We start from the raw sequence: 222,442 nt of genomic DNA on the forward strand, positions 1-222,442 counted from the left end.
TGTTTGAGAGTGAGGATGAGTTTTTGCAAACCTTTCTGGAGGCGAAGGAGCCCTGGGATATTATCGTTCCCCCCAGCGCCATGATCCCCTTTCTCTCAGCGCGCAAGCTCATCTCCCCGTTAGATGACAAACGCTTGCCGATGCGCAAAGGGCTCGAAAAGGGCATCATGGAGCAGCTGCAGATGCAGGACCCGGGTAACCGTTTCGCGGTTCCCTATATGTGGGGTACCACGGGGCTTGGGGTCAACGAAAAGATGCTGGCTGCACAGGGTGTTCCCGCTGACAAAATGGACAGTTGGTCGCTGTTGTACGATGACGAACTGCGCAGCAAAGCAGCCCAGTGTGGCATTGCGCTACTGAATGAACCCTCTGAACTGTTCGCATCCGCTCTGGTCTACCTGGGGTATTCGGTAAACACCACCGACGGCAAAGAACTTAAGGCCGCCGGTGCACTGCTTAAGCGTACGGTCGGCGATACCCGATACCTCCACACGTCGCAGTACAGTGCTGACCTGGCATCAGGCAAGTTGTGCCTTGCGGTTGGTTATTCGGGAGATATCCTGGCTGATGTGGATGCGAGCGAGAATGAAGAGGTGCTTTATCATGTTCCCGTGGAGGGTGCTGCGGTCTGGTTTGATGTGATGGCCGTACCCTCCTCAAGCAAACAAAAAACGCTGGCACACGCCTTTATTAATTTTATGATGCAGCCGGATGTAGCGGCGGCCAATACCAATTACGTCGCCTACCCCAACGCGGTACCCGCCAGTTTAGAGTTGATGGACGAAGAGGTGAGGGAGGACCCGGCGGTCTATCCCTCGGCCGATGTTCAGTCCCGCTTGCAGGGAGTGCGTTCTGCTGATCGCAAGACACGCCGCGTTAAGCGCAAGCTCTGGGTAGCGGCCAACTGTCACTCCGGTCGTTTCTGCCAAATCCCGATGAAAAACCCCTACGGCTATTAAGTCGATACACATGTAAGTCGCTGGCAGAAAGGCCCCTCAGGTATCACCCGAAGGCCCTTCTACAGGCGCTCAACAGATCAATGAATCAGTCGCTCCAGCTGGTTACAGACGCCACCGGTCAGGGCTTTCAGCAGCTGTGGTGCTGATTGCTGGCGGTAGAGTCGATCCTCCCAGCTGAACAGGGTCAGGATGGTTTTGTAGGTTATCCAGCGCAAGGGCTCGGGCTCCCAACGCCGTAGTGCCTGCTGATGGGTAGCCGGGGTGAACACCCAGGGCAGACGGGTGAGATCGGATTCGCGCCCGAGAATCAGATCGGCGAGAGTGCGTCCAAACAGGTTGGTGGCACCGACGCCCTCTCCGCCGTAGCCTCCTGCACTGGCGACGCCACTGGCGGGATCAAACACCGCAAAGGGGGCGAAGTTGCGCGCCATTCCCAGGCTCCCCCCCCAGCCGTGGCTGATTTTCGTTTGCTGCAGTTGGGGGAACAGCTCACGCATTAAATCCTCGCGCAGACGAAACTCCGGGTCGGAGAGGGAGAATCGGTGGCGCACCTTGCCTCCGAACTCATAACCACCGCGGGCGCCAAAGATCAGACGGCCATCGGCGGCTCGATGGCCGTAGGTGGTGAGACGGCCGCCGTCGCTAAAGGCGGGGCGCTGCTCCATGCCGATCTCGTCCCATAAGCTGGCACTCAAGGGCTCGGTGGCAATCACCAGGCTTTGTACCGGCAGCACATAGCGCTTGATCTGCATCAGGCGATCGCTGAAGCCCTCGGTCGCCGGTACCACTACCGAGGCGCTAATCTCTCCCTGTGGGGTGCACAGATGAGTACCCGAGATGGAGATTACAGAACTCTGCTCGAATAGCTGAACCCCCAGGCGTTCGACGCACGTGGCCAGTCCACGTATGAGTTTGGCGGGCTGGATCACGGCGCAGTGGGGGCTGTAGATACCGCCATAGCCATTGTGTATCCGCATCTGTTGGGCCAGCTGCGATGCGTCGAGCCAGCGAAAATCCTCTTCGGTATGGCCGTCGGCATACAACCCCTTGAGCTCTGCCTGAATACGGCTGCGCTGCTCGGGGTAACGGGCGGCGGCGTAGATCATGCCGCCACGGGTCAGGTCACAGTCGATCTGCTCTTTTTGCAGTACCCGCTCGACCTCGTCAATAATGCCGTAGAGCTGTTGGTAGCCCGCACGACACTGTGATCTATCCAGCGCGGCCAGGTACTTCCCCTCGCCCGCGATCCCGCCTATCAGCCAGCCGCCGTTGCGTCCGGAGGCGCCAAAGCCCGCATGGTCTGCTTCAACAATGGCCACCGACAGCTGAGGATTGTGCTGCTTAAGGTAGTAAGCGGTCCACAGGCCGGTGAAGCCCGCCCCGATAATGGCAACATCCACATCCAGTGCGTGTTGCAATGGTGCGCGGGTGGGGGTGGGTGGCAAGTTGTCAAACCAGTAGCTAATGGCCATGGGGGCTCCTAGGGTTGTTCCGGCAGAATCTTATCATGGGGGCGTCGGAGTTTATGCTGGGTCTATTGGCATCGAACCTGACGAGGTTATGCGGGGGGGAGCACACCGCAACAGGGTATGGGGTGGGAGGAGCTCGCGAACCGAGTCGGTATTGGGGTTGCGTGTTCGCGGTTACAGGAGGTTTACCGGGTCAGCCCAGGCGGATAGGGTTCCCGTGACCAACGGTGACTAAGTTACATACCCCGTGGCGCGATATTCTTACAATCGTCCTCCACCTAACCTGAGGAGAGATACGATGAACCGACTGTTGCTGACGCTGGCGGCTACCGCTACCAGCATGAACCTGATGGCAGCCAATATGGATACTCAACTCGATGAAGCGCGCTCCATCACCAAGGCTTTTGGAAGTCAGTTGCAAGGGGTGCTTAAACCGGCCATGAAGCAGGAGGGGGCGGTCGCTGCTATCGATGTGTGTAATACCCAGGCAGCCCCTATCGCGAGCGAGCAAGCCCAGACCAGTGGTTGGGGTGTCGGCCGTACTTCCCTGAAGGTGCGTAATAGGGATAACCTGCCAGACGCCTGGGAACGCTCGGTACTGGAGCAGTTCGAGCAACGCCTGCGGGCGGGAGAGAGCCCGGCAAGCCTCGAGGTGTTCGAGACCGTTGATACTGAGGGGGGGAGTGAGTTGCGTTACATGAAGGCGATCCCTACGGCCGCGGTGTGCCTCAACTGCCATGGTAGCCAGCTCGCGCCAGAGGTTGCGGCGCGAATCGATACGCTCTACCCGCAGGATCGGGCACGGGGATTTTCCGAGGGAGACCTGCGGGGAGCCTTTAGCCTGCGCAAGCACATTTTTTAGTGAGCCTGATTACCTGCCCAGCGGCGCGCCACTAGGGCTCGCCAGGCTGAAACAGTTGTATCAGCAGGTCAGGGTCATCGAAGTGACGCATTGCGCTGAAGGCGATGGGGTGATGCCCCCACTGGCGCATTGCACCGGGAGCCTGAATGCCGCTGGGCCACAGCAGTATCTCCTCCTGGCGCTGGGTTCCGTGCACCAGGGCATAGGGCGGAGAGTACAGACTGCGAGATCCCTCCCCATTTGCTAAGTGGCGCAGGCTATTTTGGGGCTGCAGCAGGTAGGGGGAGCCGGGAAGGTCGGCGTCGACCCATTGGGCACCGATCAGCATATGATCACCGCTGCTTATGGAGACCTGCAGCCGCTTGCCCGCCGCGAACGCTAACGGCGGCAGCAGCAAGGGCGGCTCTCCCAGTTCAGCGTCGGGGCGCAGGCGCAGATCATCGCGCAGCGGGATTACCGAGAAGTAGCAGCCGCAAGGATGGATGCTGTCCAGCAGCATCGGTTTACCCTCGGTATCGAGGGTGACTCGCAGGTAGAGTCCGTCCAGTCTGCCGGCGTAAATATCCCCCCAAGCCGTGGATGGGCGTTCGCTAAACCAAACCAGGTAGCTCAACTGCAGCAGCCATTGGCCTTGCCAGCGGGTGTAGCCCGCCTGGGTATAAGTGACGGGGTTCTGGCTGTCCACCATCGCCAGCTCTTCCTTCCAGTAGGGGCGGCCAGGGCGGTCAAAGGAGCCGCCCTGTTCGATCTGCCAGCGGGGTGCATAATGGTTCAACAGTTGCGTTTGTCGCTCGGTACTGAGCCTGGGTAACGACAACGGACTTTCCCGGTAGGCGCTTGTCATCCATCGCTGCACCCTGTCCTGGTCCAGGGACAGGGGGGAGGCTGGCTGATAGGTGCGGGTGGTCAGCTGGGGCCCTTGTTCATAGCGCGCCCTCAACTCGTTGTGAAGCGATTGCAGCGGCAACCGCATCAGGTATTTGGTCAGGGGATAGAGTCCAAGTGCTTGCAGCTCCGCGCGATAGCTTGAGGGGTAAGGGGTCGCGGCCAATGTGGCGGGCCAATCCGCAACCAGAGCGAGACTTTCCGCCTGTTGTTGCAGGCAGCGCTCCAGCGCTCGAAGATCGCTGCGGCTGGCTAAGTTGGCGTGATCGCTGCGCAGCGCCGCTGCCCCCAGTTCAGCGCTTAGATCCAGCCATTCGCGGCGCTTATGCTCGTTATCGAGCTGCCCCAGTAGGGACCAGAGCGTGCGGTTGGCGCGCAGGTAGGGGTAGGGTGGCAGCGCCAGCTCCTGGCCATCGGCGATACCGGCCTGAGTGGCTTGCTGGTGGAGTTGCACCAGGCGCTCGCCACAAGCTTGTGGCTCGGGGCTGGGAAGGGGGGCGATCGCGGCGCATGCGGTTAGCAGTAACGAGGCAAACGTCACGGCAACGGGAAGTGTCGCGCGTTGTCCCGTCGCTCTCATTAATGGCACCCGTCCGCAAGCGTTGAGGCTTTGGCTTGCAGTGCGATGAGGTGCTGGGCGGCGGTGTCCAGGGAGGGGGCGTAACTGATGATGCCATCTTCGTGGCCCAGCATTGCGATTATCCCTTCGTCCCGCAGCAGCAACTGTGCGATAGCGTTCGCCATGGCGGGAGTACCGTAAGCGATGCCTGATCCGGTGCAGGGCAGCTCCAGTTCGAGGGCCCGTTGCCAGATCAGTGGGCAGTGTACATGGATAACCGCGCCACAACCGCGGCGCTGTTGATAGATGACGGCATGGCTCAGGGCTTCAGAGGAGGGAGGGCAGTCGCCGCTCGACCAGAGCTGGTTGGTTAGGGGGTCGGCGTGTTCAACCCGTGCAACGCTGGTAGCATCGAGCTGAGCCAGGTGGCCCGTCTGGGTGCCGCTGATAATAAATTCGTCGGGGCGGTGAGCCATGGCCTCCGGCGGGAGCCGTTGGCTTATGTTGCCAAACCCCAGCCCCTGGTAGCGGGAGTCGCTTTGGCCAATCATGCCCCGCTGTAGCATTTGGCGGCGCCAGTGGTTAAGTGGGTCCAGGTTGAGGCCCGCCGGCAGTGGACGCTCGCGGTGATGACACTGGTATTTAACGACGCCTTCGCGTTCCATGCTCACCCCTAGTAGCGAATCAGCAGCGGCCGGTAGCCGAACAGGGCGCTGAGGTGGTGCAGCAGTGCGTGTTGCCCCTCCTCTTGCCAGGTATCAGTCAGTCGCTTGTCGATGGCTGCATAACGCTTCCGCGCGGCAGCAAGGGCCGAGGGCAGCGGCTGTTGACTGCGGTAATCGCGAATCAAGGCCAGCCAGAGTTCGCTCACACCGGTGATATACGCGGGCCAGGCACGCATCATCTCCGGGCTCCAGTTGGGGTCGCTGCGGTCGGCGATAGCGGGTTCACTGTTGTGGTTGATGCCCCGGTGGCTGATGCGCTTCAGGTCTGTGGCGAGTAGCTCCGGTGTCCAGGGGTGATCGAGCACCTGCTGATAGATGGCGCTGGCCGTAGCCTGGTCGGTATAGAGCAGCAAGCTTAATTGGTGTCCGGTCGAATCGTTCCCGGCGCGGCGGTGGAAACGCCAGTAGCGTAGCTGGTCGCGGTAACGGTCGATGCCGGGGCCCAGCAGTTCGCCAGCAAGTAATAGATCCATGCTCCAGTCGGGTGTTTTTTCCTTATCCCATTGGTGCTGCAGCAATATACGCCGCCATCCGAGCTCGGCCACTTTGGCTGAGGGCTGGGGCGCATCGGCAGCCACTCCGGGCGTAGTCTGGGGGAGGGGGGCGGTGGTAGCACAGCCGCCGATCAGCAGCGTGCAGGCAATGATCAGGATCCGTAGGCTCATGCTGTCATTGTGCGAGGCGCTGGCATCCAGTGCAACAGCGTCGGGGGACTTTTGCACGGTACCAAAGCGGGGGCGGGGAAAGAGTCCCCGCACTCTTCGTGGGTGGGTTCTGGCGGAGCGGGGGAAACTTAGGCGGTGGCTTTAGAGGCCTGACACACCAGACGGATGATATCCATACTGGAAACAATACCAACCACTTCATCCTCGTCGGTTACGAAGATGCGGTGGATATTATTGCTCGACATAATATCGGTGATCTCCTCCACACCAGCGTCCCCGCCGACGGAGATGATATGTGCGGTCATGATGTCACTGACTTGGCGCTCACGGCAGAAATCCAGCTCCTCAATTTCGGTGGCCAGTTTGGCGCCCTGTTCGTTGTAGTAGCTTCGCTTGCGTACTACTTCGCTTTTGTATTGAGGGTTGTTGCTATAGCGCAGAATGTCTGTAGTGCTGACGACCCCCACCAGTGCGCCATCGCGGCTCAGTACCGGTGCACCCGAGAGCTTGTATTCGGCGAAGAAGCTGGCCAGCTCCTCGATACCCCAGTGCGCTGAAACGCTGAGAACGTCGGGAGTCATCAGTTGGCGCGCTTTAAGTTGGAACAGGGGGTTGTCGTTGGAAATACTCATGGGGCTAGTCCTTGAAATTTTGGGCACAACAGCCGTAATCGGAAAGTGTCGAGGATAAGGTGTGTTGGGTCAACTGATCCATATCAAACCTCACCGATTGAAGTCGCGATCTGTTGGGCCTGTTGCAGCGCGTCCAGTCGACTGTTGTAACTGATGCCGTTCTCAACCATAGCGTAAATCCCCAGTTTGCCCAGAAGTCTGTCAATTTCTGGCGCAGCACCGGTCACCATCACGGTCTTGCGCTGCTCTTTGGCCTCGCGAATGACATCTTCCAAGGCCAGGGTGGCGCTCAGGTCGAGCAGGGGAACTGCGCTGAGGTCGAGTACGAGGCAGCGATAGCTTTCTACCCGGTTGAGGCTGTGGGCGATGCCCTTGGCAGCGCCAAAACTCATTGGCCCTACGGGGCGAAATAACAGAATCTGGCCCTTGCAGGCGCGCATGATGGAGCGCTCCTCCTCGGTCAGGGGGAGATCCGTTTCCAGTCCAGTGAGGGTTTGTATTGAACGTGTTTGCAGGTCGGTAAGGCGTTTGACCGTGATCATATTAGCGACAAAAACCCCCGCCGCCACCGCGGTAATCAGGTCCACAAACACCGTTAGTATCAACACGCCATACATCAGTAGCATCACAATGGGTGGGGTTTTATGAGCGCGTTTGAGGAAGCGCCAGTCGATAATGTCGATGCCCACTTTAATCAGTATGCCGGCCAATACGGCGTGGGGGATCGGCTCCGTAAGAAAAGCCGCCCCGGCAACGATGGCCAGCAGCACCAGGGCGTGGACGATGCCCGATAGGGGCGTGCGGCCGCCGGAGTGGATGTTGATCACCGTGCGCATGGTCGCGCCAGCACCGGGCAATCCCCCGACCAGGCCTGCCAGTGTGTTGCCAATGCCTTGCCCAATGAGTTCACGGTCTGAATCGTGTTCGGTACGGGTCAGGCTGTCGGCCACCAGTGAGGTGAGCAGGGAGTCGATCGATCCCAGCGTGGCCAGCAGCAGGGCCGAGCCGAACATGTGCTGCAGCAGGTCGGGTTCAAAGGAGGGAAGCACCAGCGTCGGAAAACCGGTGGGGATAGCGCCGATACGCGGCACGGCATCGCTATCAAACAGGGTGATGCTAAGCAGAGTAACCGCAATCAGTGCCGTCAGCGGGGCTGGCAATATACGGTTGATACGGACCGGTGTACTGAGCACGATAGCCAGCGCCAGGGCTCCGAGCAGCAGTGCGGGGGGGTTGGCCTCCCGGATCATGTCGGGTACCGCCAGTAAGGATGGCAGCACGCCGGCGACGGGCGGCAGCCCCATAAAGGGGGCTAGCTGCAAAATAATAATGATGACGCCTATCCCCGACATAAAACCCGATATCACCGGGAAGGGCATGAGCGTGATGTATTTGCCGAGGCGCAACAGGCCAAACAGTACTTGCAGCAGCCCTCCGAGCATCACCACGGTAAAGGCCGTTGCCAGCCCGTGCACGGGATCGCGGGAGATATAGTCGGTGAAGATGGCGAGCATCACCACGGTCATTGGACCGGTCGGGCCGGAGATCTGCGAAGGGGTGCCGCCAAACAACGATGCAAACAGGCCGACCACGATGGCTCCATAGAGCCCGGCGATGGGGCCGGCACCGGAAGAGACGCCAAAGGCGAGCGCCAGCGGCAGCGCCACGATGGCGGCCGTAACGCCTCCTAGAATGTCCCCGCGTATATTTCTGCGATGCATGCCGTGGATCATGACCACTGATGCGCTCCCGCCGATTGTTGTTATTTTATGTGCTTAGGCTAACAGGGTATATTAGGGCAGCTTGTGGCCAGGACACAATCGACTTTGGTGGCACACGCGAAGGTTAAAGCTCGGCCTCCGGCGTGCTAAAATGGCGTCCCAGCCCGCGTTCTACCTGGATTCCCCGTGTCAGACTTGATTACTTTTCTACACCGTCGCAGTGCCTTGATGGTCGGCTGGCTGGTATTACTCTTTCTGCTGCTGGTCTGGGTGAGTGGTTCTCTGGCGCGCCAGGTCGCCTATGATCGGCTGCAGGAGAGCGGCGAAGCGCAGTTAAAGCGTTATACCAACTCCCTTGAGTCTACTCTGAGTCGTTACGAGTTTATTCCCGAACTCTTGGCCACCAACCCGCTATTGAAAAACTTTTTGCAGGACAAGCGCGACGAACTGGTTTCACAGCGGCTCAATCGATACCTGCAAAAAATGAACGAAATCAGCAGTACCTCGGATATTTACTTGCTCGATAGCCAGGGGACCACTGTGGCGGCGAGTAACTGGAACCTGCCAACCACCTTTATCGGTAATAACTACAGTTTCCGCCCCTACTTTACTCAGGCAATGGAGGGTCGAGGGGGGCGCTACTACGCGCTGGGAATCGCCTCCGGCCAGCGGGGTTACTATTTCTCTTACCCGATTACCGACGCCGAAGACATCATCGGCGTGGTGGTGATTAAAATCAGCTTGCGCGATGTCGAGGCCCAGTGGAGCAGTGAGCGTTTGCCGGATGAACCCGATCTGGTGGTGGCCGACCCCGACGGTATCGTTTTTATCTCAACCCGTTCGCAGTGGCTCTATCATTCATTGCAGCCTCTGGGCGCCGTCGATTGGCAGCGTATTCGCCAGGAGCGACGCTACGGGGACCAGCCCATGGGAACGCTCAACGCCCGCCCGGGGGATATGCCAGATTCGTTACGGGACTCATCGGCGCAGATAACCACCATCAACCAGAATAACCGCACCAGCATTTTTCTGGTTAATAGCCTGGAGATGAGCCGGGCGGGTTGGCAGGTATACCTGTTCAGTCCCACCCAGCCGGTCAGGAATCAGGTGCTAACGACCGTTATTATCAGTGCGGCGATCTATATTATTGTCGTGCTGTTGCTGCTTTTTTTGGTCGAGCGGGTACGCAATGTCAGTCGTTTACGCCACGCCCATGATCTGTTGGAGAGCCGGGTTGTTAGCCGCACCGCCGACCTTTCCGAAACCAACCGGCGCCTGCTGGATGAGGTGGAGGAGCGACAACGAACTGAGCAGATGTTGCGTCAAACCCAGGATGAACTGATACAGGCGGCCAAGCTGGCGGTGATGGGGCAGATGTCGGCTGGGATCAATCATGAACTCAACCAGCCATTGGCAGCGATTCGAAGTTACGCAGAAAATGCCAGCAAATTTCTTCAGCGAGGCAGGGAAGTTAACGCCCGGGCTAACCTGGAGGAGATCGTCCAGCTGACCGGTCACATGGGTAAAATTGTCGCGCAATTCAAGGTCTTTTCCCGCAAGAGTTCGGGGACCCGAGTGTCGGTGTCCGTCAACGCATCGCTCAACGCGGCCATCAATATCATCGCGCCACAGATGCGGCAGCAGAATGTTGAGTGCACGATTGATGGCGAACAACTTGATCTCTACGTGTTGGGGGATATGGTGCGGTTGGAGCAGGTGCTGATCAATCTGCTGTCCAATGCGTTGCACGCCATGGAGAACGGAAAGGTCAAGCGACTCAATGTTATGCTCGGCTGTGAAGAGGGCCGCGTCACGATTGAGGTGCACGACAGCGGAGAGGGTATTGAGGAGGCGCTGTTGGAACGAATTTTTGAGCCTTTCTTTACTACCAAGGGCGTTACCCAGGGGCTCGGACTGGGGTTGTCGATATCCCATAGAATTATTGAATCGATGCGGGGCACCATGGTGGCGGAAAATCATCCACTGGGAGGTGCTGTGTTCCGTATTGAGCTGCAACAAAGCCAGATGCAAGAAGGTATTCAGATCGCATGAGCGAAACCGAACAGATCGAATTTAAAGGACCTGTCATCTTTGTTGATGATGAGCACCATATCCGGGTCACTGTGCAGCAAACCCTGGAGCTGGAGGATTACTCCATTCGCTGCTTTGGATCGGCTGCCGAGGTGCTGGACAAGCTGGATGTTGATTGGCCCGGAGTTATTGTCAGCGATATCAATATGCCGGGCATAGACGGTATAGAGTTGATGCGGCGGATACGGGAGATCGACACCGACTTGCCGGTTATTCTGGTCACCGGCCACGGCGATATCTCCATGGCGGTCACTGCGATCCGCGACGGTGCCTACGATTTTATTGAGAAGCCGTTCGCCTCCGAGTTGCTGGTGGATGTCGTGAAACGTGCGTTGGAAAAACGCAACCTGACCCTGGAAAACCGCAATCTTCGCCGAGAGATCGAGGCGCAAAACGCGCCGGGACCACGAATTCTTGGCAACACTCCTAGTATCCAGAGTATGCGACGAATTATTCATCAGGTGCTGGGTGCTCCAACCGATATTTTGCTCAACGGTGAAACGGGAACCGGTAAGGAGCTGGTTGCCCGCTATCTGCATGAGCACAGCAACCGACGCGAGAAAAACTTTGTCGCGATCAACTGTGGAGCGGTGCCGGAAAACCTGATTGAAAGCGAACTTTTTGGTCACGAAGCCGGCGCCTTTACCGGGGCCGACAAATCTCGAGTCGGCAAGTTCGAATACGCCAATGGCGGCACCCTGTTTCTCGACGAAATCGAGAGTATGCCGATGGCGGTACAGGTTAAACTGCTGCGCGTAATCGAAGAGCGCATGGTGGAACGCCTCGGCTCCAATGAGCTGATACCGCTGGATATTCGTATCGTGGCTGCCACCAAGGTGGATCTAAAAGAGCTGAGTGACGAGGGACAGTTTCGTAGTGATCTGTTCTATCGCCTTAATATCGTCACTATCGACATTCCAGCGCTCCGTGATCGACTGGAAGACCTGCCCTTACTGTTTGAACATTTCGCCCTGATCGCCTCCGCTCGTTATCAGCAGGAGATAATTCCCTTGCCGGGAGAGCGTATGCATCAGTTGCTGCAGCACGATTGGCCAGGAAACGTGAGAGAGTTACGTAATCTTGCAGAGCGCTATGTGTTGCTCGGCGACGAGGCGAACCTGGCGTTGGCGGAGCAGGGGATGGGGGACGAGATCCAGAGCCGTCGCACCCTGTCCGAGCGGGTCGACCAGTTCGAGCGCTCGTTGATTCACGAATCCCTGCAGAGCCATAAGGGCAGTATCAAGGAAACCATGGTTGCCCTTGGCCTTGCTCGCAAGACCCTCTACGATAAGATGAAAAAGCACGATCTCGATCGCCTCGACTATAAGTGAGCAGTGCTCGAAATCTGTGCTTAAGCGGCGATAACCTGACCCACGCTTGGCGCCGAAGCGTACGAGAGAGCTATGTCTGCATCTGATACCTCGGGTGTTTTTCAGCATTGGCGGTTTGATAACGCCTACCTGAAAGCGTTACCCGCCGACCCCGAATCTGCTAACTATCGTCGCCAGGTGCCCGCGGCCTGTTACTCCTGGGTAGCGCCCACCTCGGTGCCGAACCCTGCACTAGTGGCCTGCGCCCCCGAAGTGGCGTCATTGTTGGATCTGGCGCCGGAGGCCTGCCAAACGGATGAGTTTTTGCGACTGTTCAGTGGCAACGAGTTGTTGCCGGGGATGACCCCCTGGGCCTGTTGTTATGGTGGTCATCAGTTTGGTAACTGGGCGGGGCAGTTGGGGGATGGTCGTGCGATCAACCTGGCCGAAATCGTTAATCAAAAGGGTCAGCACTACACCTTGCAACTCAAGGGGGCGGGTCCCACTCCCTATTCACGCAACGCCGATGGGCTGGCGGTGCTGCGCTCGTCGGTGCGAGAATTTCTCTGCTCCGAAGCGATGCACCATCTGGGTGTGCCTACCACCCGCGCATTAAGTCTGGTCAATAGTGGTCAAACGGTCATGCGTGACATGTTTTACGACGGCAATGCCCGCTACGAGCCGGGCGCAGTGGTCTGCCGGGTAGCGCAATCGTTTACCCGGTTCGGTAATTTCCAGATCCATGCCGCCCGCCAGGAGCATGAGCTGTTAAAGCGCTTGGTGGATTTCACCATCGAACGTGATTTTCCCGAATTGGGCGAGCCCTGCGAAGCGGTTTATGGACGTTGGTTTGCCGAGGTGTGCCAGCGCACCGCGACCTTGATGGTGCACTGGATGCGGGTGGGTTTTGTGCATGGGGTGATGAACACCGATAATCTGTCGATACTGGGGCTCACCATCGATTACGGCCCCTATGGCTGGCTGGAGGGTTATGACCCGGACTGGACCCCGAACACCACCGATGCAGGGCAACGCCGCTATCGATATGGCCAGCAACCCCAGATCGGCCACTGGAATCTCTACCAGCTAGCCAATGGGATTAGCCCGCTGTTCGGTGATACCGATCTCCTGCAAAAGACGCTGGATCAGTACGCTGTCACATATCAGCAGCAGTGGCAGGCGATGATGGCCGATAAGCTGGGGCTCGACGGTTGGCGCGACCGGGCCGACGAACAGTTGATTGTTCGTTTGCAAGACCTGTTGCGCCTGACCGAAACCGATATGACGATCTTCTTTCGCTCTCTGGCGAGCATTGAAACCAGTGACGCAGGTTTGGCGTTGGACGACAGGGAGCTGCTGGCACCGCTGCGGGAGGCTTTCTATCGTCCGCAGGAGTTAACCGGTGGGATCGAACGCCGTATCGCCGCCTGGTTGCGGGATTATCAGCAGCGCCTGAGGCTGCAACCGATCAGTGATGGCGAGCGGGCTGCTGCGATGAATCGGGTAAACCCACGCTATGTGCTACGAAACTTTCTCGCGCAGCAGGCGATTGATCTGGCGGAGAAGGGGGATTACAGCGAGGTCCGGACCCTGCTCGAACTGCTGCGCAAACCCTACGATGAACAACCGCAATTTGCGCACTACGCCAAGCGTCGCCCAGAATGGGCGCGCCAGCGCGCAGGCTGCTCCATGCTGTCGTGCAGTTCATGACCGGTCGCCCCACCCTGATACCAGGGAAGCGGTAAATGACGCTGTTGGGCTGCGGCGCGGGTAGATGTCCCCAGCGCCACAGTCAACCCTGCGTCTACTCGTGAATGGTGGGCAGCCGGGTCGTTTCGCCCTTATGGTTGCGCAGGGTATAGAACTCGTCGTTCTTGTCGACGATGCTGTAGTCGGGCATCAGCGGAATTTTGCCGATATTGGTCGCCACCACGTACATCGGCTGGGCCAGCCCGGTGGTGTGGCCGCGCAGCGCATCGCGGATCAGCTCGGCACCCTTCTCGATGGGAGTGCGAAAGTGATCGATGCCCGGCGCTGCTTCGCAATAGAAAAGGTAGTAGGGGCGGATGCGGATACTGAGCAGCTTCTGATTGAGGGTGCGGAAAGTGTCGACATCGTCGTTGATTCCCTTCATCAATACGGTCTGGTTGCCGACGTTGACGCCGCAGCTAATTAAATCGTAGACGGCTCGGGCGGTATGCTCGGTGATCTCTTTGGGGTGGTTGCATTGGGTGTTCAGCCAGATCGGCACCCGGTGTTGTCCCCTCAGCACCTTCATCAGACCCTTGGTGATCCGGTGAGGAAGCACGATGGGGAGTCGAGAGCCGATGCGGATCATCTCGACATGGGGAATTTCCCGCAGCTTGCCGATCAGGTACTCGAGTTTGGCATCGGAGAGCAGTAGCGGGTCCCCTCCGGTAATCAGCACATCGCGGATCTCTGGCGTATTGGCGATCCACTCCAGCCCCTCGTCGACGTCAAATCGTAAATTAAGTTCGTCCCCCAGGATCACCTCCTTGCGGAAGCAGTGGCGGCAGTAGATACCGCATTTGTCGATGACCGTAAATGCAATTTTATCCCTGTATTGGCGCGCGATACTGTCGGGACGCTTCTCCTCGGTCGCGCGGTTCTCCTTCCAGATCAGGTAGTCCTGCATGCCGTGGACGTTCTCCCGCTCCTGCAGCGAAGGGATCACCTGTTGACGGATGGGGCAATTGGGGTCGTCCCGATCCATCAGTGCGGCAAAGTAGGGTGTTACTCCCCAGATCGTTTCCATCTGCTCCAGTGAAGCTCGCTCCGCGTCGGTCAGGTTTACGTACTCTTCCAGCTGAGCGACGGTCTTGATGTTGTTGCGGATCTGGTTCAGCCATTCTTCGGCCATGGGGTCTCCTTAAAGGTTAATTAGAGTTAAAAAGAATAGAGCTCAAATCACTTTTAGCGGACGAAAGAAAGTTGTCATCGCGGGAGTGATGGGTGAGCCAAAAAGAAAAGTGAAGGTGCCTAGGGAAAGATGTGGCTTGTCAGCAGGTAAATAGCGGAAATAGCGGGGGTGGAAGCGGAGGGTAGAGCGCTGTCAGCCCGAGACATCGCAAAATAGGGAGAGGTAAAAAGCATTTTCCTGCGGGAGGTAATAATTAGAGCTCAAAGGATAAAGATTTAGGTGTTACAAGTCAAAAAGCCGGCGCTGACATTCACCTAAAGTGTGAACCCCTTCAGCCTGTACGCGAGGCGGGTGTGAATTGCTCAGTACAAAGGGTGCAGGGAGAGCCCCTCTTTAGTCCGACGAGACGCTGTTTTTAGGTATCGATTCAGGGGAGGTTAAAGGGCGTAGCGAGTAGCCAGCTTTTTGTCAGGCATGGCCGAAAGGGTCAAAAGAGATTCAATTTGATCCTCTAGTTGCTGGAGCGTTGGCTGCTGCGGATTGGAAGGTGGGGCTGGGAGCTGCTGGGGTCGCCGGTTAAGGGGGAGGCGCATTGGTTAAGATCAAAAAATATTCGATTCGACCCCTTTGCTCGTCTACTCTGGCATCCGGCTTGAATCCCTATTTCTGGCAACCATCTCGCTTATTAACCCGGCAGGCAATAACGATTTGGACAGGTATTGCCGACCGCCAGATATCGCCACCAGAATAAGCCCCCGGTCGGTTTCAATGACGTGCTTGATCTCTGTCCATAGTAGCGCTGTGTGTGTATGAGGGTTCTCTGTTCGGATCCCATCGTCATCGATGGTTAATGTCACTTTACTACCCGCACTTCTCCCCCACATCTGCCGTATTAACCACCAGGCTCGCCGAAATCGAATATGAACCAGCTCCAGAACAGCCAAGGCGATTAACGTGATGCCTATGACCTTGGGTTGCTCGGTAAAAGCCAGTAATCCTGCACCAGCAACAAACAATAAGGCAGGAAATAGATAATTGGGCTTGGCATTTTTTCCATAGGGTAAAGACTGATCAAAACACTCAGCAAGGTAATCTCGGGATAGGGTGAATTGAGTCGTAAAGGGTTGCATGGAAACCACGTGTTGTGTCCGGTTAATTGGTAGTAGCACTATAACGGATAACACTGGCGTCGCCAGTTGTAGATCTGCTGAGGACTGAACCCCAGCTCGCGCGCAACCGATGCGGTGGTGTTTCCCTCCTTATCAGTCCGACTTACAGCCTGATCCGCAGGGAGCAGGGAGCCGCCTATTCTCCCTCTGATCCGACAAGGCGCTGTTTTCGGTATCGATTAAGGCCCGAAGGGGCGACACAGGGATGTCGAGCCGTTCCGTGCGGGCAGGAGGCCCGCTGGGAACGCCCGATACCGAAAGCCGCGGCGCAGTGCAGCCGAAGGCCGGTGAAGTGGGGGCGCGCTTTCTTTGCTTTCGTTTCTTTGCCGCGCGCAAAGAAATGAAGTCGCCCGACGGGGCGAGTCCCGTCAACCCCCTTTGCGACGCAAAGCCCAACGCGGCGTAGCCGCTCCCTCCAAGCAAGCAACAGAACTGTCGGGCTAAAGCCCGACCTATGGGTTTGTGGGTACGCGACAAATGCTGGATACCCGCCTACGCGAGTATGACAACGTAAGAATCGAAAGGACGTTAATCGAGCCGTGGATACCGCCTACGCGAGTATGACGAGGGGTTGGGACGATGCGCAGTGCAGCCGAAGGCCGATGAAGTGGGGGCGCGCTTTCTTTGCTTCCGTTTCTTTGCCGCGCGCAAAGAGGTGACGTCGTCCAGCAGGACGCCCCCCGTCAAAGCAGCATCCCATACACCGGCGAATCAACATGCCGCACCAGGATGGCGACCTCGCGCCCCCCAAAGCGGGCAACCCGAAAACGGCCAAAGGTATGGCTGAGGTTGTTGTTGGTATAGCGACTATGGCGCGCGGCATCCGCGATCGGGTCGAGGGTATTATGGGGTGACACCAACGGCTGCCACCGCCAGCACCCGCTCGTCCACGCGCCCCAGTCATCGCCCGGCGGCGCGCTGATCGAATAGGGTGCGCTGCCATCGAGGGCCGAGTAGTAGATGAAACGCTCGCGTACTGCGCTGTATTCCAGAGCAGCAAAGGGGCTGATGGCGATGGGGGAGGAGCTCTCCAGTACCACGGGCGGCTCCGCAGGTCGGGCCGGATTCAGTGCCAGCAGGGTGTTGGATTGGTGACAGGCGACTAGCAGCAGATCTCGACTGGGGTCGTAAGCCATGACGTTATGATCCGCCTTGTGCGGGAGCTTGCTCGGGTAGCATGGACCCCAGTGGCCGCAGCTGCCATCGCCATTATTGCCGTCGGGGTAGAAGCCGGTGAAGCTGTTGCCGTCGTCGCCGGAGTGTCCCCACAGCACTCTGCGAGCGGAGTCCCAGGCGCTGAAGCCTGCTGAGTTAAGTGCCGCAGCGGGGTGTTTTGGACCCCGCCGCCACCGTTTTGTCTCCAGGTTAAACAGGTGAGGAATCGGCGTTGGTACGACATCGGGCCCCAGCTGTTGCTGGCCTTTAAGCAGCATAAAATCGTTTCCGATGGGATCGTATTGCACATAACCGTAGGTGTGGGGAGGCAGGGGAGAGCCATCCGGGTAGCAGGCAGTTGGGTAGTTGGCGCCTGCGCCGTAGGCGTTATTGTGTCCGCTGGTATACCCGTCTGAGATTCGAGACCACTGTCGAGCTGCCAGATCGAAGGCGTGCACATCGGAGCCGAAATAGTCGTTGTGCCCGCCACCAAAGCAGATCATCGCGCCATTGGGGCCGAAGCGGGTAGCCAGCACCGCTCCGTTCCAGCATTCGGTGATGGAGCGAAAATCTCCGCGCCCGCTCCAGGGTGCCTTAGCGTAACGCCCTGTGAGGCGCCGCAGCCGAGCGGGCAGCGAGGTGGCGGGGTTCAGTGCGGGATCGCAGGCGGGATCACCATCGGTCAGGTAGCGGGTGCCCGGCGGAGTGGGCGGCAGCTGCAGGTCGGGGCGGTTGCCCGATAGGCGGTACCAGTGCCCCGGTTCCATATCCGCGCTCCAGGTCGGGAGCGCCCCCAAACAGGGCCTGGAGTCTGTGGGTGTTTTAACGGGTATAGATGTCATCACACAACTGTAGCCTGAACTGCATCAATTAGTGATTGTGACAGGAGCTGTGGGCGGCGATGGACAGTAGGGTGGCCTTGTAAAGTGAAGGCTACGGGAGATCAAACCAGAGGGCTTCGATCGGGCTTGTGATAGCCATGTGTACCTCAGCCAACCCCTGCACGGTGGCACCGTCCCCAGGGGTTAAGTGGGAGCCGTCGACAGTGAGTGTGCCGGAAATGAGGTGCAGGTAGCCCGAACGGCCTGTTTCTAGCGGCAGACGCTGTTGGCCTATCGGTAGTCGTAGTTGGTAGATCTGCGCATCCTGGCGAATCGGCAGGCTGCCCTGTCGGCCATCTTTCGACACCAGCAGGGTGATGCCCTCGCTGGAGCTGAAATCCCTTTGGTCGTAACGAGGAGGGGCGCCGACCCGGTCGGGTTGAATCCATATCTGCAGCAGTTGGAGAGGGGTTGTCGGTGAGGGGTTATGCTCGCTGTGTTCAATTCCGGTACCCGCGCTCATTACCTGAACTTCCCCCGCTTTGAGGGTCGTATGGAACCCCATGGTATCGCGGTGTTCGATCAGCCCCTGAAGCATGTAAGTGATGATCTCCATGTCGCGGTGGGGGTGGGTGTCGAACCCCATGCCGGGGGCAACCATGTCGTCGTTAATCACTCGTAGCGCCGAGACGCCCATCTGCTGCGGGTCGTAGTAGTCGGCAAAGGAGAAACTGTAGCGGGTCTGCAGCCAGCCATAGTCGCCACGGCCGCGCTCACTGGATTTTCGGACACTGATCATCACGTATACCTCTCCCGCAGGGGCGAAATCTGGCCCCTGCTCATTACTCGTTAACCCGGCTATTCTGGCCCCTGCTCATTACTCGTTAACCCGGCTATTAACGACTCAGTAAACCATCAATGGAGTGCGAACCGGCACCACTAAAGGCCAGTGAAGCGGTAGCTGCCAATAGGGCGAGGCCGAACTCGTAACCGCCATTGCTGAGGAACAGGCCATTACCAATATGCACAGCGAGTATAGCGACCACCATAGTGACGGCGCAGACCAAAGCTGCAGGGCGGGTGAGCAGGCCCACTAGCAGGGCGATGCCACCGAAGAACTCGGCGCTACCCGCCATCAGGGCCATCAGATAGCCGGGTTCGAGGCCGATGGAGGCCATCCACTGCCCGGTGCCTTCGAGGCCGTAGCCGCCGAAGGCTCCAAACAGTTTCTGGGCACCATGAGCGATAAGGATGATACCTACCGGGATGCGCAAAATCAGGGCGGCGATGCCGGCGTTGCTGGACAGAATTCGATGAAAGAGGGTTTTGTTCATGGTGTTGCTCCGCGATAAAGACAGGGGTCAGGGTGGATAGAGTGGCACCAGATTAGGTGCCTATCCCCGATGAAGAAAGCGGAGCGTTTCGGTCAAATTGTTCAAATCATTTGATTGATTTTATGACGGCTAAAACTATGGGTTTTCCAGGGCGAAGTGTCGCAGTAGCTGAATCTCTTCGGCCCAGATACTGGAGTCGATGGTTTCCAGCACCATGGGAATTCCGTTAAAACGCTTGTCGCCCATGATGTAGCGGAACACCTCCAGACCGATCTCGCCTTTGCCCAGACTCTGGTGGCGATCAACCCGGCTGCCGAGTTTGATCTTGGCATCGTTCAGGTGCATCCCCTTGAGGTATTGAAAGCCAACAATACTCGCGAAGTCGGCGAAGGTTTGCTCGCAGTCGGCAGGGGTGCGCAGATCGTAGCCTGCGGCGAAAGCGTGGCAGGTATCGAGGCACACACCCACCCGCGATTTATCCTCGACTCCGTCGATGATCTGGGCGAGCTGCTCGAACCGGTAACCCAGGTTGGAGCCCTGCCCGGCGGTGTTTTCGATCACCGCCGTAACCCCCTGGCTGGCATCGAGGGCGATGTTGATCGACTCGGCGATGCGCGCCAGGCAGTCATCAATAGGGATCCGTTTCAGGTGACTGCCGGGGTGAAAGTTGAGGTAGATCAACCCCAGCTGTTCACAGCGCTGCATCTCGTCGATAAAGGCGGCACGGGACTTTTCCAGCGGGTCGCGCTCCGGGTGCCCCAAATTGATCAGGTAGCTGTCGTGGGGCAGGATCTGCTCGGGCCTGAAGCCGAGTTCGTCACAGGTGCTGCGAAACTCATCAATCACCTCGGTGCTGAGCGGCGGAGCCTCCCAGCGACGTTGGTTTTTGGTAAACAGGGCAAAGGCATTGGCTTCCAGCGCCTTGGCGTTGCGTGGGGCGTTGGCCACACCGCCGCTGGCGCTTACATGGGCTCCGACGTACTTCATGGACCGCTCCTCGTCAGGTTGAGAAGCGGTGGATTATACCGGTAAACCCGATTGATGTTCGACGCCGGGATTGATTTTAATGCATCGCGTTAGATTCACGGCTTTAAAGCAGCGGGGTTATGAATCGCCACTATGCAGAAAACGGTCCAGGTCAATGGTCTCGGTGGGGTCGATATTGAGCGCTTCCCGCACCTTCTTGAACAGTTCATCGTAGGCTTTGGACTGCATGAAAATAGGGGAAGCGTTGACCGCGTGTTCGCCCTCTCCCAGTACGCCCATATGGCGTAGCTCTTCCCGGGTGCGGTGAGCGAAATTAAACGCCATATCCCGCCGCATGGTGAAATCGCTATTCAGGGTTCGGCCATCGGCCATCTTCACGTTTAGGGCTATTTTGACGGCGTGTTCGGTGTCATTGGAGTCGGTGCTAATGTTGGCCTGCACTTCGGCGTGAAAGCTATGGCCATCGGCTTTAACCAGCTGGTAAGTGACGGGGTCAAATTGGGTAACTGCCATGGATTACTCCCTTTAGTCATGGTGGTGATAGTCCCATAGTAGGAGATCAAAAGCCTGTTGTCAGGCCTGCTAACAGGGTGGCTGTATGATATTTCCCCTGCGTTCGAACACTAGGTTTGCGCTCATGAAAGCTGTACCGGGTCATCGGGGTCACCTGTTACACAGGGTTGGTTGGCAGTGGAGGTGTTTTTTTGTGGAGCAGGCCCGAATAAAGTGGCGGTTAGGGGGGCACGATCTCTTGCGGTACAGTATCGCGCTGATGCTGGTTGGTAGCGGCGCTGCCTTGCTGGTGGCTATGGCGCAGGGGAACGCCCAGACGCAGTTGATGGAAGCGATTTATGGCAGCCAGGGGCGTATCAATGCTTTTTTTCAGCGCTTTGTGCTGCGGGGCGGGTTCACTCACAGGGATCTGCTGATGGTGCTTGCCCTGGGCCAGTGCGCGGCGGGGGGGTTGTTGCTGATCAATCGTTTTACCCGAGTCGTGTTGTGGGTGGTGCTCGCGGGGGGGGGTATGCGCATCGCCGCTCTGCCCGTGATGACGGTACCGATGGTGGAGCTGGATGTGATGACCTATACATCACCGGCCCTGTTGGTGAGGGCAGTGGATATAGGTGTCGCGCTGGTGGTGGTTGTTCTGTTGTGCCATCAATCGGAAGCCCCCCCGGCGATGGAGGCGGGGCTGCTGAAGGCTGCGCTGGTAGTCCCTTTGGTTATAGGAGGGCTGTTTTATGGTATGGCCAAGGTCAACTCGTTTGATATGCCTGCCTGGTGGCTGCTGACCGTTGCGGGCCTGCTGTTATGGCGGCATTGGCTGGTATCCCGCATAGGTGCGGGTACCGTGCTGGTGGTTTTGCTGTATTCGGTTTTTCGGCATCTGGTGGGCATGCACCCCCTGTATGAGCTGGCATCCGTGCTGGGATTGCTGCCTTTAATGGCGGCAGCCGGGGTATTGTTGGTCTCGTCTGGTCGCTAGAAACCGGGATCTGTTTAGATCTGAAAGGCAGAAAGAGTGGGTGTTTAAAACCCAACAGGTCTGATGAAAGTGCCACAACAGGTGAAAAAACAGGCGAAAACCGGAGTATACTCTCTCCATAGCGGTTTAGTTTAACGATTCAGTACGAGTGAGGTTTTGATCATGGCTGTAGAAGGACTTTCCGTATCAACTCCGGTTGCGCCAAGCACCGGTGCGCAAAATCAGGACAGGGTGCAGCAGCGCCAGCAGTTGGAGGACGCGCAGCAGGCAGAGCAGCGCAGAGATGATGTCGCCCAGGTGCAGCAAGTTGAGCAGAGTCAACAGGCGGAGCAGGAGCAGCAGATCCAGGATCAGGATAACCGGGTAGGCACCCAGATCGATCTCAGTGCCTGATCTTTTTCTGGCTAGATCTCGTCAGCTCGATTGATTGCCGGGTTAGGGGCTGGGATGGTGCCCGGTTGGCATAGAGATGAGCAAGATGAGCCGGGCCAGTACTGGCGATGCATGAGTATGGCTACCGCCGAAAATGTTAAGGGAGCGCAAGCTCCCTTTTTTGCGGCTGTTAAGAAAGGGTTTTATCGGGGCCGCACCAGAGGGTGACCAAGCGCAAAAAAAATGATCCAAGGCCATGACATCGTTTCCGTTTTACTTCATGCTGCTAGGCCGCACTAAGACTTTTCTGGATGACTGTCGAATGTTTTAAGACCAAAGGCTAATAATTGGTCAGTGGGGTAGCAGGTAGAGTAATTGGGGGTAGGGGAGTTTTCCTTGCAGGGCGGTGAAGTTTTTTCTCTTCGGGCCCGCTTTCACGCAGTCTCCTGGCGGCCTCGATGCGCTATCGGAAACTGCCCTGTTTCAGGGAACGATCGACGCTTCACCAGAATAATAACGAGAGAATATGGCATGAAGGCATGTAGGTGGTTGTTTCTGCTAGCAGGTTTTTGCACTATCGCTGCTCAGGCAGCCGATGAGGTCGTTAAGATTGGTCTGAACTACCCCAAGACAGGGCACTACAAAGAGCAGGGTCTCGAACAGATGCGCGGCGCTCTGATGGCGTTGGACGAAATTAACGGATCCGGGGGGATCCTCGGGCGTCAAGTTGAGATGGTCAGCCGTAACACCTCCTCGCGCCCCAGCAAGGGGGTAAAAAACGTTGACGATATGGTGCGTAACGAAGGCGTACGTATGGTGTTTGGCGGCTCCTCCAGCGCGGTGGCAATAGCGTCGGGCAAAAAAGCCAAAGAGCTGAACGTACCCTATTTCGGCACTCTGACCTATTCCAATACCACGACCGGTGTAGAAGGCCACACCCATATGTTCAGGGAGACCTACAACGCGTGGATGTCTTCCAAGGTTCTCTCCAAGCATCTGAATGCGAACTACGCGGGCAAGAAGTTTTTCTACATTACCGCCGATTACACCTGGGGTTGGTCTACCGAAGAGTCGCTACGTATCTTTACCAATACCACCGATACGGCAGCTCACCCCGGGGTTAAAACGCCTTTTCCAAAATCCCGCGCCAAGCACTTTAAGGAGGCGCTGGCCACTGCACAAGCGTCCGACGCCGATGTGCTGGTGCTGGTGCTTTTCGGCAACGATATGGTGCGTGGCTTGAGTCTCGCCTACAACATGGGCCTGAAAAAAGAGATGCAGATCGTGGTGCCCAACCTGACCCTCGGTATGGTGCGCGATGCAGGTCCTACGGTTATGTCAGGCGTGCTCGGTGCGGTGCCCTGGAGCTGGAATGTACCCTATATCTATGATTATGCGAAGGGTAAGCAGTTTGTTGAGGAGTATTCGCGTCTTTATTCCAGCTATCCATCCAGCTCGGCGGCGTCAGCTTACAGTATTTTGCACCAGTATAAAGATGCCGTTGAACGAGCCCAGAGCTTTGAAACTCGTGATGTGATTCGTTCGCTGGAAGGACACAGTTACTCACTGCTGAAAGATGAGCAAAGCTGGCGTAAGTTTGATCACCAGAATGTGCAAACGGTGTATGCGGTGCGGTGTCGGGAGTTGGCCGATGTTTTCAGTGATCGATACAACCTGGATTACTTTGAGGTGATCGATTCCCTTTCTGGTAATGAGGCGGCGCGAACCTATGATGAGTGGGTTGAGGTCCGTAAGAGGGCGAAAAAACCGCTGGTGTTGCAGTAGCCACAGGCTAAAAATTGAAACCAGAAAACGGGAGCTTGGCTCCCGTTTTCTGGTTTAGGCAAGGCCATTGTGCGCTCAGCTGAATCTGGAGCGGCCAGGTGAGCAAGGGCTGTCTCAGCTCATAAAGTTTTTTACACCGGTAAAGAAGATCTGGGCGGCAATTGCGGAAACAAAGAGCCCCGTCACCTTGGTGAGAATGACCTGGGTGTGCGGACGATTGAGGAAGTGAACCCGGTTGGATAGGCGCAGTAGCAGGCCAACCGCGATCACGGCGCAGAATAACGCAAGCGCAACACTGATTCGCTCCTGGGTGTTTTTAAGCTCGGCACCGATAACCATAAGTACCCCGATAACCCCGGGCCCCACAGTAATCGGCATTGCCAGCGGGACTACGGCGATATCCTGGCCGTGGCTGGCGGACACATCGGCACGCCCGTTAATCATCGACAAAGCCGATAAAAACAGCACCGCTCCGGCGCCGATGCGAAAAGCGTCCAAGGTGATGCTAAACAGCTGAAAAATAGTCTCGCCCGCAAGAAAAATAATGAAACTGCTGACCATGACGGCAATAGTCACCTTGTTGGCGATACGGTTTCTCTCGGGTGTTCCCAAATCTTTGGTCAGTGATGCGAACACCGAGACCACAAAAAACGGGGTGAAGATAAAGAAAATCTTGAGAAAGTAATGGATAAATATCGGGGTCATTGTGGTAACGCAATTCGGTGAATAGGGTGTTATCAGCATAGACGGCTGCGGGGCGCGAAGAGTAATGAGATCCATGGGTAAGCGCAAATTTTTTTCTCTGCTATATCTTTGGCTAACGACGGCGCTGGAGAACAAAGCAGCGATGCAGCGGTTGCTTGAGGGGCAAATTGTAAGGCGTTGACCTGCGGGGCGTGCGCCTCGAAGGAGTCCTGTTCACAGTGATGTCATCCGCGGGGCTTTTCCTGCCCAAGGGGGCTCAGTCCTTCAGGATTCCTGAGCGGAGGTCCGAAAAACCTTCGGGAGACTGAGTCGCCTCAGACCATCTACACTGACTTGGGGGGCGGGTAAAATGGCGGTAGGTCGTAACCTGAATTCAGAATGTGAAGTAGAGCTTCAGGAGCCAATGATGCTATCGATGAGCACTCCATGGAGAGTGGGTTTTTTCTGCTATCGGTGTTGTTGTTTCCTTGCGAGGTCGTTGCCGACTGTGTCGAACCCCAGGCTACTGGTGGCGGGGGCTATGGTGCCAATGTTTGAACGCAAGGGGCGGCCCTCACTTGAGCGACCGGCGCAGGATACTGTTTGAGCCGGCAGCTGCTGCCTGCGTCAACCTCCGGATCACCAACGCGAGTTCCTAAGGGCCTGGCATCGGCTCTACGAAAACCGCAGAGCGGATCCTGTACGCAGCATTCTGGCGCGCTATGGCGTAGAATCTATGTGGTGGATTGATGTGAAAAAGCAGTATCGGCACTCTACCAGCCGGTGATCTCGCGAGAGAATCCTGGACGAGTAACCTAAAGGGGTAACCGACATTGTGAATAGAGCACTCAAGCGTTTACTGGGTCTACTCGTGGTGGTGGCACTGCCGACGCTGACCTCTACCCCCGTGTCGGCAGAGGGAGCGGTATGGCGAGTGAGCAGCGCAGAGGGACAGTTCTATATCGGTGGAACCTTGCACCTGCTCAGTGCCAGTGATTACCCGCTACCCGAAGCCTATGCCCGGGCTTATGCCGACGCCGATGCTATTGTGCTGGAGGCGGATCTGGCGATGATCGAGTCCCCCGATTTTCAGCAACGGCTCATGTCCCGAATGCTTTACCCCGAAGGGGAAAACCTGCAGTCTCGCTTGAGCCCAGAGGTGTATCAGAAGCTAGAAGCCTACTGCCGCGCAAAGGGCTACCCCATGACCCTGATTCAGAATTTTCGCCCGGGGCTGGTGTCGGTCACTTTATCCGTATTGGAGATGCAGCGTATGGGGATGGCCGGGACGGGGGTTGATCAGTATTTTTACCGTAAGGCGTTGGCGGACGACAAACAGATTGGTGAGCTGGAGACCGTAGACGAACAGCTGGCGGCGATGGCCTCCATGGGGGAAGGCAAGGAGGATGAGATGATCCTCAATACATTACGAGACCTCCAAACCCTGCCTGCGGCGTTGCACTCGGTCAAGGAGGCGTGGCGACAGGGTGACCTGGAACGGTTGCAGGAAGAGGTGATGTTGCCCATGCAGGAGTCCTATCCTGATATCTATCGACAGTTGTTGGTGGATCGAAACAGCGCATGGCTGGGAAAACTTGAGGCGCTGCTCTCGACCCGCCAGACCGAGTTGGTGCTGGTGGGTGCCTTGCATCTGGTGGGCGAAGATGGCGTATTGCAGCGCCTTAGTGAGCAGGGTTATCTGGTCGAGCGTTGGTAAGGCCGCGGGCGCATCGCCAAATATGAAACGGGGGGAGCTCTTGGGGCTCTCCCCGAGTTGGTGTTATCCCCGGTAGTAACGCTGTTCTACGAAGGGGGTGCGCGACACCGTCAGGGGCAGTTGTTTTCCACGAACCAGTGCAAACACCTGGGTGTCGATGGCGCTATAGGGGGTGGATACGTAGCCCATGGCCACCGGGGCGTTGATGGTCGGGCCAAAACTGCCGCTGGTAACTACCCCGATCTTTTCACCCTGCCCGTTGACCAGTTCGGCCCCCTCACGAATGGGAGCACGGCCCTCGGCCAGCAGGCCCACGCGCTTGCGCGAGTAGCTCTTATTGGCGATCTGTTCAAAAATGATCTCGGCACCGGGAAACCCCCCGGGGCGCTCCCCGTCAGCCCGGCGCGACTTGCTGATGGCCCAGATCAGGCTGCCCTCTATTGGCGTTGTCGTGGTATCAATGTCATGACCATACAGGCAGAGCCCCGCTTCCAGTCGCAGTGAGTCGCGGGCACCCAGGCCAATCGCCTCCACTTCGGGTTGCTCTAAAAAAAGGCGGCAGAGGCGTTCGGCTTCCGCGTTAGGGATAGATATCTCGTAGCCATCCTCTCCGGTATAGCCCGAGCGGCTGACGAAACAGTCGACGCCATCAATGCTCAGGTGACGTGAATCCATAAATACCATGTCGGCAACCTCGGGAGTGATACGGCCCAGGGCGGTTGCGGCCGCTGGTCCCTGCAGTGCAACTAGAGCTCGGTCATCGAGGCGCTCGAGCTGGATGCCATCGCCGAGGTTCGCCTGCAGATGGGCGATATCCTGCTCTTTGCACGCCGCGTTGACCACCACGTAGAGGTGGTCGCCGAAGTTGGTCACCATGAGGTCGTCGAGCAGGCCTCCCTGGTCATTGGTGAACAGGGCGTAGCGTTGTTTACCAACAGGGAGTCCGACGATATCGACCGGTACGAGGGATTCCAGAGCGGCCGCAACATTGCTGCCAGACAGTTTCACCTGGCCCATGTGGGAGACATCGAACAGTCCCGCTTTTTCCCGTGTTTGCAGGTGCTCTTTTTTAACGCCGAGGGGGTACTGCACCGGCATCTCGTACCCGGCGAAGGGAACCATTTTGGCACCCAGCTCCAGGTGCAGGTTATAAAGAGACGTTTTCAGTAGAGGGCTATCGGACATGGGGTTCTCCGCAGGTGGCCTGATGGGGGCGTAAAAGCCTGAAGGTATAAACGTAGACGACTGGAGCCAGCTTTACCCGGTAACCATCGCCTCCTCAATGTGCAGTGTTTCCTATAGGAAACAAAGTATACTGGTAGCAGGGTTTGGAAAAAAGGGTTTTGTGCGCTGATTCCCATCATGCAATGTCAACGCCCTGGGGGCTATTGAGGGATGTCAGTGTTGGCGCGGATCGGGTTGCAAAATGCTGGAACCCTGACTAGAGATTAGGTGTCTTGAATAGAGCGTCGCCACAGAAGGAGCAGAGCAATGGAGCGCCGACAGGCTCAATGGATTGGAACGGTAGCGATGGCCGCGTTGTTGATGGGAGGGTGCCAGGTGTTGGGGCTGGATGGGCGAGCCTCGATTGACACACAGGTGAATTATCGCGAGCGCATGATGTTGCCGCCGGACTCCCGAATTACCGTGAGGTTGCAGGATGTGTCGAAAGCGGATGGGGCCGCCGAAACGCTGGACGAGCAGCAGCTTGTGTCGGCGGGTAAGGCTCCGCCCTATAGCCTGACGCTGCGTTATGATCCTGCGCAGATCGATCAGCGGCACCGTTATGCGGTGCGCGCCGAAATTCGTAATGCGGGCAAGCTCATGTTCACCACTACCGAACATATCGACCCCTTTGCCGAGGATTCCCCCAGGCCACTTGCTTTGCTGGTACATCGGGTCGGCGGGCACACCCCGACCCTAAATACAGCCAGCTTGAATCATACCTACTGGAAATTGGTCCGCTTGGAGGACAGGGCGGTTGTCGAGGGTTGGGGTGGCGAAGCCTTGTACATTCGGTTTGATGCCGAGGCCGCCCACGCGGGTGGGTTCTCGGGCTGCAATCGTTTTAGTGCGAGCTTTAAGCTAAGCGGGTCAGGGATACGCTTTGGTCCGATCATGTCTACCCGGCGCGCTTGTGCCAGCGGGATGGAGCAGGAGGGGCGTTTTCTGACGCAGCTCGAAGCGGCGGTAGGTTACAGCATTAAAGGCAGTATGTTGGCCTTACTCAACGCAGAGCGTAAAGTGATGGCTGTATTTGAGGCGCAGGCTAGTCCCTGAGGTTTAAGGCGATGAAATCAGGGGGGGCTTCCCTGTTTGCCTGGTTGCTGCACACCTATACGCCACATGGATGCCGCTAGAGTGGGGGTATTGCATCTCCTTAGGGGATAAGGAGAGAAAAGCGCAGCCATAATGAGCGCACTTTTCTGTCCAGGGCGCCCTTTTAGGGAGGGGCCTAAGGGGTGTCCCTACTCCAGCCCATCAATCACTCCGTCGGCGTTTACCCGCATCCGTTCGGCAGCGGGTGTTTTGGGCAGTCCAGGCATGCGCATGATGTCGCCGGTAAGGACCACGATAAACCCGGCTCCCGAGTTGACGTGAAGGTTACGGATAGTGACTTCGAAGTCCCGTGGTCGCCCGTGTAATAGCGGATCGTCGGAGAGGGAGCTGGGTGCCTTGGCGATACAGATGGGGAGCTCTGCAAGCCCCAGCTGTTCGATCTGGCGCAGGTCCTTTTCTGCCTGGCGGGTAAAGGCGATGTCGTCAGCGCCGTACATCTGTCGGCAGACGGCGCGAATTTTTTCGAGAATCGGCAAATCCAGGCCATAGAGGGGGATAAAGGGGCGGTTGTTGTCAATGCTTGCCATCACCAACCTGGCCAGTTCCACCGCTCCCTTTCCGCCATCGGCGTGGTGGGTGGTGAGGGCACAGGCTACCCCATGCTGCTGGCAGCGCTGTTGAATCACCGCTACCTCCTCATCGCTGTCGGTCGCAAATCGATTGATGGCGACCACCGGGTACTTATTGAAATGCTGGACACTCTCGATATGCTTATCGAGGTTTCCAAGCCCGAGGTGCAGGGCTTCGATATCCTCGCAAGCGAGGTCTGCGCGCGCTTTGCCGCCATGCATCTTCAGTGCACGTACCGTCGTCACCAACACCACGGCATCGGGGTCCAGTTCACCGAGGCGGCATTTGATGTCAAAAAATTTCTCCGCGCCCAGATCAAAGCCAAACCCAGCTTCCGTAATTGTCCACTCGGCATACTGCATTGCCATGCGGGTCGCGACCAGGCTGTTGCAGCCATGGGCGATATTGGCGAAAGGCCCACCATGGACAAAAGCGGGTGTACCCCCGAAGCATTGCACCAGATTGGGGTGAAGGGCGTCGCGCAGCAGGGCCATCATGGCGCCGGTGATCTTGAGTTGGCGCGCGTAGACCGGCTCACCCTGATAGCTATAGGCCACTAATGTACGGTCTAGTCGTTGTTGCAGGTCATCGGCATCGCTGGCCAGGCACAGCATCGCCATCACCTCGGAGGCTGCCGTGATATCGAATCCCCCCTCCCTTGGAATGCCTTGCCCCTTGCCGCCCAATCCCACCACGATGTGGCGTAGGGAGCGATCGTTCATGTCCATGACTCGGCGCCAGACGATCTGGCGGGGATCAATGCCCAGGGGATTGCCGTGAAAAATGTGATTATCGATGCTGGCCGAGAGCAGGTTGTTGGCCGAGGTGATGGCGTGAAAGTCGCCGGTGAAATGCAGATTAATTCGGTCGGCGGGCATGATTTGGCTATACCCGCCACCGGTAGCGCCGCCTTTCATTCCCAGGCAGGGGCCGAGGGAGGGTTCACGCAAGGCCAGGCAGACCGACTCGCCGAGCTGAGTAAACGCCTCACCCAGACCGATAGTAGTAGTGGTTTTGCCCTCCCCGGATGCGGTTGGAGTGGTCGCCGAGACCAGTATCAGTCGCGCCTTTCCCTCTTGCGTGCGGGGTTGCTTCAGGGCTTTGAGGTCGACCTTGCAGATATCGCGTCCATAGTGCATTCGGTGCGCCGGGTCGATCTTCAGGGCGTCGGCAATTTCGTCGATGGGGCGTGGGCTGAATTGTTTGGCTATCTCGATATCGCTGGGCATGGGATACTTCCGGTAGGGGGGCGATGGGAGGCACCGCCCCAAGCAAAAACAGTTGTTATCAGGCTAGCGGGGGGTGGCCAGCGGCGCAAGTCGTGGTTTATCCCTATACACCCAAAATCTACGATTATCAGCCCATCGGTGGCCAGGTCGTACTTGCATATGAGACTTGTTAACTTTATTAAAAAGCAATGTGAGCTGGGCCGACCCGCGGCGCGAGGGTTAATTGCTGCCGGGCGGGTTTGGGTTGATGGTAATCAGCAACGGGATGGGGGCTTCCGGGTGACCCCTTACAATAGCATTGCGCTGGACGGCGAACTGTTGCAACGAGGAACGCCTTGTTACCTGATGCTGCATAAGCCGGAGGGCGTGGTTAGCGCCACCCGTCATCCGGATCACACCACGGTGGTGGATCTGGTGCCTGCTGAACTTCGCGCCGGCTTGCATCTGGCTGGGCGTCTGGATATCACGACGACGGGGTTGTTGTTACTTACCAATGATGGCTTTTGGTCAAAACAGCTTTCACGCCCGGAAAACAAGGTGGCAAAGGTCTATCGAGTTGCCACTGAATATCCGATCACGGCTGAATATGTGCAGCAATTTGCTGCAGGGATCTATTTTGGCTACGAGGATATGGTTACTGCTCCGGCCCATCTTGAGTTGCTGGGTGAGTGTCTGGCGCGCTTGACCTTGCATGAGGGTCGTTACCATCAGGTTAAACGCATGTTTGGTTATTTTGATAATCCGGTGCGAGCATTGCACCGGGAACGCATCGGTGAGCTGGTGCTCGACCCGGCGCTGGCGCCTGGCGAATATCGGCCACTTACCGCTGCCGAAATCAGCGCGCTCTCTCCCCGGTAATAAGCGCGACTCGCAGGTGCCTTGGTTCGAGTTGTTGCCGGTCGAACCCAATCGGTCTGCCTTGCTAGATTAAAAAGAGTAACGCCTGACCTAAAAAATGAGAAGAACTATTGTTTAGCGTAGGGCTGCCGTAGCTGTGTACAGAGCCAAAGTGGGTGCGCCCCTCGCTGTTCCACTCAACAAAAAAATATAGTTGTCACCGGCGTTCCATCGCGCGTCCCCCTCTGTTGGCCTTGGTGCAAACGGCTGAGGTTACCTATTACGGGTAGATACAGCCAAAGTGGGTGTGCAGGCGATCGGCACTCAGAGCAGGGTTCGTGGCAGCAGGGGCAGAGTGGGAGGGTGTAAGCTTGGTGTTATTGTCGGTGTTGTTTCGGGTGTTGTTTCGGGTGTTGTTATAGGGGCTATGATGCCAGAAATTCTCGCTATGAAAAGCAGGCACTTGTCACTAAATAGAGCCTGTTCAACAGCGCTGTCAGGTTACATAATGGAGCTACATTTTGAGTGACAGGGAGCCGGACCATGGTACAACGGGATAAGCATGGGGCGCTGCGGGATGATGTGCGTCTATTGGGTGAAGTATTGGGCGACACCATTCGTGATCAGGCCGGGCAGGAGCTGTTCGATAAGGTGGAGCAGATTCGTGCGCTCGCCAAAGCCGGGCGCGATGCTGACAACAGCGAGGCGTTGTTGGCCGTGATGTCCCAGTTGAGCGAAGAGGAGCTGGTACCCGTTGCCCGAGCCTTCAGTCACTTTCTCAATTACGCCAACATCGCCGAGCAACACCATCGGGTTCGTCGTCGCCGGGCTTACCAGTGCGACAACAGTGCGCCTCCCCAGCAGGGGTCGTTAGCGGAGCTGATTCCACGTTTGTTGGCTCAAGATATTGCGCCCGAAAGGGTGCGCGACACCTTGGCTGCACTGCAGGTTGAGCTGGTGCTCACCGCCCACCCCACCGAAGTGACCCGCCGTACCCTGTTGCGTAAGTACGAAGATATCGGCGAGATCCTCAACACCCTCGATCATCCGGACCTCACTCTGCGTGAGCGCGAGGCCCAGCTCAATCGCCTGCGCCGCCGCATCGTGGCGGCGTGGCACAGTGATGAGATCCGCCATCGCCGTCCGACTCCGGTGGATGAGGCCAAGTGGGGTTTTGCGGCGATCGAAGCCACCCTGTGGGAGGCGGTGCCTGAAACCCTGCGAGAGATTGACCGGGTATTAAAACAGCATACGGGACTGCGCCTGCCGCTGGCCTCTGCGCCTCTTCGCATCGCCTCCTGGATGGGTGGCGACCGGGATGGTAATCCTAATGTCACATCACGGGTGACCGAAGAGGTGATCCTGCTGGCGCGCTGGAAGGCGGCTGACTTGCTGTTGCGCGACGTTAACGAGCTACGGGCAGATTTGTCGATGATCGACGCCAACGCAGCCCTGCGCGCTCGGGTAGGGGATCACCCCGAACCCTACAGGGAGCTGTTGCGCGAGGTGCGTACGCGCCTGGAAAATACCCGCGACTGGGCCGAGGCTCGACTCAATGGTGAGGAGTTCGGGGCGCCGATCTACCTCAGCGACGAGGAGCTACTGGAGCCTCTGGAACTGATCTATCACTCATTGCTCGAGTGCGACATGGAGGCGATCGCTGAGGGTAGCCTGGTTAATATTATTCGTCGTGTGCACTGTTTTGGTTTGGCGCTATTGCGACTGGATGTACGTCAGGAATCGACTCGCCATGCCGAAGCGATCAATGAGATCACCGAGTACCTAGGGCTGGGGCGTTACCTCGATTGGGACGAGGCGAAAAAACAGCAGTTTCTGCTTGCCGAACTGCAAAGCAGGCGGCCATTGATCCCCCCACAACTACCCGCCAGTGACGAGGTGAAAGAGGTACTCGACACCTTCCGCACGTTGGCGCAGCAACCGGCTTCAGCACTGGGAGCCTATATTATCTCTATGGCCACATCACCTTCGGATGTGCTCGCTGTCAGGCTGCTGCAACAGAGCTGTGGTTGCCAGCATCCGCAACGCATCGTGCCCCTGTTCGAAACTCTTTCGGACCTCGAAGGCGCCGCCGATACGATGCAACAGCTATTGGCCATCGACTGGTATCGGCAGGATATCGACGGCAAGCACGAGGTGATGATTGGTTATTCCGATTCGGCCAAGGACGCAGGTTTCTTTGCGGCCTCCTGGGCGCAGTACCGGGTGCAGGAGCAGTTAAGTGAAGTGTGTCGCCAGCAGGCTGTGCACCTTACCCTGTTTCATGGTCGGGGTGGCTCGGTCAGCCGAGGCGGTGGTCCCGCTCACGCGGCGGTATTGTCGCAGCCCTCGGGGACGGTCAACGGTGCGGTGCGTGTTACCGAACAGGGAGAGATGATCCAGTTCAAGTTTGGTGTCATGGGGCTGGCACTGCGTAATCTGGAGCTTTACACCTCGGCTACGCTCGAGGCCACGCTGGCACCGCCACCGGCCCCTAGCCGAGCGTGGCGTGACATGATGCAAACCCTTGCCGAGCGCACCGTCGTTGAGTATCGCCGGGTGGTGCGGGATGATCCGCGTTTTGTGCCCTATTTCCGCAGTGCCACCCCCGAGCTTGAATTACGTCGCCTGGCGCTGGGGAGTCGTCCAGCTAAACGTAATGTGGGTGGCGGCGTCGAGAGTCTCCGAGCCATCCCCTGGGTGTTCGCCTGGACCCAGATGCGGTTGATGCTCCCGGCCTGGTTGGGCACCGGGCGTGCGCTGGCCGAGCAGGTCGAGCAGGGCAAGATCGAACTGCTACAGGAGATGAGCGGCAACTGGAACTTCTTTCGCATGCTGCTCGATATGCAAGAGATGGTGCTGGCCAAAGCCGATGTGCGGGTCGCTGACCATTACGAAAATCGGCTGCTGGATGATAAGGCGTTGGCGGCGCTGGGTGAGGAGTTGCGTGCGGGGTTGGGCGAGGCCGTTGCTATATTGCAAACCATCAGCGGCGAACCCTTGTTGGCGCGTATTCCGGTACTACGGCGCTCGATTGATGTTCGCAACCCTTACGTGGATCCCTTGCACATATTGCAGGTGGAGTTGATGCGTCGCCTGCGCGAATTGGGTGATGAGGGCGATGCCACCCTGGAGCAGGGGCTGATGATCTCCATCGCAGGGATCGCGGCCGGCTTGCGTAATACGGGGTAGCGGTAATCGCCTACTCCGTCTCTTCCCGGTACGGGATCATCCCTCTTGCCTTGTAGTTAGCCAGGGCAGCGGGGTGATCCAGGTTGCAGGTGTGCACCCAGACCCGCTCGGCGCCCATGTTCCACGCGTTTCCGATAGCGTGACTGAGCAGATAGCCGCCTACGCCGGTGCCAATGGCGTGGGGAGCTAGTCCGATGTAAGCGATCTCTACCTCGACCCCCACTTTTTGTAGTTCGTAGTAACCGGAAATAGCGCCATGCCGATAGGCAACCCAGCTGCGCACGCCACTCTCTTCGACCCACTGTTTCCACTGCTCATCATTCCACACCAGTTTATCCGTCCACTCCCAGGGGCCGCCGATGTACTGGTAGAGGAAGCGGTTAAATTCAGGCTGCGGGATTTCGATCTCGCTGATACTGAACTCGGGATCAGGGTTGGTTTTTTCCTGCAGCTGCCCGGGGGAGGTCATCTGCAGGTAGGTGGTGGTAACAAGGTTGTGCATTGGGTTGGCCTGTCAGGAGGTGTAAATCGCGCGGTAAACGCACTGGTGGCGTTTCGGGGGTATTGTTTAGTCAAACCAGAAAGGTGGCTTTTGTGAATAATGTGCCATATATGGTGGTGTTTCTTCCTACAAGTGGGAGTTTGTTCGCAATTGCGAGACCGGTTATATCGAGTTGCTAGCGCAATAACTAAATAGATTTTACATCGGTTGAACGATTGATATACGTCAATTTTGTGGCCGGATATCTTTGCTTAAATCATCTGCACACTAAATAAACACATCAGGAGAGATGTATCATGAAGAAGTTGTTCTCCGGCATTTTAGTTGCCGTAAGCTTAGTGTTTTCCTCTGTATTGATGGCCGAAAATGTTCAGCCTGAAACCATTCCTGGTGCAAAGACCGTTACCGCTGAAGATCTGATCGCTTTGGTCGATGATCTCGACAATCTGGTAATTATCGATGCACGTAGCCAGTCCGATTACGATAAGGGCCACATTCCTGATGTCATCCGTATCAAGAATGACGATGTCACTCCTGATACCCTGGCCGGTGCTCTACCCGCCAAAGATACCCCCGTTGCGTTTTATTGCAATAGTAAAACCTGCCCCCGTAGCGCCGATGCGGCGACCAAAGCCAGTGCTGCCGGTTATAGCAACATCTACTGGTTCCGTGGTGGCATCGCCGAGTGGCGTGAGAAGGGTTTTCCGGTAGAGATGTAAGTTTCTCACCTTACGGATGAGTATCAGGGGGCGCAGGGAGTTAGCGCCCCCGAAGGGATTTCCAGGCACGGACGCTCACCCTCAACCTGACAAGTAGGGTAGCACTATGAGCTTTAAAAATTTTTCTATTCGATCTGTAACCATCAGCCTGTTGTGCATGATCGGGCTGTTGTCGCTAGCCGCGACCCTCTATGTGAGTCAGAACTTTTTTCACGCGGCGGTGGTGTCGCAAAAAAGCACTTTGGCACGGGTCGTTCAGGTGGCGGTGGAGCAGGTCGAATCTGAAATCGCTGAACTGGGCGAAGAGTTGGGCGCGGGCCTGAGTAAAAACAAGGCGATTCGCAAGGCCGTCAAGGCGCAGGATGCCGCTAAGTTGGCACCGTTGATGGACGATTTTTTCTCCCAGAATCTGATCACCGCAGGCCTTGTTGACCTTGCAAAGGTTCGTTTCTATAACCGCGATGGCGGTTTTATTGCCGATTCAGCCAAAGGTGAGTCGGGCCTGGGGCGTGCCATGCCCGATACCATGGCAGCAAATTTTAAGACGCGCTCTGGTAGCGAGCGGTTGAAACTGATTCACACCTCTTGGGTCGCCAATGGCGAGAATTTCCACAGTGTATTGGTCCCGGTAGGGGGCTTGAGGCTGATCGGTTATGCCGAAGTGGTGCTTCGGGTCGACCATAACCTGAAGCGGGTTGAGGCGCTGATCCATGCGCCGATCCAGATTCTAAGCGGGCAGGGAAAGGCGCTCTATCGCAGTGAACTCTGGCAACAAACCGAAGAGTCCGGACACGCCTTTGATGTGGCCTATACATTAGAATCCGATGCCGGCCAGGCGGGGGTAACGCTGACTGCACTGGAAGATAATCAGGCTTTTATTGAACGTACTCGCCAGCACGAATTCGTGGGTATCGCGTTGACCTTGAGCATTATCCTGTTGGCGGTCGCCATCGCGGTATGGTTGCTGCAGCGTCAGGTGTTTGCACCGATGCGGCACATAGAAGACCAGATGAAAGCCTGTGCCGCGGGTGACCTGACCGTTGCGGTCAACCCGGAGGGGCTGTTAGATACCCGCGAAATGGCAGGCTCTCTAAAAGAGCTGATCACCATGCTTCACGCCCAGGTACGATTGATTAACGAAAGTGCTGAGGAGGTCTCCCGTTCCAGTGGTCATATTGCAACGGTGGCGGCCCAGACACGTGCCCATTCCGATATGCAAAAGCAGGAGATGGAGCAGTCCGCCGGCGCGGTGCACGAGATGACCAATGCGGCGCTGGAGATCGCCCGCAGTGCCCAGGAAGCCGAAACCGGTGCCCACGAAACCCAGCGGGTGGCCGATGAGGGGGCCGCCGTGGTGACTCAATCCATTAATATGGTGAACCAGTTGGCCGAAGAGGTGAACGTCGCCTCCGACTCTATTGGTGAACTGGCCAAGGATGTGGAAAATATCGGCTCGATTCTGGATGTTATTCGCGGTGTCGCCGAGCAAACAAATTTGCTGGCTTTAAACGCGGCTATTGAAGCGGCGCGTGCGGGTGAGCAGGGGCGTGGATTTGCCGTGGTGGCCGATGAGGTTCGTAATCTGGCGGCGCGTACCCAGGGCTCTACTGCAGAGATCCAGGATATGATCGAGAGCCTGCAAAAGGGAACACTCAATGCCGTAACGGTAATGAACACCAGCGCGGATCGTGCCCAGGTCAGTGTGGAGCAGATTAACCAGGCCGGGGATGCGTTGAGCGCTATTAAGGACTCTACCGATCACATCTCCCAAGCCAATACCCAGATCGCCAGTGCGGCCGAAGAGCAAAGCGCGGTCACCGAGCAGATTACCCAGAGTATCGATTCGGTGAAGGATGCCGCGATCGACCTGGCCGCAGGGTGCACCCAGATGTCCGGTGCCTCCACCGAGCTCAACGAGGCCTCAGATAAACTGCAACAGTTGGTGGCTCGGTTTAAGGTGTAATCGATCCCAAGGGTGACATGACTCAGGGCGCTTGGGCGCCCTGATCTTTCTGCCCTGTTTCCCGTACAGGGTGAACCTGATCGTGGACGAGCCCCTATATATCAAGAGCAATGTTCGCCACCAGATTGATTTTGTACCAAGCATTGGTTCAGTATAAGGGCAATGCTGCCGCGCAAATCTGTGCGGTATTTCCATTCTATGAGTAAGGGTTTTCCATGCCTAGCGAAACAGAGAAGCAAAAAATCTACCAAATGGCCGATCAGTTTATTGATGTAGCGAATCGGCTGGCATCGGAACCGGGGCAGGACCTGGCGCTGGTGGGGGCGGCTATCCGTTACGCGGCGGCACGCTTTAATGCTCATGAGGCGTCGCTACAGTCGGAAGACCTGGAAGCCGAGCAGATGGAAGTGTTGTCCTGGTTTACCGACCAGTACCAGAAAATGCTAATCGACAATATCGAGCAGCACGTCGAAATACAGAAATCGCGTAAAGCCAAAGTAACAAATTGAGATAGACCGAGTGCCGCACCGGTAGCGCTGGTCAATGCGCTACCGGGAGTCACGGCGTGGTCGTTAGCGAATCAGGCTGGCGAAGGCGGTAGTGAAGGCCACTTCCTGAAAGGCTTTTAATTCGGTATCGTTGAAGGCGATCGGAATGGGATGTTTTCCTAGGATCTCCTTGATTTCGGTCGGGGTGAGGATCTCCACCTCGATATCGCCCATCAATTGCAGCGCGGCCTCCATCTTGAAGCCCAACGCACTTCCGGCAAACTTTCCCTTGGCGGCGCGTTGGCGAATTACCACGCGCTCGACCTTGTAGTCGGCCATCAGCTTGGAAAAGGCGAACTGAAAATCCTGCAGTTGCTGGCGGCTGTTGATGTCCAGCAGGTTCAGGCGACGAACCCTGCAGTCGGGCAGGTCGAAGAGGCCGTCCGACTTCGACAGTAAACAGATATTGGCTTCGTTGCCTTTTAACTCAACACCACAGACTCTCATGATAAACCCCGCTCTATTGGACGCGGCGCAGTATAGCCTAAAACACCCATAAAGATTGCCTACTGCAGGGGACGGGTAGAGACTTTTTTCCTGGCCTTGCGCCGAGCCTACCCGGTTCGCTGTCACTGCGGTTGTCATCGTTTGTTTTGCCAGCGGGCGCGAGCGGATAACGAGCCCGGAGTGTGGTACCTTTGCGCCCGGCGCGAGCGATGACACAACGAGGCGGAACAGGTGGTATGAAAACAGGGTATAAACAGAGTGTGAGCATTGGCTTGATTAACCCCAAGAGCCCCACGAACGTTGGTGCCGTTATGCGTGCGGCGGGCTGTTATGGTGCCGACTCCGTGCACTATAGTGGTCAGCGCTACGAGCGCGCGGCGAAGTTCCATACAGATACCAAAAATCGGGCCCGGGAGATCCCGCTCATAGCGGTGAACTCGCTGCTCGATGAGGTGCCGGAAGGGGCCTCCATTGTTTGTATCGAAATTGTGGAAGGGGCTATTCCGCTGCCGACGTACGAGCACCCGCCTCAGGCGTTTTATATCTTCGGGCCGGAAGATGGCACTATTCCGCAAGAGCTGGTCGATCGGGCCAACGCGGTGGTCTATGTGCCGACCGTTGGGTGCATGAATTTGGCCGCCAGCGTCAATGTGGTGTTGTACGACCGCCTGGCCAAAAAGGGCGCCACCGAAGCCGATGACAAACTCATTCGCCAGAGCCGCGATACCAATAATCGGGTTAAGGTGAGTCGTGGGTACGAACAAAACTGAATGGATGGCCCCTCGCCTCGTGCTCAGGGTCGGAGACGCCAATCCTAAGTTCTGGGGCCGAACGAGCGTCACCCGTGTATGACCAGAGTAAGCGCGTACAGTATTTGAATTGGCCGATAAAACCATAGCATCCTATGCTGTCAGCATGGGTAAGCAGATCCGGTTCTACAGGGTTCCGACCGACGACTGGTACATCGAGCGTAGCGTATGGCTAATCGCCGGCGCGGTACTCTCGTTGTCGACCCTGTTAGCATTTTTTATCCACCCAATTTGGATCTTGTTGGTTGTGGTAACTGGCCTTTCTTCCATTCTGGTGGCGCTCACCGGATTTTGTATTCCGGGCAATCTGCTCCATCTGCTGGGGTTTAAAGGCAAGCTGGCTACGGAACCCCCGCCCCGCTGGAACGCGTATTTTCTGCAAACCGACAGCTGGTACCTTGAGCGGCGTATCTATCTGGTGGTCGGAATCAATATCAGCGTGGCGGCACTGTTGTCACTGTGTCACAGTGCCGGTTGGCTTATTTTTACCGGCTTTGTGGGGGTTGCGATGCTGGGGTTTGCGTACACCGGCTTTTGCATTATGGCGAATGCGCTCTACTGGTGGGGGGCTGAACCGAGGCTGAGCCCCCAGCACAATTCTGATCAGGGCAGGTAGCATTCTGGAATCGCAGTGGGGCTGGTTGCGGAAGGGCAAGGGCCGGTATACTGGGTCTCCCCTCAACGGAGTTGTCAATCATGCCTGTCGCCAGCGCTCGCCATATCCTCGTCAAAACCCTGGCCGAAGCCGATAGATTAAAAAAACAGCTGGCCGGCGGGGGCGATTTCGGCAAACTGGCGCGCAAGCACTCGCTTTGTCCGTCGGCTAAGCGCGGGGGGGATTTGGGGGAGTTTCGTCCCGGCCAGATGGTTAAGGCGTTTGATGATGTGGTGTTCAAAAAGGCCTTGCTGACGGTGCATGGGCCGGTCAAAACCCGGTTTGGGTACCACCTCATCGAAACGATCTATCGCAACTGAATCTGTCCGTATCAGCCCCTGATTGGTTTGGCTCCCGGTGGTTATGTTTTAACCGCGGCGCTGTGGCCGGTGTTCCTATGGGCTGTCAGCTCTGTTTACAAAAATTAGCCGGTTATCCCTGGGTGCTCCGCTAACTCATTGAAAATAAAAAGATCTTCCCCCTTGGCTTGCTCCTTGCTGCGTACCGGGGAGGGGGAAGGGTAAGATTGAATAGAGTTTCCGGTCAGTATCAGGAACGTTGCTGTACTTCAGATGTTCGTGCCCGAATGGGTGGGGGCAACTCAGGAGGCATCATGAAAAAGCGACAAAAGGACGACAGAAGAGGAGGGCAGGAACTGGGTAAATGGGTGTGCGGAATCGTCGCGTTGGCGTTCAGCAATCTCGCGCTCGCCGGTGTCATTTCCGTAGCCAGTCTGAACAACCCCAACGTTAATGTTGATTTCGACAACTTCGCCACGGGCAGCATTACCCTGGCGCAGATAAATACGACCTATCCAAGCGCCGGGATCCTGTCGCTGGATATCGTAACCAGCATTGGCAGTAACCCCTATAGCTTTAACAACTCTGGTGGTCAGGGCTTGTCGTCGGATGGCGCGTCGGGTTTACAGGTCTACGGGTTCGGTGAAGAGTACGACCACATTAGCTCGATTACGGTAACCCTCGACCGCCTGATTACCGAAATCGGTTTTCAGCACGGTGACCGTACCGGTCGTGGGTCTTCATTCAGTTTCTTTAACCAGGGTGCCCCGGTCGGAACATTCGATCCGGGTTTATTTGGTGATGCTCTCATTTTTATGCGCAGTGATATGGCGTTTAACCGCTTCACCTTCGAAGAACCCGTGAGCTGGCTGGTGAACTCCCTGGTGTTGCAAACCACGGGTGAGCCGATCGAATCCGGAACAGGAAGTGGGACGATCCCTGAACCCTCGACACTTGTGCTGCTGGTGCTTGGGTTGGCCGGGCTGCGTTATTCCCGGCTCCTGGGGTGACCGCTAAACGCGGGTTGTAAGTGTCTATCCCCGTCGGTGAGGCTGTGCCGGGAAGTCGCCGTTGCAGCCTTGCTTACCCTGCCCTCTGTGTTGTTTTGGGAATCGAGCCGGTAACGCGAACCGTCGGGTTCGGTTATGCTCTCTTTCCTGTCGTTGATCCTCTATGCTTGGTGCAGATCCACCGCAGTTTTCTAGACTGTTTTGGTCAATGAGTCTGTCAATATCGAGGGTATACCGGATGATCAAATCACGCGCTGCAGTAGCATGGGGGCCGAACCAGCCCCTTACCATTGAACAGGTGGATGTCGCTCCGCCCCAGGCGGGAGAGGTGCTGGTGCGCATCCTGGCCAGTGGTGTCTGCCATACCGATGCCTTTACCCTGTCGGGGGAAGACCCGGAGGCGGTGTGGCCTGCGATACTGGGGCATGAAGGGGGAGGGGTCGTTGAGCAGGTGGGCGAGGGTGTCACCAGCGTTGCGGTGGGTGATCATGTTATTCCTCTCTATACCCCCGAATGTGGCGAGTGCAAATTTTGCACCTCAGGAAAAACCAACCTCTGCCAAAAAATTCGTGCCACCCAGGGCAAGGGGTTAATGCCCGATGGCACCAGCCGATTCTCTTTAAATGGACAGCCGATCTATCACTATATGGGGTGCTCCACGTTTTCCGAGTATACGGTGCTACCCGAGATATCCCTCGCGAAGGTTAATCCCAAGGCTCCTCTGGAGGAGGTTTGCCTGCTCGGGTGCGGCGTCACCACGGGGATGGGGGCGGTGCTCAAGACCGCGAAAGTCGAAGCGGGGGATTCGGTGGCGATTTTTGGACTCGGCGGCATTGGTTTATCTGCGGTCATCGGCGCAGCAATGGCCAAAGCCGGTCGTATTATTGCGATCGATCTGAATACGAGAAAGTTCGATCTGGCGCGCAAACTGGGCGCGACCGACTGCATCAACCCCGCCGATTACGACAAACCGATTCAGGAGGTGATTGTCGATCTCACGGACGGCGGCGTGGATTACTCCTTCGAGTGTATCGGTAACGTTAACGTTATGCGTTCTGCCCTCGAGTGTTGTCATAAAGGGTGGGGAGAATCGGTGATCATCGGTGTGGCAGGAGCCGGCCAGGAGATCAGTACCCGTCCCTTCCAGTTGGTGACCGGGCGGGTGTGGCGTGGTACCGCCTTTGGCGGCGTGAAGGGACGCACAGAACTTCCCGGAATCGTCGAACAGTACCTGAACGGCGAGTTCAAACTCGATGACTTTATTACGCACACGATGGGGCTGGAGCAGATCAACGAGGCATTCGACCTGATGCACCGGGGCGAGAGTATTCGTAGTGTTATTCACTTTTGAGGCACGCCATGATGCTTGAAGAGATCAGCAGTAACCGCAGTTTTGGGGGCTGGCACCGGCAGTATCGCCATTACTCTCGCATGCTTAACTGCAGTATGCGCTTTGCTATCTATCTGCCCCCCGGTGCCGATAAGCGTACCCCAGTTCCAGTGTTGTACTGGCTATCGGGGCTGACCTGCAGCGATGAAAACTTCATGCAAAAAGCCGCTGCCCAGCGCGTAGCCGCGGAGCTGGGGATTGCCATTGTCGCCTCCGATACCAGCCCCCGAGGTGAGGGTGTTGCTGATGATCCTGATGGTGCTTACGATCTGGGGCTTGGGGCCGGTTTCTACCTCAATGCAACCGAGCCGCCCTGGGCTGAGCACTATCGTATGTACGATTACCTGGTCGATGAACTGCCCGAGTTAGTAGAGGAGGCCTTTCCTGTTACGGATCGGCGAGCCATTAGCGGTCACTCCATGGGGGGGCACGGTGCCTTGGTGATCGGCCTGCGTAACCCCGGTCGCTACACCAGCATCAGTGCGTTCAGCCCGATTGCGAATCCGGTGGACTGCCCCTGGGGGCGCAAGGCATTCACTGCGTACCTGGGTGCAGACCAGAGCCTGTGGAACACCTACGATGCCAGCAAACTGATAGCTGCCTATCACGAACAATTGAGACCACCGATATTGGTAGACCAGGGCGACGGGGATGACTTCCTTTCCGAGCAGCTCAAACCACAAACCCTGGTCGATAGCGCGCGCCAAAGCGATTACCCGATGACCCTGCGACTGCAGCCGGGATACGATCACAGCTACTACTTTATCGCCAGCTTTATCGAGCAGCACCTGAGGTATCATCACGATCACCTCAATGCCCGCTAAGGACCCATGCCCTCTCTCGCGGCACCGGGGGGCCGCGTCCTGATGAGCACTGACCAGGTCATCCTGGGGAGTCGCCTTTTTCTGCATCGGTGAACGTCGTATGATGGGCGCCCGTTTCAGCTGCTGTTCAGGAGATCCCCGCGCCATGTCGTGGAGCCCACTCTGGTTACCCATCATGCTACTTGCCCTGCTGCTCGATTGGCGTCTTGGCGAGCCCCGGCGTTGGCATCCATTGGTGGGGTTTGGCCGCCTGGCCGAAGGCCTCGAACGTACCCTTAATCGGCTACCCTACGAGCCGCTTTCGGTGCTAAGCGGTGGTATCTCTGTCGTTCTTTTGCTGCTGCTTCCGCTGTTGCTGATCGCGCCCTTGCTGTCGATTCCCGGGGTGCGGGAGCCGCTTGGATTGACGTTACTCTACCTCTGTTTGGGGGGAAGAAGCCTGCTGGAGCATGGTCGGGCGGTAGTGACCCCATTACTTGCTGGCGACCTCGATGGGGCTCGCCACCAGGTGGCGATGATCGTCAGCCGTGATACCGCGGAGCTGGACGAGGAGGGTGTCTGCCGTGCGACATTGGAGTCGGTGCTGGAAAATGGCGCCGATGCGGTATTTGCCACCCTGTTTTGGTTTATGGTGGCGGGCCCGTTGGGCGCCGTCGCGCACCGGCTGGTTAATACACTGGATGCGATGTGGGGCTATCGCAGCGACCGCTATCGTTATTTTGGGCGCGTAGCTGCCCGCCTCGATGATGTCATGAACTACCTTCCTGCTCGCCTGTGCGCGCTGTCCTACGCCGGAGCCGGAGCCTTTGACGACGCGCTGCGCTGCTGGCGTGAACAGGCCGCTCGTCACGATAGTCCCAATGCCGGCGTAGTGATGGCCGCTGGGGCAGGAGCACTGCAACGCCAACTCGGCGGCCCGGCTCGCTATAGAGGTGAATGGCATTCGCGTCCTCCTTTTGGTACCGGAGGGGCTCCTGTCGCTATGGATATTGAGCTTGCTCTCGGCTTGGTGGGGCGGGCCCTGCTGCTGTGGCTGGTATTGGCACTGGTGTTATGGTGCGTGTTCAGTCTGGGAATCGGATGATGCAACGGCAATTGCACCATGGCGGCGATCTGCAGCGAGCCAGCGACGAATACGGGATACCCCGAGGGGACTGGATCGACCTCTCAACAGGGATCAACCCTAACGGCTGGCCGGTACCGGAGATTCCTGCTTGTGTCTGGCAGCGGTTGCCCGAGAGCCCTGAATCCTTGTTTAATTCTGCCGCCGAATATTATGGCTGTGGGCGGGATCAGCTGTTGCCCGTAGCGGGTAGTCAGGCGGTGATCCAGATGCTGCCCACCCTGATTGATGCCCCCCGGGTAGCGGTGCCCGATATGGGTTACGCCGAACACCGTTTGGCCTGGCAGCGGGCGGGAGCCCAGCTTATCGAATACCCGGCAAATAGCCCTCCCCAGGCACTTGCCGAAATAGCCCGGCAGGTGGATCTGATGTTGGTCATTAACCCCAACAACCCCAGCGGAGATCGATACCCTCCCGATGTGCTGCGGGAGGTGGCGGCGCAGCTGACATCTCGCCAGGGTTGGTTGCTGGTGGATGAAGCCTTTATGGACTTGACCCCCGAGCAGAGTCTGGCCGAAGACACGGCGCGATACAATCTCGTGCTGCTGCGCTCATTGGGTAAATTCTTTGGGTTGGCCGGAGTTCGGGCTGGGTTTGTATTGGGGCCTGCGACGCTATTGGGGTCGGTAGCCCGGGCGCTGGGACCCTGGTCGGTATCAGCGCCCGCACTTTATCTGGCGGAGCGGGCGCTGGCCGACTGCCACTGGCAACTCCACGAACGCAAACGACTAGTGGCATCAGGCAAGCGGCTCTATGAACTACTGGCTAATTCCGAACTGGGGGGCCTCGCAGGAGGGGGATTGTTTGTTACCCTGTTTACTCCCGCAGCGCCCCACTATCATCATCGTCTGGCGCAGCAAGGAATCTGGACGCGGTTGTTGGATAATCGCGTCGGCGTGCGCTTTGGCCTGCCGGCTAACGAATCTCAATGGCAGCGTTTACAGACATCCGTGCATCTGCTGATGGATAGATAACCCTGGCGCGAAACCCAGTGCGGGTATCCGTTGATTGCTGCCTGGTATCAAGCAGTGGATTACAGCGCTCACAAAGGCGCTATTGAAATGGCGAAAATGCGGGATGCTTCACGCCGGTTACAGGGGGGGCATCGTACCATTGAGGCCACAAAATTAGGGTCTACAGGTGGTTCAATGATCAAGCCAGGCGCACGGCGCAGCCGGCGGTTACGCAAAAAGTTATTTACCGGCGAATACCGGGTTTTGGGCGCCGAATGCCGAGTTCGATTTAGTCGAGCGCTGCTTGAGGCGGAGATCGAAAACTTCTGGGATCAGTTGGTGGCTTTGTTAGGGACGATGGAGTTGCAGTTTGGCGGTGGCGGGGCGGCCCGGGTGTTTTCAGGATTTATCACGGCCAAAGGCCGCTATGGCGGCGTCACCCAGGAGCAGTTGGAAAAACTGGATGAGTGGTTAAAAGCCCAGCTTCTGGTGGCCAGTGTCGAGATTAGCGAACCGATGGATGCTTACTATGGTTGCGAGTGATGGGACGGTAAACCTTCGTTGGACAGACGAGGCCGACGCCCGGCTGGACCGTATACCCAGCGGCCCTATGCGGGCTATGGCCACTCGGGTGATAGCAACGCTGGCGGAGCAAGCCTGCCTTGAGGTCATCACCCTGGAATACGTCGAACAGGTACTGGCGATTATCCGCCATGGTTCGGAAGCCGTATCCGAGACTCTATCCTGGGACGATGAGGCCCGGCAAGGTATTGCCAGGGCCCCTGATATGGTAAGGGGAATGTTGATTCGCGAGATAGAACAGCTGGCCCGTGAGCAGGGTTTGCAGCGGGTTGATGCTGCCATCGTTGAGCAAGCCAAGGAGCGCTGGCAGCGAGGCGGAGTGTTCCATCTCGACCCATCTGATCCGCGCTCCCGAAGCTGACGGGGTTAGGCCGAGCGGGTCGGGATCAAGAAACGGTGGAATTATGGCGCAGCAACGCCCCGGTATTTTTGCCCCTGATTACCACTAAATGACAATGGAGCACACCAAGGCTATGGGGTATATTCCGTCTTCGTATTGATGGTCGACCCCGTTGGCGGCAGGATTGTTCTTGTGCGTAACAGGAGAGGAGCGGGTGATGGAAAGTTGTCGGGAGTATTTTTGCTGTCGTCGCACCAAATGTGTGATGTACGAGCGCAAAGACGGGGTCAATTGCTGGGAGATGGAGGGCACGCTCTGCAATAGTCCTGCTCTTGAACAGATTGACTCCGATACCCATAAGCACAAAGAAGCGAAATGCGATTACTGCATCTATTACCGTGATGCCCAGAAGGAACTTATCCTCAAAGGGGGGGCTAACGAGTAAGCACCACCACGCCGGAAAGAATCATGCCGATGCCAGCCAGCTGTTTCCAGTCGAACGTACGCACGGTGCTGCCGAAGAGTCCGAAATGATCGATCAATGCAGCCAGCAGAAACTGGGCTGCCAGGATCAAGGTAAACGCTTTGGTCATTCCCATGCGGGGAATGGTAAAGCCGATGCTGGCGACAATGACCAAACCCAGCAGCCCTGAGGTATAGGTATACCAGGGTACGTTGGCCAAACCGTTGGCCAGTTGCCCCCCCTTCATCATCAGAATCATTACCAGTGCGATCAGGGCGCCACTACCGTAGGTGAAGAACACGCTCTCGGCGGTGCCAATTTGGCGATCGAGTTGGCCCATAAACTGCCCTTGCAGGCTAATCGCCGCGCCCCCGGTCAAGGCGACCGCTACCAATAGTGCTTCGTTGTTCATTTTCGAATCCTTAGGAAAAGGCTATGCTAGTCGTGTACTGTTTTAGAGGTCAACCTTAGGGGCTGAATTCTGCTCTAATCGGTATAGGGGTCAGAGCAGTGACTATAAACAGTGGGCAATGGAATAAGTAAGATGAGGCAAGGACTGCGGATAGTAAGCGTTTTGGTCGTTTGTAGCTCGTTATTTATGAGTGGGGTGCACTCCGATACTTTAAATACCGCAGCGCAGGACTCCCGACCCAAGTTTATGCTTGACTCTCGAGGCAGGATGCAGGGGTTGTCGGTAGATATTATTAACGCACTGCAGCAGCAAGACCCCACCCTGTCGATAACCGGGCATGAACGGTTCATCCCCCTTCCACGAATCAACAAGATGCTCGAAGTGGGCACGCTGGATCTGTTTGTTGGTTTAGCAAAGACCGACGCGCGGCAGAAGAAGTACCGCTTTATTGAAACCCCGCTATATCCATTGAACTACATAGCCGTCGTGCGCGCGGACGAAAAGGTGGATGAGTATTCGATTGGGGATATTGAATCCCTGAGCCAGCAGGGGCGTGTTATCTCATTGTTTGGGGCTGCCGTGAGCGCCCGCCTGCAAAGGCTCGACGTAGAAGTAGATGACGGCGCGAAGAGCGTTGAAGCGATGTTGCAAAAACTGGTAAGCGGCCGTGGCGATATTGTCTTTTACCACGACCTGGGGTTACTAAACTCCATTCGGGATATGGGCCTGGAATCATCGGTTAGGGTGTTGCCGGTGAGTTACCGGCGTTACCATCATTACCTTGCGGTATCCAACGGCCTTGATCCTGCAAGCGTCGACAAACTGGGCAAGGCACTGCTTGAACTTCACAAGAGCGGTCGACTACAACGAATCAGTGACCCCTACTTGACGCTGCCAGTGCCCTCTCCCTAGCGAACGGGTATCCAGCGACCATCGTTGGCTCGGCAGGCGGTGTCTCGCCATTGCTGGAAACGGGTGTCGATCGTCAGGGTCTCTCGATAGTCACGGCAGTAAACTCCGTCTGCACGGCGATAGGTGCCCGTGGGGGTGACCGATCCGCTGTGGCCATTCACCGAATTGAGCCAGGTCATGCCCTTGCCGCTGGCCATAGACTCCAGGGAGGCATCGAGGGTCTTGTTGGCAAGGGATACATCTTCTCCCGTCATGGACTTAAAAAGCGGGGGTTGCTTGGTGGCCGCGCACCCGCCAAGCACTAGCAGCAATAAAGCGCCCGGAATAAGCGTGGACAGTGGGCGCTTGTTAGGGGATTCGATACGCATCAGTGTTGATACCTCCGATGTGAGTTAACGGCGTTGAGCGGGGTTTCCATGTCCGGTTTTCCCCATACAGTCCCTTCCGGCGGGCAGTGGGCCAGAAAACCGTCGGCGATGATGACGCACTCCTCTTCAAATTCGAGGCAGTAGACCTGGGTTGCCGGGGACAGCTGGCGCTGCTCAATGTGTTCTATATCGTACGCATTGATGAGGGGTGTGGCACCCTCATCCCGCTCTCCGGGTCGTTTTCGGTACCCGTTATTCCAATGTAGCAGACGGCAGCCACTCAGGAGAGGTCCGAGTCTGTATCGCAAGCGATGGGAGCACGATACGTCTTGATTCAGGGTGCGCCAGCCATCGGTTGCAAGAAAGCGTTGGCTTTCGGTAAAGAAAGGCGCCTCGGCATTGAAACCGCATAGCCTGCGTGATCCCAGCCGCTGTACGGACAGGTTCAGGACCCGGGATACGCCGCCGAGATGGTTTTGCACCTCGTCACCCCGGTGCAGGCACGAGATGGGGAGTTGCCTGCCGTCGGCCATTAAGATGAGGGTAGGAGCGGTAAATCCGGGGCGATAACCGGTGTTTTCGGTAACCCCTGTAACTCTATGGGGGGCGGTGAATCGATGAGCGTGACGTCCTGTCATGGTTAAGCTCCTGGTGCGAATTTTACGCACATTGGACGATTAGGCCACTGCCTGCGTTCCTGTATGGAGCCAAGTCTGGTCGATTTTTGTGCAGTTTGTGGTGACGGGAGTCACATAGGCACCGGAGTTACGCTAGCCCTGTGAACCGGTTCTCGCAACGGGGGCTCAGGGGCGTTCCAGTTTGATCTTTCGCCGTCCATAACCATGTTTGGAGTCATGCACTCGAATAATGACCGCATCCAGCGTTGGGGGCAGGCGCAGCGCGCTGAGACTGCGGGTGAAAGGCTGTTCGTCGACGTGGGGGTGTTGCAGCAGGCGTGTTGCCAGTACATTACCTTCGCTATCGATTACCTCCCAGCGGTCTGCGTAGTGATCCCACCCCTCGTCCCCGTGGCGAACGCTGACGCTGATGGTATAGAACCCACTTCCCTGGGAGACTATCGTTGCCTTTATGGGGGTGGGTTCATTAGCATTCGCGGTTGTCGACAGGCCGACCCAGGCGAGCAGCAGTATTAGGCAGGTCTGGCGAGCGAAGAGTTGTTGGCGCATGACTATCTGCCTTGGTATTGACCGGGGCGTTTCTGCAGAAAGGCGTTGACCGCCTCCATATGATCTTCGGTATTGTGGCACATCCCCTGAAAACTGGCACAGAGGTCGAGGAAGTCGCCCAGGGGCTGGCGTTGAGCCATCTTTAGCAGGCGTTTGGTCATACGCAGGGTTTGCGGGGGTTTGGCTGCAATGCTCTGGGCCATCTCCAGCGCTCGGGGTAGCAGTTGCTCGGCTTCTACCACCTCAAGCAGTATGCCCAGCTCTCGCGCTTCATCGGCTTTGACCAGTCGACCACTAAGGGTCAGTTCGGCCGCGCGCTGGTAGCCAATGAGTCGCTGCAGGAACCAGGCGCCACCATCGCCAGGGATGATGCCCAGATTGATAAAGGTTTCTCCAAGCAGAGTGTTCTCGCAACCGATACGGATATCGCACATGCAGCTGAGGTCAAATCCTGCACCGATGGCGGCTCCGTTGACGGCAGCGATGATCGGTATCTCTGCGCTCTCCATCGCCAGGGGCATACGCTGGATACCCTCGCGGTACTTCTGCTGTACCTCGAGCACATTGCCACCGAAGGCACCGTCTCGGTGGGCATCGTCGCGCTCGGCCATCTCCTTGATGTTGCCGCCGGCAGAAAAGGCCGAGCCGGCACCGGTCATCACCAATACCGATACCTCTGGGGTGCGGTTGGCCCATGTTACGGTGGTCACAATGTCATCGACCAGGGTTGTACCGGTGAGGGCATTGCGCACATCGTGGCGATCAAAGGTTAACAGGGCAACCCGGCCCTCAAGGGTGAGACGGGCGTCGGTCAGGGTAGGCATATTCATGGTAGGGTTCCTGCAAGGTTGGGGGGCCGGTACGTTGTTAGCGGGTCGTATCGCCCAGGAGAATGCGTACATCGAGGATCTCTAATCCCTTTTCATACAGGATCACCGGGTTGAGTTCCAGTTCATCGATCTCGGGGTGGGCCAGTACCAGCGCAGAAAGGTTCAGCATCAGGTTGATCAAGGCATCGCGATCGATTGCTTTGCTGCCACGCACCCCTTGGAGAATCGCCTGTGCGCGGATTTCGTGCATCATCTCCATGGCGTCGCCGGGGCTCAGTGGCAAGGCTCGAAAACTCACATCGCGCAGCACCTCGACGTGTATTCCGCCCAGACCAAACATCAGTACCGGGCCGAACTGGGGGTCGCGGGTAATGCCCAGGATGATCTCCACCCCCGGTTTTGCCATCGGCGACAATAGCACTCCTTCGATATAGGCATCGTTACAGTAAAGGTGTGCATTGCTGATGATGCGGCTAAAGGCTTGCTGCAATGCCTGTTCGCCCGAGAGATTGAGCTCAACGCCACCGGCATCCGATTTATGAATAATCTGGGGGCTGACGACCTTCATCGCCAGTGGCTGGTTGCTGTAGGGTTGAGCAGCGGCCCATAGGGCGTCGGCGTCTTTTATGAGTAGGGCGGTGCCGGGCTCGATACCGTATAACTGCAACAGCTGGCGGCCACGATCCTCGGTCACCACTCGCTCTCCTTGTGCCATAACGCCTTTTAATAGCGCCTGCGCGGCGGAAACGGCCAGGGTAGGCTGCTTTTTCAGTGGTCCATCGATGGGGTTACGGCGGCGGACGGCACCATATTGGGACAATGCGCTGATACAGTGCACTGCAACTTCCAGCGAGTCCTGCACGGGGATGCCGTCCTCTTCCAGCAGGCTCAGGGCGTGGGTTCGGTGATGCTTGTAAACACTGTGCAATACCAGTGGTTTGTTATATTTTCGTTGTAAAGCCGTGAGCTCCCGGGCGGTGCGCTCCTCGGCCTCGGCCAGGGTGGCGGCAAAGCGCAATTGGTAGCCACCAAAGAGTCCCACCACCAGTACTCCGTCGACACCGGGGTCTGCCAGTAACAGTTCGCTGCAATCTCCAAAGAGTTCGGGGCGAGTATCGCTGGCACCAGCGAAATCAACGGGGTTGTCGACCGGGGCCTGAGGACCCAGTAAAGCTTGCAAGTGTGCCCGAGTCTCATCTTGCAGGGTGGCCAGAGCCAGTCCCCGATCGCTGAGTTCATCGGCCGCGATGGTTGCGTGGCCGCCACCATCGGCGAGAATAGCGATGCGAGCCCCCCCTGCTACCGGTTGCATGGCGAGGGACTCGGCCACCGGAAGTAGGTGATCCGAGCGCTCTACCTGGATGACCCCGGCCTGGCGCATGACCCCTCGACACAGAGTAATATCGCCCGCCAATGCGCCGGTGTGGGAGCGAGCCGCACTCTGGCCGCTGAGAGTGCGGCCAGCCTTATAGAGTACGATCGGTTTGTGGCGGGAGACCTCGCGGGCGGCCTGCAAGAAGGCTTCGCCCTCGCGCAACCCTTCGATATAGGTGGCAATTACCCGGGTGTGTGGGTCGCTGTCGAAGTAGTGCAGGTACTCGTGAAAGGCGATATCCGCCTCGTTGCCGACCCCTATATAGCTGCTGAATCCGAGCTGCGGATGGCGCAGGCTTTCGGTGACCATCGATAGCGCCATATTGCCCGATTGCGAGAGCAACCCGACCGGACCCTGCCGCAGCTGCTGGAACCCTACCAAATTGCAGTTTCGTGAAGTATTGAACAGGCCCGAGGTGTTGGGGCCGACCAGACGTACGTCAAAACGGCGAGCGGCAGCGACGCACTCCTGCTCCAGGACTTTACCCTCAGCACCGCTTTCCGAAAATCCGGTGGCCAGGATGACGGCACCCTTAACACCAGCCACTCCACACTGCTCGATGATAGCGGGAACGGAATTCGCAGGGGTACAGATCAGCGCGAGGTCGGCGGCTGTTGGCACGTCGCTAACGGTGGCGTAGCAGGTCAGTCCCCGTAGCGTCGTAAGGCTCGGGTTAACCGGATAGATCTCGCCGTCAAAACCGTCCGCCAACAGCCGGGTAATGGCGTTGTAACCGCGCTTGGCCGGGTTCGCTGATGCGCCGACCACCATAATGGAGTGAGGGGATAAAAAATTCAGGGCGTGATTGTTCATGAGTGTTGCTCGGTTATCGGTGGGTGGGTCGAAGTATTCAGTTGCCCTTAAAGCGGGGCGGGCGTTTTTCGGCGAATGCGTCGACCCCCTCTTGCCAATCATTGCTGGTGGCGCAAAAACACATTCCCTCCAGCTCTGAGGTTAGTGCGCCATCGAGCCCCTGGGTGCCAAGCAGGTTGAGGTGTCGTTTGGCCAGAGCCATTGACAGTGGTGCCTTGTGCGCCAGATTAGTGGCAAATTCCAGCGCCTGTTGGCGGAAGTGTTGTTCACTCAGACGGCGGTTGGCGAGGCCGATTTTTAACGCCCGTTTGGCACTGATTCGCTCGCCATTGAAAATAAGTTCCCTTGCCTGTGCCAGCCCGACCAGACGTGGCAACAGATAGCTGACGCCGCCGCCGATAAAGGTGCCGATACTCACTTCCGGCAGGGCGAGCTGCGCCTGTTTGCTCATCAACAGGAAGTCACAGGCGATCGCCAACTCAGCGCCTGCGCCGATGGCATGGCCCTGTACCACGCACACAATCGGTTTTTCGAGGGTGAAAAGCCGTTTGCAGACTTGCTGTTCGCCGGCGAGGTATTGATGCTTGTCGAAAGCCGATCGTTCGCCACTGGCGTGAGCTTTCATATCAGCACCGACACAAAAGGCACGACCTTCGCCGGACAGTATCAACGCACGCACTTCAGGGTCGATTTCCGCGTGATGCAGGGCATCGAGGAGTTCGTCGTAGAGGGGTTTGATGACGGCATTGAGACGCTCGGGTCGGCTTAACCGAATCTCCATCACCGCACCGTGGCGCAATGTCTGAATGTAATGGTATTTCGTCATGGGATGCTCAGTATTGGTCCTGAAGGTCGTTGATTAATTGCTCTCTGTGGCGTAGTGCTTTGACTGCACGTTCACCCAAATAGCGCGCGGTTTGGCTTAACAGACCTTCGATTAACACCATATAGGCGGCCTGGCTGTTGCTAAAAAAAGCACCGGAGGTCGGTGATACGAATGGATATCGGGCATAGGCTGCCAGCGGGGAGCTGTGAGAATCAGTTATGGCCACCAGTTCTGCACCTTGTCGGCTGGCATGCTCGGCGACACGAATTGTTTGCGCGCTGTAGGGCGCGCTGCCAATCAGTACCAGCAAATCGCCTTCGCGCAGTTTACTCAACCCGTGGGACAGTCCGTGTCCAGGCGTGTCCAGTAGTTCTACATCCTGGCGCAGCATGCCAAGGGTGTAGCTGAAGAAGCTGGCGAGACTATAGGATTGGCGGTGGCCGAACAGATAAATTCGAGGCGCTTTTGCCAGCCGTTGCACCGTCTCGCGCACGGTGCGCGGATTCAGGTTGCGGCGCATAGCATCGATGTTACCCACCTCATCGCCCACCACCTGCTGGATCAGCTCGGTGTGTGGGCTCAGGGGAGGGATCGGGCGGGCAAGGATCGCCTGCTGCAGTTGTTCGCTGTAGAAGTGGCCCTGTCCTTTGAGGGGCGCGCGAAACAGTTGTTGGAGCGCATTGAATCCTTCAAATCCCAGGCTTTGAGCCAGTCGGGTCAGGGTTGAGGGGCTAACGCCGAAGTCCTGACCTAGCTCGCTGATGTTGTGGGTGGCGCTAACCCGTGGATTGTCGAGTAGCTGGTTTAGTACCTGCTGTGCACGCTTGCCCAGACGCAAGTTTAACTCCCCGCGCTGGAGTCGAGCGGGTATCTGCTGCAGCTCGGGCAGGGTGTTGGCTAACGGGGTACGGTCAAGGGGGGGAGAGGCGGGCATGGCGGGTTCTTAACCAGTGGTCGGTTAATCAACTCTAGGGACCCTTGCTGTTTTTCGCAAAAATAATTTCAAAAAATAAAAAAATGCAAAAATATTTGCACTTTAAAGGAGTGAAGCGCCGTTTGGTTGAGGGAGTCATCGAATAAACGGGCATTTTCCCCTTTTGCGGCGCCGTACCTGGAATTCTGTGCAAATCAGGGCCTACGATCCCTCTTTTCCGGGAGAGCAGGGTGGGTGTTAATGCGCTCGCTGGGTGGCGGGTTAACTAGACGTCTCGGGGAAGAGAGTGTCGACCTCTACGGCCTCGGCAATAAGCGCCGCCCGAGCCCCGATTTCAACCCGGGCGTTGGGGAAGATGATATAGCCGGGTGTGCCGGTGAGGGTGTAGCAAGCATCGTCGTCCCGGCTCAGCAAACTCCCGGGCATAAAGCGACTGAAGTTGGGGAGGTCGTCGGGAAACAGAAGCTCGAATTGTTCTCCGCGTCTTATGATCTGGTCCCGAATGCGAAATAATTTCAACGATGCCAGCGGCTGGGTTTGTGGGTCGCATCCTTCGATTAGTGCGGCAAGACTCTTCTCTATTGCTTGCAAACGCAGGGGGTCGTTTTCGCCAAAGCCTCGTACCTTGCCCAGCTCCAGAGTAAAGGCGTGAGCACCATGGACGTTACTGCTATACCAGGAGAAGGTAGGCGAGGGCCGGTCCTGGAAGAGAACGGCTTCGATTCCGGCCCCGGCCAACAATTGAAGCTGGGGTTTGCTCCAGGGTTGGGGGTGGTTGTTATGGGGGTAGACCGCGAATTTTTCATACTCGCTGTCACGAATCGCCGTGTGCAGATCGTAATGCAGGCGGGCTCCGCTGGCGGTGCAAAAGAAATGGTCCAGATGGGACATTAACTGCCGGGCCCGCTTGTGCTCGTAGCCGCTGCCGTCCAGGGGCTCTGGGTTAAACAGACGGTTCAGGTTGGTGTCGACAAAGCGCTCAGCACAGCGCATAGCGGGAGGGTTACCCAGAATGAGCAGCAGTCGGACATGCAGTTGCAGGTGGCCATCGAACAGCTGCTGTAGCAGCCGCTCGATCAGCTCTATCGGGGCGGTCTCGTTACCGTGGACCCCCGCAGAAAGCACGAGACTGGTGGTCGCCTCCTGTGGTTCGATCTGCAGCACACCTTCATCAATCAGGGAGAAGGTCACCCCGTGGCGTTCAATTCGCTCGCGTCGTGAGGCGTTGGCATCGTCCAGGCAGTGTTGCAAAAAGCTGAAGTCAGGGCTGCCCAGGAGGGGGGCTGTCGCTGCGGACATGAAGAGTATCCTGTTGCTATTTTTTGGCATTGTAACCGCAGGCAAAGGGCTTACGCAGGCCCATCGGGCAGGTTGACGGGATTTGGGTACGGATCGGTCGCATCTGGGCAAGCCGCCTGCCCGATCGCTGAATATCCCAGTAGTGTGTTGCGGTATTCGGGGGAGATGGTGGTATTATCGATATCGCGTAAGCAGACAGAGAAGGCACAGCTTTGCTGGCCACATAACTCCACGAGGAATGCCCTGCTTTCATGGCCGCCAGTGACCACAGACAAGTGACCGCAGATAAGGATCGGGAACAGTTTGAACTGTTTAACATCGACTCTCCCTGTCGAGGTGTCTGCACCACCAACAGCCGCGGCTACTGCGTCGGTTGTTTGCGCAGTCGGGACGAACGCTTTAATTGGAACCAGATGACCCAAGCCCAACGCGCCGATGTAATGGGGTTGTGCAAGCGCCGCCGCTCGCGTATCAAACAGCAGATGGCACAACGCGAAGAGATACAGCTGGATCTGCTACTGGACAACGACCACGCCCCGCTGATTGAGGATCTGTTCGATCCCCTGGTGCCCCCCAAAGATTGAAGGCGATTTACTGGAGCGGCTTTCCTCTCGTGACGCGGGCTTGGGACGTAGCCGTTCGATCGTGGGCGATCCGGTCCAGCGAATGAGCCGTAGGCGTCATCCTGTTGACTCAAATCTATAGTTTGAGAGCCATTTTGTTGGATAATTTAACTCATGTTTTATCCTGGTCTTTGACGGCCATAGGCCAGTGAGCTTTGTAATATGTCTCGTGGTTTTTCCTACAGTCGATTCGAGCCCGTGCTCTGGGATGTGGTGTGCACCGATTGCATGAACCCGCAACGGGTCATTGTGCGTTTTGAAATCCTTGCCTGTGATGCACTGGCAGCGGAAATGGATGCATATCGATTGATTGACGGCAATCGTGCGCTCTACGGTATTGGTGCCTGTGATGTGGATATTTGTGCTTACAGCCCCGAGGAGGAGGTCCATTTGCGGGAAGCGGACAGTGCCGACGTACTGCTCCACCGTAGGGATCCCGGCAAAGAGTTGATGCAGCATATCAATAAACTCGAAGCTACTCTGGAGCTCGAGTGAACGACTATACTTTGATTCCTCATTGCTAACCCGAGTGGAGCCCCGTATGGAGCTGTTGCGAACCCCTGATAGCCGCTTTTTGGACCTGCCCGATTACCCGTTTGCCCCCCACTACGCTGATCTAAACGACCCGGAGGGTAATCAGCTGCGAATGCACTACGTTGATGAGGGGGCGGGTGCAGAAACCCTGCTGTTACTGCATGGGGAGCCCTCGTGGAGCTATCTCTATCGGCATATGATTGCGCCGTTAGTGGCCGCCGGTTACCGGGTGTTGGCTCCCGATCTAATTGGCTTTGGTCGCTCAGACAAACCACCGCAGCGGGGAGATTACAGCTATAAGCGGCATGTTCAATGGTTGCAGTGCTGGCTCGATACACTGAAGTTGGAGGGGATAACCCTTTTCTGTCAGGACTGGGGCGGGCTATTGGGACTGCGTTTGGTTGCCTCGCAGCCGCAACGGTTTGCTCGGGTGGTAACCGCGAATACCTTCTTGCCTACGGCAGATCGCCCGCCCAGCGAGGCCTTTATGGGGTGGCGAAACTACTCCCAGGAGGTGCACTGCTTCCCGGTCGGTAGTGTTATACAGCGGGGCTGCCTGCGTACTCTCAGTGACGAAGAGTGTGCTGCCTACGATGCACCCTTTTTGAATGAAACCTACAAATCCGGGGCTCGGCAGTTCCCGCTACTGGTGCCTATTGAGCAGGATGATACGGAGGCCGAAGTAAATCGGCAGGCGTGGACGCAGCTGGTGCAGTATCGAAAGCCCTGGTTAACCCTATTTTCAGACGCCGATCCGATCACCGCCGGAGGGGATCGGGCGTTCCAGAAGTTAATACCCGGCTGTCAGGGGCAGCCCCATAAGGTGATGCCGGGGGGGCACTTTCTGCAAGAAGATTGCAGTGAGGAGCTGTGTCGGGCCATCATAGTCTTCATTGAGCAGAATCCTGTCGGCTGAAGACAGGGTGAGGCGTTGAGTAGGGATGAGTGCAGTTGATTCGAAGTGGGGGAGTCGCTTTGAGCGTTGATCAAAGCAGAATCGAGAAGTTGGCCGCCTGGTTGGGCAAGCTGGAGCAAGGTAATGACGGTGCGTTGCTGTCTGAAAAGGTACTTGCGGTATTCAACCAGCAGAAGGTAAAAATGGCCCCCTCGGAAGAGCAGGCGTTACGTCTGTGTGCGATGTTTTTTGAATCCTTGCACCAGTGGTCCGAGCTTCCGGATGTGGTGCGTGAGCCCTTGCGCTTGCTGGAGCTACCTTTTATGCAGCTGGCCTTGCAGGAAAATCTTTTTGTCCGGGGATCGTTGCACCCGGCGATGGTGTTTGTGCGTAAGCTTTGCTGCGCGGGTTATGGTATCAATAGCGGGGACGCTCGCGCTCCTATTGTCGTGCAACTGACCCACCTGTGCGCGACCCTGCGCGAGAGTGAGATTGCGAGCGCGGGCGATTTTGAGGCGATGGGTTCGCTGATCGACCAACAGCTCGAAAAGATCGAACAGCGGGCAGAAAAAATTGTGCAGCGCATGAGTGACTCGGAAGTGGGACACGCCCTTGCCTTGCAAGCCCAGCGAACCCTGAGTGAAAGTTACAACAAGATTTTTGCAGGCAAGGAGTTACCCGCAGAGCTGGCGATGGCGATGGAGGAGCACTGGTGCAACTCGATGCGCCTGATCTGTTTGCAGCAGGGTTCTGCCAGCCCCGAGTGGACGCGCGGAATACGCTATGCCCAGTTTTTGACCCGTATTATCGGGTGTCGTGAGGATGCCTCCAAAAAACAGGCGCTCTACAATACCGTCGATCTGGTGATCAATAATTCCCATGATGTTTTTGTTTCCCTGCATCGCGATCCCAAGGACCTTGAAACGCTGTGTAGCCAGATCTCCGAGTGCCTGATGGGAATGCTGCGGGGTGAAGCTGTCGAGCTGCAGCCTATGTTTGCGATGGAGGTTGAGGGTAGCGACGAGTGGGTACCTGATACGTTGCAACACGCCCAGCTGCAGCAGGTGGATGAGTTGCGTGAAGGCGATTGGGTCAATCTGGTCGATGACCAGGACTGTGCTCAGTTCTGTCGCCTGGCGGTGCGGATTAACGAAGGCCAGCAGCTTATTTTCGTGAACCGCCAAGGGATGCGAGTCAAAGATATGAGCCGCATTGAGATGGCGATCGGACTGCAACAGCAAACCGTCAGCCTGCTGGGGGGAATTGATCGCGTCGCGCAGCATTTCGAAGAGCAATTGGAACACCTGGAGCTGGTGGCCGAGCTGCATCAAAAGCGTATGGCGGAGGCGAAGCTGCGGCTAGAGAAGGCTGAGCGCGAGCGGCTGGAAGCGGAACAGCGCCGACGGGCTGAGTTGATGGCCCAGGCACGGGCCGAGGCTAAAGCTCGGGCAATCGTCAAGGCGGAAGAGGAGAAACGCCTCGCCGCGGAACGCAAGCAACAGGAGGCAGAGCGGAAGGTGCGTGAGGAAGCCGAGCGGCACCAGCAGAGCCTGAATCTCGCCCGTTCATTGCCTACGGGGTCGTGGATGGAGCAGCGCGAAGGAGATCGCAGGGTGAAGTTGAAGTTGGCGGTTATCAACAAAGCAGACCAGCAGAGGATATTTGTCGACCGCGCCGGTAGTAAACAGTTGAGCCTCAGTGAAGCGGAGCTGGCCGTGCAGTTACACCAGGGAACGCTCGTGGTGATAGAGAGTGGCGTTGATTTCAGCTCTGCGTTGGCCGCCGTCGTGGGCGGGATTCGCAGTGAGCAGCAGCGACGCCAGTAGGGAGGCCGACAAGGATGAAAGTTAAGAACGACAATAAGCGTTTTCAGGATCGTCTCGATCGTGGCGTCGAAGTCTATGTGGAGTTGCCGGATCGTCTGGGCGAAGAGGTGATTGTGTTATGTCGCACCCTCGATATATCTCCGGCGGGTATCCGTATGAATATTGACGACCCACTGCCCACGGCGGTGGTACTTGATCTGTGCGCCGACGTAGATGGCGACCGTTATTTTCTGAAAGGCGAGGTCAAATGGCAGCATAAAGTGGAGGACGTTCTCGAAACGGGAATGGAGCTCTATGATGCTATCGACAGCGATTTCGACCGCTGGCAGCAGCTTTTTCTTGTTGAGGATTAACTCCTGATAGATATCTCTTAAGAGCCTGCCCAAGACAGCTTTTTCCTGTCTAGCGCCGTCTCACGACGAGGTTGATAAGCTAAGGTCGGGGGGCTGATTGATCTATGGAGATTGTCTCCTGCCAACCCCTTTGGGTAGACTGAACTCATTATAATAATGTATTCAATATGAGCCCTTGGAGAGCCGGATGACCCAAACCAAAATCCTTTTGGACGAAAGTGAAATTCCACGTCAATGGTATAACGTGGTGGCAGATCTACCGAACCCGCCGGCCCCGCCTTTGGGGCCGGACGGAAAGCCTCTCGATCCCTCCGCTATGTCGGCGATTTTTTGCGACCCCATTATTGAGCAAGAGGTATCGGCCCAGCGCTGGATTGATATCCCCGATGAGGTCAGGGATATCTATGGCCAGTGGCGACCCACTCCGATGTTTCGCGCGCATCGCCTTGAAAAGGCGTTGAATACACCCGCCAAAATTTACTACAAATATGAGGGTGCGTCGGCAGCGGGCTCGCATAAGCTCAACTCTGCGGTTGCGCAGGCATACTACAATCGTCAGGCGGGAATTACCCGGCTAACTACCGAAACCGGTGCTGGGCAGTGGGGGTCTTCGTTATCGCTGGCCGGGCAGATGTTCGGTATTGATGTGCGCGTTTATATGGTGAAAGTGAGTTACGGTCAGAAACCGTTTCGACGCTCGATGATGCAAACCTGGGGAGGGGAAGTGCTGGCAAGCCCCAGCGACCAGACCAATGTGGGCCGCAAAATATTGGCCAGCGATCCTGATTGCCAAGGGTCATTGGGAATTGCTATCTCCGAGGCGGTTGAGGAAGCAGCCTCTCGTGAGGACAGCAAATACTCCCTAGGATCGGTGTTAAACCACGTATTGTTGCACCAAACCGTGATCGGTTTGGAAGCGAAGAAACAGTTCGAAAAAATCGGCGACTACCCCGATATGATTTTTGCTCCCTGTGGCGGAGGTTCCAACTTTGCCGGTGCGGCTTTCCCCTTCTTTGCTGACGTTGCGGCGGGAGGTAAACCTGTGCGCATGGTGGCCGTGGAGCCCAGCTCTTGCCCGAGCCTGACTCGCGGCCACTACGCCTACGATTTTGGCGACTCTGAGGGTTTTACACCGCTGACCTTGATGTACACCCTGGGTCATGACTTTATGCCCCCCGGCATTCACGCCGGTGGTTTGCGTTATCACGGCGCGTCGGCGCTGGTGTCACAGATGTACCAGGAAAAGCTTATAGAGGCGGTCTCGGTACCGCAGGTTGCGACGTTCGAAGCCGGTGTGATGTTTGCGCGCAGCGAAGGCATCATTCCGGCGCCTGAATCCAATCATGCGATTCGGGCCACCATCGACGAAGCGATCCGCTGTCGTGAGGCCGCAGAGGAGAAAACACTGTTCTTCAATCTGTCCGGGCATGGTCACTTTGATATGGCCAGTTACGATCGTTATCTCAGTGGTGAGCTGGAGGATTTCGACTACCCCCAGCAGGCGATTGAGGACGCATTGGCACGGCTACCCAGGGTCGCCGACAACGCTGACTGAAACCTTCGGCTGAAACAGTCGCTAAAGACACTGTGCAAAGTAAAAAACTGCTCTTGTGGATGCACAGAGCAGTTTTTTACAGTGTCTGGTTATGGTTAGCGCCCAGGGTCGAAAATTTATCCGAGCGGTGATCTCATTCCCTCTGGAGTCTTCGCAGACGGTATGCCTATATCCCGATCACTAGTCCCCAGAATGCACTTCCAATACCCATTAATGACAGGCCCGAGGCGGTGATCACACAGGTCAGTAGAGCAGTATTCTGGTCCTGAACTGTGGATATAGATGTCGCTGCCGAACCGGCTTTAACGCTGTGCGTACGAAGTTCCATGCAGTATCACCGGCGCGTTGCCATAACGAACTATTTCAAGGTATTAAAATATAATGAGTACTATTCACTTTAAAACCCCGTTGTTGCAGTCGTTACCGTTGAGCCAACAACTTGGCACCCGTGTATGGCTCAAGATGGAGGCGATGCAGCCCAGCGGCTCATTTAAATGTCGAGGCGTCAGCCTCGCCTGCCAGCACTATGTAGAGCAGGGAGCCGAGGCGTTGGTGGCTTCTTCGGGTGGTAATGCGGGGTTGGCGGTTGCCTATGCCGGTCGACAGTTAGGGGTTCCGGTGACCATCGTGGTGCCGTTAACGACTAGCGCCAGGGCGATAGAGTTAATACGTCAGGAGGGGGCCGAGGTCCGCGTCGAGGGGGCCCGATGGAATGAATCCCACGAAATCGCCCTGCAGCTAGCCCAACAGGGAGCCGCTTATATCCACCCCTTCGATGACCCCCTGCTTTGGCAGGGGCATGCAACCATGATCGATGAGATCTACGAGGCGGGTATTAACCCCGACCTGATAGTGCTCTCGGTAGGAGGCGGGGGGTTGCTCTGTGGTGTTGTAGAGGGGCTGCGCCGACACGGCGGCGATGCGGTTCTGGTATGGGCGGTGGAAACCGAGGGAGCGGCCTCCCTCAGCCATGCGCTGGCAGTTGGGCGGCTGGAGGGGATCGAGCGGATCGATTCGGTGGCGACCTCGCTGGGGGCGCTCTGTGTTGCGGAGCGGGCCTTTGCGCTCGCTCGCCAGCATCCGGTGACGACGAAAAAAGTCAGTGATGGCCAGGCGATTCGTGCCTGCGATCGGTTTCTGGAGGAGCAGCGCCTGCTGGTGGAACCGGCCTGTGGAGCCAGTCTGGCAGCACTCTATGATTTTGATGGGGCGTTGCAGCCCTTCAGGGATGTGCTGGTGATTGTCTGTGGCGGCGTGGGTACCAGCCGCCAACAATTACAGCAGTGGGTGAAGAGCTGCTGAACTCGGGTCCAGGTTATTTTTCTGTCGCTAACCCGTTAACCGAGGATGAGTTCAGACGGCACCCCACCCCCGGCAGTATTACAACGGGCCTTACCGCCTGGACCCATTAGCCTGTGAGTGGCGACTGCGGAGGACAACCCCCAGTGCTCCTAAGGCAAACAGCAGTAGTGTCTCCGGTTCCGGCACGGTCTGAACCGTAGCTCGCGTCGTATAGCCCAGGTCGTCGAACGTGGTTTCACTTCCCTGCAGCCTGACAAAGCCGATTGATGCGGTGGAGATATAGGAGAAAAACTCCATGGTGCCATCGCCTGGTCCCCAGCCATCGGGGTCCGCAAAGGACTGAAGTGAATTCCCGTTGAGATCAAAAAACTCGATCACATCAGAGCCGGTCCCCGCGGCGCTGGCCCAGCCACTGAATCCGAAGATGCCGCCGAGCCCGGTGAAATCAAGGGTAAAGTCGCCAAAGCCGAAATGAACACCAAATTTTGTGCCTGAGTGGGGCACAATAGGGCTCCCGCCCCTGAAGTCTGTCCAGTTACCTTGGTCCACGGAACGATGGGTGACAGACCCGGCACTAACACTAACATTGCCATTAAAGATCGAGTTTAGAATGGTACGACCACCGGCGGTACCCTCGTAGTCTTCCGTCGCCAGGCTGGTGAAGCTGCCCTCAACAATAGGAACAGCGAGCGCCTGCCCACACAACATAAAACCTAACAATGCACTGACCACTACCCTTCCGATCCCCATGATAACTACTCTCCTAATTGTTGTGATGGAGTAATAGCAATTTACGGGCCGATATTGTATCTGGTTGATTTTATTAAATTATCTTTGCCAGTGCTTGAGTGAGTGTAAATTTTTGTGACACTGGTAGAGGGGCGGCTCTGCACCGGGGGAGTGGGGAGCCCGGGGAGGAAAAAAGGGGGGGGGAGGGCGCAGTGGCTAGCCTTCGCGCGGACTAGCCAGTCTTACGCTGGCTTTCCGGTATCTCAATGGTAATGTCACTGGCCGCTTTGCAGCAGCAGGGCAGGATCCGCCCCGGTGGCACGAAGGCCACCGGGTTTTGCTCGTACTCGATCTCGCCAGCAAGGAGTTCTACCTGACACGCACCGCAGAACCCCTGTCGGCACTGATAATCGATTTCGATGCGCTCGCTTTCCAGGGATTCCAGCAGGCTTTGCCCCTCGCGGGGCATAAAGCTGAATCCATCCATCACTTTGACGATATGTGTCATGGGCTCAGGCTCTTGTATCCTTAGAGGGCGAAATCACCGAAGTCTTCACCGTCTACATCGCGGTCGATGGCTCCGACCAGGTAGGAGGTGATCTCGGTCTCCTGGGGAGCAACCTGCACGCTGTCGCTTACCAGCCAGGTGTTCATCCAGGGCAGTGGGTTGTTGGTGACTTCGTACTTCGGAGTCAGGCCGATCTGCTGCATGCGCTGGTTGGCGATGTATTCAACGTACTGCTGGAGGATCTCGGCGTTGAGCCCGATCATGGAACCATCCTTGAACAGGTACTCTGCCCAGGCTTTTTCGTCGCGCACTACCTCGTCAAACATATCGTAGGCGAGATTTTCATTTTCGCGCAGAATCTCCGCCATCTGCGGATCATCCTTACCGGTGCGCCAGTTGTTGATGACGTGCTGGCCGGCGCTGGTGTGCAGGGCTTCGTCCCGAGCGATCAGCTTGATGATCTTGGCGTTACCTTCCATCAGGCTGCGTTCGGCAAAGGCGAAACTGCAGGCGAAGCTGACGTAAAAACGCACCCCTTCCATGATGTTGAGGCTGAGAATCGCCAGATAGAGTTTCTTCTTCAATTCAAGCAGGGTGATCTCTTTGCGTTCACCGTTGACCGAGTGATTACCTTCGCCCAGCAGGTTGAACCAACCGGTGTACTCGATCAGGTCATCGTAGTAGCGGCAGATCTGGGTAGAGCGTTCAACGATCTCCTCAATTTCGATAATGCCGTCGAAAATCTCGGTCGGGTTATCGAATACATTGCGAATAATGTGTGAGTAGGACTTGGAGTGAATAGCCGATTCCACCGCGGCGAATAGCTCGTACATCGCTTCCAGTTCGGGTAACGAAACGGCGGGTAGTGTTGCCATGGCGATGGAGCGACCCGCAGCGGCATCGGCCAGGGTCTGAAAGCGGAGATTGGCCAGAAAAATATGACGCTCGTGCTCGGGCAGGGATTGGAAATCGAGACGGTCCTTGGAAACGTCGATCTCTTCCGGGCGCCAGAAGAAGGAGAGCTGCTTATCGGTCAGCCTTTCGAAGATCGGGTAGCGTTGCTCGTCGAAACGCAAGACGTTGACCGGCTGGCCAAGAAACATGGGCTCTTTTAGCTGGTCGTGCTTGTGGGTATTGAATGTGGTGTAACGCATGGCAGTATTCCGTTTGGTAATCGCGGATGCGCCCGCCGGGCACATCCGCTTCAGTGGCGCGATAGTGGCGCTATTGGTTAGATCTTGCAAGCCCCGCCGGCACAGTCATCGTCACTATCGCCGTGACTGTCCTCGGCCCCGTCATGGGTGTTGTGATAGTAGAGGGTCTTTACGCCCAGTTTGTAAGCGGCCAATAGATCTTTAAGCAGCAGTTTCATCGGCACTTTGTTGCCCGGGAAGTTTGATGGGTCGTAGTTGGTGTTGGCGGAGATCGCCTGGTCAATAAACTTCTGCATGATCGCGACCAGCTGCAAGTAGCCATCGTTGCTGGGAATATCCCACAGCAGCTCGTAGCCGTCTTTGCAATTGTCGTAGTCCGGTACCACCTGCTTGAGGATGCCATCCTTGCTCTGTTTAACGCTGACAAATCCTCGTGGAGGCTCAATGCCGTTGGTGGCGTTGCTGATCTGTGACGAGGTTTCGGATGGCATCAGTGCGCTCAACGTACTGTTGCGCAAGCCATGTTGCTTGATGCGGTCGCGCAGGCCTTCCCAATCGTAGTGCAGCGGCTCACTGCACACCTCATCCAGGTCCTTCTTGTAGGTATCGATCGGCAGTATGCCGGCGGCGTAACGGGTTTCGTCGAACTTGGGGCATGCCCCCTGCTCCTTGGCCAGCTCGTTGGATGCCTTGAGCAGGTAATACTGGATCGCTTCGAAGGCGCGGTGGGTCAGGCCGTTGGCACTTCCATCGGAGTATTTAACGCCGTTCTTGGCCAGGTAATAGGCGAAATTAATAACGCCCACACCCAGGGTTCGGCGCGCCATGCTGGCGGTTTGGGCCGCCGGAATGGGGTATTCCTGATAGCTCAGCAGACTGTCCAGTGCGCGGACAATCAGGTCTGATAACTCACCCAGTTCGTCGAGGCTCTCAAGCGCGCCCAGGTTAAAGGCCGCCAGGGTGCACAGGGCGATCTCGCCGCCGTCATCATCGACGTGGTCCAGCGGCTTGGTGGGGAGAGCGATCTCCAGGCACAGGTTACTTTGGCGTATCGGAGCTTTAAGCGGATCGAAGGGGCTGTGGGTATTGCAGTGATCGACGTTTTGCAAGTAGATGCGACCGGTGTTGGCGCGCTCGGCGGCAAACATGGAAAACAGCTCCACGGCTTTAATGGTCTTCTTGCGAATGCTGGCATCCTGCTCGTACTGAACATAGAGTTCGTCAAACTTTTGCTGGTCCTGGAAGAACGCATCGTACAGGCCAGGAACGTCGGACGGACTAAACAGGGTGATATCCCCGCCCTGGATCAGGCGCTGATACATCAGCCTATTGAACTGGACGCCGTAATCAAGGTGGCGTACCCGATTCTCCTCTACGCCGCGGTTGTTCTTCAGTACCAGCAGTGACTCGACCTCGAGGTGCCACAGCGGGTAAAACAGGGTCGCAGCCCCACCGCGCACGCCGCCCTGGGAGCAGCTTTTCACCGCGGTCTGGAAGTGTTTGAAGAAAGGGATACAGCCGGTATGGAAGGCTTCACCGTTACGAATGGGGCTTCCCAGAGCGCGAATGCGGCCGGCGTTAATACCGATGCCGGCGCGCTGACTCACGTATTTAACGATGGCGCTGGAGGTCGCATTGATGGAGTCGAGGGAGTCACCGCACTCGATCAGGACACAGGAGCTGAACTGGCGGGTTGGGGTGCGCACTCCGGACATGATCGGGGTTGGCAGGGAGAGCTTGAACAGGGACACCGCGTCATAGAAGCGACGAATGTAATCCATGCGGGTCGATTTGGGATAGCTGGAGAACAGGCATGCGGCGATCAGCACATAGAGAAACTGTGGGCTCTCGTAATATTGGCCAGTGACCCGGTTCTTTACCAGGTATTTGCCTTCGAGCTGCTTGACGGCGGCATAGCTGAAGTTCATATCGCGCCAATGGTCGATAAAGGAGTCCATGGTCTCGAACTCTTCTGCACTGTAGTCGCTCAGCAGGTGTGCGTCATAGCGCTTCATATCCACCATCTTGCTGACGTGATCGTACAGCGTTGGGGGCTCGAAGGCGCCGTAGGCTTTCTTACGCAGGTGATAGATCGCAAGGCGAGCTGCAAGGTACTGGTAGTCTGGCGCCTCCCGAGAGATAAGGTCGGCCGCCGACTTGATAATGGTTTCGTGGATCTCCGAGGTGGTAATACCCTCGTAGAACTGGATGTGCGACTTCATCTCCACCTGGGAGACCGAGACGTTGTTGAGTCCCTCGGAGGCCCAGTCGATGACGCGGTGGAGTTTTTCCCAGTCGAGAGATTCCTTGCGGCCGTCGCGCTTGGTTACCAGTAGCTTGGTGTTCATAAAGTGTAGTACCTACGTATAAAAATTAAACACAACATATAGTGTTGTGAAGACCCCCTGAAACGTACATATGGCAAGAGAATCCAGCCTCATACGCCGCCGCGATGGTGCAGCGTATGGACGGCCTGGCCTGGTTGTTCTCCTCCGATCATCTCCCGGCTGGTGCGGTCGATGGCCTGCTGTACGCCCTCCCTGTTAAACAGCAGTGGTGTAACGCTTTTGGGGCTTGACATTTGTCATGCCACTATCAGGCGGTACACTATATATAGTGCTTGCTCGAATGATTGGCACAAGATAATCGGTATCGGCTCCAAATACAAGGTGTGTAAGTTGGGCGTAACTTGTGGATAAGTTGTGAGTTATTGTGCGGGTAAGTGGTCACCAACAGCGCACAACTGACCACTTGGGCGTTTGCCCGGGAGTAAGCACTTGATGGTTTTTTCGAGGGGCTCTTTATGCCCCTCAGGGAGCTCCGCTTGCTCGCTTAAATGCGCCGCTCATTTCGAGGGCAGACCACAACATCTTGTGTTATCTGTGGGGTTGGTTTTGGCGCGAAATTCATACCGGCTGTTGATAACCGTCAACGATGGTGCCGCAGACCGGGGCTATGATCGCTTGGGACTGTATGCGGCGCGTGGGATAGGATAATCTATTCGGAAATGCCGTAGTGCTCTGCTACAACTGTTTCGAATAACTGTCGGGGAAGAATACACTCGTGGAAACAACGGAAACCGGTCGAATCCTGATCGTCGAGGATGATGAACGCCTGGCGGAACTGACCAGGGAATATCTGGAAAGTAATGGTCTTAGTGTCGGCGTGGAGGGAGACGGCGCCAAGGCGGTGGAGCGTATTTTGGCTGAAAAGCCGGATCTGGTAGTGCTCGATCTCATGCTGCCGGGCGAGGATGGTGTGTCGATCTGTCGCCGGGTGCGTCAGGACTACCATGGGCCGATCCTGATGCTGACGGCGCGTACTGATGACCTTGATCAGGTTCTCGGGCTGGAGATGGGCGCCGATGACTACGTGTTTAAGCCGGTCAGGCCAAGAGTTTTGCTCGCTCGGGTGCGGGCCCTTTTGAGACGCAGCAGCACGCCGGCAGGAATCGAGGAGGATGAGCCAAGCGATCAGTCGCGTCTCAGCTTTGGCAAGTTGGTTGTCGATAGCGCCATGCGTGAGGCCTGGTTAAACGAAGAGAGCATTGAGCTAACCAGTGCAGAGTTTGATTTGCTATGGCTGCTCGCCAGCAACGCGGGTAGGGTGCTGAGCCGTGAAGAGATATTCGCAGCCCTGCGCGGTATTGAATACGATGGCCAGGATCGCTCTATCGATGTTCGAGTGTCCCGTATTCGGCCCAAGATTGGCGACGATCCCATGCACCCGCGCTTGATCAAAACGGTACGCAGCAAGGGGTATCTGTTCGTTAAGGAAGCCGCTCCGGTCTGATCGCTGGCGGCCACGCCGGTGGTCGCCTTAGCCACTCTACTTATAACCCGGGATCCGTCGTGACCAGTATTTTTCTGCGTATCTATGGTGGTCTGCTCTTTACCCTGGTGCTGGTCGCCGTCTTGTCGGGCCTCGCGGTGACCATCATTAACGGCGTGCGCCTGGCGGAGTATCGGAAGGAGATGGCGGGTGGAACCTTTCGTCTTGTAGCCGAGGAGTTACAAGACTTGTCGCCCGAGCAGCGCCCATCTGGCCTGGAGCGCCTCGAGGTGGTGTTGGGCATCGACCTGGTACTGATGCCCCGTTGGGAAACCGGTCTCGATGCGAAGCAGTTCAAGAAAGCTGACAAAGACGGTCTGCTGATAGAGGTGAACACTCGTAATAAGGGGCGTATTTTTGTGCCCCTTGATGATGGAATGGTTCTGCGCGCGGATATCACCAGCCTCACCGAGCAACTAGCCTATGGGACACTTAACCTACTACTTGATCGCCTCTATCCGTTGGCGGAAGCGGAGCGCAGTGTTCATCTTGCCGAACTTCAGGGGCGCTGGTTTTCCTATCCGATGCAATTGGTTGGGCCTGAACAGTCGGCTCTGAGCAAGCCTCAGTTATTGCGTCTGGCCAGTGGGCAGACGCTGACCCAGCTGGGTGGTGATGCGGGCTCAGTGGTTTTCTTTGCTCCCCTCAATGACGAATTGCGGTCGCTAAAAGTGGGGCCGGTGAGCCTCTTCGAGCGCTACCCTTTCAAACTGCTGCTCTCGATCGTGCTCTTTATGTCGACCTCGATATCGCTGGCAATCTATGTGTTGGTACGAGGGTTGGAGCGGCGCTTACGTAAACTGGAAAGCGCTGCTACCCATATCTCCCGGGGAAACCTGGATGCAAGGGTACAGGTTCGAGGTGCAGACTCGGTGGGGCGCCTTGCGATGGCCTTTAACGGTATGGCCAGTCATATTCAGCGCTTGTTAAGTATCCAGAAAGAGATGATTCGGGGTGTTTCCCACGAGCTGCGTACGCCGGTAGCTCGCCTGCGTTTCGGGCTGGAGATGGTAGCGGACGCCACCTCCGAGGCGCAGCGCATGCGTCATCTTGAAGGGATGGATGGCGATATCCAGGAGCTGGATACCCTGGTTGATGAAATTCTTACCTACGCCAACCTGGAGCAGGGGGCGCCGGTGATTCACTTCCGGCGCGAGGATATCGACGCCATTCTCGATCAGGTGGCACGGGAGCAGCGCCAGACCAACCCCGATACCGAGATAGAACACCATCGCAGCCAGCTGCCGGAGCTGATGCGAAAAGCAGAGGTCGAGCGTCGCTACATGCACCGAGCCGTGCAGAACCTGGTGGGTAACGCCTGCCGATACGCCAGGAGCCGGGTTCGAGTGAGCTATCACCTGAACGCCGAAAGCTGTCGTATCGACGTCGAAGACGATGGTCCGGGTATTCCAGAAGATCAGTGGGAGCGGGTTTTTACCCCCTTCACTCGACTCGATGACAGTCGTACCCGAGCGTCTGGCGGCTACGGGTTGGGGTTGTCGATTGTGCGCCGCATCGTCTACTGGCATAACGGCCGCGCCCTGGTTGGCCACAGTGATCTTGGCGGAGCCCGTTTCAGTATTGTGTGGCCCCGCAAGCAGCGGCGCTAGTGCACCTGCGGGCTACAGGCCCGCTGTCGTTGATCCGCGTCACAGCTTTGGTCGGGGCGGGCTACCTATAATACGGCGTCAGGCGTCACCTTTGAGGAGGCGTGCAGCTCGCAATTTAGGTAGATCAGACTTTGCCGGTAAATAAACGACATAACCAACTGAGTCAACGGGCCGGGGGTAGATTCCTGGCGTGGGGACTGAGCTGCGTTATCGGCTTATTGTTGTTGCTGTCTGCATCGGCGCGGGGGCAGGATATGCGTATCGCCATGGTTGCCGATGCGCCCATGCAGTTGATCGCTTGCCGGGTAATGGAAAAGGTCTATGCGCGGTTGAACCTGGCGCTGGAACCCGTTCCCCTGCCAGGCAAGCGGGCCTTGCAAGCATCCAACAGCGGCGATGTTGACGGAGAGCTTTTACGGATAAGCGCTATCAAGCAGCGCTATTCGAATCTGGTGCAGGTGCCCGAGTCCTACCTGATGATGCAGGGGATGGTATTTAGCCGTGCCGGGTTGCCGCCGATGAGCCGCTGGCAGGATCTGGCACCCTATCGGGTCGGGGTGGTGCGAGGCGTCCACTACAGTCGCGAAGGTACCGAAGGCATGAACCGTATTGTTGCCAGTGACGTGCCTCAACTGTTCGACCTTCTGGATAGGGGGCGCGTTGATCTGATTGTCACCGCAAAACTCAACGGTGCGATCGAAATGCTGCGGCGACCAGAGGCTTCCTTCGTGCTCCATCCTATCCCGCTGTTTGAAGAACCCCTGTACCACTTTCTTCATAGGGAACACCGTGCGCTGGTCCCTGGGCTGGATCGAGAAATACGGGCACTTAAATCCAGTGGCGAGCTCGAGCGCTGGGTGGATGAAGCGATCGCCGAGACAGCACTTTCTACCCGCAAGCATGTGCGAACAGGGCAGGGGGGATGAAGCTCAGAGCAGGCTGCGCTATAGTCATTGCTGATACTGGCGGGTAGCAGGGAGCTTATCGTCGGTTTGACACGTGACTTGGCGAGGCCTCGTGATTAAAAATAATTTCAGTTTTGTTTGTGGTGTCCTATTGGGACTTGCTGGTTGGCTGGCGACCTCTGCCAGGGCCGAGACTCCAACCCTTTACGCGACCATGATCGCTAATAGCCACTTGCAGTGTATGGCCAGCAAGGTGATGGGTCGGGTCTATGGCAATCTTGGAATGCGGATGGAGGTGTTGCCCATGCCAGCCAAACGGGCGCTCGCGTACTCCTCGTCAGGACAGGCAGACGCAGAGCTTTTGCGGCTGGAGGGGTTTAGCAAGCAGTACCCCGACCTGTTGCCGGTGCCCGAGCCCTATCTTGGGTTTTCAGGAGTGGCCTTTAGCGGGCCCGTCGTCGGAACGATTAGTGGCTGGAAGGATCTGCGGGCCTACCGCGTTGGGGTCGTGCGTGGGGTAAGGTATTCCAATGAGGGGACCGAAGGCATGGAGCGGATCCTTGCCAACGACCTGCCGCAGCTGTTTGACCTGTTGGAAAAGGGACGGGTCTCGGTGGTTGTTACCTCCCGTGTCAGTGGCTCTGTGGAGGTGGCCCGGCGAGGATTAACACCCTCAATCGTCGTGAACGGCCAGCCCCTTTACGAACGCCCCCTTTACCATTATGTACATCGAGATCACGCTGCACTGATTCCTCTGCTGGACGCCGAAATACGCCGTATGAAGGCGTCGGGGGAGTTGCAAGCCATAACCGATCAGGCTCTGGATGAGTTGCTGCTCAATGCCCAAACTGGAGGGCTTAGTGAATGTACGCAGTGATCTTCACCGCCACCATGAAGTTAGCCGATGATGAGTATTTTGAAACGGCAGCGCGCATGCGCGAGCTGGCCCTGAGTCGCTATGGCTGTCGTGAATTTACGGCGCTCAGTGAGGGCAATCAGGAAATAGCAATCTCCTATTGGGACAGCGAGAGCGATATATCGGCTTGGAAATCTGATCCCGCGCACCAGCAGGCCCAGCGCCTGGGGCGCGAGCAGTGGTATGCGAGCTACCGGGTACAGGTGGCGCGGGTTGAGCGGCAATACCAGCAGGGGGGAGAATCATTATGATGCCAGTCCTTTCGAAAGGTTTCTTTTCACTACTGGAGGAGGCCGAGCAAGCCGTCGAAACCCTGACTCCCGAGCAGGTGATGGCGGCACGTGGCGACGCAGATGTGTTGTTGGTGGACCTGCGTGATATTCGCGAACTGCAACGGGAGGGCAAGATTCCGGGAGCCTTCCATATGCCCCGAGGCATGATGGAGTTCTGGATCGATCCCGAAAGCCCCTACTTCAAGGGTATCTTTGCGGAACATTCCCGTTGGATCTTCTATTGTAATAAGGGGTGGCGCTCGGCGCTCACCACTCATGCAGCGATGAAAATGGGCGTTAGCCATATCGCACACATGGGGGGAGGTTTTACTGCCTGGGCCGAGGCGGGAGGCGACGTAGAAGAGGTGGCGAAGCGTTAGCGACTGATTTTACGGATTGTCCAACCCAGAGTGTTTGCCCTCGTTGGGCGCCGGGCTGTTTTGTCCCCCCCATACACCGATCGGGAGAAAGTTTATGAAAGGGATTACACGGATAGTCGCACTGGCGCTAGCCTTGGTACTGTCGAATGGATTATGGCTAACAGCCGTTGCCGCCGATGACGGCTTGGTATGGGTTCGCAGCGCACACAGTGTTGCCAGCACGAGCCAGCGGTTGCAGGCGATGTTTGCAAACAAGGGGGTGACCCTGTTTGCTCGTATTGACCATGCCAAAGGGGCGCGATCCGTTGGTAGCGACATGCCCCCAACGGAGCTGTTGATTTTCGGTAACCCAAAACTCGGTAGTCCGTTGATGGCATGCCAGCCCAGCGTCGCCATTGATCTGCCACAGAAGATGCTGATCAGCGAGGATGCAAAGGGGCAGGTGTGGATCAGCTACAACGCGCCGGCCTATCTGGCGCAGCGACACCAGATCAAGGAGTGTGATCCGGTGCTTGCAAAAATCACAGGGATTTTGGCCCGGTTTGCGCGAGCAGCGGCTTCACCCTGAGGGATAAGTTTAAGTGGATCGTTTTAGCGCGCCCGTTCGATACCGCTCAGGGTCTCGGCTGAGATATCCTTGGCCGTTAGCAGGAAGTCCTGCATAAAGGGCGTGTCCAGCTGATCTTCACGAACCGCCGCAAACAGGGTTCCCGTGACGCCGTCGCGGCTCAGTGGGCGCGCGCTTACGTAACCCTTTTCCAGATACTCATCCAACGCCCAGTTTGGCAGTGCCGACACCCCGCGGCCGCTGGCCACCAATTGCATCATCATCACCGTTAACTCTGATGTGCGTATCGCCAGGGGCTCAACCCCTGCCGGGTCGAGGAAGCGGGTAAAGATATCGAGCCGGCTGCGCTCCACCGGATAGCTGATCAGTATCTCGGTGCTGAGGTCCTCGGGCTCGATATGGTTGCGAGCGGCGAGGGGGTGTTGGTTGGCTACCGCTAACAAACTTTCGTAGCGAAAGAGAGGGATGTAGGCCACACCCGCCAGCTCTTCAGGGTCCGAGGTGACCACCAGATCCAGATCCCCTCGTTGCAACGCGGGCAGGGGCGCAAAATTGAAGCCACTGGCCAGGTCCAGTTCGACGTCGGGCCAGTGGTTACGAAACTCATCAATCGTGGGCATCAACCACTGGTAGCAACTGTGACATTCGATCGCCAGGTGCAGGCGCCCAGCCTCGCCGCCGGCCAGGCGCTCGAGGTCCAGCTCGGCACTGCGTACCATCGGCAAGATATCACTGGCCAGATTGAGTAAGCGTTGTCCGGCGGTGGTAAACCGTAACGGGCGGGTTTTTCGTATCACTAAAATGGTACCGGTGCGGGTTTCAAGGTCTTTCAACTGGTGGGAAAGAGCGGACTGGGTCAGGCTCACGCGCTCCGCTGCTTCGGCCATGCTGGAGCAGTCGCGCAGGGCGATCAGGGTTCTGAGGTGGCGTAGTTCAATCATTATTAGAAAATATCAACGAAGAGGGGTTATGCGTGATTTTAATTCAATTAGACCTGTCCCGTATAGCCGCGCCTGCCGAGGGGGATGCGAAGGCCGGTGTGGGTGTTATGCTCGATAGATAGCGCAATAAAAACAGGAAGATAACCATGACCCATTACCTTATGGCGATCGATCAGGGCACCACCAGCACCCGGGCGATTATTTTTAATGGCAAGGGAGTGCCGCTTTGGCAGAGCCAGCAAGAGTTTACCCAGATCTATCCCAAAGATGGCTGGGTTGAACATGACCCCGAGGAGATTTGGGAAAGCACCCTGTCGGTATGCCGCAAGGTGCTGATAAAAGGGCATCTGGAGGCAAAGGATATCGCTGGCATCGGCATCACCAATCAGCGTGAAACGACCCTGGTATGGGACCCTGTCACGGGTAAACCCATCTACAACGCAATTGTCTGGCAGGACCGGCGCACGGCAGAGGTCTGCGAGGCGTTAAAACAGCAGGGAAATGAAGGCCTGGTTGCGAGGAAAACAGGGTTATTGCTGGACCCCTACTTTTCGGCCACCAAGATCGCGTGGATTCTCGATAATGTGAAGGGTGCGCGGGAGCGTGCCGAGCACGGCGAGCTGTTGTTTGGCACGGTGGATAGTTTTTTGTTGTGGCGCCTGACCGGGGGAAAAAGCCATAAAACCGATGCTACCAATGCATCGCGCACCCTGTTATTTGATATCCATAGTCAGCAGTGGGATGAAGAGCTACTCCGAATGTTTCGTGTTCCCGCTGCGATGCTGCCGCAAGTGGAAGATTGCAGTGCCGATTTTGGTGCTACTGATCCCGAACTGCTGGGTGCCGCCGTGCCGATCGCCGCGATCGCCGGTGATCAACAGGCGGCGCTGGTGGGGCAGGCCTGCCTGCAACCGGGTATGGCCAAAAGCACCTACGGTACCGGTTGTTTCCTGATGCTCAATACCGGGGACCAGGCGGTACAGTCTCAAAACCGTCTACTGACCACCGTCGCCTACCGTTTGGGTGGCAAGGTCAGCTATGCCGTGGAAGGCAGTATCTTTGTCGCAGGGGCGGCGGTGCAGTGGCTGCGCGACGGCATCCGCCTGATTCCCCACGCCAGTGACACTGAAGCGCTGGCCAAAGAGGCGCGTGACTCCAGCGTTTATCTGGTGCCTGCATTTACGGGGTTGGGGGCACCCTACTGGGACCCCAATGCCCGTGGTGCCATTTTTGGCCTCACCCGCGATACCGGTATCGCGGAAATTGTCGCTGCCGGGTTGCAATCGGTGTGCTATCAAACCCGGGATTTAATGCTGGCGATGCAGGCCGATGGGGCGCAGAAACCGGAGACGCTGCGGGTGGATGGAGGCATGGTGGTTAACAACTGGCTGATGCAGTTTTTGGCGGACATGCTGGACGTACCTGTGGAGCGACCGCAGGTAACCGAAACTACCGCCCTGGGGGTGGCCTATTTGGCGGGCTTGCAACTGGGTCACTATGACTCGTTGGAGGCTGTTGTCGAGCTGTGGTACGGCGACCGTCGTTTCGAGGTGACTATGGCTGGGGAGCGGCGAAACAGCCTCTATAATGGCTGGCTCGATGCGGTGGCTCGCGTGCGCACGAATAGGCCGGTAGAGGAGTGACACGGAGGCCAGTGTTGTAGGGTAGAGGCTTAACGCGCACTTTTTGTAAGGGTACTACACTTAAATCAGGTTGGGTCTGCAGTGTCTTGGTGCGCCAGGGAGGTGGCGGGATGTCTGTACACAGAGAGATGAAGCCTGATTGCACCCCCGTCGGAGTCGTAACCGAAGTCCATGGGCCAGTGGTGGTGGTACGCTGTGAACCGCTGCCGCCGGTTGGGAGGGCGCTGCGCTGCGCGTTGGCTGGCGAGCATTGCATATTGGAGGTGCATCAGCATATCGATAGTGATCGCGTTCGTGCCATCGCATTGCACGATACTGCGGGTCTTGCACGGGGTGTGGAGGTCTATGATCAACTCGCCGAGTTGCAGGTTCCGGTGAGTAAAGCCTGTCTCGGCCGAGTTCTGAATCTCTTTGGAGAGCCTTTGGATGGCTTGGCGCCGGTCGCCGCTGAGCGTTGGCGCTCGGTCCATGGGCGGCCAGCGGAGCTGGACAGCGAAGGGCAGGCTGGGCAGATGCTGGAGTCGGGCATCAAGGTGATCGATCTGCTTTGCCCCTTCGTGCGGGGTGGAAAAACCGGGCTCTTCGGTGGTGCCGGGGTGGGCAAAACAGTGTTGGTGATGGAGTTTATGCGTGCCATTGCCCAGATCCACAAGGGTGTCTCGGTCTTTGCCGGAATTGGGGAGCGGATCCGGGAGGCCCACGAGCTTTGGCATGAGCTGGATGATACGGGAATGCGCGATCGCACGCTGATGGTGTTCGGGCAGATGGATGAGTCTCCTGGGGTGCGGTTTCGGATCGGCTTGACGGGTATCACCTATGCGGAGTATTTGCGCGATCAGTTGGCAACCGAAGTGCTGTTTGTGGTCGATAATGTGTTTCGGTTTGTTCAGGCGGGCAGCGAAATATCCAGCCTGCTGGGAAGAATGCCTGCAACCATGGGTTACCAGCCTACCCTCAGCAGTGAAGTATCCGAACTGGAGGACCGCATTTTTTCTACCCCCAAGGGGGCCATCACGTCGGTGCAGGCGGTCTATGTGCCCGCCGATGATATGAGCGATCCTGCCGTTAGTACGATTCTCAGTCACCTCGATAGCAGTGTAATCCTGTCGCGCCATCAGGCGAGTCGGGGAATCTACCCGGCGGTGGATCCGCTACTATCCAGCAGCCGAATGCTTGATCGCCATCTGCTGGGAGAGCGGCATTATCTAGTGGCGGAAGCGGTTCGTGAGCACCTTGCTCGCTACAAAGAGCTGGAAGATATCATCACCATGTTGGGCATTGAGGAGTTGTCGGCACAGGACCGGCGCATCGTGTTGCGTGCTCGACGTATTCAGAAGTACCTGACACAGCCACTGTGGGTGACCGCATCCCATACCGGGATAGCGGGTCAAAGCGTGCCTCTGGTCGAAACCATTCGTGATTGTGATGCGCTGCTTTGCGGCCGCTATGATGATCGGGATGAGTCCGATTGTTATATGCGTGGCACCATGGAGGCCTCGGTATGAGGACGTTTATTTTGCAACTAATGGATGCAAAAAAAACCCAAAATATCGAACGGGTCGAATCCTTTGTGGGTAGTGACCGCAGTGGTAGTTTTTCGTTATGGGCCCATCATCAACGCTTTATTACCGTGCTCGAATTTGGGCTTGCTCGTTATCGGTGCCAGCATAATGAATGGGTCTATATCGCCATGCCGGGAGCGTTGTTACTGTTTGAGGATAACAATTTGCAACTGGTTAGTCGTCGATTCCTGATAGATCAGGATTACCTGAAAATCAGTGAGCGCTTAACCCAAACCCTATTGGTAGAAGAGGAGGCGCTGGAAAAAGCACGCCAAAGCCTGCGTCATATGGAAGAGATGGTGTTGCATGAATTGCTTAGGAATGTTCGAGGCCAATCATGAATACGACTAATTCTCATGAAAAATTAAAGCGCAGTATAGAGCAGCAAGCGCAACGTATCCGTAAGGCAGATTCTGAGCAGTCGAGTCTGCTGGCACAAACGGTATTTATTGGAACCTTGGGGCTGTTGTTTGTTGTTCCCATGGTGGCAGGTGCGTTTCTTGGTAACTGGATCGATCATCAAATGTCAGGTTATTCCGCCAGTTGGACGCTTAATTTTGTGGTGCTAGGTACGCTGTTAGGAGGCGTTAACGTGTGCGTGTTTGTGAGGAGGCACTAAATGAATCTACAGGCAAAAACAATCTTTCAAATTGGACCCCTTGATATAACCGATACAGTGCTAACCACTTGGGGGTTGATGGCTGTACTGGTAATCCTGTGTTGGTTTTTTACCCGGCGCCTCGGCCAGCGCCCGTCCTTACTGCAAGCAACGGTAGAAGGTATTGTCACCGCGATGGAACAAGCCGTCGGGCAAGTGCTGCCCGATCACACCCGCAGGGTTTTACCGCTTATCGGAACCCTCTGGATATTTTTGGTGTGTGCGAATTTACTTGGACTTATTCCCGGCTTGCACTCCCCTACGCGCGACCTCTCAGCCACCGCTGCGCTGGCGATTCTCGTCTTTTTTTCGGTGCATTGGTTTGGTATTCGACATCTTGGGGTCCGCGAGTACCTGCGCCACTATCTGGCACCGAGCCCCATACTATTACCTTTTCATGTTATCGGTGAAATAACCCGAACCCTGGCGTTAGCAGTGCGTCTGTTTGGCAATATCATGAGTCTTGAAATGGCGGCGCTATTGATCTTGCTAGTGGCAGGATTCCTGGCCCCCATTCCGCTTTTGATGTTGCATATTATCGAGGCGCTGGTGCAGGCCTACATTTTTGGCATGCTCGCGTTGATCTACGTTGCAGGTAGTATGCAGTCGCAATCTCAATCTCAACTTCAATCTGAACTTAAATCTAAGGAGACCTGTCATGAGTGATATGAGCTGGTTTGCCATGATCTCTACCGGTACGGTTGTGCTGGCTATCGCGCTTGGCGTGGTAGGTCCGGCGATGGCGATGGGGCGAGCGATCTCGAGTGCAATGGACGCAATGGCACGACAGCCAGAAGCGGAAAAATCTATTATGCGCACACTGTTCATTGGATTGGCGATGATTGAGTCGCTGGCCATTTACGTGCTGGTTATCGGATTGATTGTGCTCTTTAGAAATCCGCTGCTGGAGTATCTGCTGAACTGAGGGGGTGCCCGTCATGACATTTTCCTGGTCCACTTTCGCACTGGAACTACTTAATTTTTTGGTGTTGGTGTGGTTGCTTCAGCACTTTCTCTATCGACCGGTACAGCGAGTGGTGCGCGAACGTCAGCAAAAAATAGATCAAACGCTGTCCGACGCCGATGCATTGCAGCAACGAGCCGAGTCTCTGCGTCAGGAGTATGAGGGTCGAATTGAGCAGTGGCAACATGAACAACAGTTGCAACGTGAAGCCCTGCAGTTGGAATTAGAGGAGCGCCGCCGGGAGGCGCTTGAGGTATTGCACAAGGAGATGGCGTCGCTGGAGAAGAAGCGGGAGGCGCTGGATAAACGCAAACGTGAACAGCAGCGACAGCAGGATCTTGAACTGGCGTTGGGGAATGGGCGTCACTTTGCTTCGCGCCTGCTTGATTTATGCCCCCGGCCTGAGCTGGAAGAGCGCCTGCTTGACTTGCTGTTGACTGACCTTGAGTCTGCGACCCAGGGGTTAAAGTCAATGCTGCAGGGTGACACGGCGACAGCGGTGGTGCTTGAAACCGCCTTTCCCCCACAAGAGGCTACACGGCAGGCTTTGCAGCAGGCTGTAAGGTCACTGTTGGAACGTTCATTTGATTGGCAAGAGCGCATAAACCCTGATTTACGGGCGGGGGGAAGGTTACTTATCGGTGGGTGGGTGCTGGGTGCAAATCTGCAGGACGAATTGATCGCGTTCAGCGAAGTGTCTCCTGATAAGGAGCTTCAACATGAGGATTAATCGTCTTGTTGATCAGCAGCGCTGGGTTCAGGGTTATCATCCGGGACTGAGGGTGATCGAGCGAGGGGAGGTTATTTCAATCGGCGATGGTATCGTCTGGGTTAGGGGCCTGCCCTCTGCTGCGTTAGCCGATATTCTTGAGTTCTCCGACGGTAGTCGTGGCATGGTGTTCGATTTGTCTACGGAACGTATTGGCGTGGTGCTGCTACAGCGCCGGGGGCAGTTGGGAGCAGGATCTTCGGTGTCTCGTGTGCGTCACCACTGTAGTATCGGGGTCGGGGATGCCCTACTCGGGCGCGTGATTGACCCGCTTGGTGACCCACTTGACGGCGGCCCATTACCGCATTGCGAATTTCAGCAGCCGCTGGATGGGTTAAGCGCGCCAATTACTGCGCGAGAATTCGTAAATCAACCACTGTATACCGGTAATCGAATTATCGACACGCTGCTGCCGATTGGTCGCGGCCAACGCCAGTTAATTATTGGCGACGAAGGCTTGGGGCGAAGCTCCATTGCTTTGGATACCGTAATTCATCAACGCCACCAGGGTGTCAGGTGCGTCTATGTGCTGATCGGGCAAAAGCGCTCCACGGTGGCCAATACGCTGGATATTCTGCGCCGCCACGGGGCTCTGGAGTACACAACGGTTGTGGTAGCCGCAGCGCGGGCTCTACCGGGATTGCAGTATCTTGCTCCATTGGCCGGGTGTGCGATAGCGGAGTTCTGGATGCGCAGGGGAATGGATACCCTGGTGGTATACGATGATCTGGGTACCCACGCGCGGCTCTATCGGGAACTGTCACTGCTGCTTCGCCGTCCCCCGGGGCGTGAAGCTTACCCTGGCGACATATTCTCTATTCACGCTCGTTTACTGGAGCGCTCAACTCGCCTCAACAGCGCCCATGGGGGAGGCAGCATGACGGCTTTGCCGATCGTGGGCACCTTGCAGGGGGAGATTGCAGCATATATCCCCACCAACCTGATCTCTATCACCGATGGTCAGATCTACCTCACCCAGGAACTTTTTTCTGCCGGCTTTAAACCTGCGATAGATATTACCCGCTCGGTTTCCCGTATTGGCGGTAAGGCCCAGCACGAAAAAATAAAGCAGCAGGCCGGGCGCATAAAACTTGATTACCTACAGTTTCTTGAATTGGAGGGGTTTACCCACATAGGGGCAAGATTGGAGCCCGCGATGGAGAAACAGCTGAAAAGGGGCAGAGTATTGAGAGAGTTGCTTAAACAGCCCCTTTTTAAGCCGCAACTCATTGCCGCTCACTTTTCCTGGCTGTTGGCTTATAACCAGGGCTGGTTGGATGACTATGAAATCAAACAGGTTGAGGGAGTCATTGACCGTCTTACCCGTGGCGTGGCAGGTAGCCGCTTGACGCTCGATCACCCCCAAGAGGAGTGGCTTCATGAGGTGGAGGTATGGCTACGGGAGGTAGGTAGCGGTGAGCACCGTTCGGGAGCTTAAGGGGCAGATCCACCGATTGAGTGAGATCGGTGACATCATGGCTGCGATGAAAAATCTGGCGTTTATGGAGACGCGAAAACTAGAGCGCCACCTTAACGCCCAGAAAAACATGGTCGAGCGCATCCGTTATAGTGCAGGTCTTTGCATTAGCCATTTTCCCCGTACTCTGCCAGAGGGAAGCCCCGAGCAAACTCTGTGTGTGATGTTTGGCTCAGAGCGAGGGTTTTGTGGAGATTTTAATCAGCGGTTGATCCTACAGGGTCAATCGTACCTCGACGATCTCTCGGTTGAAGGCGTCATTACTCTGGGGCACAGGCTTAACCAGCGGTCGATCCCGGGGCAACGGCTGTTGGCCGCGTTGCCGGGCGCCAGTGCCAGTGAGGAGGTGGAGTCGGTGCTCGTTGGGCTGGCGGGACAGCTCGATACTCTGGAGCAGGAGCTAGGCTCGTTTGCGCTGGTCGTGCTATCTCATTACCCCGAGGGAGGGATGATACAGCTTGATCGGGTATTGCCGCCGTTTCGGGATATCTTGCCGGTGAGCGCTGCCGGTGTGTCGCCGCTGTTAGGGTTCGGTTTGCAGGATCTTATGCTCGGGCTCGGAGAGCACTACCTGATGGCCGAACTGCAACGCATTATCTGTTGTTCCTTGATGGCGGAAAATCAACAGCGAATTATTCACCTGCAGGGAGCCATCCAGAAACTGGAGCAGCATGTACAGTCGCTTCAGCGCAGATCCCACCGTATGCGTCAGGAAGCCATTATCGAAGAGATCGAAATTATTTTGATGAACCAAACGGAGTTTATCGAGGATCCCGATGCTTCCTGTGCCAAGATTCCCCGCAGGCAGCTGGACATAAACCTAAAGGGTAAAGATAAGGGACAAACCAGAGTGCAGTAGCCTACACTGGCACAACGTCCCCCAAAAGTATTTCAAATGACGAGGCCTCTATGTCGACGGTTGATTACTATTTTTCTGTTCTCTCCCCCTTTGCCTATTTAGCTGGCACCCAACTGGAGACGGTGGCTGCTCGTACTGGCGTCAAGGTTAACTATAAACCTCTGGATATCATGGGGTTGTTTGCCGAAACCGGGGGCACGGCACCCAAGGACCGACACTGGTCCCGGCAGCAGTACCGGCTGCAGGAGTTGGCCCGAGTAGCCGATTACGCAAAGCTAAAGATAAATCTCAAGCCTGCGCACTGGCCCACCGATCCGCTGCCGGCCTCCTGCGCTATTATCGCCGCGCAGAACCTGGGGATGGACGTGGGGCCTCTGTGCCACGGTAGCCTGCGCGCCGTTTGGGCCGAAGAGCGGGATATCGGTGATCCGCAGACGGTGCAGGCGTTGTTGCAAGCGTCGAGTATCGATGCCGGGGTTGTTGCCGCGGCAATGGATGGTGCCGAAGCACAGTACCATCAGAATACGCAGGATGCGATTGCCGCTGGTGTATTTGGCGCGCCCACCTATGTGGTGGATGACCAGGTGTTTTGGGGGCAGGATCGGCTGGATTACCTGGAGCGCTACTTACAGCACCGAAAGTAGGCTGGGGATCAGGGTTTCGCCCTTGGCCCGATGATCGAGGGGGACAGATAGATCGGGTTTCGGCGTTAACGCTGCTCGATGGGCCACCGTCACTAATAGCCGGCGAACAATGGTTTTTTATGCCTCGCGGTAGGTACGCGAAAACTCCGGGTTGCCATCGGTTGGGGTGGCAAAAACGACGAGATGGTCCGCCTCAACACGTACCCCAACTGCCTGGTCCAGTTCCAGGTTGTGATGACTGGGGATCAGCGACTCGATGATACTGCCGGTGGGCAAGCGCAGATGATATTGGCTGACAGCACCCATAAACGTCTTGCGGACCACGGTGGCGACACAGGCGCTGGCCTCATCCAGGATGACATCATCCGGACGCAGGAGGACTTCGACCGGGGTTCCTTCGGGCCAGTTAAAGGCTCGGTTACCCGCCAACGTGCCCAGCTCGGTGGTGATACTGTCCATGGCGCTCATCTGGCCACGAATGAAGTGTCCCTGACCGATAAAATTGGCCACAAAGGGGGAGTTGGGCTCGTGGTAGAGCTCGTAGGGGGTATCCCACTGCAGCAGGTTCCCCTCTTTGATAACACCCACCTTGTCGGAAAAGGCAAACGCCTCCTCCTGGTCATGGGTGACGAGGATGGCGCTTATTTTTTGTTCTTTGAGGATCTCCCGCACCTCCTGGCTAAGCCGGCGGCGCAGGTCCACATCGAGATTGGAAAAGGGCTCGTCGAGCAGTAACAAACGAGGTTCGGGAGCCATAGCGCGAGCCAGTGCGACCCGCTGTTGCTGGCCACCGGACAGCTCGTGGGGGTAGCGGCGATCCATTCCCGGTAGATTGACCATCTCCAGCAGGCGTTTGACGATTATCCCCTTGTTACGCTTTTGTTTGATGCCGAAAGCGATGTTTTCGTAGATGGTCAGGTGGGGAAACAGCGCATAGTCCTGAAACACCATACCGATCTGGCGCTGCTCTGGAGGCAGCTGCCCGCTGGCGCTGGATAGCTCTCTGCCGTCGAGACGAATCTCACCGGCCAGTAGCGATTCAAAACCTGCGATGGCCCTCAGGGTGGTGGTTTTGCCGCAGCCGCTGGGGCCGAGCAGGCTGCAGATGTCGCCATCGTTAACGTGGAAACTCAGGTCATTCACAATCACCTGATGCTGGTACGCCAGTTTAAGCTGGCTGACCTCAAGAAGTAGAGCCATGGATATTCCATTTGCGGTCCGCCTCGGATAGGCGGGTTGTAGCCAATAGCACCCATCTTAAAGGCTGGGGAGATAACGGGCAATGAAACTCATTCGCAATACTGAGCCAGATCAATACTCTGTCCAGCCAGCATTCGATGGGTCACTATCAGGTTGGTTAATAGCCGGTTATTTGTCTGGTGAACCCGGTTGCGCCCGGTGCCACCCCGGCGCTAGGCTGGATCGACAATATTACAAAAAATCACCTTGAATAAGCCTTGCGAGAACGCCTATATGTCCCAGAGCGAGCAAACCCACTACCGTGCCTGCCATCTTTGCGAGGCGATCTGTGGCCTTAAAATTGTGACCCAAGGGGAGCAGGTTGTCTCCATCAAAGGCGATGAAAATGACCCCCTGGGAAGGGGGCATATCTGCCCGAAAGCCGTTGCTTTACAGGACCTTCACGAAGACCCTGATCGCTTGCACAAGCCGATCAAGCGCGAAGGAGATCAGTGGCACGAAATAGAGTGGGAGCAGGCGTTTGAAGAGGTAGCCCAAGGCTTGGTCGGAGTGCAGCAGCGCCATGGACCCGATGCAGTGGCAACCTATCAGGGCAATCCCAACGCCCATAACCTGGGTTCTATTACTCACGCAAAAATGGTGACCAAGCAGCTACAAACCCGTAACCGGTTCACCGCTACCTCGGTCGACCAGCTGCCCCATCATCTCTCTTCCTTGTGGCTTTATGGGCATCAGTTTCTGATTCCGGTGCCCGATATTGACCGTACGGACTACCTGTTGATGCTGGGGGGTAACCCAATGGCGTCGAACGGGTCGCTAATGACGGTGCCAGATTTTCGAAAACGGGTCAAAGCGTTGCAGGATCGGGGTGGCCGATTGGTAGTGATCGACCCACGGCATACTGAAACAGCGGAGGTCGCCGACCAGCATCACTTTATTCGCCCGGAGACCGATGTACTGCTTCTGCTCGCGGTTTTGAACCGTATGCTGGAGAGCGGTTGCCGAGGCCGTGGCGAGGTCGGCGAGCGACTGCAAGGGCTCGAGGCGGTGGCCGAGAGTATTCGCGAGTTCACCCCGCAACAGGTCAGCGAACGCACGGGAATCCCGTGCGAAGATATTGAAGCGATGGCGAAGGCGTTAGCCGGCGAGCGCGCACTCTGTTATGGACGTATGGGCGTCTCGACCCAGCGCTTCGGTGGGCTTTGCCAGTGGCTGATCGCACTGATTAACCTGGTCGGGGGCAATATCGACCAACCTGGTGGCATGATGTTTCCTGCGCCAGCAATTGATTTTACCGCGTTCGCTGCCCCCGGGCACTTTAACCGCTGGCAGAGCCGCATTCGTGGCTTGCCAGAGTTCGCCGCAGAGTTGCCGGCATCGGCGATGGCCGAGGAGATGCTGGAGCCAGGTGAGGGGCAGGTTCGGGCACTGCTGACGATCGCGGGTAACCCGGTGCTGTCGACGCCGAATGGTCGTCAGTTAGAGCATGCTCTTGGCGAACTGGAGTTTATGGTGGCGATTGATCCCTACCTCAACGAAACCACCCGCTTCGCCAACATCATATTGCCACCGGCGTCGCCCCTGGCCCATGAACAGTACGATATGGTGTTCCACCATTTTGCGGTGCGCGACACCCAGCGCTATAGCGAAGCGATCTTCGCACCTCGCGCAGGCGCGTTGCTGGACTGGCAGCTGTTTAACGGGCTGGGAAAAGCGATGGCAGAGCTTAGCGGCAACTCCTTTCAGCCGCTGCCCGCCCCGCGAGAGCTGGTGGATCGAGGGCTAGCGCCCAGTGGGTTGAGTGTTGCGAAGCTGCTGGAATCCCCCAGTGGCATCGATCGCGGACCGATGCGAAGCAATCTGTTACGGCGCATTAAAACCCCTGACGGCCAGATTCACTGCGATGTGGCGGCATGTTTGCAGGATATTGAACGTGTGCAGGAGTCCTTGCAGCGGCCCGTCGGGGAGTTGACGTTGATCGGGCGTCGCCATGTGCGCTGCAACAACTCCTGGATGCACAATAGCCAGCGGCTGGTGAAAGGCAAATCACGTACAGCGTTACTGATTCATCCCGCCGATGCGGCGCGATATGGGTTAAGCGAAGGTGATCGGGCGCGGCTGGCCTCACGGATTGGGGAGGTGGAGGTCAGTATCTCGATTACCGACCGCCTGATGCAGGGCGTTGTGAGCTTACCCCATGGCTGGGGGCACCAGCGTCCTGGCGTTCGGTTGCAGGTGGCGAGTGAGTTCTCCGCCCCCAGCGCCAACGATCTGACCGATGAGCTCTGGCTGGATGCCCTGTCGGGTAATGCGGCGGTTAACGGGGTGCCCGTGTCTTTATCGTCGTTGCCGGCGCAATAGTAGGGTAGCGGCGTTAATTGTTGTAGAATGCACGCCAGAAGCGGTAACGGGATGCTGACAGGCAGGCCCTGCCGGTGAACTCCAGTTGAATTTTTACGAGGTAACCTGATGGATATTATGGACCAGATCAAACAGCAAATTGAGAGCAATACTGTCTTGTTGTTTATGAAGGGCACCCCCAACATGCCCCAGTGTGGTTTCTCCTCCAAGGCGGCTCAGGTCGTGATGGCCTGCGGTGAGCGTTTCGCTTACGTCAATATTCTGGAGCATCCGGAGATTCGGGCCAACTTGCCCAAGTACGCCAATTGGCCGACCTTCCCCCAGCTGTGGGTGGGTGGTGAGCTGGTCGGTGGCAGCGATATCATGGCTGAGATGTACGAGTCCGGTGAGCTGCAAACCCTGGTCAAGGAAGCCAGCGCCGCTGCGGGTGAGCAAGAAGCCGGATAACGCGCTCGTTGCCGGGGAAATCAGGCCGTTTTCGGCACGATCCCCACGTACAAAAGCCCGCCATTGGCGGGCTTTTGCCGTTATAGGCTTAGGTTATGAAAGTGGGCGCCGGGCGCCTTCAGGAGGTGGCAGACTGCAGGTAATTTTGTAAGCCCATCTTGTTGATAAGCTCCAGTTGAGTTTCCAGCCAGTCGATATGTTCCTCTTCCGAATCGAGTATTTTTTGCAATAGCTCGCGGCTAACGTAGTCTCGAATACTCTCGCAGTAAGCGATCCCTTCGCGTAGATCGGGCAGTGCGCAGTCCATCTCCAGGTTGAGGTCGCTTTGCAGCATCTCCGGGACGTTTTCGCCGATATGGAGTTTTCCCAGGTCCTGCAGGTTGGGCAACCCCTCAAGGAAAAGGATTCGCTCGATGAGCCAGTCTGCATGCTTCATCTCGTCGATGGATTCGTGGTACTCCTTCTCGGCCAGTTCGGTCAGCCCCCAGTCCTTGTACATGCGAGCATGAAGAAAATACTGGTTGATGGCGACCAGTTCGTTACCAAGGCAGCGGTTGAGATGCTCAATCACCTTACTATCACCTTTCATCGCGGTTCTCCTGTTAAGGGCTGGACTTTCAGTATGGATCAGCGATTTCAGGGCGCAAGGGAGATATGAGGTAACAGGGTGGAATTAAATCGCCGAGTAATAATCGCAACCGGTTGCGGGTTGCTGGTCGTTACCGGCCTGACGGAGCAGGTCCCGAGCGGTACGGGCGCATTTGCCACACTGGGTACCCACTCCCAAGGTTTCACGCAGGTCGCGCAGGCTATCGGCACCGGTATCGATCGACTGTTGAATCTGGCTATGGGTGATTCCTTTGCAAAGGCATACGTACATGATGGGTTCCTGGGAAAAGAGATCATTGGGGTTGAAGTGTTACGGAATAATAACCAAAACGAGAATCATTATCAATAAGTAGAAGCCCTTACTGCAAACCGATTACCAATAGGAAATCTCTATTGTTCCGCAAAATAAAATCAATGGCGATTTGGTGGGATGCAACCCCTGCACGGTGTACTATGCTTACCACCTGATTCACCGCGCCAGAAGCTGTAAACCGCTCTAGACAGGGCGTTTCACTGGCCACAAGAGATTGAAATCTTATCTGTTTTTGCAACATTGATCGGCGTGTTAGATAGCCGGTTTTCATAGTTCAACATTGGAGGAATATAACTATGGGCGTATTAGTAGGAAAATCTGCACCGGATTTCACTGCAGCGGCAGTACTGGGTAATGGCGAAATCGTTGACAGCTACACGTTGTCTGCTGCGATCAAAGGCAAGAAGGCGGTTGTGTTCTTCTATCCGCTGGATTTCACGTTTGTATGTCCCTCTGAGCTGATTGCCTTTGATCACCGTATCGAAGAGTTTATCAGTCGCGGCGTTGAGGTGATCGGTGTCTCTATCGATTCCCAGTTTAGCCACAACGCCTGGCGTAACACCTCTGTTAACGACGGTGGTATCGGTCCGGTTAAGTACACCCTGGTTGCAGATGTTAAGCACGAAATCTGCCGCGCTTATGATGTAGAAGCCGAGGCGGGTGTGGCGTATCGCGGTTCCTTCCTGATCGACGAAGATGGGTTGGTGCGTCATCAGGTCGTTAACGACCTGCCTCTGGGGCGTAATGTCGATGAGATGTTGCGTATGATCGATGCGCTGGCGTTCCACCAGGAGCATGGCGAAGTCTGCCCTGCAGGATGGAGTAAGGGTGACAAGGGCATGAATGCATCCCCCGATGGTGTTGCCAAGTACCTGAGCGAGAATGCCGATAACCTGTAAGCTTAACGCCTGCAGTGGACAAAAAAAGGGACGCGATCGCGTCCCTTTTTTTGTCCTTTCGGTGATGTGGAAGCGTTAGCGAAACGGATTCCAGCCCCCCAGCTCCTGCCAGCGATTGACGATGGCGCAAAATAGTTCTGCCGTCTTTTCCGTATCATACAGAGCAGAGTGGGCTTCACGGTTATCAAACTCGATCTCCGCCGCCTGACAGGATTTGGCCAGCACTGTCTGGCCATAGGCGAGTCCAGCCAGGGTCGCGGTGTCGAAGGTCGAAAAGGGGTGAAAGGGATTACGCTTGAGGTCGCAGCGGTTGACGACCGCGTTTACAAAGCCGAGATCGAAAGTGGCGTTGTGGCCCACCAGTATGGCTCGGTTGCAGCCGGTACTCTTTACGGTTTTGCGTACGATGCGGAAGATCTTCTCCAGTGCTTCCTTTTCATCGACGGCTCCACGCAGGGGGCTATCGGGCTGGATACCAGTGAATTCCAGCGCAGCGGGCTCAATATTCGCTCCCTCAAAGGGATTGACGTTAAAAGAGATCGCCTCGTCAGGGTAGAGGAAACCCTCTTCGTCCATGCTCATGGTGACCGCGGCGATCTCGAGCAACGCGTCGGTCGACGCGTTGAAACCGCCGGTTTCTACATCAATAACCACCGGCAGGAAGCCGCGGAAACGGCTCGCTATCAATGATTTACCCTGCATCTCATCGTTCACACCCTTGTCCCTTCTATTACCTGCCACTGTAGCGTCTCACCGGCCCGCAGGGGTACCAGTGGTTGCTCACCCAGCGTAAGTGTCTTTGGCACCTGCCAGGGCTGTTTAATGAGCGTGATTGTATCGGTGTTTCTGGGAAGTTGGTAAAAGTCAGGGCCATTAAAGCTGGCAAAGGCCTCGAGTTTGTCCAGTACCCCCAGCTCTTCAAAAAGCTCAGCGTACAGCTCTATGGCGGCGTGTTCGCTATAGCAACCAGCACAGCCGCAGCTGTTTTCTTTAGCTGCCTGGCTATGGGGGGCTGAATCGGTGCCGAGGAAAAAACGGGAATCCCCGCTGCTAACGACATCGCGCAGGGCTTGCTGGTGCCGGTTGCGTTTTAAAACGGGCAAGCAGTAAAAGTGGGGCTTGATGCCGCCGACCAAAAGGTGGTTGCGGTTATACAGCAGGTGCTGGGGGGTTATGGTCGCCCCGACATTGTGGTCGGCGCCGAGCACAAATTGTACGGCGTCGGCGGTAGTGATGTGTTCGAACACGATGCGCAGTTGCGGATAACGTATGTGCAACGGGGCGAGCTGCTGTTCGATAAAGGCCGCCTCGCGGTCAAAAATATCGATGCTATCGTGGGTGACCTCGCCGTGCACGAGCAGTGGCATACCAACTTCTGCCATCGCTTCCAGTGCTGGATAGATCTTCTCCAGTGAGGTCACACCAGAGTCGGAATTGGTTGTGGCTCCTGCGGGATAGAGCTTGGCAGCACTGATTTGCCCACTGGCGTGCGCCTCCCGAATGGTCATTGCACTGGTGTTGTCAGTCAGGTAGAGGACCATCAAGGGTTGCCACAAGCTGCCGCGAGGGCGTTGGGCGACAATACGGTCACGGTACGACATTGCCGCTGTCAGGTCGGTTACCGGCGGGGTCAGGTTCGGCATGACGATCGCTCGACCGAAATAGCGCGCGGCGTCAGCAACGGTATGTTTCAGCGCGGCACCATCCCGCAGGTGCAGGTGCCAGTCGTCGGGACGGATAATAGTGAGGGTGTCGGTCATGACAGGGGCCTTGTTTTTCGATCATCTAAGCTGTTGCGCATCCTAACCCAACGGCGTTCGTTTCGATAGATGAAGGGCCTTCTAAAGAGCTGAGCGCAGAATCAAAATCAGGGGTAAAGTTTTACTTATGGCAGCCGATATTCATGGATGTAACGGGAGTGCAGGAGTGTACAGTGGAGAATCGGGGTAGGCGCTTTATCCTTTGGTCGGGTCTGGCAGCGATGGTTTCGCTGTTGGCAATGCCTGCCCACGCCGCGACGTATAGTGCGCCGATGGACAGCTCTACCTGGCGTCTGGAAGCCTCGGTATTCGAATGTCGCCTTTCCCACTCCATTCCCGCCTACGGGGAAGCGGTGTTTTCCCACCGGGCCGGTGAACGGGTCAGTTTCTATCTGGATAGCTGGCACCGCCCTATGCGGCAGGGCAAGGCGGAGCTGACGTCCGAGCCGCCACCATGGCGTATCGGAGCGGTGGTTCGTGAGATGGGTGCGGTCACCGTAAGTGCAGGTCGTAAACCGGTCTCCCTGAAGGGGTCGCTACCCAGCTCGATGCTGGCACAGCTCTATGGCGGAATGCAGCCAACCCTCCATCGTCTGTCCTGGTATGACAGTAAGCAGCCGGTAGCGGTTGAGTTATCCCCGGTTAATTTTCAGCCGGTTTATCAGCAGTATGTGGGCTGTCTATCGCAGTTACTTCCGGTCAATTTTGACCAGATTCAACGTACCATCGTGCTCTTCGATAGCGGTAAAACCCAGCTCAGAAACGAGGCGCTGCAAACCCTTACTGATATCGTTACCTACGTTAAAGCGGATCCCTCGGTCAGTACCATCTTTATTGATGGTCACACCGATAACCGGGGGCGCCGGCTGGCGAATCGTGAGCTGTCCAAGGAGCGCGCTGAAGTGGTTCGTGAATACCTGCAAAAACGTGGCTTGCCAACGGATATGATTCTGTTGCGATTCCACGGTGAGCGCTACCCGGTAGTGGACAATACCAGTAGCAGCAATCGTGCCCGCAACCGCCGGGTTACCATCCGCCTGGAAAAAGAGGAGAGCTTCGATAGCTGAAGCTCCACCTATTTTGGCTATTTGCACTCTGAGGTTGGGTTTTTGACCCGTGGTAGCAAAGGAGAGCCCCCCGGTTCTGTGCAAAACCAGGTAGGAGTCAGCTTGGTGTTCCCCAGGCGTTTCGTGCATAAGTTGGTTGGGCACTGTAGTGGTCAAAACGGTAGCTACGCGCGCAGAGGGGACGTTAGCGAAACCGGATCACGGGCGGTTGGAGTCGACCAAGGGACGCTGATAAAGAGCTTGTCTAACCGCATCTTGCGCCCATTTGCTGTCCTTTTGCGCTACTGACACTGCCACCACACCCCTGCAAGCCGGATACACATAAGTGGACAGCTATTTTGCAGCTCTGAGCGACTGGTATAGACAGGGACTATGGGTTCTCGGCCATCAGTGTCTTTTCAGGGATCATCCGCTGAGGCGTATTTTGGCAATACCTCAATGGCTTCAACCGTCGTCGGCTAGATGAATGGCTTCTACGGTTTGTGCCAGCACGTCGGGTTGATTCTTAGTCTTTTACAAAATTGACATTGACGCGCCTCCACTTGCAGGCTACAAGTAAACATATGAATATATATTTGAATGTTTATGAGTAATGCTGTTTCATGAAGACATGTAACTCGATTAGAAGAAAATTAAGCGAAGACGCCACCGCTGAGCTTGCGGACATGTTCCGATTGATGGGGGATGGTAGTCGATTAAAAATCATTCTCGTCTGCCTGAACGAACCTGTGTGCGTAGGTGATATAGCCCTGCAACTTGAGCTCTCAGCGTCACTGGTAAGTCATCACTTGCGCCTTCTTCGCGCCGCACGCCTACTGCGGTCAGAAAAAAGAGGCAAACAGGTTTTTTACTCCGTTGCAGACGAACACATACGCTGTGTTCTCGAAGACATGATTGACCACGTGGCTGAACCCTATGATCGCGAGGAAACATAATGGCAGGGTGTACTAGTTGTGCCAGCGATAGCGCGACCGACTCCGACCGCATGAATCCGCAGTTTCGTCGCGTATTATGGTTTGCTCTGGCTAGCAACGGCATGATGTTCATTGTTGAGCTTGGTGCAAGTTTCTACAGTGGGTCGATATCGCTTCAGGCCGATGCCCTCGATTTTTTTGGCGATTCCATCAACTACGGCCTATCCCTTCTCGTACTTGGAATGAGTCTACAGGTTCGTGCCAAGGCTGCTCTTTTCAAAGGTGCCACCATGGCGCTTTTCGGTTGCTGGGTCATAGGCAGTGCGATCTACAGGATCGGCTCAGAAAAAGTACCTGACCCTGAGATCATGGGCGTTATTGGCCTCATGGCATTGGCGGTCAATGTTTTGGTCGCAGTTATGCTGTTTCGCTACCGCAGCGGCGACAGCAATATGCGCTCCATCTGGTTGTGTAGTCGAAACGATGCTTTAGCAAATATTGCGGTAATGGGGGCTGCTGTCGGCGTCTTCACCACCGCGTCAGGCTGGCCAGACCTAGTGGTTGCGGCTGTCATTGCCGGCCTCAATGTTAGTGCTGCGATACAGGTTGTACGTCAGGCGCAATTAGAACTTAAACAATCACAAGGAATAGGTGATCTCAATGAAAGCGGCTCCTCTTAAAATTATCTTATCTGTCCTGTGCCTAACGCTGGCTGTGCCTTTTATGGCGGAAGAAGCCAATGCCCACAATCATATGGATAGATGGGGCCCTCAGTGGTCGCAGAACGGTATGAGGGGGCAAGGTATGGGTATGAACAGACAAAGCATGGCGCGACACCGAGCATTCATGCGAAGCGGAGTACCGAGCCCATATACAGGGAGTCAAAACCCCTATTCGCAAACTCCTGAAGCCATTCGTGCTGGCGGTAGCCTATATCAACAGCAGTGTGCTGTGTGCCACGGAGTACAAGGGGTGGGGGATGGCGTGGCAGCTAATTCTCTAACCCCACCTCCTGCTGTACTAGATCAGTTGATTCAGGTGCCGATGGCGGCCGATGAATATCTGCTTTGGTCAATTTCTGAAGGAGGTAAACCTTTCGGCACTGACATGCCTGCTTTTAAGGAGCAACTGTCTGAAAATGATATATGGAAGATAGTGGCTTACATGCGAGCAGGTTTTCCTTCGACCACTGACAGTGACCCACAATAGGAGGCAGGTATGAAAATATTTGTTCATCGAGTATTGGCGTTCGCATGTCTGTTACTGCCCTCACCGGCAGTGCTAGCACAGCAGTGGGGCCGCGAAGGCTACGGACCGCATATGGGCTGGGGAAGCGGCGTGTTCTTTGGCCCATTAATGACCCTTGTGTTTATTGCTGTTGTGGTAATAGTCGTGATGTCGCTCGTACGTTGGTTGAGCGGGGATAAATCAAAGCGCCCTTCGGCAACAAGTCAGGACGCTATGGATATTCTTAAAGAGCGTTTCGCAAAAGGTGAGATTGACCGAGAAGAGTTCGAGGAGCGCCGAAGGGTCTTGACGAGTGACCCTTAGCTGAGCACGCTTCGACGGTTTTTGGAGCGATTTGTGAAGTCGGCAATGAAGGCAAGTGCGGCAATGCAAAAAACTCATGCCACGTGGCCGCTTGGTTTTGACTGCTACCGCTCATCATCTCCCCATCAGCGCCATTCAAACGTCCGGCTTGGGCCAGACCCTCCGCTCTTCAACCGCAGGATGGCTTGGGAATCCAACCAAGCCCTGCTTCCAGAACTACGTTCCAATAGTATGAAATCCAACTAGTGTCCTGTGATCAGGTTGGAGAGCCCAAAGAGCTCATTTAAACCCTGGAATGCAAATAGTCCCTATTTTCTGAAGGCACCCCCTCATATTGACCCCTGTTAACAAAACAAAACCTGAAAATCTGCGGGAAGTCGTGATCGGGCTGGGATTTCGTCACGTGGGCGTTTAGAATACTCTGCCTTTTGTTAGGTGTTGGCGAACAGTGTTGTCTGCTCGGGAGGCCTTAGGGCTGGGGTTTCGAATCTGTTAGCGGCCCCTTAGGGAACCGATGCCCGGATATAAACAGTAAAGAGAGTGGGAAAACTCGATGAAAAGCATTAATAAAGTAGTCCTGGCGTACTCAGGAGGTCTCGACACCTCCGTGATTGCCAAGTGGCTAGAGGACACCTATCAGTGTGAAGTGGTCACCTTTACCGCTGACCTTGGGCAGGGCGAAGAGCTTGAGCCTGCGCGCCTGAAAGCAGAAGCGATGGGGATCAAAGAGATCTACATTGACGACCTGCGAGAAGAGTTTGTCCGAGATTTCGTATTCCCCATGTTCCGAGCCAACACCATCTACGAAGGTGAATATCTGCTGGGTACCTCGATTGCGCGCCCCCTGATTGCCAAGCGCCTGGTGGAGATCGCCAATGAAACCGGAGCCGATGCGATCGCCCACGGTGCGACCGGCAAAGGTAACGACCAGGTTCGTTTCGAGCTGGGTGCCTATGCGCTCAAACCGGGCATTCAGGTTATTGCACCCTGGCGTGATTGGGATCTCAGTTCCCGCGAAAGTCTGCTGGCATACTGCGATATGCACGGCATTCCAGTCGAGAATAAGCAGGGCAAGAAATCGCCCTACTCCATGGACGCCAACCTGCTGCACATCTCGTATGAGGGCGGCCTGTTGGAAAGCCCCTGGAATGAGCCGGAAGAGGATATGTGGCTGTGGAGCGTTGCCCCCGAAGAGGCACCGGCCGAGCCTACCTATATTGAGCTCGATTATCACCAGGGCGATATCGTCGCCATTGATGGCGAGAAGATGAGCCCTGCCCAGATACTGGCTTATCTGAATAAAGTGGGCGGTGATAACGGTATCGGCCGGGTCGATATTGTTGAAAACCGCTATGTGGGTATGAAAGCGCGGGGCTGTTACGAAACACCCGGCGGCACCATTATGCTAAAGGCACACCGGGCGATCGAGTCGATCACCCTGGATCGTGAGGTGGCGCACCTTAAAGATGAGCTGATGCCCCGTTACGCCAAGCTGATCTACAACGGCTACTGGTGGTCACCCGAGCGTGAGATGCTGCAACAGATGATCGATAGCTCACAGCGCTTCGTGAATGGTAAGGTTCGCCTGAAGCTCTACAAGGGCAACGTGATCGTTGTTGGGCGTAAATCGAAGGATACCCTGTTCGACGAGAGCATAGCGACCTTTGAAGACGATGCTGGCGCCTACGACCAGGCCGATGCGGCGGGCTTTATCAAGCTCAACGCTTTGCGCATGCGGATCGCAGCCAAGAAGGGGCGCAGTCCCCTGAAGTAATATGGCGGTGTTGAACTAAAAAAGGCCTCGGATGAGGCCTTTTTTAGTTCGGGTGGCAGAGTCTGCGCTCGTCACCGGCACGCTATCGGTTGGCTCCTGATGATGAGGGTTAGGTGGCGATCAGTTCGATGGCGTAACCGTCGGGGTCACGCACAAAAGCAATTTCAGTGGTGCCGCCCTTAACGGGACCGGGTTCCCGGCTGATCACGCCGCCGGCTTCGCGGATGCGTTCGCAGGTGCCATAGAGGTCATCGGTGGCAAGGGCAATGTGGCCATAGGCGTTGCCGTGATCATAGCTCTCGGTGCCCCAGTTGTAGGTCAGCTCGATCACAGCCCCCTGGCTCTCATCGCCGTAACCGACAAAGGCGAGGGTATATTTAAAGGCTTCGTTTTCGGACTTTCTCAGTAGTTCCATACCCAAAACTCGGGTGTAGAAGTCGATTGAGCGGTCGAGGTTGCCGACGCGGATCATGGTGTGCAGTAGTCTCATCAATTACTCCCTTGTTCAGTGGCTGGGGCGACGTTGTTGCCGTTTACCATAGCGCTTTTTAGGTCGACCTGGTAACCGCTGCCGCGCTCTATATGTTCAATGCGGACCAGTAGATAGTCCCACGCCGGGGCGAACCAGAAAAATGTTTCCCGCTCCTTACCCTTTTTTCGTAGGCGTTTGATCTTGACGGTTTCGATTTTACCCCAAGGTGTATTCAGGGTTTCCGCTCCGGCTCGTTCAAAGCGCAACTGATCGAGCCGATCCGCCTTCTCAATCACCTGGTAGGTAAGGGGGGTGCGTTGATGCATCAGGTCGAGGCGCATCTGCTCCTGATAGCTGAGTTCATCCTGAACGCCAGTGGCAAGGGTCACGGTCCAGGGCGGGGACGATTGGTTGGTGGCGAGTTTGTCACTCCAGTCAAATTGTACATCGGTCGCCGGTTTTGATTTGGTCCCCGCGTATTGATAGTGCAGTGGCGTGATGAGGTGCTCGGAGGTGACGGCGAAGTTTGAAGATTGATGCTGGTAGAACTTGATCAGCAGGATGCGGATGTCAGTATTGAAGCTCGCGCTGTAGCTACCATTGTCGTTAACCTTGAGGGAGCGTACGGCCTCTCCGGTTTGGCCGAAGTAAGTGGCACTATAGGTTGCCTCATAGGGCGTTAGCTCGAGCGCTGACAATGGTAGCGAGAGGCAGAGACAAGCAGCGGCAAACAGCGGCAAACGTAGGCGCATAAAGAGGACTTTTCTCTTTTTAGAAAAGGTTATGGTAGCGCGCTTTGTTGGATACCGCGAATGTTGGCTCAATCGTGGTATTGGTACCCCTCCGCGGGTAGGGGGGCATCATCCAGATAGGCAATACCCTGTTTCAACGATAAGCGTCCCTCGGCGAACCACTGCGCCGCCAGCGGGTAGATTCGGTGTTCCACTCCATGCACGCGCGCCGCCAGAGTCTCCTCAGAGTCGCTGGCGTTGATGGCAACCGGCGCCTGGATTACGGTCGCTCCGCCGTCAAGCTCTTCGGTCACGAAATGAACCGTTGCGCCGTGCCACTGGTCGCCAGCTTCCAATGCTCGCTTATGGGTGTGCAGCCCTCGATATTTGGGCAGCAGTGAGGGGTGGATATTGAGCATCCGCCCCTCGTAGCGACGGGTGAACTCAGGGGTAAGAATTCGCATGAAGCCTGCCAGGATAACCAGTTCAGCGTGCATGCCATCGATGGCTTCGGCAAGCGAAGCGTCGAAGGTTTCCCGGGAATCGAATTGACGGTGATCGACGAGCGCCGTGGCTATACCTGCACGCTGGGCGCGCTGCAAGCCGAACGCATCTGCCCGATTGCTAATGACGCCGCTGATCTCGATGCCGATCTCCTGCGCCCGGTCGATCAGCGCTTGGAGGTTGCTGCCGCTGCCGGAAATTATTACTACCGTCTTGGTTGCCATCGCCCGATATATCCTAGAGTCCGCGCAGTTCGACCTGCTCTTCATCGCCTTCCAGACTGGTGATTTCGCCAATAACCCATGGGGTTTCACCCTCTTCGGCAAGCAGGGATAGTGCGCTGTCTCGCAGTGCGCTAGGCACCACAATCACCATACCAACGCCGCAATTAAGGGTGCGGTACATCTCGCGCTCCTCGACATTACCCTGCTCCTGCAGCCACTGGAACACCTCGGGGCGCTTCCAGCTGCTGATATCGACTACGGCCTTGCAGTTGTCGGGCAGAACTCGGGGAATGTTCTCCAGGAGACCGCCGCCGGTGATGTGGGAGAGTGCGTTGACCTGGGATTCACGAATCAGGCGCAGTAATGATTTAACATAGATACGAGTCGGCTCCATCAACGCATCGGCCAGGGTCTTATCGCCCATCGGCTGGCTCAGGTCGCTATCGGAGACCTCAAGGATCTTGCGGATCAGGGAGTAGCCGTTTGAGTGTGGACCTGAAGAGGGCAGGGCGATCAGCAGGTCGCCCGCTTTCACCTTACTGCCGTCAATCAGGCGGGATTTTTCGGCGACCCCAACACAGAATCCGGCCAGATCATAATCTTCACCCTCATACATTCCGGGCATTTCGGCGGTTTCCCCACCTACCAGCGAGCAGCCGGCGAGTTCGCAACCGGTACCGATGCCGCTAACAACCTGGGCCGCGACGTCCACGTTGAGGCGACCTGTGGCGTAGTAGTCGAGGAAAAACAGGGGCTCGGCACCGGCGACGATCAGGTCGTTGACGCACATGGCCACCAGGTCGATGCCGATGGTGTCGTGTTTGTTCAATTTCATCGCCAGGGCAAGCTTGGTGCCCACGCCATCGGTACCGGAAACCAGCACCGGCTCCTTGTAACCTTTAGGGAGCTCACACAGAGCGCCGAAGCCCCCCAGTCCTGCCATCACTTCGGGGCGTCGAGTGCGTTTGGCAACCCCTTTAATTCGTTCGATCAGCTGGTTTCCAGCATCGATATCGACCCCGGCGTCTTTGTAACTGATGGAGGGCTTATTGGAGTCGCTGTGGCTGGTCATTCAGTGGCCTGCATGGTTGGGATAAATTGAGAAATGTGGCCCGGATTCGGGGCTGCGCTATTTTAGCAACAGTTTCCGGTCCCGAACAGGGATGCCTGTCATCGAATCTGTGGCAAAATAGCAGTTTTACTCGCACGGATACCTCTCTTCATGGATCAAACCTCTAAACCTTTGCATGTTCTGTTGATTTGGGTCGTGGTGGCACTAGGCTGGCATGCCCCGGTGTGGGCCGAAACAGTGGAGGATCTCTACAGCGCCGAGGTGCTGGTTGCAGGTCAGGATGGGGAGTCCCGTTCGGTGGGGATGCAGCAAGCGCTGATTCTGGTGCTGGGAAAGGTGTCGGGTGCCGCCCTCGCCACCGATGAGGAGCTGCAGGCCCGACTCGGCGACGCCGGTCGTTATGCACGCACCTTCGGCTATCACGAGACCGACGAGACGTTACAGACGCAAGAGGGTGAAACGATACCCGCCAGCCGTATGCGTGTCAGCTTTGATCCACGCGGCGTCACCCTGCTGGCACGGGAGCTGGATCTGCCGATCTGGGGTGCCAACCGCCCGAGTGTGCTGGTATGGCTAATCGAAGAGGAGCGAGGCAAGCGTCAGGTCGTAGCCAGCGGGGGCACCGGGCCGGTTCATGAAGCGTTGGAAGCGGGGGGAGAGGAGCGTGGACTGCCGCTGATGCTGCCACTTATGGATATTGACGACCGTACCGAAATTACGGACACCGAGCTCTGGGGGCTATTTGCAGAGCCGATCGTCGAAGCCTCGGCCCGCTATAATCCCGGGGCGGTTCTCGCGGGCCGTTACTACCGGGTTGCATCGAACCAGTTGGCTGGACGCTGGATGATGATCTTTCGAGGCGAACGTACCAGCATCGATGTGAGGGCAGCGGATGAAACCGAGCTGGTAAACAAGGGCATTGACCTGGCGGTACGTGAATTGGCTGCACGCTATGCGATTCGTCTTGGTGACGCGTCTGAACTGCCTGCCCGTCTCGTGCTTGCTGGTGTTAATAGTGGCGATGACTACGCGCAGGCGATCAACTATCTGCAAAAGATAACGGCGGTGCGCAGTGCCAAACCGATCGGGGTAGAGGGCGACCAGCTTACGTTGCACCTGACCATCGACGGCACTCTGGCGCAGCTAAAAGAGGTGATTGCGCTCGATAACAGAATGCAGCCGGAACTTGAGCGCAGCGCGTTGGAACCGGTGGGTAGCCGCTCACTCTATTATCAATGGCTGAGCCTGCCCTGAACAGAAGCAGTGAAGGAATCACAGATGGATTCACAGGAGACGACGGTATCCCAGCGCTGGTTTTTGCTGGGGGCCACACTGGTCGCAGGGGGGTTGGTTTATTTACTGAGCCCTATTTTGGCACCGTTTCTGGTGGCGATGATTCTGGCGTATCTGGGCGATCCGATTGCGGACCGGCTGGAGGCCTACGGCTGCTCGCGCACCTGGTCTGTGGTGTGGGTGTTCGTGGTGATGACGCTGCTATTGCTGGCCGTCATGTTGGTCATTATTCCCATGCTGGGCTCTCAGCTCCGCTATCTGGTGACCAACCTGCCGGACTGGATTCGTGATACCGAACGACACCTGGTGCCGCTGTTGCAGGGCTATCTGGGGGTTGAGGCGGAGCAGTTACAGCTGTCGGCGGTGGTAGCCCAGCTCAAGGAGAGTTGGCAGGGGGTGGGTAATATTCTGGTCGGCGGGATACTGTCGGTGTCTCGTTCGGGACTCGCGGTTGCGGGTTGGCTCGCCAATCTGCTGTTGATACCGGTGGTAGCGTTTTACCTGCTGCGTGACTGGGATATTTTGATGGAGAAACTGAGGGCGCTGTTGCCGCTCAATGTGCAGCCACTCATTCGCGGCTTGACCCGGGAGTGTGACGAAGTACTGGGTGCGTTTCTGAAAGGCCAAATGATCGTCATGATCTGCCTCGGCGTGATCTACTCGATCGGGTTATGGATCGTGGGGCTCAAGCTGGCGCTGGTGATCGGTTTACTGGCGGGGCTGGCCAGTATTGTGCCCTACATGGGGTTTATCGTAGGGATCGGCGCCGCGATGGTTGCGGGTCTGTTCCAGTTCGATGGTTATCTCCCCTTGCTGTGGATCGGCGGCGTGTTTATGGTTGGGCAGATGCTTGAAGGGATGGTTCTGACCCCGATGCTGGTAGGTGATCGTATCGGCTTGCATCCGGTAGCGGTGATCTTTGCCATCATGGCGGGTGGCCAGTTGTTCGGGTTTACCGGCATACTGCTGGCGTTGCCCGTGGGGGCCGTGATTATGGTGTTAGTCCGCCACCTCCACGACAATTATCTTCAGAGCCACCTCTACCACGCTGATATTTCCGATCGAACCAATGAGAGCTAAGTTGTTAGTGATATGAGCCACCCTGTGCAATTACCCTTGGGCATTCGCCTGCGCGATGAGGCGACCTTCGATAACTTCGTCGCTGGCGATAACGGTGCTTTGATGGCGATGCTTGATCCCCGGCTTGCAAAACGCGGAGAGCAGGAGCCACTGTTCTATCTTTATGGCAATCCCGGCGTGGGGGTTAGTCATCTGTTGGAAGCCGCTTGCCATCAGGCCGACCAGGCGGCTCAAAGTAGCGTTTACCTGCCCCTGCTTGAACTCGGGGATTATCCCGCCTCGCTGCTGGAGGGGTTGGAAAATCTGGATCTGGTGTGCATCGATGACCTGCAGCAGGTAGCGGGCTCGATGGCATGGGAGGAGGGGCTGTTTCACCTCTTTAATCGTGTTCGCGATAGCGGAACCCGGCTCCTACTGGGGTCGCGGCAGACGCCGGCCAATATGGGGGTCCAGCTCCCGGATCTGGTCTCCCGCCTGGGGTGGGGATTGGTGTTTCAGGTGCAGCCGCTGGATGATGAGCACAAGTGCGAGGCCCTGATCTTGCGCGCTCGGAATCGGGGGCTGGAGATGAGCGATGAGCTGGCGCGCTATATATTGTCGCGCAGCGAACGCGGCATGGGTGCGTTGTTTGGAGTGCTGGAACAACTCGATAGTGCCTCGCTGCGGGATAAGCGGCGGCTTACCCTACCCTTTATCAAGCAGGTAATGGGGTGGTAGTCGGGACGGCGCAGCAGCGCCTGCTTAACCGACGCTCCCTACTCGCTGTATAGCTCAATACTATCGGCTGTCATCGAGTAGCCTGCCATTCCCAGCTCCGACTCATAGCCCTGAGTGCTTAATACTCCCTCAATCCAGAAGGGGTCGTAGAGGGCATCGGCAGAAAGCCCCTCGGGATAGCGGACATGGATGATCTGGTTGGGGGGAGGAGGGGGTACATGAATACAGGCGCCGAAATAGGGCACCAGCAGTAACTCGCGAATTATTTCGTCATCCCCGAACTCCAGGGGAACCACATAACCCGGAATGCGAACCCGCTGTTGGTCCAGCTCGGCCACCAGTTGCGGGCTGCGTTGTAGCCCCTCGATACGAGCCTTGGCCTCCTCGATCATCTGCTCGGTCATGGCCGCCAGGTCGTGGTAGTTGGCGTTGCGTTCGGCCAGAACCGCCTCTACCTGGGTTTGGGGCACAAGGTCTAGCCAATCGAGGGTACGGGCATCGGCCAGGCAGGTGATGGGGAGCAGAACACTCATTAACAGTAATAGGGGGCGATTCATCGGGGTCTCCTCCGCGAGTGGTCGTTAATGTAGCGGCGTTTGTCAGGTGCGAATGCTCAAGCCGTCGCTGAGTGAGTGTCGATACGCTTGCCATGCAGGGATAAGCCCCATCATCAGGGCGCCTCCAACCACCGCCGCGATAATGGCCAGATCGTAGAATCCGGGCGCCGTAATCGGGAGGTGAATGCCGTAAAGCCCGCTGGCTATAGGCTGCGCCGCCAGTAGTAACAGGTAGAGAAGCCCTAGTCCCAGTGCGCTTCCTGCCCCGGCCAGTAATACAGATTCACTCAGCATGAGGGTGAATATATGTCTCGGGCGAGCGCCAAGGGCGCGTAAGATAGCCATCTCGCGCCGGCGCTCGTTCAGTGAGGCCAGCAGGCTGGTTAGCATACCGACCAGGCCCGCAATGACGACAAATACCGAGATCGCCAGCAGTGCCTTTTCCGCTGTGCCGATCAAACTCCAGAGTTGCCTCAGGGTCACGCCGGGCAGGATCGCCAGCAGGGGCTCGGCCTCATACTGGTTAATCTCGCGCTGCACCGACAGGGTTGCGACGCGGGATTTTAACCCGACCAGGGCGGCGGTGATACTTCCGGGCTCCAGCCCATGTTCGTGTTCATTTTCATGTTCATTTTCATGTTCATTTTCATGCTCATTTTCATGTTCATTTTCATGCTCATGCTCATCGGCCTGATGCTGATCTGTTGCTACCTGGCTGGAGGTTGCCGGGGCTGCACCGCTCTCCCAACCGTTATGAATCGCTTCAATGGCCGGCAGCGAGACGTGGATGGTTTGATCGACCGGGGTTCCTGTGGGGGCCAATATACCGCTAACCCGAAAGGGTTGGTCATCGTGGTTTGCGAAACTGATACGCCCCGTGCCGTGGGCCAGCACTAGCGAATCAGCAAGCTGGTAGTTTAGTGCACGGGCAACTTCGGCCCCAATCACTGCGTCATGGAGGTCGCTGAACCAGGCGCCCTTGTCGACCCTGAGGGGTTGTCGATTGGCGTAGCGGTAGTGCTCCAGGTAGCTGTCGTTAGTGCCCAGCACGCGATAGCCGCGGTGGGAGTCGCCCAGCGATAGCGGCACTGACCAAGCCACCTGGGGGTGCTCGTCGATCCTCTCATAACTCTCCCATGAGATCGAATTGGTGGCATCGCCAATGCGAAAAATGGAGTAGAGCATCAGTTGAATGGGCCCCGTACGCGGCCCCACGATCAGGTCTGTGCCGGAGAGGGTTTGGGTGAAACCACGCTTCGCCTCTGTGCGCAGTTTCTCCACTCCCAGCAGCAGGCTGACGCTGATGGCGATGGAGAACAGAGTCAAAAGCGCTGTGGTACGGCGGTTTAGCAGGCTTTTCCAGGCAAGAAGCAGTGTCGACATTTAAGACTCCTCCGGGACGATCTGTGCTTTGTTGAGGCTCGGCAGGTCGATAACCCGGGAAAAGAGCGGTTCCAGCGTGCGGTCATGGCTGACAAATAGCAGCGTAGAGTTTGCCGCGGCGCACTCATCGAACAGCAGTCGCAGGAAGCGCTCGCGAGACTCGGAGTCCAACGCTGAGGTAGGCTCATCGGCGATAATCAGCTCCGGCGCACCGATCAGGGCGCGCGCGGCGGCGACTCGCTGCTGCTGGCCGATGCTCAGTGCGCTGACCGCGCGCCCCAGCATGCGGGGATCGGCGCCCAACCCCAGATGCTCCAATAGCCGCAGCGCTTCGCCTTCCAGGGTGGGGGAGCTACTGAGCGCCCGTAGTCTGCGCTGTTTGCTAAAGCGTGTTGCCAGCAGAATGTTTTCTACCAGCGACAGGTAGGGCAGTAAGTTAAACATCTGGAACAGGTAGCCGATATGATCGCTGCGAAAACGGTCACGGGCCGCGTTGCCCATCTCCTGCAACGGTTGCCCCAGCACCGATACCGAACCAGCGTCGGGCAACAGCACTCCACCGAGTAGCCCCAGAAGAGTCGTTTTTCCGCTCCCGCTGGGGCCCCGAATCAGAATTCGCTCCCCGGCGGTGATGTCGAGCTGCTCTATATCCAGTACAGGGTCATGGCCAGGCCATGAATACCGGACCCCCGATAGCGCGATCACCGGCGCTGGTTTATGTGGGTTTGCTGAGGTCATGGGTTTTCTACTGTTGGGTGTGGGTATGGGTGCGGTTGATCAGCTGGTATTTCCAGCGTACGTACATCATGGAGCTGCAAAACAGCAGGGCGCTGAGAATAGACTCCAGCCAGCCAAAGGCTTCGGTGGGGGCGGCGAAGGTGTTGAGTACGCCGGCAGTAAAATAGAACAGCACCACGAAGCAGAGCCAGGCCTGGGCTTTAGGGGCACCACTTAACACCGCCGGCAGGAACAGGATCAGGGGCACCGCTTGTACCAGCCAAACACTCAGCAGGTGATCCACCTTAGGCGGGTCGATGATAAAGGTCCAGAGGGTGATAATTGTCAGGATCGCGAAGTACAGTACCCGGCTCATCAACAGGGCGCCATCGGCATTGCGCTGCAAAGGGTCGGGACTCATGAAATATCTCCCTGCAGGCGTCCGGCCAGGCGCGCAACCCGCTGGCCTAGTGCCATACATAGCGCCTGCTCATCGCTGCTGATTGAGCGGTCGTTGTCGGCTCCCGAATGATGACTCGCTCCATAGGGCGTTCCCCCGCTGCTGGTGCGCATTAACGCGCTTTCACTGTAGGGGATGCCGCAATAAACCATGCCGTGGTGTAGCAGTGGCAACAGCATGCTGAGCAGGGTGCTCTCCTGACCACCGTGGAGACTGGAGGTCGAAGTAAACGCCGCTGCAGGTTTATCGATCAGGGCGCCGGTTAACCACAGTGCGCTGGTGCCGTCGATAAAGTATTTGAGCGGGGCCGCCATATTGCCAAAGCGGGTGGGACTTCCCAGTATCAAGCCGGCGCAGTTGCGCAGATCCTCTTCGCTGCAGTAGATGGCCCCCTCGGCCGGGATGTCGGGTTCCGTGGCCTCACAGAGTGCAGAAACCGCCGGTACGGTGCGCAGGCGCGCCTCCATGCCGGTTTCGCGTTCGACCCCGAGGGCGATCGTTTTAGCCATCTCGGCGGTGGCACCATGGCGACTGTAGTAGAGCACCAGGATGTAGGCTTGGGACATCAGAGAATCTCCAATACGGATTCCGGTGGACGGCCTACTTTGGCGCGTCCTCCGGCAACCACAATGGGGCGCTCGATCAGGCGAGGGCACTTGACCATGCCATCGATCAGGGTCGCCTCTGGCAGGTCGGCCTGATTGAGTCCCAGCTCCTTGTATTCGGTTTCCCCGGTACGCATTAATTGGCGCGCGGAGGTATATTCAAGCTGGCCAAGCAGTGTTTTCAGCTGCTGGGCGTCGGGAGGGGTCTCCAGGTAAAGCACAATCGATGGAGTGATTCCCTGCTCTTCAAGAAGTTGAAGGGTCTGGCGCGATTTGGAACAACGCGGGTTGTGATAGATGACAACGTCGGACATTGCTGGGTAACCTCTCCCGTGACATGATGAAAGCAACCAGTTCGACCCCTGGTGTCGGGGTCGAGTCATGGTCAGGTTAGCTATTCTAGAACGATTGACAGGGATGGAGAAAGGCCAGTATGAGTAAGAGTGAGAGCGCACTGCACTATTTACGCTATCTGCAGCAGCGATTTTCCGAAGATGGATGCTTGCAGCGCGCATCAGCACTTACCTATACGACGCTGTTTGCTGTGGTGCCGATGATGACGGTGACCTACAGCATGCTGTCGGCAATCCCCTCGTTTAACGGCGTGGGAGAGCAGATACAGGCCTTTGTGTTCCAAAACTTTGTGCCCTCGGCGGGTGCGACCGTGGAGGAGTACCTGCAGGGGTTTTCGCGGCAGGCCAGGCAACTCACCGCGGTGGGTATTGCCATTCTGGTGGTGACCGCCTATATGATGCTACGCAGTATCGAAAGCGCGTTAAACGCCATCTGGCGGGTTGAGCATGGGCGGCGTGGGCTGGCTGGCTTTTTACTCTATTGGGCCATCTTGAGTCTCGGTCCCCTGCTACTGGGGTTGGGGTTTGTGCTCACCTCCTATGTCGCATCCTTTAAGCTCTTCAACGACACCACCGAGATGCTGGGACTAGGTAGCTGGCTGTTTCGGGTGCTGCCCTTTCTGATGAGCGTGGCGGCATTTTGCCTGATCTATATGGCGGTGCCGAATCGTAAGGTGTTGTTTCGCCATGCGCTTCTCGGAGGCGTGGTGGTGTCGTTGCTGCTGGAGCTGGCGAAGGCGATGTTTGCGCTGTTTATCTCATTGTCTCCATCATATCAGCTCATATACGGCGCCTTCGCTGCGGTGCCGCTGTTTCTGTTATGGATCTATCTGGGGTGGGTGATTGTGCTGTTTGGAGCCGAGATGGTGCGCAGTCTCGGAGACCTGCAGGCCATTATGATCCGCCACCCCCTGCCCAATACCCTGCAGGCACTGTTGGTGTTGGAGGCGTTTGACGATAGCTTCGCCAAAGGCGAATCGATGAGCCGTGAAAGCTATCAGCAACGGCGTCCGATCAGCATGGAACAGTGGGAGTGCTGCTGTCGGGCACTGGCCCATGAAGGGTTGCTGCGTGAAGATCAGGAGGGGGCGTGGGCCCTTTCGCGCAATCTGGCAACGGTCGAATTTTGGCCGCTAATACGGGCGTTGCCCTGGGGGATGCCTCCCGTTGAATCACTAAAGGCGATCAGGGAGCCCCTGCCCGACTGGCTGATCCGGTTACTGGAGCAGCTGCAGCAATTCGACTCTTCGGGGCGCGAGCAGTTCTCTATGCCGCTGTCGATCCTGTTTGGAACGGGGTTGGCGGCTGAGCCTGAGCAGTCCTGAACGTAACCGCCAACGCTACGCCTGTTAAGCGTTGGGCGGCCCCTGACGTTAATGCTGTGGCAGGATCTTTGCCGAAAACTCAGGCGGCTTTGAAACTGAAACGATCGATCAGGGGAGTGCGGGTCAGTAGCTCTGAGGCGCGCACATCGTATTGCTTTCCCTGTTGGGGAACATCGAGGTGCATCTCACGGCCTGTATTGTAGATGCCGCTTGCAGCGAGCACGCTGTGTTGCTGACGGCCATTATTGCGCTGGGTTACCAGCAGTCCGGTACGATAATTTTCACCCGGTCCAGGCCGATCCTGGGCGCGTAATTTGATAGGGCGAACAGCGCCACGAATGTACTCTACACCTAGCAGTTTGTTCTCGTTGGAGGTGCACTGCTGCCAGCGTACGATACCCAGAATCCAGTGGGGGTGGGATTGGCGATCACTGCGCATGGCGACCAGCTGGCCGTTATAGAGGTTTTGTTGATCGCTACGAGGCAAGCGCAGGCAAAAACCACCATGACTCTCATTCATCATTTTTCCCGTGGTCTTGTGCTGGTTGTGCGGGTCGGCATCAACCGAGAGGGGGGATAGCTGATGATGGATGCTATGAATTCCCCACACGAGGCCGGCCATGGCATTGACCGGAATCCTAAGGTCCTGCCGGTAGTTAAGCTGTTTCCAGCTGTCGCAGGCCTGATGCAAAAGATCAATGGCGTGATCGGTGTTGATCGAGGCAGGCATCCCAATAGACGTACTGCTGCTGCCGGATACCAGGGTATTCATATGCTGCTCGGTTAATGAGATCAGCTTATTGCTGTTGATGACCCGAAGTTCTGCCGACGTGGTGGGTTGGTGACTGTGGTTGCTAAAGGGTTTGTCGGAAAGGTTAAGATCCACCATAAAGTAGTGGTCAGAACCCTGCTCCTGATAATTTCTGTCGAGCATTACGTATTTTGACCAGTGCCCCAAATAGTTGTAAAGCACCCAGTGTTCGCCGCTGTTGAGGTGGTACGGATTGGCGCCTTCCAGCATTAGTAATTGTTTGAACAGGTCGCCGGTGGTGTTTGCCGTTACCGGCTCGAATGCCTGTCCGGCGGTGACCTGGTGCAGGTGACGGGACTCTGCCAGAAAGTAGAGCTGGTTAACTTCGCTCCAGATATAGGTAGGAGGTTGTTGGAAGTTATCGTAGCAGTGCAGCAGGCAGTGCCCTAGATAGTAGAGGCTCATATAGATATGGCTTGCCAGGTCTCGTCCGCTGTTGTGATGCTTCAGGGACTCTTGCAGGATAATCTTGTAGCCGATGGCCAGCTCCTCCTTGAGCTGCATCATGCTCGCGACCTCTTCCATTTTCTTGGGGCGCAGGTACTTGATGGATATGCTGGGGCGGTAATAGCTCTCAAATATTCGGTAGCTGTAGTCGAAGCTTTGCATAATGCCAATGCGATCGTTGAGCGCGACCTGGGTGCGGTTGAGCAGGGATAGTATTCTGGTGCACTCTATGAGGGCTTCGGGGATATTTCCGAGGGGCAACTCCTGCAGTTTGCGTTTTACCGCTTTGGGGGTTGCTTCAAACAGGGTGCTGCGCGATATCTCCCGAGCAGGAGTATGCAGCTCTGGATTATTGAGGTTCATGTTGCAATCCTTGCCAGATAGGCTGTTCCATTGCCCACCCTGGCTATGTAACATGTGACAACCTAGGGTAACTAAGCGTCGCATGGCTGGCCGAAAAATGCGCTTGATATGAGAATAGTTCTTCTCGCTGTTTGTTGTCTAATGAGTATTGGCTGTAGCGAAACCGGTTTTTATGACCAGTATGGCAACCGCATCGACCTGTCACGCCCCGAGGGCGGCTGGGTTGTGGTCAATTATTGGGCCCAGTGGTGCGAGCCGTGCCGGGTGGAGATTCCAGAGTTGAATCGCCTGCATCGGGCCTCCAATGGGGTAACAGTGTTGGGCGTGTCCTTCGATGGCGCTCAAACTGCTGCAGAGCTGGCCGTGCAGATTGAGGATATGGGTATCCAGTTCCCTGTACTGGATAGAGATCCCGCGCCTGCATTGAGTCGTAAGCCACCGGTTGGGCTGCCTGCCAGTTGGATCCTGAGCCCCGCCGGGCGGGTTGTGGAGCAGCGCCTGGGTCCTCAAACCGAGGCCGGATTGCTGGCAGTGATCGCACAACATAAGGCTGGCCAGAGCCAGTGAGCGGGTTGCTTTGCGCAGGGCGATCAGGGAGAGAGTTAATGGGTGATCAAAATGGATGATCAAGTATGCCGCAGAGCCCTGGTGAGGGGTAAAGTGCAGGGGGTGTGGTTTCGGGCATCGACCCAGAAGCGGGCGCGGCAGTTGGGGGTTGATGGCTGGGCCCACAATATGCCCAATGGTGATGTCGAGGTGCTGATGTGTGGCGCACCGACTGCGGTGGCCGCACTGGAGCAATGGTTGCATCAGGGGCCGCCGCTGGCCAAAGTTCAGTCGGTAGAATCCGAGTCTGCGGCGCCCATCGCTGTGGTGGGGTTTACGACAGGATAAAAGCTCTGTATCAGGACTCGTGCACGTACCAGTGGTCGTACCAGGCGGTCATGACCCGTTCCGGATACCAGGTTTTCCCGAGACTGCCGTTGTAACGGGCTAAGCCTCGAATCAGGTTGCCTTTTTCCTTCTTGAGGTAATAGGCGAGGATGGTACAGCCATAACGCAGATTAGTGGCGATATCGGTCAGGTTATCTTCGGGGCGACCGATTTCACCTTTCCAGAACGGCATAACCTGCATCAAACCCTGGGCCCCGGCCGAGGATACTGCGTAGCGGTTGAAACCGCTCTCCACCTGAATCAAGGCGATCACCAGTTCCGGCTGCAGCTCGGCGCGAATGGCTTCGCGGTGAATTTGCCGCAGCAGGTCGAGGCGGCGGTTATGATCCGGAATACGGCTTTGCAAGCGGTTCGACATATCCAGTAGCCAGACCTGAGCGTCGAAGCGGTCGTCAAAACTATCGGCGCTATTGACGGTCGTGATCAGGAGTGTTCTTAGCTCCTGATCTACCGATCTCTCCTGCGCGTAAAGCGTGGCGGGGGCAAAGAGCAGGAGCAGCACCATCAGGTGGCTGCAAACCTGGCTCTGTATCCCTCTCCGTTTCACGCTAGCGCTCGCTTCGGGGCGGATCAGGAGCGGATCTGCTGCTGCAGGAACGCCAGCACCGAATCGAGCTCAATATCCTGCTTTTCGCTTTGGCGGCGGTTTTTGTATTCCACTTTACCCTCCTTGAGCCCGCGTTCGCCGATCACCAGACGGTGTGGAATGCCGATCAATTCCATGTCAGCGAACTTGACGCCGGGGCTGGTTTTCTTGTCACGATCGTCAAGCAGCACGTCGAAGCCAGCGGCCTGCAACTCATTGTAGAGCTTTTCGGTGGTTTCGCGCACTCGTTCGGACTTGTCCATCTGCATGGGCACGATGCCGATCTGGTAGGGGGCAATGGCGTCGGGCCAGATGATGCCCTGCTGGTCATGATTCTGCTCGATGGACGCGGCCACCACGCGGGACACTCCGATACCGTAACAGCCCATGGTCATCACAACGTCTTTACCCTGCTCGTTAAGGACGGTGGCGTTCAACGCTTTGCTGTACTTTTCTCCTAGCTGAAAAATATGGCCCACCTCGATGCCGCGCTTGATCATCAGGGTGCCCTGACCGCAAGGGCTCGGGTCGCCCTCCACTACGCTGCGCAGGTCCGCAACCTGGGGCTCGCTGGTGTCGCGACCCCAGTTAATATTGAAGTAGTGCTTATCTTCGATATTGGCTCCGGCACCAAAGTCGGCCATTTTCGCGACCGTACGATCCACGATGCAGGGCAGTGGTAGGTTAACCGGCCCCAGAGAGCCGGGGCCCGCATCGAGGGTGGCACGAATTTCCGCCTCAGTGGCAAAGCGCAGGGGACTTTCGACCTCAGGCAGGTTTTCAGCCTTGATTTCGTTGAGTTCATGGTCGCCCCGTACCAGCAGCGCGACGAACGCTTCATCGCACTCATCGCTGGCGGCAACGATCAGGGTCTTGACGGTCTGCTCGATAGGTAATTTAAACTGCTCCACCAGTTCTGCGATGGTGTGGGCGTTGGGAGTATCGACCAGGGCCATCTCTGCACCAGGGGCAGGGCGTTCGCCCATGGGGGCAAGCGCCTCGGCTTTTTCGATGTTGGCCGCGTAATCGCTGGAGTCGCTAAATACGATGGCATCTTCGCCGGATGAAGCCAGCACGTGGAACTCGTGGGAACCCGTGCCACCGATGGATCCGCTATCGGCTTCCACAGGACGGTAATCGAGCTGCAGTCGATCGAAGATGCGACAGTAGGTGTCGTGCATTCGTTCGTAGGTCTCTTGCAGAGATGCCTGGTCTACGTGGAAGGAGTATGCATCCTTCATTATAAACTCACGGGCGCGCATAAGGCCGAAACGCGGGCGAATTTCATCACGAAACTTGGTTTGTACCTGATAAAAGCTGGCCGGCAGCTGCTTGTAGCTGTTGAGTTCACTGCGAGCGATATCCGTGATCACCTCCTCGTGGGTGGGGCCTACACAGAATTCACGCTGGTGACGGTCCGTCAGGCGCAACAGCTCGGGACCATACTGTTGCCAGCGGCCCGATTCCTGCCATAACTCGGCCGGTTGAACCGCCGGCATCAACAGCTCCAGCGCTCCGCTGCGGTCCATCTCCTCGCGCACAATGCGCTCCACTTTTCGCAGGGTACGCAGTCCAAGGGGGAGCCAGGTGTAAAGGCCGGATGCGAGTTTGCGTATCATGCCTGCCCGCAACATCAATTGGTGGCTGACTACCGCCGCATCGGCGGGAGTTTCCTTGAGGGTAGGGATGAAAGTCTGGGTTGTGCGCATAGGGTAGGATCCGCTGTCGGTCAAAAAAGAGCTATTTTACGGTGGCTCAAAGGTGAATGCATCACCTGTGGTTAATTCTGCTTTAATCAGCGCCAGGGGTAGCCGCTTGTTTGTGCGTTTAATGTACAGGTAAGCTCGACATTCGGGCCCCGACTCTTTATAGTGCGCACCCCTTCGTGTTCGCCTGACGGCGGCGCTGTCGGGCAACCCCCTCCACCTGTAAGCCCCCAGGAATACTCCTTTGATATCCACCGCGAACATCACCATGCAGTTTGGCGCCGAGCCATTGTTTGAAAATATCTCAGCCCAATTCGGTAACGGCAATCGTTATGGCCTGATTGGCGCGAATGGCTGCGGAAAATCTACATTTATGAAGATTCTCAGTGGTGAGCTGGCGCCGACGTCCGGAAATATCTCCATTACTCCGGGGTACACGGTGGGAACCTTGAGTCAGGACCAGTTTGCTTTTGAAGAGTACAGCGTGGTCGATGCGGTTATCATGGGTGATACGCAGCTGTGGAAGGTAAAGCAGGAGCGTGATCGTATCTATTCGCTGCCCGAAATGAGCGAAGAGGACGGCATCAAGGTAGCGCATCTCGAAATCGAGTTTGCCGAGATGGATGGCTACAGTGCCGAAAGCCGCGCAGGTGATATTTTGCTGGAAGCCGGAATTGCAGAAAAATATCATTTTGGCTCGATGGAGCAAGTCGCCCCCGGTTGGAAAGTGCGGGTCTTGCTCGCGCAGGCGCTGTTCGCCAACCCCGACATCCTGCTTCTGGATGAGCCGACCAACAACCTGGATATTCATACCATCAACTGGTTGGCAGGGGTGCTTAACCAGCGTAAGTGTACGATGATCATTATCTCTCACGACCGCCATTTTCTGAATTCGGTTTGCACCCACATGGCCGATATCGACTACGGTGAGTTGCGTATCTATCCGGGTAACTATGAAGCGTTTACGGCGGCGTCTTCGTTGATTCAGGAGCAGCTGTTGGCAGAAAATGCGAAGAAGAGTGCCGAGATCGACGAGTTGCAGGCCTTCGTTAACCGCTTTGGCGCCAACGCATCGAAAGCCAAGCAGGCCAGTTCACGCGCTAAGAAAATGGACAAGATCAAGCTGGACGAGGTGAAGTCATCCAGCCGCATGACGCCCTCGATCAGCTTTAAGCAGGACAAGAAACTTCACCGTCAGGCCTTGGTGTTGGAGGATCTCTCCCATGGCTACGACGATAAGCCCCTGTTCAACGACGGTAACCTGATTCTGGAAGCGGGAGCCAGACTCGCCGTTATCGGCGCCAACGGTGCCGGTAAAACCACCTTTCTGCGTTGCCTGATTGATGACCTGAAAGCCAATCAGGGGGTCATTAAATGGTCGGACAACGCCACCATCGGTTACTGTCCCCAGGACAGTACCGATGATTTTGACTGCGACCTGAACCTGTTTGACTGGATGTCCCAGTGGCGCACCGCTAAACACGACGATTTGATGGTACGAGGCCTGTTGGGCCGCCTGCTATTTACCGCCGATGAGCTTAATAAAAAGGCCCGAGTCTGTTCCGGTGGCGAGAAAAACCGGCTCCTGTTTGGTAAGTTGATGATGCTCAATATCAATGTACTGGTAATGGATGAGCCGACCAACCACCTGGATATGGAAGCGATCGAAGCCCTGAACAAGGCGCTCAAGGCGTGGGATGGCACCTTGATCTTTGTCAGCCACGACCGCGAGTTTGTCTCCTCTCTGGCGACCCGTGTGGTTGAGATCAAGGAGCATAAAGTGGTGGACTTTCAGGGTACCTATGAGGAATACCTTGCCAGTCTGGATCAGGTATTGAGGGTCGCGTAAACCTGCTGCTATGGGGCGGCGCTTACTGAGTTGTTATCTCGTTAACACAACGACAGTTCCTGCTCGGGCATTGGCCTTGTTGATGTTGTTCCCTGCGTGTTGTTGATTCGGGATGTGGCGCGGTCATGCCGTACAGGCTCGGTATGGCGCATCTGATCTATACTTTTTCGCAACAGGCTTGAAGCCTATGGCGTTTGGGTAACGAAAGCGATGCGTAACTCTGGCATAATCGCGGCCTGCTCGGTGATATCGGCGACCCTTGATCTCCCCAACGCCACCTTCACTCCATTACCTTGAGGCGCGAAGCTATGGATGACTATCAACTCGATCCCCAATTGAGCCGCGATACCCTGACTGTCGGTGAATTTCCACTGTGTAGCCTGTTATTGATGAACGATAGCAGTTACCCCTGGTTTATTCTGGTGCCTCGAAGAGCCGGTGTGGAGGAGATATTTCAGCTCGGTAACGAGGATCGGCAGCAGTTGTTGTGGGAGTCCTGTTACGTCAGCGAAAAGCTGAAAGACCTCTATTCAGCCAACAAAATGAATGTGGCCGCGCTGGGGAATATGGTGCGCCAGCTGCATCTGCACCATGTGGTTCGGTATGAGAGCGACGCGGCCTGGCCAGCACCGGTGTGGGGGGCTGCGAAAGCGCAGCCCTATACCCCTGAAGAGATAAAAGAAACACTGGAGCGACTTAAGGTCGTCTTTACCGCCCACCTGGAGTTCGCAGGATAGAAATCATGTCAAAACAGACCTCACCACTTACGCCCCGTGACGATGCACCTGAGTCGACTCGCCATCAGTTGGTGGAGCTGCAAACCCAATTGGCGTTTCAGGAGGATACGATTCAGGCGCTGGATAGGGTGGTTACGCGTCAACAGCAGCAGATTGACCGCTTGGAGGAGCAACTTCAATACCTGAGAAAGCGGTTTGAGGCGTTGCCCGACACCCTCGGTGATGAAGTCCCGGATCAGCGTCCCCCTCATTATTGAACGGCTGGATAGCGCCTGAGGGCAAAAAAACCGGGGAGTGAGTAAAAAAGGCAGGCATTGCGCCTGCCTTTTTGCTGTTGAGCGTTGCTTGGTCCTGACTTAAAGGGGAGCCACATCCTCCGCCTGTAGCCCCTTTTCACGCTGGGTAACGACAAAGCTAACTCGTTGGCCGTCGGCCAGTGTTCGGTGGCCATCGCCACGGATGGAGCGAAAGTGGACGAAGATATCGTCTCCGGACTGGCGAGTAATAAAGCCAAAGCCCTTGGAGACGTTAAACCACTTTACCTCACCCTCTTCACGGCCGCTGCTCACGCGCTTGCCCTTGATACCCGGGGCGGTGATTCGCTTAAGCCAGCCTTGGCGTGATAACAGATGCGCACAGGCGCCTGCGGCCATAAGCCACGCCGCCAAGGCTAAAAGCTGGATGTTAAGCGCCTCATCCAGGCGACCAAAGCGCTCGGCTGCGACCATGATGGATGCCACCAGAATCAGCAGCGAGCCTATAGCTGCCGTCGCCCGCTGGATGGTGCTGCGCTCACTTGAGTAGTAAATCCCCAGTAACAGGTTGGCACAAGCCACGGTAATCAGCAGCAGCGTTGTGGGTTGGGCCAATAGCTCTCCTGCGGAGTAGCCGGGGTAGACTTGCGGATACAGCGCCGAGAGCAGGCTGCCGCTTAACAGGCCTAGCAACATAAGCACCAGGCCAAGGATGAGATGACAATACTTTAGCAACATTAGGAAACACACCTTGTGAATGTCCGACCGCGCGGCGGGAGGGCAACGGACAGGCGAAAGGAATAAGCGCTGCCGGTCCCTGAACGTTAAACATCCAGAGGTGCCCCATCGGGTGAGTTCGAATTTTTCGAAGGTCCCGTCGTTCCGTCGTAGCGGAGTCGGTCTTGTTTAGCTGTTATGTTTATGGGTACCCGCTGGATGAATACAGTAGAAAATCGTTACCCAGCGCGACAGCTCTATTTAACCGCAACGCTTAGCCAACCTCAAATCAATAAATGGGCGCAAATGCACGAAAAAGAGGGTGCTTTGTCGGTGAGTGTGTATTATATTTTTTGACCTGACTGCGATATATAAGCGGCGGCCAACCCGAAGGAAGCGGGCGTTGCGGCACAACGAAAAACAACTCTTGGGGAGTGAATAGAATGGCAGAGCAGAAACGCAAAACCACGGCGTTAAAAGAGCGCTATACAAAAACCCAGATTATGGGTGAAATTGCCGATAATACAGGGCTAAGTAAGAAAGAGGTGGCCGCCGTGCTGGATGAGTTATCGGTTCTTATGGAGCGTCATATCAAAAAGCGTTCCTGTGGCGAGTTCACACTGCCCGGGCTACTCAAGGTCACCACGGTTAAAAAACCTGCCGTAAAGGCCCGTAAAGGTATTAACCCTTTTACCGGCGAAGAGACTATGTTCAAGGCCAAGCCCGCCACTACCCAGGTAAAGGTGCGTCCGCTGAAGAAGTTAAAAGATTTTGCGCTGAGCTAACCCGGCGCTTGGCACATAAAAAAACTCTCCTCGGAGAGTTTTTTTATGTCTGCTTGTTAGACGCAGGGCGTTTATCTTGCGTTATCTCCACTCAGGCGCAGATCTTTCAGCACCGTATAGGATCGGCGTTATTGCTCGTTGTTATCCCCGCCAGAGCCGCTAATCCCGGTGCAGGTGGCGAATCAGGCTATAGCCACACTGGTAGTGGTGGGGGTAGGGCAGTACCGGGTGCCCGACGGCGAGGCCAAAAAAAGGGGTTGCCTGAGCAACCCCTTACGTCAGCTTGAGATTACTTCAGCATCAAAATACGGCGAGAGTGTAGTCAACGTAGAAGCGGTTGTCGCTCTGCTCGATAACGTCGAAAGTATCTACACTGCGCGCTGCCGGGGCATTGTTGCTGTAGTTAGCGTAGCTGTACTTGAAGCTCAGGTCCTTTAAGGGGCCCTCCTGAACGGTGTAGCTCAGGATGTACTCGCTTTCCCACTCGTTGTAGGTTTTACCGTTAGCGGGATCGTTGCGATCCACGAACTCGCCATCCTTACCGTAGGTGTAGCTGTAGCCGGCGTTGAAACCGGGAAGGTCCAGTACGCCAAAGTCATAGTTGAACGCGATCTGGTAGACATCCTCCTCCTTGGCCAAAAAGTCAGAGATGATCATGGAGGTGTACAGGTAGGTGGTACCGTGGTCGCCACCGCTCATGTAGTAGTACGCCTTGTCATCCTTGTTTTTGGTATAGGTCAGCGCCAGGTCCCACCACTTGGTGGTGTAGGCGGCTCGTAAGCTATAGGTTGTCGAGTCGAGTTTGTCGGCTTTGCTGGTGCTGGTCAGGGCGTTGTTGTCGGTCCAGAGCTTGCCGTCATCTTCGAAGGTGTAGTACTGGCCGTCGAGATCCAGGCTGCGGTCGCCGCCCAGGTCGAAGCTGTAGTAGACGTTGGCAAACGTCTTTTCGATAAAGTCCTTGGTATTACCCTGGGCGACTTCAAACCCTAACCCGCTTTCGTGCTCATAGCTGACGCCGTAGGCGGTTGCGTTGTCGATATCAACGCTGCCATCCCCCGTGAAGAAGTCCTTGAAGCCACTCTGGTTCCGCTTGGACCACTCGTTGATTCGGGTCGCCCAGATATGGAAACCGGCAACATCAACGCTACCCAGGGCAGCCTCGAAGGTGCTGGGGGTCAGGCGAGAACCGGAGCTGGCCAGAATCGGGTTATCCAGCTTCATGCGCCCCGCTTGCAGGTTGACCATGTCAAAGGCTTTGAGTTTGGCGAAACCCTGGGCCAATTTTCCATAGTTGTTGATGTCTCCACTGTCACCCTGGGGTAGTAGGTCACCACCTGTGTTTGATTTCTTATCGGCGGCAAGCTTGACCGCGCCGTAGTAGGAAGCATCCGCCCCTATACCGAAATTATCGGTGCCAAAATAGCCCGAGGCAAAGTTAACCTCGGCGCTCTGCGCCCACTGGCGAATCTCTTTCTTTTCCCCCAGCACGTTATGCTCGTATCCACCGTACTTGTCGGTTTTGCTGAAATAGGCGTTACGCAGTTTGATGTCGAGGGTGCTGTCCTCGATCGCGTTGGCGCTGGCCGAGCAGCTGGTGCTGGAAATAACCGCAGCGATCGCTGCAGAAAGCAGGGGTTTGTTAAATAGGCTCATAGGGTCCACTCCTTTGTATGACTAACTAGCGCGCCATCGTGCATCTGGCGCTAAATTCGTAACATTCGTCAGGTTATTGGCAGGCCTAGGCATCCCCTGGCAGGCGACTGTCAATAAACCATTTGATATTTACGCCAGTGGATGAAGGCTGTCAAGGCGGAGGTCGTTATACGCCTGTTTTTTGGGGGTTTTTAACGAAAATTGCACCTGCGGCGGTAGAAATACTGTCGGGCTTTAGCCCGAGGGGGTGCTTATTCGTAATGAGTCCATAGACGAAGGACCTTAACGCAGCGCTCCTGCTCAAGCACTTGATACACCAGTCGATGCTGAATGTTGATGCGTCGTGAATAGGCGCCGCTCAGGTCGCCCACCAGTTTTTCGTAAGGGGGAGGGTTTTGGTAGGGGTCTACCCGCAGCATATCGAGCAGTGCAATAGCCTTTTTCTTCAGGTTGGAAACTGCGATTTTTTGCGCATCTTTCTGGGCTTGTCGGGTGTATCGGATCTCCCAGCTCACCAGTCGAGATCCGTTGTGCAATGGTCGAGATCTTCGTCCATTCCCTCCTTGATGGATTCGCGCATACCCGGGATCGAGAGCAGGTGCAGGGTTTCGGAGATGGCATTCCAGTCCGCTTCCGACAGCAGTACTGCATTGCCCCGTTTACCCGTAATAACAATCGGCTGGTGGGTGTCGGTGGTTTCGTCGATCAGGCTATAGAGGCGCGATCGGGCCTCGGTGGCATTGAGTATGGTCATAGCTTCTCCTTAGGTTGGTAGCGTACGTTAATTCGTACGGGCTAACAAGGCTAAGGTGTTGTAGGGGTGGGGGCAGTGGGCGGGATTGTTGGCCTAAAGGCCGACCTGCGGGCCGACGGGGTGGTGGGGAATGACTGTCGTGCGGGCCGATGAGTGTCTACTCCCTGGGCATAAGCCGCTAACGCCGTCCGTGGCTCCGGCCGGCATACGACCTACATGGACGTAGGGAGTGCCGTTTTTGCAGGAGCAAAAAACGACCCGCCCAATCCCTGGGCATAAGCCGCTAACGCCGTCCGTGGCTCTCGCGGCATACCGTCCAATCCCTGGACATAAAAAAACCACCGCCGAGGCGGTGGTTTTCACTCTATCAAACTCTAATTTTCAGGAAATTAGAATACAGACAGGGTGTAGGTAGTGATGAAACGGAAGTCGTCCAGTTCAAACTTCTTTTCGCCAGCTTCGTTGGTGTCGTACTCGTACTGGGCGTAACGGATGCGGAACTTCAGGCCCTTGGCCATGCCATCCTGCAGAGTGTACGCCGCTTCCATATCCAGTTCGGTCTCGTCGTCGTCCTTAGTGCCACCAACGGATTTCTTGTCAACGGTACCGTCGATGTAACGAGCCATCAGAGTCAGGCCAGGAACGCCAAGATCGGCAAAGTTCAGATCGCCGCGAACTTGGTAAGAATCTTCACCATTATTGTTGAAGTCACCGATCTGTACGGAGTTACGGCCGTAGAAACCAGTGTCATCGTCGCCGCCTTCCCAAGCGAAGGAAGAGGTGTCGAAAGCGTAACCGTCGACGTCGTCCTGCTGCTCAACACTCTGGTAAGCAACGGAGATCTTGGCTGGACCGAAGGCAACCGCGGCGCCTACGTCGAACCAGGAGATATCGTCATCTTTTAGTGGCTTGGCAGCAGTTTCAGCGTTACCGATCAGACCGGTAGCACCATACTGAGTGCCCAGGGCCAGGTTAACACCGTCGGTGATATCGAAATCGATATCGGCGGCAGCGTAGTAGCCTTCAGCGTTGTTGGTTTGCTTGCCGTAAGCAGCAGAGAGCAGCAAGCCGTTACCGATTCCGCCGAAGGTGTAGTCACCACCGACTACGTAGACGTTCTCGCGATCGCCGTCAACTTCGTACTCGGCAGTGCCGGAGTTGGTCTTGGCGGAACCGCCAGTGACCATCTGGGAGTAGAGGTTCAGGCTTTCGGAGAAAGTAGAGCGGATCTGCGCGCCTTGACGTACGGAAGGCAGGTTACGAGAGTCGGAATCGTTAACCATAGGGCCGGACATGCGGAACTTACCGACTTTAACCAGCGCAACGTCAGCAACGTTAACCTTCAGGGCCGCACCAGACTTACCGTGGCTTTCCTGCTTGTCAGCGCCACGCAATGTGCCCAGTCCGCCTTCGCCGCGGTCGCCAGCCAGCTTCTGGTTGTAGTAACCGAAAGCGTCAACGCCGACCATGTTGCCGGCCATGCCGGAGGAGAAATCGAAACGGAAAGCCTGTGCCCAGGACTTTTGATCCTGGTCAGCGCCAGGTACGTTGCCGTTGTTGTCACGGCTACGGTCATGGTAGAAGTTGCGCAGGTGCAGGCTCAGCTTGCTGTCGTTGGCAAACTGATCCCATGCCGCAGCAGCGTCTGCCTGGGCAACGGTGGTTACAGAGGATGCAGCTACAACAGCTGCAGCCAGTGCAGAGATTTTAAATGCGTTCATATTAAGACCTACTCCTAAGGTTTTTGTGTGTGTCTGAACCGTGAAACTTACCCCAAGTACGGTTCAAAAATTCCAGCACCAGTCATCGGGTTGCCCCTTAGATCGATACCGGGAATCAGTGTCGCTCATAGATATGAACGAATGATGACAACAGTTTGTAATAAAAATGGAGGCGGATTGCAACGGTAAATACGCAATGATTAGGTATAAACCGAAAAAATTGTCCCCAGAGCTGAAAAACTGTCTAAAAAGCGGGTGTCAGCGACGCGGAACGGACTAAGAGCCCGGATTTCTACAAATGTGGAGCATCAATATCCATTCGACCTTGGGCTAATTTGGAGCGAGTTGTGGATGGAGTTCGACGGCGTCGATGGCGCGCAATTCATCGCTGTTGGCGGGTGATCTTTGTTCGCTGTTTTCCTGTTGCACCCATGCTGCGTTGGGGGCTGACAATCACGGGTCGAATCAGGGTATAATCGCGCGTTTTCCGCTTGGGGGTGTTGGGTGAGTCCGGCATCCCGGGGGGACTGGTTGTAGACGTAACCTGTCTATAAGGCAGTGAAGCGCCATCAACAGTAGAGCGAATTGAAGAGTACGGATTTTTGTTATGCCCATTTATGAATATCGATGCGATGCCTGTGGTGAAGGCCACGAGGCCATTCAGAAAATCAGTGATGCGCCTCTGGTGCGCTGTCCCCATTGCGATCAGGATGCCCTGAACAAACAGATATCGGCCGCCGGTTTTCGCCTGGCCGGTGGCGGCTGGTACGAAACCGATTTCAAGACCGGCAGCAAGAGGAACCTGGCCGGGGACAGTGCCGCAAATGCGGGCAGTGGCAAAAGTGACGGCCCCAAAGAGAGCCCTAAAAAGGAGACAAAGGCCGCATCCTGATCGCGGCCTTGAGCGTCTGCTACAGATACTTCGAATACCGACAACAGAACACACAACCACCTATAACGCTACAGGATACCGATTATGCGCAGCCAGTATTGCGGCGAACTCAACAGCTCACACATCGACCAGGAGGTCACACTTTGTGGCTGGGTTCATCGCCGCCGGGATCATGGCGGGGTGATCTTCCTTGATCTGCGCGATCGTGAGGGTATTGCCCAGGTGGTGTTCGATCCCGATACCGAGGAGCATTTTGAGCGTGCAGACAAGGTGCGCAATGAGTACGTTATTCAGGTCAAGGGTCGAGTACGGGCGCGCCCCGAGGGTACCGTTAACCCCGATATGCCTACCGGTGAGATAGAGGTGTTGGGGAAGGAGCTAGTGATTCTTAATAGCGCCGCGACCCCTCCCTTTCAACTGGATGAGCACCAGAGCGTCGGGGAAGATGTTCGGCTCAAGTACCGTTACGTCGACCTGCGTCGTCCCGAGATGCAGCAGAAGCTGCGTTTTCGCTCGCAAATTACCACGGCGATCCGTAACTACCTCGATGAGAACGGCTTCCTTGATATAGAAACACCCATCCTGACCCGGGCGACCCCTGAAGGCGCGCGTGACTATCTGGTGCCGAGTCGCACCCATGCCAATAACTTTTTTGCCCTGCCCCAGTCGCCGCAACTGTTTAAGCAGTTGCTGATGGTGTCGGGTTTCGATCGCTACTACCAGATCGCCAAGTGCTTCCGTGATGAGGACCTGCGCGCCGATCGCCAGCCTGAATTTACCCAGATTGATATCGAAACCTCCTTTATGAACGAGGAGCAGATCATGGGCTTGACCGAGGGCATGATCAGCGGGCTGTTTTCAAGCCTGCTTGACGCGGAGCTGGGAAGCTTTCCCCGTATGCCCTACGCCGAAGCGATGCAGCGTTACGGCAGCGATAAGCCGGATCTACGCATTCCCCTGGAGCTGGTTGATGTCGACGACCTTATGCAGCAGGTTGATTTCAAAGTATTTAATGGTCCGGCCAATGATCCGAAAGGGCGTGTTGCGGCGCTCAAGGTGAGCGGCGGTGCCAAGCTGAGCCGTAAGCAGATCGATGATTACACCAAATACATCAGTATCTACGGCGCCCGAGGGTTGGCGTGGATCAAGGTAAACGAGATCGAGCAGGGCATTGAAGGCCTGCAATCGCCGATCATCAAGTTTATGCCAACAGAGGTGGTGATGGCGCTGATGGCGCGGGTCGAAGCGGCCAACGGTGATATCGTTTTCTTTGGTGCGGATAAGACCAAGATCGTTAACGAGTCCCTGGGGCATTTGCGTCTCAAGTTGGGCGAGGACCTGGATCTTTACACCTGTGCCTGGGCGCCGTTGTGGGTCGTTGACTTCCCGATGTTTGAAGAGGATGGTAATGGTGGCCTGACGTCACTGCACCACCCCTTTACTGCGCCGTCGTGCACCCCCGAAGAGTTGGCCCGGAATCCCGAGCAGGCGCTGTCCCGTGCCTACGACATGGTGCTCAACGGCTGCGAGCTGGGTGGAGGTTCCATTCGTATACACGATCAGGAGATGCAAAAGACGGTATTCGAGGTGTTGGGTATCGCCGCCGAGGAGGCGCGGGAGAAATTTGGCTTTTTGCTCGACGCGCTGCAGTTCGGTTGCCCTCCCCACGGTGGGCTGGCGTTTGGTCTCGACCGCCTGGTGATGCTGATGACCGGTGCGCAGTCGATTCGTGAAGTGATCGCCTTCCCCAAGACCCAGAGTGCAGCCTGCGTAATGACAGACGCACCGGGTAGGGTGAGCGCGCCGCAGTTGCGAGAGCTGCATATCCGCTTGCGCGAGGTGGAAGGCAAGACCGAGTAAGTTGGTTCCTGCACGGGTGTATACCGGACATTTGCCGCACGCTATAGGCAAGAGGGTGTCGAGGTGTGCCGTCTCGGTGCGCTGATGGGGAGGAGAGATGGCGGGTCATAGTAAGTGGGCCAATATCAAGCACCGCAAGGCATCTCAGGATGCCAAGCGGGGCAAGATATTTACCAAAATCATTCGGGAGCTCACGGTCGCGGCCAAGCAGGGCGGCCCCCTGCCGGAAGATAATCCCCGCCTGCGCGCGGTCATGGATAAGGCGCTGGCCGCTAATATGACGCGCGATACGATCGATCGCGCCGTCGCTCGCGGTGCCGGCACCACCGAGGCGGACAATGTTGAGGAGTTGGTGTACGAAGGTTACGGCCACTCCGGGGTTGCGGTGCTGGTCGAGGTGATGACCGATAACCGCAACCGTACCGTGGCGGAGGTGCGCCACGCCTTTTCCAGGCGCGGCGGAAACCTGGGTACTGACGGCTCGGTCGCCTACCTCTTTGCCCGTAAGGGCCAGATCTATTTCGAGCCCGGGGCCGACGAAGAGCAGGTGATGGAGATTGCCCTGGAGGCGGGTGCCGAGGATGTGATCACCCACGATGATGACTCGATTGAGGTGGTGACCGACTGGACCGAGCTTGGCCAGGTCAAGGGTGCGCTGGAAAGCGCGGGTGTTACACCCGCTGCGGCCGAAGTGAGCATGGTTCCATCGACAACCGTATTGCTTGATAAGCCCTCCGCCGAGAGGTTGATGGCGCTGGTCGATCATCTGGAGGATCTGGATGACGTGCAAAACGTCTACACCAATGCCGATATTCCCCACGAGGTGCTGGCCGAGCTGGAGTAATGGTTAGGGGTTTGACGGTTATCTAAGGGCGCTGTGGCGCCCTTTTTTGTACCGGTTTGGCAGGCTTTTTAGGTCGGGCTGTAGTTCGGGCTTTAGCCTGACGGGGTGGTGAGGCAGGGCGGGGTTGGCGGCCTCAAGGCCGACCTACAGGTAAAGGTTAACCCCGAGCACTAGCATAAAGAGCGCCGAGGTGATCAGCAGTATTTTTAGCATGGTGACAAGGCGTTCGCTCATGAAGGGGCCGTTAATAGGGACTCCACGCAGGATAGGGGGAAAGGGGGTGCTATAACAGAGCTGTTTTGTAACGGCTGATAACGATCGGTTACGCGTCGTGATGTTGGTTGCCCGGACTCGATCGCTGTGATGAGGTTCTGCAGGGTGACTTCCATAATCTAGTGTATATCTGTACAGTATATGGAAGTTACGGCTAATGCAGGCTTGGGTGTAAATGGCGTTGATATTGGGAATTGATCCGGGCTCCCGCATCACCGGGTATGGGGTGATTAATCAGGTGGGCGCGGTGAGCGAATACGTTGCCAGTGGCTGCATTCGCACCAGCGGAGATGATCTCCCGGAGCGCCTGCATCAGGTGTTTGTCGGTATCAATGAGGTTATTGAGCTTTATAGTCCCCAAACGGTTGGCATTGAACAGGTGTTTATGTCCCGCAATGCCGATTCAGCGCTCAAGCTGGGCCAGGCTCGGGGCGCTGCTATTGTTGCGGCGGTGAGTCACGGGCTGGAGGTTTCGGAGTATTCGGCGCGGCAGGTCAAGCAGTCGGTGGTTGGCAAGGGTGGCGCTGAGAAAAGCCAGGTTCAGCACATGGTGCAGTCGATCCTCAAGCTGAGTGCCAAACCCCAGGCCGATGCTGCCGATGCGCTGGCGATTGCGCTGTGCCATGCCCATACCCGGCAAAGCCTGGTAAGAATGGCGGGGGCAACCCGGATGCGCCGCGGGCGCGTGCGCTAACACCGCCGCTGCAGGCCCGTTGCGAAGAGAGCAGACACGAGGATTAAAGGATAGATGATAGGTCGATTACGTGGAACTTTGCTGGAAAAGCAGCCACCTAACCTGTTGATTGAGGCGGGAGGGGTAGGCTATGAGGTGGATGCGCCGATGAGCGTCTTTTACCGCTTGCCCGAGCTGGGGCAGGAGGTGACCCTTTACACCCATTTTGTGGTGCGTGAGGATGCCCAGCTGCTCTACGGCTTTGCCGACCGCAAGGAGCGGGAGCTGTTTCGTACCCTGATTCGGGTCAATGGGGTCGGACCGAAGCTGGCGCTAACGATTCTGTCGGGTATTGAGGCCTCGGCCTTTGTGCGCTGTGTGCATAGCAATGACAGTGCTTCCTTGGTTAAATTGCCCGGCGTGGGCAAGAAGACGGCCGAGCGCCTGATTGTGGAGATGCGCGATAAGCTCGACGGGTTGGGGGCAAGCTTCGCCGAATTGCCGACGCTGGCGGCGGCGGTCGATTCTGTTCCTGTGCAAGACCAGGTATCCGATGCGGTTAGCGCGCTGGTTGCGTTGGGGTACAAGCCGGCAGAGGCCAGTCGAGCTGTGTCGCGGGTTGAGGAGGCCGGGCTCTCCAGCGAAGAGTTGATTCGGCGCTCTTTGAAGGGGATGCTTTAGTGCCTGCTGGCGGCCCTGTTCTGTACCGGGGTGGTCTGGATCGGATTTTAGTGGGGTTATAGACCCCTTCAGCTTTACTAACGGGTAATCGAATAGGCAATGATCGAATCGGATCGAATAGTTTCTACCGCGGAGGTCTCCCATGAAGAGGTGCAGGATCGTGCCATTCGTCCGGCGCGGTTGGCCGATTATGTGGGGCAGCCCGCAGTGCGAGCGCAGATGGAGATCTTCATCAGTGCCGCGCGCAACCGTGATGAGGCGCTGGATCACACGCTGATTTTCGGCCCCCCGGGGCTGGGTAAAACAACGCTGGCCAATATTTTGGCAGCGGAGATGGGCGTGCAACTTAAAACCACGTCGGGGCCGGTGCTGGAAAAAGCCGGTGATCTCGCCGCCATGCTGACGAATCTTGAATCCGGGGATCTGCTGTTTGTTGATGAGATTCATCGCTTGAGCCCCGTGGTGGAGGAGATCCTTTATCCGGCGATGGAGGATTACCAGCTCGATATTATGATCGGCGAAGGGCCGGCGGCCCGTTCAATCAAGCTGGACCTGCCCCCCTTTACCTTGGTGGGTGCGACGACCCGCGCGGGGCTATTGACCTCGCCACTGCGTGATCGTTTTGGCATCGTACAGCGGTTGGAGTTTTATTCGGTTGCCGACCTGACTCATATTGTGACCCGCTCTGCGGGAATTCTCGGAGTGGAGATTGATCAGGCGGGAGCCGGCGAGATTGCGCGGCGATCGCGGGGCACGCCGCGTATCGCTAACCGTTTATTGCGCCGTGTGCGGGACTATTCCGAGGTCAAGGCCGAGGGGAGGGTGTGCCAGCAGGTGGCGGACCAGGCTCTCAATATGCTCGATGTGGATCACCAGGGTTTTGATCATATGGACCGGCGCTTGCTACTGGCGATGATCGACAAGTTTGATGGTGGACCGGTAGGTGTCGACAGCATCGCCGCGGCGATCAGCGAAGAGCGGGATACCATCGAGGATGTGCTCGAGCCCTATTTGATACAGCAGGGCTTTATTATGCGAACGCCCAGGGGGCGAGTGGTAACGCGGCATGCCTACCAGCATTTCGGGTTGCCGATGCCTGCTGGAGAGCGCTAGATGAACCCCGCTGTTGCGCTCCCCTTTGCGATCAATATCCGGGTCTATTTTGAGGACACCGATGCGGGCGGCATCGTCTATTACGTCAATTACCTCAAATTTATGGAGCGGGCCCGTACCGAGTACCTGCGGGGGCTGGGGTATGAGCAGCAGCGCCTGTTCGACGATGAACTGATGTTCGTCGTGCACAGTCTTAACGCCCGCTATCACCGCCCTGCGCGCCTCGATGATCTGTTGCGGCTGGAGTTGCGGGTGACACGCGCCGCGCGAAGTTATCTACTGTTTCAGCAAAAAGTGATCAATCAGCAGGATGATGAGCTGCTGTGTGAAGCAGAAGTAAAGGTGGCGTGCGTACAGTCGGGGAATATGAAGCCCCGGGCGATACCCGAGGCGATGCGCGATGCCATGTCGAGCGGGCTAAGCGCGTCTTGAGTCACAGAACCGGCCGATTCGGTGATCCTGTGGTAATCCTGAAGTGGTATGATCGTTTGCCAAGACACTGGTCGATGGCGTTAGTGCCGCGAACCGGCGACAATTTTCGAAAAGGGAGAGCGTTGTGAACGAAACCATGCCGATGTGGAGTCTGATTCTTGAAGCCAGCTGGGTTGTTCAGTTGGTGATGCTGTTATTGGTGCTGGCATCGATCGTCTCCTGGGTGATGATCATTCAACGGGCGATTCTATTGCGCAATACGTACCGTTCGCTACGGGCGTTTGAAGATCGATTTTGGTCCGGGATCGACCTCGGCAAACTCTATCGGGAGGTGTCTACTAACCCCGACCCCAATAGCGGGGTTGAGCATATTTTTCGGTCAGGGTTCAAGGAGTTTTCCCGCATGCGCCAGCAGACAGGCGCCGACCCGGATGCGGTGATGGAGGGTGCGCAACGGGCGATGCGAGTGGCGCTGTCGCGGGAGGAGGAGAAGCTCGAAGCCAACCTGCCTTTTTTGGCCACCGTGGGCTCCACCAGTCCCTATGTGGGGCTGTTCGGTACGGTGATCGGTATCATGAACTCGTTTCGTGGTTTGGCCAATGTGCATCAGGCGACCCTGGCGTCGGTCGCGCCTGGCATAGCAGAGGCTTTGATTGCTACTGCCATGGGGCTGCTGGCGGCGATTCCGGCGGTTGTTGCTTACAACCGTTTTTCGTCCCGGGTCGAAAGTACTATCAATAGCTATGACACGTTCTCGGATGAGTTTTCCAGTATTTTGCACCGTAAGGCGCACACTCGCGTAACCCAGGAATAGTCTTATGGCCAAGCAGAAACAGCGCCGCAGGCCCATATCCGAGATTAATGTGGTGCCCTATATTGATGTCATGATGGTACTCCTGATCGTATTTATGGTGGCAGCGCCGCTGCTCACCCAGGGGGTCCAGGTGGATCTGCCGAAAACCAATGCCAAACCGATGCAGATGCCTGAAGATGAGGAGGTGCTGATCATCTCGATCAAGGCTGATGGGAGCTATTACCTCAATATCGGCGACAAGCAGGAGGAGCCCGTTACCCTGGAGCGATTGGGGGAGCAGGTCGGTAAAATTATTCGTGCCCAGCCCCAGCGTCCGGTGATGATCAAGGGCGACAAGCAGGTGATCTACGGTGCCGTGGTCACTGCGATGGCGTCCTTGCAGGAGTCCGGCGTCGACAACGTGGGCCTGATTACCGATCCCAAGGAGCTCTAATGGGAGGGCAGTTGCAATCGGCGTTGAGCGGGGAGGTCTTTTGCTAAAGCTCTCCAATGGCTATGGTTTGCCCGTGGTGCTGGCCCTGTTGCTGCATCTTGTGGCCGGTTCGGCGCTGCTGGTGGCCTGGCCCGCGTCGGAGTCACCCAAGTTGAAACCGATGCCGACCCATGTAAAAGCATCGTTGGTCGAGCTAAAGCCGAAGGCCAAGCCGGTTAAAAAGGCCGCCAAGCCGCCGAAAAAAAAACCTCCGGTGAAAAAAACCAGGGTCGATAAAAAAGCGGAACAAAAGAGAAAAGAGATCGCCTTAAAGAAAAAGCGCGAAGAGGATGCTCGCAAAAAAACAGAAGCGGAACGCAAGGCCAGAAAAAAACGCGAAGCCGAGCGCGTGGCCCGTGAAAAGCGTGAAGCGGAACTCCTGCGCCAACAGGAACTCCAACAACAGCAGGAGCGAGAGGAGAGGGAGGCGCGAGAGCAGGAGCTGGCTTCCCTGCTTGAAAGTGAAACGGCGTTTGAGCAGGAACAGCAGCAGTCTGCAACTGATTTTGAGTTGGCGATGGGATACGCTGACCTGATTCGTCAGCAGGTTATTCCCCATTGGTCACGCCCCCCCAGTGCTCGTAATGGTATGGTGGCGGTGCTCCAGATCAGCCTCGTGCCGACCGGCGAAGTGGTCGATGTGAACGTCGTCAAGGGGAGCGGTGACAAGGGGTTCGATGAATCGACGGTACGCGCTGTGCGTCGCGCCGGACGTTTTCCTGAGCTACAGCAGCTCGAGCCCAGGGTGTTTGAGAAATACTTCCGCAAGCTGCGGATCGAATTTAAACCGGAGGACCTGATCAGGTGATGACACGTGTAACGGGAATGATATTGATGCTGTGGGTGATGGTTATCATGCCCGCCCGAGCCGATCTGACCATTGAAATTACCCAGGGTGCCGATAATCCGGTTCCCATTGCGGTAGTCCCCTTCGGTTGGAAAGGGTCCTCGGCGCTGTCTGAGGATATGGCGCAGATCGTTGCCAATGATCTCGAACGCAGTGGTCTGTTTGCTCCGTTGGAGCGTCGCAATATGCTGAGTTTGCCGAGCCGTGAAGCGGATGTTGTGTTTCGGGACTGGCGCGTACTGGGAAGCGATTATCTGCTGATAGGGAATGTGGAGCAGGGGGCGGATCAAAAGTTCCAGCTCCGTTACGCACTCTTTAATGTGCTCAATCAGCGCACCCTGGCCCAGGGAACGGTTGCCGGAGGGAATGAGGTGCTGCGGGATATGGCGCACCGGGTCAGTGATATGGTCTATGAGCAGGTAACGGGGCGCAGAGGCGCGTTTTCGACCCGGATTCTCTATGTGACAGCCGACCGTCACTCCACCTATAACACCGACTTCAGGCTTAATTATGCAGATGCTGACGGCCATCGCGCGCGGGTTATCTTTAGCTCCAAGGAGCCTATCTTGTCCCCCTCCTGGGCTCCGGATGCAAAGCGAGTCAGCTACGTCTCTTTTGAAGGTGGACGCCCTGGGGTTTATGTGCAGGAGATTGCCAGCGGTAAACAAACCCAGATTACCCGCTTTCCCGGATTGAATAGTGCGCCGGCCTGGTCGCCGGATGGCAAGCGTTTGGCGCTGGTACTGTCGAAAAGTGGTAACGCTGATATTTATATTAAGGATTTGTCGAGTGGCGAGCTAACGCAGATTACCCGTCATTACGCCATCGATACCGAACCCTCCTGGATGCCCGATGGTAAGTCTCTTGTGTTCACCTCCAATCGAGGTGGTTCGCCACAGATCTATCGGGTCGAACTCGATAGCGGCTGGGTGGAGCGACTGACCTTTGAGGGTAAATATAACGCTCGAGCCCGCGTGTTTGATGGCGGCAAGTCTCTGGTGCTGGTTCACAAGGGCGAGGGCGCTGCTGAATTTAACATCGCCGTCCAGAATTTGGAGAATGGGCGCATGCGCACGCTCACCTCAACATTGCTGGATGATTCCCCCAGTATTGCCCCCAATGGGGATATGCTGATCTACGCCACCCATAAGGGCAATCGAGGCATACTGGCTGCGGTATCTGCAGACGGGCGTGTAAAGTTTGAGCTGCCTTCCACTAAAGGGGATGTGAGGGAGCCCGCATGGTCTCCTTTTTTGAACTAGGTTGTGGTATTTTCGGGTAGTTTTGTTAGTTTATATGACCAGATCAACCCAATTTCGGAGTGAATAATGGAAATAATGAAAATCGGTAAACTTTTTATGCTGGCAGCGTCGCTGGTAGTTGTTGCTGGCTGTAGTTCTACCGGTGGTAGCAGTACCGGTGGTACCGACAGTGGCGCCACAACCGGTGGGTCCGGTGTTGATTCCGGCTCTGTTAGCTCCTCTACAGGCGGTATGGGATCTGATGGCGGTACGCTGAGCATGGATGAGAAGACTATGGTTGACCAGAAGGTCTTCCTGTTCCCATTCGACAGCTCTACTCTTTCTACGGAAGATTATGCCTCACTGGATGTGCACGCCAAGGTGTTGAGCACCAACACAAGCCAGCGCATTACCATTGAAGGCCATACTGACGAACGTGGTACTCGTGAATACAACCTGGCGCTGGGTGAACGCCGTGCCAAGGCTGTAAAACGCTATTTGGTGATGAAGGGCGTCGCTCCGGGTCAAATCGAAACCGTTAGCTATGGTAAAGAGCGTCCGGTTGCCGAAGGTCACGCAGAGGCCTCCTGGAAGCAGAACCGTCGTGCAGTCATTATTCCTTCATCTGCCGGCTACGGTAGTTAATGTCGGGCGACGTCGATATGGCGAAACAACGTAAGCGGTTGTTACAGATTAGCCCGGCTATCGCCGGGCTGTTTGTTGTGGGGATGACCTGGGCCGAAGTACCTGTCGTTGAGACCACCCCTATTGGGGGGGCGGCGGTGCAGCCGCAGGCAGGTACGGAAGAGGCGGTTCAAAGCCAGCAACCCACTGCGGAAAATAGCCTCTACTATCAGTTGGAGTTGTTGCAGCAGGAGGTTCAGTCGTTGCGGGGTATGCTCGAAGAGCAATCCCATGCGATGCGGTTGATGAAGCAGGAGCAGCGCGATCGCTATATTGATCTGGATCGACGCATCAGTTTGCTTAATAGCCCTTCGGGTAGCTCCACCTCGGCGCCCTCTGCGAGTGCTTCGGTGTCTGTGCCCACCACAACCGTCGGAACTCCTGGTGGCAGTTCTACAAGCACCCTGGCCAGCGCAAACCCCGAGCTGGAAAAACAGGCGTACTCGGAGGCGTTTGCCCTGATTAAGGAGCGTAAGTTCGATCAGGCGATCGTGGCGCTGAATGCATTTGTGCAGCAGTATCCTGGTGGAGACTATGCAGCGAATGCGCGTTATTGGCTCGGAGAGGTCTATCTGGCGACCAATCAGGCCGAGCCTGCCCAAGGCGCTTTTGAGAATGTGCTAAAAGAGTTTCCCTCCCATCGAAAAGCAGCGGACGCTAGCTATAAGTTGGGCCGGATGTATCATAGCCAGGGTGATGTCGAACAGGCTCGAAGCTATTTTCAGGCAACGATCGATAACTATCCAGGATCATCCGCCGCCAAGTTGTCCCAGCAATACCTGCAAAAGCTTTAGTGGTCGATCCTTTAGATACGGGTAGCCGGAATGAGAGTGCTCTATTTCGGCTGCCGTCTTTAGCAGGTTTTCGTTGTTGCGATCTATCCGTTAAGGCGATCGCTGCCGCCGTCCCTGGCTTACGCGATCTACCGGTTAAGGCGATCGCTGCCGCCGTCCCTGGCTTACGCGATCTACCGGTTAAGGCGATCGCTGCCGCCGTCCCTGGCTTACGCGATCTACCGGTTAAGGCGATCGCTGCCGCCGTCCCTGGCTTACGCGATCTACCTACTTCCTGTAGGCAAAAAAAACAGGGGATTGGGGTTGTTATATTGTTCTAAATCAGTACCATATGCACCGCTTAGGGTCGTTAGCTCAGTTGGTAGAGCAGTTGGCTTTTAACCAATTGGTCGGGCGTTCGAGCCGCCCACGACCCACCAATTTTAAGGGCTGCCTTTCAGGCAGCCCTTTTCTTTTGCCCCATCCATACTGTGTCCAAATCCCAGGAGCGGGCCGATGATCTGCTCATCTGCCATCTTTGCTTGTTTTTCTATCCTGGCAGTCCCCCAAGCCTGGCTAAGCGGGATCTGGTGCTGACACTTTTTTGCTCGCCGAACCTCCGGCTGACTGTGCTACACTAGCCGCCAAATTATTGTTCATAGGCCCCACTTTAGAGGGGGGCAGCGGAAGTAGAGAAAAAGTATGACCCTGGTGAGTGATCGAGTTTTTGTGCAGCAGCATCTGGCAACAGAGCACCTGCTATCCATGGACCCTGCCCGTAAGCAGCAGCTAAAAGAGGAAGTGAAGGCGCTGCTTAACGAGCAGAATGCCGTGCTTGTTGCCCACTACTACACACCGGATGTGATTCAGGAGCTGGCCGAGGAAACCGGTGGCTGTGTTTCTGATTCGCTGGAGATGGCCCGCTTCGGTAATCGGCACAGTGCCACGACCCTGTTGGTCGCAGGTGTGCGGTTTATGGGTGAAACTGCCAAGATCCTTACGCCTGAAAAGCGGGTGTTGATGCCGACCCTCGAAGCCACCTGCTCGCTGGACATTGGCTGTCCTGTCGATCGTTTCTCGGCATTCTGTGATCAGCACCCTGAGCGGGAAGTTGTGGTGTACGCCAATACCTCGGCGGCAGTCAAGGCTCGTGCCGATTGGGTGGTGACCTCCAGTATTGCGCTCGAAGTGGTGGAGCACTTGATGGATCAGGGCAAGAAGTTGATCTGGGCGCCGGATAAGCATCTTGGGGGCTATATTAAGCAGCAAACCGGGGCCGATATGCTGATGTGGGACGCCGCTTGCATCGTACACGAAGAGTTTAAGGCCAAAGGTGTTTTGGAGCTTAAAAAGGTCCATCCCGACGCGGCGGTGTTGGTACACCCGGAATCTCCAGCATCTGTAGTTGAGGTCGCCGACGCGGTCGGATCAACGAGCCAACTGATTAAGGCCGCCGAAACCCTGCCGAATAAGGTGTTTATTGTGGCTACGGATCGCGGCATCTTCCATAAAATGCGCAAGGCCGCACCCGGTAAGCAGTTTATCGAGGCTCCAACCGGGGGCTCCGGCGCGACGTGCCGTAGTTGTGCCCATTGCCCGTGGATGGCGTTAAATGAGCTTGAAGTGATGGTGCAAACCTTGCGTAGCGGCAGTAACGAGGTCCATGTGGATCCTGCGGTAGCCCGCCGAGCAATGATTCCGTTGCAGCGAATGCTTCAATTTACAGCGGTGAATGCGGCCTGACCCCGGGCATCAGCTATTGAGCATGAGGGGTCCTGCTACGGGCTAGAATCCCATGTTCTTCTGGTAAACTTGCAGGTCTTTGATCTGCTGTTGAATCTTTGAGGTTAGCGCAAAGTTTCCTTGAACCTGGGTCAGGGCGTACTCCAGATGCTTAATGGCCTGATCCATGTCGCCGGTGAGCCGAAAAAACTCCGCTCGCGCCAAGTGCACGCCGGTTATATCTTTGGCGAGCCCTCGTACTTCGGCCAGGATGTACCAGATATCCGGATCGCTTGGGCGCTTGTTGACCAGTTGTGTGAGCAGCTGATCGGCTTGCTTGTACTTGCGCTCCGCCAACAAGATATCTGCATAGTTCATGGTGAGGGGCAGGTTGTCGGGCGTGAGTTCGAGGGCACCGCTCAGTCGTTTGCCCGCCGTCCGGTAATCGCCTCGCCGACTGTCGATTTGGGATTGGGCAATCAGATAATGGATGTTGTCAGGTTCCGATTTGATCAGGGGGGCTAGCGCCTTTTCCGCCTTGTCGAGTTGTTGGGCCTTGGTCAGGGAGACGGCCAACCCGTACCGCACTGCAAACTCGGGAGTGCTGGACCCGTTTTTTAGCTCCTCCTGATATCGGCTTACGGCTTGGTTAATATCACGGGAATAATGAACTTGAGCCTTGACTCGCATCAGGTGGTAGCTTGGGTTGTCCTTGAAGTGTTTTAACGGAAACTGCTCTGCCCGAGCCCTCGACTCCGCAATCCGATTTTCGGTAACGGGGTGGGAGGAGAGAAACTCGGGAGGCTTCTGGCCCGAGAATCGGCTGGCCCGACTCATGGCTTCAAACATGGCCGGCATGGCCCTTGGGTCCATATTGGCGCGTGCCAGGTTTTGAATCCCCACGTTGTCGGCTTCGCGCTCATTCTGGCGACTGAATTTCATCCGTTGGCTTTGGAATGCCGCCTGACTTCCCGCCAGTGCAGCGATGCCCGCATCGCCCCCCCCTGCCGCCATCAGTATGACGCTGGCCAGGGTTGCCGCCAGACTGGGAATTCGATTGCGCTCTGCTTCCTCGACGTTCCGAGCAAAGTGGCGCTGGCTAAGGTGAGCCAATTCATGGGCGAGTACCGAGGCGAACTCTTGTTCGTTATCGGAATAGATAAATAGCCCGCCGTTGATGCCGACGATACCCCCGGGTACGGCAAATGCGTTGAGCTCAGGACTATCTACTATAACCACCTCAAGCCGACGATCCGTTACTTCGCTGGTTTCAACCAAGCGGTAGATTAGCCCTTCGGTGTACTCCTTCATCTCCGGGTCAGCGATGGTTGGTGCCTGTCTCCGCAGGGCTTGCAGCCAGGCTCTGCCAAGATAGTATTCCTGCTGGGAGGATACGATGCTGGAGGAGCTGTCCCCCAGGGAGGGGAGTGTTTGTTCCTGCCCATGGGCGGGGGCAAGCGTGCCGAACCAAAGTAGACTGCCGAGCACCATCGTCTTGGTGATTGTATGCATATTGTACCGTTTCCTTTCGATAGAATGACTTTACCGATATTTCGCCACCTTTCCCAGCCTCTTTAGCCGGCGGGTGGTGATAACAGCTTTGGTACTATGGGAATTTGGGACAGGCATCGGTTACTATCGTTGTGCAATTTTAATTGTCGGTCAGGTGGGGCAGCGGCAAACCTGATGACAGATCGTGTGAATAACCGTTGGGGAGAAACCTGTGAGTGTTGCGATAGATGTCGAACTTGACGCGAAAGGCTTGTGTTGTCCTTTGCCGCTGCTTAAGGCGAAGCAGGCGCTCAATACCATGTCTGCGGATCAGGTATTGCGCGTAGAGGCGACCGACGCGGGATCAGTGCGAGACTTTCAGGCCTTTTGTGAGGTGGCCGGACACAGGCTTTTGTCCACTAATGAGCAAGAAGGTATTTACGTGCACGTCGTACAAAAGGGTAATTCGTGAAAGATATCAGCATGACTCGGTTTTTTAAGGGGTGGCTGCACCGTTATTTCTCGGACGAGGAAGCGGTAATTTTATCGGTGTTATTAATTATCGGCTTTGTTGTCGTGTTGACGATGGGGTCCATGCTGGCGCCGGTGTTTGCGGCAATGGTGTTGGCGTTTTTGCTGCAAGGGGTTGTTAACCAGCTCAAAGGGAGGGGGGTATCCCATAATCTATCGGTAACCGTTGTTTTCTTGATTTTCTTGACCACTTTTCTGCTGATACTGTTGGTGTTGGTGCCCTTAATCGGCGATCAGATGTCACGCTTGTTTAATGAGCTACCGCGTATGATCGGCGATGCTCAGCATGCCCTGCAGGTGCTTCCGCAAAAATACCCCGGCTTTATCTCCGAAACCCAGGTCACGGTATGGATAGAGACCCTCAACGGGCAGATTACCAATGTAGGGCAGTGGTTTGTTTCGTTCTCGCTCTCCAGTATTCCCGGTTTTGTCGGCGTGCTGATCTATCTGGTACTGGTGCCGATTCTGGTGTTCTTTTTTCTTAAAGACAGTGCGCTTTTGGCCAGCTGGACCGGCTCCTTGTTGCCCGCCCAGCGACCGATGATGATGCAGGTTTATGCGGAGATGAGTGACCAGATCGCAAATTATGTGCGGGGAAAAGCGATCGAAATCTTAATTGTCGGGGCCGCGACCTACCTGGGCTTCGTCGTACTGGATTTGCGCTATGCGGCTTTGCTTGCTCTATTGGTTGGGTTGTCGGTCGTGGTCCCCTATATCGGTGCCGCAGTAGTCACGATACCCGTTGCCCTGATCGCCTTTTTTCAGTGGGGCTGGGGTAACGAGTTTTTTATATTGATGGTGGTCTATGGCGTGATCCAGGCGTTGGACGGTAACGTACTGGTTCCTTTGTTGTTTTCCGAGGCGGTCAACTTGCACCCCATTGCTATTATTGTCGCGGTGCTTGTGTTTGGTGGTTTGTGGGGTTTTTGGGGCGTATTTTTTGCGATCCCCCTGGCGACGTTGCTCAAGGCGCTAATGACCGCCTGGCCGACCCAGTCAGATAGTATCCAGCCCGGTGATGGTGAATCCTCCGCGGGTTGATACTTTTTAAGATACAACCGCCTGGATACAAGCGCCTGGATACAAGCAGCTTCCAGGCGGTTGCGCGTTAATCGCGGCAACGAAACAAGAGGGGAGTCGCCTCCTCGCCCCTAATCAGCGCTGGTTTGATTTGCCAGTGCGGTAGCCGCTGCCAATACCTCGGCGGCGTGACCCTTTACCTTTACCTTGCGCCACTCGTGCCGTAGCACCCCTTCGCTGTCGATCAAAAAGGTGCTGCGCTCAATGCCCCGTACCTGCTTGCCGTACATGTTTTTCATCTTGATCACATCAAACGCGGTGCACAGGGCCTCGTCGCTATCGGAGATCAGTTCGAAGGGGAAAGATTGCTTCGCCTTGAAGTTTTCGTGCGCGCGAAGTGAATCCCGGGAGATGCCGATTATGAGGGTGTTTGCTTCGCCAAATTGTGAATGTAGGTCGCGGAAATCCTGACCTTCGGTGGTGCAGCCTGGGGTGCTGTCCCTGGGGTAAAAATAGAGGACAACTTGCGATCCACGGAGCCCTGAAAGGCTAATGCACCGGTCGCTGGTTGCCTGGGCGTTGAAGTCCGGAATGGGGGTTGCGATAGAGACGCTCATGGGCAGTTTGCTCCTTACTTGAAAGATTGCACTAATAGATTCCAGGGCGCTAACTCAAAGGCTGTAATAGGATCAGTTTGACGGCATTGAAGCAACCCTTTTAATGCCTGAAAAGGCTATTCGGTGGAGCTTGTGCTTGGCTCTACGGCTCAGTAACATAGACCTCTTTTTTTGATTCGATGGAGCGGTTTAAATGATAACGGGCAGCATGGTGGCGCTGGTTACGCCGATGCACGCGGATGGCGGTGTCGACTGGGACGGGTTGACCCGCGTAGTTGATTTCCACCTGCGTGAAGGAACCGATTCCATCGTCGCGGTGGGCACTACGGGAGAGTCCGCAACCCTCGACGTTACCGAGCATTGTCAGGTGATTAGCCGGGTGGTGCAGCAGGTAGCGGGGCGTATCCCCGTGATCGCAGGAACCGGGGCCAATTCGACACATGAAGCGTTGCAGCTGACGGAGGAAGCCAAGGGGCTGGGAGTGGACGCCTGTCTTCTGGTGACCCCCTATTACAATAAGCCCACCCAGGAGGGGATGTACCAGCATTTCAAGTACATCGCTGAACGGGTTGATATACCTCAGATTCTCTATAACGTACCGGGGCGAACCTCCGTCGACCTGTTGCCAGAAACCGTTGAGCGCCTGGCGGATATTGATACTATCGCCGGTATTAAGGAAGCGACCGGGGATATCGATCGGGCTCGTCGCCTGATCGCCAGCTGCGGTAGCAAAATGGCTATCTACTCAGGGGATGACCCTACCGCTGTGGAGCTGATTCTGGCGGGTGGCCAGGGAAATATTTCGGTAACGGCCAACGTCGCTCCGGCACGCATGGCTGAGTTATGCCGGTTGGCATTGGCGGGTGAGACTGATGCGGCTCGGCGCTTGAACGAGGCGCTCATGCCTTTGCACACTAACCTGTTCATTGAGTCCAACCCTATTCCAGTGAAGTGGGCGATGCAGCAGATGGCGCTGATCGAGGGCGGAATCCGTTTACCGCTAACGCCCCTCGCAGAAGGAGCGCATGACGCAGTGCGCGACGCCATGAAGCGCTGCGGATTACTGTAACACCGATTAATACGGCTAATTTGAAATTTTGAGGCTTCACTGAATGCGAATATTGAGGATGTTGGCTGTACTCACCGCCACTGTTTCTATCAGTGGTTGCGTGAACGATTACATCCGTGACCGTACCAATGATTACCTAAGCGCCGAGCTGTATCCGCCGATGGTTCTGCCCGAAGGCTACGAGGGAAGTTTGCTCGGTGACTCCATGACGATACCCGACCGTGATCAACGCCCTACGGTTACCGAGTTTGTCGTTCCCCGGCCGAACGCTGTGGTATTGGCTGCCGATGATGAAAATTTCCGTATCGAACAGGATGGCAATGCACGCTGGATCCTTGCGCGGAAAACTCCATCGCAGGTGTGGCCGGCTCTAATCCAGTTTTGGGAAGCCAGTGATGTTGAGCTCCAGGTAAATGACCCCTCAAACGGCGAAATGGAAACCCGTTGGGTCGTTCTAAACGAAGAGCGCCAGAAGGATCAGGTGCGGCGATTGATTCGCAGTGTGCTTGGTGCCGACGACGAAGGGGAGAGCCAGGAGAAGTTCCGCATCAATATCCAGCAAGGCGTAACCTCGGGTTCCACAGAGGTTCACCTGCTCCACGCACGAGCGCCAACCGATGAAACGGACCCTGAAATCTTGTGGGGCGTTGATGAGGGCAGTGACCTGATGCAGTCGTCCATGCTCAATGAGATGCTGGTGTTTATATCCAATAACAGCAGCGAAACGGAGTCGGTTTCCCTTGTCGCCCAGGAGCTGGATGTGGGTAGTCGTACGGAGCTTGTTGAGGACGGTAATGGAAATCCCATTCTGCGACTCGATTTAGCGTTTGACCGCAGCTGGGCTGCGGTCGGGCGAGCACTCTCTGATACCGCCGTTCAGGTTGTCGATCGTGATCGCAGCAGCGGCATTTACTATCTGGAGATCAACTCTGGAGAGTCACTGACCGTTGAGGAAGCACCAGAAGAGGGCTTTTTCAGTGGCTGGTTTGGCGACGACGATAAAGAGACCGTGACCGTGGAGCGCTATCAGTTGCGCCTGAGTCGTACAGGAGAGCAGGTTAAGGTTTCCCTTGAACGAAGCGTAAACGAATTGGCACCCAAAGAGATCAGTGCGGATCTGTTAAGTCTGATTAAAGACAAGCTGAGTTAAGTGGTTTTTTGCCCTCCTCCCGTTTTTGGGGGGGAGGGCTCATCCCCTCCTATGATGCAGTTCTCCTCCATTGGTAGTGGCAGTAAAGGTAACGGCACCCTGATTCGCTCGGGTGATACCCTGTTGATGGTCGATTGCGGGTTTAGTCTCAAGGAGACCCTGCGACGGCTTGATTGCCGGGGTGTAGCGCCTGAGCAATTGACGGCGATACTGGTTACCCATGAGCATGGTGATCACATCAATGGGGTCGCGGCTCTGGCTCGCCGCTTCGATATTCCTGTGTATCTGAGTGCAGGAACCCGCTACGTTGGCAAACTGGATTCGGTTCCGCGCTTACAAATTATTGCCGATGCAGCGCCGGTTGCGATTGGGGAGATCGAAGTGTTACCCGTCGCCGTGCCTCATGACGCGCGTGAGCCCCTGCAATACATCTTCCGGGCGGGAGGTATGAGCCTGGGCGTGTTGACGGACCTGGGGTGTATCACCCGTCATGTTGCTGACTGCTATGGGGATTGTGACGGAATGCTGCTCGAATGTAATCACGACCCCCATATGCTCTCGGTGGGCTCCTATCCCCCCTCGCTAAAAAGCAGGGTAGGGGGTATCTACGGTCATCTGAGTAATCAGCAAGCCTCAGAGCTGCTGAGACTGATCGATACGCCTCGTATTCAACACCTGGTGGTTGCCCATATTAGTGAACAAAACAATGACAGCGAGCTCGTATTGGAGCAACTGCTACCGCATATAGAGCGGAGCCGGCTGCGGTTTGCCGACCAGGCCAATGGGTTTGAGTGGGTTGAGTTGGAGGCTCGGCCCGAACCTATCGAATTCGACCCCGGTGGTGCCGCCGGGCAGCCGCTGCAATAGGGTGTATAAAGGGCTCTATCGCCCGTGCCAGTAGGGGTTTCAGGGGGTGTGGCGTAATTTTCTATCCACAGCTGCGCTGCTCGACTCGGTCCGCGCCTGGAAAGGGCGCCAAGGTTACTTTGCACTTCTCTTTAGAATATCAATACAGTCTTGTAACTTATTGAATAATAATAAATTAATCTTAAGTTTAGTGTTTTTATGGGCTAGTTGTTCAAAAAATGATCAGTTTGTACGCGAAGGTATAGGGGAGTGGGATATACCAGGTTCTCCCACCCTAATGCACAGAGTTATCCACAGATCCTGTGGGTAATTAAGTGAGGAGTTATCATCTGCTTTGGCCGCCCACGGGCGGCCCCCTGGGTTGCTCAGGCGTCGTCGTCGAGGCGGGCGCGATCTTCCCCCCCCAGGTCCTCAATGAGCTGCTCCACCAGGCTGCACAGGCAAGCGCTCATGAGTGAAAAGTCGGCGTCAAAGCGGCTGCCGGCATCATCTCCGCCCTGGTCGCTGGCCTGCTCCTGAATCTCCTCACCAAAGCGTAAGCGTTTAAGCGTAAAGTCGTCGCTCAGCAGGAACCTGACCTGGTCGTTCCAGCCTAGAGCCACCTTGTTGACCTGCTTGCCCGCCTCGAGGTGAATACGAATCTCCTCGGCGGTCAGGTCGTGCCGTTTGCAGCGAATAACTCCCCCCTCGTCTCCAGGCTCACTGAGCTCTGCCTCATCGCCCAACTCAAAGGCGGAGGGTGTCTGTTCCAGCCATTGGGTCATAACGCTGGCAGGGGCATGTTTCAGGGCTGGGGGGATGACCGGCAGGCTCCCCATGCTGCCCCTCAGGTAGCTCACCAGTTCCTCTGCACGCCGAACCGAGGAGGCGTCGACCAACAGTAGGCCCTGCCTGGGTGCAATGAATGCGTAGGTTGCACCGCTTCGGGTAAAGGCTCGGGGAAGCAGATCGAAGGTGATCTCATCCTTTAGGGTGTCGCGTTCCTTTTTGTACACCTTGCGATGCTCGGCATCCTCTATCTGTTGCACTTTGTCGGACACCATATCCCGCACGACACTGGCAGGAAGCATCTTCTCCTCCTTTCGTGCACAAAGCATCAGGTAGCCGTTGGTGCTATGAACCAGAAGTTCTCCGTGTTTACCCAGCGGAGGTACCCAGCCATAACTGGACAGCTCCTGTTTGCCGCAGGGTTTGAATGCGCCGTCGAGCAGCTGTTGCTCGAGTGATTCTGCACTATCGGTAAAGGGTTTGGTGAAGCGGTAAATAATTAGATTCTTGAACCACATGGTCGGCTATTTATGCTCTCAAAAAGGGGGGCTTATGTTAGCAGAATCATTTTCTCCAGCGTGTTTTTTTTACTTCCCGGATGATTTGGAAAAAAGTGCCGGGCAACTGTTGCGTTCGCTTCGTGTTGCTGCGTATAATTCGCGCCGTCCAACGTAGTGGGTGGTTAGCTCAGCTGGGAGAGCGTCTGCCTTACAAGCAGAGGGTCGGCGGTTCGATCCCGTCACCACCCACCAAATTGGAGCGGTAGTTCAGTTGGTTAGAATACCGGCCTGTCACGCCGGGGGTCGCGGGTTCGAGTCCCGTCCGCTCCGCCATCTTTTCTCGGTCAGGGAAGAGGGTTGGATAGATACAATAGACCATTTGAGGATTCCTCAAACTGGGTGGTTAGCTCAGCTGGGAGAGCGTCTGCCTTACAAGCAGAGGGTCGGCGGTTCGATCCCGTCACCACCCACCACTTCTTTTCGGAGCGGTAGTTCAGTTGGTTAGAATACCGGCCTGTCACGCCGGGGGTCGCGGGTTCGAGTCCCGTCCGCTCCGCCAACACTTTTTCTTGATTCACGCCCTGCTCCTGGCAGTGTCGCGTCGTGCCTGTCGTCTGCGTTTTTGGCTCAAAAATAATAATTATTATCTGCTTTACAGCTCGTTTTACTTCATGTTATGCACATAACGCTGTCGCCCAGGTGGTGGCTCGCTGTGTACAATATGCTGAGTTGAAATATATCAACGAGCGTAAGTTATTGAAAAATAAAGATAAGTTATTGATCAAAAAACATACAATCTGTATATCGGGGCATATGTATGCACTCTTAAGCGCTTTTCCATACTTTGTCCCCATATCTATCCACAGTTTTTGTGGACAACAATGGGCGGGCGAAAAAGGTTCAATATGTACACTGCTGAAACCCCCGAAATAAAGCTGCTGCTGGTCGATGGCCTCAATTTGGTGCGTCGTATTCATGGAGCTCAACAGTCTGTGGATAAGCTCGATGTCAGGTTGCTGGCATCACTGCGCCGGGCCATTCGCGAGGCGCAAGCAAGCCATCTGCTGATGGTGATGGACGGCGCGGGGCCCAGTTGGCGTCATCAGCTCTATGGGGGGTACAAGCAGGGGCGCAAACCCATGCCCGCAGATCTACAGCAATACTTACCACTGCTGTTGCAGCGCTTGGCGGTGGAGGGGGTGGCGTTGGTTGAGCAGCCGGCGGTGGAGGCCGATGATGTGATTGCTGCGGTGGTGGCACGCCTGGTTCACAAACCCCTGGGTATTCGGATACTGTCGACGGATAAAGGGTTTTTGCCACTACTCAGTGATCAGGTGGAGATTCGGGATCATTTTCGCCCATTTGACTGGTGCCCGCAGGCGGTGCGGGAGCGCTTTGGCGTGGGGCCATTGCAGCTTAGGGATCTCTGGTCGCTGAGCGGGGATAGTAGCAACCATATTCCCGGTGTTAGCGGCATTGGTCCCAAGCGGGCAACGGAGCTACTTGGGCACTATGGCAGTTTGCACAATGTGCTGGCTGCAGCGGCCTCCATAGAGGGAAAGGTGGGTCAGCAGTTGCATGCGCAACGACAGCAGGCCCTGCTTTACCGGCAACTGCTGGAACCTAATCTGAATCTTCCCTCGGTGGGTAATTTGAAGGCGCTCCGGGTCGATGGGCGCTTGCGCGCCCAGACCGGGTGACAACTCAGGAGGCGTTAGCCGCTACTCGTTGCAACATGTTGATGTAGTCGAGGAGTATGGTGCCGGCTTCCTTTACAAAGGCGTCGCCTTTCTCTGCCGAGTCGCTGCTGCTGTGTGGGGCAGGGACACTGCTCTCATCATCATCGTTTAACGCCTCCAGTGGATCTTCTCCGCGGGCTGTACGGTAGCGGTTTTCAATCGCCAGGCGTTGATCTTGCAGTGTTTCGTACTGCTGTTTGCGCTCGCTGCTTCTTAGGGGAAGCACGGTGCGCTGTTCCTGATCAAGGCGCAGTTGGGTTTGCTCTTGCAGGTAGGTGAAATCGGGATCGTTGGCAGCGCGAGCTTCATGCTGGCGTTGCAGCTTTTGCAGGTAGGGCTCGGTAGGTTCAAAGCCCATATAGGTAACCGGTCTGATCTGGTCCCAGGGCAGGGCGTCATCCAGCGCGCTTTCGCCAATTTTGCTGGTGTCGTACCTTGATGGGAAGTGAACGTCCGGCACGACCCCCTTGTGCTGGGTACTCTTGCCCGAGATGCGGTAGAACTTGGCCAGGGTGAGTTTGAGCTGTCCGTGGTTGAGCGGTTGAATGGTTTGCACCGTGCCTTTGCCGAACGTCTGGCCACCAATAATCAGTGCTCGTTGGTAATCTTGCATAGCGCCGGCGAAAATCTCAGACGCCGATGCGCTCAAGCGGTCGACCATAACCGCCATAGGGCCGTCATAGACAAGGTTGTTGTCGGGGTCTTTCTGTACATCGATTCGCCCTCTACCATCGCGTACCAGAACTGTAGGGCCTCCGGGGATGAACAGTCCGGTGAGTTCGTTAGCTTCCTGCAGGGAGCCACCTCCGTTACTGCGCAGATCAATAACAAGCCCGTCGATCCCTTCCTGCTCAAGTTCCGATAGCAGGCGCTTCACATCACGGGTGGTGCTTTTATAGTTCGGGTCCCCGGCTTGGGCTGCTTTGAAATCAATATAAAACGCAGGGATCTGAATGACGCCCAGCTTATAGGGGTTGCCCTCGTGCTCCAGTTCGATAATGCTTTTTTGGGCCGATTGCTCCTCCAGCTTTACCTTTTCTCGGGTGATGCTGTAGGTGCGGGTAACTCCGCTGTCTCCATCAGAGGGGATGACCGACAAGCGAACGACAGAGGCCTTGGGGCCGCGAATCAGCTGTACTACTTCATCCAGGCGCCAGCCGACAACATCGACCATCTCCCCATCCTCTCCCTGGGCGACACCGACGATTTTATCAGCGGGTTTGAGTTGACCGGCTTTGTCTGCTGGCCCTTTGGCGACCAGACTCACGACCTTGGTGTAATCGTCCTCTGCCTGTAAAACAGCACCGATACCTTCAAGCGAGAGGCTCATATTGATATCAAAGTTCTCGGCGTTGCGAGGTGAAAAATATTGGGTGTGGGGGTCGTAGATGCGGGCGTAGGCGTTGATGTAAACCTGAAACGCATCCTCGTTGTTGCTCTGGTAGAGTCGGTTAAGCTGCGAGCGGTAACGTTTATCCAGTAGCTCGCTGATCTCTTCGAGTTTTTTATCGTTAAGTTTTAACCGTAATACACTGTCCTTGAGCTGGCGTCGCCACAGGTCTTCAAGCTCTTTGGTGTTTTTGGCCCAGGGCTGTTCGCTACGGTCTATTTCGATAGTTTCCTCACGGTCGAAATCGAGGCGACTGAGTTGGTCACCGGTGTGGGAAAGCAAAAACTGAATGCGCTCCTCTACCCTTTGTTGATAGATGTTGTAGATGTCGAATCCGGGGGCTAGATCGCCGGTCTTCAAGGCGTTGTCGAGTTGGTCACGGTAGGCTTCAAAACGCTCGATATCGCTAACTGTAAAGTGACTGCGTGCGGGATCGAGACTGGATAGATAGCGGTCAAGGATCTTGCTGGAATGCTCGTCATCCAGCGGGATTTTTTCGTAATGGGCTCGGCGTAGTAGTTGGACCATATTTACGCTGGCGATCGCTTGCTCTCGGGTTGGCTCCAGAGGGATGAGCTGTTGCTGGTCCGGTGGGAGAACCTTGGCGCTAGCTAGCGAGCTCAGCAGCAGGGCCGCAATGATCGTTAAGGTTCTGGTGACTGCCTGATTAACCATGGAGATCTCTCAATTATTCGCGATAAGGTGTTGGAGCGATAAAGCCTAAGTTGGTTCCCGCCCAAGCCTGTGGCACCGGAATTTAGCGATTTCCCAGTGCCAGACCCACAGCTTATGCGGAAACGGCTAATATGGGTAGTCTTGGTACAGGATACAGCTTCAATGGAGAGGGTATGAAGTCTATCAACGGGTTGGTCGCAGTCGAGGGTGTGCCCCAGAGGATATCCCGTTCGGGAGGGGTGCCGGGAGCGGGAGAGGTGGCCATTAAAGTCCATGCCAGCGGGGTCAATCGGGCCGATTTAATGCAGATAAAGGGAAACTACCCTTCGCCTGCGGGATACTCGGATTTTTTGGGGCTCGAATGCGCGGGGGTGATTGAATCGGTAGGGGCGGGCGTTGAGGGCTGGAGTGAAGGTGCGCCGGTGATGGCGCTACTGGCAGCGGGAGGCTTTAACGACCGCGTGGTATGCGATGGGCGCCAGTTACTTCCGCTCCCGGATGGTTGGTCTATGGAGCAGGGTGCCGCTTTCGTTGAGGCGTACGCAACGGCATGGCTCAATCTTTTTCAATTGGGAGAGTTAAAACCCGGGGAGCGAGTGCTGCTATATGCTGGCGCCAGCGGTGTGGGTAGCGCGGCGATTCAGCTGTGTAAGCTCATGGGCAATCCGGTAACTGTGGTGGTGGGAAGTAACGCCAAGGCGGATTTCTGTCGACAGCTCGGGGCCGACCATGCGGTGCTGCGCAATAGTGATCAGTGCTGGCAACAGCTGGAAGCGCTCGGCCCCTTTGAGCTACTGCTTGACCCGGTGGCGGGTGACTGGTTGCAAAGAAGTCTCTCCATTATGGCGCAGGATGGGCGCCTGATGCTGATTGGGTTGATGGGGGGGAGTCGTTGCCAGCTGAACGCTGCAACGGTGCTGATGAAGCGGATTCGAATTCAGGGGTCGACGTTGCGTGGGCGCAGCGTAGCTTTTAAGGGGAAGCTGCTCGATTCGTTGCGTGGTGCGGTATGGGGTGGGATGAAAGAGCAGACAATAATGCCAGTGATCGACCGGGTTTTTGAGATTGAGGAGATTGCTGCGGCGTTCGAGTATCTGGCTAGTAACCGCAATATGGGTAAGATTATTGTTCGTCATGGTCAATGAAGACAGACGCGGCTGACCTAAAGAACCTTGAACTCACCAAGTGCACTGGCGGCGGAGTCGCCAGTGCAATCACTACCGATCAAACAATAGGTTGTTGATTAGTTGTAGCTACGAACGAAACCGTCGCTGGACTCAATGGCCGGAATCTGGTGCGCCATCAAGTGGGTCTTGAACAGTGGCTGGATACTGCGATTTTCTTTTTTGGTTTTTTTTCCAAACCGTTGGCTGGAAATACTTTCGATAAAGTTAAAGGGTTTGGTCCGTTGCATGGTCGTGCACTCCGCTATTTTCTATTAAAACAGTGTAGACCTTTATCTGGCCAGACACTGTTGATCAGCTGTGTAATTGCTGAAGAGGTTGGTGATTCAGCGAAGCGCTATGTTAGCGACTGTTTGTTAGGGAAAGTATTCGTATCAGTACGTATACGACCTCGACCACGACACGTTTCGAGTGTCGTGGTCGTCACACTTTTTCGGAAAATCGATCCCGCGTAATACTGCACACCTCGACAAAGGGGTTCGGTATCAAGGCCCATGCGAAAGCCATGGCATGCAAAGCAAATCGCTGAAGCCCTAGGAGAAGGGGAGCACCGGTAGCTGCATAAACTGATTCAGTGCCCGTTGCAGGTATGTCACATCTTCGCTGCCTGCGAGTTCACGGATTGAGTGCATACCGAAGGTGGGTACACCTATGTCCAGCGTGCGCACCCCGATCTCGGCGGCGGTGATGGGGCCAATGGTGCTGCCACAGGCCATATCACTGCGTACTACAAAGCTCTGGCAGGGAACCTGGGCCTGCTCACACAGGTGCCGAAAGAGCGCGGAGGTTTCACTGTTGGTTGCGTAGCGTTGGTTGCTGTTGAGTTTAATAACGGGGCCCGCATTGAGCAGCGGACCATGTTTGCTGTCATGGCGGTCGGCGAAGTTTGGGTGGATTCCATGGGCGTTATCAGCCGAGATCATGAGCGAATTTTCCATACAAATGGTGAGTGCTTCTCGCTCACCCAGAATGCGCTCGAGCACGGTAGCGAGTAATGGCCCCTGGGCACCACTACTGGATTGGCTACCCACCTCTTCGTGGTCGTTGCATACCAGCAGGCAGGGGGCCTTTTGGTCGGCTTTGTCGCTGTTGGCGATTAACGCGCTAAGGCCGGCGAAACAGCTGAGCAGGTTGTCGAGTCGGGCGCTGGCTATAAACTCGCGATTGAGACCGATTTTTGCAGGCGCCTGGGTATCATAAAAAGAGAGTTCGTAATCGAGAACCTGATCGATATCCCCGTGTTCAGGGGTTAACCACCGTTTGAGTTGGGCCCTGAAATCAGGAGCTTCGTCCTCCGCGCATAGCGCCAGAATAGGGGGAAGCTGCGTTTGCGGGTTGATACTTTGTTTTTCGTTCACCTCCCGGTTCAGGTGAATCGCCAGACTTGGAATAACCGCCACGGGATCCCGCAGGTCGAGCAGCGCGCTGCGCAGCGTACCCTCGGTGCTGCGATAACTGACTCTTCCTGCCAGTGACAGGTCTCGATCGAACCAGGGGTTCAACAGGGCGCCGCCATAGACTTCAACACCCAGTTGAAAGTAGCCTTTTTGAGACAGTTCGGGGTTGGGCTTCACGCGCAGGCATGGGCTGTCGGTATGAGCGCCGACCATGCGAAAACCGCGGTGGGTAAATGCGGCGTCTGCGCAGGTGAAGGCAACCAGGGAGGAGTCGTTGCGGGTCAGGAAGTAACGTCCATAGGGTTGCAGGTTCCAGTTTTCACCCAGCGCCAGACGTTCAAACCCTGCGTCCAGCAAACGCCGGGCAAGTTCTCCGGTGGCGTGAAACGGAGTCGGAGACTGGTGAATAAAGTCGATCAGTTGCTGGCTGAGATCGTTGCAATCGCTCATGGTGTCGGTGCTGCTTGTGTGGTTGTGATGACAGCGATTATAGCGAGTGTCGCGCCGGGGAGGGTAGCGTTCTATGCTTAAGGGCTCTATCACCGAAACTCTCTCTATGTCTCACTATCGATGTTTAGCCCTGCTGTTGGCCTGTTTGATGATCTCTTTTAGAACCCATGCCGCTGAATCGCCGGCGGTTAAGGATTTTCGTTTTCCGCTGCCGGGTGACGCCCCCGCCGCTGCGACTGTCAGTCCGATAACGGAGCCGGTAACACCTCCATCGCAGGATATTAAACCGCCTGCTGAGTTACAGCCGGGGTCACCGGTTGTCGATTCCATCGGCGCTCAGCGCGGGCAGAGTGACAGTATGGGCCAGGCGATAGCACCCGGCGGTAAGGTATTGGGGAATGTGGACTCGTTAGGGCGCGTGATTGAGCCGGGGACAGGCGCTATTCGTGGTCAGGTGCCCTCTGCTGGCCAGCCTGCGCGCCCTTTCGTAAAATAGTCGTTTTCCCCAGAGGTGGTGGATGAGGGTTTTGTTGTTATCGGCTTACGATGCCGTGAGCCACCGCTATTGGCGGCAGGGGTTGGTCGCGCAATTTCCCCAATGGCAATGGACCCAACTGGCGTTGCCGGCCCGTCACTTCAGCTGGCGTATACGGGGCAATAGCCTGAGCTGGGGGTTGGGGCAGAGCGAATTGCTCAATCGCGACTATGACCTTGTCGTTGCGACCTCAATGACCGACCTCGCAACTTTGCGTGGACTGGTGCCGAAGTTGGGCACAATTCCAACGCTGGTCTATTTCCATGAAAATCAGTTTGCCTACCCCCTGAGTGATCAGCGTACCCATTCTGTCGTGGAGTTGCAGATGTTAAACCTCTACACAGCCCTGGCAGCGGACCGAGTGTTGTTTAACAGCCACTATAACCGGAACACGTTTCTCGATGGCGTGGAGGCGTTGTTATCGCGCTTGCCCGATCATGTTCCCCCTGATGTGCGTGGACGGCTCGAAGGGCTCTCTTCTGTGTTGCCGGTGCCGCTGCTGTTTGAAAACAGCCGGGGCGGAGGTGTCGATTGGGGGGGGACGGGTGATGCGGTACGAATTCTCTGGGCCGCTCGTTGGGAGTATGACAAGGGCCCCGAACGCCTGTTGGCAGCGTTACGAATGCTGGAGGAAAAAGGCGTTAATTACCGGCTGTGTATTCTGGGTGAGCGTTTTCGCCGCGTTCCCGAAGTATTCGATATCATTGAGAATCAATTTCGTCACCGTCTGGCACAGTTCGGTTTTGCGGATAGCCGTGACCAGTATTTAGCCTGGTTGGCGTCTGCTCATTTTTTTGTCTCCACGTCGCTGCATGAGTTTCAGGGGATAGCGGCGCTTGAGGCGGTGCAGCAGGGCTGTGTGCCGGTCTTGCCTAAACGGCTGGCCTACCCGGAACTGGTACCCGAAGACTACCTCTACGCCAGCGATCTGGATAGCGTCGAGCGCGAAGCCCAGGCGTTGGTTGAACGCCTGATGATGCTGGCCCAGGCCCGACAGCCTGCTCCCGATGTTAGTGGGTTGTGTTGGGCAGGACTGGAAGCCTCCTATCGCCAACTGTTTGAAACCCTGGCACGGGCATAAGCGGTGCGGTGGTGCCCTGACGCTTTACGGGCACGAAGGGCGTGGTGAGCAGGAGGCGTTATAAAATTGCGATTGGCCGCGGCCCAATAGCCGGTTCATCATCTGAGCAGGCCATCATCAATGCTTATTCGGGTGGGGACTCCCATGCTATGCCAGTATGGATTGGTCTTGGACAAGCGGACCTTTGTTATTGTGATATCGGCGCCAGGGTAGCATTTCGAAACAGATTAGTTCCCCAATACGGATCAGGATCACGCTATAATCCGGCGAATATTTACTCCCTTGTTTGCAACAGGTAGATACGTTTCCTCTGACTATGGCGTTTGAGACCCCTTGTTTTCGCTGGTATTTTCTTGCTCCCCGCTTCTGGCTGCTCTGGCTTGGGCTGGGGGTTGGTTGGCTGCTGGTGCAGCTCCCCTACCGGTTGTTGTTACCCCTGGGTCGTGTGCTGGGCCGACTGTTGATGCGTTACGGTAAACGGCGCGTTGCAATAGCGCGTAAAAATCTTGAACTCTGTTTTCCAGAACTCTCGTTGGATCAGCGTGAGGTTCTGTTACGGAAAAATTTTGAGTCGATGGGTATCGGTGCGATTGAAGTGGGGATCAGTTGGTGGTGGCCTAAATGGAGACTTTATCGGCTTTTCCACGCTGAGGGGCTCGCCAATCTGGAGGCTATCGAGGGGCAGGGGGCGCTTATGTTGTGCTTGCACTTTTCCACCCTGGAGGTCGGTGCAGGATATCTGGCTCACCAATGCCGGATCGATGCCATGTATCGTAAACACAGCAATCCGCTTTTTGATTGGGTGCAGCAGCGGGGTCGCCAGCGCCATAATCTGGAGGGCGAAACCATTGAGCGCGAAGATGTACGTAGCATGCTCAGGGCGTTACGTAATGGCCATCGTATCTGGTACGCTCCGGATCAGGATTACGGGCGTAAGCAGAGTGTTTTCGTTCCTTTTTTTGGCGTGACGGCCGCATCGGTTACCGCAACCTCACGATTTGCTCGACTAGGCAAAGCGAAAGTAGTGCCGTGCATCCAGACTCGTTTGGCGGATGGTTCCGGTTACCGAATGCGCTTTCTGCCGGCACTGGAAGACTTTCCTACGGAAAATGAGGAGGCGGACGCCCGGCGCATAAACGAATTGATTGAAACAGAAATACGGAAGCAGCCGGAGCAGTATATGTGGCTGCACCGGCGTTTCAAGACGCGTCCCGAGGGTGAATCTTCGTTTTACTGAGGGGGTAAGGGTGTCAGGGTCAAGCGGATTGCACCGTCGTCACTGGTCAGCACGAGCGTATCTCCACGATGCTGGAAAGAGGTGGCGCTTGAGACGGCCTGCAGCAGCTGTTGTTCTTGCTGCATTAATGGTTCCGGGCAGGCCATCATGGTTGACCCTAGCGGACCGATCTTGATCTTCTGCTTGTCAACGCTGTAGCCACCAAAGAATCCATTACAGCCGCCATGGCCGTTAATGCGCCCGTTGTCGGTGCTTTTCGCGCTGAGTTGAAGCTTTGCCCGTACTGGCAGGGAGATTACCGATCCGTCGATAACCAGTTGCTCAAGCACCCAGTTGCCTTTCAAAGGATAGGCTGTGGGTTGGTCGGGCGCGGTAGCGCAACCGGCCAGGCCAATAAGAGCGGTCATTAGCAGTGCCGTGGATCGAATCATGGTTAAAGCCTTTTGTTATAGTGGCTGTTAGGAAGCCTACGAACAACTCCCTGGCGCCTCTGGTTTTCAGGCAACACCGGGGGCCTATTCACAGGCTCCTTAGGATATCAGCGCAGGCAAGGGTTCCAACGTGGTCAGCGAGCAGGTTAGCCGGCAAAAATCACGCGCACGGAATCGAGCTGCAGGGGCGACTGCTTTAGCTTTGTTTCGCCATCCCGGGCCAGCGCGGTGAGGTGACTCAGCTCGCTATCCCGAATATTGGGGTTCACCGCCTTCAATGCCAGCATGCGCTGCAGTTCATCGGAGACCTCTTGTCGGAACTGTTGGCAGGCGCTGGCAATCACCGTGTTAGCCTGGGTATGCACTGCTTTATCTGCGGCTTTGAGGGCGTCAAGCAGGGGTTGCCGCTGGGCATTGATTAACTGCCGTGCAGTGGCCCGTTTCAGCGGTTGAAGCTGCCCGTCCAGGGTGTCGAACGCAACCTTGTTTGCAAGGTCATTGCCCTTGGGGTCGATCAGGGCCCGAATCGCGGTGGGGGGGAGGTAACGCTTAAGCTGGTTACGCTCGCCTCCAGGGCTGCTGATGACATAGATAGCCTCCACCAACATGGTTCCGGGCTTAATACCGCGGTTATTGATGAGTCCGACGGCGGTGTTACCCAACTCGCTGCCGAGGATCATCTCCATGCCTTCGAGCACCATGGGGTGTTCCCAGCTAATAAACTGCATATCTTCGCGGGCAAGGGCCTGTTCGCGGTTCCAGGTCATGGTGGCCCCATCGCGTGGCAGGCCAGGGAAGTCATGCAGCAGGGACTGGTCCGAGGGGCGCACAATCATGGCGTGTTTTGAGTGCTCTTCGCTCTCCAGCCCGTAGCAGTCCAGCATCAGATTGAGGTAGCGTTTGAGCGCATCAACCTCGGCGGCGGACTCGATGCTTTCGATCAGTGGCTGGGTCGGCTCAAGCCCTCGGGAATTTATTTCGAGCAGTCGATCGCGCCCTTGCTGCATCTCCTGTTGCAAAATTTCCCGTTGCTGCTGACTCTCATTGAGCAACTCGACGATACGGCTATCTTGCCCGAATGCACCCTCCACCAGCAGTGGAATCAGTTGCTCGGCAAAACGGCTGAACAGGGCGCTACCGGTGGGACAGGTATCGACAAAGGCGTTCAGTCCTTCGTGATACCAGCGGTACAGGGTGTGCTGTGCGGAGTCTGTAAATAGTGGTACATGCAGTCGAATGGTCTCGGTCTGGCCGATTCGATCGAGACGACCGATGCGTTGTTCCAGCAGATCCGGGTTATCGGGCAGGTCAAACAGTACCAGATGGTGGGCGAACTGAAAGTTGCGACCCTCACTGCCGATTTCCGAGCAGATCAGCACCTGGGCGCCAAAATCCTCTTCGGCGAAATAGGCTGCGGCGCGGTCGCGCTCCATAATGCTCATGCCTTCGTGGAATACCGCAGAGGGAATGCCCGAGCGAACACGCAACGCTTCGTCGAGTTCCAGTGCTGTTTCCGCCTGGGAGCAGATAACCAGCACTTTCTGTTTGAGGTGTTTTAGCAGCACCATCAGCCACTCTACGCGCGGGTCGAAACGCCACCATGGATCGCTCTCCTCGCTGGAAACATGCAGCTGATAAGCGCGTTCGGGGTAAAGCTGATTGTTAATCGATGAAGCGCCTTGCAGGGCAAGGGTATAGAGTTCCGGTAGCTCCAGTGGGTAATCCTGTACAACCCGGCCAGGAAAGCCTTGAATGGCGGCGCGAGTATTACGAAACAGTACCCGGCTGGTGCCGTGGCGGTCCAACAGTTGGCGTATCAGCTGTGCCCGCGCCAACTCCCGCTCCGCGCTGGAGGTCGCTGCATCGGCGTCTGCCAAGCGTTGCTGGTTATCGGGGTCATTCAGTAGTTTCCCTAGTGTCTGCAGGGTTGCACAGGGGAGTGGTTGCTCACTTAGCAGGTGCAGGACGGCATCGGCTACCGGGCGGTACCGGGCCTCTTCGTCTAGGAACTGTTCGAGCCCAGGGTAGCGGTCAGGATCGAGTAAGCGCAAGCGGGCAAAGTGACTCGCTTTGCCGAGCTGCTCAGGCGTCGCGGTAAGCAGCAAGACCGATGGCGTCTGCTGGGCGAGCCGCTCCACCAGAAGGTACTCTTGGCTTGGGTTCTGGGCTTGCCATTGCAAGTGATGGGCTTCATCGACCACCAGCAGATCCCAGCCCGCATCGATCAGTTGGCTTTGCAGGGGGCCGGGCTCTGACGCCAGTTGTGTCGAGCAGATCACCAGCTGCTCGCTTTCGAAAGGGTTCTCCTCACTCATCTCTTCGCAGCGAGCTCGGTCAAACAGGCTGAAGTGAAGGTTGAAACGGCGCAGCATCTCTACCAGCCACTGGTGCTGTAAGGTTTCCGGTACCAGTACCAGTACGCGGCGGGCTTCACCGGTCAAAAGTTGATGGTAAAGAATCATCCCCGCTTCGATGGTTTTCCCCAGACCAACCTCATCGGCTAGAAGTACCCGGGGAGCATGTCGTGTTGATACTTCGCGGGCAATATGTAGCTGGTGAGGGATAAGATTGGTGCGCGCCCCGCATAGTCCCAGTAGCGGCGAGCGCAGGGTGCGGTTGTAATGGGTGAGTGTACGATAGCGCAGTGCAAACTGATTGAGCTGGTCGACCTGCCCGGCGAGCAGGCGTTCGCGAGGCTTGTTGAACTGAATGAAGTTATCAAGGCAGGACTCAGGCAAGCTTTGTTTCTGGCCCTCATCGTCAACGCCGATGTAGGTAATCAAGCCCTCTTTGGAGGTGACCTCGGTGACCTGCAGAATCCAGCCTTCATGGCTCTTGACGCTGTCACCGGCTGCAAATTCGACTCGATGCAGCGGGTGATTGTGTCGAGCGTAGGCGCGGGTTTCACCACTGCCTGGATAGAGTACGGTGATCAGTCGATGATCCAGGGTGAGAATAGTGCCCAGCCCAAGGTCATTTTCAGCCTCGCTGATCCACCGCTGCCCAGGAACAAAATCGATCATACAGCCACCACCCTCGGTCAAAAAAAGGCGCTATGGTAATGGAAAGATAGGGAATAACAAGGAGTATTGTAGCAAGGGAGTGACCCGCAGGCTTTTAAAGTGATCCCGAGGAGTAATAAAGCGCAAGGGTGCAGCGCCACCCCCGGGGGATGGGGGGTTAGGGGCAGCGCTGCAAAAACAGGAAAGAGGTGGGATTATTCGCTGGCAGGGGCGCTGCCGATATCAAGAATCAGCTCGGGTTTGCCCTTCAAGGCCTGGGAGAAAACCTCTTTATTTCCAGCAATAAGCAGACCGATCTCCTCCGCCAGGGACTCATCCAGTTGACTGAACTGCGCCTCTAGCAGCGAAGTGATGTTCGCAGCCAGTTCCAGCATTTTGTCGTGCTCTTCAGCGCTTTTTTTGTCGGCGAACATACTTCCGTCCCTATCGCATTGCCACATTGGGATAACAGCCATCGTATACCTCGTTTGGTCATCACAGCTTTAGTGATTAGTTTTTGATACTGTATATATCAACAGTATATTTGTCCAGCCCAATTTGTTCTTGCTAGGCTACACAGTGTTGGACGAGTCTGTGTTTACGAGGCTTCCGAGAGTCGGCGGGGTAAAATGATGGTTAAGGAGCAGGAGTCGGTGATCAGTCCCGAAGAGTTGCCGTGCAATGCCCGTGCAACAACCATTCCCCTGGTGGATGGGACCCTGCAGTGGTACCCGACCTTTTTATCCGCGGAGGTAGCCGATACCCTGTTGCGGACGTTTGAGAGCAAGGTCACCTGGCGGCAGGACTTCTTGCAGATGGGGGCTCGACACATCACTATCCCACGCCTGCAAGCCTGGTATGGTGATCAGGGGTATCGCTATTCGGGGTTGTGGCTGGAACCGGCACCCTTTTTAGGCGAGCACCATGTTCTGTTGAAGATTTTGCGCGAATCCTTGGGGCTGCGCATCAACTCAGTGTTGATGAATCTCTATAGAGATGGCAATGACAGTGTCGGGTGGCACGCAGACGATGAATCAGTACTGGGGGAAAATCCCTGCATCGCATCGCTGAGCCTGGGGGGGACACGTCGGTTCCACCTGCGCCACCGCCAGGATTCCCGGCAGAGGCTGTCGCTGGAACTAAGTCATGGCTCGTTGCTGGTGATGTCGGGCCCCATTCAGCACTGCTGGCGTCACCAGATCCCCAAGACCCGGCGCCCCGTAGCGCCGAGGATCAACCTGACTTTCCGCTATCTTCACCCCGATAGAGTTTGAGATAGGTCAACTTATTCGTTATGTCTGATGGTTCAGTGTATGGAAATTGATCGGTGTCAATTCTGCATGGCTTGGCCGGTGGTAGCCTCGTTAGCAATTCAAGGTTATTACAGGGAGTGACAACCATGTTTTTAGATGAAGTAGTGTTGGCTGGGTTACTAACCGTTGGTTTGATGATCTCATTTTTTGCCGGGCTCTATTACTTCCTTCGTAAAGACATGGATAAGCATCCATAGCATTGTCGCTTGCCTGCACCGAATAAGGCGGAATCAGAAGTCCTGTGGGTTGTCAGGTTCTCACAGGGTCTCTGGTTCCGCCTTACCTTTTTTGAAGCGCTTTCCGGGGTCTCTTCCTGGATTTGCTCTTATTCGACATCCTCTCCCCCGATACGCCCCGTGCGACCTTGTATAGGGCTGCATAGTATAGGGCTGCAAAGCTGTGGTTTGTCACGGGTCTACCAAGTTCCACGGTTGTTGCTGCCCTATTCAGCGGATCAATAGTCGTTGTGATTCGGCCCTCGGTTGGGAAATGATATCGGCCAAGTCAGTTATCTAACGGGGACACTATGAGTAAACGAGTAATGATTACCGGCGCCGGCAGTGGCTTGGGTCGAGAGTTGGCCTATTGCTATGCGCGTCAGGGGTGCAGGGTGGCACTGGCCGATCTCAATGATGAGGGGTGCCAGCAAACGGCCCTTCAGGTTACTGAACTCGGTGGCGTCGCAGAGGTTTTTCACTGCGATGTGCGCCGACCAGAACAGTTGCAGCAGATATCGGACACCCTGGAGGCCAAGTGGGGTGGGGTGGATTTATTGATCAACAACGCAGGCGTAGCCGGAGGTGGTGCCTTCGCTGACCTGAGTGACGATGAGTGGGACTGGATGCTGGGCATCAACCTTAAAGGCGTGATCAATGGGTGCCGGATTTTTCTCCCAGGTCTGCAAAAAAACCGGGGGCAGATCTGTAATATCGCATCGATGGCCGGGTTGCTCGGCGCGCCGGGTATGAGCCATTACAATGTGGCCAAGGCTGGGGTAGTTGCGCTGTCAGAAAGCCTGCAGGCAGAACTTGCCCCTCAAGGGTTAGCCGTTAGCGTGGTGTGCCCCTCATTTTTCCAAACCAATTTGCTGGACTCCTATCGCGGTAGCTCTGAAACACTCAAAACCAACGTGGCGAAGTTGTTGGCCGGATCGCCCATTAGCGCTGAAGAGGTCGCGCAACGCATTGTTGAAGGGGTGGATGCCGGTCAATTTATGATTCTTCCCCACGATGAAGGGGCTCTAGCCTGGGAGTTCAAACGCAAGGATCCGGAAGGGCACCGGCTGATGATGGAACAGCTGGCCATTAAAATGGCAGAGAAGGGGATGTAATCCCTTTTTTCGAGGGGGTGATGCCTGGGCTCGATTTCGTTTACTATCCCATTACCTGATCGATACTGACACGGTTAAACCCCCTTATGGATATGCTCGAACAAGTTCGCCAACAGCTACACGCCACCTTTGCACCTTCGTATCTCGAAGTGCTTAACGAAAGCCATATGCACCGGGTTGAACCGGGCTCCCAAAGTCATTTTAAGGCGGTTGTGGTCAGCGATGCCTTTGAGGGTGTACGCACCCTCAAGCGCCATCAGCAGATTTACGCAGCGCTCGCACAGGAGATGCCACTGATTCATGCGCTGGCGCTTCACACCTATACGCCGGGTGAGTGGGCTTTGCGCGAAGAGGCCCCTAAAACGCCTAACTGCCTCGGTGGAGAGTAGGTATGCACCTGTACTACTTTTTTGACCCGATGTGTTCCTGGTGCTGGGGGTTTGCGCCTCAGTTTTCCCGCCTGCACAAGGATTATAGCGAGCAGATACCCATATCCATGGTTGTGGGCGGGTTGCGCAGTGAAAGCCAGCCCATGACGGATGAGCAACGCGCGACCATCCGGGGCTATTGGCAGCGGGTACAGGAAGCGAGTGGTCAGCCCTTTGATTTTGAAAATGGACTGCCCGCAGGCTTTGTTTACGATACCGAACCGGCGTGCCGGGCTGCAGTTGTTGTCCGTGAACTCGATGCATCGCGGGAGCTTTTGTTTGTCGAGTCGATGCAGCGGGCTTTTTACCAAAAAGCTCAGGATATTACCGATAGTGCCGTTGTTGAACGCCTGGCGGTTGAGGCGGGGGTGGATGGTGCGCGTTTTGCTGAGGCGTTGGCCAGTGACGCGATGCGGGCACGGACACGGGCCGATTACGAGTTATCAGCGAGTCTCGGTATACAGGGGTTTCCAACGCTGGCGCTGAAGCGTGATCAGCAGTGGATCGGGATCAGTCAGGGGTATCTGCCATGGGACTCTTTGCAGACGAGGATGGAGGCAGCCCTGGCTCAGTCGTAGTGGGCTCAGCCCTGGTTTTCATGCGCAATAGATAGAGGCTTACACCACAGGCGATCGCGAGGAGCATCAGTCTCAGGGGCCAGTTTTGCATCAGCGCGGCGCTGATCAGAATCGTTCCCCACATCAGACAGAGAGTGTAGGTACGCGCCCTGGCAGGGATACCTTCGCCATCGAGATAGTAGCTAATGTAGTTTCCCAGTCGTGGGTGTTGCAGCAGCCATAGATAGAAATGTTCCGAACTGCGCAGAAAACAGGCGGCGGCTAGCAGGAGAAACGGTGTGGTAGGGAGCACTGGAAGAAAGATACCTGCGACCCCCAGCACAACCGCTAACCAGCCACAGCCGAACAGCAGCCAGCGCAGGATGAGGTTATTAACCGGTTTAAATGGATGTGGACTCATGGTTTCATACTACAACCCGGTAGCGGGCGTGCATAGATCGATATCCGTTCCAATCATAGAGCAGTGAGGAGCTAGTTGTGGGCAGTACTTCAGAGCAGTTTCCCGTGGAGATAGAGCAAAACGTAGTGTGGGGGGATATGGATGCCTTTCAGCACGTTAATAATCGGGTCTATTTCCGTTATTTCGAAGATGCCCGTATGGCCTATTTCGAGCGGGCAGGGGTGATGGAAACCATGGCCAGCAGTGGCAAGGGGCCTATTCTGGGGTCTACCCAGTGCAAGTATCGAGCGCCGCTCACCTACCCCGATAGCATTCGGATCAGCACGCGTATCGAGTCTATTTCGGCGGATCGGTTCGTGATGCGTTATCGGGTCTGGAGCGAAGAGCTGGATTGTGTTGCTGCCGAGGGAGAGGGCACGATCGTCTATTTTGATTATCAGGCGGGAGGCAAGTGTTCGCTTCCGCAGAGCGTTCGGCAGGCACTGATGGATATAGAGGCGTCGGTTGGGAGTTGTCCGGAGGTGCTCGGCTAGTGGATATCCGAACCCGATACCTTGTCGCCGCCAGCGCTGATGTGGATCTTATCGCCGAAAATCCTCACCAGCCGGAGCGCTGGCCGGGTTTTGCCTGCATGAATCTTGACCTGGAGAAACTGGTCGACCTGTTGGCGTTGAGCCTGGGCCAGCCCTTGAACGGGGAGTTGATCCAGTCGTTTGAAGTGCTGAACCAGGCCAGTGTACATGGCCCCTGGCTGATTCGGCTGCCGGGAGCCTTGTGCTCTGCACTGGTGGGTCTCGATGACGCAGCTCGGGGGGCTCTGGCACTACAGTGGTCAGGTGCGGACTCCTTTAAAGGAGCACCTTGGAGTAGTGATGATCTGCGTACCGCATTAAAGCATCTTGGGGCGCTGGCGCAGCTGGCTCAGGAGCGGAATGAAAATGTGCTGCTTTATCAGGGATTCGATGGCGAGCCTGTTGTTGTGGGCTGATAAAGGACTTTACTGGAGATCCAGAGTGTGAAAATGGAATTGATGAGGGGCAGGGATGAATAAGTGGGTGGTATTTCCCCGCTACGGGTTTGGCTCCTTGTTGGCAGGGATGGTGCTTATTTTAACGGTGGCGTCGTTCTCTGGCAGCAGTTTTGAGGAACGCTTGCTGGAGCGTATAAGTATAAGCTTGTTGTTGATCGCGTCGGTCTACCTGCTGAGTCGTAAGCGGCACATGCTGGTTTTAGCCGCGCTGTTTTCGATACCGACTCTGGTGACTAACTGGGCAGCCGTTGTCTATTCGCACTCCTGGCTACAGTTGGCAGACCACGTCACAAACGTGATTTTTTTTGGCTATGTGACCTGGTGCCTGTTGCAGCAGATCTTCAAGGCGGAGCGGGTCGGTACTGACACTATTATGGGCTCCATCTGTATTTACCTTCTACTGGGGTTTACCTGGAGCTTTCTCTACGGGGCTCTCGCAGTAGTGCAGCCGGGGGCTTTTGCAGATATGACCGCAGAGCAGATATCAACACTGGTTTACTTCAGCTTTGTAACGCTGTCGACGCTGGGTTATGGCGATATTCTCCCGGTAACGCGGCAGGCGCAGATGCTGGCCTATAGTGAAGCCCTGACGGGGCAGCTGTACCTGGCGGTGCTGGTTGCTCGCCTGGTAGGGCTTTACCGCGTGAAGTGATGCGCCTCTCTTCTAGCGCTTGCGCACGACGTTTAAACCGTCGCGGATGGTGAGAAAACAGTTGTCGAGTTCATCGCTTTCGTGAATAAACCGGTTCATATCATCGATTGCCCGGTCTTTCTCGTCCTGCGGGTCCAACACCTGCCCTTGCCACAAGGCATTGTCGATAATGATCAGTCCGCCGCTATTAACCAGCCCTAGCGTGGCTTTCAAGTAATTGAAATAGTTACGTTTGTCGGCGTCGATAAAAACGATATCAAAAGGCTGTTGTAGGCTGGCTATGGTGTCCAGCGCCTTGCCAAAGCGGACGTCGATCTTGCTGCCATCGGGGCTTCGGTCGAAAAAACCCTGAGCGAAGCTGATGGCTCGAGGATTGCTTTCGCAACAGATAATGCGGCCATCAGCGGGCAGGGCTTCGGCCATGGAGAGGGCTGAGTAGCCAGTGAACATACCGATTTCAAGAATCGAGCGGGCGCCGCTAACGCGGGTCAGCATATTCAGGGTGCGGCCGATCAGCTTTCCCGAGAGTTTGATGGGGTAGGCCATCTCTCGGTTGGTTGTTTCAATCAGCTCTTGCAGCAGGGGGGATTCATCGCTGGTCATAGCGCTGCAGTAGCGCTCGATTTCCGGGTCAACCAGATACTCATGCATAGTAGTAATATGCAGCGTCAGACGGCGCTGCCCTGTAGTAGGGGTTATGAATGCGTTAGGCCCAGCCGGAACCCTGTCGGCGGCGGCTGCGCATCAGGGGCGCGATCAGGCCGATCAGTATGCCTCCAACGATGGTGCCTGCACCATAGAGATACCACTGTTTATCGGACTCATCGTTGAGCTGGGCGTTTTCAAGTTCCAGCGTTTCTATACGGTTTTTCAGGATCACGTTACCCTCTACCAGCTCTTTGTTGCGAGCAACAAGGCTGATCGCCTCGGAAGAGATGCGCTTGATCTCCTTGAGTTCAGTTTCCAGCTTCTTGCTACGCTGGTTGCTCTGCTTGCCGTTACGCGTTAACTCTGAGTTGGCGGTCTCGAGCTCTCCGAGGCGACGCTTGAGGCTGCTGTTCTCCTGACTAAGGTTTTCTACTTTTTTCTGGGCGCGGCCTAAAAGCTCCCGTGCACCGGGCTCGGTTAGCAGGTATTGGCTGCGTATATAGCCCTCTACGCCATCGGTGGTGCGCACCAGGCTGAACTCCTCGTCCTCATCCCGGATCCACTCCAGTTGGGTGCCGCTTCTGAGTCCCCTATGGATGATTTTGTTGGCGTTGCTGGGGCCGCTACGCAGGGGGACGTGGAGGATATCCGATATATAGCGCGCCTCGGCACTGGCGGCAGGAGCGTGAACAGTGGCCAACAAACTGGCGCTTAGTAGCAGTGTACTCAGAGGTAAGCGGGTCATGATCTCTAACGGCGGTTGAATGAGGGGCATTGATCGTATCTTAGGGCGTTAAGGACCACTAACGAATGGTTCACAAAATGCCCCGGTATCAGCACCCTAGGGTAGCACTTTCTTAAAGGGTTTAACGGTGACCTGCTGGTAGACGCCGGCCTCAATATAGGGATCGGCATTGGCCCAGTGTTGTGCCTCTGCAAGCGAATCGAATTCGGCCACGATTAGACTGCCGCTGAACCCCGCTTCACCGGGGTCTTCGTTGTCGATGGCGGGGTGGGGGCCTGCGATCAGCAGGCGGCCTTGGGCGCATAGGGCTTGCAGGCGAGCAACGTGTGCAGGACGCACAGACAGGCGCTTACTGAGGCTGTTTTCAACATCCTGGCTAATAATGGCGTAATACATGATCTGATCCTTATGGGGTTCCGTTTTCCGCTTCTGGTGGTTCATCTATGATGTGGCGCGACAGATAGACGCCCTGGGCGATAATAAATACCAGCGTTAGCCCCAGCATGCCGAACAGCTTAAAATTGACCCAGGCCTCTTCTGACAGGGTGTACGCCACGTACAGGTTGATCGTGCCAGCAAATAAAAAGAAGACTACCCAGCCGTAGTTAAGGCGTTTCCAGATCTCCAGGGGCATGGTCACCTTGGAGTCCATCATGCGCTGGATCAGGTTCTTGTTGCCAATAAACTGACTGCCCAGAAACACCACAGCAAACAACCAGTTAACGATGGTGGGTTTCCACTGGATAAAACTCTTGTCGCCGAACAGAACGGTAGCGCCGCCTAATGCTACCACCAGAACCAGGGTCACCAGATGCATTTTCTCGATCTTGCCGGTCGCCCACCGGGTGTACAATATCTGTACAACGGTGGCGGGTATCAGCACCGCAGTGGCGATGATAATGGGCTGGGTCTGGTTGAGTAGTTCGATCAGGTCGGGTGACAGTACGCCGCTAAAGAGAGCGATCAACTCAGCGCTCAATTTGTAAACGGCAAAGAAAATAACGATGGGAAGAAAGTCGACCAGCAACTTCATGATAGGAAAAGCCTTACGCGTTATAGGTGGATTGCTGAGGGGAAAGGTGTCAATTACCGACCCTTGCCAACGGCCCGTCATGATACCATGGTATCCCTGCAACGAGTAACTTCGAGACATGCTTTGAATCGATACACTGCGGTAGATCTCCACTGCCATACCAACCATTCTGACGGTTCCCTGAGCCCCCTTGAGCTGCTTGCGCGCGCCGAGCAGCAGGGGGTCGAGCTGTTGGCGATTACCGACCATGATGAGGTATCCGGCGTTCGCGAAGCGATTGCCGCCAGCGCGACAAGCAGTGTTCGGGTAATCAGTGGCATCGAGTTGTCCAGTGTCTGGAACGGGGTAGGTATCCATATCGTGGGACTCAACTTCGACCTTGACTCCCCGTTACTTGATGAGGTGCTTGACTACCAGCGCAACGCGCGGGAGTCGCGCTCGCTGAAAATAGCCGAACGTCTGGGGCGTATCGGTGCAGAGGATGTGTTGGCAGGTGCCAGCGCCATCGCTCGCAGGAAGCGTGGTCTGCCTGCTGGGAGTGACCAGATTGTGCAGTTAGGGCGCCCCCACTTTGCGGACTATCTTGTGGAGTCGGGCGTAGTGGAGAGTCGCGAAATGGCGTTTCGGAAATACCTCGGGGCGGGTAAGCCCGGCGACGTCAAATCCCATTGGCCGGAGATGGAGGTGGCGATAGGCTGGATTAAAGCGCTGGGCGGCACGGCAGTGCTGGCCCACCCTCACCATTATAAGATGACCAATACCCGCCTGCGTAAGCTACTCGCTGCCTTCGTGGCCGGCGGTGGGGATGCCATGGAAGTGGTGAGTGGTAGTTTGCCCCGCCATAAAATGCCCTGGTTTGGTTCCCTGTGTGGTGAGTTTGGATTGAGCGCTTCCGCCGGTAGTGATTTCCATGCGCCTATCGGTCCCTGGTGTGAGCTGGGTAAGCTCGCACCCTTGCCGGGAGAATGTGAACCCGTATGGGCACAGTGGTAGCGCTATCCCTCGAAAGAGGAGGTATAATCCCGCGATGGATCGAATCACAAGTCGCAGGAAATGTCGTGAGCCAGTTTTTTCAAATACATCCCGAAAACCCCCAGGCTCGTCTGATAGGCCAGGCCGCTGAGATTATTCGTAAAGGGGGCGTGGTGGCCTATCCTACCGATTCAGCCTACGCTATCGGTTGCCATCTAGGTGACAAAAAAGCCGTTGACCGTATTCGCCGCTTGCGCCAGCTCGACGATAAGCACAACTTTACCCTGATGTGCCGGGATCTATCCGAGCTGGCCACTTACGCGAAGGTAGCCAATACGGAGTATCGTTTGCTGAAGGCGAACACGCCGGGTGCGTATACGTTTATTCTTAACGCGACCAATGAAGTGCCACGGAGGCTGTTGCATCCCAAGCGGCGCACCATTGGCTTGCGGGTCCCGGATCACCCCACCACTTTGGCCCTGTTAGAGGAGTTGGGGGAGCCGATGATCAGCTGTACATTGATTCTCCCCGGAGAGGAGCTTCCGCTGACCGACCCCTATGAGATTCGCGATCTGCTGGAGCATCAGTTGGACCTGGTTATCGATGGTGGTTACTGCGGCATGGAGGCGACGACGGTCGTTAACCTGACTGGTGAGGTGCCTCGGGTTTCCCGTGTTGGTCTCGGAGACACGCAGCCTTTCGTGACGGAGGTTTAGGCACCTATGGTGATGGGATATGAGTGATCTGCAGGTGGTTGACGGAGCTAAAGAGGCGACTGAGGTTGATGCGCCGCAGCAAGGAGTGCGCTTTAAGCGCCAGGCCCAGCAGGGTGAGATGCCCTTTGCTGTAGTGCAGGGTAAGGAGATGACCTCCCTGCCTCAGGATCTTTATATACCGCCGGATGCGCTGGAGGTCTTTTTGGAGGCCTTTGAGGGGCCGTTGGATCTACTGCTTTACCTGATTAAACGGCAGAACGTGGATGTGCTTGAAATCTGCGTTGCCGAAATTACTCGACAGTACATGGCCTATGTCGAATTAATGGAGGCCGCTCAGTTCGAATTGGCAGCAGAGTATCTGGTCATGGCGGCGATGCTGGCGGAGATCAAATCACGCATGTTGCTGCCTCGCTCGGAAGAGGCCAGTGACGAGGAGGAGGACCCTCGCGCTGAACTGATTCGTCGCTTGCAGGAATATGAGCGTTTCAAGGCCGCCGCGCAAGATATTGACGAGTTACCGCGTCTGGGGCGTGACTACGCATTAGCAAGCGCGCAGGCGCCGGTGAGTGAAACCGAAAAGCTTCACCCGGAGGTCGATCTACAGGAGCTTTTGCTGGCGCTATCCGATGTCTTGCGCCGTGCGGATATGTTTGAGAGTCACCAGATCGAGCGGGAAGCCCTCTCTACCCGAGAGCGTATGTCCCTGGTGCTGGATCGATTGTCGGTTGGTGGTTTCTTGCCTTTTGTCTCCCTGTTTGCCATCGAGGAGGGGCGTCTTGGCGTAGTCGTAACGTTCATGGCGGTGATGGAGTTGATAAAGGAGTCCCTGGTGGAGTTGGTACAAAATGAACCCTTTGGCCCGATTCACGTTAAGGCGCGTGCAGAATGAGTGAAGGTGAAATGAGCGACGAAAAATCCTATAACCTGAAGCTGGTGTTGGAAGGGGCGCTGTTTGCAGCGGGTAAGCCCATTACTGTCGAAAAGATGGGGCAGCTGTTTGATGAGCAGGAGCGGCCAACCAATGAGGCGATTCGCGAAGCCCTGCAGGTAATCGAAGCGGAGTGTGAAAACCGCTCTATAGAGTTGAAGTTGGTGGCGAGCGGGTATCGATTACAGGTGCGGCAGTCGTTGGCTCCCTGGGTCAATCGGTTGTGGGAAGAGAAACCCCAACGCTACTCCCGTGCCATGTTGGAAACACTCGCTTTGATTGCGTACCGACAGCCGATTACGCGAGGAGAGATTGAAGAGATTCGGGGAGTTAGTGTCAGTAGTAGTATCGTCAGAACCTTGCAGGAGCGTGACTGGGTGCGTGTAGTGGGGCACCGTGACGTTCCCGGACGCCCGGCGATGTACGCTACGACTCGGTTGTTTCTCGATTACTTTAATCTTAAGAATCTTGATGAGTTGCCGGTGTTGTCAGAGATCCGGGACCTGGAAGAGATGAGTCAGAATTTGGATCTCAATGCGCTGACGGTGACGGGAGCTGAGGGTGCGGCGACTGCCGGTGAGGCTCCAGGCGAAGGTGTTGCAGGGCAGGAATCGGAAGAGTCGGTTGAGGGTTTGCCTCAAAAAAGTGAAGTTAGTTCGCTTTTTGATGGAGGGCCTCAAGAGGAGCTGGAAGAGGATGAGGCGCTGTTCCGGGAGCTTGATGAGATGGAAAAAAGCTTGCCTACCAGTTTCAAGGACTTATTAAAAGGAGGCGTTGATAGCGGTCAGCCCGAAGCTGAAAACGAAGACGAATCCGAAAACGAAAACCGGTTATCAGTGGCGGCCCGCACTGATGACGATACGGTAACTGATGCAGCGGCCGAAAAATCCGATTGAGGATATTACGTTATGAATATAAGCAGAGTTGATAACAATACTGCTGGAGAAAAGTTACAGAAAGTTCTGGCTCGAACAGGAGTCGGGTCTCGCCGCGAAATGGAGCGCTGGATCGAGGAGGGGCGGGTTCAGGTTAACGGAGAGAAAGCGGTGCTGGGGTGTCGTGTCAGCGCGCGCGATCAGATTCGGGTCGATGGCAAACTCCTCAAGAGTGAAGAGGTTGTCGGCACTCGTAGGGTACTGCTGTATAACAAGCCCGAAGGCGAGGTGTGCACTCGCTCCGACCCTGATGGGCGACGTACTGTTTTTCAGCGGCTGCCCCGCCTCAACGGTGAGCGGTGGATCTGTATTGGCCGGCTTGATATCAATACGGCAGGGCTACTCCTCTTCACCACCGATGGCGAGCTCGCTAATCGCTTGATGCACCCCTCCTACTCGGTCGAACGTGAGTACGCGGTTCGGGTGATGGGCGAAGTGACTGCCGATATGACCAAACAGCTTTTTGATGGGGTTGAGCTCGATGATGGTCCTGCTCGATTTACCGATATCGTCTCCTCGGGAGGAGAGGGGATCAATCGCTGGTTCCATGTGGTGTTGATGGAGGGCCGTAATAGAGAGGTCCGGCGTCTGTGGGAATCCCAGGGGGTAACGGTGAGCCGCTTGAAGCGTGTTCGTTATGGAAACGTGTTCATTCCCAGTGAAGTGAAATCCGGACAGTGGTGCGAACTAAACCAGAAAGAGGTGGATAATCTCGCCAAATCAGTAGAGTTGCCCTCGCGCCCGGTTAAGCGACTGACGGCTGACCGCCATCAAGAGGAGCGCAACAAGCGCAAGAACAGTGCGGTTTCTCGTCCTCGTAAGCGTTAGGGGCTTCATAGCGAGCGCAACGGGTTGTTTGCAGGCGCTTTAGGCTCATACGAAAAAGCACCGCTCGGGCGGTGCTTTTTCGTAAGGGGGTTGAACTGAACAGGGCTGTTCCCTGAAAGGTATCAACCTACTTGGCTTCACAGAGCGTGGCAACTTTGTTGCGGCCATCGCCCTTGGCGTTGTAAAGCGCCTGATCGGCCCGCTGCAGGGTATCGCGAATATTCTCCCCGACGGTGTGCGTAGCGACACCAACGCTGGTGGTGAGAGGGATATCCTGCCCCTCAAAATTGCACTGCATCGCTTCGATACGGGCGCGGATGCGCTCGGCGACAATCATCGAGCTCTCCAGCCCGGAATTGGCGAGAACAATAACAAACTCTTCTCCACCAAAACGAAATATCATATCGACGTCACGGATCGCGTGACGTACACAATCTACGGCGTGTTTGAGTGCCAAATCTCCGGCGCTATGGCCAAAGGTGTCATTGATGACTTTAAAGTGATCAAGGTCCAGCAGTAACAGAGAAAGGGGTTGCTGGTTGCGCTGGGTAACTTGCAGCTCATGGTGCAAGGCGTTATCCATTGCGATGCGGTTACCTACGCCGGTGAGAGGGTCCTTAAGGGCTAGCTGTACTGCCTGGCGATAGCTGAGCGCATTGCGCAGGGGGTAGACAAGCTGGCCCAGAGTAGATTCGATCAGTTGCAGTTCGTCCTCGTCGAAGCGGGCGCGGCGGCTAAAGCTGATCTCGCCGTTCAGATCCCGCTCAGTGAGTAGACGGTAGCTGCAGCTGTGGGTAGAGCGACGACCTATGTTGTAGGTGATGTTTTCGTTGCTGTTGACGTACTCAACGCCGTCGATACCAATGGCGTTATGAAGCTCTTTAAAATACAGCTGCAGTTGCTGCTCGAGTTCCAGTGTGGTTTGTAGCAGGCGAGGTAACCGCTCCGTGAGTTGCTCCTGGAGGGTTTTTCGGTTTTTCAGTGCTCGGCTGGCTGGGCTCAGGTTCTGTGAAGCGGTAAATAGCTTCACATTGCTGTGTCCAGTCTTGATGTTGCTTTGCGCTGTTGGTCCCATGATCCTGCCCCTGTTTACTGGTGTTGCCTACGCTTCGTTACTGTGTATAAAGCTAAAAGCGTGCCATTTGTGACAGGGTTAGTTAAAGTTCTTATAAAACAATGGGTTAATGCTTTTTTCTTGAGGCGCTGCAGGGTAAAGAGTTGCTGTTCGGCGATTTTTTGGCGGGCTTTTACTGGGGTGGAGGGTTGAATGCCAGAAGTTTGTCGCCAAAGGCGGCAAGAGTTTGCCGCCCGGTATCGGGAACCGTTGTGCAGGGAGAGGTTACTGTGCGTCCAGCGCCTGTCCGTTAACGTCGATGCTGTCATCACCCATCAGGTAGAGGTAAAGCGGCATGATGTCGTCGGCGCTGGGGAGGTTGTTGGGGTTTTCGGCAGGGTAGGCTTTGGCCCGCATTGTGGTGCGAGTTGCGCCGGGATTGATGCTGTTGATGCGTATGCCGGTAATGCCTTCTACCTCATCGGCCCAGACCTGCATCATCCCCTCGGTGGCGAACTTGGTGATGGCGTAGCCGCCCCAGTATGCGCGGCCCTTGCGACCAACACTGGAGGAGGTAAATACCAGGGATCCGGTGGGGGCTTCGGCGAGCAGGGGCATTAGCGCCTTGCTCATTAAAAATTGCGAGGTAAGGTTTACCTGTATCAATCGATTCCACATTGCGCTGTCGTATTGATCGAGAGGCCCAAGCTGGCCCAATTCGCTGGCATTGTGCAGCAGCCCATCCAGGTGGCCAAACTCCTGACCAATCTGGTCGGCAAGATCCCCATAATCTTTCTCGGTGGCTGTTTCGAGATTGAGCGGGCACTCTACCGGTGTCGGGTAACCGGCGGCTTCTATTTCGTCGTATACCGCTTCGAGTTTTTTTGCGGTTTTACCCACCAGGATAACGGTGGCGCCATGTTGGGCGAACGCGATGGCTGCGGATCGACCGATGCCCGCTCCGGCACCGGTTACTAGAATCGTTTTACCTTCTAACAGGTTCTCTTTGGCTTGGTAGTCAAACATTGAAAGGCTCTTGGCGGCGTATGGGGTGGTAATGAATAGGTATATTATATCGGCTTCCCGCAGGAGGTGCTCGTTCTGTCAGCTTCTGTGCGGGTAGATCCAGTTGAGTTGCTCGAACCAGTCGAGAATTTCGGCGGCGTGGAACACCTGATGAGTGGCGTTCCATTGGCGCCAGTCCAGATCTGCCTCAAGGTAACCGTAGAGGGCTGCGATGGTGGCCATGCCGGCGTTGTGGCCCGCCTGGATGTCGCGTTCGTGATCGCCCACGTAGATGGTGGTTGCGGGTGTGCTGGCCGCCTGCTGGCAGGCGAGTAGCATGGGTTCAGGGTGGGGTTTACTGTGGCGAACCTGGTCGGGACAGACCACCGTGGCGCAACGGGATAGGTAGCCCAGTTTTTCCAGTAAAGGAAGTGTGTAGCGGCTGGGTTTGTTTGTCACCACGCCCCAGGGAATGTTGCGTTGCTCCAGGCTCTCCAGCAGGCGATCTATACCATCGAAGGGGAGTGTCTGTTCTCCAAGGCGAGCCTCGTAAAGCTCCAGGAGTCGCTCGCGTAAAGGTTCGAAGCCGGCTTCATCCGCTGTCAGATCGAAGCCGAGGGTGACCAGAGCGCGGGCACCATTGGATACGGTGGCGCGGATGAGTGGTTCGGCGAGGGCGGGACGCTGTTGCTCTTCGAGCAGTTGGTTTAACACCAGCACAAAGTCGGGTGCGGTATCGAGCAGGGTGCCGTCGAGATCGAACAGCACGCAACCCAGTGGCTCGGTTTTACTCATTTGGATCGGGACGCTGGCAGTGCACCAGGTAATTGACGTCGACGTTGTTTCCTAGTTTGTAGGTGCGCGCGAGGGGGTTGTAGGTCATCCCCACCAGCTCGCGGGTGTGCAGGCCCGCCTCCCGACTCCAGGTGCCCAGTTCCGAGGGGCGAATAAACTTGTCGAAATCGTGGGTGCCCTTGGGCAATAGCTTGAGCAGGTACTCCGCACCAATGATCGCCAGCAGGTAAGCCTTGGGGTTGCGGTTGATGGTGGAAAAAAACACCTCTCCACCCGGTTTTACCAGTTGATAGCAGGAGCGAATGACCGATGCAGGGTCGGGTACGTGCTCGAGCATCTCCAGGCAGGTTACCACATCAAAGCTGGCAGGTTGTTTGGCGGCCATCTCCTCTACGGTGCAGCGTTGGTAGTCTACCTTTACGCCGCTTTCCAGGCTGTGCAAGCGAGCGACGGCCAGTGGTGCTTCACCCATATCGATGCCGCTGACGTCGGCCCCGCGCAATGCCATGGATTCGGATAAAATGCCGCCACCACAGCCAACATCGAGCACGCGCTTGCCCGCAAGCTGGCTGCGTTCGTCTATAAAGTTCAAGCGCAGGGGGTTGATCTGGTGAAGCGGTTTGAACTCGCTGTCCGGATCCCACCAGCGGCTGGCGAGGGCTTCAAATTTGGCAATCTCTGCGCGGTCAACGTTGGGGGTGTCGGTCGATTGTTGATGGGAAGTCATGAAATGCAGTGGCCCTATTTTCTGGCTTGAATCTTGTCGGCCCAGCTGTGGGCGCGGCTAATAATGCGTGTGGCGTCGAGGGTCAGGGTTTTGCGTTCGCTTAATAGCAGTTCGCCGTTGACCCAGACGTGGCTCACCTGGCTGGGGTCTGTTGCGTAGACCAGCTGGGAAAGCGGATTATACAGTGGTTGGCTCTCGATTGCTGACAGGTCAATCGCGGCGATATCGGCGGCCTTTCCTGTCTCAAGGCTGCCGGTCTGTTCGTCAATACCCAGTGCTCGGGCGCCATTAATAGTGGCTAGCTCCAGTGCGGTGTGAGCATCGATGGCGCTGGCGTCGTTACTGACCGCTTTTGCCAGTAGGGCTGCGTTGCGCATCTCGCCGAGCATATCGAGCCGATTGTTGCTGGCAGCGCCGTCGGTACCCAGGGCGACGTTGACGCCAGCGCCATGGAGACGTGCAATCGGCGCGAACCCGCTAGCCAGCTTGAGGTTTGAGTTGGGGCAATGTACTACGTGGCAGTTATTCTGGCGCAGTAGCTGGATGTCGCGGTCATCCAGCTGGGTCATGTGTACGCATTGCAGGCGCGGGCTGAGAAGTCCCAGTTCGTCGAGGCGCTGAATCGGTCTGCGTCGATCGGCAAGGAAGGCGTCGCGCAGCTCTTGCGCTGTTTCGTGCAGGTGGATCTGCACCGGGCTGTCGAGCTCTTCCGAGAGCGTTATGATTCGCTGCAGGGGTGCATCGGAAACGGTATAGGGCGCGTGGGGGCCGAACGCGATATTGATGAGTTGCTGGTTGCCGAAATCATCAAACAGCTCCAGGCCTTTATGTATGTAGTCATCCGCGTTTCGTGCCCAGGCGGTCGGGAAGTCCAGGATAGGAAAGCTGATCTGGCAGCGCATACGAGCGTCGTGGACCGCGCGAGCCGCGACGTCAGGGAAAAAGTACATATCGCTGAATGTAGTGGTTCCGCTGCGCAGCATCTCCAGCATCGCCAGCTGGGTGCCATCGTGAACAAACTCTTCATTAACCCATTGGGCTTCGGCCGGCCAGATGTGGTCTTGTAGCCAGCTCATGAGTGGCAAGTCGTCGGCCAGGCCCCGGAACAGGGTCATCGCTGCGTGACCGTGTGCGTTGATCAGTCCCGGGATGAGCAGGTGGTTGGGGAGCGAATGGTGGCAGTCGCTATGGTAGTGCTTTCCGACCTCTGCGGTAGGCAGCAGCGTAACAATCTGCCCCTGTATTACCACCAGGCTGTGCTGGGTGAGTGTTTCCCGGCGTGGGTTTACCGGGATAATCCAGCCCGCATCGATGATGCTGTCGGCACGGGTTGTGGTCTTCGTCATTGGCTATCCATCCTGCTCGGCGAGCAGCGAGTATACCCGACATTTTGTCTGTTGAGAGCATTTCTTGTATCGTAGCCGCGGCCCGTAAATGATCTGCTATGGGTCTCAAAAAAGCGTACTGTCGGATGGCCAATGGATAGGAGTGACCTGTTTTGACCCCAGAGGAGCAGCGGTGTGATGCCGTGATATGGAGTGCTGGCAGGCTGCGCCTGCTTGATCAGCGATTGTTACCTGCACAAGAGTGTTATCTGGACTACGCCGATGCCCCGGCTGTGGCCGCAGCGATTACCGATATGGTGGTGCGGGGCGCGCCGGCGATCGGGATTGCCGCAGCCTATGGGGTCGTGTTGTCGATTGCCCGTCATGAAGGTAGCCCGGGTTGGCGCAAAAACGTCGAGGAGGATGTTGAGTGTTTGCGGCAGAGTCGTCCAACGGCGGTCAACCTGATGTGGGCGTTGGATCACATGCAGAGCCTGGTTGCTGGGGAGACGGAGGGTTCCCGGGCGCTGGCTTTGGCCGAAAAGGGGGCGATAGCGATCCACGAGGCTGATCGGCGCAATAACGAACGCATGGGAAGCCTGGGTGTGGACGCGATTCGTAAGTTGTCCGGGGATGGTCCGCACGTAATGATGACCCACTGCAATGCCGGTGCACTGGCGACCGGTGGCTACGGAACGGCGTTGGGGGTGATTCGCAGTGCCTGGAAGGCGGGGATTCTTGCGCGAGTGCATATGGATGAGACCCGCCCCTGGCTACAGGGGTCCCGTTTGACGGCGTGGGAGTTGCTGCGAGAAAGCATCCCTGCGGTACTTAACGCCGACGGCGCTGCTGCCCACCTTATTCGCCAGCAGGGGGTAAGCTGGGTGGTGGTCGGCGCCGATCGCGTGGCGGCCAACGGTGATGCCGCCAATAAAATTGGCACCTATGGCCTGGCTATATTGGCCCGGCACCATGGTGCGCGAGTGATGGTGGTGGCACCTACCTCCACCATCGATATGAGCTTGAGCAGTGGAGCACAGATTCCAATAGAGGAGCGTACCGGCGACGAGCTGCTGCGTTATGGTAATCAGTTGCTAGGCATTGAGGGCTGCCCGGTGGCCAATCCGGTGTTTGATGTTACCCCTGCCGAACTGATCGATCTGCTGGTAACGGAAAAGGGGGTTGTGGAGCAGCCCGATAGCCAGAAAATGGAGCAATTGATGGCCAGGGATTCGGGCCCCTTGAGTGGTTCGGGATCAAACGGATAGCTGGTTATAAATCATACGGTTAAGAGTGCTTAACATATACAGGGATAGGCGTGTCGGGTATAATTGCGCGTCTTTGATTATCGCTATTTGGGGGCTGTGTGGCGGGCGCTACGACTGGGTCGTGCCGTGACGCAATTCGGGTGCAGTCCCTGCACAGAAAAAGGAATCTGATCCGTAATGGGTGAAATCGCCAAAGAAATTCAGCCGGTCAATATTGAGGTCGAGATGAAGCAGTCTTACCTCGACTACGCCATGAGTGTCATTGTGGGTCGTGCTTTGCCCGATGTGCGTGATGGTCTAAAGCCGGTGCACCGTCGTGTTCTGTTTGCTATGAGCGAGCTAAATAACGACTGGAACAAGCCCTACAAGAAATCCGCCCGTGTTGTCGGTGATGTTATCGGTAAGTATCACCCCCATGGTGATTCTGCGGTTTACGATACTATCGTGCGCATGGCCCAGCCCTTTTCCATGCGTTACACGCTGGTGGATGGACAGGGTAACTTCGGTTCAGTAGACGGCGACTCCGCTGCTGCCATGCGATACACCGAAATTCGCATGGAGAAAATCGCCCACGATATTCTTGCAGACCTCGATAAGGAAACGGTTGATTACGTGCCGAACTATGACGGTACGGAGCTGATTCCTGCCGTTATGCCCACCCGTATTCCGAATCTGTTGGTTAATGGCTCGTCGGGTATTGCGGTCGGTATGGCAACCAATATTCCGCCCCATAACCTGACAGAGGTGGTTAAGGGGTGCCTGGCGCTGATCGACGACCCCGATATCGATATTGACGGTTTGATGGAGTATATCCCTGGGCCTGATTTTCCCACCGGTGCCATCATCAATGGTAAGGCGGGAATCTTGCAGGCCTATCGCACTGGTCGCGGTCGTATCTATGTTCGCGCTCGCGCCGAAGTCGAAATCGACGAAAAACGTAATAAGCACACCATTATCATTCACGAGCTTCCCTATCAGCTGAATAAGGCGCGTCTGATTGAGAAGATCGCTGAGCTGGTGAAAGATAAGAAAATCGAAGGAATTTCCGAGCTTCGCGACGAATCCGATAAGGATGGTATGCGTGTTGTTATCGAGCTGCGCCGCGGTGAAGTGGGCGAGGTGGTTCTCAATAACCTCTACGCTCAAACCCAGCTCGAAACGGTTTTTGGTATCAATGTGGTGGCCTTGGTTGATGGCCAGCCCCGTATCCTCAATCTCAAGCAGATGCTTGAAGCCTTTGTGCGCCATCGTCGCGAGGTGGTTACTCGCCGCACCGTGTATGAACTGCGCAAAGCCCGTGAGCGAGGGCATCTGCTGGAAGGCCTGGCAGTCGCATTGTCTAATATCGATCCTGTGATCAAGATGATCAAGGAGTCTCCAACCCCGCAAGAGGCCAAAGAGCGCTTGATCGAGACGGCGTGGGATGGCGGTTATGTGCTGGCTATGCTGGAAAAGGCGGGAGCCGATGCCTGCAAACCCGATGAACTGCCAGAGCAGTTCGGCCTTAAGGACGGCGGAAAGTATTACCTTTCTCCGGCGCAGGCGCAGGCTATTTTGGAGATGCGTTTGCATCGCCTGACCGGGCTTGAGCACGAAAAACTGATCGCAGAATATAAAGAACTGCTGAACAAGATTGCTGAATTGATGAATATACTGGCTGATCCCCAGCGCCTGCTGCAGGTGATTCGGGAGGAGCTAGAGGTCGTGCTGGAGCAGTACGGTGACGAGCGTAAGACCGAAATTATCAGCTCTCGTAGAGACCTGACAGTTGAAGACCTGATCACCGAAGAGGATATGGTCGTTACCATCTCTCACAGTGGTTATGCCAAAACAACGCCGCTGGATACATACCAGGCACAAAAACGTGGCGGGCGAGGTAAGTCGGCCAGTGGTGTTAAGGATGAAGACTTCATCGAACATATGCTGGTGGCCAATACCCATACCCAGATTTTGTGTTTCTCCAGCCGGGGCAAAGTGTACTGGCTCAAGGTCTATGAAATTCCCCAGGCGGGTCGTACCTCCAGAGGGCGCCCGCTGGTTAACTTGCTGCCGTTAGAGGCCGATGAGCGTATCACTGCGATACTCCCCGTCGAGGAATACACAGAAGGTAACTTTGTCTTTATGGCAACTACCAACGGCACTGTTAAGAAGACGCCGTTGGAGCAGTTTGCCCGTCGACGCAGCAGTGGCTTGATTGCCCTCGCGCTGGATGATGACGATACCTTGATGGGAGCGGCGATCACCGACGGTTCGAGAGATGTAATGCTGTTCAGTAACTCGGGTAAGGCGATTCGTTTCAACGAAACCGAAGTTCGCACCATGGGCCGCACGGCACGCGGTGTGCGGGGTATTCGCTTGCATGGCGATTTCAAAGCGATATCGCTTATTATTCCCGAAGAGGACAGCCAGATCCTGACCGCCAGCCTTAACGGGTTTGGTAAGCGCAGCCTGGCCAGTGAGTTCCCGCTGCGAGGTCGTGGTGGCCAGGGCGTCATCGCGATGCAAACCACCGAGCGTAACGGTGAGATGGTCGGTGCTGCCAAGGTGGTCGATGGTGAAGAGATCATGCTGATTACCGATCAGGGTACCCTGGTTCGTACCCGCGTCGATGAGGTGTCATTGCAGAGTCGCAATACTCAGGGCGTTAGGCTGATCAAGCTTTCTGGAGATGAGCAACTGGTCGGTTTGGAGCGTATCGACGAACCTGAGGAAACCGATTACGAAGAGGATGATGCCGACGAATAGCGGCTCGGTGGCACCCCAAGCCGGGTGCCATCCCTCCCGTTAGGGTAACGCTGAGACACCATGAGCAGACGTTATAACTTCTGTGCCGGACCGGCCACTTTGCCAACCGAGGTGCTTGAACAAGCGCAGCAGGAGATGCTTGATTGGCAGGGGCGTGGCTTATCGGTGATGGAGATGAGTCATCGCAGTGACGATTTTCAGGCGATTGCCCGTGACGCAGAAAACGACCTGCGAGAACTGTTAGCGGTGCCCGACCACTATCGAGTACTGTTTGTTCAGGGGGGGGCGACGGCGCAGTTTTCAGCCTTGCCTCTGAATCTGATGGGTAGGTCAGCCAAGGCGGATTATCTTAATACCGGGTTGTGGTCTAGCAAGGCGATTATCGAGGCGCGTCGTTTTGGTAAGGTTAATATAGTCGCCGATGGTCACCCTGCGTCCTGCTACACTATTTCGGCTGAGGATGCCTGGCAGGTGAGCGAGGATGCCGCATACTTTCACTATACCCCCAATGAAACGATCGGCGGTTTTGAAGTTCACGATATACCGTCATTTTCTACGGCTCCACTGGTGGCGGATATGTCGTCTACCCTGCTCTCAAAGCCGCTGGATGTTGAGCGCTTTGGGGTAATTTATGCCGGTGCGCAGAAGAATATTGGCCCTGCCGGATTGACTCTGGTGATTGTGCGTGAGGATCTTCTGGATCAGGCACAGTCGGTTGTGCCCAGAACAATGTGCTACCGATTGATTGCCGATAATGATTCGATGCTGAACACTCCCCCGACCTATGCCTGGTATTTAGCCGGGCTGGTGTTTAAGTGGCTAAAAAAGCAGGGTGGATTGGGCGTTATGGCTGAGTTCAACCAGCGTAAGGCGCAGAAGCTGTACACAGCGATCGATAGCAGTGGTTTCTACAGTAACCCGGTCGATGTGCGTTACCGGTCGCGGATGAATGTGCCCTTTGTTCTGGCTGATGGGGAGTGCAATGATGCATTTCTGGCGGGAGCCGAAGAGCGTGGCTTGCTTAACCTGAAGGGGCATCGCTCGGTGGGCGGAATGCGAGCCAGTATTTATAATGCGGTTCCCGAAGCGGCGGTTGATGCGCTGGTGGATTACATGAACGAATTTGAAAGACAGTATGGATAGGCCGATGTCTGAACAGCAACAGCTACAAACCCTGCGTGAAAAAATTGATTCCATCGATGCGAATATACAGCAGCTGATTAACCAGCGCGCTTCCTGTGCTCAGGAAGTTGCAGCGGTAAAACAGACCGATGATGAAGGCGGTACCCTGTTTTATCGCCCAGAGCGGGAAGCACAGGTATTGCGGCGAGTGATGGAGCGCAATTCCGGGCCCCTGAATAGCGAAGAGATGGCCCGTCTGTTTCGTGAAATCATGTCGGCGTGTTTGGCGCTTGAGCAACCGGTAAAGGTTGCCTTTCTTGGGCCCGAGGGCACCTTTACTCAGGCGGCTGCGTTAAAGCATTTTGGTCATTCAGCCATTTCGGTGCCGATGTCCTCTATCGACGAGGTGTTTAGAGAGGTTGAGGCCGGGGCTGTTAATTATGGCGTGGTTCCGGTTGAAAATTCGACCGAAGGTGTTATCAATCATACCCTCGATAACTTTCTGGGATCGGGGCTAAAAATTTGCGGTGAAGTCGAGCTGCGCATTCACCACCATTTGATGGTTTCAGAAACCACCCGTAAGGATAAGATTTCTCGGATCTACTCCCATGCGCAATCGCTCGCCCAGTGTCGTAAATGGCTCGATTTTCACTATCCGAATGTGGAGCGCATTGCGGTCAACAGCAACGCCGAAGCGGCGCGGCGCATCAAAAGCGAGTGGCATTCCGCGGCGATCGCAGGCGATATGGCAGCGCAGCTGTATGAGTTGGAGAAAATAGCAGAAAAGATCGAGGATCAACCCGATAACTCGACCCGCTTTCTGATTATCGGCACCCAGGAAGTCCCCGAAAGCGGGGCGGACAAGACCTCTATCATGGTGGCGATGCGCAACCAGCCGGGTGCCCTGCACGACCTGCTGGAACCGTTTCGCAGTGCAGAGGTCGACCTGACACGGGTGGAAACCCGCCCCTCTAATACAGGTACTTGGAATTACGTATTCTTTATCGATTTTATGGGCCATGTGGATGAGCCCCGCATAGCCGGTGTTATGAAGCAGGTAGGAGCGACGGCCTCTGATCTGAAAATACTGGGTTCCTACCCGCAGGCAGTGCTGTAGTCGACGATGACGACTCCCTCTGAACAGCCCCGTTTTGGCACCTTGCTGGTCATCGGCTTGGGGTTGATCGGTGGATCTTTTGCCAGCGCGGTACGCCATGCCGGTATCTGTGCGCAGGTATTGGCCTGTGACCGGGATGCCCAGGCGCTTCGTATTGCCAAGGCTCAGGGGGTTATTGACGATTACCGGGAGCATTTGGGCGAGGCGGTCGCCGAAGCTGATATTATTATGCTGGCGGTGCCAATCCTGAGCATGGAGTCGGTGTTGCTGGAGTTGGCGCATTTTAATCTCGATGGCAAGATCATCACCGATGCGGGAAGCTCGAAGCGCTCCCTGCTGGAAGCGGCCGAGGTGGCTTTTGGTGAAATTCCACCGCTACTGGTGCCGGGCCACCCCATTGCCGGTTCTGAAAAAAGTGGAATACAAGCCGCGCAAGCGGAGCTGTTTTGTGGGCACAAGGTACTGGTGACTCCCCACGCCATGATTGACCACGGTGCCCTGGCGGTGGTTAAGGCGTTATGGCGGGCGACGGGCGCTGAAGTGCTGGAGATGGATGTGCAGCGCCATGATGAGGTGCTGGCTGTCACCAGTCACTTGCCGCACCTGTTGGCGTTTTCGTTGGTCGATACCCTCGCAACCGGGCGAGACAATCAGGAGATCTTCCGTTACGCTGCGGGCGGTTTTCGCGACTTTACCCGTATTGCCGCCAGCGACCCAACGATGTGGCATGATATTTTTATCGCCAACAAGGACGCGGTGCTGCGTGCATTGCGCGACTTTACCCTAGATCTCGATAAGCTGCGCACGGCGATCGAATCGGAAAACGGCCAGTACATGCTGGGCGTATTTACCCGTGCCAAAGTGGCGCGTGACCATTTTACAAAGATGCAATCTCGAAAGGCTTATATGGAACCCATGACCCAACAGGATATCTGTTTCATTGCTCGACCCGGCGGCGCTGTGTGCGGAGAGATCCGCGTACCCGGTGACAAATCCATCTCCCACCGCTCAATTATGTTGGGCTCCCTTGCCGAGGGCGTTACCGAGGTGGAAGGGTTTCTGGAGGGGGAGGATAGCCTCGCGACCCTTCAATCCTTCCGTGATATGGGGGTTGTTATTGAGGGACCTCACCAGGGTAAAGTCACCATTTACGGCGTGGGTATGCATGGTCTCAAACCTGCGCCGGGACCACTCTACCTGGGTAACTCGGGTACCGCTATGCGCCTGTTTTGCGGATTGTTGGCGGGGCAGGCATTCGACACCACTCTTACCGGTGATGAATCGCTCTCGTCGCGCCCCATGGGGCGAGTAGCCAACCCCCTGGCGTTGATGGGGGCTGTGATTGATACCCAGAGTGAGGGGCGTCCCCCGTTGAATATTCGGGGTGGTTTACCACTCAAGGGTATCGAGTATTCGATGCCGATGGCCAGTGCCCAGGTAAAGTCCTGTCTTTTGTTGGCGGGTATGTATGCCGACGGTGAAACCCGGGTGATAGAGCCGGCACCAACAAGGGATCATACCGAGCGCATGCTCGGTGGTTTCGGCTATCCGCTGACCGTTGAAGGAAACAGGGTGACGATCCGTGGTGGGGGCTCCCTTAAGGGGTGCCATATAGAGGTACCCAGTGATATTTCATCGGCGGCCTTTTTTATGGTAGCCGCCAGTATCGCCCACGACTCTGAATTGCTGATTACCCATGTTGGCATCAACCCGACTCGCATCGGGGTGATCAATATATTGCGCCAGATGGGCGCAGATCTGACGCTGGAAAACGAACGTGAGGTGGGCGGTGAACCGGTGGCGGATATCCGTGTGCGCTCGGCGCAGCTTAAAGGGATCGAAATCCCGCAAGATCAAGTGCCGCTGGCGATCGATGAGTTCCCGGTGCTTTTTGTTGCCGCCGCCTGCGCGGAAGGGCGCACGGTGCTCAAAGGCGCCGAAGAGTTGCGGGTTAAAGAGAGTGATCGGATACAGGTAATGGCCGATGGCCTCGAAACCCTTGGTGTGAAGCTTACAACCCGTCCCGATGGAATCGAGATTGAGGGGGGCGCGCAGATCGGCGGTGGTGAGGTGGAGAGCCATGGTGATCACCGCATCGGTATGGCTTTCGCTGTGGCGGCTTTGCGCGCCAGCGGAGAGATCCGTATCCGCGATTGTGCAAACGTAGCCACCTCCTTCCCCAATTTTGTCGAGCTGGCCCAGTCAGTCGGCTTTCAATTGCACACAGAAGAGTAAGTTATGACTGAAGAATCAAGCAGCCGGGTCCCGGTGATTACCATCGACGGTCCCGGTGGGTCAGGAAAGGGAACCATTAGTGCCTTGCTGGCGCAGAAATTGGGCTGGAATCTGCTCGATAGCGGAGCCCTGTACCGGCTGGTGGCGTTATCGGCGCAAAACCATAATGTTGCGCTGGACGATGAAGATTCGCTGCGGGTGATGGCAGAGCACCTCGATGTGCAGTTTGTTACTGCGCAGAGCGATGGGCTTCAGGTAGTGTTGGAGGGGGAGGTGGTGAGCAAAAGTATGCGTACAGAGGAGTGCGGTGTCGCTGCCTCCAAAGTTGCTGCCCAACCTGCGGTGCGAACCGCTCTGCTAAAGCGCCAACAAGCGTTCGCCGAAGAGCCTGGGCTGGTTGCCGATGGGCGCGACATGGGTACCGTCGTGTTCCCTCAGGCACCCCTTAAGGTGTTCCTGACCGCCAGTGCCGAAGTCCGGGCCGAGCGTCGCCGTCGTCAGTTGCAAGAAAAGGGCATTGATGTTAGCATTCAGCGCCTTTTGGCTGATATCCGGGAACGGGACGAGCGCGACACCAATCGTGCCGTGGCGCCCCTTAAGCCTGCAGAAGATGCAGTGTTACTGGATGGCACCAAATTGACTATTGAAGAAGTACTCGAGCGAGTGTTGAGTGAAGTCGCCAAGCGCGGTTTGATCTAGCAGTCGCCTACCGGGGGTGCAAAGCCGTAGCGCCAGAGACGCGGCATTGCACCCTTTTGCTATTTGACCCCTCACGCTGGCAGTGTGGTGGAGGCCGAACAGGGCTTTGTATAGCGCTGGAACGCCGTAGACTTTTACTAACAGGAATCACAATGAGCGAAAGCTTTGCAGACCTTTTTGAAGAGAGCCTAAAAGGCCTCGACATGAAACCAGGCGCTATCATCAGCGGCTTGGTAGTAGACATCGACAGCGACTGGGTAACCGTTCACGCGGGCCTGAAGTCCGAAGGTGTTATTCCGCGCGAGCAGTTTTTGAGTGACAGCGGTGAACTGACTATTGCGGTCGGTGACGAAGTACAGGTAGCGCTGGACGCGGTTGAAGATGGCTTTGGTGAAACCAAGTTGTCCCGTGAGAAAGCCAAGCGCGCAGAGTCCTGGAAAGTACTTGAAGCTGCATGCGAAGCCGGAGAAATTGTTAAGGGTGTTATCAACGGCAAGGTCAAAGGCGGCTTTACTGTTGATGTTAATACCATCCGTGCCTTCCTGCCAGGTTCCTTGGTTGACGTGCGTCCTGTGCGTGATACCACTCACCTGGAAGGCAAAGAGCTTGAGTTTAAAGTTATCAAGCTGGACCAGAAGCGTAACAACGTTGTTGTTTCTCGTCGTAGCGTACTCGAGACCGAGAACAGTGCTGAGCGTGACGCCCTGCTCGAATCCTTGCAAGAGGGTCAAGAGATCAAGGGTATCGTCAAGAACCTTACCGATTACGGTGCGTTCGTTGATCTTGGCGGCGTTGACGGCCTGCTGCACATCACCGATATGGCCTGGAAGCGCATTAAGCATCCGAGCGAAATCGTTAACGTTGGCGATGAGATCGACGTTAAGGTACTCAAGTTTGATCGCGAGCGTAATCGTGTATCCCTCGGCCTTAAGCAGCTGGGTGAAGATCCATGGGTTGCCGTTAAGAACCGTTTCCCAGAGGGTGCTCGTACTACGGGCCGCGTAACCAACCTCACCGATTACGGCTGCTTTGTTGAGCTGGAAGAGGGTGTTGAGGGTCTGGTACACGTCTCTGAAATGGATTGGACCAATAAGAACGTTCATCCATCCAAGATTGTTCAGGTGGGTGACGAGGTTGGTGTTCAGGTTCTGGATATTGACGAAGAGCGTCGTCGCATCTCCCTGGGTATCAAGCAGTGTAAAGCGAACCCATGGGAAGAGTTCTCCAGCAAGTTCAATAAGGGCGACAAGATCAGCGGTAGCATCAAGTCTATCACTGACTTCGGTATCTTCATTGGTCTGGAAGGCGCAATCGATGGTCTGGTGCACCTGTCCGACATCTCCTGGAACGAAGTTGGCGAAGAAGCCGTACGCAACTACAAGAAGGGCGAAGAGCTGGAAACCGTTATCCTCTCCATCGACCCTGAGCGTGAGCGTATCTCTCTTGGTATTAAGCAGTTGGAAGACGATCCATTCTCCAACTTTGCCGCGGTCAACGAGAAGGGTGCCATCGTTAATGGTGTTGTGAAGGAAGTGAACGCTAAGGCCGCTACCATCACTCTCGCCGAGGAAGTTGAAGGTACTCTGCGGGCGTCTGAAATTAGCCGTGATCGTGTCGAAGACGCGACCAACGTGTTGAAAGTCGGCGACGCCGTTGAGGCCAAGATCGTGAGCGTAGATCGCAAGAACCGTGTGATCAGCCTCTCTATCAAAGCCAAGGACGATGCCGATGAGAAAGCAGCAATGAAAGAGCTGCGTACTCAGGAAGTCGCTCCTGCCGGTCCGACCACCATCGGTGACCTGATCAAGGCGAAGATGAACAACAAGGACTAAGTGACACCTTGTTGATAAAAAGGCACCTTCGGGTGCCTTTTTTTGTTGTTACTGGTGGGCGCTCGCTGGCCAGTATGCGAGCAGTTCTGTTCGGCCAATTTTTCCCCGGCTGGCTATATTCTGTGCGATTTTCTGCTATCGAGCGTCAGAGTGAGCGAACCTCATCCAAATAACGTTAATATGTCCTTAATAATCAAACAGTTACTTGATTTATTTATAGCGATTGGCTATTTTTAAAGCATCCGTGAGAAGGGGCAAGGATAAAAATGACCAAATCGGAACTAATCGAACGTATCGCAGAGAAGCAAAGGCAGCTGTCCGTTAAGGATGTGGAGCTGGCTATTAAGACCGTGCTCGAGCAGATGTCCCAGACCCTGGCGGTAGGTGAGCGAATTGAAATTCGAGGGTTTGGCAGTTTTTCCCTGCACTTTCGAGCACCTCGTATTGGTCGTAACCCCAAAACGGGGAATTCGGTTCGTCTGGAAGGCAAGTATGTGCCCCACTTCAAGCCAGGAAAGGAGCTTCGCGAGCGGGTGAACCTGAGCTTGCAGGAGCAATAACCAACACAGGGATATCGGCTGCGCGGTTTGTTTTGCGGCGTCCACCTCCTATAATTTCGCTATCCGATGGCTTTGAGGGTTATCGGTTCATTATCTTGTAGAAATTGACCGTCGGTTCGGGGGGCAAATGCAATCATTGATCACATGGCTGAAGTGGCTGTTCTTTGCAGCGGTTCTCCTACTAATTTTGGTAATGGCGGTGGAATTTGTCGCCTCCAACGCCGGCCTGGTCACCATCAGTTACCTTGGTTACCAAACTCCTGACGGGAGTCTGGCGTGGTATCTGTTGTTGGCGTTTGTGGTCGGCGGACTGCTTGGAGTCGTGTCCGCATCTTTCGCTGTATCGCGTCTGTGGATGCGCAATAAGAGCCTGGGTCGAAAACTCGCGCGACGAACTGCCGAGTTGAAGAGCCTTCATGAGAGCGTCATCAAAGGAACGGACTGATGCCGGAGTGGGGATTGCTGCTACTACTGCTCGCAGCGATTGCAATTGGTTATGCGTTGGGGCGCATCGACCGGGAAAGGAAGCGTCGGAAACAGGCTGAGAATCTTTCTCAGGAGTATTTTGTCGGCCTCAATTTCCTGCTCAATGATCAGCCCGACGAGGCGATTGAGACCTTCATTCGGGCGCTGGATATTACCAGTGACAGTGCCGAGACCTTCGAGACTCGTATCACCCTGGGTCGTTTGTACGGGCGGCGTGGGGAGACAGAACGAGCGATTCAGGTTCATCAGGGATTGTTGGCCAAACCCAGTCTCAGTTATCAGCAGTCCTTGAGAGTGCAGCTTGAGTTGGCCAGGGACTACCTGTCGGCGGGCCTGCTTGATCGTGCCGAAGCCTTGTTAAGGGATATATCCAAAGCCGAAAACAACATCCGCTTCGACGCTCTGGCGTTGCTATTGGATATCTATCAGCAGGAGAAAGAGTGGCAGCGGGCGATCGATGTCGCGCGCCGTTTGTTGGGTAAGGGGGAAGCCTATTACCGCAATCGAATGGCACACTTTTATTGCGAATTGGCTCAGCAGTCCCTCGATCGGAGGGAGTATCACGATGCTCGCGATAAGCTACGTGAGGCGCTCGATACGGATCGTGATTCGGTCAGGGCCAGTTTGTTGATGGGGGGCATGGAGTATGATCAAGCCAATTATCGGGCGGCGAACAAGTCCCTGCAGCGAATCGCCCAGCAAGACCCAGAGTTTGTGTCGGAGTCGATACCCCTGCTGGTCAAGGTTGATCGCAAATTGGGTCGCTTTCAGTCGATCAATGGTTATCTGACGCGTTGCCTTAAAGAGCACCCCTCCACTGCCGTCATGCTGGCCTTGGCGGAGGGCATACACCGCTCACAGGGTAACGATCGCGCGGGCCGATTTATTATTAACCAGTTAGTCAGGCGCCCCTCCCTGAAGGGGCTTTACGGGTTGATCGACCTTCATCTGGAGCAGTTGGAGGGCAGTAGTCGGGAAAACCTGAGTTTGCTGGCCAATCTGGTAGCCCGGGTTATTGCCAGTAAGCCGGTGTATCGGTGTGGACAATGCGGTTTTAGCGGTAAAGAGCTGCATTGGCAGTGCCCAAGTTGTAAGGAGTGGGGGACGGTAAAACCCATACGGGGTATTGAGGGCCAGTAAGGCTGGCTTTACAATAGCGCCGAGCCCTGACTTGTACTATTTGGCTTCCCGTCGTTGCTTGGTTGGCCAACCCAGGTCAGGCAACCTTTGCTTTCCACTGTTTTACGGACCTCCCGATGTCACCGATTATTGTTGCTCTTGATTATCCTGATAGTGCTACCGCGATTACCCTGGCGCAGCGCCTGGACCCTGCCCGGTGTCGGTTGAAAGTGGGTAAGGAACTGTTTACCTGTGCAGGACCTGGAGTGGTTGAGGCGTTGCACAAACTCGGGTTTGAGGTGTTTCTTGACCTCAAGTTTCATGATATTCCCAACACCGCGTCGAAAGCGGTTAAAGCCGCAGCAGAGCTTGGCGTATGGATGGTCAATGTCCATGCCAGCGGTGGTCGTCGCATGATGGCAGCGTGCCGCGAAGTGCTGGAACAGCGTGCCGGGGTAAATCCCCTGCTGATCGCGGTGACGGTATTAACCAGTATGGAAAAGCCGGACCTTGCTGATATCGGTCTTGATATCGATCCCCTCGATCAGGTTCGTCGTTTGGCTCGGTTGACCCGGGACAGTGGCCTCGATGGGGTGGTCTGCTCGGCGCAGGAGGTGACCATGTTGCGGGAGGAGCTGGGCAATGACTTCTCGCTGGTAACGCCAGGCATTCGACCTGTTGATAGCGATAAGGGTGACCAGCGCCGGATAGTCACGCCACAGCAGGCGTTGGCGATGGGAAGCAGTTATCTGGTCATTGGTCGCCCCATCACCCAGGCCGATGATCCTGCCCACGCCCTGGACGCGATTCTTTCGTCCCTTAATTAGGCGTGGTTTTGCCGCCACAAAGCGTACTGGGCGGGCACGGAATCCGATGGATACCCTGCAAGATCTGATCTCCCGCTGCCGGGCTCCCTGTGCTTACCCCGACTCCAGCAGGGGACTACCTCCGGGTAACTATTCCTGTCCCTGTCTATACTCATTTTGGCGCTAATCTCCTTGCCAGCGGCGTTGGGTGATCGGCTATCGGGTTGACGAACGATCTCCTTGCTGGCTGCGCCGTAGTCCTTGCGCGGAGGTTCCAATGAGATTCTTTTTGTTGTGTTTGCTGATGCTGCCGCTGGGGAGCAACGGGGCAGAGCTGCTTCGACCTTACCCCTTCCACGATCTGCTTAAAAATGGTGCTTCTTGTCAGGTTTGTCCAGAGATGGTGCGTTTGCCAGCTGGCGATTTTTATATGGGAGCTTTTCCCGGAGACGGTCACAGCGATGAGCGCGGGCCCGGTGGGGTGCCATTTTCCGTCACTATCAAGCGCTCTCTGGCGATGTCGGTGAGCGAGGTGACGCGCCGAGAATATAACGCCTTTATTGCGGCCAATCCGGATCACTCTTCCGGACCCCGCTGTGGGGGCTTCGTAGCAGGCCGGTTTTCTGGTGATATTCAGCAGGGATGGCGTGCGCCCGGGTTTGATCAGGGCGAAGAGCATCCTGTGGTTTGTATCGGGTGGCAGCAGGCCCGGGCTTACGCCCGTTGGTTATCGGAGATCACAGGGAGATCCTATCGGCTTCCCACCGAAGCGGAATGGGAATACGGTGCCCGGGCTGGCTCCATCACCCGCTATTGGTGGGGCAATCAAATGGTCAGCGAGCACGTTAACTGTGGCAGGCCTCAGTGCGACACAGAGTTTTCAGCGACCGCACCGGCCAGGGCGTTAGACAGCAATGGTTTCGGTCTCTATCACACCCTGGGGAACGTGTGGGAGTGGGTTGAGGATTGCTATCAGGCCGACGCCTATACACTGCACTTCAGGGATTACCCAAAGGCGGTGAGTGGTGGTGAGCGTTGCAAGCGGGTAATACGAGGCGGCTCCTGGAACGAAGGTGACTGGAGCGTACGTGCCTCCAATCGAGAGGGGTGGTTACCCGAGCGTCCACTCAACGACATAGGTTTCCGAGTGGTTCGTGATGGCGGCGATATGCCCATCTGAGTCCGCTGTTGAGGTGTCTGTAAATTTTACATACTCGATCGACGAGTCTTGTTTTTGATGATTTCGTGTTTGTAACTATTTATTTTAATTAGCAAAAGTAATGGTGGACTGTTAATTGCTGCCCTTTGCAGTAGTTGGCAGTAGATCGCTCTATTTTTCCCGTTTGTAGCGTTAAGAGGTAGCGCTTCATGGATAAAGTGATTATTAATGCGGCCCTTACCGGCATGGTCCCCACTCGGGACGACACCCCTTTTGTCCCCTTAACGACTGATGAAATTGTGGCTGATGCGGTGCGCGTTGTGGCCGCTGGTGCGTCGGTATTGCACCTGCACATTCGTTATGAAGATGGCGAGCCCGCCTACGAGCTGGAGCGTTTCAGGGAGCTGTTTACTGGAGTACGCAGGGCGTGTCCGGGGGTCATTATCAGCGGTTCTACCAGTGGTCGCACGGTGAGTGAGCTGGATAAACGTGCCCAGGTGCTCGATGCGGGACCCGATCTGGGTTCCTTAACCATGGGCTCGCTTAATTTTCCCAAGCAGCCGTCGGTGAATGCCCCGCAAACCATAGTGGGGCTTGCTCGTAAGATGTGTGAACGGGGGATCGTTCCCGAAATAGAGTTATTCGATCTTGGGATGGTGGACTATACCCGCACCCTGATTGCCAGAGGGGAGCTCAAGCCGCCCTTCTACGCCAACATACTACTGGGTTCCCTGGGTACCCTGGGCAGTGGAGGTTTTAATCTGTCGATGGTGGTGAACGCGCTTCCGGACGGCATGATATGGTCCGGGGCCGGGATCGGCCGCTATCAGTTTGAGATGAACTGCCTGGCTCTGGCAATGGGTGGCCATGTGCGAGTTGGGTTGGAGGACAATATCTGGATGGACCCGCTCACCAAACGGGATCTCGCTTCCAATGTGCGTCTGGTCGAACGGGTGGTGAGTGTGGCGAGGGCGATGGGTCGTGAACCGGCCTCAAGTGCAGAGGTTCGGACCCTGCTGCAACTGCCCTTGGTGAAAGCAGCATGAGTTCGCTCGCGGTCCAGGCGTTGGCAATCGAGCCGTATCGATCTACCGACATGGATGAGCTGGCAGGATTTCGATTCGAAGCCTGGTGCGATGCAGGAATAGATCCTGCAAAGTTTCCCTCCCAACAATGGAGTGATCCCCACGATCATTTGCGCCTGCATTGGGTGGTGCGAGAGCGGGGCCGTATTATTGCCTCGGCCTCCCTTGGGATTCACGAGCGCTTGCTGGATGTCGACGAGGCGGAGGTTTATATTGCGGCGGGACTTGAGGGGGAGGGGCCCGTTGGTGCCCCCGCACGGGTGGCAGTATTATCGGCCTATAGGAAGCACGGTTATGCTTCCCTGCTGCTCGATCAGCAAGATAGTGCTATGGACGACGCCGGGGTTCGCTATGCGGTGCGCCAGTCCTCCCCGTCGATGCAGCGGTTGCTGATCCCCCGGGGCTGGGTCGACTATGGCTCGGCACCTCCCGATCCGCGCTTTCCCGGTGTTGATTTTCATATCATGCGCCTGGATCTGGCATGAGTGGTGTGATGCAGGCACCGGCGCTGGCGACCCGCTTGCAGCAGGGGTTGCAGTGGCGTTGGCAGGGATGGTTACGGCAGCGCCAGCGAGCGCATTTGAAATCTCTCGACCGCCAGGAAAATGCCCGCTTTAACAGCGCAACCCCAACACTGTTATTTGTTAGCGAAAGCCTGGAGCAGGATCATTTTTATCGCTGCCTACTCGATTGGATGCGGGTTCATCGGCCACAGCTCAGGCAACACGTACGCCTCGACCGTATGCCATGTCAGGCCCGCGAGCATGGTAATGTTGCCCTGCTTCATGCCTGGGTACAGGACCCGGTGCGAGAGCGGGATCCGGAGTTATGGCGTCAGCTGGGTGAGCTGGAGGGGCAGGTGAGGTCCAGCGGTGGCGAAGTCGTTCAGCCTGCTCGTGTATTGTCTCATTCCGAGCGGGTGAGCATGATGCAGAGACTATCGTCTGCCGGGGTACGGGTGGCACGTTCGGCGGTTCTCGATGAGCAGTTTCCTGAATCCCTTGCCGGTTTAGGGTATCCATTGATTGTGCGGCCACGTTACGGTCACGGAAGTGGTATGCAGCGAGTGGATGAGCGAAAGGATATCGACACGGGGTGGGCGCGATGGAAGTCGGATCCTGCCGCATGGGTGGCGATGGAATACATCGATGTGATGGATGACGATGGATATTTTCGCAAGTACCGCTATCTGCAGGTCGGTCACCAGGGTATGCCCCGGCACTTGATGCGTGCCAGTCATTGGGAGGTGCGCCCGGAAGGTCGCATTCGTGATCCACAGGCGCAGGAGGAGGAGTTGGCCTACGTATCGGGCACGGTCCCTGAAGCCGATCTCTTTACCCGTGCAGCGAGAGCGCTGGAGTTTGATGTTGCCGCTTTCGATTACAGCTATGACGCCAACCGGGAACTGGTCATCTGGGAGGCAAACCCCTATCCGGATATCGGTCTGCCGGATGAACGGGTCTCCCACTATCTACAGGCAACCGTAGAACGTTCCTGGGCGCTCTACTGCGATTACTATGCCGCGCGTGCGGGACTGGTGTAACGAACGGCCTATTCCGTAGTGGTTGGCTCGGTTGTTTCAATCAAATAGACCACGAAAGCCCCCTGCTCAATACGCCAGCGGATATTGAGCTCCCACAGATACATACCATAGCTACGCGACGGGTTTTCCTGCAGGTAAGCCGGTCGAGGGTCCTGCTGGAGGATCTGCTCGATCAGCGGCTTCAGCTCTCGTTCGGTGCGGTGCTGGTATTGGGCGCAAAACTGTTCCGTTGCGGGCGTGAACTGTACCGGAGTGCCTGCTCCAGGCTCGGGTGCAAAGCCTCCACGGGCATCCGCAATGATATCTGCATAGGGCAGGTAGGGTTTAATGTCCACAACCGGGGTTTGATCCAGCAGGTCGATGCCGGATATCTCCAGCAACACGCGCCCCTCTCTTTCAATAATGCCCTCTAGACGAACCACCGACATCCCCAGTGGGTTGGGACGGTGGGTTGAGCGCGTGGCAAACACGCCCATGCGTTTTTTTCCGCCCAGACGTGGAGGCCTGATGGTCGGGCGCCAGCCCTCATCCATCGTTTGGTGGAAAATAAAATGGATCCAAAGGTGGCTAAACCCCTCGAGTCCCGCCAGTGCCTCGCGCCGGTTATAGGGGGCCAGTAGCTCGAGTTTCCCACGTGCTGCATTAACCAGCCCGGGTTGGCGGGGAATACCGAACTTCTGCCGGAAGCAGGAGTGGATGATACCTATCGGCTTAAAGGTAACGGATGCTATGCTCACAGCGGTGAAAGAGGTTCCCGTGGGTTAAGGTACAGTGGAAATGGCGTCAGCCAGCGGGCATTCTAACAATTTATCAGGGGACGGATAGCTGCGTGAAAATAAAAGCCAAAATCGTAATCATCGTTTGCGCGGTTATTCTGGCAGCCTTTATCACCACCGCCCTTCTGGTAGGGCTTAAATCCAGCGCGACCGCCCGCGCACAGGCTTACGAAATTGCCCAGCAAACAGCACTGGGAAATAGTCGCGTCGTACAGGGAGTGTTGCAGAACGGGTTGTACAAGGCACATATGCTGCGCGCGGCGATGTTGCAGATTATTGAAAGTGGCCACCTGGACCGCCAGCTGGCCAATCATATGCTGATCAGTGCCTTTGAGGATGATCTGAATATTTCATCGGTTTGGTCGGTCTGGGAGCCCGATGTTTTTGATGGGCGTGATCTGGAGTACGCCAGTTCCCTTGGCCATGATGCCAACGGCCGATTCGCCCCGGCGTGGCAGTTGCGTACCAACCTGATTGTGCGGATGCCGACGGATCACCTGGTAGGCAGTGAGCTTTATAACCGGATCAAGCAGGGGCGCCAGGAGGTAATTTTTGAGCCGGATCGCAACAGTGCCTACGCCGACGGCCGGTTGCTGGTCAGTCTGGTGGTTCCCATTATCGAATATGATCGATTTCTGGGGGTGGTGGGTATAGATCTCGATGCCAGCCTGTTGCAAAGTCAGGTGGTTCGAGCGCGGGTCAATGATCAGGGGTATGCGGGCCTGATATCCGATCAGGGTGTTTTCTTCGCCCACAGCGAACTGCCGCTGGTGGGTGAGAACCTGCTGGACGACCCTTTGTACCAGCGAGCGCGCTCCAATCTTTTAGAGGATAAGCTCTATAAAGAGGTCGTGTTTTCCTCATCGTTGCAGCAGGATATTTTAAAGATCTACACCCCGGTTAGGGTCGGTTTGGCAGAGGCTCGTTGGGCTTTCGTTGTGGGCGTACCCATGGCCTCGGTATTGGAGAGCTCGCGTGCACTGAGCCACTTTACCGGCATTATCGGTGTCGCAACCCTGATCCTGGTGATGCTGGTTTTGTCGCTGTTGATCCAGCCGGTGATCGATCCCATCAGCGAGATGGCAACCCTGTTGCGTGATTTGGCCAAGGGTAAGATTCGGCGCCCGCGCCCGCGGGAAGCGGGGGGTGATGAAGTCGATGATATGTTTCAGAGCTATGGGCAACTGATTGAGGCGAATGAGGCGATGAGCCGGGTTTGCATTGCTATTGCCGAAGGTGATTTCAGCCAACGCATGGGAGAGCGCAGCGATGGGGATGTTGTGGCCAGCGTTATTAATGATATGGCCAGTCGCCGGCAGCTGATCGATACCGAGTTAAGGGCAGCACGGCAGGCGGCCGAGCAAGCGAATCGCGCCAAGAGCCAGTTCCTCTCAAATATGAGTCACGAATTGCGCACCCCGTTAAACGGTGTGTTGGGGTATGTGCAGGTATTGTTGCGGGACAAAAGCGCCAACCAGAGCCAGCGCCAGGCGCTGCGCGGTATTGAAAACTGTGGCCAGCATCTACTGAGCCTGATCAATGATGTGCTGGATATTTCCAAAATCGAAAGTGGTCGGTTGGAGCTGGAGGTGGCACCTACAAATTTGTCGAACCTTATCAATAGTGTCAGCGATATTATCCGTCAACGAACTCACGGCAAGGGGTTGGAGTTCGAGTTGGATATCGCAGCAGATCTTCCGCTCACTATTGCTGCCGATGAGGTTAAATTACGTCAAATTCTGATAAACCTTTTGGGGAACGCGATCAAATTTACTGAGAAGGGGCATGTGTTACTGAAAGTTCGTGACTACCCCGATCGGGAGGTGCTGGAGTTCAGCGTAGAGGATAGTGGGGTGGGTATTCCGGCGGCCAAGCTTGACTCTATATTTGACCCGTTCGTACAAGCGGATACGGATCATCAAAATTCAGGAACAGGGTTGGGCCTAGCGATAAGCCGTCGGTTGTGCGAGCTGATGGGAGGGCGTTTGCGAGTACAAAGCCGCGAGGGCGAGGGAAGCTGTTTCAGTTTTACGGTGCCTTTGCGTGAACTGGATGACCAGTCGCAGCTAAAGTTGGTGGACGAACGCCTGCAAGCACCGCATCTTAAGTCGGGCCAGCAGTTAAGCGTTTTAATTGCCGACGACCAGGAAACAAATCGTGATATTTTGTCACGGTTACTCCATGAGGCTGGATTCGACACCGCTCAGGTTAATAACGGCCAGCAAGCTATTGACTACCTCGAACATACGCCTGTGCCGCTGGTGCTGATGGATATTCGTATGCCTGTCATGAGCGGAACTGAAGCGGCGAGAATTATTCGGCGTTCGGAAGCGTTAAATGGCACCAAAGTAATTGCGGTATCGGCATCGGTATTTCCAGAATTTGTTGATCGACTGCAAGACTACGGGTTTGATGATTTTATAGGGAAACCATTTAGGGCGTCGGAGCTTTTTGGAAAAATTCAGCAGCACATGGGGGTGGAATATGATCTTGAATTATCACTCCCCGAAGCGATTGATGCTTCTGTATCGGTCGTGTCGGATCCGATTGAACTGCCTGCAGGTTTGGTGGAACGCATTCAGCGCGCGGCCGAGTTTGGTGATATCGAAGCGTTGCGCGAGCTGGAGCTGGAATTAGCCGAGATGGGTGAGGCTGAGCATCAGCTGGCTGCGCAGTTGCATCAGCTATTGATGGAGTTTGATCTTGTTGCGATTCAACGTTTATCGACTCAATTGAAGAGCGGGAAAGAGTAAATGATCCCCGTGTTTTCCTCCAGCGAAGGCAGGGCGGTTATTGTCGGTTGTTGCCCGTCTGAACGGAACTATCTACAACGGTTGGCATCCGGGGTCGGGCGGCGTTGGGGGGGGCAGCGTGTGAAAGATATAGAGTTGATCGGCTCCGGCCAGCGAATGATAAAACGCACGGGAAAGGAGATCTACAGAGCGCTGGATCGAGGCCACGACCGCAATCAACACGAAATGTCAGTGAGACGTCTGGAACTTTTTTATCAGGACGGTCAAGGGATGGCCGCAGGGGTATTAACCGGCCGACTAGGTTTACAGGCGATGAAGTTGTGCCGTCCGCTGCCTTTTATCGATGATGAAGAGCCTGCTATGGCGAATATTCGTCGCCAGCTTTTAACCCAAAGCGGGCAGCTTTTCCAGAAGCCCGAGAGGCGGGTCGACGGGGTCAAAACAGAGGTTGAACACCGCGATGGTCATTGAGGTGACGGCGGCCATTATCGAGCGGGATGGCAAGGTATTGGCGGCACGCCGCACGCCAGGCGATCCCCTGGCCGGCTTGTGGGAGTTTCCCGGTGGGAAGCTGGAGCCGGGTGAGAGCCAGCGCGAATGCCTGCGGCGGGAGCTTCGGGAGGAGCTGGCGATTGAATGCGAGATAGGGGACCACATCGTTTCCAGCCCCTACGATTACCGCGATAAACGGATCATATTGCACGCGTACGCTGCACGAATTGTGCGGGGTGAACCGCAGAGGATCGACCATGATCGACTCTGTTGGCAGGTCCCGGAAGCGTTGATGTCGCTCGATTGGGCTCCTGCGGATATTGCTATCGTGAAACGATACCAGTCCCTATGGCCACAGCGTCGCTCCCTGCAGTATTACGACGTCAACGCCGCAGCGTACGCGCAGGAGACCCGACAGTTTTCCATGGGGCCGCATTACCAACGATTTTTATCTTACCTGCCTGCGGATGCTCGTATTTTGGACCTTGGGTGCGGCTCCGGGCGTGACAGCCTCTATTTTTCCTCCTGTGGGTATCGAGTGACCGCAGTGGATGCTTCAGCGGCGATGGTTGCGGAGGCTGCCCGGCTAACAGGGTTGCCGGTTTCGGTGATGAAGGCCCAGCAGCTGTGTTCCCAGCAGGCCTACGAAGGTGTCTGGTGCAGTGCCAGCTTACTTCACTGCCCCCAAGCGGATCTGGCCGAACTGTTTCATCGTATTGCAGAGGCTCTGGTGCCGGGCGGAATCTGTTTTGCCTCCTTCAAATCAGGCCAGGGTGAGCGAATAGACAGCAAGGGGCGATTTTTCTGCGATCAAACCCCCCACTCCCTTGGCCTGCTTCTACAGGGCGAGGGGCTACTGCAAAGCATCGATCTGTGGGAGGGGGAGAGCCTCCTGCGCGGGCAGTCCCAGCGTTGGAGCTGTATGCTGGCTAGGCGCCGACAATAGGGGGGCTGCGACATTTTGCCCCATTGCTTGTTATGTTGCTTGCAGTAAACTCACAGCGTACCTATCGACACCCGCACGTGTTGACTTGATGGCAGGCCCCGGTCTGCCATTTTTTATGTACAGGATGTACGGGCCGTTAGCTGCGCTCCTTCGCCTGTTGCGTCACTGCGCCCCTCCAGGTGCCCGTTGCTCCCGTGCTGAGTCCTGATCAGCCATGAAACCTGAATGTAGGTAGCGACAGGTTCTTGCGAATGGCCAGTACGCGGATAACGAGTGTGACCAGCGCCGATAGCAGCATGGACGCCTCCTGTGAAACCTGCATGGCCAGCAGTAACAAGTAGACTCCGGCGCCAACCATCGATGCGGCGGCATAGATCTCGCTTCGCAACACCATGGGTACCTGACCGCAGAGCAGGTCGCGGATCATGCCCCCCATCACCCCGGTCATTATCCCCATCATCATAGCGATAGTGACCCCGGCACCGTAGTCTAGCGCTTTTTGGGTGCCAATAATGGTGAATACCGCCAAACCTAGCGCATCGGCGTATTTCAGTTCGGACAGATTAATGTTGATGCGGCGAGCGCCCCAGAACACCGTAAGCGCAGACGCCATGCCTATCTGAATATAGAGCGGGTCACGCACCCAGAAAACGGGCGTTGCCCCCAGAATCAGGTCGCGGAAGGTGCCGCCGCCAATAGCGGTAGCTAGCGCGACGACCATGACTCCAAACAGGTCCATACGTTGCCGGCCTGCGATCAGGCAGCCAGAGATCGCGAATACCGCCGTACCAAACAGATCCAGCCAATAGAGCATAGGGTCTTCCTGTGGGTAAATCGGACTATTCTAGAAGCTATTGGGAGAACCGTCATCCGTAGAATGGCCGCGCCGGACCTCCCGCCGGAGGTTGTTGGTTGCAAACCGGCACCTCCGCACAATAGGATAGATTCTTTAACATCTGGCCATAGAGATGACTCATGAATTCACCGGGCGAAAAAGATACGCTGGAAACCGATGATTTTGATTTTCTGGAGGAGGTGGATGACGAGTTCAGCACCGATACATTTATCGATAGTCAGGATGCCATCGACGCCGATAATGACTGCGGTGATGCCTGTAAAATCTAGGGTATTTGCTGGTTTCTGCCGGAGGGAGCCTGGGCATGGGTGATGTCGTCGCGTTTCGAAAACCCTCGCTGAAAACGAAAGCCAAGGGCAAGACACTGTGTGGCAACGGCTTCCACAAGTGGGAGATTGAGCACGAGAAGCAATTTGATGTGAAGCAGGGAGCGTTGGTGACTGCGTGGCGCTGCAAGCGTTGCGGTGAGCGCAAGGTCAAAGCCTTGTAAGGCTTTTGCATAGGGTTAAAAAATACCCTAAAATCCGCGCCGCGGTAGAGTTCCCTTACCTCATACAAAAAGGATTCCTGTTATGTATCTCTCTTCGGTGCCCGCGCGGGCGCTTTTTCTATTAGTTTTGTTTCATATTCTGGTGATCGCTTCCAGTAACTATCTGGTGCAGATCCCTTTTACCCTGGCTGGCTTTCACACCACCTGGGGAGCTTTTAGTTTTCCCTTTATCTTTCTGGCGACCGACCTGACGGTTCGAATTTTTGGTGCAGACGCCGCTCGGCGTATCATTTTTCGGGTAATGTTCCCGGCGCTAGCCATCTCCTACCTTGTGTCGGTGGTCTTTTATCAGGGCGCTTACCAGGGGGGCGGGGCTCTACTGGAGTTTAATAGCTTTGTCGCCCGTATCGCCTTCGCCAGCTTTGCCGCGTACCTGCTCGGCCAGCTAGTTGATATTCGGGTATTTAATCGCCTGCGTTCCCTGAAAGCCTGGTGGGTTGCTCCCGCAGCTTCGACGGTGATCGGTAATCTGCTCGATTCCCTGACGTTTTTTGCGCTGGCTTTCTACCAGTCCGTCGACCCGTTTATGGCAGCCAATTGGCTGGAGATTGGCCTCGTGGACTACGGCTATAAATTATTGATTAGTATATTGTTCTTTCTGCCGTTGTACGGTGTTGTGCTGAAGCGGATGGAGCGCTGGCTCACGCGCCAGGCACCGGTAGCGGTGGTGGATGCGAAATAGCGTCGAGTCTTAAGGGGTTGCCTGAGCTTGCCTGCCATAGAGGGGCTGCTCAGGGGGCCGGATGTGTGGTGTCTGAAAATAGGGACGACCCAACGCTTGGGGTCGTCGGGCCGTCCGGGTAACATTGAAACCTTAGGAGTAGGTCAATGTCCCCGTAATTATAGACAGCGAATTTCGTCCAGCTATCCGTAATGCTACTTCTTTATGTTGTGATAACTACCTATTTTAAAACCAGCGAGGCTTAGATCTCAACGGAGCTAAAGGTTGTTAAAACGCGCCATCTTGCCAGTACCCAAGCTCCACCGCTTGCTTCGGAGGAGAAATAACTGAGGACGCCGACTATGAATACCGACAAATCTATCCTCTGCCCCGCCTCGGAATGCCTGCCGGGTCGACCCGATTCGTTGCCCGTACCGGCACAGCACTACCTGAATGGCACCCCCCTGCAGCCGCCTTTCCCGGAAAACATGCAGCAAGCGATCTTCGGATTAGGATGTTTTTGGGGGGCAGAGCGCCGTTTCTGGCAGCAGCAGGGGGTTTACAGTACTGCGGTCGGTTACGCGGGAGGCCACACGCCCAACCCGACCTACGAAGAGGTCTGTAGCGGGCGCACGGCGCACAGTGAGGTGGTGTTGGTTGTATACGACCCGTCACAGGTCCAGTACTCACAATTGTTGCAGGTATTCTGGGAGAGTCATGACCCCACTCAGGGTATGCGCCAGGGTAACGACCGAGGAACCCAGTACCGCTCCGCGCTCTACTGCACAACCGAAGCGCAGCTTGACCAGGCGCACCAGAGCCGGATGGCGTTTCAGCACTCATTGGCCGAGGCCGGGTTTGGCCCCATCACCACTGAGATAGAGCCTGCCCCCGTGTTCTATTACGCCGAAGAGTACCATCAGCAGTATTTGGCGAAAAATCCCGACGGCTACTGCGGATTAAGTGGAACCGGCATCCGCTGTTAGCACACTATCCTGCCCCCTCTATTCCGCCGTTTAACCCCGCTAACAAAAACAAACCCCGGTTCCGATTAGGGGCCGGGGTTTTATCCGTTGAATCAATGCCTAGGATGATCCACACAGACTGACTTGAGCATAGACCAGAAACCAGAAACAGGCGAAAAGGGTAGGGTAAAAGTAGATGGCCCGCAGCATAGGATCGACAGGGATGCCGGCAGTGCCGATTGTGCAGGAACGCAGCTAACGGCCCGTAAATCCTGTACATAAGCCACTACCGCGACCCACAGGGATGTGGGAAGTGCCGATTTGGCAGGAGCACTAATCGGCCCGTCCATGGCTCTCGTGGCATACGACCGACAGGGATGTCGGAAGTGCCGATTGCGCAGGAGCACAGCTAACGGCCCGTACATCCTGTACATAAGCCACTACCGCCGTCCATGGCTCTCGTGGCATACCGTACATCCTGTACATAAAAAAACGGCTATGACATAAGGGGGGTCATAGCCGTCTAGCTTAAGTACCCTTAACGCTTGGGGGAACGCATCCGGGTTTAACAACACACAAGGAGTAATACATCAATATTCAACATTCTGTACTAACTGTGACCGTGGCTCGGTGAGCAAAGTTCCATAAAAGAGGATAAAAAACCACAATAAGTATAAGTCTATGAAAAAAATGGCTTTTATTGCAGCGGAGCCCCCAAAAAAAAGCGGTCATGACCAAAGGGGGAGGGTCATGACCGCTAACAATATCTCACAGCGCTTGGGGGGTAGCTGAGAGATCACTTACAACACTAAACACAGGAGTAGTCACGAAGGAGTTGTGATCTACTTGATTATAGAGTTTGCACTGCCCGAAAAGTTCCTGGAACCGGGTTCCGGGTGCCGAATTTAGGGGGGAGTCGGCATTTACTTTCTGTGCTGGCTGTCTCGTAAATCAATGATGACAGAATAGGAGATTCGGTCGGTGGGGGGTATTGGTAGATGCACGAAATCGATGAGGGAAACTACCTAGAAGAACTGGGGATGTCGAAGCGTCTCCCGCAGTTGCGATTTTAATGACAGATTCTCACTACTAAAAAAGATGCATCTGCTGGCCGGTAATGTCGGCGAATGAATCATCCAGGAAATGCAGGATTCCGTCTGCGATCGGTTCCAGTTGGCGTTCGATATAGCGCTCGTAGTCGAGTTCTGATTCAGAGTAGCGTGCAGGCTCCGCACCATTCACCGTCATCAGGTACTCGACCCAACCACCATGCTGATACAGGGGGGGAAGATCCCGGCTATTGCGGATCGCCTCTTCTAGCAGCGCCGCTTGTGCATGGGGAGGTACGTTGCGGGTATATTCCGCCAGCGGCCGACGTAGTCTTTTTCGATAAACCAGTTTCGAATCACTTTTTCCTTGCAGCGTATTGGCGACGGTCTGTTTGATAAAACCTCGATAATCCTCGTTGTGAAATATTTTCCAGTACAGGGTTCGCTGAAACTCCCTGGCCAGTGGTGTCCAGTCACTGCGTACGGTTTCCAGTCCCTTGAAAACCAGTTTCTCTTCATTTTTGTGTTCTATGATTCCTGCGTAGCGTTTTTTTGAACCCTGTTCTGAACCGCGAATTGTCGGCATCAAAAAGTGGGTAAAGTGGGTTTCAAACTCGATCTCCAGATGGCTACTAAGCTGATAGTTTTCCAGTATCTGGTGACGCCACCATTCATTGAGCGCACTGGACAATTCAACACCGATTTTTTTGACCTCTCCCGCTGACAGGGACTGGCCTACCAGGACAAAAACAGAATCGGTATCGCCATAGATCACCCGATGTCCCTGCTGCTCAATAAATGCTTTGCTACGGGTAAGAATTTGATGTCCTCGTAGCGTAATTGAACTGGGTAGGCGATAGTCGAAGAATCGGCACCCGGGAGTACCCAACACGCCATAAAAGGAGTTCATCAATATTTTTATGGCTTGGCTCAGGGGTTGGTTCCTGTTCTGTTTGGCATTGTCCCGAAGTTGCCACAGTGTCTTTATCAGGTCGGGGAGAATCGATTGTGTTTTGCTAAACAGAGCGCCATTAAAACCGGGTACTCCTGTGGTCCTGTCGACCTCTTCGGTCTCGCCCAAACTGTCGTTAGCCGGGTGGTTGCTCTCCTTCAGGCCTGCAACCAGTCCCAGTGGGTCAATCATAAACGTGCGGATAATACTGGGATAGAGGCTTTTGAAATCCAGTACCAGTACGTTTCTATAGATCCCCGGATAGGAGTCCATTACATAGCCTCCAGGGCTACCGATACCCCGAGGGTTGTCTGGCAGGTTGGGTGCGACATACCCGGCGCGGTGCAGACGGGGTAGGTAGTTGTGGTCGAAGGCGGCGACAGAGCCGCCGAACCTGTCCATGGCTAACCCCGTCATACAGGCCCTGCGAGTGGCGAATTCGATCAGGTCTGTTTTCTCGAAGATCTCCCACACCAGCTGGCAGTCTTCCAGGTTATAGGCGGCAAGGGATGCTTTGTCCTGGGTAAACAGGCGTCCGATCTCCTCTCCGCGCTGATCGCTGTGTTCGATCAGTTTGCCCCGTTGCAACAGCTCGCGGGCTACGGCATCCAGTGCAAAACTCTCAAAATTCCAGGTCGCAGATTTCAGGGTGTCGATGCCATCAAGCACCACCCGGCCGGGCATCAACAGGCTGTAATGGTCAGCGTTATCCCGCGATTGCCTCCATTCCAGCGCGGCGCCATCGCGGCCAATGCAAAAGGGAATAGCGAGCGCGTCGGCTCTTTTTTGAAGAACCCGCAGGTCAAAATTGATCAGGTTCCAGCCGATCAACAGATCCGGGTCCCGCTCATGGCACCACAGGCAAAACTGCTGAATCAGCTCGCGTTCGTCGGCGACGAATCGGGTATGGGGGGGAGGTGTGCCGGCGCCGATCATCAGCACGCAGCGGTCGTCGGTCGCCTGATTATGGTGCCCGCAGATCATTGCGATGGAGTAGAGCGTCGAGGCGCGTAGGTCTGTTTCTATATCAATGGAGGCCACACGGAAGCGGGGAAGCTGCTGCAGCTCCCGTGCTTTTATTCGTGGTTGTATTGCTTCACGAAAACCCTCGTTGGTGGTCAGTGAGGCTTGCAGACTGAGCGCTCCACGAATAAAACGCTCCATAAGAAAACGGTCGCAGGGCCGCACATCGGCTTCGTACGCTTCTATTTGCCGTTTGCGCAGCAGGTCGCGGGCTCGATAGAGGTCACGTTGGTGAGAAAAATAGCACCCGGTTATGGGTTCGCCGTTAAAGCTAAGCAGACCCAGGGGGCGCGTTTGGCTACCCTCAAACGTCGACAGTAATGGCTGTGCCCTTGCAGCAGCCTGAGTTTCGACAAAACAGACCGGTTCCTCACCCCTGATGACGGCTCGTACCGGATCATGATCAGTTTTAAGCCAGAGGATCAGCTCCAGGCCATGGACTGTATCTCGCCATTGGCGGGTCAGGAGAAAGGCATCGTACATCGGGATGGTCATCGGGTGCGCTCCGCAGAGGCACCAGTTTAGCATCCGCGCCTCAATGGTTAACCCTGCGGGTGATAAAACCCTAGCGGGGTGTAGGTGAAATCTGGCAAGGGTACGCCTTTGAAGGCGTTTTTGTGCACATTGAACCGACAGAAGCTGTTGGCGCGGGGGAGTATTGCCTACAGACGCTTCACGGGCGCTTACCTAAGCTGTGCCTGCTCTATCAAGCATTCTTTAAGGAGGAAGATCATGAGCATGAAAGGAGAGTACACAATGCAGCCTCGCCTATGGCAGATGGTAAAACAATCGCTTAGGCACGTAGCAAGACAATCATTTAGACAGTTAGTTAGACAATGGATGGTGCTGCTTGTTTTGCTATGTCCCCCTCTGGCGTGGGCTGATGCGACACCGGTGTCGGTAGTGCCTGCAGCCAACAGCGAGGTGGTTATTGACACCGTCAACGTCAATACCGCCAATGCGGAGGAGATTTCCGAGGGGTTGGCAGGTATCGGTCTGTCCAAGGCGCAAGCGATTGTAGCGTACCGGGAAAAAAATGGTCCCTTTGTGGCGCTGGAGGAGTTAACCGCCGTCAAGGGGGTGGGTGAGAAAACCTTGGCAAAAAACGCTGCGCGTATCCGCTTGCAGTAACAATCAGGGCTCATCGGTCGATGAGCCCTTCTGTTTTTACCCTGAACCAATGATCAAGGTTGGGCTGTCGGCCCTGCGCTACGTTGTTCGTGGGTCTTTATCCGCTGTCAGAAGGCGTTCCTAGCACCCAGCTATTGTAAATGCCTGGCAGATCTACAGCGGGGTCTCTAAAGAAGCGGTGAACGCCGTTGGTTTTCAGGCCGATCGGAGATCAAAGCGACGACTGGCATGCCGGTCTGTGGACCTTCGTTAACGCCGGGATCTGTTATCCATTTCAGCAAACGCCTAATCCGGTTACCATCAACTGCATGCCGGTAGTTTTCTATCGCCAAAGTGGGCGTTTTATAAAAAATGATACGCCTGCACGGTTACTCTCGCCCTACGCAATACTGTTTGAGGTGTACTTGAAAACTGCCCACCCCCTTAAAGCCGACCTGCTATTAGTGTTGGTGACCTTGCTTGCTGCCGCAGGCTGGGTGTTTTCCAAGGAGACCCTGGCGGGTTTACCGCCCCTGCTGTTCATCGGCTTGCGCTTTATGCTGGCCGGGTTGGTATTGTCGGTTGCTGTGGGCGGTGGCTGGAGAGGCCTTGGAAAAGAGCAGTGGCGGGACAGCGTTCGCGTGGGGTCGGTCATGGCGCTAGCGATGGTGTTCTGGGTGTTGGGGTTGAACTCCTCCACGCACCTGGGGGAGAGCGCCTTTATTAATAGTCTGGCGTTTATCCTGGTGCCCCTGCTGGTGCGGGGGTTGTTTGGCGAGCCGCAGCCCCTGTTTACCTGGCTGGCGTTGCCCATTGCGGTAACCGGACTGGGGTTGTTGACCCTAAAAGGGTCCGTTGTGTTGGAGCAGAGCCAGCTTTTGTTTATGACGGCTGCATTGTTGTTCGCTTTTCACATCTGCCTGATTACCCGCCTGGCTGGAAAGGTGCCAGTATTGGCCTTGAGTGCGATTCAACTTTCGATGGTTGGTGGGCTCGCGATGCTGGGCTCTGTGCTATTTGAAGCCTGGCCAACATCCGTCGACGCTGAGATTTGGGGGTGGCTATTGGTCAGTGCGCTGGTGGCTACCAGTTTGCGCTTTCTGCTACAAATCTATGCCCAGGGCCTCACCAGTGCCAGTCATGCAGCATTGATTCTTACGCTTGAACCGGTATTTACTGCATTATTGGCATCGATTTGGTTTGTCGAACGCATGTCCACGGCCCAGTTAGCGGGCTGTACGTTGGTGTTCGTTGCCATGATGGTTAGTCGTGCTCCAGCGTTAATGATGGCACTGCGCAATCGCTAGGTCGGTGCGTATGATAAGGGATAGCGTATCAAAAGAGGTTCAGGGGGGAGATGGTGGCTGCAAACGAAGTGGGATTGAAGAGCGTTGTTAATGAGCTGAGCGTACTGTTGGGTGATCGCTTGCAGCGGTCACGGGTGGTGTGTGAGCAACATGGTCAGGGAGAGGGCAGTAGCGCGGTCATGCCGCCGGATGCGGTAGCCTTTCCGCACACCAATGATGAAGTGGCGGCTATCGTGCAGGCTTGCCACCGGCATCGCGTCGCCGTCATTCCCTATGGCGCAGGCACTTCGTTGGAGGGGCACCTGCTAGCGCTGGAGGGCGGGGTCTGCATCGACCTATCGCAGATGAATTCGGTGCTCGAGGTGTGTCCCGAGGATATGGATTGTCGGGTTCAGGCGGGGGTGACTCGCGAGCAGCTCAATACCGAGCTACGCCATACCGGACTGTTTTTTCCGGTAGACCCCGGTGCGAATGCATCACTTGGCGGCATGACATCGACCCGGGCATCGGGAACCACCACCGTGCGTTATGGCAGTATGCAGTCCAACGTGATGGGACTGACGATAGTGACCCCCCAGGGCGAGATCATTCGAACCGGCTCCCGGGCACGAAAAAGTGCTGCGGGCTACGACCTGACCCACCTGTATGTAGGTGCCGAGGGGACACTGGGTGTGATCACCGAGGTACAGTTGCGGCTGCATCCTATACCCGAACAGATGCGGGCGGCGGTCTGTAGCTTTGCGTCGGTGGGGGAGGCGGTTCAAGCGGTGATCGAGGTGATGCAGTGTGGTATCGGGGTGGCCCGTATTGAGTTGCTTAACGCCCTGCAGATGCAAGCCTGTATCCGTTACTCAAAACTGGACGGATTCGAGGCTGCACCTACGCTATTTTTTGAGTTTCATGGCAGCGAGACGGTAGTGAACGAGCAGATATCAGCCGTTGAAGGTGTAGTAGAGGCCCATGGCGGAAGCGGTTTCCGTTGGGCAGCCGATATGGAACACCGAAATGCGCTCTGGGCGGCGCGGCATAATGCCTATTTTGCTGCCAAAGCTATGTGGCCCGGGCACGAGGGCATGGCCACCGATCTGTGTGTGCCGATATCGGCGTTGGCCGAGTCGATAGATTTCGCGGAGCGTAAGGCCCTGGAGTTAAAACTCAGCTGTCCGGTGGTGGGGCATGTTGGTGACGGCAATTTTCATATGCTGATTATGTTCGATCGTAGTGATCAGTCCCAATGTGAGCGAGCGGCCACGCTATCGAAAGCCATGGTGGAGCAGGCCCTTGCCGTCGGGGGGACCTGCACCGGAGAACACGGCATCGGCGTTGGAAAGAAAGCCTACCTGTTGCAGGAGCACGGCAATGCCGTTGAACTGATGCGTGTGCTCAAGCGGGCGCTGGATCCCGATAATCTGATGAATCCCGGCAAAGTGTTCGATCTATAACCCGGTCACATAAAGTGGGTGGCGACAACCTTTGAATTGTGCGACATTAATTGGGGTCCCTATCTATTGGTAAGACCGTTAAGCAGCAGGAAGGGCATCATGGTCGTGCAAACTGCCCCGGAAAAGGACCCAATAATGCGTCTGCGAGGGAATTGCCCCTACTTTAGTCTAAGCGTGGTAAAACCTGCTTTATTCGGAGGCGGGCATCGCTTTAACTAACCCTAGTGATTCGGGTGGTCTTTTTGAGTACCCGGCGGGAACGTGATCGGCTAAAGCCGTAATGCATTCGCCGAAGAGTCGCAGGGATATTCCGACAGACAGCGTCGGGGCCAGGGTAGGCGAGCACGAGCAGTGACTGTTTTTACGCCATAGGCGAGTGCACAGGCAGTGACCTGAATGCGCATACAAATAATAACAGCAAGGAGTAAGTAAGAATGAAGAGACGTGATGTATTGAAAAAGGGGCTGGTTGGCCTGGGCGGCGTTGCCGCTGCGACCACTATCTCAGCACCTGCCATCGCCAAGGAGCGAATGGAGATCAATATGGTTGCAACCTGGGGGCGTGATTTCCCAGGACTTGGTACGGGTGCGCAACGTTTTGCCAAGCGCCTGACCGATATGAGCGATGGGCGCATGCAGGTGAACTATTTCGCCAGTGGCGAGCGTGTTAAGGCGTTCGACTCTTTTGATGAAGTAGCTTCCGGAAATGCCCAGATCTACCATGGAGCCGAGTACTACTGGAAAGGAAAGAACCCAGGCTTCGCTTACTTTACTGCTGTACCCTTCGGTCTGACCTACACCGAGATGAACGCCTGGATCCGCTTTGGCGGTGGACAGGAGCTCTGGGACAAGCTCTCTGCCGAGTATGGCCTGAAGGGTTTGATGTGCGGTAACACCGGTGTACAGATGGGCGGCTGGTTCCGTAAAGAGATCAACTCTGCCGACGACCTTAAAGGCTTGAAGATGCGTATGCCGGGCCTGGGCGGTGATGTTCTTGCCAAGCTGGGCGGCTCTCCGGTTTCCCTGCCGGGCACCCAGATTTATGAAAACCTGGTATCAGGCGCTATCGATGCAACCGAGTGGGTGGGTCCCTGGAATGACCAGTTCATGAAGTTCTACGAAGCGGCCAAGTATTACTATTACCCAGGCATGCACGAGCCAGGCGCAATGCTTGCGATTGGTATGAACAACTCCTGGTGGCAAGGTCTGTCGAAGGCGGATCAGTTGTTGGTGAATGCTGCGGCGTCCATGGAAAACGACGTGATGATGGCCGAATACAACGCCAAGAACGGTGACTCCCTGAAGCAGTTGGTCGACGAGCAGGGCGTGAAGTTGCGTGCGTTCAGCGACGATATCTACGACAGCTTTGGCGAGGCAGCTGAAGAGGTGTTTGACGAAACCCGGCAGCACAGCGCGCTGGTTAACGAGATTCACGAAAGCTTTGCGAAAACTCGTACCAATGTTGGATCCTGGGCCAAGATCTCTGATCAGGCCTACGTATCCCAGCGGAACCGCGTGTTGGGTCTGTAACCACTGCACGCAAGTAAAAGCCGCAGGGCCTGGTGCTCTGCGGTTTTTCACCCCGCTTAGTAGGGGGTGATAGGTAATCCATTTTCTAATGTAGATATTGCTGCGGTCATCCCGTTCGAAAGGGTAACGTTCGTTAGCATGGAGAGGACTCTCCAGCGGCCGATCGAAGCAAGGAATTGTCAGGCAGACGCACCCCCATGAATCATACAAATACGTCAGCTGTTGAGGGTGCCGCTCCCTCTCATTCGGTGAGAGCAGCAAGCGGTAGTGACAGCGGCAGGATGGTAACCCTGTTCGTACGAATTCTGGCCGGCACTTTGGTTGCCATGGCGTTACTGTTTCTTTTTAGTAACTATTTAACCTTCTGGCGCGATTGGCCAGGAGTCATTGGGCTGTTCGCCCATTACGGCGAAAACAGCCGTGCCGCGCTTGAAGGCGAGGCACTAACCCTTGGCTGGGTGCAGCTTGCGTTGTACATGGCTGCAGTCACAGCGACTATCGGCTTCGTCATCTTTGGCCCCCGGCGCTCACTGCGCGCCGATGCCGCACTCTGGTCCGGTTTCGCCGCCTACATCGTGCGCGCCGCGTTTTGGACCGTGCTTCTGGTCGGTTTGGTCGACAGCCTGGTCTCCTTCATACGCATTGAAGGCTGGTTGCAAATGTTGGTGGGTGAGAGCCTCACCCAGGAACTCGGTCGCCCGCAGTTTCGTGGTACCTATGTGCATTACCCTCTGGTGCTGGTAGCGTTGGTGATCGCTTCCTTTGTTCGCTCTCTGGGCTTTACCTGGTTAGCGCTGCTGGTGGTGCTGGCCGAATTTCAGATCGTAATCTCCCGTTTTGTATTCTCCTATGAGCAGGCATTTATGGGGGATTTAGTACGCTTTTGGTACGCGGCCCTGTTTCTGTTCGCCAGTGCCTACACCCTGGTCAATGATGGTCATGTTCGGGTGGATGTACTTTACGCCCGCTTTGAACACCGCACCAAGGCCTGGGCCAATATCCTGGGCATAATCCTGCTTGGACTACCTCTGTGTTGGGTAATCCTCACCACAGGTATGTGGACCAAAGGCAGCAGTATTGTTAGTCCCTTGCTTAGCTTTGAAATAACCCAGAGCGGCTACGGACTCTACGTTAAGTATTTGATGGTGGGTTTTCTGGTGGTGTTCGCACTCTCCATGATCGCCCAGTTTGCCAGCTACCTGTTGAGCAATGTTGCCGACCTCCGCGAGGAGGATGAAGAGGGTGACGATCACGGGATGCGAGTGCAATCAAACAGCACCGGCGATGGCATGACCATCGCATCTGAATAACCAGTAATTACACAACAGGACCCCTTTAATGGAGCTCGTTTTTCTAGCCATACTCGTGCTACTGATGGTCGTTGCACTGACCTCGGGATTCCCGGTAGCCTTCTCCTTGCCCGGTTCAGCGATTCTGTCCATTGGACTCGCTGCTGCCTGTGGTTATCTTTTTGCTGGCGATAGCAGTGCGTACTTTGCCCAGGGGGGGCCCGTACAGTGGCTCAGTGCCGGGGTCACGAATTTCCGTAGCCTCTACTGGGACGTAGAGCGGGATACCCTGATCGCGATTCCGTTGTTTATCTTTATGGGAATCATGCTGCAGCGCTCCAAAATTGCTGAGGACCTGTTGGTTGCCATGGCGCAGCTGTTTGGTCCGGTGCCTGGCGGCCTGGGCATCTCCGTGGTGCTGGTGGGTGCATTGCTGGCGGCTACTACCGGGATCGTCGGTGCCACCGTCATCGCGATGGGGTTGATCTCCTTGCCGGCGATGCTGCGTAACAACTACAGCCATTCGTTGGCGACCGGCACTATCTGTGCGTCGGGAACCCTGGGCCAGATTATTCCGCCCTCCATTGTACTGATTATCCTGGCTGACCAGCTGTCCAGTGCAGCGGATCAAGCCAGTACCATTCGTAAACAGCTCTATAAAGACTCTACCGGTGAGCTCTCTATGCCGTCGGTGTTCGATATCACCTCGGCCAGCGCCGGTGATATGTTTATGGGCGCGCTGATCCCCGGCCTGATCCTGGTAGGTCTCTATGTCGGTTATATTCTGATCGTTGCATTGGTCAAGCCCAAGCTTGCGCCCCCGGTACCTTACGAGGGTCAATACGATCGACAGTTTGCCAAGCGAATCCTGTTGGCACTGACGCCGCCATTGACCCTTATCTTTGTGGTCTTGGGGTCCATCATCATGGGTGTGGCCACGGTTAACCAGGCGGGTGCCATTGGTGCAGTGGGTGCGATGATCATGGGGGGCTACCGCCTCACCGAAGGCCAGAAAAACTCCTATTACCCCGCGATTCTCGCGATAGGGTCCACCCTGGTGCTGTTGGTGATTCTTAGCCTCTACACACTCAATATCAAAAATATCGGCGATGATATGGTCGGTATTGTACTGGCCTTTATCGCCGTGGCAGGGTTGTTGGTTGCCGTTGGCTGGAGCGCCCTGCGCTCTTACCGCATCGATAACACCCTCAATGAAGTTATGGTGGAAACCGCCAAAACAACCTCGATGGTTTTTATCATCCTGATTGGTGCCGCCATGCTGACCTCTGCATTTCGTGGCTTTGGCGGTGAGGAGCTGGTGAAGCACTTCCTGACCGGCCTTCCCGGCGGTTTTTGGACCCAGTTTATCGTGGTGATGCTGGTGATCTTCGTGCTGGGTTTCTTTCTCGACTTTATCGAGATCGCGGTTGTTGTGGTGCCCATCGTTGCCCCGATTCTGTTGGCAGACCCTGGGGCCAATGTGACGGCAGTGTGGTTGGGGGTTATGGTTGGCCTGAATATCCAGACCTCTTTCCTTACTCCGCCTTTCGGATTTGCGCTCTTTTATCTGCGCGGAGTTGCCCCGAAGATCGTCAAGACGCTATCTATCTACAAAGGTGCGGTGGCGTTTATCGGTTTGCAGTTATTGGCACTGGTGATCGCCGGCTTCTACCCAAGCCTGGTGAACTACATGCCTAACCGCACCTACCTGACCTCTGAAAATGCGCCGCCACCGATGAATCCGCGTTTGCAGATGTGTCTGGAGGAGCAGTTGTTCGAGGTCTACGACAGCGAAGGAGACCGCTTGCGCGCCAGTATTGCGGAGCTTCAGGGTGCGGACCTGAGCTCGTTGCCGAAGAAGTGGCAGAAGTCGTTGGTCGAGAGTGGCGAGAATGCTGCTGCAACCTTCACTTTGGTGGCCGCTGTGCGTGAAGCCGAGGCTAATTTACTCAACTACACGCCGGATTATGCGCCGATGCACACCGATGTTCGTCGCACTGAGGCTCAAATTCGCATTGTCGATAAGCAGGTCACAGGCTGGAAGTTAACCCTGGATCGCCAAACCCGCGAGGATGATCCCGATCAGGGTCAGATGAACGCGATCAAGACCAAAATCGAAGAGTTACAAAGCTATCGTGCTGAACTAGAGAGCGAGATTCCCGACCAGTGGGAGGCCTCCCGGGAGAAGTTTGTTGCATTGCAAAAGGAGGAGAAAAAAGCACGCAACCGGTATCGCAACAATGTGGACAACGCTTACGAGCCGATCATGAAACTGCGCGAGGTACTAGCCGGTGCCGATGCCCTGGCGGCCATGGAGGAGGAGCTGGCCGGGCTCAAGGCGACGATTGCTAACACGGATGCGGAATCTGCGATTGATGCCATCAAGCTGGTCGCAAGCCATCTTGGCGATGTTGCGGATACGAGTAAAATCAAGTCTCAGCTATCCAAGGCTCGCAGGGCGCTTAAAGGCGACCAGCCCAAGACAGACAAAGCGCTCGCGTTTCACGCCAAGGCGATGGAACTGTTCCATGCCGAAGTTGAGTGGCGCCAGAGCGCGGCTCAACAGATGGGCCCTGTGTTGTCCAGCTACGATGAGGCGATCGCCTACTCCATTGGTTTGCGTTTACAAAAGCGCATGACATCCGATCAGGCAAAATCTGTCGCACGCTGTCAGTCGGTTCACCGGGATATTTCACTGAACTTCTAGGCAGGGTTGTAATAGGGCGGGCTTGCTCGCCTGTTATAAAAAAGAGGGCCACATTCAGGATGTGGCCCTCTTTTTTTGGATCGCCTGCTCAGTGATTACTAAAGCTTGATCTCGTTGGGCTAATTGGTTTGCGGGTTATCACACCCCGTCACGGAGTATTGAAAATGGGTACCTTCGGATTGCGGGAGCAGGATGAGGGTTCCGCAAAGGTGTTTTTTGATCAGGTTATAGACAATAGAGAGTCCCAGCCCGGTATTTCCCCGTTGTCGTGATGTTGTGAAAAAAGGATCAAAGATTTTTCCTTCGATCTCCTTGCTGATGCCGCAGCCGTTGTCGCGGTAATCGATGGTGTAAAAATTATCATCCGATCTACTGATACTAATCGATATGCGGTTGTTGTCCGCTTCTGTACGATCGCGAAAACCGTGTTTTACGCTGTTGTCCACCAGATTGGTCAGGATCTGCGCATGCACCCCGGGAAAGGTATTGAGTTCATCTTTTTCCGGGCCCTGTATTTCCAGGGAGACCCTCTTTTTCTTTAACAGGGGCGATAGAGTAGAGGCTACCTGCTTGTAGTAGTCTGAAAGTGAAATAAACTCGCATTCATTTGAGTGCTGATCTGCAGCCGTTTTTTTGAAATTTTGTACCAGATCGCACGCCCGCTCAAGGTTGTTTTTGATCATATCTGCGCCCTCGGCGTAGGTGTTCAGGTAGCCCTCCATATCCTGCTGGGTCAGGGTCTTGTTATCAAATTTTTGCCTGAGATTGTCGTAGGCGCTCTGCAGGTGGCTATGGGCAGTTATCGCGACGCCAAGAGGGGTATTTACCTCGTGAGCAACTCCCGCTACAAGATGTCCAAGGGATGCCAGTTTTTCCGATTCTACCAACTGCTCCTGCGCCCGGTTCAGGTTATCGAGCGCACCCTGCAACTCCTGAGTGCGCTGCCTGACACGATCCTCCAGGGTTTCGGAATATTCGGATCGCTCGATCTCACCGGCGATGCGTCCGGAAAAAATCTGGAACAGGGTTTGCGTCTGCTTGTCATTCTCGATCGGGTGCTCGTAGAGCGCAACGATGATGCCCATCACCTCGCCCCTGGAGTCGTGCAGCGGAGTACCCAGATAGCCTTCTATATTCATGTCGACCAATAGTTGATCATTGGGGAAGAGCTCGCAGATACCATTGGTGTAGCAGCAGACCGAGTCATCGGCGACGTTGGCACAGGGGGTATCCTTCAGCGAATACTCGAAGTTTTCTCCAATCTCACCATGAGCGGCCAGGGCGATGGTGCGCGAGGTGTATTTTTCGCGATCGAGGCGGGCGATAAAGGTATAATCGGCACCGATCACCTTGTGCATCAGCAGCGTAATACGATTGAAAAACTCTTCACCGTAGGTGTTGGATACCCCTTCGATGATATCTCGCAGTAGCGTATCCATTAGCGGTCCATCTCTTTTGGGTTACGTTCCCTGATCGCAATCAGCTGTTCGAAATACTGCTCCGCCAGCTCGGCAAGTTGGGGGTCGAACTCTTTTCCACGCTGTTTTTTCAGGTGTTGACGGATATCGGGATCACTCCAGGCCGGGCGATAGGGGCGAGCTGAACTGAGACATTCGATACGATCTGTCAGTGCCACTATACGAGCCTCGATAGGTATCTCTTCCCCCTGTAACCCGTCAGGGTAACCCGATCCATCCCAGTTCTCGTGGTGGTGGCGGGCAATGCGAGCGCCGGCTTTAGCGATTACACCATTTCCCCGTTGCAATAGCTCTCCTCCTGCCGCTGCGTGTTGCTGGACGATCTGTCGTTGCTCTTCGCTTAATGGCCCGGGCACAGCCAGAATCGATTCGGAAACGGTGACCATACCGATATCGTGTAGCGCGGCAGCGGTGCGAATGACGCTGGCAAAGGCTTCGCTCAAACCCAGCTTGAGGGCAATAAATTCACTCATCATCGCGACACGTTCGGTGTGAGTGCCCGCCGTGGGGCTGCGACTCTCTATGGCACCACCGATGATATAAAGCAGATCTTGCTCGATCTCGTGATGGCTGGTGAGGTTTTCCAGAATCAGGGAGACACTGGCTGTGTACATATCAAGTAGTTCGACGTGCAGGTGGTCGGTGTAGTTGTCGTGCTCAACATATAGTACTGAGGCGGTTTGATGGGGAGTTTCGTAGTAGCCTGTGAAATAGTGATCAGCCACCGTATGTTGCCGGGTGGAAAAGGTGTGACGAATACTTGCGCGAACCTCGGGGGAAAGGTCGCAGCTGTTCAGGTCGTTGCCGCAACTGACATATTTTCCAGTGCAGGCGATCACCAGATCCCGGTTCTCGCTGTAAACATCTGCTGCTGTATGGGCGATGTAAAGCGCAGATGCATCCAGTTCCATCAGTGTTAACAGGTTATCCAGCGCCGCAGAGCCGAACGCCTTAAGTTGACGGATCTTGAGCATATCATTGGAGGCTTCGATCAGGCGCCGGAGTCCGGTGAGGCTTTTCTGGATGGTGGTGATGTCACGGTAGCCCCGGATGCCGGCGTACAGTGTCGAGATCATCTTGTTGGCGACAAAATCGGTCTTTTCCTTGTAGCCATTAATATCGTACTCACGAACGACGCGCTCCTCCGGCGCCTGCCCCGCCTGCCCGGTTCGCAGGATCAGGCGAATTGACTGGTTCTTCAGTTCTTCGCGGATCCAGCGTACCAAATCCAGCCCTGCGTGCTCGGTTTCCATCACCACATCGATGAACGCCATTGCGATATTGGGCTCATCTTTCAATAGTGCCCGGGCTTCATGCCCGGAGTGGGCCGACAGCAACTCGATGCGTCGATTCTCCACCTTCAGATTCCCCAGAACCATGCGGGTAACCTGGTGGATCGCCGGGTCATCATCCACCACCAGCACTCGCCAGCATTTGCTCGGGGCTGGGGGAGGGGTATCCCCCTGTACATCATCGCTAAACATAAACTCGGACATAAGCGCGGAATCCTTCCTTGAAACCGGAACTCGTAGCAAGTGACAACCCCAACGAGCCTGTATCCCTACACTATAGAGGATTTTCCTGTTTTTCGATGATCGAGGTCAGAATCCGGGTTGTTTACGCCCGCCGAAGGAGGGGTAGGGCGCGCCCGCTTGACTGGCTACTCAGGAGGTTATTGGTACACTGGGGTAAATGAGATCCTATGAATAGGGAGATTGCAGTGCGTCTGATTTTATCGTTGAGGTTTTCAACCACCCCCCTAAAGCTGTTGGTGCTCTGCTTTGGCGTATCGCTGAGCTCGCAACTTTTGGCAGCCGACGATGCTCCGATAGCGAACGCTGAACTTACAGCAGACTCGGGTGAGCCGGTAGCCGAAACCGGTGACGACGTGCGGATACCCTCAACCGAGCCTATCGAGAGCAAGATCAAACCCCGAGCAGCCCAGGAGCAGGCGTTCGAAATGATGGGTAAAAGCTTTGCCCCCGGCATTCGTGACACAGTCACATGGCCGGTATCGATCAACAGCGTGCAGTTTCAGGTCCCGGTGGTGGTGGCCCACGGAGCACGGAAAGGCCCTGTAATGTGTATGACGGCAGCGCTGCATGGGGATGAACTCAATGGCATCGAGATCGCGCGGCAGGTGATCTATGGGCTGGAGCTGGATTCTCTGGCCGGTACCGTGGTGGCGGTGCCGATCGTCAACATGGAGGGCTTCATGAAGCAGCAGCGCTACATGGCCGATCGACGCGACCTCAACCGTTTCTTCCCCGGCAACCCCGAAGGAGTGACGCCGGCGCGTTATGCCCACGGCCTGTTCCAGAATGTCATCCTTAAATGTGACGCGCTGATAGACCTGCACACCGGCTCCTACTACCGTACCAACCTGCCGCAACTGCGAGCAGACCTGAAGGATGAACGGGTTGCAGAGATGGTGGCTCGCTTTGGCGGCATGACCGTGCTGCAGAGCGCCGGTAATCCCGGCATGCTGCGCAACGCCGCGGTGGATGCCGGGATCCCGGCGGTCACCATGGAGGTGGGTGGCCCCCTGAGCCTTGACCCCGAGGCGGTAGAGTATGGCGTCAAGGCGATCAAGACCTTCTTCGGCGAGCTGGGTATGACCCGCAGTTTCCGTTTCTGGAGCACCCCGCAACCGGTGTTCTTCGAGTCCGAGTGGGTGCTGTCCGATTACAGCGGCATCCTGCTGTCCAAGGTCAAGTTGGGGGACAAGGTGCGTGAGGGAGAGGTGATCGCCGATGTAATCAATCCGGTGACCAACTCCAACCGTGAGGTGGTGGCACCCTATGCCGGCACGGTGCTGGGCATGGCGGTCAACCAGTTTGTTAGCCCTGGCTACGTGATCTTCCGCATTGGCAAGCAGCGTACCGAGGATGAGTTGCGCGAGGGTGCCCTGAAGGAGGCCGATCAGCCCGAGACCATCGCCAAGGAACTCGACAGGATGGACGATAGCGAGCTGGAATCGCCCTGAAGTCGGTAGAGCTGGCTTAACGCAGTATCAGGTAGCCTCCAGCGGCCGCCATGATGCTGCCAGAGACTCTGTTGAGTCCCTTCATTGCCCGCTCCGAGCGGAAATAGCGCCGTGCTTGCGCGGCGCTATAGGCGATCAGCATCAACCCTAACATAAGCCCAAGAAGCTGCAGGCCCGATGCCAGTGCGATATCGGCGTGGGTAAGGCTGGAAAGGTCCATAAACGTCGGTAAAAAAGCGATGTAAAACAGGATCACCTTGGGGTTGGAGGCGGAGATGAGGAAACCCTGCACAAAACTCATACCCTGGTTGCGTTTGCGCTGGTAATCGCCGACGGCGAGCTCCACCGGCTGGCGCCATATCATCCACCCCAGATAGACCAGGTAGCCAGCACCCACGAAACGAATCACGAGAAACAGGCCGCTCCAGTGTTCGGCGATGGCGGCGAGGCCAAAGCACGCCAGCACCAGATAAATAATGTCACTGATCGCCATGCCGAGGGCCAGCGTGAAGCAGTTGGCGGCCCCCTCGCTCATGGCCCGCGCCAAAATAGCAAAGACCCCGGGTCCTGGAGTAATGCCGAAGATAAATATGGCGATAAAAAACGTGAGTGCACTTTCCGGTGACATGACAGGGTTCCTTGCCTTGAACGGGGAGGGACGCTTTCCTTATACGGGATTTGGGGCGGCAGGAGAAGATACAGACAAAAAACGGGGCTGACAGATGTCGGCCCCGTCTTGGAATAGATGGCTCCCTGAGCTGGACTCGAACCAGCGACCCAATGATTAACAGTCATTTGCTCTACCAACTGAGCTATCAGGGAACTGCATGGGAGGCGCTATATTAATGACTCCAATCTTTGGGGTCAACACCCCGGGTCCGAATTCGACTAAAGCTTGGAATTGCCCCATAAACCAATCAGTTACAGTTGTGCCAAGAGGTCCGGCTGGAGGCTGGCGGGAACCAGCGCGAAGTGGTCGAAGCGCATCGAAAAAAGCCCACGACCGTGGCTTAGCGAGCGCAAACGGGTAGCAAACCCGAACATCTCGGCAAGTGGCACCTTGCCCCGTACAATTTGCGACCGGGTGCCGGAACCGATGGTCTCCTCAACCCGGCAGCGAATCTGGGCGAGCAGGCCGAGAACGTCCCCCATATTGTCATCGGGCACGTTCACTTCCAGTTCGAAAATGGGTTCCAGCAGGCGCGGGCCGGCTTCCTGCATCGCCCGTTTGATGGCGATGGTCGCTGCGCTGCGGAAGGCCTGTTCGCTGGAGTCCACCTCGTGGCAGGACCCGCCCACCAAAATCACCTCGATGTCGGTAATATCGTGGCCGCCGATGAGACCGCAGCTAATGCCATCGTAGAGCCCTTTTTCTACCGCGGGAATAAATTCGGCAGGAATGGCGCCGCCCTTGATCCGGCTGTGAAAATGGAAGCCACTCCCTCGTTTGGCGGGCAGAACGTCGATCAGGACGTCGCCATACTGACCGTGGCCGCCGCTTTGGTGAATCAGTCGACCGCGAATGCCCATAACGGGCTCGGTGATGGTCTCTTTATAGCTGACCTTGGGTTTTCCTGTGCGAACCGCGACGGCGTGCTCGCGTTGCAAGCGATCTACCAGCACCTCAAGGTGCAACTCTCCCATACCCGAGAGGATGGTTTGACCGCTGTCCTGGTCGCTGTGTACACGGAAGGTGGGGTCCTCCTCGGCCAGGTTGGCCAGGGCCTGGCTGATGGCATCGCGATCTTTGTGGGTCTCGGGTTCGAGCGCAATATTGACCACGGGTTCGGGAAACTCGATATTCTCCAGTACAATAGGCAGCTCACGGCTGCACAGGGTATCCCCGGTATAGGCTCCCTTGAGGCCGATCACGGCATCGATTTCACCCGCGGGTATCTCGTCGATATTTTCCCGCCGATCTGCGTAGACCCTGACCATACGTCCGACTCGGGCCTCTCGTTGCCGAGAGGGGATCCAGATCTTCTGCCCGGCTTTGAGGGTACCCGAATAGACCCGAACGTAGGCCATGTACCCCGCGTAGGGATCCGTTACAATCTTGAATACCAGTGCAGCAAGGGGAGCGTCGCTGGTGGCCGCCAGGCGAATATGTTCATCGGTTTCAGGGTGACGGCCCTCAGTCTCGCCGATGTCGGCAGGGGAGGGTAGATAATCGACGATGGCATCGAGCAGGGGTTGTACCCCAAGATTGCGCAGGCAGGCCCCGCAGAGCAGGGGGAACAGGCGTCCTTTGAGGGTGCCACGGCGTATCGCCGCTTTCAGGTCCGCAGCCTCAAGCGGGGCGTTGGCGAGATAGCGTTCCAGCAGCCCTTCATCCTCTTCTGCCACGCGCTCGATCAGGCGTTCCCGGGCGGATTTGCTGGCGGCCAATAGCTCCTCGGGAATGACCTCCTCGCGCATATCACTACCGAGTAGATCGTCCCAATAGAGCGCGCGCATAGCGATCAGGTCGATGACCCCCGAAAACCCCTGTTCATTCCCGATTGGCAGTTGAATAACCAGCGGAGCGCACCCCAGACGTTGGCTAAAACTGGCAATGCTGGTGTCGAAGTCCGCTCCGATGCGGTCCATCTTGTTGATAAAACAGAGCCGGGGGACCTGGTGGAGGTCGGCCTGGCGCCACACGGTCTCGCTCTGGGGTTCGATCCCTTTTACCGCATCGATCAGCACCACACCACCGTCAAGGATCCGCAGGGCGCGCTCTACCTCGGCCGTAAAATCGATGTGGCCGGGCGTGTCGATGATGTTGAGTTGATGTTCGCGCCAGCTGGTTGTGATGGCGGCCGAGACGATGGTGATTCCCCGCTCTCGTTCCTGCTCCATCCAGTCGGTGACCGTATTGCCTGCATCGACGTTGCCCATCTGGTGGGTGAAGCCACTATAGTACAGCACCCGTTCGCTGAGCGTAGTTTTGCCCGCATCAATATGGGCGATGAAGCCGATATTTCGAATCTGCTGTAATGGGTAATGTGATCGGTCCATAGTCCCTCGGGCGCTCCTCCTACAGAGTAGATTAGAGCGGACTGGCTTGCACTTTCGTGAGCCGTTGGTGAGGGCGAAAACTGGCTAAAATGGTTGCAAATTTTATAATGGCGCTCGATTGTGAAGAGTGCATCACAGCTTCAACTATGCTGATACAGGTAGATCGGAAAGAGTCATGACACCAGACCAACTATTGCAAAAAGCGTTCAGCCTGCTGGCGCGGGGAAAAATTGGCCCCGCGCGTGCTATCTGTCGCAAATTGACGGCTGAAAATCAGGAAGATTTTAATATCTGTCACTTGCAGGGGGTCTTGCAGCTGCGAGAGGAGCAGTTGGATGCCGCGCTGGTGTCACTGGAACGCGCGCTGGAGCTTGCCATGCCGGGTCAGCGCGTCGATCAGGTCCACAGCAATTTGTCATTGGTGCTACAGCGTCTTGGGCGAGATCAGCAGGCGATGGATAGCATCGAGCAGGCCATTGCACTCTGTCCCAGGGAGCACGCCTATCTTGCGAATAAAGGCTACATTGCCGAAGCCCTGGCCCAGTGGGAGGTTATGGAGCAAGCCTTTGCCGAGGCACTTGAGGTGCAACCCAACGATAGCGAATACCTGCTCGGGTTAGCGGTGGCCCTGCGACGTCAGGGTTATTACTCCGCCGCCTGGGAGCAGTTACGGAGCCTCGCCGCCGAGGACCGGGGGCTCGATATCCAGCGTGAAGCGGCATTGCTGGAGTTGGCAACCGACCAGCACGAGGCCGCATTGGCCCGGGTTCTCTGCATCGACAGCGGGAATTTGCAGCAGGGGGTTATCTCCCAGTTTGCCGATTATCTGGCCGATGAAGGACAGCTCAATGGCGCTCGAATACTCTATGAACTGGCGAAGGAGCAGGACCCGGATAATCCAGTCGTGGGGCATATGCTGGCAGCACTGGAGCGTCGCAAAGCACCCCGTGGTGGCGCGCCCGATGAGTATGTGCAGGCGCTATACGATCAATACGCGGACAAGTTTGAGTTACACCTGCAACACCGGCTCCAGTACGGCGCACCGGGGGTTATCGTTGCCACACTGATCGAGCAGGGGGTAGAGCGGCTGGACAAGGTTCTCGACCTGGGATGCGGCACCGGCCTGATGGGGGCGGCGCTCTGTGAAAAGCTACCGGTAGCGCATCTTGCGGGGGTCGATCTGTCGGCCAATATGCTCAAGCTGGCGGATAGTAAAGCGGTCTATCATCGCCTGGAGCAAGCCTCAATTTTGCCGTTTCTGGAAACCGATACCGGTGCCTGGGAGCTGATTTGTGCCGCCGATGTACTGATCTACCTGGGAGACCTCGAACCCTGGTTCGAGCGGGTGCGGAGCTGTCTTGGGGGGGGTGGCCTGCTGGCGTTTACGATCGAGCAGGGGCAGGAGGAGGGCGTCTCCCTGTTACCCAACGGGCGCTACCAGCATCACCCCCTCTACATAGACCAGCTCGCGCGCCAGCATGGGTTTATCGAACTCTCCTCCGCCCCGCTGGTGTTGCGTAAGGAGCGCGGTGAGGAGGTGCCAGGGCGCGTGTACCTCTACCGTTACGCCACCGCATAGCGCGGTGGGGCTCGCCCCCTGACTTGGATTTCAAACGGGTTTAGTTATAGAATTTAACCCCCAGCCGTTCGGCTGGCGTTCTAGAGCCGGTGTGTAGCGCAGCCTGGTAGCGCACGTCCTTCGGGAGGACGGGGTCGGAGGTTCGAATCCTCTCACACCGACCAATAAAATCAGTGAGTTACGTCGATATTGCCTCTTCTGTATCTCTTGCTTGTCTTGATTTAAGTCCATATTAAGTCCAAATTTCTGCTGAATTTCGCGCCCGAGGTTATATGGCACTTGCGCTCGTCAAATTGGCGGTGTCGCAGCAGCGCCTTGCGCGCTCCCTCCAAAACCCGACTCCAGCCGATCTGCTGCTTCCATGGATGCCCATCAGTTCTGACCTTATAGCAATCTATTCCGTCGCTGCGGTATAGTTTTACGCGGTGGGTGACAGGTGAACCGGTGTCGTAATCTCGATTTAGATTACTCGCCTGAGATCAGGGAGATCGAGGCGATCAACAGGAACAGAGTCCTCCAGCCTATGCGCTCTTTTGCGGCACTCGCGTTAGCCTGTCGGGCAATCAGCGCTTGGTGTTTTCGGCAGCGTCGATACATAACGACTCCCTCCTTGCCTGGAAGATAGAACAATCTTGCAAGGCAGACTAAGCTTGAAAGGCCTCGATATTAAAACGCGGATTCAACTCTTTATTGGATCGCGGATGATAAAAATGAATTTCATAGTAAAGAACACAAAGTGGGTAATGCTCGTCTCTGGAATCCTCACCGCAACAATGTTTTATGGATTATTTGCACCACAGGCGGCCTTGGAATCCATGTTTGGAGCATCGTTTAACGGGGTTTTACAGAGCATTGTTATCCGAAGCTGGTCAGCACTAATTGGTTTGATTGGTGTTGTTCTTATCTGTGGTTTTTTTAACGAAAATGTCCGCAAGTATTCATTTGCTATTGCTGCATTTAGTAAATTTATATTCGTACTTTTAGTTCTACTCTATGGGCAAGATTTTTTATCTAAAGTATTGCCTGCAATAACAATGGATGTCATCGTAATAGTGGTGGCAGTGATCTACTTTTTAAATTCAGTAGAGGGTACTAAGAATGCCTAAAAAGCACATTTTGTCGGACTTTTTTTCCGCTGCGCCCCAAACCATCCGCAAATGCGGGCGTTATTTGAAGAAATCAGTATGAACAGAGAAATATACTTAAAAGAATTAAAAAGAAAAATTGAGCAGATGTTTTCTGCTTCAAGAGAGGGCTACAAAATTCCCTCCAATCAACGTCACCGGCTTGAGGGGTTTATGCAAGCAGGCGTATTTCTTGATCTAGCATCAAATAATGAGCTCCAGGAAATAATGGAAAATATTCATATTTCCATTCACGGAAAAACCATTCAAGAAAGGAGGGAGGAGCAGCCATCTTTATGGCAAGAGCAATCGTTAGACTACAGCGAATATGATCAGCCAACGTATGAGCGTAAATCCAGATAAAAGTCGTGCCATGATCGGCACCTTCGGTGCCTGGATAGTCTAAGGCGCGGCTTCGCCGCAGGCTGACCAAGCCTCAGCCTTATGCACTTCAATATTGAGCAAGGATATAGCCATGATTGAATTATTAGATATCGGTATTAATAATGCTGTTGCTATTCGTATATCTGGCAAAGTAACTGAGGATGACATGGAGTTGGTGCTGAACAAAGCGCGAGAAAAAATCGAAACCCATGGCAGTATCGTTATATTTGAGCAGTTAGATTCATTCAAAGGTATTGAGGTTGCGGCAATCGTCGAAGAGTTTAAGTATTTGTTTGATGTGGGAGTATCAAATATATCCAGGGCCGCAATACTAACTGACAAAAAGTGGGTGAAAACAATTGTCGGTATTGAGGACAAAGTGTTTCGACATATTGAAATGAAGTGCTTTTCAGTTGAAGAGAAAGAGTTAGCCATAGAGTTCCTGAAAAATGGGTAACAAGGCCAAGCAATCAGACCTCTGAGTGCGGTCAACTTTAAAACAATCAAAAATACACCAGCACACTCTGTCCGCTGCTGGAGACGCTAGCCTATCTGTGACCTACCCCCCGAAATTAACCCCACAATACCGAT

Annotated in this window: 225 protein-coding genes, 7 tRNA genes and 1 pseudogene (1 of these 233 cut by a window edge); 146 read left to right on the forward strand and 87 right to left on the reverse strand. The window is 55.9% G+C overall.

The window, feature by feature from the left end; all coding sequences use genetic code 11:
• On the forward strand, positions 1-959 hold the 3' portion of the coding sequence (locus tag ACP3PW_RS09305) for an extracellular solute-binding protein (RefSeq protein WP_426416424.1). The gene continues 166 nt to the left of window position 1, outside the view; 959 of the gene's 1,125 nt are visible here — the last part of the coding sequence; the start codon falls outside the window, past its left edge; it ends in the stop codon at positions 957-959.
• Positions 960-1,036: 77 nt separating this feature from the next.
• On the opposite strand, the gene ACP3PW_RS09310 is transcribed toward ACP3PW_RS09305, so the two are convergent.
• Positions 1,037-2,431, reverse strand: a complete 1,395-nt coding sequence (locus ACP3PW_RS09310) for an NAD(P)/FAD-dependent oxidoreductase (protein WP_426416425.1) — start codon at positions 2,429-2,431, stop codon at positions 1,037-1,039.
• Positions 2,432-2,726: 295 nt separating this feature from the next.
• Here ACP3PW_RS09310 and ACP3PW_RS09315 point away from each other — a divergent pair, with 295 nt between their 5' ends.
• Positions 2,727-3,290 (forward strand): Tll0287-like domain-containing protein, encoded by a 564-nt coding sequence (locus ACP3PW_RS09315; RefSeq protein ID WP_426416426.1) that lies wholly within the window; start codon positions 2,727-2,729, stop codon positions 3,288-3,290.
• A gap of 31 nt (positions 3,291-3,321) precedes the next feature.
• Here the strand turns inward: ACP3PW_RS09315 and ACP3PW_RS09320 are convergent, their stop codons facing one another.
• The 5 genes from ACP3PW_RS09320 to ACP3PW_RS09340 all read right to left on the reverse strand — a co-directional run bounded on the left by ACP3PW_RS09320 (position 3,322) and on the right by ACP3PW_RS09340 (position 8,489).
• Positions 3,322-4,755, reverse strand: coding sequence for a hypothetical protein (locus ACP3PW_RS09320; protein WP_426416427.1), 1,434 nt, complete (start codon positions 4,753-4,755; stop codon positions 3,322-3,324).
• Complete coding sequence (locus ACP3PW_RS09325) at positions 4,755-5,399, reverse strand: class II aldolase/adducin family protein (protein ID WP_426416428.1); 645 nt, start codon at positions 5,397-5,399, stop codon at positions 4,755-4,757. The genes ACP3PW_RS09320 and ACP3PW_RS09325 overlap by 1 nt, the downstream gene beginning before the upstream one ends.
• Positions 5,400-5,407: 8 nt before the next feature.
• Complete coding sequence (locus ACP3PW_RS09330; RefSeq protein WP_426416429.1) at positions 5,408-6,181, reverse strand: hypothetical protein; 774 nt, start codon at positions 6,179-6,181, stop codon at positions 5,408-5,410.
• Between the two features lie 71 nt (positions 6,182-6,252).
• On the reverse strand, positions 6,253-6,756 hold the full coding sequence (locus ACP3PW_RS09335) for a CBS domain-containing protein (RefSeq protein ID WP_426416430.1): 504 nt from the start codon (positions 6,754-6,756) through the stop codon (positions 6,253-6,255).
• An 83-nt stretch (positions 6,757-6,839) separates the two neighbouring features.
• Positions 6,840-8,489 carry a SulP family inorganic anion transporter gene (locus tag ACP3PW_RS09340; RefSeq protein ID WP_426417026.1) on the reverse strand — a complete coding sequence of 550 codons (1,650 nt, stop codon included), beginning with the start codon at positions 8,487-8,489 and terminating at the stop codon, positions 6,840-6,842.
• Between the two features lie 174 nt (positions 8,490-8,663).
• Here ACP3PW_RS09340 and ACP3PW_RS09345 point away from each other — a divergent pair, with 174 nt between their 5' ends.
• The 3 genes from ACP3PW_RS09345 to ACP3PW_RS09355 all read left to right on the forward strand — a co-directional run bounded on the left by ACP3PW_RS09345 (position 8,664) and on the right by ACP3PW_RS09355 (position 13,588).
• A complete protein-coding gene (locus ACP3PW_RS09345; RefSeq protein ID WP_426416431.1) occupies positions 8,664-10,529 on the forward strand; it encodes a sensor histidine kinase in 1,866 nt (621 codons plus the stop codon).
• Entirely contained in the window at positions 10,526-11,899 is a 1,374-nt protein-coding gene (locus ACP3PW_RS09350) for a sigma-54-dependent transcriptional regulator (RefSeq protein WP_426416432.1), read from the forward strand. The genes ACP3PW_RS09345 and ACP3PW_RS09350 overlap by 4 nt, the downstream gene beginning before the upstream one ends.
• A gap of 72 nt (positions 11,900-11,971) precedes the next feature.
• Positions 11,972-13,588: a protein adenylyltransferase SelO gene (locus ACP3PW_RS09355; protein WP_426416433.1), complete on the forward strand. Its 1,617-nt coding sequence runs from the start codon at positions 11,972-11,974 to the stop codon at positions 13,586-13,588.
• 94 nt (positions 13,589-13,682) lie between these two features.
• Here ACP3PW_RS09355 and ACP3PW_RS09360 read toward each other — a convergent pair whose 3' ends face one another.
• From ACP3PW_RS09360 to ACP3PW_RS09395, 8 genes are all read right to left on the reverse strand, one after another.
• The gene (locus tag ACP3PW_RS09360; RefSeq protein ID WP_426416434.1) at positions 13,683-14,759 is read right to left on the reverse strand and encodes a KamA family radical SAM protein; all 1,077 of its coding nucleotides are present in this window, start codon (positions 14,757-14,759) and stop codon (positions 13,683-13,685) included.
• Positions 14,760-15,394: 635 nt separating this feature from the next.
• Positions 15,395-15,889, reverse strand: coding sequence for a YcxB family protein (locus ACP3PW_RS09365; protein WP_426416435.1), 495 nt, complete (start codon positions 15,887-15,889; stop codon positions 15,395-15,397).
• A gap of 38 nt (positions 15,890-15,927) precedes the next feature.
• Positions 15,928-16,104, reverse strand: coding sequence for a transposase (locus ACP3PW_RS09370; protein WP_426417027.1), 177 nt, complete (start codon positions 16,102-16,104; stop codon positions 15,928-15,930).
• Between the two features lie 507 nt (positions 16,105-16,611).
• Positions 16,612-17,850: a hypothetical protein gene (locus ACP3PW_RS09375; RefSeq protein ID WP_426416436.1), complete on the reverse strand. Its 1,239-nt coding sequence runs from the start codon at positions 17,848-17,850 to the stop codon at positions 16,612-16,614.
• A gap of 166 nt (positions 17,851-18,016) precedes the next feature.
• Positions 18,017-18,703 carry a pirin family protein gene (locus ACP3PW_RS09380; RefSeq protein ID WP_426417028.1) on the reverse strand — a complete coding sequence of 229 codons (687 nt, stop codon included), beginning with the start codon at positions 18,701-18,703 and terminating at the stop codon, positions 18,017-18,019.
• A gap of 97 nt (positions 18,704-18,800) precedes the next feature.
• Positions 18,801-19,238, reverse strand: coding sequence for a DoxX family protein (locus ACP3PW_RS09385; RefSeq protein WP_426416437.1), 438 nt, complete (start codon positions 19,236-19,238; stop codon positions 18,801-18,803).
• Positions 19,239-19,373: 135 nt separating this feature from the next.
• Complete coding sequence (nfo, locus tag ACP3PW_RS09390; protein ID WP_426416438.1) at positions 19,374-20,225, reverse strand: deoxyribonuclease IV; 852 nt, start codon at positions 20,223-20,225, stop codon at positions 19,374-19,376.
• Between the two features lie 117 nt (positions 20,226-20,342).
• Complete coding sequence (locus ACP3PW_RS09395; protein WP_426416439.1) at positions 20,343-20,738, reverse strand: DUF5064 family protein; 396 nt, start codon at positions 20,736-20,738, stop codon at positions 20,343-20,345.
• Positions 20,739-20,976: 238 nt separating this feature from the next.
• On the opposite strand from ACP3PW_RS09395, the gene ACP3PW_RS09400 reads away from it, so the two are divergent.
• From ACP3PW_RS09400 to ACP3PW_RS09410, 3 genes are all read left to right on the forward strand, one after another.
• Positions 20,977-21,711 (forward strand): hypothetical protein, encoded by a 735-nt coding sequence (locus ACP3PW_RS09400; RefSeq protein WP_426416440.1) that lies wholly within the window; start codon positions 20,977-20,979, stop codon positions 21,709-21,711.
• Positions 21,712-21,873: 162 nt separating this feature from the next.
• A complete protein-coding gene (locus ACP3PW_RS09405) occupies positions 21,874-22,104 on the forward strand; it encodes a hypothetical protein (RefSeq protein WP_426416441.1) in 231 nt (76 codons plus the stop codon).
• Positions 22,105-22,614: 510 nt separating this feature from the next.
• Positions 22,615-23,868 (forward strand): ABC transporter substrate-binding protein, encoded by a 1,254-nt coding sequence (locus ACP3PW_RS09410; protein ID WP_426416442.1) that lies wholly within the window; start codon positions 22,615-22,617, stop codon positions 23,866-23,868.
• A gap of 114 nt (positions 23,869-23,982) precedes the next feature.
• Here the strand turns inward: ACP3PW_RS09410 and ACP3PW_RS09415 are convergent, their stop codons facing one another.
• Positions 23,983-24,573 (reverse strand): MarC family protein, encoded by a 591-nt coding sequence (locus ACP3PW_RS09415; protein ID WP_426416443.1) that lies wholly within the window; start codon positions 24,571-24,573, stop codon positions 23,983-23,985.
• Between the two features lie 814 nt (positions 24,574-25,387).
• Between ACP3PW_RS09415 and ACP3PW_RS09420 the strand changes: the two genes are divergently transcribed.
• A complete protein-coding gene (locus ACP3PW_RS09420) occupies positions 25,388-26,269 on the forward strand; it encodes a TraB/GumN family protein (RefSeq protein WP_426416444.1) in 882 nt (293 codons plus the stop codon).
• A 63-nt stretch (positions 26,270-26,332) separates the two neighbouring features.
• Here the strand turns inward: ACP3PW_RS09420 and gcvT are convergent, their stop codons facing one another.
• Positions 26,333-27,454: a glycine cleavage system aminomethyltransferase GcvT gene (gene gcvT / locus ACP3PW_RS09425; RefSeq protein ID WP_426416445.1), complete on the reverse strand. Its 1,122-nt coding sequence runs from the start codon at positions 27,452-27,454 to the stop codon at positions 26,333-26,335.
• A gap of 306 nt (positions 27,455-27,760) precedes the next feature.
• Between gcvT and ACP3PW_RS09430 the strand changes: the two genes are divergently transcribed.
• Positions 27,761-28,549 (forward strand): YbaY family lipoprotein, encoded by a 789-nt coding sequence (locus ACP3PW_RS09430; RefSeq protein WP_426416446.1) that lies wholly within the window; start codon positions 27,761-27,763, stop codon positions 28,547-28,549.
• Positions 28,550-28,737: 188 nt separating this feature from the next.
• Here the strand turns inward: ACP3PW_RS09430 and ACP3PW_RS09435 are convergent, their stop codons facing one another.
• A complete protein-coding gene (locus tag ACP3PW_RS09435) occupies positions 28,738-30,408 on the reverse strand; it encodes a formate--tetrahydrofolate ligase (protein ID WP_426416447.1) in 1,671 nt (556 codons plus the stop codon).
• A gap of 159 nt (positions 30,409-30,567) precedes the next feature.
• Between ACP3PW_RS09435 and ACP3PW_RS09440 the strand changes: the two genes are divergently transcribed.
• Both ACP3PW_RS09440 and ppc read left to right on the forward strand, forming a co-directional pair.
• The gene (locus ACP3PW_RS09440; RefSeq protein WP_426416448.1) at positions 30,568-31,266 is read left to right on the forward strand and encodes a pseudouridine synthase; all 699 of its coding nucleotides are present in this window, start codon (positions 30,568-30,570) and stop codon (positions 31,264-31,266) included.
• Between the two features lie 522 nt (positions 31,267-31,788).
• On the forward strand, positions 31,789-34,434 hold the full coding sequence (gene ppc, locus ACP3PW_RS09445; protein ID WP_426416449.1) for a phosphoenolpyruvate carboxylase: 2,646 nt from the start codon (positions 31,789-31,791) through the stop codon (positions 34,432-34,434).
• Between the two features lie 10 nt (positions 34,435-34,444).
• On the opposite strand, the gene ACP3PW_RS09450 is transcribed toward ppc, so the two are convergent.
• Positions 34,445-34,936 (reverse strand): GNAT family N-acetyltransferase, encoded by a 492-nt coding sequence (locus ACP3PW_RS09450; protein ID WP_426416450.1) that lies wholly within the window; start codon positions 34,934-34,936, stop codon positions 34,445-34,447.
• A 296-nt stretch (positions 34,937-35,232) separates the two neighbouring features.
• On the opposite strand from ACP3PW_RS09450, the gene ACP3PW_RS09455 reads away from it, so the two are divergent.
• The 3 genes from ACP3PW_RS09455 to ACP3PW_RS09465 all read left to right on the forward strand — a co-directional run bounded on the left by ACP3PW_RS09455 (position 35,233) and on the right by ACP3PW_RS09465 (position 38,127).
• Positions 35,233-35,655 carry a rhodanese-like domain-containing protein gene (locus ACP3PW_RS09455; protein ID WP_426416451.1) on the forward strand — a complete coding sequence of 141 codons (423 nt, stop codon included), beginning with the start codon at positions 35,233-35,235 and terminating at the stop codon, positions 35,653-35,655.
• 106 nt (positions 35,656-35,761) lie between these two features.
• Entirely contained in the window at positions 35,762-37,618 is a 1,857-nt protein-coding gene (locus ACP3PW_RS09460; protein WP_426416452.1) for a methyl-accepting chemotaxis protein, read from the forward strand.
• 215 nt (positions 37,619-37,833) lie between these two features.
• A complete protein-coding gene (locus tag ACP3PW_RS09465) occupies positions 37,834-38,127 on the forward strand; it encodes a DUF3144 domain-containing protein (protein ID WP_426416453.1) in 294 nt (97 codons plus the stop codon).
• A 63-nt stretch (positions 38,128-38,190) separates the two neighbouring features.
• On the opposite strand, the gene ACP3PW_RS09470 is transcribed toward ACP3PW_RS09465, so the two are convergent.
• Complete coding sequence (locus ACP3PW_RS09470) at positions 38,191-38,613, reverse strand: DUF3010 family protein (protein WP_426416454.1); 423 nt, start codon at positions 38,611-38,613, stop codon at positions 38,191-38,193.
• A 236-nt stretch (positions 38,614-38,849) separates the two neighbouring features.
• Between ACP3PW_RS09470 and ACP3PW_RS09475 the strand changes: the two genes are divergently transcribed.
• The 11 genes from ACP3PW_RS09475 (at position 38,850) to ACP3PW_RS09525 (ending at position 47,043) form a co-directional block, all read left to right on the forward strand.
• The gene (locus ACP3PW_RS09475; RefSeq protein WP_426416455.1) at positions 38,850-39,383 is read left to right on the forward strand and encodes an RNA methyltransferase; all 534 of its coding nucleotides are present in this window, start codon (positions 38,850-38,852) and stop codon (positions 39,381-39,383) included.
• 109 nt (positions 39,384-39,492) lie between these two features.
• Positions 39,493-40,038 (forward strand): YgaP family membrane protein, encoded by a 546-nt coding sequence (locus ACP3PW_RS09480; protein WP_426416456.1) that lies wholly within the window; start codon positions 39,493-39,495, stop codon positions 40,036-40,038.
• Positions 40,039-40,118: 80 nt separating this feature from the next.
• On the forward strand, positions 40,119-40,397 hold the full coding sequence (locus ACP3PW_RS09485) for a peptidylprolyl isomerase (RefSeq protein WP_426416457.1): 279 nt from the start codon (positions 40,119-40,121) through the stop codon (positions 40,395-40,397).
• Between the two features lie 293 nt (positions 40,398-40,690).
• Positions 40,691-41,386 (forward strand): PEP-CTERM sorting domain-containing protein, encoded by a 696-nt coding sequence (locus ACP3PW_RS09490; RefSeq protein WP_426416458.1) that lies wholly within the window; start codon positions 40,691-40,693, stop codon positions 41,384-41,386.
• A gap of 238 nt (positions 41,387-41,624) precedes the next feature.
• Positions 41,625-42,737, forward strand: a complete 1,113-nt coding sequence (locus tag ACP3PW_RS09495; RefSeq protein WP_426416459.1) for an S-(hydroxymethyl)glutathione dehydrogenase/class III alcohol dehydrogenase — start codon at positions 41,625-41,627, stop codon at positions 42,735-42,737.
• An 8-nt stretch (positions 42,738-42,745) separates the two neighbouring features.
• The gene (gene fghA / locus ACP3PW_RS09500; RefSeq protein ID WP_426416460.1) at positions 42,746-43,600 is read left to right on the forward strand and encodes an S-formylglutathione hydrolase; all 855 of its coding nucleotides are present in this window, start codon (positions 42,746-42,748) and stop codon (positions 43,598-43,600) included.
• 145 nt (positions 43,601-43,745) lie between these two features.
• Positions 43,746-44,684 (forward strand): adenosylcobinamide-phosphate synthase CbiB, encoded by a 939-nt coding sequence (gene cbiB, locus ACP3PW_RS09505; RefSeq protein WP_426416461.1) that lies wholly within the window; start codon positions 43,746-43,748, stop codon positions 44,682-44,684.
• A complete protein-coding gene (cobD, locus tag ACP3PW_RS09510) occupies positions 44,681-45,697 on the forward strand; it encodes a threonine-phosphate decarboxylase CobD (RefSeq protein ID WP_426416462.1) in 1,017 nt (338 codons plus the stop codon). The genes cbiB and cobD overlap by 4 nt, the downstream gene beginning before the upstream one ends.
• Before the next feature lie 174 nt (positions 45,698-45,871).
• Entirely contained in the window at positions 45,872-46,219 is a 348-nt protein-coding gene (locus tag ACP3PW_RS09515; protein ID WP_426416463.1) for a 50S ribosome-binding protein YggL, read from the forward strand.
• Positions 46,206-46,619, forward strand: a complete 414-nt coding sequence (locus tag ACP3PW_RS09520; RefSeq protein ID WP_426416464.1) for a PCP reductase family protein — start codon at positions 46,206-46,208, stop codon at positions 46,617-46,619. The genes ACP3PW_RS09515 and ACP3PW_RS09520 overlap by 14 nt, the downstream gene beginning before the upstream one ends.
• A gap of 196 nt (positions 46,620-46,815) precedes the next feature.
• The gene (locus tag ACP3PW_RS09525; protein WP_426416465.1) at positions 46,816-47,043 is read left to right on the forward strand and encodes a hypothetical protein; all 228 of its coding nucleotides are present in this window, start codon (positions 46,816-46,818) and stop codon (positions 47,041-47,043) included.
• Here the strand turns inward: ACP3PW_RS09525 and ACP3PW_RS09530 are convergent.
• Positions 47,033-47,473 carry a DMT family transporter gene (locus tag ACP3PW_RS09530; RefSeq protein ID WP_426416466.1) on the reverse strand — a complete coding sequence of 147 codons (441 nt, stop codon included), beginning with the start codon at positions 47,471-47,473 and terminating at the stop codon, positions 47,033-47,035. The genes ACP3PW_RS09525 and ACP3PW_RS09530 overlap by 11 nt on opposite strands.
• A gap of 186 nt (positions 47,474-47,659) precedes the next feature.
• On the opposite strand from ACP3PW_RS09530, the gene ACP3PW_RS09535 reads away from it, so the two are divergent.
• Positions 47,660-48,385 carry a substrate-binding periplasmic protein gene (locus ACP3PW_RS09535; protein ID WP_426417029.1) on the forward strand — a complete coding sequence of 242 codons (726 nt, stop codon included), beginning with the start codon at positions 47,660-47,662 and terminating at the stop codon, positions 48,383-48,385.
• On the opposite strand, the gene ACP3PW_RS09540 is transcribed toward ACP3PW_RS09535, so the two are convergent.
• The 8 genes from ACP3PW_RS09540 to astE all read right to left on the reverse strand — a co-directional run bounded on the left by ACP3PW_RS09540 (position 48,382) and on the right by astE (position 56,017).
• Positions 48,382-48,753: an RT0821/Lpp0805 family surface protein gene (locus ACP3PW_RS09540; protein ID WP_426416467.1), complete on the reverse strand. Its 372-nt coding sequence runs from the start codon at positions 48,751-48,753 to the stop codon at positions 48,382-48,384. The two genes, ACP3PW_RS09535 and ACP3PW_RS09540, sit on opposite strands and share 4 nt — an antisense overlap.
• On the reverse strand, positions 48,753-49,391 hold the full coding sequence (locus ACP3PW_RS09545; RefSeq protein ID WP_426416468.1) for a hypothetical protein: 639 nt from the start codon (positions 49,389-49,391) through the stop codon (positions 48,753-48,755). The genes ACP3PW_RS09540 and ACP3PW_RS09545 overlap by 1 nt, the downstream gene beginning before the upstream one ends.
• 165 nt (positions 49,392-49,556) lie before the next feature.
• Positions 49,557-49,940: a hypothetical protein gene (locus ACP3PW_RS09550; protein WP_426416469.1), complete on the reverse strand. Its 384-nt coding sequence runs from the start codon at positions 49,938-49,940 to the stop codon at positions 49,557-49,559.
• 2 nt (positions 49,941-49,942) lie between these two features.
• A complete protein-coding gene (locus tag ACP3PW_RS09555) occupies positions 49,943-50,770 on the reverse strand; it encodes an enoyl-CoA hydratase-related protein (RefSeq protein WP_426416470.1) in 828 nt (275 codons plus the stop codon).
• 37 nt (positions 50,771-50,807) lie between these two features.
• On the reverse strand, positions 50,808-52,958 hold the full coding sequence (locus ACP3PW_RS09560; RefSeq protein ID WP_426416471.1) for an acetate--CoA ligase family protein: 2,151 nt from the start codon (positions 52,956-52,958) through the stop codon (positions 50,808-50,810).
• A gap of 37 nt (positions 52,959-52,995) precedes the next feature.
• The gene (locus ACP3PW_RS09565; protein WP_426416472.1) at positions 52,996-53,784 is read right to left on the reverse strand and encodes an enoyl-CoA hydratase/isomerase family protein; all 789 of its coding nucleotides are present in this window, start codon (positions 53,782-53,784) and stop codon (positions 52,996-52,998) included.
• 7 nt (positions 53,785-53,791) lie between these two features.
• Entirely contained in the window at positions 53,792-54,718 is a 927-nt protein-coding gene (locus ACP3PW_RS09570; RefSeq protein ID WP_426416473.1) for a MurR/RpiR family transcriptional regulator, read from the reverse strand.
• 261 nt (positions 54,719-54,979) lie between these two features.
• Positions 54,980-56,017: a succinylglutamate desuccinylase gene (gene astE / locus ACP3PW_RS09575; protein ID WP_426416474.1), complete on the reverse strand. Its 1,038-nt coding sequence runs from the start codon at positions 56,015-56,017 to the stop codon at positions 54,980-54,982.
• Between the two features lie 251 nt (positions 56,018-56,268).
• Between astE and ACP3PW_RS09580 the strand changes: the two genes are divergently transcribed.
• The 6 genes from ACP3PW_RS09580 to ACP3PW_RS09605 all read left to right on the forward strand — a co-directional run bounded on the left by ACP3PW_RS09580 (position 56,269) and on the right by ACP3PW_RS09605 (position 61,803).
• The gene (locus ACP3PW_RS09580) at positions 56,269-56,601 is read left to right on the forward strand and encodes a DUF1289 domain-containing protein (RefSeq protein WP_426416475.1); all 333 of its coding nucleotides are present in this window, start codon (positions 56,269-56,271) and stop codon (positions 56,599-56,601) included.
• A gap of 201 nt (positions 56,602-56,802) precedes the next feature.
• Entirely contained in the window at positions 56,803-57,135 is a 333-nt protein-coding gene (locus tag ACP3PW_RS09585) for a hypothetical protein (RefSeq protein WP_426416476.1), read from the forward strand.
• Between the two features lie 46 nt (positions 57,136-57,181).
• Positions 57,182-58,090: a haloalkane dehalogenase gene (locus ACP3PW_RS09590; protein WP_426416477.1), complete on the forward strand. Its 909-nt coding sequence runs from the start codon at positions 57,182-57,184 to the stop codon at positions 58,088-58,090.
• 59 nt (positions 58,091-58,149) lie between these two features.
• Entirely contained in the window at positions 58,150-59,895 is a 1,746-nt protein-coding gene (locus ACP3PW_RS09595; RefSeq protein ID WP_426416478.1) for a DUF1631 family protein, read from the forward strand.
• A gap of 14 nt (positions 59,896-59,909) precedes the next feature.
• Positions 59,910-60,248, forward strand: a complete 339-nt coding sequence (locus ACP3PW_RS09600; protein ID WP_426416479.1) for a PilZ domain-containing protein — start codon at positions 59,910-59,912, stop codon at positions 60,246-60,248.
• A 187-nt stretch (positions 60,249-60,435) separates the two neighbouring features.
• Entirely contained in the window at positions 60,436-61,803 is a 1,368-nt protein-coding gene (locus tag ACP3PW_RS09605; protein WP_426416480.1) for a TrpB-like pyridoxal phosphate-dependent enzyme, read from the forward strand.
• A gap of 166 nt (positions 61,804-61,969) precedes the next feature.
• Here the strand turns inward: ACP3PW_RS09605 and ACP3PW_RS09610 are convergent, their stop codons facing one another.
• Positions 61,970-62,131 carry a benzoate/H(+) symporter BenE family transporter gene (locus ACP3PW_RS09610; RefSeq protein WP_426416481.1) on the reverse strand — a complete coding sequence of 54 codons (162 nt, stop codon included), beginning with the start codon at positions 62,129-62,131 and terminating at the stop codon, positions 61,970-61,972.
• A gap of 53 nt (positions 62,132-62,184) precedes the next feature.
• Between ACP3PW_RS09610 and ACP3PW_RS09615 the strand changes: the two genes are divergently transcribed.
• Positions 62,185-63,105, forward strand: a complete 921-nt coding sequence (locus ACP3PW_RS09615) for a pyridoxal-phosphate dependent enzyme (RefSeq protein WP_426416482.1) — start codon at positions 62,185-62,187, stop codon at positions 63,103-63,105.
• A gap of 90 nt (positions 63,106-63,195) precedes the next feature.
• On the opposite strand, the gene ACP3PW_RS09620 is transcribed toward ACP3PW_RS09615, so the two are convergent.
• The 5 genes from ACP3PW_RS09620 to ACP3PW_RS09640 all read right to left on the reverse strand — a co-directional run bounded on the left by ACP3PW_RS09620 (position 63,196) and on the right by ACP3PW_RS09640 (position 68,077).
• Positions 63,196-63,855, reverse strand: coding sequence for a PEP-CTERM sorting domain-containing protein (locus ACP3PW_RS09620; RefSeq protein WP_426416483.1), 660 nt, complete (start codon positions 63,853-63,855; stop codon positions 63,196-63,198).
• 211 nt (positions 63,856-64,066) lie between these two features.
• Positions 64,067-64,342, reverse strand: coding sequence for a class I ribonucleotide reductase maintenance protein YfaE (yfaE, locus tag ACP3PW_RS09625; RefSeq protein ID WP_426416484.1), 276 nt, complete (start codon positions 64,340-64,342; stop codon positions 64,067-64,069).
• Between the two features lie 20 nt (positions 64,343-64,362).
• Positions 64,363-65,496 carry a class Ia ribonucleoside-diphosphate reductase subunit beta gene (gene nrdB / locus ACP3PW_RS09630; protein ID WP_426416485.1) on the reverse strand — a complete coding sequence of 378 codons (1,134 nt, stop codon included), beginning with the start codon at positions 65,494-65,496 and terminating at the stop codon, positions 64,363-64,365.
• Between the two features lie 77 nt (positions 65,497-65,573).
• Positions 65,574-67,844 carry a class 1a ribonucleoside-diphosphate reductase subunit alpha gene (gene nrdA, locus ACP3PW_RS09635; RefSeq protein ID WP_426416486.1) on the reverse strand — a complete coding sequence of 757 codons (2,271 nt, stop codon included), beginning with the start codon at positions 67,842-67,844 and terminating at the stop codon, positions 65,574-65,576.
• Positions 67,845-67,933: 89 nt separating this feature from the next.
• Positions 67,934-68,077 carry a hypothetical protein gene (locus tag ACP3PW_RS09640; RefSeq protein ID WP_426416487.1) on the reverse strand — a complete coding sequence of 48 codons (144 nt, stop codon included), beginning with the start codon at positions 68,075-68,077 and terminating at the stop codon, positions 67,934-67,936.
• A 482-nt stretch (positions 68,078-68,559) separates the two neighbouring features.
• Between ACP3PW_RS09640 and ACP3PW_RS09645 the strand changes: the two genes are divergently transcribed.
• From ACP3PW_RS09645 to ACP3PW_RS09675, 7 genes are all read left to right on the forward strand, one after another.
• Positions 68,560-69,288 (forward strand): response regulator, encoded by a 729-nt coding sequence (locus ACP3PW_RS09645; protein ID WP_426416488.1) that lies wholly within the window; start codon positions 68,560-68,562, stop codon positions 69,286-69,288.
• A gap of 59 nt (positions 69,289-69,347) precedes the next feature.
• Entirely contained in the window at positions 69,348-70,937 is a 1,590-nt protein-coding gene (locus ACP3PW_RS09650) for an ATP-binding protein (RefSeq protein WP_426416489.1), read from the forward strand.
• Positions 70,938-71,068: 131 nt separating this feature from the next.
• On the forward strand, positions 71,069-71,863 hold the full coding sequence (locus tag ACP3PW_RS09655) for a substrate-binding periplasmic protein (protein ID WP_426416490.1): 795 nt from the start codon (positions 71,069-71,071) through the stop codon (positions 71,861-71,863).
• 91 nt (positions 71,864-71,954) lie between these two features.
• Positions 71,955-72,719, forward strand: coding sequence for a substrate-binding periplasmic protein (locus ACP3PW_RS09660; RefSeq protein WP_426416491.1), 765 nt, complete (start codon positions 71,955-71,957; stop codon positions 72,717-72,719).
• A complete protein-coding gene (locus ACP3PW_RS09665; protein WP_426416492.1) occupies positions 72,707-73,009 on the forward strand; it encodes an antibiotic biosynthesis monooxygenase family protein in 303 nt (100 codons plus the stop codon). The genes ACP3PW_RS09660 and ACP3PW_RS09665 overlap by 13 nt, the downstream gene beginning before the upstream one ends.
• The gene (locus tag ACP3PW_RS09670; RefSeq protein ID WP_426416493.1) at positions 73,006-73,410 is read left to right on the forward strand and encodes a rhodanese-like domain-containing protein; all 405 of its coding nucleotides are present in this window, start codon (positions 73,006-73,008) and stop codon (positions 73,408-73,410) included. Before ACP3PW_RS09665 ends, ACP3PW_RS09670 begins: the two co-directional genes overlap by 4 nt.
• A gap of 94 nt (positions 73,411-73,504) precedes the next feature.
• Positions 73,505-73,978 (forward strand): DUF302 domain-containing protein, encoded by a 474-nt coding sequence (locus tag ACP3PW_RS09675; protein WP_426416494.1) that lies wholly within the window; start codon positions 73,505-73,507, stop codon positions 73,976-73,978.
• A 23-nt stretch (positions 73,979-74,001) separates the two neighbouring features.
• Here the strand turns inward: ACP3PW_RS09675 and ACP3PW_RS09680 are convergent, their stop codons facing one another.
• Positions 74,002-74,919 carry a LysR family transcriptional regulator gene (locus ACP3PW_RS09680; RefSeq protein ID WP_426416495.1) on the reverse strand — a complete coding sequence of 306 codons (918 nt, stop codon included), beginning with the start codon at positions 74,917-74,919 and terminating at the stop codon, positions 74,002-74,004.
• A gap of 146 nt (positions 74,920-75,065) precedes the next feature.
• On the opposite strand from ACP3PW_RS09680, the gene glpK reads away from it, so the two are divergent.
• The 10 genes from glpK to ACP3PW_RS09730 all read left to right on the forward strand — a co-directional run bounded on the left by glpK (position 75,066) and on the right by ACP3PW_RS09730 (position 83,495).
• Complete coding sequence (gene glpK / locus ACP3PW_RS09685; protein WP_426416496.1) at positions 75,066-76,562, forward strand: glycerol kinase GlpK; 1,497 nt, start codon at positions 75,066-75,068, stop codon at positions 76,560-76,562.
• A gap of 110 nt (positions 76,563-76,672) precedes the next feature.
• Entirely contained in the window at positions 76,673-78,067 is a 1,395-nt protein-coding gene (gene atpD / locus ACP3PW_RS09690) for a F0F1 ATP synthase subunit beta (protein WP_426416497.1), read from the forward strand.
• The gene (locus ACP3PW_RS09695; RefSeq protein WP_426416498.1) at positions 78,064-78,465 is read left to right on the forward strand and encodes a F0F1 ATP synthase subunit epsilon; all 402 of its coding nucleotides are present in this window, start codon (positions 78,064-78,066) and stop codon (positions 78,463-78,465) included. The genes atpD and ACP3PW_RS09695 overlap by 4 nt, the downstream gene beginning before the upstream one ends.
• Entirely contained in the window at positions 78,462-78,743 is a 282-nt protein-coding gene (locus ACP3PW_RS09700; RefSeq protein ID WP_426416499.1) for an AtpZ/AtpI family protein, read from the forward strand. Before ACP3PW_RS09695 ends, ACP3PW_RS09700 begins: the two co-directional genes overlap by 4 nt.
• On the forward strand, positions 78,744-79,448 hold the full coding sequence (locus tag ACP3PW_RS09705; protein ID WP_426416500.1) for a F0F1 ATP synthase subunit A: 705 nt from the start codon (positions 78,744-78,746) through the stop codon (positions 79,446-79,448). It abuts the gene before it with no gap.
• A complete protein-coding gene (gene atpE, locus ACP3PW_RS09710; protein ID WP_426416501.1) occupies positions 79,441-79,707 on the forward strand; it encodes an ATP synthase F0 subunit C in 267 nt (88 codons plus the stop codon). The genes ACP3PW_RS09705 and atpE overlap by 8 nt, the downstream gene beginning before the upstream one ends.
• A 13-nt stretch (positions 79,708-79,720) precedes the next feature.
• Complete coding sequence (locus ACP3PW_RS09715) at positions 79,721-80,476, forward strand: hypothetical protein (RefSeq protein ID WP_426416502.1); 756 nt, start codon at positions 79,721-79,723, stop codon at positions 80,474-80,476.
• Positions 80,466-81,953: a F0F1 ATP synthase subunit alpha gene (locus ACP3PW_RS09720; RefSeq protein WP_426416503.1), complete on the forward strand. Its 1,488-nt coding sequence runs from the start codon at positions 80,466-80,468 to the stop codon at positions 81,951-81,953. Before ACP3PW_RS09715 ends, ACP3PW_RS09720 begins: the two co-directional genes overlap by 11 nt.
• Complete coding sequence (locus ACP3PW_RS09725) at positions 81,931-82,851, forward strand: F0F1 ATP synthase subunit gamma (RefSeq protein WP_426416504.1); 921 nt, start codon at positions 81,931-81,933, stop codon at positions 82,849-82,851. The genes ACP3PW_RS09720 and ACP3PW_RS09725 overlap by 23 nt, the downstream gene beginning before the upstream one ends.
• Positions 82,852-82,901: 50 nt before the next feature.
• A complete protein-coding gene (locus ACP3PW_RS09730; protein ID WP_426416505.1) occupies positions 82,902-83,495 on the forward strand; it encodes a 2-hydroxychromene-2-carboxylate isomerase in 594 nt (197 codons plus the stop codon).
• A gap of 117 nt (positions 83,496-83,612) precedes the next feature.
• Here ACP3PW_RS09730 and ACP3PW_RS09735 read toward each other — a convergent pair whose 3' ends face one another.
• Complete coding sequence (locus tag ACP3PW_RS09735) at positions 83,613-84,695, reverse strand: ABC transporter ATP-binding protein (protein ID WP_426416506.1); 1,083 nt, start codon at positions 84,693-84,695, stop codon at positions 83,613-83,615.
• 273 nt (positions 84,696-84,968) lie between these two features.
• Here ACP3PW_RS09735 and ACP3PW_RS09740 point away from each other — a divergent pair, with 273 nt between their 5' ends.
• Positions 84,969-87,056, forward strand: a complete 2,088-nt coding sequence (locus ACP3PW_RS09740; protein ID WP_426416507.1) for a molybdopterin-dependent oxidoreductase — start codon at positions 84,969-84,971, stop codon at positions 87,054-87,056.
• A 108-nt stretch (positions 87,057-87,164) separates the two neighbouring features.
• Positions 87,165-87,503 (forward strand): Grx4 family monothiol glutaredoxin, encoded by a 339-nt coding sequence (gene grxD / locus ACP3PW_RS09745; RefSeq protein WP_426416508.1) that lies wholly within the window; start codon positions 87,165-87,167, stop codon positions 87,501-87,503.
• A gap of 118 nt (positions 87,504-87,621) precedes the next feature.
• On the opposite strand, the gene bfr is transcribed toward grxD, so the two are convergent.
• Both bfr and ACP3PW_RS09755 read right to left on the reverse strand, forming a co-directional pair.
• On the reverse strand, positions 87,622-88,092 hold the full coding sequence (gene bfr, locus ACP3PW_RS09750; protein WP_426416509.1) for a bacterioferritin: 471 nt from the start codon (positions 88,090-88,092) through the stop codon (positions 87,622-87,624).
• Between the two features lie 84 nt (positions 88,093-88,176).
• Positions 88,177-88,383 carry a bacterioferritin-associated ferredoxin gene (locus ACP3PW_RS09755; protein ID WP_426416510.1) on the reverse strand — a complete coding sequence of 69 codons (207 nt, stop codon included), beginning with the start codon at positions 88,381-88,383 and terminating at the stop codon, positions 88,177-88,179.
• A gap of 338 nt (positions 88,384-88,721) precedes the next feature.
• Here ACP3PW_RS09755 and ACP3PW_RS09760 point away from each other — a divergent pair, with 338 nt between their 5' ends.
• Positions 88,722-89,324: a peroxiredoxin gene (locus ACP3PW_RS09760; RefSeq protein ID WP_426416511.1), complete on the forward strand. Its 603-nt coding sequence runs from the start codon at positions 88,722-88,724 to the stop codon at positions 89,322-89,324.
• 75 nt (positions 89,325-89,399) lie between these two features.
• Here the strand turns inward: ACP3PW_RS09760 and rnt are convergent, their stop codons facing one another.
• Positions 89,400-90,026 (reverse strand): ribonuclease T, encoded by a 627-nt coding sequence (rnt, locus tag ACP3PW_RS09765; protein WP_426417030.1) that lies wholly within the window; start codon positions 90,024-90,026, stop codon positions 89,400-89,402.
• An 8-nt stretch (positions 90,027-90,034) separates the two neighbouring features.
• A complete protein-coding gene (pyrC, locus tag ACP3PW_RS09770) occupies positions 90,035-91,084 on the reverse strand; it encodes a dihydroorotase (protein ID WP_426416512.1) in 1,050 nt (349 codons plus the stop codon).
• A gap of 143 nt (positions 91,085-91,227) precedes the next feature.
• Here pyrC and ACP3PW_RS09775 point away from each other — a divergent pair, with 143 nt between their 5' ends.
• The 6 genes from ACP3PW_RS09775 to ACP3PW_RS09800 all read left to right on the forward strand — a co-directional run bounded on the left by ACP3PW_RS09775 (position 91,228) and on the right by ACP3PW_RS09800 (position 96,390).
• Positions 91,228-92,151, forward strand: coding sequence for a flagellar protein MotY (locus ACP3PW_RS09775; RefSeq protein WP_426416513.1), 924 nt, complete (start codon positions 91,228-91,230; stop codon positions 92,149-92,151).
• A 665-nt stretch (positions 92,152-92,816) separates the two neighbouring features.
• Complete coding sequence (locus ACP3PW_RS09780; RefSeq protein ID WP_426417031.1) at positions 92,817-93,086, forward strand: ArsR/SmtB family transcription factor; 270 nt, start codon at positions 92,817-92,819, stop codon at positions 93,084-93,086.
• Between the two features lie 50 nt (positions 93,087-93,136).
• The gene (locus ACP3PW_RS09785) at positions 93,137-93,745 is read left to right on the forward strand and encodes a cation transporter (RefSeq protein ID WP_426416514.1); all 609 of its coding nucleotides are present in this window, start codon (positions 93,137-93,139) and stop codon (positions 93,743-93,745) included.
• 166 nt (positions 93,746-93,911) lie between these two features.
• Positions 93,912-94,274: a c-type cytochrome gene (locus ACP3PW_RS09790; protein ID WP_426417032.1), complete on the forward strand. Its 363-nt coding sequence runs from the start codon at positions 93,912-93,914 to the stop codon at positions 94,272-94,274.
• 9 nt (positions 94,275-94,283) lie between these two features.
• On the forward strand, positions 94,284-94,616 hold the full coding sequence (locus ACP3PW_RS09795) for an SHOCT domain-containing protein (protein WP_426416515.1): 333 nt from the start codon (positions 94,284-94,286) through the stop codon (positions 94,614-94,616).
• A gap of 553 nt (positions 94,617-95,169) precedes the next feature.
• On the forward strand, positions 95,170-96,390 hold the full coding sequence (locus ACP3PW_RS09800; RefSeq protein WP_426416516.1) for an argininosuccinate synthase: 1,221 nt from the start codon (positions 95,170-95,172) through the stop codon (positions 96,388-96,390).
• A gap of 109 nt (positions 96,391-96,499) precedes the next feature.
• Here the strand turns inward: ACP3PW_RS09800 and gloA are convergent, their stop codons facing one another.
• The 4 genes from gloA to purM all read right to left on the reverse strand — a co-directional run bounded on the left by gloA (position 96,500) and on the right by purM (position 99,393).
• Positions 96,500-96,880: a lactoylglutathione lyase gene (gene gloA / locus ACP3PW_RS09805; RefSeq protein ID WP_426416517.1), complete on the reverse strand. Its 381-nt coding sequence runs from the start codon at positions 96,878-96,880 to the stop codon at positions 96,500-96,502.
• Positions 96,880-97,614, reverse strand: coding sequence for a DUF3108 domain-containing protein (locus ACP3PW_RS09810; protein ID WP_426416518.1), 735 nt, complete (start codon positions 97,612-97,614; stop codon positions 96,880-96,882). Before ACP3PW_RS09810 ends, gloA begins: the two co-directional genes overlap by 1 nt.
• A gap of 68 nt (positions 97,615-97,682) precedes the next feature.
• Entirely contained in the window at positions 97,683-98,321 is a 639-nt protein-coding gene (gene purN, locus ACP3PW_RS09815; protein ID WP_426416519.1) for a phosphoribosylglycinamide formyltransferase, read from the reverse strand.
• Between the two features lie 13 nt (positions 98,322-98,334).
• Positions 98,335-99,393 carry a phosphoribosylformylglycinamidine cyclo-ligase gene (gene purM, locus ACP3PW_RS09820; protein ID WP_426416520.1) on the reverse strand — a complete coding sequence of 353 codons (1,059 nt, stop codon included), beginning with the start codon at positions 99,391-99,393 and terminating at the stop codon, positions 98,335-98,337.
• 150 nt (positions 99,394-99,543) lie between these two features.
• Between purM and ACP3PW_RS09825 the strand changes: the two genes are divergently transcribed.
• From ACP3PW_RS09825 to hda, 3 genes are read left to right on the forward strand one after another with little or no spacing between them, the layout of a single operon-like run.
• Positions 99,544-100,647: a DUF2066 domain-containing protein gene (locus ACP3PW_RS09825; RefSeq protein WP_426416521.1), complete on the forward strand. Its 1,104-nt coding sequence runs from the start codon at positions 99,544-99,546 to the stop codon at positions 100,645-100,647.
• Between the two features lie 24 nt (positions 100,648-100,671).
• Entirely contained in the window at positions 100,672-101,766 is a 1,095-nt protein-coding gene (locus ACP3PW_RS09830; RefSeq protein ID WP_426416522.1) for an AI-2E family transporter, read from the forward strand.
• Positions 101,767-101,790: 24 nt separating this feature from the next.
• The gene (gene hda / locus ACP3PW_RS09835) at positions 101,791-102,483 is read left to right on the forward strand and encodes a DnaA regulatory inactivator Hda (RefSeq protein WP_426416523.1); all 693 of its coding nucleotides are present in this window, start codon (positions 101,791-101,793) and stop codon (positions 102,481-102,483) included.
• 38 nt (positions 102,484-102,521) lie between these two features.
• Here the strand turns inward: hda and ACP3PW_RS09840 are convergent, their stop codons facing one another.
• Genes ACP3PW_RS09840 through arsC form a run of 6 tightly spaced genes read right to left on the reverse strand, consistent with a single transcriptional unit; the run spans position 102,522 to position 106,519 of the window.
• Complete coding sequence (locus ACP3PW_RS09840) at positions 102,522-103,040, reverse strand: DUF3299 domain-containing protein (protein ID WP_426416524.1); 519 nt, start codon at positions 103,038-103,040, stop codon at positions 102,522-102,524.
• A gap of 42 nt (positions 103,041-103,082) precedes the next feature.
• Positions 103,083-104,423, reverse strand: coding sequence for an ABC transporter permease (locus ACP3PW_RS09845; protein WP_426416525.1), 1,341 nt, complete (start codon positions 104,421-104,423; stop codon positions 103,083-103,085).
• Positions 104,424-105,161 (reverse strand): ATP-binding cassette domain-containing protein, encoded by a 738-nt coding sequence (locus ACP3PW_RS09850; RefSeq protein WP_426416526.1) that lies wholly within the window; start codon positions 105,159-105,161, stop codon positions 104,424-104,426.
• A gap of 7 nt (positions 105,162-105,168) precedes the next feature.
• A complete protein-coding gene (locus ACP3PW_RS09855) occupies positions 105,169-105,561 on the reverse strand; it encodes a DUF2069 domain-containing protein (RefSeq protein WP_426416527.1) in 393 nt (130 codons plus the stop codon).
• On the reverse strand, positions 105,558-106,166 hold the full coding sequence (wrbA, locus tag ACP3PW_RS09860; protein WP_426416528.1) for an NAD(P)H:quinone oxidoreductase: 609 nt from the start codon (positions 106,164-106,166) through the stop codon (positions 105,558-105,560). The genes ACP3PW_RS09855 and wrbA overlap by 4 nt, the downstream gene beginning before the upstream one ends.
• Positions 106,166-106,519, reverse strand: a complete 354-nt coding sequence (gene arsC, locus ACP3PW_RS09865) for an arsenate reductase (glutaredoxin) (RefSeq protein WP_426416529.1) — start codon at positions 106,517-106,519, stop codon at positions 106,166-106,168. Before arsC ends, wrbA begins: the two co-directional genes overlap by 1 nt.
• A gap of 119 nt (positions 106,520-106,638) precedes the next feature.
• Here arsC and ACP3PW_RS09870 point away from each other — a divergent pair, with 119 nt between their 5' ends.
• Positions 106,639-107,883: a virulence factor BrkB family protein gene (locus ACP3PW_RS09870; RefSeq protein WP_426416530.1), complete on the forward strand. Its 1,245-nt coding sequence runs from the start codon at positions 106,639-106,641 to the stop codon at positions 107,881-107,883.
• Between the two features lie 79 nt (positions 107,884-107,962).
• Here the strand turns inward: ACP3PW_RS09870 and ACP3PW_RS09875 are convergent, their stop codons facing one another.
• Positions 107,963-109,504 carry a hypothetical protein gene (locus ACP3PW_RS09875; RefSeq protein WP_426416531.1) on the reverse strand — a complete coding sequence of 514 codons (1,542 nt, stop codon included), beginning with the start codon at positions 109,502-109,504 and terminating at the stop codon, positions 107,963-107,965.
• Positions 109,505-109,612: 108 nt separating this feature from the next.
• On the opposite strand from ACP3PW_RS09875, the gene ACP3PW_RS09880 reads away from it, so the two are divergent.
• On the forward strand, positions 109,613-110,071 hold the full coding sequence (locus ACP3PW_RS09880) for a TlpA family protein disulfide reductase (RefSeq protein WP_426416532.1): 459 nt from the start codon (positions 109,613-109,615) through the stop codon (positions 110,069-110,071).
• Positions 110,072-110,122: 51 nt separating this feature from the next.
• The gene (locus ACP3PW_RS09885) at positions 110,123-110,398 is read left to right on the forward strand and encodes an acylphosphatase (RefSeq protein ID WP_426416533.1); all 276 of its coding nucleotides are present in this window, start codon (positions 110,123-110,125) and stop codon (positions 110,396-110,398) included.
• A gap of 10 nt (positions 110,399-110,408) precedes the next feature.
• Here the strand turns inward: ACP3PW_RS09885 and ACP3PW_RS09890 are convergent, their stop codons facing one another.
• On the reverse strand, positions 110,409-110,963 hold the full coding sequence (locus tag ACP3PW_RS09890) for a lytic transglycosylase domain-containing protein (protein ID WP_426416534.1): 555 nt from the start codon (positions 110,961-110,963) through the stop codon (positions 110,409-110,411).
• 65 nt (positions 110,964-111,028) lie between these two features.
• A complete protein-coding gene (locus ACP3PW_RS09895) occupies positions 111,029-112,753 on the reverse strand; it encodes a proline--tRNA ligase (protein WP_426416535.1) in 1,725 nt (574 codons plus the stop codon).
• Positions 112,754-112,994: 241 nt separating this feature from the next.
• On the opposite strand from ACP3PW_RS09895, the gene ACP3PW_RS09900 reads away from it, so the two are divergent.
• From ACP3PW_RS09900 to ACP3PW_RS09910, 3 genes are all read left to right on the forward strand, one after another.
• Positions 112,995-114,599, forward strand: a complete 1,605-nt coding sequence (locus tag ACP3PW_RS09900) for an ABC-F family ATPase (RefSeq protein WP_426416536.1) — start codon at positions 112,995-112,997, stop codon at positions 114,597-114,599.
• Positions 114,600-114,907: 308 nt separating this feature from the next.
• A complete protein-coding gene (locus tag ACP3PW_RS09905) occupies positions 114,908-115,336 on the forward strand; it encodes an HIT domain-containing protein (protein WP_426416537.1) in 429 nt (142 codons plus the stop codon).
• 5 nt (positions 115,337-115,341) lie between these two features.
• On the forward strand, positions 115,342-115,593 hold the full coding sequence (locus tag ACP3PW_RS09910) for a SlyX family protein (RefSeq protein ID WP_426416538.1): 252 nt from the start codon (positions 115,342-115,344) through the stop codon (positions 115,591-115,593).
• A gap of 99 nt (positions 115,594-115,692) precedes the next feature.
• On the opposite strand, the pseudogene ACP3PW_RS09915 reads toward ACP3PW_RS09910, so the two are convergent.
• Positions 115,693-115,893: pseudogene (locus ACP3PW_RS09915) on the reverse strand (cold-shock protein); the annotation flags it as partial.
• 857 nt (positions 115,894-116,750) lie between these two features.
• Between ACP3PW_RS09915 and ACP3PW_RS09920 the strand changes: the two are divergent.
• On the forward strand, positions 116,751-117,092 hold the full coding sequence (locus ACP3PW_RS09920) for an HU family DNA-binding protein (RefSeq protein WP_426416539.1): 342 nt from the start codon (positions 116,751-116,753) through the stop codon (positions 117,090-117,092).
• A 300-nt stretch (positions 117,093-117,392) separates the two neighbouring features.
• Here ACP3PW_RS09920 and ACP3PW_RS09925 read toward each other — a convergent pair whose 3' ends face one another.
• The 4 genes from ACP3PW_RS09925 to ACP3PW_RS09940 all read right to left on the reverse strand — a co-directional run bounded on the left by ACP3PW_RS09925 (position 117,393) and on the right by ACP3PW_RS09940 (position 121,220).
• Positions 117,393-118,745, reverse strand: a complete 1,353-nt coding sequence (locus ACP3PW_RS09925) for an OprD family outer membrane porin (protein ID WP_426416540.1) — start codon at positions 118,743-118,745, stop codon at positions 117,393-117,395.
• Between the two features lie 251 nt (positions 118,746-118,996).
• Positions 118,997-119,260 (reverse strand): Txe/YoeB family addiction module toxin, encoded by a 264-nt coding sequence (locus ACP3PW_RS09930; RefSeq protein ID WP_426416541.1) that lies wholly within the window; start codon positions 119,258-119,260, stop codon positions 118,997-118,999.
• Positions 119,257-119,499 (reverse strand): type II toxin-antitoxin system Phd/YefM family antitoxin, encoded by a 243-nt coding sequence (locus tag ACP3PW_RS09935; protein WP_426416542.1) that lies wholly within the window; start codon positions 119,497-119,499, stop codon positions 119,257-119,259. Before ACP3PW_RS09935 ends, ACP3PW_RS09930 begins: the two co-directional genes overlap by 4 nt.
• A 389-nt stretch (positions 119,500-119,888) precedes the next feature.
• Positions 119,889-121,220: an OprD family outer membrane porin gene (locus ACP3PW_RS09940; protein WP_426416543.1), complete on the reverse strand. Its 1,332-nt coding sequence runs from the start codon at positions 121,218-121,220 to the stop codon at positions 119,889-119,891.
• A gap of 607 nt (positions 121,221-121,827) precedes the next feature.
• Here ACP3PW_RS09940 and ACP3PW_RS09945 point away from each other — a divergent pair.
• From ACP3PW_RS09945 to nadA, 15 genes are all read left to right on the forward strand, one after another.
• Positions 121,828-122,112, forward strand: a complete 285-nt coding sequence (locus tag ACP3PW_RS09945; RefSeq protein ID WP_426416544.1) for an FmdB family zinc ribbon protein — start codon at positions 121,828-121,830, stop codon at positions 122,110-122,112.
• Between the two features lie 84 nt (positions 122,113-122,196).
• On the forward strand, positions 122,197-123,972 hold the full coding sequence (gene aspS, locus ACP3PW_RS09950; RefSeq protein WP_426416545.1) for an aspartate--tRNA ligase: 1,776 nt from the start codon (positions 122,197-122,199) through the stop codon (positions 123,970-123,972).
• A gap of 97 nt (positions 123,973-124,069) precedes the next feature.
• Complete coding sequence (locus tag ACP3PW_RS09955) at positions 124,070-124,816, forward strand: YebC/PmpR family DNA-binding transcriptional regulator (RefSeq protein WP_426416546.1); 747 nt, start codon at positions 124,070-124,072, stop codon at positions 124,814-124,816.
• Between the two features lie 448 nt (positions 124,817-125,264).
• Positions 125,265-125,783 carry a crossover junction endodeoxyribonuclease RuvC gene (gene ruvC, locus ACP3PW_RS09960; protein ID WP_426416547.1) on the forward strand — a complete coding sequence of 173 codons (519 nt, stop codon included), beginning with the start codon at positions 125,265-125,267 and terminating at the stop codon, positions 125,781-125,783.
• 54 nt (positions 125,784-125,837) lie between these two features.
• Positions 125,838-126,443, forward strand: coding sequence for a Holliday junction branch migration protein RuvA (ruvA, locus tag ACP3PW_RS09965; RefSeq protein ID WP_426416548.1), 606 nt, complete (start codon positions 125,838-125,840; stop codon positions 126,441-126,443).
• 99 nt (positions 126,444-126,542) lie between these two features.
• A complete protein-coding gene (ruvB, locus tag ACP3PW_RS09970) occupies positions 126,543-127,556 on the forward strand; it encodes a Holliday junction branch migration DNA helicase RuvB (protein WP_426416549.1) in 1,014 nt (337 codons plus the stop codon).
• Complete coding sequence (gene ybgC, locus ACP3PW_RS09975) at positions 127,557-127,988, forward strand: tol-pal system-associated acyl-CoA thioesterase (protein ID WP_426416550.1); 432 nt, start codon at positions 127,557-127,559, stop codon at positions 127,986-127,988.
• A 136-nt stretch (positions 127,989-128,124) separates the two neighbouring features.
• A complete protein-coding gene (gene tolQ / locus ACP3PW_RS09980) occupies positions 128,125-128,802 on the forward strand; it encodes a protein TolQ (RefSeq protein ID WP_426417033.1) in 678 nt (225 codons plus the stop codon).
• A 4-nt stretch (positions 128,803-128,806) separates the two neighbouring features.
• Complete coding sequence (gene tolR, locus ACP3PW_RS09985) at positions 128,807-129,235, forward strand: protein TolR (RefSeq protein WP_426416551.1); 429 nt, start codon at positions 128,807-128,809, stop codon at positions 129,233-129,235.
• Positions 129,236-129,275: 40 nt separating this feature from the next.
• The gene (gene tolA, locus ACP3PW_RS09990; protein WP_426416552.1) at positions 129,276-130,082 is read left to right on the forward strand and encodes a cell envelope integrity protein TolA; all 807 of its coding nucleotides are present in this window, start codon (positions 129,276-129,278) and stop codon (positions 130,080-130,082) included.
• Positions 130,082-131,383, forward strand: a complete 1,302-nt coding sequence (tolB, locus tag ACP3PW_RS09995; RefSeq protein ID WP_426417034.1) for a Tol-Pal system beta propeller repeat protein TolB — start codon at positions 130,082-130,084, stop codon at positions 131,381-131,383. Before tolA ends, tolB begins: the two co-directional genes overlap by 1 nt.
• A 66-nt stretch (positions 131,384-131,449) precedes the next feature.
• Positions 131,450-132,007: a peptidoglycan-associated lipoprotein Pal gene (gene pal / locus ACP3PW_RS10000; RefSeq protein WP_426416553.1), complete on the forward strand. Its 558-nt coding sequence runs from the start codon at positions 131,450-131,452 to the stop codon at positions 132,005-132,007.
• Positions 132,008-132,024: 17 nt separating this feature from the next.
• Positions 132,025-132,840 carry a tol-pal system protein YbgF gene (gene ybgF, locus ACP3PW_RS10005; protein WP_426416554.1) on the forward strand — a complete coding sequence of 272 codons (816 nt, stop codon included), beginning with the start codon at positions 132,025-132,027 and terminating at the stop codon, positions 132,838-132,840.
• A gap of 343 nt (positions 132,841-133,183) precedes the next feature.
• Positions 133,184-133,259 (forward strand) — tRNA-Lys (locus ACP3PW_RS10010).
• Between the two features lie 325 nt (positions 133,260-133,584).
• A complete protein-coding gene (gene nadA / locus ACP3PW_RS10015) occupies positions 133,585-134,562 on the forward strand; it encodes a quinolinate synthase NadA (RefSeq protein WP_426417035.1) in 978 nt (325 codons plus the stop codon).
• Positions 134,563-134,604: 42 nt separating this feature from the next.
• Here the strand turns inward: nadA and ACP3PW_RS10020 are convergent, their stop codons facing one another.
• Positions 134,605-136,053, reverse strand: a complete 1,449-nt coding sequence (locus ACP3PW_RS10020; protein ID WP_426416555.1) for a M48 family metalloprotease — start codon at positions 136,051-136,053, stop codon at positions 134,605-134,607.
• Between the two features lie 211 nt (positions 136,054-136,264).
• Here ACP3PW_RS10020 and ACP3PW_RS10025 point away from each other — a divergent pair, with 211 nt between their 5' ends.
• A complete protein-coding gene (locus tag ACP3PW_RS10025; protein ID WP_426416556.1) occupies positions 136,265-136,504 on the forward strand; it encodes a sulfurtransferase TusA family protein in 240 nt (79 codons plus the stop codon).
• 11 nt (positions 136,505-136,515) lie between these two features.
• Positions 136,516-137,604, forward strand: a complete 1,089-nt coding sequence (locus tag ACP3PW_RS10030; RefSeq protein WP_426416557.1) for an AI-2E family transporter — start codon at positions 136,516-136,518, stop codon at positions 137,602-137,604.
• Between the two features lie 110 nt (positions 137,605-137,714).
• On the opposite strand, the gene ACP3PW_RS10035 is transcribed toward ACP3PW_RS10030, so the two are convergent.
• Positions 137,715-138,200 (reverse strand): peroxiredoxin, encoded by a 486-nt coding sequence (locus ACP3PW_RS10035; protein ID WP_426416558.1) that lies wholly within the window; start codon positions 138,198-138,200, stop codon positions 137,715-137,717.
• Between the two features lie 193 nt (positions 138,201-138,393).
• On the opposite strand from ACP3PW_RS10035, the gene dapA reads away from it, so the two are divergent.
• The 3 genes from dapA to ACP3PW_RS10050 are packed head-to-tail and all read left to right on the forward strand — an operon-like array spanning position 138,394 to position 141,286.
• Positions 138,394-139,269, forward strand: coding sequence for a 4-hydroxy-tetrahydrodipicolinate synthase (gene dapA, locus ACP3PW_RS10040; protein ID WP_426416559.1), 876 nt, complete (start codon positions 138,394-138,396; stop codon positions 139,267-139,269).
• A gap of 43 nt (positions 139,270-139,312) precedes the next feature.
• Positions 139,313-140,419 (forward strand): outer membrane protein assembly factor BamC, encoded by a 1,107-nt coding sequence (gene bamC / locus ACP3PW_RS10045; RefSeq protein ID WP_426416560.1) that lies wholly within the window; start codon positions 139,313-139,315, stop codon positions 140,417-140,419.
• Between the two features lie 51 nt (positions 140,420-140,470).
• Positions 140,471-141,286: an MBL fold metallo-hydrolase gene (locus tag ACP3PW_RS10050; RefSeq protein ID WP_426416561.1), complete on the forward strand. Its 816-nt coding sequence runs from the start codon at positions 140,471-140,473 to the stop codon at positions 141,284-141,286.
• Positions 141,287-141,651: 365 nt separating this feature from the next.
• On the opposite strand, the gene rdgC is transcribed toward ACP3PW_RS10050, so the two are convergent.
• Positions 141,652-142,572: a recombination-associated protein RdgC gene (gene rdgC, locus ACP3PW_RS10055; RefSeq protein WP_426416562.1), complete on the reverse strand. Its 921-nt coding sequence runs from the start codon at positions 142,570-142,572 to the stop codon at positions 141,652-141,654.
• A 158-nt stretch (positions 142,573-142,730) separates the two neighbouring features.
• On the opposite strand from rdgC, the gene ACP3PW_RS10060 reads away from it, so the two are divergent.
• From ACP3PW_RS10060 to ACP3PW_RS10080, 5 genes are all read left to right on the forward strand, one after another.
• A tRNA-Val gene (locus ACP3PW_RS10060) sits at positions 142,731-142,806 on the forward strand.
• Between the two features lie 4 nt (positions 142,807-142,810).
• A tRNA-Asp gene (locus tag ACP3PW_RS10065) sits at positions 142,811-142,887 on the forward strand.
• A 64-nt stretch (positions 142,888-142,951) separates the two neighbouring features.
• Positions 142,952-143,027: transfer RNA gene (locus ACP3PW_RS10070), tRNA-Val, on the forward strand.
• Between the two features lie 9 nt (positions 143,028-143,036).
• A tRNA-Asp gene (locus tag ACP3PW_RS10075) sits at positions 143,037-143,113 on the forward strand.
• 346 nt (positions 143,114-143,459) lie between these two features.
• Complete coding sequence (locus ACP3PW_RS10080; protein WP_426416563.1) at positions 143,460-144,254, forward strand: 5'-3' exonuclease H3TH domain-containing protein; 795 nt, start codon at positions 143,460-143,462, stop codon at positions 144,252-144,254.
• A 4-nt stretch (positions 144,255-144,258) separates the two neighbouring features.
• Here ACP3PW_RS10080 and ACP3PW_RS10085 read toward each other — a convergent pair whose 3' ends face one another.
• Entirely contained in the window at positions 144,259-146,358 is a 2,100-nt protein-coding gene (locus ACP3PW_RS10085; protein ID WP_426416564.1) for a carboxy terminal-processing peptidase, read from the reverse strand.
• Positions 146,359-146,531: 173 nt separating this feature from the next.
• Between ACP3PW_RS10085 and ACP3PW_RS10090 the strand changes: the two genes are divergently transcribed.
• On the forward strand, positions 146,532-147,503 hold the full coding sequence (locus tag ACP3PW_RS10090) for an NAD(P)H-quinone oxidoreductase (RefSeq protein ID WP_426416565.1): 972 nt from the start codon (positions 146,532-146,534) through the stop codon (positions 147,501-147,503).
• A gap of 98 nt (positions 147,504-147,601) precedes the next feature.
• On the opposite strand, the gene ACP3PW_RS10095 is transcribed toward ACP3PW_RS10090, so the two are convergent.
• Both ACP3PW_RS10095 and ACP3PW_RS10100 read right to left on the reverse strand, forming a co-directional pair.
• Positions 147,602-147,772, reverse strand: a complete 171-nt coding sequence (locus ACP3PW_RS10095) for a hypothetical protein (protein ID WP_426416566.1) — start codon at positions 147,770-147,772, stop codon at positions 147,602-147,604.
• A 303-nt stretch (positions 147,773-148,075) separates the two neighbouring features.
• Positions 148,076-149,389 carry a M18 family aminopeptidase gene (locus tag ACP3PW_RS10100; protein WP_426416567.1) on the reverse strand — a complete coding sequence of 438 codons (1,314 nt, stop codon included), beginning with the start codon at positions 149,387-149,389 and terminating at the stop codon, positions 148,076-148,078.
• Positions 149,390-149,462: 73 nt separating this feature from the next.
• Here ACP3PW_RS10100 and ACP3PW_RS10105 point away from each other — a divergent pair, with 73 nt between their 5' ends.
• The 3 genes from ACP3PW_RS10105 to lpxL all read left to right on the forward strand — a co-directional run bounded on the left by ACP3PW_RS10105 (position 149,463) and on the right by lpxL (position 152,242).
• Complete coding sequence (locus ACP3PW_RS10105; protein ID WP_426416568.1) at positions 149,463-149,885, forward strand: hypothetical protein; 423 nt, start codon at positions 149,463-149,465, stop codon at positions 149,883-149,885.
• A gap of 22 nt (positions 149,886-149,907) precedes the next feature.
• Positions 149,908-151,005 carry a tRNA-queuosine alpha-mannosyltransferase domain-containing protein gene (locus tag ACP3PW_RS10110; protein ID WP_426416569.1) on the forward strand — a complete coding sequence of 366 codons (1,098 nt, stop codon included), beginning with the start codon at positions 149,908-149,910 and terminating at the stop codon, positions 151,003-151,005.
• 316 nt (positions 151,006-151,321) lie between these two features.
• Complete coding sequence (gene lpxL, locus ACP3PW_RS10115) at positions 151,322-152,242, forward strand: LpxL/LpxP family Kdo(2)-lipid IV(A) lauroyl/palmitoleoyl acyltransferase (protein WP_426416570.1); 921 nt, start codon at positions 151,322-151,324, stop codon at positions 152,240-152,242.
• Here lpxL and ACP3PW_RS10120 read toward each other — a convergent pair.
• From ACP3PW_RS10120 to ACP3PW_RS10130, 3 genes are all read right to left on the reverse strand, one after another.
• Positions 152,236-152,673 carry an META domain-containing protein gene (locus tag ACP3PW_RS10120; protein WP_426416571.1) on the reverse strand — a complete coding sequence of 146 codons (438 nt, stop codon included), beginning with the start codon at positions 152,671-152,673 and terminating at the stop codon, positions 152,236-152,238. The two genes, lpxL and ACP3PW_RS10120, sit on opposite strands and share 7 nt — an antisense overlap.
• Positions 152,674-152,819: 146 nt before the next feature.
• A complete protein-coding gene (rapA, locus tag ACP3PW_RS10125; protein WP_426416572.1) occupies positions 152,820-155,696 on the reverse strand; it encodes an RNA polymerase-associated protein RapA in 2,877 nt (958 codons plus the stop codon).
• Between the two features lie 194 nt (positions 155,697-155,890).
• Complete coding sequence (locus ACP3PW_RS10130; protein WP_426416573.1) at positions 155,891-156,151, reverse strand: YebG family protein; 261 nt, start codon at positions 156,149-156,151, stop codon at positions 155,891-155,893.
• A 153-nt stretch (positions 156,152-156,304) separates the two neighbouring features.
• On the opposite strand from ACP3PW_RS10130, the gene ACP3PW_RS10135 reads away from it, so the two are divergent.
• The 5 genes from ACP3PW_RS10135 (at position 156,305) to ACP3PW_RS10155 (ending at position 159,324) form a co-directional block, all read left to right on the forward strand.
• Positions 156,305-156,949 (forward strand): alpha-ketoglutarate-dependent dioxygenase AlkB family protein, encoded by a 645-nt coding sequence (locus ACP3PW_RS10135; protein ID WP_426416574.1) that lies wholly within the window; start codon positions 156,305-156,307, stop codon positions 156,947-156,949.
• 125 nt (positions 156,950-157,074) lie between these two features.
• Positions 157,075-157,185 carry a cytochrome c oxidase subunit CcoM gene (gene ccoM / locus ACP3PW_RS10140; RefSeq protein ID WP_426417036.1) on the forward strand — a complete coding sequence of 37 codons (111 nt, stop codon included), beginning with the start codon at positions 157,075-157,077 and terminating at the stop codon, positions 157,183-157,185.
• A 329-nt stretch (positions 157,186-157,514) separates the two neighbouring features.
• Entirely contained in the window at positions 157,515-158,318 is an 804-nt protein-coding gene (locus ACP3PW_RS10145) for an SDR family oxidoreductase (protein ID WP_426416575.1), read from the forward strand.
• An 86-nt stretch (positions 158,319-158,404) separates the two neighbouring features.
• Positions 158,405-158,707, forward strand: coding sequence for a BolA family protein (locus tag ACP3PW_RS10150; protein WP_426416576.1), 303 nt, complete (start codon positions 158,405-158,407; stop codon positions 158,705-158,707).
• Between the two features lie 2 nt (positions 158,708-158,709).
• The gene (locus ACP3PW_RS10155; RefSeq protein WP_426416577.1) at positions 158,710-159,324 is read left to right on the forward strand and encodes a DsbA family protein; all 615 of its coding nucleotides are present in this window, start codon (positions 158,710-158,712) and stop codon (positions 159,322-159,324) included.
• Here the strand turns inward: ACP3PW_RS10155 and ACP3PW_RS10160 are convergent.
• Positions 159,257-159,724, reverse strand: a complete 468-nt coding sequence (locus ACP3PW_RS10160) for a YbaN family protein (RefSeq protein ID WP_426416578.1) — start codon at positions 159,722-159,724, stop codon at positions 159,257-159,259. The genes ACP3PW_RS10155 and ACP3PW_RS10160 overlap by 68 nt on opposite strands.
• Before the next feature lie 77 nt (positions 159,725-159,801).
• Here ACP3PW_RS10160 and ACP3PW_RS10165 point away from each other — a divergent pair, with 77 nt between their 5' ends.
• From ACP3PW_RS10165 to ACP3PW_RS10175, 3 genes are read left to right on the forward strand one after another with little or no spacing between them, the layout of a single operon-like run.
• A complete protein-coding gene (locus ACP3PW_RS10165; protein WP_426416579.1) occupies positions 159,802-160,257 on the forward strand; it encodes an acyl-CoA thioesterase in 456 nt (151 codons plus the stop codon).
• Positions 160,257-160,712 carry a hypothetical protein gene (locus ACP3PW_RS10170; protein WP_426416580.1) on the forward strand — a complete coding sequence of 152 codons (456 nt, stop codon included), beginning with the start codon at positions 160,257-160,259 and terminating at the stop codon, positions 160,710-160,712. The genes ACP3PW_RS10165 and ACP3PW_RS10170 overlap by 1 nt, the downstream gene beginning before the upstream one ends.
• Positions 160,713-160,767: 55 nt before the next feature.
• Positions 160,768-161,406, forward strand: coding sequence for an ion channel (locus ACP3PW_RS10175; RefSeq protein ID WP_426416581.1), 639 nt, complete (start codon positions 160,768-160,770; stop codon positions 161,404-161,406).
• A 12-nt stretch (positions 161,407-161,418) separates the two neighbouring features.
• Here the strand turns inward: ACP3PW_RS10175 and ACP3PW_RS10180 are convergent, their stop codons facing one another.
• From ACP3PW_RS10180 to ACP3PW_RS10195, 4 genes are all read right to left on the reverse strand, one after another.
• Positions 161,419-162,057 carry an O-methyltransferase gene (locus ACP3PW_RS10180; protein WP_426416582.1) on the reverse strand — a complete coding sequence of 213 codons (639 nt, stop codon included), beginning with the start codon at positions 162,055-162,057 and terminating at the stop codon, positions 161,419-161,421.
• 55 nt (positions 162,058-162,112) lie between these two features.
• On the reverse strand, positions 162,113-162,829 hold the full coding sequence (locus ACP3PW_RS10185; RefSeq protein WP_426416583.1) for a TIGR04211 family SH3 domain-containing protein: 717 nt from the start codon (positions 162,827-162,829) through the stop codon (positions 162,113-162,115).
• A 66-nt stretch (positions 162,830-162,895) separates the two neighbouring features.
• Positions 162,896-163,195: a YciI family protein gene (locus ACP3PW_RS10190; protein WP_426416584.1), complete on the reverse strand. Its 300-nt coding sequence runs from the start codon at positions 163,193-163,195 to the stop codon at positions 162,896-162,898.
• 10 nt (positions 163,196-163,205) lie between these two features.
• A complete protein-coding gene (locus tag ACP3PW_RS10195) occupies positions 163,206-163,832 on the reverse strand; it encodes a septation protein A (RefSeq protein WP_426417037.1) in 627 nt (208 codons plus the stop codon).
• Between the two features lie 123 nt (positions 163,833-163,955).
• Between ACP3PW_RS10195 and ACP3PW_RS10200 the strand changes: the two genes are divergently transcribed.
• From ACP3PW_RS10200 to rluB, 5 genes are all read left to right on the forward strand, one after another.
• Positions 163,956-164,825: a PHP domain-containing protein gene (locus ACP3PW_RS10200; RefSeq protein WP_426416585.1), complete on the forward strand. Its 870-nt coding sequence runs from the start codon at positions 163,956-163,958 to the stop codon at positions 164,823-164,825.
• 65 nt (positions 164,826-164,890) lie between these two features.
• Complete coding sequence (locus tag ACP3PW_RS10205; protein WP_426416586.1) at positions 164,891-165,520, forward strand: L-threonylcarbamoyladenylate synthase; 630 nt, start codon at positions 164,891-164,893, stop codon at positions 165,518-165,520.
• 19 nt (positions 165,521-165,539) lie between these two features.
• Entirely contained in the window at positions 165,540-166,409 is an 870-nt protein-coding gene (locus ACP3PW_RS10210) for a segregation and condensation protein A (protein ID WP_426416587.1), read from the forward strand.
• The gene (gene scpB / locus ACP3PW_RS10215) at positions 166,406-167,344 is read left to right on the forward strand and encodes an SMC-Scp complex subunit ScpB (RefSeq protein ID WP_426416588.1); all 939 of its coding nucleotides are present in this window, start codon (positions 166,406-166,408) and stop codon (positions 167,342-167,344) included. The genes ACP3PW_RS10210 and scpB overlap by 4 nt, the downstream gene beginning before the upstream one ends.
• Before the next feature lie 18 nt (positions 167,345-167,362).
• Positions 167,363-168,211, forward strand: a complete 849-nt coding sequence (gene rluB / locus ACP3PW_RS10220; RefSeq protein WP_426417038.1) for a 23S rRNA pseudouridine(2605) synthase RluB — start codon at positions 167,363-167,365, stop codon at positions 168,209-168,211.
• Between the two features lie 127 nt (positions 168,212-168,338).
• Here rluB and ACP3PW_RS10225 read toward each other — a convergent pair whose 3' ends face one another.
• The 5 genes from ACP3PW_RS10225 to ACP3PW_RS10245 form a co-directional block, all read right to left on the reverse strand.
• Positions 168,339-169,286: a GGDEF domain-containing protein gene (locus ACP3PW_RS10225; RefSeq protein WP_426416589.1), complete on the reverse strand. Its 948-nt coding sequence runs from the start codon at positions 169,284-169,286 to the stop codon at positions 168,339-168,341.
• A gap of 264 nt (positions 169,287-169,550) precedes the next feature.
• Complete coding sequence (locus ACP3PW_RS10230; protein ID WP_426416590.1) at positions 169,551-170,291, reverse strand: YciK family oxidoreductase; 741 nt, start codon at positions 170,289-170,291, stop codon at positions 169,551-169,553.
• Positions 170,292-170,369: 78 nt separating this feature from the next.
• On the reverse strand, positions 170,370-171,065 hold the full coding sequence (locus ACP3PW_RS10235; RefSeq protein WP_426416591.1) for an HAD family hydrolase: 696 nt from the start codon (positions 171,063-171,065) through the stop codon (positions 170,370-170,372).
• On the reverse strand, positions 171,058-171,792 hold the full coding sequence (gene ubiG / locus ACP3PW_RS10240) for a bifunctional 2-polyprenyl-6-hydroxyphenol methylase/3-demethylubiquinol 3-O-methyltransferase UbiG (protein ID WP_426416592.1): 735 nt from the start codon (positions 171,790-171,792) through the stop codon (positions 171,058-171,060). The genes ACP3PW_RS10235 and ubiG overlap by 8 nt, the downstream gene beginning before the upstream one ends.
• Before the next feature lie 14 nt (positions 171,793-171,806).
• The gene (locus ACP3PW_RS10245; RefSeq protein WP_426416593.1) at positions 171,807-173,138 is read right to left on the reverse strand and encodes a TRZ/ATZ family hydrolase; all 1,332 of its coding nucleotides are present in this window, start codon (positions 173,136-173,138) and stop codon (positions 171,807-171,809) included.
• 152 nt (positions 173,139-173,290) lie between these two features.
• On the opposite strand from ACP3PW_RS10245, the gene mtnA reads away from it, so the two are divergent.
• The 15 genes from mtnA to ACP3PW_RS10320 all read left to right on the forward strand — a co-directional run bounded on the left by mtnA (position 173,291) and on the right by ACP3PW_RS10320 (position 190,893).
• On the forward strand, positions 173,291-174,385 hold the full coding sequence (gene mtnA / locus ACP3PW_RS10250) for an S-methyl-5-thioribose-1-phosphate isomerase (protein ID WP_426416594.1): 1,095 nt from the start codon (positions 173,291-173,293) through the stop codon (positions 174,383-174,385).
• A gap of 177 nt (positions 174,386-174,562) precedes the next feature.
• Entirely contained in the window at positions 174,563-177,130 is a 2,568-nt protein-coding gene (gene gyrA, locus ACP3PW_RS10255) for a DNA gyrase subunit A (RefSeq protein ID WP_426416595.1), read from the forward strand.
• Between the two features lie 60 nt (positions 177,131-177,190).
• A complete protein-coding gene (gene serC, locus ACP3PW_RS10260; protein ID WP_426416596.1) occupies positions 177,191-178,273 on the forward strand; it encodes a 3-phosphoserine/phosphohydroxythreonine transaminase in 1,083 nt (360 codons plus the stop codon).
• 4 nt (positions 178,274-178,277) lie between these two features.
• Positions 178,278-179,369: a prephenate dehydratase gene (pheA, locus tag ACP3PW_RS10265; protein ID WP_426416597.1), complete on the forward strand. Its 1,092-nt coding sequence runs from the start codon at positions 178,278-178,280 to the stop codon at positions 179,367-179,369.
• Between the two features lie 6 nt (positions 179,370-179,375).
• Positions 179,376-181,604 carry a bifunctional prephenate dehydrogenase/3-phosphoshikimate 1-carboxyvinyltransferase gene (locus ACP3PW_RS10270; protein ID WP_426416598.1) on the forward strand — a complete coding sequence of 743 codons (2,229 nt, stop codon included), beginning with the start codon at positions 179,376-179,378 and terminating at the stop codon, positions 181,602-181,604.
• A 3-nt stretch (positions 181,605-181,607) separates the two neighbouring features.
• On the forward strand, positions 181,608-182,303 hold the full coding sequence (gene cmk, locus ACP3PW_RS10275; RefSeq protein WP_426416599.1) for a (d)CMP kinase: 696 nt from the start codon (positions 181,608-181,610) through the stop codon (positions 182,301-182,303).
• 152 nt (positions 182,304-182,455) lie between these two features.
• Complete coding sequence (gene rpsA, locus ACP3PW_RS10280; protein ID WP_426416600.1) at positions 182,456-184,135, forward strand: 30S ribosomal protein S1; 1,680 nt, start codon at positions 182,456-182,458, stop codon at positions 184,133-184,135.
• Positions 184,136-184,401: 266 nt separating this feature from the next.
• Positions 184,402-184,695 carry an integration host factor subunit beta gene (gene ihfB / locus ACP3PW_RS10285; protein WP_426416601.1) on the forward strand — a complete coding sequence of 98 codons (294 nt, stop codon included), beginning with the start codon at positions 184,402-184,404 and terminating at the stop codon, positions 184,693-184,695.
• A gap of 127 nt (positions 184,696-184,822) precedes the next feature.
• Positions 184,823-185,140 (forward strand): LapA family protein, encoded by a 318-nt coding sequence (locus ACP3PW_RS10290; protein WP_426416602.1) that lies wholly within the window; start codon positions 184,823-184,825, stop codon positions 185,138-185,140.
• Entirely contained in the window at positions 185,140-186,321 is a 1,182-nt protein-coding gene (gene lapB / locus ACP3PW_RS10295; RefSeq protein WP_426416603.1) for a lipopolysaccharide assembly protein LapB, read from the forward strand. Before ACP3PW_RS10290 ends, lapB begins: the two co-directional genes overlap by 1 nt.
• A gap of 116 nt (positions 186,322-186,437) precedes the next feature.
• A complete protein-coding gene (gene pyrF, locus ACP3PW_RS10300) occupies positions 186,438-187,127 on the forward strand; it encodes an orotidine-5'-phosphate decarboxylase (RefSeq protein ID WP_426416604.1) in 690 nt (229 codons plus the stop codon).
• A gap of 256 nt (positions 187,128-187,383) precedes the next feature.
• Positions 187,384-188,286, forward strand: coding sequence for a formylglycine-generating enzyme family protein (locus ACP3PW_RS10305; protein WP_426416605.1), 903 nt, complete (start codon positions 187,384-187,386; stop codon positions 188,284-188,286).
• A 188-nt stretch (positions 188,287-188,474) separates the two neighbouring features.
• A complete protein-coding gene (locus ACP3PW_RS10310; protein WP_426416606.1) occupies positions 188,475-189,311 on the forward strand; it encodes a 3-keto-5-aminohexanoate cleavage protein in 837 nt (278 codons plus the stop codon).
• The gene (locus tag ACP3PW_RS10315; RefSeq protein WP_426416607.1) at positions 189,308-189,835 is read left to right on the forward strand and encodes a GNAT family N-acetyltransferase; all 528 of its coding nucleotides are present in this window, start codon (positions 189,308-189,310) and stop codon (positions 189,833-189,835) included. Before ACP3PW_RS10310 ends, ACP3PW_RS10315 begins: the two co-directional genes overlap by 4 nt.
• The gene (locus ACP3PW_RS10320; protein WP_426416608.1) at positions 189,832-190,893 is read left to right on the forward strand and encodes a hypothetical protein; all 1,062 of its coding nucleotides are present in this window, start codon (positions 189,832-189,834) and stop codon (positions 190,891-190,893) included. Before ACP3PW_RS10315 ends, ACP3PW_RS10320 begins: the two co-directional genes overlap by 4 nt.
• An 8-nt stretch (positions 190,894-190,901) precedes the next feature.
• Here ACP3PW_RS10320 and tsaA read toward each other — a convergent pair whose 3' ends face one another.
• Positions 190,902-191,630, reverse strand: coding sequence for a tRNA (N6-threonylcarbamoyladenosine(37)-N6)-methyltransferase TrmO (tsaA, locus tag ACP3PW_RS10325; protein WP_426416609.1), 729 nt, complete (start codon positions 191,628-191,630; stop codon positions 190,902-190,904).
• A 92-nt stretch (positions 191,631-191,722) separates the two neighbouring features.
• On the opposite strand from tsaA, the gene ACP3PW_RS10330 reads away from it, so the two are divergent.
• The 3 genes from ACP3PW_RS10330 to ACP3PW_RS10340 are packed head-to-tail and all read left to right on the forward strand — an operon-like array spanning position 191,723 to position 195,860.
• On the forward strand, positions 191,723-194,422 hold the full coding sequence (locus tag ACP3PW_RS10330) for an ATP-binding protein (RefSeq protein ID WP_426416610.1): 2,700 nt from the start codon (positions 191,723-191,725) through the stop codon (positions 194,420-194,422).
• Positions 194,423-194,893 carry a DUF697 domain-containing protein gene (locus ACP3PW_RS10335; protein WP_426416611.1) on the forward strand — a complete coding sequence of 157 codons (471 nt, stop codon included), beginning with the start codon at positions 194,423-194,425 and terminating at the stop codon, positions 194,891-194,893.
• Positions 194,871-195,860, forward strand: a complete 990-nt coding sequence (locus tag ACP3PW_RS10340; protein WP_426416612.1) for an NUDIX domain-containing protein — start codon at positions 194,871-194,873, stop codon at positions 195,858-195,860. Before ACP3PW_RS10335 ends, ACP3PW_RS10340 begins: the two co-directional genes overlap by 23 nt.
• Positions 195,861-196,068: 208 nt before the next feature.
• On the opposite strand, the gene ACP3PW_RS10345 is transcribed toward ACP3PW_RS10340, so the two are convergent.
• Entirely contained in the window at positions 196,069-196,674 is a 606-nt protein-coding gene (locus ACP3PW_RS10345) for a trimeric intracellular cation channel family protein (protein ID WP_426416613.1), read from the reverse strand.
• A 161-nt stretch (positions 196,675-196,835) separates the two neighbouring features.
• Here ACP3PW_RS10345 and ACP3PW_RS10350 point away from each other — a divergent pair, with 161 nt between their 5' ends.
• The 4 genes from ACP3PW_RS10350 to msrA all read left to right on the forward strand — a co-directional run bounded on the left by ACP3PW_RS10350 (position 196,836) and on the right by msrA (position 198,913).
• Positions 196,836-196,985 carry a hypothetical protein gene (locus ACP3PW_RS10350; protein ID WP_426416614.1) on the forward strand — a complete coding sequence of 50 codons (150 nt, stop codon included), beginning with the start codon at positions 196,836-196,838 and terminating at the stop codon, positions 196,983-196,985.
• 35 nt (positions 196,986-197,020) lie between these two features.
• Positions 197,021-197,206 carry a hypothetical protein gene (locus ACP3PW_RS10355; RefSeq protein ID WP_426416615.1) on the forward strand — a complete coding sequence of 62 codons (186 nt, stop codon included), beginning with the start codon at positions 197,021-197,023 and terminating at the stop codon, positions 197,204-197,206.
• A gap of 82 nt (positions 197,207-197,288) precedes the next feature.
• Complete coding sequence (locus tag ACP3PW_RS10360) at positions 197,289-197,948, forward strand: 7-cyano-7-deazaguanine/7-aminomethyl-7-deazaguanine transporter (protein ID WP_426416616.1); 660 nt, start codon at positions 197,289-197,291, stop codon at positions 197,946-197,948.
• A 341-nt stretch (positions 197,949-198,289) separates the two neighbouring features.
• On the forward strand, positions 198,290-198,913 hold the full coding sequence (gene msrA / locus ACP3PW_RS10365) for a peptide-methionine (S)-S-oxide reductase MsrA (RefSeq protein WP_426416617.1): 624 nt from the start codon (positions 198,290-198,292) through the stop codon (positions 198,911-198,913).
• A gap of 312 nt (positions 198,914-199,225) precedes the next feature.
• Here the strand turns inward: msrA and ACP3PW_RS10370 are convergent, their stop codons facing one another.
• On the reverse strand, positions 199,226-199,360 hold the full coding sequence (locus ACP3PW_RS10370; protein ID WP_426416618.1) for a hypothetical protein: 135 nt from the start codon (positions 199,358-199,360) through the stop codon (positions 199,226-199,228).
• 621 nt (positions 199,361-199,981) lie between these two features.
• Positions 199,982-202,411 carry a DNA polymerase II gene (locus ACP3PW_RS10375; protein WP_426416619.1) on the reverse strand — a complete coding sequence of 810 codons (2,430 nt, stop codon included), beginning with the start codon at positions 202,409-202,411 and terminating at the stop codon, positions 199,982-199,984.
• A 237-nt stretch (positions 202,412-202,648) separates the two neighbouring features.
• On the opposite strand from ACP3PW_RS10375, the gene ACP3PW_RS10380 reads away from it, so the two are divergent.
• The 6 genes from ACP3PW_RS10380 (at position 202,649) to ACP3PW_RS10405 (ending at position 211,300) form a co-directional block, all read left to right on the forward strand.
• Positions 202,649-203,047 (forward strand): ComEA family DNA-binding protein, encoded by a 399-nt coding sequence (locus ACP3PW_RS10380; RefSeq protein WP_426416620.1) that lies wholly within the window; start codon positions 202,649-202,651, stop codon positions 203,045-203,047.
• Between the two features lie 188 nt (positions 203,048-203,235).
• The gene (locus tag ACP3PW_RS10385; protein ID WP_426416621.1) at positions 203,236-204,333 is read left to right on the forward strand and encodes a DMT family transporter; all 1,098 of its coding nucleotides are present in this window, start codon (positions 203,236-203,238) and stop codon (positions 204,331-204,333) included.
• Positions 204,334-204,383: 50 nt separating this feature from the next.
• A complete protein-coding gene (locus ACP3PW_RS10390; RefSeq protein ID WP_426416622.1) occupies positions 204,384-205,775 on the forward strand; it encodes an FAD-binding oxidoreductase in 1,392 nt (463 codons plus the stop codon).
• Positions 205,776-206,209: 434 nt separating this feature from the next.
• Positions 206,210-207,304, forward strand: coding sequence for a TRAP transporter substrate-binding protein (locus ACP3PW_RS10395; protein WP_426416623.1), 1,095 nt, complete (start codon positions 206,210-206,212; stop codon positions 207,302-207,304).
• 197 nt (positions 207,305-207,501) lie between these two features.
• On the forward strand, positions 207,502-208,614 hold the full coding sequence (locus ACP3PW_RS10400) for a TRAP transporter small permease subunit (protein ID WP_426416624.1): 1,113 nt from the start codon (positions 207,502-207,504) through the stop codon (positions 208,612-208,614).
• A 28-nt stretch (positions 208,615-208,642) separates the two neighbouring features.
• On the forward strand, positions 208,643-211,300 hold the full coding sequence (locus ACP3PW_RS10405; RefSeq protein WP_426416625.1) for a TRAP transporter large permease subunit: 2,658 nt from the start codon (positions 208,643-208,645) through the stop codon (positions 211,298-211,300).
• A 119-nt stretch (positions 211,301-211,419) separates the two neighbouring features.
• Here the strand turns inward: ACP3PW_RS10405 and ACP3PW_RS10410 are convergent, their stop codons facing one another.
• Both ACP3PW_RS10410 and ACP3PW_RS10415 read right to left on the reverse strand, forming a co-directional pair.
• Entirely contained in the window at positions 211,420-212,739 is a 1,320-nt protein-coding gene (locus ACP3PW_RS10410; RefSeq protein ID WP_426416626.1) for a GAF domain-containing sensor histidine kinase, read from the reverse strand.
• On the reverse strand, positions 212,739-214,274 hold the full coding sequence (locus tag ACP3PW_RS10415) for an HD domain-containing phosphohydrolase (RefSeq protein ID WP_426416627.1): 1,536 nt from the start codon (positions 214,272-214,274) through the stop codon (positions 212,739-212,741). Before ACP3PW_RS10415 ends, ACP3PW_RS10410 begins: the two co-directional genes overlap by 1 nt.
• 224 nt (positions 214,275-214,498) lie before the next feature.
• Here ACP3PW_RS10415 and ACP3PW_RS10420 point away from each other — a divergent pair, with 224 nt between their 5' ends.
• Positions 214,499-215,764 (forward strand): succinylglutamate desuccinylase/aspartoacylase family protein, encoded by a 1,266-nt coding sequence (locus ACP3PW_RS10420; protein WP_426416628.1) that lies wholly within the window; start codon positions 214,499-214,501, stop codon positions 215,762-215,764.
• 16 nt (positions 215,765-215,780) lie between these two features.
• On the opposite strand, the gene ACP3PW_RS10425 is transcribed toward ACP3PW_RS10420, so the two are convergent.
• The 3 genes from ACP3PW_RS10425 to fusA all read right to left on the reverse strand — a co-directional run bounded on the left by ACP3PW_RS10425 (position 215,781) and on the right by fusA (position 218,764).
• Positions 215,781-216,392, reverse strand: coding sequence for a LysE family translocator (locus ACP3PW_RS10425; protein ID WP_426416629.1), 612 nt, complete (start codon positions 216,390-216,392; stop codon positions 215,781-215,783).
• 118 nt (positions 216,393-216,510) lie between these two features.
• Positions 216,511-216,586, reverse strand: a tRNA-Asn gene (locus ACP3PW_RS10430).
• A 99-nt stretch (positions 216,587-216,685) separates the two neighbouring features.
• The gene (gene fusA / locus ACP3PW_RS10435) at positions 216,686-218,764 is read right to left on the reverse strand and encodes an elongation factor G (protein ID WP_426416630.1); all 2,079 of its coding nucleotides are present in this window, start codon (positions 218,762-218,764) and stop codon (positions 216,686-216,688) included.
• A gap of 175 nt (positions 218,765-218,939) precedes the next feature.
• Here fusA and ACP3PW_RS10440 point away from each other — a divergent pair, with 175 nt between their 5' ends.
• Positions 218,940-220,343, forward strand: coding sequence for a methyltransferase (locus tag ACP3PW_RS10440; protein WP_426416631.1), 1,404 nt, complete (start codon positions 218,940-218,942; stop codon positions 220,341-220,343).
• An 87-nt stretch (positions 220,344-220,430) separates the two neighbouring features.
• Positions 220,431-220,507, forward strand: a tRNA-Pro gene (locus ACP3PW_RS10445).
• A gap of 301 nt (positions 220,508-220,808) precedes the next feature.
• Here the strand turns inward: ACP3PW_RS10445 and ACP3PW_RS10450 are convergent.
• Positions 220,809-220,940: a hypothetical protein gene (locus ACP3PW_RS10450; protein ID WP_426416632.1), complete on the reverse strand. Its 132-nt coding sequence runs from the start codon at positions 220,938-220,940 to the stop codon at positions 220,809-220,811.
• Between the two features lie 113 nt (positions 220,941-221,053).
• Here ACP3PW_RS10450 and ACP3PW_RS10455 point away from each other — a divergent pair, with 113 nt between their 5' ends.
• From ACP3PW_RS10455 to ACP3PW_RS10465, 3 genes are all read left to right on the forward strand, one after another.
• Entirely contained in the window at positions 221,054-221,449 is a 396-nt protein-coding gene (locus ACP3PW_RS10455) for a hypothetical protein (protein ID WP_426416633.1), read from the forward strand.
• 78 nt (positions 221,450-221,527) lie between these two features.
• Positions 221,528-221,830 carry a hypothetical protein gene (locus ACP3PW_RS10460; protein ID WP_426416634.1) on the forward strand — a complete coding sequence of 101 codons (303 nt, stop codon included), beginning with the start codon at positions 221,528-221,530 and terminating at the stop codon, positions 221,828-221,830.
• A 112-nt stretch (positions 221,831-221,942) separates the two neighbouring features.
• Positions 221,943-222,308, forward strand: a complete 366-nt coding sequence (locus ACP3PW_RS10465) for an STAS/SEC14 domain-containing protein (RefSeq protein ID WP_426416635.1) — start codon at positions 221,943-221,945, stop codon at positions 222,306-222,308.
• Positions 222,309-222,442 lie beyond the last annotated feature (134 nt).

It is taken from the genome of Aestuariirhabdus sp. LZHN29 (assembly GCF_049985285.1).
Lineage (GTDB): Bacteria > Pseudomonadota > Gammaproteobacteria > Pseudomonadales > Aestuariirhabdaceae > Aestuariirhabdus.

Excerpts from the sequence above, each read along its gene's own strand:
- ACP3PW_RS09395 (WP_426416439.1), bottom strand. The coding sequence starts at position 20,738 with ATGGCAGTTACCCAATTTGACCCCGTCACTTACCAGCTGGTTAAAGCC.
- ACP3PW_RS09365 (WP_426416435.1), bottom strand. The coding sequence starts at position 15,889 with ATGCAACCCTTTACGACTCAATTCACCCTATCCCGAGATTACCTTGCT.
- bamC (WP_426416560.1), top strand. The coding sequence starts at position 139,313 with ATGCGAATATTGAGGATGTTGGCTGTACTCACCGCCACTGTTTCTATC.
- ACP3PW_RS09450 (WP_426416450.1), bottom strand. The coding sequence starts at position 34,936 with ATGCACAACCTTGTTACCACCACCTACCTGCAGATGACCTCCCCCGGG.
- ruvB (WP_426416549.1), top strand. The coding sequence starts at position 126,543 with ATGATCGAATCGGATCGAATAGTTTCTACCGCGGAGGTCTCCCATGAA.
- scpB (WP_426416588.1), top strand. The coding sequence starts at position 166,406 with ATGAGTGAAGGTGAAATGAGCGACGAAAAATCCTATAACCTGAAGCTG.
- ACP3PW_RS09675 (WP_426416494.1), top strand. The coding sequence starts at position 73,505 with ATGAAAGGGATTACACGGATAGTCGCACTGGCGCTAGCCTTGGTACTG.
- ACP3PW_RS09525 (WP_426416465.1), top strand. The coding sequence starts at position 46,816 with ATGGAAAGTTGTCGGGAGTATTTTTGCTGTCGTCGCACCAAATGTGTG.
- fusA (WP_426416630.1), bottom strand. The coding sequence starts at position 218,764 with ATGGACCGATCACATTACCCATTACAGCAGATTCGAAATATCGGCTTC.
- ACP3PW_RS09780 (WP_426417031.1), top strand. The coding sequence starts at position 92,817 with ATGTTCCGATTGATGGGGGATGGTAGTCGATTAAAAATCATTCTCGTC.
- ACP3PW_RS09925 (WP_426416540.1), bottom strand. The coding sequence starts at position 118,745 with ATGAGCCTATTTAACAAACCCCTGCTTTCTGCAGCGATCGCTGCGGTT.
- ACP3PW_RS09475 (WP_426416455.1), top strand. The coding sequence starts at position 38,850 with ATGAAAACAGGGTATAAACAGAGTGTGAGCATTGGCTTGATTAACCCC.
- ACP3PW_RS09495 (WP_426416459.1), top strand. The coding sequence starts at position 41,625 with ATGATCAAATCACGCGCTGCAGTAGCATGGGGGCCGAACCAGCCCCTT.
- ACP3PW_RS10305 (WP_426416605.1), top strand. The coding sequence starts at position 187,384 with ATGAGATTCTTTTTGTTGTGTTTGCTGATGCTGCCGCTGGGGAGCAAC.
- fghA (WP_426416460.1), top strand. The coding sequence starts at position 42,746 with ATGATGCTTGAAGAGATCAGCAGTAACCGCAGTTTTGGGGGCTGGCAC.
- ACP3PW_RS09910 (WP_426416538.1), top strand. The coding sequence starts at position 115,342 with ATGTCAAAACAGACCTCACCACTTACGCCCCGTGACGATGCACCTGAG.
- cmk (WP_426416599.1), top strand. The coding sequence starts at position 181,608 with ATGACTGAAGAATCAAGCAGCCGGGTCCCGGTGATTACCATCGACGGT.
- ACP3PW_RS09335 (WP_426416430.1), bottom strand. The coding sequence starts at position 6,756 with ATGAGTATTTCCAACGACAACCCCCTGTTCCAACTTAAAGCGCGCCAA.
- msrA (WP_426416617.1), top strand. The coding sequence starts at position 198,290 with ATGAATACCGACAAATCTATCCTCTGCCCCGCCTCGGAATGCCTGCCG.
- ACP3PW_RS09585 (WP_426416476.1), top strand. The coding sequence starts at position 56,803 with ATGTCTCGTGGTTTTTCCTACAGTCGATTCGAGCCCGTGCTCTGGGAT.
- ACP3PW_RS10105 (WP_426416568.1), top strand. The coding sequence starts at position 149,463 with ATGCTTAAGGGCTCTATCACCGAAACTCTCTCTATGTCTCACTATCGA.
- ACP3PW_RS10090 (WP_426416565.1), top strand. The coding sequence starts at position 146,532 with ATGAAGTCTATCAACGGGTTGGTCGCAGTCGAGGGTGTGCCCCAGAGG.
- ACP3PW_RS10380 (WP_426416620.1), top strand. The coding sequence starts at position 202,649 with ATGAGCATGAAAGGAGAGTACACAATGCAGCCTCGCCTATGGCAGATG.
- ACP3PW_RS10245 (WP_426416593.1), bottom strand. The coding sequence starts at position 173,138 with ATGACGAAGACCACAACCCGTGCCGACAGCATCATCGATGCGGGCTGG.
- ACP3PW_RS09310 (WP_426416425.1), bottom strand. The coding sequence starts at position 2,431 with ATGGCCATTAGCTACTGGTTTGACAACTTGCCACCCACCCCCACCCGC.
- ccoM (WP_426417036.1), top strand. The coding sequence starts at position 157,075 with ATGTTTTTAGATGAAGTAGTGTTGGCTGGGTTACTAACCGTTGGTTTG.
- ACP3PW_RS09455 (WP_426416451.1), top strand. The coding sequence starts at position 35,233 with ATGAAGAAGTTGTTCTCCGGCATTTTAGTTGCCGTAAGCTTAGTGTTT.
- ACP3PW_RS09670 (WP_426416493.1), top strand. The coding sequence starts at position 73,006 with ATGATGCCAGTCCTTTCGAAAGGTTTCTTTTCACTACTGGAGGAGGCC.
- ACP3PW_RS10020 (WP_426416555.1), bottom strand. The coding sequence starts at position 136,053 with ATGCATACAATCACCAAGACGATGGTGCTCGGCAGTCTACTTTGGTTC.
- ACP3PW_RS10175 (WP_426416581.1), top strand. The coding sequence starts at position 160,768 with ATGAATAAGTGGGTGGTATTTCCCCGCTACGGGTTTGGCTCCTTGTTG.
- nadA (WP_426417035.1), top strand. The coding sequence starts at position 133,585 with ATGGACCCTGCCCGTAAGCAGCAGCTAAAAGAGGAAGTGAAGGCGCTG.
- ACP3PW_RS09800 (WP_426416516.1), top strand. The coding sequence starts at position 95,170 with ATGAAAAGCATTAATAAAGTAGTCCTGGCGTACTCAGGAGGTCTCGAC.
- ACP3PW_RS09550 (WP_426416469.1), bottom strand. The coding sequence starts at position 49,940 with ATGCGCCAACAACTCTTCGCTCGCCAGACCTGCCTAATACTGCTGCTC.
- ppc (WP_426416449.1), top strand. The coding sequence starts at position 31,789 with ATGGTACAACGGGATAAGCATGGGGCGCTGCGGGATGATGTGCGTCTA.
- ACP3PW_RS09435 (WP_426416447.1), bottom strand. The coding sequence starts at position 30,408 with ATGCCCAGCGATATCGAGATAGCCAAACAATTCAGCCCACGCCCCATC.
- ACP3PW_RS09360 (WP_426416434.1), bottom strand. The coding sequence starts at position 14,759 with ATGGCCGAAGAATGGCTGAACCAGATCCGCAACAACATCAAGACCGTC.
- ACP3PW_RS10235 (WP_426416591.1), bottom strand. The coding sequence starts at position 171,065 with ATGAGTAAAACCGAGCCACTGGGTTGCGTGCTGTTCGATCTCGACGGC.
- ACP3PW_RS09560 (WP_426416471.1), bottom strand. The coding sequence starts at position 52,958 with ATGAACAATCACGCCCTGAATTTTTTATCCCCTCACTCCATTATGGTG.
- ACP3PW_RS09540 (WP_426416467.1), bottom strand. The coding sequence starts at position 48,753 with ATGCGTATCGAATCCCCTAACAAGCGCCCACTGTCCACGCTTATTCCG.
- ACP3PW_RS10095 (WP_426416566.1), bottom strand. The coding sequence starts at position 147,772 with ATGCAACGGACCAAACCCTTTAACTTTATCGAAAGTATTTCCAGCCAA.
- ACP3PW_RS09600 (WP_426416479.1), top strand. The coding sequence starts at position 59,910 with ATGAAAGTTAAGAACGACAATAAGCGTTTTCAGGATCGTCTCGATCGT.
- ybgC (WP_426416550.1), top strand. The coding sequence starts at position 127,557 with ATGAACCCCGCTGTTGCGCTCCCCTTTGCGATCAATATCCGGGTCTAT.
- tolB (WP_426417034.1), top strand. The coding sequence starts at position 130,082 with ATGACACGTGTAACGGGAATGATATTGATGCTGTGGGTGATGGTTATC.
- ACP3PW_RS10390 (WP_426416622.1), top strand. The coding sequence starts at position 204,384 with ATGGTGGCTGCAAACGAAGTGGGATTGAAGAGCGTTGTTAATGAGCTG.
- gcvT (WP_426416445.1), bottom strand. The coding sequence starts at position 27,454 with ATGTCCGATAGCCCTCTACTGAAAACGTCTCTTTATAACCTGCACCTG.
- ACP3PW_RS09470 (WP_426416454.1), bottom strand. The coding sequence starts at position 38,613 with ATGAGAGTCTGTGGTGTTGAGTTAAAAGGCAACGAAGCCAATATCTGT.
- ACP3PW_RS09440 (WP_426416448.1), top strand. The coding sequence starts at position 30,568 with ATGAGACTTGTTAACTTTATTAAAAAGCAATGTGAGCTGGGCCGACCC.
- ACP3PW_RS09840 (WP_426416524.1), bottom strand. The coding sequence starts at position 103,040 with ATGAATCGCCCCCTATTACTGTTAATGAGTGTTCTGCTCCCCATCACC.
- pyrC (WP_426416512.1), bottom strand. The coding sequence starts at position 91,084 with ATGACCGACACCCTCACTATTATCCGTCCCGACGACTGGCACCTGCAC.
- ACP3PW_RS10400 (WP_426416624.1), top strand. The coding sequence starts at position 207,502 with ATGAATCATACAAATACGTCAGCTGTTGAGGGTGCCGCTCCCTCTCAT.
- ACP3PW_RS09610 (WP_426416481.1), bottom strand. The coding sequence starts at position 62,131 with ATGGAACTTCGTACGCACAGCGTTAAAGCCGGTTCGGCAGCGACATCT.
- ACP3PW_RS10360 (WP_426416616.1), top strand. The coding sequence starts at position 197,289 with ATGTATCTCTCTTCGGTGCCCGCGCGGGCGCTTTTTCTATTAGTTTTG.
- ACP3PW_RS09945 (WP_426416544.1), top strand. The coding sequence starts at position 121,828 with ATGCCCATTTATGAATATCGATGCGATGCCTGTGGTGAAGGCCACGAG.
- ACP3PW_RS09380 (WP_426417028.1), bottom strand. The coding sequence starts at position 18,703 with ATGATCAGTGTCCGAAAATCCAGTGAGCGCGGCCGTGGCGACTATGGC.
- ACP3PW_RS09845 (WP_426416525.1), bottom strand. The coding sequence starts at position 104,423 with ATGTCGACACTGCTTCTTGCCTGGAAAAGCCTGCTAAACCGCCGTACC.
- ACP3PW_RS09620 (WP_426416483.1), bottom strand. The coding sequence starts at position 63,855 with ATGGGGATCGGAAGGGTAGTGGTCAGTGCATTGTTAGGTTTTATGTTG.
- ACP3PW_RS09520 (WP_426416464.1), top strand. The coding sequence starts at position 46,206 with ATGGTTGCGAGTGATGGGACGGTAAACCTTCGTTGGACAGACGAGGCC.
- ACP3PW_RS10375 (WP_426416619.1), bottom strand. The coding sequence starts at position 202,411 with ATGACCATCCCGATGTACGATGCCTTTCTCCTGACCCGCCAATGGCGA.
- ACP3PW_RS09740 (WP_426416507.1), top strand. The coding sequence starts at position 84,969 with ATGTCCCAGAGCGAGCAAACCCACTACCGTGCCTGCCATCTTTGCGAG.
- tolQ (WP_426417033.1), top strand. The coding sequence starts at position 128,125 with ATGCCGATGTGGAGTCTGATTCTTGAAGCCAGCTGGGTTGTTCAGTTG.
- ACP3PW_RS09785 (WP_426416514.1), top strand. The coding sequence starts at position 93,137 with ATGAATCCGCAGTTTCGTCGCGTATTATGGTTTGCTCTGGCTAGCAAC.
- ACP3PW_RS10335 (WP_426416611.1), top strand. The coding sequence starts at position 194,423 with ATGATCCCCGTGTTTTCCTCCAGCGAAGGCAGGGCGGTTATTGTCGGT.
- cbiB (WP_426416461.1), top strand. The coding sequence starts at position 43,746 with ATGTCGTGGAGCCCACTCTGGTTACCCATCATGCTACTTGCCCTGCTG.
- ACP3PW_RS09885 (WP_426416533.1), top strand. The coding sequence starts at position 110,123 with ATGGATGATCAAGTATGCCGCAGAGCCCTGGTGAGGGGTAAAGTGCAG.
- atpD (WP_426416497.1), top strand. The coding sequence starts at position 76,673 with ATGTCTGTACACAGAGAGATGAAGCCTGATTGCACCCCCGTCGGAGTC.
- lapB (WP_426416603.1), top strand. The coding sequence starts at position 185,140 with ATGCCGGAGTGGGGATTGCTGCTACTACTGCTCGCAGCGATTGCAATT.
- ACP3PW_RS09580 (WP_426416475.1), top strand. The coding sequence starts at position 56,269 with ATGGCCGCCAGTGACCACAGACAAGTGACCGCAGATAAGGATCGGGAA.
- nrdA (WP_426416486.1), bottom strand. The coding sequence starts at position 67,844 with ATGAACACCAAGCTACTGGTAACCAAGCGCGACGGCCGCAAGGAATCT.
- ACP3PW_RS09515 (WP_426416463.1), top strand. The coding sequence starts at position 45,872 with ATGATCAAGCCAGGCGCACGGCGCAGCCGGCGGTTACGCAAAAAGTTA.
- aspS (WP_426416545.1), top strand. The coding sequence starts at position 122,197 with ATGCGCAGCCAGTATTGCGGCGAACTCAACAGCTCACACATCGACCAG.
- ACP3PW_RS09700 (WP_426416499.1), top strand. The coding sequence starts at position 78,462 with ATGAATACGACTAATTCTCATGAAAAATTAAAGCGCAGTATAGAGCAG.
- ACP3PW_RS09405 (WP_426416441.1), top strand. The coding sequence starts at position 21,874 with ATGGCTGTAGAAGGACTTTCCGTATCAACTCCGGTTGCGCCAAGCACC.
- bfr (WP_426416509.1), bottom strand. The coding sequence starts at position 88,092 with ATGAAAGGTGATAGTAAGGTGATTGAGCATCTCAACCGCTGCCTTGGT.
- ACP3PW_RS09590 (WP_426416477.1), top strand. The coding sequence starts at position 57,182 with ATGGAGCTGTTGCGAACCCCTGATAGCCGCTTTTTGGACCTGCCCGAT.
- yfaE (WP_426416484.1), bottom strand. The coding sequence starts at position 64,342 with ATGACACATATCGTCAAAGTGATGGATGGATTCAGCTTTATGCCCCGC.
- rpsA (WP_426416600.1), top strand. The coding sequence starts at position 182,456 with ATGAGCGAAAGCTTTGCAGACCTTTTTGAAGAGAGCCTAAAAGGCCTC.
- ACP3PW_RS10310 (WP_426416606.1), top strand. The coding sequence starts at position 188,475 with ATGGATAAAGTGATTATTAATGCGGCCCTTACCGGCATGGTCCCCACT.
- ACP3PW_RS10415 (WP_426416627.1), bottom strand. The coding sequence starts at position 214,274 with ATGTCCGAGTTTATGTTTAGCGATGATGTACAGGGGGATACCCCTCCC.
- ACP3PW_RS10135 (WP_426416574.1), top strand. The coding sequence starts at position 156,305 with ATGATGGTTAAGGAGCAGGAGTCGGTGATCAGTCCCGAAGAGTTGCCG.
- ACP3PW_RS10160 (WP_426416578.1), bottom strand. The coding sequence starts at position 159,724 with ATGAGTCCACATCCATTTAAACCGGTTAATAACCTCATCCTGCGCTGG.
- glpK (WP_426416496.1), top strand. The coding sequence starts at position 75,066 with ATGACCCATTACCTTATGGCGATCGATCAGGGCACCACCAGCACCCGG.
- wrbA (WP_426416528.1), bottom strand. The coding sequence starts at position 106,166 with ATGTCCCAAGCCTACATCCTGGTGCTCTACTACAGTCGCCATGGTGCC.
- pheA (WP_426416597.1), top strand. The coding sequence starts at position 178,278 with ATGTCTGAACAGCAACAGCTACAAACCCTGCGTGAAAAAATTGATTCC.
- ACP3PW_RS10345 (WP_426416613.1), bottom strand. The coding sequence starts at position 196,674 with ATGCTCTATTGGCTGGATCTGTTTGGTACGGCGGTATTCGCGATCTCT.
- ACP3PW_RS10195 (WP_426417037.1), bottom strand. The coding sequence starts at position 163,832 with ATGAAGTTGCTGGTCGACTTTCTTCCCATCGTTATTTTCTTTGCCGTT.
- ACP3PW_RS10395 (WP_426416623.1), top strand. The coding sequence starts at position 206,210 with ATGAAGAGACGTGATGTATTGAAAAAGGGGCTGGTTGGCCTGGGCGGC.
- purM (WP_426416520.1), bottom strand. The coding sequence starts at position 99,393 with ATGACCAGCCACAGCGACTCCAATAAGCCCTCCATCAGTTACAAAGAC.
- lpxL (WP_426416570.1), top strand. The coding sequence starts at position 151,322 with ATGGCGTTTGAGACCCCTTGTTTTCGCTGGTATTTTCTTGCTCCCCGC.
- ACP3PW_RS09955 (WP_426416546.1), top strand. The coding sequence starts at position 124,070 with ATGGCGGGTCATAGTAAGTGGGCCAATATCAAGCACCGCAAGGCATCT.
- ACP3PW_RS10355 (WP_426416615.1), top strand. The coding sequence starts at position 197,021 with ATGGGTGATGTCGTCGCGTTTCGAAAACCCTCGCTGAAAACGAAAGCC.
- ACP3PW_RS10225 (WP_426416589.1), bottom strand. The coding sequence starts at position 169,286 with ATGGGACCAACAGCGCAAAGCAACATCAAGACTGGACACAGCAATGTG.
- ACP3PW_RS09410 (WP_426416442.1), top strand. The coding sequence starts at position 22,615 with ATGAAGGCATGTAGGTGGTTGTTTCTGCTAGCAGGTTTTTGCACTATC.
- ACP3PW_RS10460 (WP_426416634.1), top strand. The coding sequence starts at position 221,528 with ATGAACAGAGAAATATACTTAAAAGAATTAAAAAGAAAAATTGAGCAG.
- ACP3PW_RS09855 (WP_426416527.1), bottom strand. The coding sequence starts at position 105,561 with ATGAGTCCCGACCCTTTGCAGCGCAATGCCGATGGCGCCCTGTTGATG.
- ACP3PW_RS09720 (WP_426416503.1), top strand. The coding sequence starts at position 80,466 with ATGAGGATTAATCGTCTTGTTGATCAGCAGCGCTGGGTTCAGGGTTAT.
- pal (WP_426416553.1), top strand. The coding sequence starts at position 131,450 with ATGGAAATAATGAAAATCGGTAAACTTTTTATGCTGGCAGCGTCGCTG.
- ACP3PW_RS09935 (WP_426416542.1), bottom strand. The coding sequence starts at position 119,499 with ATGACCATACTCAATGCCACCGAGGCCCGATCGCGCCTCTATAGCCTG.
- ruvC (WP_426416547.1), top strand. The coding sequence starts at position 125,265 with ATGGCGTTGATATTGGGAATTGATCCGGGCTCCCGCATCACCGGGTAT.
- pyrF (WP_426416604.1), top strand. The coding sequence starts at position 186,438 with ATGTCACCGATTATTGTTGCTCTTGATTATCCTGATAGTGCTACCGCG.
- ruvA (WP_426416548.1), top strand. The coding sequence starts at position 125,838 with ATGATAGGTCGATTACGTGGAACTTTGCTGGAAAAGCAGCCACCTAAC.
- ACP3PW_RS09810 (WP_426416518.1), bottom strand. The coding sequence starts at position 97,614 with ATGCGCCTACGTTTGCCGCTGTTTGCCGCTGCTTGTCTCTGCCTCTCG.
- ACP3PW_RS09570 (WP_426416473.1), bottom strand. The coding sequence starts at position 54,718 with ATGCCCGCCTCTCCCCCCCTTGACCGTACCCCGTTAGCCAACACCCTG.
- ACP3PW_RS10120 (WP_426416571.1), bottom strand. The coding sequence starts at position 152,673 with ATGATTCGATCCACGGCACTGCTAATGACCGCTCTTATTGGCCTGGCC.
- serC (WP_426416596.1), top strand. The coding sequence starts at position 177,191 with ATGAGCAGACGTTATAACTTCTGTGCCGGACCGGCCACTTTGCCAACC.
- ACP3PW_RS10100 (WP_426416567.1), bottom strand. The coding sequence starts at position 149,389 with ATGAGCGATTGCAACGATCTCAGCCAGCAACTGATCGACTTTATTCAC.
- ACP3PW_RS09730 (WP_426416505.1), top strand. The coding sequence starts at position 82,902 with ATGTCGACGGTTGATTACTATTTTTCTGTTCTCTCCCCCTTTGCCTAT.
- ACP3PW_RS09880 (WP_426416532.1), top strand. The coding sequence starts at position 109,613 with ATGAGAATAGTTCTTCTCGCTGTTTGTTGTCTAATGAGTATTGGCTGT.
- ACP3PW_RS10455 (WP_426416633.1), top strand. The coding sequence starts at position 221,054 with ATGAATTTCATAGTAAAGAACACAAAGTGGGTAATGCTCGTCTCTGGA.
- ACP3PW_RS09680 (WP_426416495.1), bottom strand. The coding sequence starts at position 74,919 with ATGATTGAACTACGCCACCTCAGAACCCTGATCGCCCTGCGCGACTGC.
- ACP3PW_RS09460 (WP_426416452.1), top strand. The coding sequence starts at position 35,762 with ATGAGCTTTAAAAATTTTTCTATTCGATCTGTAACCATCAGCCTGTTG.
- ACP3PW_RS10190 (WP_426416584.1), bottom strand. The coding sequence starts at position 163,195 with ATGTATTACGCCATTATTAGCCAGGATGTTGAAAACAGCCTCAGTAAG.
- ACP3PW_RS09875 (WP_426416531.1), bottom strand. The coding sequence starts at position 109,504 with ATGAACCTCAATAATCCAGAGCTGCATACTCCTGCTCGGGAGATATCG.
- rapA (WP_426416572.1), bottom strand. The coding sequence starts at position 155,696 with ATGATCGATTTTGTTCCTGGGCAGCGGTGGATCAGCGAGGCTGAAAAT.
- ACP3PW_RS09940 (WP_426416543.1), bottom strand. The coding sequence starts at position 121,220 with ATGAACGCATTTAAAATCTCTGCACTGGCTGCAGCTGTTGTAGCTGCA.
- ACP3PW_RS09825 (WP_426416521.1), top strand. The coding sequence starts at position 99,544 with ATGGATCAAACCTCTAAACCTTTGCATGTTCTGTTGATTTGGGTCGTG.
- ACP3PW_RS09850 (WP_426416526.1), bottom strand. The coding sequence starts at position 105,161 with ATGACCTCAGCAAACCCACATAAACCAGCGCCGGTGATCGCGCTATCG.
- cobD (WP_426416462.1), top strand. The coding sequence starts at position 44,681 with ATGATGCAACGGCAATTGCACCATGGCGGCGATCTGCAGCGAGCCAGC.
- ACP3PW_RS10155 (WP_426416577.1), top strand. The coding sequence starts at position 158,710 with ATGCACCTGTACTACTTTTTTGACCCGATGTGTTCCTGGTGCTGGGGG.
- ACP3PW_RS09535 (WP_426417029.1), top strand. The coding sequence starts at position 47,660 with ATGAGTGGGGTGCACTCCGATACTTTAAATACCGCAGCGCAGGACTCC.
- ACP3PW_RS10185 (WP_426416583.1), bottom strand. The coding sequence starts at position 162,829 with ATGCCCCTCATTCAACCGCCGTTAGAGATCATGACCCGCTTACCTCTG.
- nfo (WP_426416438.1), bottom strand. The coding sequence starts at position 20,225 with ATGAAGTACGTCGGAGCCCATGTAAGCGCCAGCGGCGGTGTGGCCAAC.
- arsC (WP_426416529.1), bottom strand. The coding sequence starts at position 106,519 with ATGTCCGACGTTGTCATCTATCACAACCCGCGTTGTTCCAAATCGCGC.
- ACP3PW_RS10150 (WP_426416576.1), top strand. The coding sequence starts at position 158,405 with ATGGATATGCTCGAACAAGTTCGCCAACAGCTACACGCCACCTTTGCA.
- ihfB (WP_426416601.1), top strand. The coding sequence starts at position 184,402 with ATGACCAAATCGGAACTAATCGAACGTATCGCAGAGAAGCAAAGGCAG.
- ACP3PW_RS09735 (WP_426416506.1), bottom strand. The coding sequence starts at position 84,695 with ATGGCTCTACTTCTTGAGGTCAGCCAGCTTAAACTGGCGTACCAGCAT.
- ACP3PW_RS09795 (WP_426416515.1), top strand. The coding sequence starts at position 94,284 with ATGAAAATATTTGTTCATCGAGTATTGGCGTTCGCATGTCTGTTACTG.
- ACP3PW_RS09830 (WP_426416522.1), top strand. The coding sequence starts at position 100,672 with ATGGATTCACAGGAGACGACGGTATCCCAGCGCTGGTTTTTGCTGGGG.
- astE (WP_426416474.1), bottom strand. The coding sequence starts at position 56,017 with ATGTCCGCAGCGACAGCCCCCCTCCTGGGCAGCCCTGACTTCAGCTTT.
- ACP3PW_RS09640 (WP_426416487.1), bottom strand. The coding sequence starts at position 68,077 with ATGTCAAGCCCCAAAAGCGTTACACCACTGCTGTTTAACAGGGAGGGC.
- ACP3PW_RS10405 (WP_426416625.1), top strand. The coding sequence starts at position 208,643 with ATGGAGCTCGTTTTTCTAGCCATACTCGTGCTACTGATGGTCGTTGCA.
- ACP3PW_RS09905 (WP_426416537.1), top strand. The coding sequence starts at position 114,908 with ATGGATGACTATCAACTCGATCCCCAATTGAGCCGCGATACCCTGACT.
- ACP3PW_RS10085 (WP_426416564.1), bottom strand. The coding sequence starts at position 146,358 with ATGGTTAATCAGGCAGTCACCAGAACCTTAACGATCATTGCGGCCCTG.
- ACP3PW_RS10110 (WP_426416569.1), top strand. The coding sequence starts at position 149,908 with ATGAGGGTTTTGTTGTTATCGGCTTACGATGCCGTGAGCCACCGCTAT.
- ACP3PW_RS10080 (WP_426416563.1), top strand. The coding sequence starts at position 143,460 with ATGTACACTGCTGAAACCCCCGAAATAAAGCTGCTGCTGGTCGATGGC.
- nrdB (WP_426416485.1), bottom strand. The coding sequence starts at position 65,496 with ATGCGTTACACCACATTCAATACCCACAAGCACGACCAGCTAAAAGAG.
- rdgC (WP_426416562.1), bottom strand. The coding sequence starts at position 142,572 with ATGTGGTTCAAGAATCTAATTATTTACCGCTTCACCAAACCCTTTACC.
- ACP3PW_RS10410 (WP_426416626.1), bottom strand. The coding sequence starts at position 212,739 with ATGGATACGCTACTGCGAGATATCATCGAAGGGGTATCCAACACCTAC.
- ACP3PW_RS09705 (WP_426416500.1), top strand. The coding sequence starts at position 78,744 with ATGAATCTACAGGCAAAAACAATCTTTCAAATTGGACCCCTTGATATA.
- ACP3PW_RS10230 (WP_426416590.1), bottom strand. The coding sequence starts at position 170,291 with ATGTTTGACTACCAAGCCAAAGAGAACCTGTTAGAAGGTAAAACGATT.
- ACP3PW_RS09375 (WP_426416436.1), bottom strand. The coding sequence starts at position 17,850 with ATGGAACCGGGGCACTGGTACCGCCTATCGGGCAACCGCCCCGACCTG.
- ACP3PW_RS10465 (WP_426416635.1), top strand. The coding sequence starts at position 221,943 with ATGATTGAATTATTAGATATCGGTATTAATAATGCTGTTGCTATTCGT.
- ACP3PW_RS10145 (WP_426416575.1), top strand. The coding sequence starts at position 157,515 with ATGAGTAAACGAGTAATGATTACCGGCGCCGGCAGTGGCTTGGGTCGA.
- ACP3PW_RS09415 (WP_426416443.1), bottom strand. The coding sequence starts at position 24,573 with ATGACCCCGATATTTATCCATTACTTTCTCAAGATTTTCTTTATCTTC.
- ACP3PW_RS10290 (WP_426416602.1), top strand. The coding sequence starts at position 184,823 with ATGCAATCATTGATCACATGGCTGAAGTGGCTGTTCTTTGCAGCGGTT.
- ACP3PW_RS09325 (WP_426416428.1), bottom strand. The coding sequence starts at position 5,399 with ATGGAACGCGAAGGCGTCGTTAAATACCAGTGTCATCACCGCGAGCGT.
- grxD (WP_426416508.1), top strand. The coding sequence starts at position 87,165 with ATGGATATTATGGACCAGATCAAACAGCAAATTGAGAGCAATACTGTC.
- ybgF (WP_426416554.1), top strand. The coding sequence starts at position 132,025 with ATGGCGAAACAACGTAAGCGGTTGTTACAGATTAGCCCGGCTATCGCC.
- ACP3PW_RS09485 (WP_426416457.1), top strand. The coding sequence starts at position 40,119 with ATGCCTGTCGCCAGCGCTCGCCATATCCTCGTCAAAACCCTGGCCGAA.
- ACP3PW_RS10130 (WP_426416573.1), bottom strand. The coding sequence starts at position 156,151 with ATGGCTGTTATCCCAATGTGGCAATGCGATAGGGACGGAAGTATGTTC.
- ACP3PW_RS09350 (WP_426416432.1), top strand. The coding sequence starts at position 10,526 with ATGAGCGAAACCGAACAGATCGAATTTAAAGGACCTGTCATCTTTGTT.
- ACP3PW_RS09320 (WP_426416427.1), bottom strand. The coding sequence starts at position 4,755 with ATGAGAGCGACGGGACAACGCGCGACACTTCCCGTTGCCGTGACGTTT.
- ACP3PW_RS09385 (WP_426416437.1), bottom strand. The coding sequence starts at position 19,238 with ATGAACAAAACCCTCTTTCATCGAATTCTGTCCAGCAACGCCGGCATC.
- ACP3PW_RS10315 (WP_426416607.1), top strand. The coding sequence starts at position 189,308 with ATGAGTTCGCTCGCGGTCCAGGCGTTGGCAATCGAGCCGTATCGATCT.
- ACP3PW_RS09775 (WP_426416513.1), top strand. The coding sequence starts at position 91,228 with ATGGATGTAACGGGAGTGCAGGAGTGTACAGTGGAGAATCGGGGTAGG.
- ACP3PW_RS10425 (WP_426416629.1), bottom strand. The coding sequence starts at position 216,392 with ATGTCACCGGAAAGTGCACTCACGTTTTTTATCGCCATATTTATCTTC.
- ACP3PW_RS09490 (WP_426416458.1), top strand. The coding sequence starts at position 40,691 with ATGAAAAAGCGACAAAAGGACGACAGAAGAGGAGGGCAGGAACTGGGT.
- ACP3PW_RS09920 (WP_426416539.1), top strand. The coding sequence starts at position 116,751 with ATGGCAGAGCAGAAACGCAAAACCACGGCGTTAAAAGAGCGCTATACA.
- ACP3PW_RS09355 (WP_426416433.1), top strand. The coding sequence starts at position 11,972 with ATGTCTGCATCTGATACCTCGGGTGTTTTTCAGCATTGGCGGTTTGAT.
- ACP3PW_RS10030 (WP_426416557.1), top strand. The coding sequence starts at position 136,516 with ATGACTCGGTTTTTTAAGGGGTGGCTGCACCGTTATTTCTCGGACGAG.
- gyrA (WP_426416595.1), top strand. The coding sequence starts at position 174,563 with ATGGGTGAAATCGCCAAAGAAATTCAGCCGGTCAATATTGAGGTCGAG.
- ACP3PW_RS09715 (WP_426416502.1), top strand. The coding sequence starts at position 79,721 with ATGACATTTTCCTGGTCCACTTTCGCACTGGAACTACTTAATTTTTTG.
- ACP3PW_RS10180 (WP_426416582.1), bottom strand. The coding sequence starts at position 162,057 with ATGCATGAGTATCTGGTTGACCCGGAAATCGAGCGCTACTGCAGCGCT.
- atpE (WP_426416501.1), top strand. The coding sequence starts at position 79,441 with ATGAGTGATATGAGCTGGTTTGCCATGATCTCTACCGGTACGGTTGTG.
- gloA (WP_426416517.1), bottom strand. The coding sequence starts at position 96,880 with ATGAGACTACTGCACACCATGATCCGCGTCGGCAACCTCGACCGCTCA.
- ACP3PW_RS09545 (WP_426416468.1), bottom strand. The coding sequence starts at position 49,391 with ATGACAGGACGTCACGCTCATCGATTCACCGCCCCCCATAGAGTTACA.
- rnt (WP_426417030.1), bottom strand. The coding sequence starts at position 90,026 with ATGCAGGGTAAATCATTGATAGCGAGCCGTTTCCGCGGCTTCCTGCCG.
- ubiG (WP_426416592.1), bottom strand. The coding sequence starts at position 171,792 with ATGACTTCCCATCAACAATCGACCGACACCCCCAACGTTGACCGCGCA.
- ACP3PW_RS10270 (WP_426416598.1), top strand. The coding sequence starts at position 179,376 with ATGACGACTCCCTCTGAACAGCCCCGTTTTGGCACCTTGCTGGTCATC.
- tolR (WP_426416551.1), top strand. The coding sequence starts at position 128,807 with ATGGCCAAGCAGAAACAGCGCCGCAGGCCCATATCCGAGATTAATGTG.
- dapA (WP_426416559.1), top strand. The coding sequence starts at position 138,394 with ATGATAACGGGCAGCATGGTGGCGCTGGTTACGCCGATGCACGCGGAT.
- ACP3PW_RS10050 (WP_426416561.1), top strand. The coding sequence starts at position 140,471 with ATGATGCAGTTCTCCTCCATTGGTAGTGGCAGTAAAGGTAACGGCACC.
- ACP3PW_RS09760 (WP_426416511.1), top strand. The coding sequence starts at position 88,722 with ATGGGCGTATTAGTAGGAAAATCTGCACCGGATTTCACTGCAGCGGCA.
- ACP3PW_RS09555 (WP_426416470.1), bottom strand. The coding sequence starts at position 50,770 with ATGAATATGCCTACCCTGACCGACGCCCGTCTCACCCTTGAGGGCCGG.
- ACP3PW_RS09465 (WP_426416453.1), top strand. The coding sequence starts at position 37,834 with ATGCCTAGCGAAACAGAGAAGCAAAAAATCTACCAAATGGCCGATCAG.
- purN (WP_426416519.1), bottom strand. The coding sequence starts at position 98,321 with ATGGCAACCAAGACGGTAGTAATAATTTCCGGCAGCGGCAGCAACCTC.
- ACP3PW_RS09895 (WP_426416535.1), bottom strand. The coding sequence starts at position 112,753 with ATGCGCACAACCCAGACTTTCATCCCTACCCTCAAGGAAACTCCCGCC.
- ACP3PW_RS09755 (WP_426416510.1), bottom strand. The coding sequence starts at position 88,383 with ATGTACGTATGCCTTTGCAAAGGAATCACCCATAGCCAGATTCAACAG.
- ACP3PW_RS09870 (WP_426416530.1), top strand. The coding sequence starts at position 106,639 with ATGAGTAAGAGTGAGAGCGCACTGCACTATTTACGCTATCTGCAGCAG.
- ACP3PW_RS10440 (WP_426416631.1), top strand. The coding sequence starts at position 218,940 with ATGACACCAGACCAACTATTGCAAAAAGCGTTCAGCCTGCTGGCGCGG.
- ACP3PW_RS09315 (WP_426416426.1), top strand. The coding sequence starts at position 2,727 with ATGAACCGACTGTTGCTGACGCTGGCGGCTACCGCTACCAGCATGAAC.
- ACP3PW_RS10370 (WP_426416618.1), bottom strand. The coding sequence starts at position 199,360 with ATGCCACGAGAGCCATGGACGGCGGTAGTGGCTTATGTACAGGATGTA.
- ACP3PW_RS09530 (WP_426416466.1), bottom strand. The coding sequence starts at position 47,473 with ATGAACAACGAAGCACTATTGGTAGCGGTCGCCTTGACCGGGGGCGCG.
- ACP3PW_RS10450 (WP_426416632.1), bottom strand. The coding sequence starts at position 220,940 with ATGTATCGACGCTGCCGAAAACACCAAGCGCTGATTGCCCGACAGGCT.
- ACP3PW_RS10350 (WP_426416614.1), top strand. The coding sequence starts at position 196,836 with ATGAATTCACCGGGCGAAAAAGATACGCTGGAAACCGATGATTTTGAT.
- ACP3PW_RS09665 (WP_426416492.1), top strand. The coding sequence starts at position 72,707 with ATGTACGCAGTGATCTTCACCGCCACCATGAAGTTAGCCGATGATGAG.
- ACP3PW_RS09790 (WP_426417032.1), top strand. The coding sequence starts at position 93,912 with ATGCGAAGCGGAGTACCGAGCCCATATACAGGGAGTCAAAACCCCTAT.
- ACP3PW_RS10320 (WP_426416608.1), top strand. The coding sequence starts at position 189,832 with ATGAGTGGTGTGATGCAGGCACCGGCGCTGGCGACCCGCTTGCAGCAG.
- ACP3PW_RS09695 (WP_426416498.1), top strand. The coding sequence starts at position 78,064 with ATGAGGACGTTTATTTTGCAACTAATGGATGCAAAAAAAACCCAAAAT.
- ACP3PW_RS09615 (WP_426416482.1), top strand. The coding sequence starts at position 62,185 with ATGAGTACTATTCACTTTAAAACCCCGTTGTTGCAGTCGTTACCGTTG.
- ACP3PW_RS09605 (WP_426416480.1), top strand. The coding sequence starts at position 60,436 with ATGACCCAAACCAAAATCCTTTTGGACGAAAGTGAAATTCCACGTCAA.
- ACP3PW_RS10035 (WP_426416558.1), bottom strand. The coding sequence starts at position 138,200 with ATGAGCGTCTCTATCGCAACCCCCATTCCGGACTTCAACGCCCAGGCA.
- ACP3PW_RS09890 (WP_426416534.1), bottom strand. The coding sequence starts at position 110,963 with ATGGTGCTGCTCCTGCTCTTTGCCCCCGCCACGCTTTACGCGCAGGAG.
- ACP3PW_RS09340 (WP_426417026.1), bottom strand. The coding sequence starts at position 8,489 with ATGATCCACGGCATGCATCGCAGAAATATACGCGGGGACATTCTAGGA.
- ACP3PW_RS09430 (WP_426416446.1), top strand. The coding sequence starts at position 27,761 with ATGGAGCGCCGACAGGCTCAATGGATTGGAACGGTAGCGATGGCCGCG.
- ACP3PW_RS09565 (WP_426416472.1), bottom strand. The coding sequence starts at position 53,784 with ATGACGAAATACCATTACATTCAGACATTGCGCCACGGTGCGGTGATG.
- ACP3PW_RS10210 (WP_426416587.1), top strand. The coding sequence starts at position 165,540 with ATGAGTGATCTGCAGGTGGTTGACGGAGCTAAAGAGGCGACTGAGGTT.